The 230,686-nt window shown below is 43.3% G+C and carries 195 protein-coding genes, 2 tRNA genes and 1 other RNA gene (2 of these 198 running past the window's edge); 122 read left to right on the forward strand and 76 right to left on the reverse strand.

The genetic code is table 11. From position 1 onward, the window contains the following. The 3 genes in view from B9A91_RS20795 to B9A91_RS20805 are tightly spaced (at most 29 nt apart) and all read left to right on the forward strand, a layout consistent with a single transcriptional unit that may run on beyond the window. On the forward strand, positions 1-2,488 hold the 3' portion of the coding sequence (locus B9A91_RS20795; RefSeq protein WP_159451753.1) for a SusC/RagA family TonB-linked outer membrane protein. Its footprint begins 833 nt before the window's first position; only the last 2,488 of its 3,321 coding nucleotides appear in the window; the start codon falls outside the window, past its left edge; the stop codon is at positions 2,486-2,488. A 29-nt stretch (positions 2,489-2,517) separates the two neighbouring features. Beyond that, positions 2,518-3,966 (forward strand): RagB/SusD family nutrient uptake outer membrane protein, encoded by a 1,449-nt coding sequence (locus B9A91_RS20800; protein ID WP_084240966.1) that lies wholly within the window; start codon positions 2,518-2,520, stop codon positions 3,964-3,966. A 3-nt stretch (positions 3,967-3,969) separates the two neighbouring features. After that, complete coding sequence (locus B9A91_RS20805) at positions 3,970-5,136, forward strand: TlpA disulfide reductase family protein (RefSeq protein WP_084240968.1); 1,167 nt, start codon at positions 3,970-3,972, stop codon at positions 5,134-5,136. A gap of 650 nt (positions 5,137-5,786) precedes the next feature. Here B9A91_RS20805 and B9A91_RS20810 read toward each other — a convergent pair. Further along, positions 5,787-6,569, reverse strand: a complete 783-nt coding sequence (locus tag B9A91_RS20810; protein ID WP_144009012.1) for an alpha/beta fold hydrolase — start codon at positions 6,567-6,569, stop codon at positions 5,787-5,789. A gap of 223 nt (positions 6,570-6,792) precedes the next feature. Between B9A91_RS20810 and B9A91_RS20815 the strand changes: the two genes are divergently transcribed. From B9A91_RS20815 to B9A91_RS20830, 4 genes are read left to right on the forward strand one after another with little or no spacing between them, the layout of a single operon-like run. Continuing rightward, positions 6,793-10,050: a SusC/RagA family TonB-linked outer membrane protein gene (locus B9A91_RS20815; RefSeq protein ID WP_084240972.1), complete on the forward strand. Its 3,258-nt coding sequence runs from the start codon at positions 6,793-6,795 to the stop codon at positions 10,048-10,050. Between the two features lie 11 nt (positions 10,051-10,061). After that, on the forward strand, positions 10,062-11,990 hold the full coding sequence (locus B9A91_RS20820) for a RagB/SusD family nutrient uptake outer membrane protein (protein WP_084240973.1): 1,929 nt from the start codon (positions 10,062-10,064) through the stop codon (positions 11,988-11,990). A 26-nt stretch (positions 11,991-12,016) separates the two neighbouring features. Further along, on the forward strand, positions 12,017-13,123 hold the full coding sequence (locus B9A91_RS20825; RefSeq protein WP_084240975.1) for a glycoside hydrolase family 88/105 protein: 1,107 nt from the start codon (positions 12,017-12,019) through the stop codon (positions 13,121-13,123). Beyond that, positions 13,059-14,105 carry a glycoside hydrolase family 43 protein gene (locus B9A91_RS20830; protein WP_235012630.1) on the forward strand — a complete coding sequence of 349 codons (1,047 nt, stop codon included), beginning with the start codon at positions 13,059-13,061 and terminating at the stop codon, positions 14,103-14,105. Before B9A91_RS20825 ends, B9A91_RS20830 begins: the two co-directional genes overlap by 65 nt. 52 nt (positions 14,106-14,157) lie before the next feature. On the opposite strand, the gene B9A91_RS20835 is transcribed toward B9A91_RS20830, so the two are convergent. After that, positions 14,158-14,625, reverse strand: coding sequence for an Lrp/AsnC family transcriptional regulator (locus B9A91_RS20835; protein WP_084240978.1), 468 nt, complete (start codon positions 14,623-14,625; stop codon positions 14,158-14,160). A gap of 179 nt (positions 14,626-14,804) precedes the next feature. Here B9A91_RS20835 and B9A91_RS20840 point away from each other — a divergent pair, with 179 nt between their 5' ends. The 8 genes from B9A91_RS20840 (at position 14,805) to B9A91_RS20870 (ending at position 22,420) form a co-directional block, all read left to right on the forward strand. Beyond that, positions 14,805-15,665, forward strand: coding sequence for a sigma-70 family RNA polymerase sigma factor (locus B9A91_RS20840; RefSeq protein ID WP_084240980.1), 861 nt, complete (start codon positions 14,805-14,807; stop codon positions 15,663-15,665). A 13-nt stretch (positions 15,666-15,678) separates the two neighbouring features. Further along, a complete protein-coding gene (locus B9A91_RS20845) occupies positions 15,679-16,209 on the forward strand; it encodes an alpha-ketoglutarate-dependent dioxygenase AlkB family protein (RefSeq protein ID WP_084240982.1) in 531 nt (176 codons plus the stop codon). A 97-nt stretch (positions 16,210-16,306) separates the two neighbouring features. After that, positions 16,307-16,909, forward strand: a complete 603-nt coding sequence (locus tag B9A91_RS20850; protein ID WP_084240983.1) for a TetR/AcrR family transcriptional regulator — start codon at positions 16,307-16,309, stop codon at positions 16,907-16,909. Between the two features lie 45 nt (positions 16,910-16,954). Further along, positions 16,955-17,386 carry a DoxX family protein gene (locus tag B9A91_RS20855; protein ID WP_084240985.1) on the forward strand — a complete coding sequence of 144 codons (432 nt, stop codon included), beginning with the start codon at positions 16,955-16,957 and terminating at the stop codon, positions 17,384-17,386. A gap of 29 nt (positions 17,387-17,415) precedes the next feature. Continuing rightward, positions 17,416-18,015, forward strand: a complete 600-nt coding sequence (locus tag B9A91_RS20860; protein ID WP_084240987.1) for an LEA/WHy family protein — start codon at positions 17,416-17,418, stop codon at positions 18,013-18,015. Between the two features lie 118 nt (positions 18,016-18,133). Beyond that, positions 18,134-20,572, forward strand: a complete 2,439-nt coding sequence (locus B9A91_RS20865) for a PIG-L family deacetylase (protein ID WP_084240989.1) — start codon at positions 18,134-18,136, stop codon at positions 20,570-20,572. A gap of 1 nt (position 20,573) precedes the next feature. After that, positions 20,574-20,717 carry a hypothetical protein gene (locus tag B9A91_RS24290; RefSeq protein ID WP_200815704.1) on the forward strand — a complete coding sequence of 48 codons (144 nt, stop codon included), beginning with the start codon at positions 20,574-20,576 and terminating at the stop codon, positions 20,715-20,717. Further along, positions 20,714-22,420 (forward strand): sodium:solute symporter family protein, encoded by a 1,707-nt coding sequence (locus B9A91_RS20870; RefSeq protein ID WP_084240991.1) that lies wholly within the window; start codon positions 20,714-20,716, stop codon positions 22,418-22,420. The genes B9A91_RS24290 and B9A91_RS20870 overlap by 4 nt, the downstream gene beginning before the upstream one ends. Before the next feature lie 88 nt (positions 22,421-22,508). Here B9A91_RS20870 and B9A91_RS20875 read toward each other — a convergent pair whose 3' ends face one another. Next, the gene (locus B9A91_RS20875) at positions 22,509-23,357 is read right to left on the reverse strand and encodes a DUF2911 domain-containing protein (RefSeq protein WP_084241224.1); all 849 of its coding nucleotides are present in this window, start codon (positions 23,355-23,357) and stop codon (positions 22,509-22,511) included. 203 nt (positions 23,358-23,560) lie between these two features. Between B9A91_RS20875 and B9A91_RS20880 the strand changes: the two genes are divergently transcribed. Beyond that, positions 23,561-26,161 (forward strand): M1 family metallopeptidase, encoded by a 2,601-nt coding sequence (locus B9A91_RS20880; RefSeq protein ID WP_235012631.1) that lies wholly within the window; start codon positions 23,561-23,563, stop codon positions 26,159-26,161. Here the strand turns inward: B9A91_RS20880 and B9A91_RS20885 are convergent. Continuing rightward, positions 26,144-26,959 (reverse strand): hypothetical protein, encoded by an 816-nt coding sequence (locus tag B9A91_RS20885; RefSeq protein ID WP_144009013.1) that lies wholly within the window; start codon positions 26,957-26,959, stop codon positions 26,144-26,146. The genes B9A91_RS20880 and B9A91_RS20885 overlap by 18 nt on opposite strands. Positions 26,960-27,242: 283 nt before the next feature. On the opposite strand from B9A91_RS20885, the gene B9A91_RS20890 reads away from it, so the two are divergent. From B9A91_RS20890 to B9A91_RS21005, 24 genes are all read left to right on the forward strand, one after another. Next, complete coding sequence (locus B9A91_RS20890) at positions 27,243-28,571, forward strand: cytochrome ubiquinol oxidase subunit I (protein WP_084240996.1); 1,329 nt, start codon at positions 27,243-27,245, stop codon at positions 28,569-28,571. A 3-nt stretch (positions 28,572-28,574) separates the two neighbouring features. Next, positions 28,575-29,594 carry a cytochrome d ubiquinol oxidase subunit II gene (locus B9A91_RS20895; protein ID WP_084240998.1) on the forward strand — a complete coding sequence of 340 codons (1,020 nt, stop codon included), beginning with the start codon at positions 28,575-28,577 and terminating at the stop codon, positions 29,592-29,594. A gap of 179 nt (positions 29,595-29,773) precedes the next feature. After that, complete coding sequence (locus tag B9A91_RS20900; protein ID WP_084241225.1) at positions 29,774-30,709, forward strand: hypothetical protein; 936 nt, start codon at positions 29,774-29,776, stop codon at positions 30,707-30,709. An 85-nt stretch (positions 30,710-30,794) separates the two neighbouring features. Continuing rightward, positions 30,795-33,617 carry an outer membrane beta-barrel protein gene (locus B9A91_RS20905; RefSeq protein ID WP_084240999.1) on the forward strand — a complete coding sequence of 941 codons (2,823 nt, stop codon included), beginning with the start codon at positions 30,795-30,797 and terminating at the stop codon, positions 33,615-33,617. Between the two features lie 175 nt (positions 33,618-33,792). After that, positions 33,793-34,386, forward strand: a complete 594-nt coding sequence (locus B9A91_RS20910; protein WP_084241001.1) for an RNA polymerase sigma factor — start codon at positions 33,793-33,795, stop codon at positions 34,384-34,386. Positions 34,387-34,443: 57 nt separating this feature from the next. Further along, positions 34,444-35,625, forward strand: a complete 1,182-nt coding sequence (locus B9A91_RS20915; RefSeq protein WP_084241002.1) for a FecR domain-containing protein — start codon at positions 34,444-34,446, stop codon at positions 35,623-35,625. 196 nt (positions 35,626-35,821) lie between these two features. Then, positions 35,822-39,343: a SusC/RagA family TonB-linked outer membrane protein gene (locus tag B9A91_RS20920; protein WP_159451754.1), complete on the forward strand. Its 3,522-nt coding sequence runs from the start codon at positions 35,822-35,824 to the stop codon at positions 39,341-39,343. Positions 39,344-39,417: 74 nt separating this feature from the next. Then, the gene (locus B9A91_RS20925) at positions 39,418-40,806 is read left to right on the forward strand and encodes a RagB/SusD family nutrient uptake outer membrane protein (RefSeq protein ID WP_262497623.1); all 1,389 of its coding nucleotides are present in this window, start codon (positions 39,418-39,420) and stop codon (positions 40,804-40,806) included. Between the two features lies 1 nt (position 40,807). Continuing rightward, positions 40,808-41,740 (forward strand): hypothetical protein, encoded by a 933-nt coding sequence (locus B9A91_RS20930; RefSeq protein ID WP_084241007.1) that lies wholly within the window; start codon positions 40,808-40,810, stop codon positions 41,738-41,740. A 116-nt stretch (positions 41,741-41,856) separates the two neighbouring features. Then, on the forward strand, positions 41,857-42,240 hold the full coding sequence (locus B9A91_RS20935) for a hypothetical protein (protein WP_144009014.1): 384 nt from the start codon (positions 41,857-41,859) through the stop codon (positions 42,238-42,240). A 132-nt stretch (positions 42,241-42,372) separates the two neighbouring features. Further along, a complete protein-coding gene (locus B9A91_RS20940; protein ID WP_084241011.1) occupies positions 42,373-42,939 on the forward strand; it encodes an RNA polymerase sigma factor in 567 nt (188 codons plus the stop codon). Between the two features lie 94 nt (positions 42,940-43,033). After that, positions 43,034-44,179 (forward strand): FecR family protein, encoded by a 1,146-nt coding sequence (locus tag B9A91_RS20945; RefSeq protein ID WP_084241013.1) that lies wholly within the window; start codon positions 43,034-43,036, stop codon positions 44,177-44,179. A 232-nt stretch (positions 44,180-44,411) separates the two neighbouring features. Then, the gene (locus B9A91_RS20950) at positions 44,412-47,846 is read left to right on the forward strand and encodes a TonB-dependent receptor (RefSeq protein WP_084241015.1); all 3,435 of its coding nucleotides are present in this window, start codon (positions 44,412-44,414) and stop codon (positions 47,844-47,846) included. A gap of 1 nt (position 47,847) precedes the next feature. Further along, positions 47,848-49,245 (forward strand): RagB/SusD family nutrient uptake outer membrane protein, encoded by a 1,398-nt coding sequence (locus B9A91_RS20955; RefSeq protein ID WP_084241017.1) that lies wholly within the window; start codon positions 47,848-47,850, stop codon positions 49,243-49,245. After that, complete coding sequence (locus B9A91_RS20960) at positions 49,238-50,452, forward strand: thioredoxin family protein (RefSeq protein WP_084241019.1); 1,215 nt, start codon at positions 49,238-49,240, stop codon at positions 50,450-50,452. The genes B9A91_RS20955 and B9A91_RS20960 overlap by 8 nt, the downstream gene beginning before the upstream one ends. Positions 50,453-50,565: 113 nt before the next feature. Further along, positions 50,566-51,168 (forward strand): RNA polymerase sigma factor, encoded by a 603-nt coding sequence (locus B9A91_RS20965; protein WP_084241021.1) that lies wholly within the window; start codon positions 50,566-50,568, stop codon positions 51,166-51,168. A 67-nt stretch (positions 51,169-51,235) separates the two neighbouring features. Continuing rightward, positions 51,236-52,441 (forward strand): FecR family protein, encoded by a 1,206-nt coding sequence (locus B9A91_RS20970; RefSeq protein ID WP_084241023.1) that lies wholly within the window; start codon positions 51,236-51,238, stop codon positions 52,439-52,441. Positions 52,442-52,612: 171 nt separating this feature from the next. Beyond that, positions 52,613-56,014 carry a SusC/RagA family TonB-linked outer membrane protein gene (locus tag B9A91_RS20975; RefSeq protein WP_084241025.1) on the forward strand — a complete coding sequence of 1,134 codons (3,402 nt, stop codon included), beginning with the start codon at positions 52,613-52,615 and terminating at the stop codon, positions 56,012-56,014. 10 nt (positions 56,015-56,024) lie between these two features. Further along, positions 56,025-57,434: a RagB/SusD family nutrient uptake outer membrane protein gene (locus B9A91_RS20980; RefSeq protein WP_159451756.1), complete on the forward strand. Its 1,410-nt coding sequence runs from the start codon at positions 56,025-56,027 to the stop codon at positions 57,432-57,434. Between the two features lie 9 nt (positions 57,435-57,443). Then, the gene (locus B9A91_RS20985; protein WP_084241027.1) at positions 57,444-58,211 is read left to right on the forward strand and encodes a DUF4843 domain-containing protein; all 768 of its coding nucleotides are present in this window, start codon (positions 57,444-57,446) and stop codon (positions 58,209-58,211) included. Between the two features lie 23 nt (positions 58,212-58,234). Then, positions 58,235-59,896 (forward strand): PKD-like family lipoprotein, encoded by a 1,662-nt coding sequence (locus B9A91_RS20990; RefSeq protein ID WP_084241028.1) that lies wholly within the window; start codon positions 58,235-58,237, stop codon positions 59,894-59,896. Positions 59,897-59,918: 22 nt separating this feature from the next. Beyond that, positions 59,919-61,697 carry a CE1 family esterase gene (locus B9A91_RS20995; RefSeq protein ID WP_084241029.1) on the forward strand — a complete coding sequence of 593 codons (1,779 nt, stop codon included), beginning with the start codon at positions 59,919-59,921 and terminating at the stop codon, positions 61,695-61,697. Between the two features lie 22 nt (positions 61,698-61,719). Beyond that, positions 61,720-62,916 carry a thioredoxin family protein gene (locus B9A91_RS21000; protein WP_159451757.1) on the forward strand — a complete coding sequence of 399 codons (1,197 nt, stop codon included), beginning with the start codon at positions 61,720-61,722 and terminating at the stop codon, positions 62,914-62,916. A 287-nt stretch (positions 62,917-63,203) separates the two neighbouring features. After that, complete coding sequence (locus B9A91_RS21005) at positions 63,204-64,325, forward strand: acyltransferase family protein (protein ID WP_084241031.1); 1,122 nt, start codon at positions 63,204-63,206, stop codon at positions 64,323-64,325. Positions 64,326-64,392: 67 nt separating this feature from the next. Here the strand turns inward: B9A91_RS21005 and B9A91_RS21010 are convergent, their stop codons facing one another. After that, entirely contained in the window at positions 64,393-64,716 is a 324-nt protein-coding gene (locus B9A91_RS21010) for a DUF3276 family protein (protein WP_084241032.1), read from the reverse strand. Between the two features lie 68 nt (positions 64,717-64,784). Next, positions 64,785-66,575 carry an ABC transporter ATP-binding protein gene (locus B9A91_RS21015; protein ID WP_084241033.1) on the reverse strand — a complete coding sequence of 597 codons (1,791 nt, stop codon included), beginning with the start codon at positions 66,573-66,575 and terminating at the stop codon, positions 64,785-64,787. A 112-nt stretch (positions 66,576-66,687) separates the two neighbouring features. On the opposite strand from B9A91_RS21015, the gene B9A91_RS21020 reads away from it, so the two are divergent. From B9A91_RS21020 to B9A91_RS21055, 9 genes are read left to right on the forward strand one after another with little or no spacing between them, the layout of a single operon-like run. Continuing rightward, positions 66,688-67,776 carry a Glu/Leu/Phe/Val family dehydrogenase gene (locus B9A91_RS21020; protein ID WP_084241034.1) on the forward strand — a complete coding sequence of 363 codons (1,089 nt, stop codon included), beginning with the start codon at positions 66,688-66,690 and terminating at the stop codon, positions 67,774-67,776. Between the two features lie 33 nt (positions 67,777-67,809). Further along, entirely contained in the window at positions 67,810-68,760 is a 951-nt protein-coding gene (nusB, locus tag B9A91_RS21025) for a transcription antitermination factor NusB (RefSeq protein ID WP_084241035.1), read from the forward strand. Position 68,761: 1 nt separating this feature from the next. Then, positions 68,762-69,226, forward strand: coding sequence for a DUF1573 domain-containing protein (locus B9A91_RS21030; RefSeq protein ID WP_084241036.1), 465 nt, complete (start codon positions 68,762-68,764; stop codon positions 69,224-69,226). A gap of 26 nt (positions 69,227-69,252) precedes the next feature. Then, positions 69,253-69,582, forward strand: coding sequence for a preprotein translocase subunit YajC (yajC, locus tag B9A91_RS21035; protein WP_084241037.1), 330 nt, complete (start codon positions 69,253-69,255; stop codon positions 69,580-69,582). 16 nt (positions 69,583-69,598) lie between these two features. Then, complete coding sequence (locus B9A91_RS21040; RefSeq protein WP_235012633.1) at positions 69,599-70,606, forward strand: CdaR family protein; 1,008 nt, start codon at positions 69,599-69,601, stop codon at positions 70,604-70,606. Continuing rightward, positions 70,606-71,202 (forward strand): dephospho-CoA kinase, encoded by a 597-nt coding sequence (gene coaE, locus B9A91_RS21045; protein WP_084241039.1) that lies wholly within the window; start codon positions 70,606-70,608, stop codon positions 71,200-71,202. The genes B9A91_RS21040 and coaE overlap by 1 nt, the downstream gene beginning before the upstream one ends. Continuing rightward, the gene (locus tag B9A91_RS21050; protein ID WP_084241040.1) at positions 71,199-72,140 is read left to right on the forward strand and encodes an exonuclease; all 942 of its coding nucleotides are present in this window, start codon (positions 71,199-71,201) and stop codon (positions 72,138-72,140) included. Before coaE ends, B9A91_RS21050 begins: the two co-directional genes overlap by 4 nt. Continuing rightward, the gene (locus B9A91_RS24175) at positions 72,140-72,301 is read left to right on the forward strand and encodes a C1orf53 family protein (RefSeq protein WP_159451758.1); all 162 of its coding nucleotides are present in this window, start codon (positions 72,140-72,142) and stop codon (positions 72,299-72,301) included. Before B9A91_RS21050 ends, B9A91_RS24175 begins: the two co-directional genes overlap by 1 nt. 9 nt (positions 72,302-72,310) lie before the next feature. Beyond that, positions 72,311-72,763 (forward strand): MarR family winged helix-turn-helix transcriptional regulator, encoded by a 453-nt coding sequence (locus tag B9A91_RS21055; RefSeq protein WP_235012634.1) that lies wholly within the window; start codon positions 72,311-72,313, stop codon positions 72,761-72,763. On the opposite strand, the gene B9A91_RS21060 is transcribed toward B9A91_RS21055, so the two are convergent. The 3 genes from B9A91_RS21060 to B9A91_RS21070 are packed head-to-tail and all read right to left on the reverse strand — an operon-like array spanning position 72,760 to position 74,788. Beyond that, entirely contained in the window at positions 72,760-73,497 is a 738-nt protein-coding gene (locus B9A91_RS21060; protein WP_084241042.1) for a ZIP family metal transporter, read from the reverse strand. The two genes, B9A91_RS21055 and B9A91_RS21060, sit on opposite strands and share 4 nt — an antisense overlap. Beyond that, on the reverse strand, positions 73,497-74,060 hold the full coding sequence (locus B9A91_RS21065) for a phosphatase PAP2 family protein (protein WP_084241043.1): 564 nt from the start codon (positions 74,058-74,060) through the stop codon (positions 73,497-73,499). The genes B9A91_RS21060 and B9A91_RS21065 overlap by 1 nt, the downstream gene beginning before the upstream one ends. Beyond that, positions 74,057-74,788, reverse strand: coding sequence for a class I SAM-dependent methyltransferase (locus tag B9A91_RS21070; RefSeq protein WP_084241044.1), 732 nt, complete (start codon positions 74,786-74,788; stop codon positions 74,057-74,059). The genes B9A91_RS21065 and B9A91_RS21070 overlap by 4 nt, the downstream gene beginning before the upstream one ends. Before the next feature lie 169 nt (positions 74,789-74,957). On the opposite strand from B9A91_RS21070, the gene glmM reads away from it, so the two are divergent. Together glmM and B9A91_RS21080 are read left to right on the forward strand one after the other, a co-directional pair. Beyond that, positions 74,958-76,346 carry a phosphoglucosamine mutase gene (gene glmM / locus B9A91_RS21075; RefSeq protein WP_084241045.1) on the forward strand — a complete coding sequence of 463 codons (1,389 nt, stop codon included), beginning with the start codon at positions 74,958-74,960 and terminating at the stop codon, positions 76,344-76,346. Between the two features lie 28 nt (positions 76,347-76,374). Next, positions 76,375-77,523, forward strand: a complete 1,149-nt coding sequence (locus tag B9A91_RS21080; protein WP_084241046.1) for a cysteine desulfurase family protein — start codon at positions 76,375-76,377, stop codon at positions 77,521-77,523. A 21-nt stretch (positions 77,524-77,544) separates the two neighbouring features. On the opposite strand, the gene accD is transcribed toward B9A91_RS21080, so the two are convergent. Further along, the gene (accD, locus tag B9A91_RS21085; protein ID WP_084241047.1) at positions 77,545-78,390 is read right to left on the reverse strand and encodes an acetyl-CoA carboxylase, carboxyltransferase subunit beta; all 846 of its coding nucleotides are present in this window, start codon (positions 78,388-78,390) and stop codon (positions 77,545-77,547) included. A gap of 129 nt (positions 78,391-78,519) precedes the next feature. On the opposite strand from accD, the gene fbaA reads away from it, so the two are divergent. The 3 genes from fbaA (at position 78,520) to B9A91_RS21100 (ending at position 80,606) form a co-directional block, all read left to right on the forward strand. After that, positions 78,520-79,599: a class II fructose-bisphosphate aldolase gene (gene fbaA / locus B9A91_RS21090; RefSeq protein WP_084241048.1), complete on the forward strand. Its 1,080-nt coding sequence runs from the start codon at positions 78,520-78,522 to the stop codon at positions 79,597-79,599. A 109-nt stretch (positions 79,600-79,708) separates the two neighbouring features. Then, entirely contained in the window at positions 79,709-80,203 is a 495-nt protein-coding gene (locus B9A91_RS21095) for a low affinity iron permease family protein (protein ID WP_084241049.1), read from the forward strand. Continuing rightward, a complete protein-coding gene (locus B9A91_RS21100) occupies positions 80,181-80,606 on the forward strand; it encodes a GNAT family N-acetyltransferase (protein WP_084241050.1) in 426 nt (141 codons plus the stop codon). Before B9A91_RS21095 ends, B9A91_RS21100 begins: the two co-directional genes overlap by 23 nt. Here the strand turns inward: B9A91_RS21100 and B9A91_RS21105 are convergent. The 6 genes from B9A91_RS21105 to B9A91_RS21130 form a co-directional block, all read right to left on the reverse strand. Beyond that, complete coding sequence (locus B9A91_RS21105) at positions 80,603-81,466, reverse strand: hydroxymethylglutaryl-CoA lyase (RefSeq protein WP_084241051.1); 864 nt, start codon at positions 81,464-81,466, stop codon at positions 80,603-80,605. The two genes, B9A91_RS21100 and B9A91_RS21105, sit on opposite strands and share 4 nt — an antisense overlap. Next, positions 81,444-82,769, reverse strand: coding sequence for an NAD(P)/FAD-dependent oxidoreductase (locus B9A91_RS21110; RefSeq protein ID WP_084241052.1), 1,326 nt, complete (start codon positions 82,767-82,769; stop codon positions 81,444-81,446). The genes B9A91_RS21105 and B9A91_RS21110 overlap by 23 nt, the downstream gene beginning before the upstream one ends. An 82-nt stretch (positions 82,770-82,851) precedes the next feature. After that, entirely contained in the window at positions 82,852-85,824 is a 2,973-nt protein-coding gene (gene secDF / locus B9A91_RS21115; RefSeq protein ID WP_084241053.1) for a protein translocase subunit SecDF, read from the reverse strand. Between the two features lie 113 nt (positions 85,825-85,937). After that, positions 85,938-86,423, reverse strand: a complete 486-nt coding sequence (locus B9A91_RS21120) for a dihydrofolate reductase (protein ID WP_084241054.1) — start codon at positions 86,421-86,423, stop codon at positions 85,938-85,940. Further along, positions 86,420-87,214, reverse strand: a complete 795-nt coding sequence (locus tag B9A91_RS21125) for a thymidylate synthase (protein ID WP_084241055.1) — start codon at positions 87,212-87,214, stop codon at positions 86,420-86,422. The genes B9A91_RS21120 and B9A91_RS21125 overlap by 4 nt, the downstream gene beginning before the upstream one ends. A gap of 148 nt (positions 87,215-87,362) precedes the next feature. Next, the gene (locus B9A91_RS21130; protein ID WP_159451759.1) at positions 87,363-88,181 is read right to left on the reverse strand and encodes a hypothetical protein; all 819 of its coding nucleotides are present in this window, start codon (positions 88,179-88,181) and stop codon (positions 87,363-87,365) included. Between the two features lie 366 nt (positions 88,182-88,547). On the opposite strand from B9A91_RS21130, the gene ispE reads away from it, so the two are divergent. Together ispE and B9A91_RS21140 are read left to right on the forward strand one after the other, a co-directional pair. Next, positions 88,548-89,351: a 4-(cytidine 5'-diphospho)-2-C-methyl-D-erythritol kinase gene (ispE, locus tag B9A91_RS21135; RefSeq protein WP_084241057.1), complete on the forward strand. Its 804-nt coding sequence runs from the start codon at positions 88,548-88,550 to the stop codon at positions 89,349-89,351. A gap of 74 nt (positions 89,352-89,425) precedes the next feature. Further along, a complete protein-coding gene (locus tag B9A91_RS21140; RefSeq protein ID WP_084241058.1) occupies positions 89,426-90,592 on the forward strand; it encodes an O-succinylhomoserine sulfhydrylase in 1,167 nt (388 codons plus the stop codon). Positions 90,593-90,673: 81 nt separating this feature from the next. Here the strand turns inward: B9A91_RS21140 and B9A91_RS21145 are convergent, their stop codons facing one another. The 5 genes from B9A91_RS21145 to tgt form a co-directional block, all read right to left on the reverse strand. Further along, positions 90,674-90,943 (reverse strand): LapA family protein, encoded by a 270-nt coding sequence (locus B9A91_RS21145; protein WP_084241059.1) that lies wholly within the window; start codon positions 90,941-90,943, stop codon positions 90,674-90,676. Between the two features lie 3 nt (positions 90,944-90,946). Further along, on the reverse strand, positions 90,947-93,757 hold the full coding sequence (locus B9A91_RS21150) for a TolB family protein (protein ID WP_084241060.1): 2,811 nt from the start codon (positions 93,755-93,757) through the stop codon (positions 90,947-90,949). 453 nt (positions 93,758-94,210) lie between these two features. After that, complete coding sequence (locus tag B9A91_RS21155) at positions 94,211-95,104, reverse strand: DMT family transporter (RefSeq protein WP_084241061.1); 894 nt, start codon at positions 95,102-95,104, stop codon at positions 94,211-94,213. A 1-nt stretch (position 95,105) separates the two neighbouring features. After that, the gene (locus B9A91_RS21160; protein ID WP_200815705.1) at positions 95,106-96,209 is read right to left on the reverse strand and encodes an LptF/LptG family permease; all 1,104 of its coding nucleotides are present in this window, start codon (positions 96,207-96,209) and stop codon (positions 95,106-95,108) included. Then, the gene (gene tgt / locus B9A91_RS21165; RefSeq protein WP_084241062.1) at positions 96,210-97,340 is read right to left on the reverse strand and encodes a tRNA guanosine(34) transglycosylase Tgt; all 1,131 of its coding nucleotides are present in this window, start codon (positions 97,338-97,340) and stop codon (positions 96,210-96,212) included. Between the two features lie 152 nt (positions 97,341-97,492). Here tgt and B9A91_RS21170 point away from each other — a divergent pair, with 152 nt between their 5' ends. Further along, positions 97,493-98,650: a glycosyltransferase gene (locus B9A91_RS21170; RefSeq protein WP_317043352.1), complete on the forward strand. Its 1,158-nt coding sequence runs from the start codon at positions 97,493-97,495 to the stop codon at positions 98,648-98,650. After that, positions 98,641-99,273 (forward strand): 16S rRNA (guanine(527)-N(7))-methyltransferase RsmG, encoded by a 633-nt coding sequence (rsmG, locus tag B9A91_RS21175; RefSeq protein WP_084241063.1) that lies wholly within the window; start codon positions 98,641-98,643, stop codon positions 99,271-99,273. The genes B9A91_RS21170 and rsmG overlap by 10 nt, the downstream gene beginning before the upstream one ends. A 12-nt stretch (positions 99,274-99,285) precedes the next feature. Here rsmG and B9A91_RS21180 read toward each other — a convergent pair whose 3' ends face one another. After that, entirely contained in the window at positions 99,286-100,440 is a 1,155-nt protein-coding gene (locus B9A91_RS21180; protein ID WP_084241064.1) for a M56 family metallopeptidase, read from the reverse strand. Beyond that, a complete protein-coding gene (locus B9A91_RS21185) occupies positions 100,437-100,805 on the reverse strand; it encodes a BlaI/MecI/CopY family transcriptional regulator (protein ID WP_084241065.1) in 369 nt (122 codons plus the stop codon). The genes B9A91_RS21180 and B9A91_RS21185 overlap by 4 nt, the downstream gene beginning before the upstream one ends. A 149-nt stretch (positions 100,806-100,954) precedes the next feature. Here B9A91_RS21185 and dprA point away from each other — a divergent pair, with 149 nt between their 5' ends. Together dprA and B9A91_RS21195 are read left to right on the forward strand one after the other, a co-directional pair. Beyond that, positions 100,955-102,049, forward strand: a complete 1,095-nt coding sequence (gene dprA / locus B9A91_RS21190; RefSeq protein WP_084241066.1) for a DNA-processing protein DprA — start codon at positions 100,955-100,957, stop codon at positions 102,047-102,049. A gap of 151 nt (positions 102,050-102,200) precedes the next feature. Further along, positions 102,201-103,562, forward strand: a complete 1,362-nt coding sequence (locus tag B9A91_RS21195) for a pyridoxal-phosphate dependent enzyme (RefSeq protein WP_084241067.1) — start codon at positions 102,201-102,203, stop codon at positions 103,560-103,562. Positions 103,563-103,608: 46 nt separating this feature from the next. Here B9A91_RS21195 and murA read toward each other — a convergent pair whose 3' ends face one another. The 3 genes from murA to B9A91_RS21210 all read right to left on the reverse strand — a co-directional run bounded on the left by murA (position 103,609) and on the right by B9A91_RS21210 (position 108,116). Beyond that, complete coding sequence (murA, locus tag B9A91_RS21200) at positions 103,609-104,934, reverse strand: UDP-N-acetylglucosamine 1-carboxyvinyltransferase (protein ID WP_084241068.1); 1,326 nt, start codon at positions 104,932-104,934, stop codon at positions 103,609-103,611. Between the two features lie 33 nt (positions 104,935-104,967). After that, a complete protein-coding gene (locus B9A91_RS21205; protein ID WP_084241069.1) occupies positions 104,968-105,633 on the reverse strand; it encodes a DUF4290 domain-containing protein in 666 nt (221 codons plus the stop codon). Positions 105,634-105,806: 173 nt separating this feature from the next. After that, on the reverse strand, positions 105,807-108,116 hold the full coding sequence (locus B9A91_RS21210) for an ATP-dependent helicase (protein ID WP_084241070.1): 2,310 nt from the start codon (positions 108,114-108,116) through the stop codon (positions 105,807-105,809). 498 nt (positions 108,117-108,614) lie between these two features. Here B9A91_RS21210 and B9A91_RS21220 point away from each other — a divergent pair, with 498 nt between their 5' ends. The 4 genes from B9A91_RS21220 (at position 108,615) to B9A91_RS21235 (ending at position 111,499) form a co-directional block, all read left to right on the forward strand. Beyond that, the gene (locus B9A91_RS21220) at positions 108,615-109,985 is read left to right on the forward strand and encodes a dipeptidase (RefSeq protein WP_084241072.1); all 1,371 of its coding nucleotides are present in this window, start codon (positions 108,615-108,617) and stop codon (positions 109,983-109,985) included. A gap of 164 nt (positions 109,986-110,149) precedes the next feature. Then, positions 110,150-111,070, forward strand: a complete 921-nt coding sequence (locus B9A91_RS21225) for a glycoside hydrolase family 25 protein (protein WP_084241073.1) — start codon at positions 110,150-110,152, stop codon at positions 111,068-111,070. Positions 111,071-111,157: 87 nt separating this feature from the next. Continuing rightward, positions 111,158-111,241 (forward strand) — tRNA-Leu (locus tag B9A91_RS21230). A gap of 75 nt (positions 111,242-111,316) precedes the next feature. Then, positions 111,317-111,499 (forward strand): hypothetical protein, encoded by a 183-nt coding sequence (locus tag B9A91_RS21235; protein ID WP_084241074.1) that lies wholly within the window; start codon positions 111,317-111,319, stop codon positions 111,497-111,499. Between the two features lie 12 nt (positions 111,500-111,511). Here B9A91_RS21235 and cls read toward each other — a convergent pair whose 3' ends face one another. Further along, entirely contained in the window at positions 111,512-112,969 is a 1,458-nt protein-coding gene (cls, locus tag B9A91_RS21240; protein ID WP_317043353.1) for a cardiolipin synthase, read from the reverse strand. Continuing rightward, positions 112,966-114,063, reverse strand: a complete 1,098-nt coding sequence (locus tag B9A91_RS21245; protein WP_084241076.1) for a mandelate racemase/muconate lactonizing enzyme family protein — start codon at positions 114,061-114,063, stop codon at positions 112,966-112,968. Before B9A91_RS21245 ends, cls begins: the two co-directional genes overlap by 4 nt. 50 nt (positions 114,064-114,113) lie before the next feature. Here B9A91_RS21245 and B9A91_RS21250 point away from each other — a divergent pair, with 50 nt between their 5' ends. Together B9A91_RS21250 and B9A91_RS21255 are read left to right on the forward strand one after the other, a co-directional pair. Continuing rightward, positions 114,114-116,132, forward strand: coding sequence for a thioredoxin domain-containing protein (locus tag B9A91_RS21250; protein WP_084241077.1), 2,019 nt, complete (start codon positions 114,114-114,116; stop codon positions 116,130-116,132). Between the two features lie 7 nt (positions 116,133-116,139). Then, positions 116,140-116,640 carry an FKBP-type peptidyl-prolyl cis-trans isomerase gene (locus B9A91_RS21255; protein ID WP_084241078.1) on the forward strand — a complete coding sequence of 167 codons (501 nt, stop codon included), beginning with the start codon at positions 116,140-116,142 and terminating at the stop codon, positions 116,638-116,640. Here the strand turns inward: B9A91_RS21255 and B9A91_RS21260 are convergent. The 7 genes from B9A91_RS21260 to B9A91_RS21285 all read right to left on the reverse strand — a co-directional run bounded on the left by B9A91_RS21260 (position 116,637) and on the right by B9A91_RS21285 (position 121,780). Continuing rightward, entirely contained in the window at positions 116,637-117,056 is a 420-nt protein-coding gene (locus B9A91_RS21260) for a Fur family transcriptional regulator (RefSeq protein ID WP_084241079.1), read from the reverse strand. The two genes, B9A91_RS21255 and B9A91_RS21260, sit on opposite strands and share 4 nt — an antisense overlap. 10 nt (positions 117,057-117,066) lie before the next feature. Continuing rightward, entirely contained in the window at positions 117,067-117,510 is a 444-nt protein-coding gene (locus tag B9A91_RS21265) for a hypothetical protein (RefSeq protein WP_084241080.1), read from the reverse strand. Between the two features lie 24 nt (positions 117,511-117,534). Next, complete coding sequence (locus B9A91_RS21270; RefSeq protein ID WP_084241081.1) at positions 117,535-118,758, reverse strand: ABC transporter permease; 1,224 nt, start codon at positions 118,756-118,758, stop codon at positions 117,535-117,537. Next, positions 118,755-119,384 carry an ABC transporter ATP-binding protein gene (locus B9A91_RS21275; RefSeq protein WP_084241082.1) on the reverse strand — a complete coding sequence of 210 codons (630 nt, stop codon included), beginning with the start codon at positions 119,382-119,384 and terminating at the stop codon, positions 118,755-118,757. Before B9A91_RS21275 ends, B9A91_RS21270 begins: the two co-directional genes overlap by 4 nt. Positions 119,385-119,389: 5 nt before the next feature. Then, positions 119,390-119,518, reverse strand: a complete 129-nt coding sequence (locus B9A91_RS24500) for a hypothetical protein (protein ID WP_262497624.1) — start codon at positions 119,516-119,518, stop codon at positions 119,390-119,392. Positions 119,519-119,616: 98 nt separating this feature from the next. Then, positions 119,617-119,997, reverse strand: coding sequence for a MerC domain-containing protein (locus tag B9A91_RS21280; protein WP_084241083.1), 381 nt, complete (start codon positions 119,995-119,997; stop codon positions 119,617-119,619). 157 nt (positions 119,998-120,154) lie between these two features. Next, entirely contained in the window at positions 120,155-121,780 is a 1,626-nt protein-coding gene (locus B9A91_RS21285) for an ABC-F family ATP-binding cassette domain-containing protein (protein WP_084241228.1), read from the reverse strand. A gap of 68 nt (positions 121,781-121,848) precedes the next feature. On the opposite strand from B9A91_RS21285, the gene B9A91_RS21290 reads away from it, so the two are divergent. The 3 genes from B9A91_RS21290 to B9A91_RS21300 are packed head-to-tail and all read left to right on the forward strand — an operon-like array spanning position 121,849 to position 123,532. Further along, positions 121,849-122,418, forward strand: coding sequence for a hypothetical protein (locus B9A91_RS21290; protein ID WP_084241084.1), 570 nt, complete (start codon positions 121,849-121,851; stop codon positions 122,416-122,418). 59 nt (positions 122,419-122,477) lie between these two features. Next, complete coding sequence (locus B9A91_RS21295) at positions 122,478-123,083, forward strand: nitroreductase family protein (RefSeq protein ID WP_235012635.1); 606 nt, start codon at positions 122,478-122,480, stop codon at positions 123,081-123,083. Beyond that, positions 123,068-123,532 carry a GreA/GreB family elongation factor gene (locus B9A91_RS21300; RefSeq protein ID WP_235012636.1) on the forward strand — a complete coding sequence of 155 codons (465 nt, stop codon included), beginning with the start codon at positions 123,068-123,070 and terminating at the stop codon, positions 123,530-123,532. Before B9A91_RS21295 ends, B9A91_RS21300 begins: the two co-directional genes overlap by 16 nt. 1 nt (position 123,533) lies before the next feature. Here B9A91_RS21300 and B9A91_RS21305 read toward each other — a convergent pair whose 3' ends face one another. Further along, positions 123,534-124,394 carry a polysaccharide deacetylase family protein gene (locus B9A91_RS21305; protein WP_084241086.1) on the reverse strand — a complete coding sequence of 287 codons (861 nt, stop codon included), beginning with the start codon at positions 124,392-124,394 and terminating at the stop codon, positions 123,534-123,536. A gap of 26 nt (positions 124,395-124,420) precedes the next feature. After that, a complete protein-coding gene (locus B9A91_RS21310) occupies positions 124,421-125,320 on the reverse strand; it encodes a polysaccharide deacetylase family protein (protein WP_084241087.1) in 900 nt (299 codons plus the stop codon). Between the two features lie 129 nt (positions 125,321-125,449). Between B9A91_RS21310 and B9A91_RS21315 the strand changes: the two genes are divergently transcribed. Beyond that, positions 125,450-127,963 (forward strand): S9 family peptidase, encoded by a 2,514-nt coding sequence (locus B9A91_RS21315; RefSeq protein WP_084241088.1) that lies wholly within the window; start codon positions 125,450-125,452, stop codon positions 127,961-127,963. A 77-nt stretch (positions 127,964-128,040) separates the two neighbouring features. Here B9A91_RS21315 and B9A91_RS21320 read toward each other — a convergent pair whose 3' ends face one another. Then, entirely contained in the window at positions 128,041-128,646 is a 606-nt protein-coding gene (locus tag B9A91_RS21320; protein ID WP_084241089.1) for an outer membrane beta-barrel protein, read from the reverse strand. Between the two features lie 380 nt (positions 128,647-129,026). On the opposite strand from B9A91_RS21320, the gene B9A91_RS21325 reads away from it, so the two are divergent. Then, positions 129,027-130,514 (forward strand): glycoside hydrolase family 130 protein, encoded by a 1,488-nt coding sequence (locus B9A91_RS21325; protein ID WP_084241090.1) that lies wholly within the window; start codon positions 129,027-129,029, stop codon positions 130,512-130,514. A 2-nt stretch (positions 130,515-130,516) separates the two neighbouring features. Here the strand turns inward: B9A91_RS21325 and B9A91_RS21330 are convergent, their stop codons facing one another. Beyond that, complete coding sequence (locus B9A91_RS21330) at positions 130,517-132,802, reverse strand: glycosyltransferase family 4 protein (protein WP_084241091.1); 2,286 nt, start codon at positions 132,800-132,802, stop codon at positions 130,517-130,519. A 155-nt stretch (positions 132,803-132,957) separates the two neighbouring features. Continuing rightward, a complete protein-coding gene (gene clpB / locus B9A91_RS21335) occupies positions 132,958-135,552 on the reverse strand; it encodes an ATP-dependent chaperone ClpB (protein ID WP_084241092.1) in 2,595 nt (864 codons plus the stop codon). Positions 135,553-135,905: 353 nt separating this feature from the next. On the opposite strand from clpB, the gene B9A91_RS21340 reads away from it, so the two are divergent. After that, on the forward strand, positions 135,906-136,250 hold the full coding sequence (locus tag B9A91_RS21340) for a DUF1801 domain-containing protein (RefSeq protein ID WP_084241093.1): 345 nt from the start codon (positions 135,906-135,908) through the stop codon (positions 136,248-136,250). A 6-nt stretch (positions 136,251-136,256) separates the two neighbouring features. Next, positions 136,257-137,468: an MFS transporter gene (locus B9A91_RS21345; protein ID WP_084241094.1), complete on the forward strand. Its 1,212-nt coding sequence runs from the start codon at positions 136,257-136,259 to the stop codon at positions 137,466-137,468. Here B9A91_RS21345 and B9A91_RS21350 read toward each other — a convergent pair. From B9A91_RS21350 to pyrE, 3 genes are all read right to left on the reverse strand, one after another. Continuing rightward, positions 137,463-139,331 carry a heparinase II/III domain-containing protein gene (locus tag B9A91_RS21350; RefSeq protein WP_084241095.1) on the reverse strand — a complete coding sequence of 623 codons (1,869 nt, stop codon included), beginning with the start codon at positions 139,329-139,331 and terminating at the stop codon, positions 137,463-137,465. The genes B9A91_RS21345 and B9A91_RS21350 overlap by 6 nt on opposite strands. Positions 139,332-139,413: 82 nt before the next feature. Beyond that, on the reverse strand, positions 139,414-139,812 hold the full coding sequence (locus tag B9A91_RS21355) for an SRPBCC family protein (protein WP_084241096.1): 399 nt from the start codon (positions 139,810-139,812) through the stop codon (positions 139,414-139,416). Between the two features lie 6 nt (positions 139,813-139,818). Continuing rightward, the gene (pyrE, locus tag B9A91_RS21360) at positions 139,819-140,478 is read right to left on the reverse strand and encodes an orotate phosphoribosyltransferase (RefSeq protein ID WP_084241097.1); all 660 of its coding nucleotides are present in this window, start codon (positions 140,476-140,478) and stop codon (positions 139,819-139,821) included. A gap of 359 nt (positions 140,479-140,837) precedes the next feature. Here pyrE and B9A91_RS21365 point away from each other — a divergent pair, with 359 nt between their 5' ends. Together B9A91_RS21365 and B9A91_RS21370 are read left to right on the forward strand one after the other, a co-directional pair. Then, positions 140,838-141,701 carry a sigma-70 family RNA polymerase sigma factor gene (locus B9A91_RS21365; RefSeq protein ID WP_084241098.1) on the forward strand — a complete coding sequence of 288 codons (864 nt, stop codon included), beginning with the start codon at positions 140,838-140,840 and terminating at the stop codon, positions 141,699-141,701. A 106-nt stretch (positions 141,702-141,807) separates the two neighbouring features. Next, the gene (locus B9A91_RS21370; protein ID WP_235012637.1) at positions 141,808-142,434 is read left to right on the forward strand and encodes an NUDIX hydrolase; all 627 of its coding nucleotides are present in this window, start codon (positions 141,808-141,810) and stop codon (positions 142,432-142,434) included. Here the strand turns inward: B9A91_RS21370 and coaD are convergent. The 3 genes from coaD to B9A91_RS21385 are packed head-to-tail and all read right to left on the reverse strand — an operon-like array spanning position 142,429 to position 144,263. Next, positions 142,429-142,890, reverse strand: a complete 462-nt coding sequence (coaD, locus tag B9A91_RS21375; protein ID WP_084241100.1) for a pantetheine-phosphate adenylyltransferase — start codon at positions 142,888-142,890, stop codon at positions 142,429-142,431. The genes B9A91_RS21370 and coaD overlap by 6 nt on opposite strands. A gap of 12 nt (positions 142,891-142,902) precedes the next feature. Next, positions 142,903-143,442, reverse strand: a complete 540-nt coding sequence (locus tag B9A91_RS21380) for an RsmD family RNA methyltransferase (RefSeq protein ID WP_084241101.1) — start codon at positions 143,440-143,442, stop codon at positions 142,903-142,905. Next, the gene (locus B9A91_RS21385) at positions 143,433-144,263 is read right to left on the reverse strand and encodes a DUF3822 family protein (protein ID WP_084241102.1); all 831 of its coding nucleotides are present in this window, start codon (positions 144,261-144,263) and stop codon (positions 143,433-143,435) included. Before B9A91_RS21385 ends, B9A91_RS21380 begins: the two co-directional genes overlap by 10 nt. A 52-nt stretch (positions 144,264-144,315) precedes the next feature. On the opposite strand from B9A91_RS21385, the gene B9A91_RS21390 reads away from it, so the two are divergent. Both B9A91_RS21390 and B9A91_RS21395 read left to right on the forward strand, forming a co-directional pair. After that, complete coding sequence (locus B9A91_RS21390; protein ID WP_084241103.1) at positions 144,316-145,758, forward strand: ATP-dependent DNA helicase; 1,443 nt, start codon at positions 144,316-144,318, stop codon at positions 145,756-145,758. Between the two features lie 19 nt (positions 145,759-145,777). Beyond that, positions 145,778-146,464: an MCP four helix bundle domain-containing protein gene (locus B9A91_RS21395; RefSeq protein ID WP_084241104.1), complete on the forward strand. Its 687-nt coding sequence runs from the start codon at positions 145,778-145,780 to the stop codon at positions 146,462-146,464. Here the strand turns inward: B9A91_RS21395 and B9A91_RS21400 are convergent. Beyond that, the gene (locus B9A91_RS21400) at positions 146,461-147,783 is read right to left on the reverse strand and encodes a sensor histidine kinase (protein ID WP_084241105.1); all 1,323 of its coding nucleotides are present in this window, start codon (positions 147,781-147,783) and stop codon (positions 146,461-146,463) included. The genes B9A91_RS21395 and B9A91_RS21400 overlap by 4 nt on opposite strands. Before the next feature lie 78 nt (positions 147,784-147,861). Here B9A91_RS21400 and B9A91_RS21405 point away from each other — a divergent pair, with 78 nt between their 5' ends. Together B9A91_RS21405 and B9A91_RS21410 are read left to right on the forward strand one after the other, a co-directional pair. Beyond that, positions 147,862-148,272, forward strand: a complete 411-nt coding sequence (locus B9A91_RS21405; RefSeq protein WP_084241106.1) for a GtrA family protein — start codon at positions 147,862-147,864, stop codon at positions 148,270-148,272. A gap of 15 nt (positions 148,273-148,287) precedes the next feature. Then, complete coding sequence (locus B9A91_RS21410; RefSeq protein WP_084241107.1) at positions 148,288-149,994, forward strand: ArnT family glycosyltransferase; 1,707 nt, start codon at positions 148,288-148,290, stop codon at positions 149,992-149,994. Positions 149,995-149,997: 3 nt separating this feature from the next. Here the strand turns inward: B9A91_RS21410 and B9A91_RS21415 are convergent, their stop codons facing one another. Next, a complete protein-coding gene (locus B9A91_RS21415) occupies positions 149,998-150,945 on the reverse strand; it encodes a helix-turn-helix transcriptional regulator (protein WP_084241108.1) in 948 nt (315 codons plus the stop codon). Between the two features lie 194 nt (positions 150,946-151,139). On the opposite strand from B9A91_RS21415, the gene B9A91_RS21420 reads away from it, so the two are divergent. The 13 genes from B9A91_RS21420 to B9A91_RS21480 all read left to right on the forward strand — a co-directional run bounded on the left by B9A91_RS21420 (position 151,140) and on the right by B9A91_RS21480 (position 171,036). Then, positions 151,140-153,413: an ATP-binding cassette domain-containing protein gene (locus B9A91_RS21420; RefSeq protein WP_084241109.1), complete on the forward strand. Its 2,274-nt coding sequence runs from the start codon at positions 151,140-151,142 to the stop codon at positions 153,411-153,413. Continuing rightward, a complete protein-coding gene (locus B9A91_RS21425; protein WP_084241110.1) occupies positions 153,403-154,752 on the forward strand; it encodes a TolC family protein in 1,350 nt (449 codons plus the stop codon). The genes B9A91_RS21420 and B9A91_RS21425 overlap by 11 nt, the downstream gene beginning before the upstream one ends. A gap of 19 nt (positions 154,753-154,771) precedes the next feature. After that, positions 154,772-155,872, forward strand: coding sequence for an efflux RND transporter periplasmic adaptor subunit (locus B9A91_RS21430; RefSeq protein ID WP_084241111.1), 1,101 nt, complete (start codon positions 154,772-154,774; stop codon positions 155,870-155,872). Between the two features lie 20 nt (positions 155,873-155,892). Beyond that, the gene (locus B9A91_RS21435) at positions 155,893-159,267 is read left to right on the forward strand and encodes an efflux RND transporter permease subunit (protein ID WP_084241112.1); all 3,375 of its coding nucleotides are present in this window, start codon (positions 155,893-155,895) and stop codon (positions 159,265-159,267) included. A 344-nt stretch (positions 159,268-159,611) separates the two neighbouring features. Beyond that, the gene (locus tag B9A91_RS21440; RefSeq protein WP_235012638.1) at positions 159,612-160,640 is read left to right on the forward strand and encodes an AAA family ATPase; all 1,029 of its coding nucleotides are present in this window, start codon (positions 159,612-159,614) and stop codon (positions 160,638-160,640) included. Positions 160,641-160,642: 2 nt separating this feature from the next. Further along, positions 160,643-161,518 (forward strand): DUF58 domain-containing protein, encoded by an 876-nt coding sequence (locus B9A91_RS21445; protein ID WP_084241113.1) that lies wholly within the window; start codon positions 160,643-160,645, stop codon positions 161,516-161,518. 4 nt (positions 161,519-161,522) lie between these two features. Further along, positions 161,523-162,506, forward strand: coding sequence for a BatD family protein (locus tag B9A91_RS21450; protein ID WP_084241114.1), 984 nt, complete (start codon positions 161,523-161,525; stop codon positions 162,504-162,506). Then, positions 162,493-163,497, forward strand: a complete 1,005-nt coding sequence (locus B9A91_RS21455; protein ID WP_200815706.1) for a vWA domain-containing protein — start codon at positions 162,493-162,495, stop codon at positions 163,495-163,497. The genes B9A91_RS21450 and B9A91_RS21455 overlap by 14 nt, the downstream gene beginning before the upstream one ends. A gap of 4 nt (positions 163,498-163,501) precedes the next feature. Next, positions 163,502-164,536, forward strand: a complete 1,035-nt coding sequence (locus tag B9A91_RS21460) for a vWA domain-containing protein (protein WP_084241115.1) — start codon at positions 163,502-163,504, stop codon at positions 164,534-164,536. A 2-nt stretch (positions 164,537-164,538) separates the two neighbouring features. After that, positions 164,539-165,291, forward strand: a complete 753-nt coding sequence (locus B9A91_RS21465) for a tetratricopeptide repeat protein (protein ID WP_084241116.1) — start codon at positions 164,539-164,541, stop codon at positions 165,289-165,291. Positions 165,292-165,308: 17 nt separating this feature from the next. Further along, a complete protein-coding gene (locus B9A91_RS21470; protein WP_235012639.1) occupies positions 165,309-167,150 on the forward strand; it encodes a BatD family protein in 1,842 nt (613 codons plus the stop codon). Then, positions 167,143-167,913, forward strand: a complete 771-nt coding sequence (locus B9A91_RS21475; protein WP_084241118.1) for an SH3 domain-containing protein — start codon at positions 167,143-167,145, stop codon at positions 167,911-167,913. Before B9A91_RS21470 ends, B9A91_RS21475 begins: the two co-directional genes overlap by 8 nt. A 39-nt stretch (positions 167,914-167,952) precedes the next feature. Further along, complete coding sequence (locus tag B9A91_RS21480) at positions 167,953-171,036, forward strand: AsmA family protein (protein WP_084241119.1); 3,084 nt, start codon at positions 167,953-167,955, stop codon at positions 171,034-171,036. Between the two features lie 6 nt (positions 171,037-171,042). On the opposite strand, the gene B9A91_RS21485 is transcribed toward B9A91_RS21480, so the two are convergent. Then, positions 171,043-171,531, reverse strand: coding sequence for a YdeI/OmpD-associated family protein (locus tag B9A91_RS21485; protein ID WP_084241120.1), 489 nt, complete (start codon positions 171,529-171,531; stop codon positions 171,043-171,045). A gap of 120 nt (positions 171,532-171,651) precedes the next feature. On the opposite strand from B9A91_RS21485, the gene B9A91_RS21490 reads away from it, so the two are divergent. Continuing rightward, positions 171,652-172,266 (forward strand): CDP-alcohol phosphatidyltransferase family protein, encoded by a 615-nt coding sequence (locus B9A91_RS21490; protein ID WP_084241232.1) that lies wholly within the window; start codon positions 171,652-171,654, stop codon positions 172,264-172,266. 458 nt (positions 172,267-172,724) lie between these two features. Here B9A91_RS21490 and ssrA read toward each other — a convergent pair. The 3 genes from ssrA to B9A91_RS21505 form a co-directional block, all read right to left on the reverse strand. Beyond that, positions 172,725-173,091: a transfer-messenger RNA gene (gene ssrA / locus B9A91_RS21495) on the reverse strand. Between the two features lie 65 nt (positions 173,092-173,156). Further along, positions 173,157-174,359 carry a pyridoxal phosphate-dependent aminotransferase gene (locus B9A91_RS21500; RefSeq protein WP_084241121.1) on the reverse strand — a complete coding sequence of 401 codons (1,203 nt, stop codon included), beginning with the start codon at positions 174,357-174,359 and terminating at the stop codon, positions 173,157-173,159. Between the two features lie 107 nt (positions 174,360-174,466). Continuing rightward, positions 174,467-174,859, reverse strand: coding sequence for a DUF1573 domain-containing protein (locus B9A91_RS21505; RefSeq protein WP_084241122.1), 393 nt, complete (start codon positions 174,857-174,859; stop codon positions 174,467-174,469). Positions 174,860-175,066: 207 nt separating this feature from the next. On the opposite strand from B9A91_RS21505, the gene B9A91_RS21510 reads away from it, so the two are divergent. Continuing rightward, a complete protein-coding gene (locus B9A91_RS21510; RefSeq protein ID WP_084241123.1) occupies positions 175,067-177,490 on the forward strand; it encodes an alpha-ketoacid dehydrogenase subunit alpha/beta in 2,424 nt (807 codons plus the stop codon). Positions 177,491-177,526: 36 nt separating this feature from the next. Here the strand turns inward: B9A91_RS21510 and aroC are convergent, their stop codons facing one another. The 6 genes from aroC to B9A91_RS21540 all read right to left on the reverse strand — a co-directional run bounded on the left by aroC (position 177,527) and on the right by B9A91_RS21540 (position 183,499). Then, a complete protein-coding gene (gene aroC, locus B9A91_RS21515; RefSeq protein WP_084241124.1) occupies positions 177,527-178,615 on the reverse strand; it encodes a chorismate synthase in 1,089 nt (362 codons plus the stop codon). Between the two features lie 2 nt (positions 178,616-178,617). Further along, positions 178,618-179,877 carry a 3-phosphoshikimate 1-carboxyvinyltransferase gene (locus B9A91_RS21520; RefSeq protein ID WP_084241125.1) on the reverse strand — a complete coding sequence of 420 codons (1,260 nt, stop codon included), beginning with the start codon at positions 179,875-179,877 and terminating at the stop codon, positions 178,618-178,620. A 2-nt stretch (positions 179,878-179,879) separates the two neighbouring features. Next, positions 179,880-181,019 (reverse strand): chorismate mutase, encoded by a 1,140-nt coding sequence (locus B9A91_RS21525; RefSeq protein ID WP_084241126.1) that lies wholly within the window; start codon positions 181,017-181,019, stop codon positions 179,880-179,882. 47 nt (positions 181,020-181,066) lie between these two features. After that, complete coding sequence (locus B9A91_RS21530) at positions 181,067-181,900, reverse strand: prephenate dehydratase (protein WP_084241127.1); 834 nt, start codon at positions 181,898-181,900, stop codon at positions 181,067-181,069. A 322-nt stretch (positions 181,901-182,222) separates the two neighbouring features. Further along, positions 182,223-183,293 (reverse strand): 3-dehydroquinate synthase, encoded by a 1,071-nt coding sequence (gene aroB, locus B9A91_RS21535; protein ID WP_084241128.1) that lies wholly within the window; start codon positions 183,291-183,293, stop codon positions 182,223-182,225. Continuing rightward, positions 183,293-183,499, reverse strand: coding sequence for an RNA-binding S4 domain-containing protein (locus B9A91_RS21540; protein ID WP_084241129.1), 207 nt, complete (start codon positions 183,497-183,499; stop codon positions 183,293-183,295). Before B9A91_RS21540 ends, aroB begins: the two co-directional genes overlap by 1 nt. 96 nt (positions 183,500-183,595) lie before the next feature. On the opposite strand from B9A91_RS21540, the gene B9A91_RS21545 reads away from it, so the two are divergent. Then, positions 183,596-184,780, forward strand: a complete 1,185-nt coding sequence (locus B9A91_RS21545; RefSeq protein ID WP_084241130.1) for a proline dehydrogenase family protein — start codon at positions 183,596-183,598, stop codon at positions 184,778-184,780. A gap of 61 nt (positions 184,781-184,841) precedes the next feature. Here the strand turns inward: B9A91_RS21545 and katG are convergent, their stop codons facing one another. Beyond that, complete coding sequence (gene katG, locus B9A91_RS21550) at positions 184,842-187,115, reverse strand: catalase/peroxidase HPI (RefSeq protein WP_084241131.1); 2,274 nt, start codon at positions 187,113-187,115, stop codon at positions 184,842-184,844. A 159-nt stretch (positions 187,116-187,274) separates the two neighbouring features. Next, a complete protein-coding gene (locus tag B9A91_RS21555; protein WP_084241132.1) occupies positions 187,275-187,925 on the reverse strand; it encodes an HAD family hydrolase in 651 nt (216 codons plus the stop codon). 53 nt (positions 187,926-187,978) lie between these two features. On the opposite strand from B9A91_RS21555, the gene B9A91_RS21560 reads away from it, so the two are divergent. From B9A91_RS21560 to B9A91_RS21595, 8 genes are all read left to right on the forward strand, one after another. Beyond that, positions 187,979-188,052, forward strand: a tRNA-Ile gene (locus B9A91_RS21560). A 135-nt stretch (positions 188,053-188,187) separates the two neighbouring features. After that, the gene (locus B9A91_RS21565) at positions 188,188-189,822 is read left to right on the forward strand and encodes an ABC-F family ATP-binding cassette domain-containing protein (RefSeq protein ID WP_084241133.1); all 1,635 of its coding nucleotides are present in this window, start codon (positions 188,188-188,190) and stop codon (positions 189,820-189,822) included. 243 nt (positions 189,823-190,065) lie between these two features. After that, the gene (locus tag B9A91_RS21570; protein WP_084241134.1) at positions 190,066-191,403 is read left to right on the forward strand and encodes an amidohydrolase; all 1,338 of its coding nucleotides are present in this window, start codon (positions 190,066-190,068) and stop codon (positions 191,401-191,403) included. Between the two features lie 97 nt (positions 191,404-191,500). Then, positions 191,501-191,956 carry a DinB family protein gene (locus B9A91_RS21575; RefSeq protein WP_084241135.1) on the forward strand — a complete coding sequence of 152 codons (456 nt, stop codon included), beginning with the start codon at positions 191,501-191,503 and terminating at the stop codon, positions 191,954-191,956. 73 nt (positions 191,957-192,029) lie between these two features. Next, positions 192,030-193,241: a purple acid phosphatase family protein gene (locus tag B9A91_RS21580; RefSeq protein WP_084241136.1), complete on the forward strand. Its 1,212-nt coding sequence runs from the start codon at positions 192,030-192,032 to the stop codon at positions 193,239-193,241. A gap of 2 nt (positions 193,242-193,243) precedes the next feature. Beyond that, on the forward strand, positions 193,244-193,846 hold the full coding sequence (locus B9A91_RS21585) for a Crp/Fnr family transcriptional regulator (RefSeq protein ID WP_084241137.1): 603 nt from the start codon (positions 193,244-193,246) through the stop codon (positions 193,844-193,846). A 57-nt stretch (positions 193,847-193,903) separates the two neighbouring features. Beyond that, complete coding sequence (locus tag B9A91_RS21590; protein WP_084241138.1) at positions 193,904-194,353, forward strand: DMT family transporter; 450 nt, start codon at positions 193,904-193,906, stop codon at positions 194,351-194,353. Next, on the forward strand, positions 194,350-195,099 hold the full coding sequence (locus tag B9A91_RS21595; protein ID WP_084241139.1) for a GNAT family N-acetyltransferase: 750 nt from the start codon (positions 194,350-194,352) through the stop codon (positions 195,097-195,099). Before B9A91_RS21590 ends, B9A91_RS21595 begins: the two co-directional genes overlap by 4 nt. Positions 195,100-195,112: 13 nt before the next feature. Here the strand turns inward: B9A91_RS21595 and B9A91_RS21600 are convergent, their stop codons facing one another. Beyond that, a complete protein-coding gene (locus B9A91_RS21600; RefSeq protein ID WP_084241140.1) occupies positions 195,113-195,298 on the reverse strand; it encodes a hypothetical protein in 186 nt (61 codons plus the stop codon). Positions 195,299-195,368: 70 nt separating this feature from the next. Here B9A91_RS21600 and B9A91_RS21605 point away from each other — a divergent pair, with 70 nt between their 5' ends. Then, positions 195,369-195,935: a dihydrofolate reductase family protein gene (locus B9A91_RS21605; protein ID WP_084241141.1), complete on the forward strand. Its 567-nt coding sequence runs from the start codon at positions 195,369-195,371 to the stop codon at positions 195,933-195,935. Positions 195,936-196,082: 147 nt separating this feature from the next. Beyond that, entirely contained in the window at positions 196,083-197,408 is a 1,326-nt protein-coding gene (locus tag B9A91_RS21610; protein ID WP_084241142.1) for a sensor histidine kinase, read from the forward strand. Positions 197,409-197,433: 25 nt separating this feature from the next. Here B9A91_RS21610 and B9A91_RS21615 read toward each other — a convergent pair whose 3' ends face one another. The 8 genes from B9A91_RS21615 to B9A91_RS21650 form a co-directional block, all read right to left on the reverse strand. Beyond that, positions 197,434-198,429: a hypothetical protein gene (locus B9A91_RS21615; RefSeq protein ID WP_084241143.1), complete on the reverse strand. Its 996-nt coding sequence runs from the start codon at positions 198,427-198,429 to the stop codon at positions 197,434-197,436. 30 nt (positions 198,430-198,459) lie between these two features. Continuing rightward, positions 198,460-199,569 (reverse strand): hypothetical protein, encoded by a 1,110-nt coding sequence (locus tag B9A91_RS21620; RefSeq protein ID WP_084241144.1) that lies wholly within the window; start codon positions 199,567-199,569, stop codon positions 198,460-198,462. Positions 199,570-199,578: 9 nt separating this feature from the next. Beyond that, entirely contained in the window at positions 199,579-200,289 is a 711-nt protein-coding gene (locus B9A91_RS21625) for a hypothetical protein (RefSeq protein ID WP_084241145.1), read from the reverse strand. Positions 200,290-200,376: 87 nt separating this feature from the next. After that, entirely contained in the window at positions 200,377-200,787 is a 411-nt protein-coding gene (locus B9A91_RS21630) for a response regulator (protein ID WP_084241146.1), read from the reverse strand. After that, complete coding sequence (locus B9A91_RS21635; protein ID WP_317043354.1) at positions 200,777-201,766, reverse strand: hybrid sensor histidine kinase/response regulator; 990 nt, start codon at positions 201,764-201,766, stop codon at positions 200,777-200,779. The genes B9A91_RS21630 and B9A91_RS21635 overlap by 11 nt, the downstream gene beginning before the upstream one ends. 103 nt (positions 201,767-201,869) lie before the next feature. Further along, a complete protein-coding gene (locus tag B9A91_RS21640; protein ID WP_084241147.1) occupies positions 201,870-204,074 on the reverse strand; it encodes a 7TM diverse intracellular signaling domain-containing protein in 2,205 nt (734 codons plus the stop codon). Further along, positions 204,071-204,787, reverse strand: coding sequence for a hypothetical protein (locus B9A91_RS21645; RefSeq protein ID WP_084241148.1), 717 nt, complete (start codon positions 204,785-204,787; stop codon positions 204,071-204,073). Before B9A91_RS21645 ends, B9A91_RS21640 begins: the two co-directional genes overlap by 4 nt. Beyond that, on the reverse strand, positions 204,774-207,089 hold the full coding sequence (locus tag B9A91_RS21650) for an Rv1355c family protein (protein WP_084241149.1): 2,316 nt from the start codon (positions 207,087-207,089) through the stop codon (positions 204,774-204,776). The genes B9A91_RS21645 and B9A91_RS21650 overlap by 14 nt, the downstream gene beginning before the upstream one ends. Positions 207,090-207,206: 117 nt before the next feature. Here B9A91_RS21650 and B9A91_RS21655 point away from each other — a divergent pair, with 117 nt between their 5' ends. From B9A91_RS21655 to B9A91_RS21665, 3 genes are read left to right on the forward strand one after another with little or no spacing between them, the layout of a single operon-like run. Further along, positions 207,207-207,662, forward strand: coding sequence for a response regulator (locus tag B9A91_RS21655; protein ID WP_200815707.1), 456 nt, complete (start codon positions 207,207-207,209; stop codon positions 207,660-207,662). Positions 207,663-207,689: 27 nt separating this feature from the next. Then, positions 207,690-211,193, forward strand: coding sequence for a PKD domain-containing protein (locus tag B9A91_RS21660; RefSeq protein ID WP_084241151.1), 3,504 nt, complete (start codon positions 207,690-207,692; stop codon positions 211,191-211,193). Then, the gene (locus B9A91_RS21665; protein ID WP_084241152.1) at positions 211,194-212,210 is read left to right on the forward strand and encodes a PorP/SprF family type IX secretion system membrane protein; all 1,017 of its coding nucleotides are present in this window, start codon (positions 211,194-211,196) and stop codon (positions 212,208-212,210) included. Between the two features lie 6 nt (positions 212,211-212,216). Here the strand turns inward: B9A91_RS21665 and rpoN are convergent, their stop codons facing one another. After that, positions 212,217-213,689, reverse strand: coding sequence for an RNA polymerase factor sigma-54 (gene rpoN, locus B9A91_RS21670; RefSeq protein WP_084241153.1), 1,473 nt, complete (start codon positions 213,687-213,689; stop codon positions 212,217-212,219). Positions 213,690-214,006: 317 nt separating this feature from the next. On the opposite strand from rpoN, the gene mscL reads away from it, so the two are divergent. From mscL to tsaB, 9 genes are all read left to right on the forward strand, one after another. Then, positions 214,007-214,438: a large conductance mechanosensitive channel protein MscL gene (mscL, locus tag B9A91_RS21675; protein WP_084241154.1), complete on the forward strand. Its 432-nt coding sequence runs from the start codon at positions 214,007-214,009 to the stop codon at positions 214,436-214,438. A 229-nt stretch (positions 214,439-214,667) separates the two neighbouring features. Next, entirely contained in the window at positions 214,668-215,450 is a 783-nt protein-coding gene (locus B9A91_RS21680; protein ID WP_084241155.1) for a LiaF transmembrane domain-containing protein, read from the forward strand. Between the two features lie 11 nt (positions 215,451-215,461). Next, the gene (locus B9A91_RS21685; RefSeq protein ID WP_159451760.1) at positions 215,462-215,827 is read left to right on the forward strand and encodes a DUF4288 domain-containing protein; all 366 of its coding nucleotides are present in this window, start codon (positions 215,462-215,464) and stop codon (positions 215,825-215,827) included. Then, complete coding sequence (locus tag B9A91_RS21690) at positions 215,824-216,885, forward strand: sensor histidine kinase (RefSeq protein WP_235012640.1); 1,062 nt, start codon at positions 215,824-215,826, stop codon at positions 216,883-216,885. The genes B9A91_RS21685 and B9A91_RS21690 overlap by 4 nt, the downstream gene beginning before the upstream one ends. Beyond that, entirely contained in the window at positions 216,863-217,600 is a 738-nt protein-coding gene (locus B9A91_RS21695) for a LytR/AlgR family response regulator transcription factor (protein WP_084241157.1), read from the forward strand. The genes B9A91_RS21690 and B9A91_RS21695 overlap by 23 nt, the downstream gene beginning before the upstream one ends. A 100-nt stretch (positions 217,601-217,700) precedes the next feature. After that, a complete protein-coding gene (gene rpmH / locus B9A91_RS21700; protein WP_015807371.1) occupies positions 217,701-217,859 on the forward strand; it encodes a 50S ribosomal protein L34 in 159 nt (52 codons plus the stop codon). Positions 217,860-217,923: 64 nt separating this feature from the next. Beyond that, positions 217,924-218,337, forward strand: a complete 414-nt coding sequence (locus B9A91_RS21705) for a ribonuclease P protein component (RefSeq protein WP_084241234.1) — start codon at positions 217,924-217,926, stop codon at positions 218,335-218,337. Beyond that, positions 218,324-218,554, forward strand: a complete 231-nt coding sequence (gene yidD, locus B9A91_RS21710; protein ID WP_084241158.1) for a membrane protein insertion efficiency factor YidD — start codon at positions 218,324-218,326, stop codon at positions 218,552-218,554. Before B9A91_RS21705 ends, yidD begins: the two co-directional genes overlap by 14 nt. Before the next feature lie 24 nt (positions 218,555-218,578). Further along, the gene (gene tsaB / locus B9A91_RS21715; protein WP_084241159.1) at positions 218,579-219,265 is read left to right on the forward strand and encodes a tRNA (adenosine(37)-N6)-threonylcarbamoyltransferase complex dimerization subunit type 1 TsaB; all 687 of its coding nucleotides are present in this window, start codon (positions 218,579-218,581) and stop codon (positions 219,263-219,265) included. Here the strand turns inward: tsaB and B9A91_RS21720 are convergent, their stop codons facing one another. Both B9A91_RS21720 and B9A91_RS21725 read right to left on the reverse strand, forming a co-directional pair. Further along, the gene (locus tag B9A91_RS21720) at positions 219,266-220,696 is read right to left on the reverse strand and encodes a DUF5723 family protein (RefSeq protein WP_084241160.1); all 1,431 of its coding nucleotides are present in this window, start codon (positions 220,694-220,696) and stop codon (positions 219,266-219,268) included. A gap of 15 nt (positions 220,697-220,711) precedes the next feature. Beyond that, positions 220,712-222,286 carry a hypothetical protein gene (locus tag B9A91_RS21725; protein WP_084241161.1) on the reverse strand — a complete coding sequence of 525 codons (1,575 nt, stop codon included), beginning with the start codon at positions 222,284-222,286 and terminating at the stop codon, positions 220,712-220,714. Positions 222,287-222,427: 141 nt separating this feature from the next. On the opposite strand from B9A91_RS21725, the gene B9A91_RS21730 reads away from it, so the two are divergent. The 3 genes from B9A91_RS21730 to B9A91_RS21740 all read left to right on the forward strand — a co-directional run bounded on the left by B9A91_RS21730 (position 222,428) and on the right by B9A91_RS21740 (position 226,049). Continuing rightward, on the forward strand, positions 222,428-222,817 hold the full coding sequence (locus tag B9A91_RS21730) for a DUF423 domain-containing protein (RefSeq protein WP_084241162.1): 390 nt from the start codon (positions 222,428-222,430) through the stop codon (positions 222,815-222,817). Continuing rightward, positions 222,817-225,291: a replication restart helicase PriA gene (priA, locus tag B9A91_RS21735; RefSeq protein WP_084241163.1), complete on the forward strand. Its 2,475-nt coding sequence runs from the start codon at positions 222,817-222,819 to the stop codon at positions 225,289-225,291. The genes B9A91_RS21730 and priA overlap by 1 nt, the downstream gene beginning before the upstream one ends. Positions 225,292-225,392: 101 nt before the next feature. After that, positions 225,393-226,049, forward strand: coding sequence for a protein-L-isoaspartate(D-aspartate) O-methyltransferase (locus tag B9A91_RS21740; protein WP_084241164.1), 657 nt, complete (start codon positions 225,393-225,395; stop codon positions 226,047-226,049). Here B9A91_RS21740 and smpB read toward each other — a convergent pair whose 3' ends face one another. From smpB to B9A91_RS21755, 3 genes are read right to left on the reverse strand one after another with little or no spacing between them, the layout of a single operon-like run. Continuing rightward, a complete protein-coding gene (gene smpB / locus B9A91_RS21745; protein WP_084241165.1) occupies positions 226,050-226,499 on the reverse strand; it encodes an SsrA-binding protein SmpB in 450 nt (149 codons plus the stop codon). It lies immediately after the preceding gene. Between the two features lie 23 nt (positions 226,500-226,522). Beyond that, positions 226,523-228,400 (reverse strand): Nramp family divalent metal transporter, encoded by a 1,878-nt coding sequence (locus tag B9A91_RS21750; protein WP_084241166.1) that lies wholly within the window; start codon positions 228,398-228,400, stop codon positions 226,523-226,525. Positions 228,401-228,402: 2 nt separating this feature from the next. Continuing rightward, positions 228,403-229,056, reverse strand: a complete 654-nt coding sequence (locus B9A91_RS21755) for a metal-dependent transcriptional regulator (RefSeq protein WP_084241167.1) — start codon at positions 229,054-229,056, stop codon at positions 228,403-228,405. 139 nt (positions 229,057-229,195) lie between these two features. Between B9A91_RS21755 and B9A91_RS21760 the strand changes: the two genes are divergently transcribed. Next, positions 229,196-229,666, forward strand: a complete 471-nt coding sequence (locus tag B9A91_RS21760; RefSeq protein WP_084241168.1) for an Lrp/AsnC family transcriptional regulator — start codon at positions 229,196-229,198, stop codon at positions 229,664-229,666. Between the two features lie 49 nt (positions 229,667-229,715). Here the strand turns inward: B9A91_RS21760 and ung are convergent, their stop codons facing one another. Further along, a complete protein-coding gene (gene ung, locus B9A91_RS21765; RefSeq protein ID WP_084241169.1) occupies positions 229,716-230,393 on the reverse strand; it encodes a uracil-DNA glycosylase in 678 nt (225 codons plus the stop codon). Positions 230,394-230,544: 151 nt separating this feature from the next. On the opposite strand from ung, the gene B9A91_RS21770 reads away from it, so the two are divergent. Continuing rightward, positions 230,545-230,686: the beginning of a hypothetical protein gene (locus B9A91_RS21770; RefSeq protein WP_084241170.1), read on the forward strand. It continues 398 nt past the right edge of the window; only the first 142 of its 540 coding nucleotides appear in the window; its start codon is at positions 230,545-230,547; its stop codon lies off the right edge, out of view.

The following is a 230,686-nucleotide window of genomic DNA, read 5'->3' on the forward strand; positions in this document are numbered from 1 at the left end:
TATCTCAAGCGTTGCAGGTGCGGCGAACATCCTCAACCTGAGCCCGAATGATGTGGAATCGGTTACCTTGTTAAAGGATGCAGCTTCAACTGCTTTATACGGATCAAGGGCCGCAAATGGGGTATTGGTCATTACCACCAAAACAGGGGCAGGACTGCGTTCGGGCAAGCCACAGCTCAACATGGAAGCAAACTATAGCTGGGAAAATCCTACGTTTGGCAAATTCAGGATGATGAACAGTGCAGAGCGTTATGAATTATTGAGTCAGGCCTATACCAACGATTATAAAAATCAGAACCCGACTAAAACCGACGCCGAAGTACAGGCTTACCTCGCAACGGTGATGCCGGATAAGACTGACGCCTTGTCGCACGATACAGACTGGATGCGCGAAGGTTACCGAACCGGGCAGATCCAGCGTTATAACCTGTCTATGGCCGGCGCTTCCGAAAAATTCAGTTATTATGGAGCGGCAACCTACCACAGGGAACGTCCTATAGCTGTGACCGATAAATTTGAACGCTACAGCATCAGGGTCAATACTGAGTATAAACCTACATCTAAACTGACCATCAATACGGGTTTCAATGCACTGTATTCACCAACCCAGAACTCAGGTCTGAGCAATTACCGCGGGGCATTGTATAAAATGATGCCCTGGGATTATCCAAAAAATGCCGATGGGAGCTATCGTTTGGGTGGTAGCAATGAAGCCAACTGGTATTCGAAGGGTGCATTTAACCCGCTTTACAGTACACAGGAAGGCTTCAATTACCGTTACGACAAGGCCTACATGGGCGGTTTGGATGCGAGGGTAAGCTACAGTTTCAATCCATGGCTGGAAATCTCCAGTTCCAACCGGATTACCCTAACAAGCTCTAAAAATGGCTTTTATGTTGACCCCCTTGACCTAGCCTCTGGCCGTCCGGGAGGATCTTATTCCAGGAACCTTACCCAAAACCTGAACTACATTACTTCCAACCTGCTGACTTTCAATAAAGAATTTGGCCTGCACCAGGTGAAAGGCCTTGCCGGTTTTGAGTTCAATAATGTCCGTAATGAGGTAACGGGTGGAAGTACCACAAACATTACCTCGGGCCTTTTCTCATTAAGTCAGGGCACTTTCCAGGGAATATCGGAGAGTATTGCAGAGGTTTCTTATTTATCGTACCTGTCTGAAGCAAATTATAGTTATGATAACAAATATTTTGTATCCGGATCATTCAGAAGGGATGGATCTTCAAAATTCGGCATCAATAACAAATACGGTAATTTTTACTCTGTAGGTGGCTCCTGGACCGTAAGCAATGAAGCTTTTTTAAAGCACAATAAAACACTGACCAATCTACGTTTAAGGGCAAGTCATGGTACCACGGGTAATGCCGATCCGGTTGGTGCTTACTCAATTTATGGGGTATACAATTTTATTACCGGCACTTCACAGTATGATGGGAAACCCGGTATCGTACCTGGGGCCAACGACAATAACCCTGACCTGCACTGGGAGGTACAGCGCATGAACAATATCGGTTTGAACATCGGCTTATGGAACCGTTTAAACCTGGCCATCGACCTGTATGATAAAGCCAATACCAATATTTTAAGGACCGTTCAGGCCCCGATCAGCAGTGGTGTTAGCGGTGTGGTAAAAAACATAGGAAAAGTTTCCAATAAAGGCATTGAGCTAGACCTCAACTCGCTTAATATCGACGGGAAGGTAAAATGGACTACCAATCTCAACCTGGCCTTTAACCGCAATAAGGTGCTTTATTTGACAGACGTGCCTTCAATTTTACCCACTACCGGTGGTTTTGTGATTGCCCCGGGTTATGCCATTGGTACCATTTATGGCATTGTATATAAAGGGGCAGACCCCGATAGCGGTAAACCATCGTACGAAGTACGGAATGCAGATGGCAGTAAAGGCAGCACCCTGAACATCAAGGAAGCTACGCTGCAGATCCTGGATTCCCAGCAGCCTGATTTTTCGGGTGGTATCAGCAATTCGGTCAACTACAAGGGCTTTACCTTGAGTGTACTGGCAAATTTCATTACCGGACTTAAAGTAAACAACGACCTGCGCGGTTATATATTTGGCCCCCTGGAAATAGACGGTGCCTCAAAAACAGTAAACAATACGGCACTTCCTGCAGGGCAGACCCGCTGGCAGAAAAAAGGCGACATTGCCTTTGCACCTGCGGCTACCCTAAATGGTTACCCGGAAGCCAATGGTTATACCACCACCCGGTTCATAGACAATGCAAGCTTTTTCAGGCTACGCAACGTAAGGCTAACTTATGATTTGCCCTCTAATTGGCTGAATAAGGCTAAAATAGGCAAAGCCTCGTTTTTTGTTGCTGCTGATAATGTTTTCACCATTACCAAATTTACAGGGCTGGACCCGGAAGTTGGGGGAGGAAGCTTTGAGAATAGTGCAAAATATCCGATCAACAGAAAAATCACTTTAGGACTTAACATGACCCTGTAACCAGGCTATCCAATAAAAAATTTTCAATTATGAAAAAGATTCACAATTATAGTTTACTGCTTTTAACCTTACTGTTACTGGCAGCATGTTCCGAAAAGCTGGACCTACGCCCCGAAACCAGCATGGATACCGATAAGGCACTTAGCGGCGAGACGAACCTGAAGCTGGCCACCAGCGGTAATTATAGCTTACTGAACGACTTCGATTACATCAGCGCATACTTTCATATGGCAGAGTCTCCGGTAGATAATGTAGAAGCTACTTCCGTTTTTGATCCGGGGGGTACCAGGCAGTACGGTGCCTATTCCTATGTTCATTTTCCAACCATGGCAAATTCCACCCGGTTATATACCAATGCCTATAAATTGGTAAGGGGTGTCAATAATGTCATTGCTGCAATCCCCGATGATGCCAGCCCTGCTTTGCTGCAGCTGAAAGGTGAAAACCTTTTTTTGAGGGCCATAGCTTATCATTCCATGGTTAAAATATTTGGCCGGCCATATGTACAGAATAACGGGAACAACCCTGCTGTGCCGATTATTGACAAACCCATGCCAACACTGGAACGCCCTGCCAAACGCCATACCGTTAAAGAAGTTTACGATTTTATGGTGGCAGATCTGCTGAAAGCAGAGGCCATGATGACCATAGATGCCAATAACAATGCCTTTGCTTCCAAATATGCCGCGCAGGCCATGCTGTCGTCATTATACTTAAATATGGGTAATAATGCAAAAGCCATAGAATATGCCGATAAAGTAATTGCTGCAACAGCTAAATTTACCCTGGTGCAGGGAGATGCTTATAAAGGTTACTTTGCCACCAACCACAGTACCGACAAAGAAACCATTTTCTGTATCAAGAACCTGGATGGGACCGGTAGTGGCTTTTATTACTATAACCAGAGTTATACTGTAGAAAAGTTTGCTGCAGTTTCAAAGCCTTTATGGGATTTGCTGAACGAAGGAACCGGAGATCTGCGGAAGAATTTTTATAAAGCCCTAAAAACAGCCGATGGCACAACCTGGAACTTTACCACCAAGTTTGTGCAGAACCCGGCAGTGAATACTACCGAAAAAGTAAGCTCTCCGCCAATTTACCGCCTGGCAGAAATGTACCTGAACCGTGCAGAAGCCAATGCAAAACTCAATAACGGACAGCTTGCCCTTGATGATGTAAACACCATCCGCAGGCGTGCCGGGCTTACCGGAACCGACCTTTATGCACTTGGCAGTCTGCGTGGCCGCAGCACCGTTTTGCAGGTCGTTTTAGACGAACGGCGTTTAGAATTTGCTTTTGAAGGAGGACAACGCAGGGACGACCTGCTGCGCAACAACCTGCCGATGATCAGAACTTACGGCAAAGCAGGGCAGCCAGGATCGAACATTACCGTACAGCCCACCGATGCCCGGGTGGTTTATTTCCTGCCTTTAAGTGAAACCAATGGCGTTACCAATTCCTTAGAACAAAACCCTTAACCTATGAAATTCTATTGTATAAGCTTAAAAAGCCTGCTCCCGGTGCTGCTGATATTCAGCAGCCTTACCGGATTTGGGCAGCAAAAAGACAGTTTTACCCTTTCGGGGAAAATAACCAACCAGGATTATGATTTTGTTTATCTGAAATACACCGGCCCCGCGGGCCAACGGGTGTCGGACAGCGCTAAAATCAGTAATGGCAATTTTCAGTTTAAAGGGCGTATAAGCGAACCTACTGTTGTCTTCCTGAATGGAAAAATGAAAAGCCAGAGTATGGACGATCCTAATTTTACCAGTATATTTCTGGAACCTGCCTTCATGACCATTAATTTGAAAGCAGGGGATTTCAAAAATGCTGAGCTCAAAGGTTCTGTAAGCCAGGATCAGCAAAAGGCCCTGGATAAGCTTAAAGCGCCGATAAGAAAAGAAATGGAGCCTGTTCTGGAGGCTTACAGGAAGGAAAAAAACCACGAAAAAGCTGCTGAGATCAGGGAGCAGTTTGAGCCTTTCAATGCAAGAATGGATAAAGTAGATTTTGCCTTTTTTGCTGCGCACCCTGATTCCTATGTAACGCCATATATGATGCGTTTTAAGATTGCCGGCCTGAATACAGCAGCGGCAAAGAAAATCTACAACAGCTGGACCAAACGCATTCAGCAAAGCAGCTATGGTAAGTATATTGCTGAGGAGATCAAAAAACTGGAAAGTGGGTCTCCAGGCAGTAAAGCTGCAGATTTTACAGCAAAAGATATCAATGGTGAACAGCTGAGCCTTTCAGATTTTAAAGGCAAAAAATACGTCATGATTGATTTCTGGGCCAGCTGGTGTGTGCCCTGCCGTAAAGGCAATCCCCACCTGATCTCGGTGTACCATAAATACAAAGAAAAAGGTTTCGAGATCATTGGTGTAGCAAACGATGATAATGCCGTTGAAGCCTGGAAAAAAGCGGTGGAGCAGGATAAAATCGGAATCTGGAAGCATGTGCTGAGCGGTTATAATCGCAACGCCAGTGAGGCTGAAAAAGCGGCATACATTAATGAGCGTTATGGGATCCATACTTTACCGACAAAAATCCTGATCGATAAAAACGGGACCATTATAGGCCGCTATGGCGGGGGCGGAGAAGATGATGCCGCAATGGACAAAAAACTGGAAGAGATTTTCCGGTAAGAAATAAAAACAGGGTGCTCAAAAGGCCCCTGTTTTTATTTACGCATTAATCCATTCCTTCCAAGGCAATATCCACTGTCAAGCTCGTACTATTCAGCGCCTTTATCTTTCATTAAAATTTTGATAAAATATCCAAAATTTAATAATTAAATACATTAGATTAATTATTGAGAAATATTTGGTTGTTTAAATTGTTTATATATATTTAATTTAACTTATTATATTTCCCTTGCTTTTCCTGTCAATTCTTAGTATATTTATCATCCGCTCGTTTACTCAGAAAATCCCAAATCTATTCTAAAACAGCTACTCCGCCTAAGATTCATTCTATCTTCTCTGCTAATAACTACAAGTAATTCACATATAAAACACTGAATTAGCTTACCATTAAGTTACCATTAGCTTACCGTTGGAATACCCTTGAAATACCACAATGGTATTCCAACGGTAACTCAAGGGTATTCCAAGGGTATTTCAACCATGTGATTTACTTGTATTTTATACGTGATTTATATGAGGTTATTTACTACTCATAAGCTAAGGATCAGGAATTTAAATGTTATCTTTAAGGAATTGGCCCCGGAGTGTGGGCTGAGATGATAACCAAATATAAACAATATAAAATGATTATGACAACACCTAACCAGTTTCTATTTTAAAAAATCCAGTATAACAGGCAGGGCCACAGGCGGATTATTTGCCTCCTTTAATGTGGTCAGTTCACCCATGTAAGTGCCATGTCCACCCGGAATAATAGCAAGCCTGGCATGCGGCAAACGGCGTGACAGTTCTACTGCATGTTCAGGTGTAGACACATCCTGATCACCAATAAGGATTAAAGTCTGATTTTGTATGGCTGCTATGGATTTGTCTGGAATATCAGTAAACTGCTGCATCCTGTGTGCACATTGGTTAAACATAATATCCAATGCTTCCCTGCTTGGATTGATGGCCTTAAATGTGCTGACATAAGGTTCAGGCATGTCCTCAAATTTTGCATTTTTCATGCCTTCCCAGAATGCTGGAGGGACCCCTGCCCGTTTATACATGGATGAGGCAACGATTAACTTATTTACCAGCTGCGGGTGCCGTATTGCAATTTGCAATGCAGTGGTGCCCCCATTGCTGAAACCAAAAATATCAGCTTTTTCAACCTTCAGTTGCCTCAATAGTTCCGCTACATCGTCGGCATCCTGTTCAAACGTGATTTGTCTGCCATCGCGGTTATCGCTGTGGCCATGGGCCTGCAGTTCAACCCCAATAACCTGGTGTGCTTTGGCCAGTGCAGGCAATATCCTGCCAAAAGTAGTTTGTATGGTAGATGCGGCACCATGTATCAGTACCAGGGGTTTACCTGTTCCATGTATTTCGTAATACATGTGTAAACCATTTACTGTGGCGTATTTTCCTGTTTGTGAGTTTGCTGTGTTCATAAAGCAGACGATTAAGGATAATAAAGTTATAACTCTTTTCATGATTATGTTTTTTATAATGTGCAATTATATGGTTGCAAATATAAACGCAATCACTTGATTGCGCAAATTTATTTGAAATGCTTTGTAAGCAGAGACAAATCGACAAAAAAATGAACAAATTTTACAGATTTCTATCGTTTACTTTGGTTTGTAAAAAAACCAAATATAAACTGTATTGTGAATGAAGAATTTATTTCTACTCCCGTTGTTTTTACTACTGCTTTCATTTGGTACTTATGCACAGGATCAGGTTGTTACAGGAAAAGTTACGGATGCTGCCGGGAACGGCCTACCGGGTGTAACCATAACTGTTAAAGGAACTGCTCAGGGGACAAGCACCAATGAAGAGGGTAACTTCAGTATCCGGACAAATAAAGGGGCGATGCTCTCTATATCGCTGATAGGTTATATGGAGCGGGAAGTTGCGGCTACGGGAAGCGGTCTGCTCCCCATTGTACTTCAGGAAGCAGCTGTTGGCCTGGACGACGTGGTCGTAATTGGCTATGGTACTGCAAGGAAGAGGGATCTCACCGGCGCAATTACACAACTTAAGCCCGATAAAATTGCTGATGAAAACCCCAGAACAGTGCAGGATATATTAAGGGGAACCCCTGGTTTGACCATCGGGCTGGACGCATCTGCAAAAAATGGGGGCTCCATCAATATCCGTGGGCAGCGCTCTGTGTATACAGCGGGTAATCATAATTCCCCTCTGCTGATTCTGGATGGAATGATCTTTTATGGTGAATTGTCTGAAATAAACCCGGATGACATCGAGCAGATCGATGTACTCAAAGATGCCTCGGCAGCGGCTATTTACGGCGCACAGTCTGCCAACGGTGTATTGATCATTACGACCAAAAAAGGGAAACCGGGCAAACCAGCTATAAATTTTACCTCGAACCTGGGCTTCTCTACTATGGGCGCAAACAGGCCGGTATGGGGGCCGGAAGGGTATTTAAAATATAGGCAGGACTGGTATACGGCGGCTTCTTACGATGTGAATCCGGCAACTGGCAATTATGAGCCTTACATGTCGGCCAGCATTGATGCCAGCGATTCCAAGGGTAAACCTGGTTATTATGAAAAACCAAGCCCGGATATGTTGGCCAGATACGGCATCACAGAAGCCGCCTGGAGAGCTTATTCCGTAAACGACGCCAATGCCTCCATTGAGCAGATTTATGCCAGGCGGATCGGGCTGGGCCATAATGTTTTGAGTAATTACCTTGCCGGGAAAACCTTCGACTGGTACGACCATAGCTTTCGGAAGGGGCTAAACCAGGACTATAATCTTAGTGCTTCCGGTGCGAGCGATAAGATTAACTATTACATGTCGGCCGGATACCTTTCCAATGAAGGGGTAATTGTGGGCGACAACTATAAAGCGGTACGGTCTAATCTTAAAATCGATGGTAAAATAACAGATTGGCTGAATATTGGTGCCAATATCAATTTCCAGGACCGCTCGGACGGAAACATTGCAACCGACTGGTCCAGTGCAATTACCTTTAACAGCCCTTTTGCTTCCTACCGGGACCCAAATGGGAACCTGGAGATTTACCCCCAGGGATCCACACTTACCGGTCTGGTAAGAGGTTACAATTACGATTACAACAGGCAGTTTCAGGACCTGGAAAGTGGTTATACGGTCCTGAATTCTATTTTTACGGCCAAGGTAAAACTGCCATTTAACATCACTTATTCATTTAACGGCTCGCCCAGGTACCAATGGTTCTATAAACGTTACTTTACCTCATCACAGCATCCCGATTGGAGGCCAGGCGCTAAAAAGGCCGGCGTTAACCGTGAAAACAGCAAACGTTTTGACTGGTCGCTCAACAATACCATCAACTGGGAGCAGACTTTTGCCCGGAAGCACCGTGTAAATGTAACACTGGTGCAGGAAGCAGAAGAACGGCAGTCCTGGTGGGACAATATCCAGGCCTGGGATATATCGCCAACTGATGCACTGGGCTTTCATGAAACGAAGGGTGGCGACAAGCTGTTAAGCGAATTTGATACCAGTGACGGCCGGCAAACAGCTGACGGCATGCTGGCCCGCCTGTTTTATGCTTATGACGACAGGTATATGCTGACCACTTCTGTACGCCGCGACGGATATTCTGCATTTGGTACCTCCAACCCCCGGGCCACCTTCCTTTCTGTTGCGCTGGGCTGGACCTTTACCAATGAAAAATTCTTTAAGTGGAAACCACTGAGCAGCGGTAAACTGCGCTTGTCTTATGGCCAGAACGGAAACCGCTCACTCGATGATGCCTATGTTGCATTGGCCAATCTTGCCAATGGCGCAGGCACCCAGGGCTATATCAATGCCAATGGAGACTATGTACAATTTCAATACCTGCGCATAGACCGGATGGCCAACAAAAATTTGCAATGGGAGAAAACTGCCTCTTTTAATGTTGGCCTCGACCTGGGCTTTTTGGATAACCGCATTTCAACTACGTTGGATTATTTCCGTATGTCTACAACAGATATGATCATGAACCAGTCTTTACCTGGTTTTTCAGGCTTCAGCAGCATCACCACCAATCTGGGCGAAGTGCTGAATAAGGGATTTGAAATCACTGTCAACTCGCATAACATAAAGGGAAAGGACTTTAACTGGAGCACCAGTTTCGGCTTTTCAAAATACAGCAATAAGATCAGGCACCTTTATTACCAGTTTGTAGATGTGCTGGATGCCAACGGTAATGTCATATCCAGTAAAGAGGTGGACGATATTGGAAACCAGTGGTTCATTGGCCAGCCCATCGGTGCCATCTGGAACTATAAAGTGACCGGTATCTGGCAGGTAGATGAAATTAAAGAGGCGGCCAGGTTTGGGCAGCGCCCCGGGGACCCTAAGGTGGCCAACACCTATACGGCAGATGACGTGATTAACCCCGACGGGAGTATTAAGCCGGTATATAACGACAATGACAAGGAGTTTCTGGGACAAACCCAGGCACCTGTCATGTGGTCGCTACGGAACGATTTTAATTACAGGAACTTCAACTTTTCCTTTAACCTCTATTCGTACTGGGGGCACAAAAGTTTAAATGGAGCTTATATGAATCAGGACAACGGTACTTCTACCATTAGTCAGGGCCTTGCCAATACTTATGAGAAGCCCTACTGGACACTGGAAGCCCCCAGCGATTTCTGGGCCCGCCTGGAATCTAAAGGGCCTGCAGGCCTCAATGCACCGCAAAGGGTGTTCGACCGTTCTTTCATCAGGCTGGACAATGTAAGCCTGGGTTATACCCTACCTAAAAAATTAACCTCATCGGTTAAAATAGAAAAGTTAAAGGTATTTGGTTCTGTACGCAACCTGGCCGTATGGAAAAAGGACAAGAACTGGCGCTACTGGGATATTGAAACTGCACAAATGGCCCCGAGAATATTCACACTGGGCTTAAACCTGGGCTTTTAAACGAATTAAGGATGAAAACGAATAATTTTTATAAATCGGTTGTTCTGGCAACAGGCATCGCATCTGTTGCCCTCATTTCGGGCTGTAAGAAAGATTTTTTGAAACCGGACCCGCTCTCCTTCTATGAGCCGGAAATTACATTTTCGAACCGCGCAGGGCTGGAAGCTACCACTGCCATGCTGGACAGGCACCTGCGTACTTACTGGAGCCATTTAACAACAAGGGATATTTCTGTGCCCATTAGTACGGAATATATGCTTTCAGATGTGGCTGTATCTGGTAAAACAGATGACGGTAATATTTTTGCCGATGTAGCTACACGCCTTACCCCAACGGATGGTATGTTTGACAACGATGTGAACATGATCTCCTTTTTTTGGGGGGAAACCTATAATGGTATAAAATACGCCAATACGATTACCAGTTTTATTGACAATGTACCGGGGCTGGACCAGGCCACAAAACAGGAGTTCCTGGGCCGTGCTTATTTTCACAGGTCATTCCGCTACATGGCACTCTGCTTTCAGTTTAAGGACGTGCCCCTGGTGACCAAAATATTAAAGCTGCCCAAACAGAACTATAAGACCAGCAGCAGGGAAGCCATCCTGGAAATGATCACTGCCGATATGGAAAAGGCAGTAGCATGGGTACCTGAACAGTCAAAAATGGCTTATATCGGGATGATCAATAAGGGTGCCTGCCGTCAGCTGCTGCTGAAATGTTACCTTGCTACGGGTAAGTGGGACAAGGCGATAGCCCAGGCAGATACGCTCATTAACCAATCGGGTTATGCTTTGATGAACGGAGAGTTCGGTACATTCGACAATCCTTCACCGGTGGCCTGGCCGGTAACAAGAAATGTGATCTGGGATTTGCACCGGCCGGTAAACAAGGCAATTGCTGCCAATAAGGAAACCATTCTGGTACTGCCCAACCGAGAGGGAACAGATGCCACCATCAGGTACAAATCTATGCGCAACTGGGGGCCGATGTGGAACCAGAATGCCCTGAAGTCGCCCAGTGGAAAAGTGCTGTTGTCGGTAGCCCGGACAGATCCCAAATACCGGGCCGATTACGATATCAATGGCACCGTGGGAAGAGGGCTGGGCATGATCCGGCCCACACATTTTGCCCAGTTCGGCCTTTGGTTTGTTAACGGGGTAAACGACGCCACCGATCTGCGCCACAACAGTACAGTAGGAAACTGGGCGCGTATGGAAATGTTGAAATATAATGATCCTGCCGATGCTAATTTCGGACAAAACCTGAGGCTGTATAATGGCTCAACGCTTTTGTGTACAGATACCATTCGCAGCTGGTTTAACTGGCCGCACTATAAAATATTTATTGAAGACCCTGTGTTCCTGGCCACGCCTACCTCTAACCGAAATGATGGCGGGGCTGCCGACTGGTATTGCTATCGCCTGGCAGAAACGTACTTGCTGCGCGCTGAAGCACAATTTTATAAAGGAAATATTGCTGCTGCAACAGAAGATGTGAACGTAGTAAGAAGAAGGGCTCGCTGCAGTCAGCTTTACACCAATGTAAACATTGGCGATATTGTGAATGAGCGCGCCCGCGAATTGTACCTGGAAGAATGGAGGCACATGGAACTGAGCAGGATCTCGTACAGCCTGGCCTTGAGCGGAAAAGCTGATGAATGGGGCAATACCTACAATGTAAATACTTTAGCTGATAACAGCTACTGGTATCAGCGCATTCAGCATTACAACGACTATTACAACAAAAACAAGGTTAGTGTAAGGAACAGGAACTATACCATCACACCCTATAACATCTACTGGCCTATCCCTCAGAATGCCATCAACGCCAACCTTTATGGCAAGCTACGCCAAAATCAGGGCTACAACGGCTACGACGCAGGTACGGAGCGGTGGACCAGGTGGCAGGATGCGGTAGCTGATGAAGACATCAATTAAACTTTCAATATTCAAAACAACACACTATGTCAAAAAAACTATTTTTATCGCTGTTCGCCTTATTTGCTTATCAGCTATTGTTTGCCCAGAAGGGGACGCTAACCGGTTTTTCAAAAGGATCAACACCGGAAGAGATCGGTAAGCGGCTGTCCTATCATTTTGTAAACAGCAGGCACGACCTGTATGCCGGCAGGTATATGCATTATGCGGGGGTATGCACCTGGAATGGTGCCCTGGATTATGCTTTGAAAACACAGGACCAAAAGCTGATCAAGCTTTTGCAAGATAAGTTTGAGCCTTTTTTTACTTATGAAAAAGCGCTGCTGCCACCCATGAACCATGTGGATTACAACATGTTTGGGAGCCTTGCACTTAAACTTTACCAGATCACAAAAGATGAGCGGTATAAGAAAATAGGACTTGCCTATGCCGATACGCAATGGGAATTACCAGGGAATGCAAATGCGGCAGAGAAGGCCTGGGCAGATAAAGGTTTCTCCTGGCAGACCCGCCTATGGATTGACGATATGTATATGATCACCGTAGTGCAGAACGAGGCGTACAAAGTAACCGGCGACCGCAAATATATCGATAGGGCGGCAAAGGAAATGGTGCTTTATCTGAATGAACTGCAGCGGCCGAACGGTTTATTCTATCATGCCCCGGATGTTCCTTATTATTGGGGACGGGGGGATGGCTGGATGGCAGTGGGTATGCCTGATCTGCTGCGCATATTGCCTAAGGATCATCAAGACCGCCCACGCATCATGGAGGGTTACCTGAAGATGATGAAAAGCCTGAAAGATTATCAAAGGCCGTCTGGCATGTGGAACCAACTGATTGACCAGCCTGATTTGTGGGTCGAAACCTCGGGAACGGCCATGTTTACCTACGGATTTATTGTTGGCCTGCAGGAGGGCTGGCTTGATGCCGCAACATACGCTCCGGCAGCCAGAAAGGCCTGGCTGGCCATGGTTCCATACGTAGACGCGCGTAACAATGTAACCGAAGTTTGTATTGGTACGGGTAAAAAGAACGATAAACAGCACTACCAAGACCGTCCCCGCAATGCAGGAGACCTTCACGGGCAGGCGCCTTATCTTTGGTGTGCTGCTGCACTTTCCGGAAAATAGCCGTACTTTACTGATCTTTATGAAGCAGACCTTCCAGATGTTGTTATTTTCAGTTTTCCTGTCCCTGGCATCTGTAGGTGCCGGGGCCCAGGAAAAAACGGTGATTCAGATGGCCGATCCTGCCATTTTTTACTACGATGGTACTTATTACCTTTACGGAACTGGGGACAATGAGGCGCAAAAAGGATTTAAGGTCTATACTTCAAAAGACAAAATAAACTGGGATGATGCCGGTATGGCGCTAAAAAAAGAGGATGTGTTTGGTTTGTCCCGTTTCTGGGCACCACAGGTTTTTAGGTACCAGAACAAATTTTATATGGCTTATGCCGCGGATGAACAGATTGCCATTGCCGAAAGTGATCATCCTAAGGGCCCCTTTACCCAAAAAGTAAAGCAGGCGATCAAGGCCCCCGTCAGGATGATCGACCCTTTTGTCTTTTTTGACTCAGGTAAAATTTACCTGTACCATGTGAGGCTCGACAAGGGCAACCGCATTTACGTTACCGAAATGAGCAGTGACCTTTTATCGTTGAAGGAAGAAACAACCCGGGCCTGCATTCATGCCAGCGAGCCCTGGGAAAATACCAGCGCTGCGCAGTGGACGGTAACTGAGGGGCCATCTGTTTTGAAAAAGGGGAAAGTTTATTATCTGGTATATGCTGCAAATGACTTCCGGAACCCGGATTATGCTGTTGGTTATGCGGTGAGCAGCCATCCCTACGGGCCCTGGAAGAAATATAAGGGGAACCCTATTCTGAGTAAATGGCAAACGGGAGAGAATGGTTCCGGGCATGGCGATTTTTTTGAAGATGCCCAGGGAAAACTGAATTATGTTTTTCATACGCACGAGTCCAATACCAAAGCCAATGGAAAAAGGAGGACCGCTATAGTTTTGATGGGATTTTTGGAAGGGAACAGGCAAACGGGAAAACTGCGCCCTTATCAGGATACATTTCGGTTTTTAATGCGTGAAGCTAAATAAATCAGTAGATCATGAGGCTGCTAAGGGCATCTGTGGTGGATTTTATGATGTGTTAAAGTGGATATGCGGTTTCAGTTTTGATCTCAGACATCACAAAGAAGCTCTGCACTGTACCAATATTGCTGAGCTGGGCCAGTTTACTTCTTAAAAAGTTATGGTACGCATCCATATCGGTGATCACAATCCGGAGGATAAAGTCGAAGGCCCCGGTCATGTGATAGCATTCCATTACTTCCGGAAACTTTACCACCTCTTTTTCAAAGCCGCTTAATGCCTGATCGGTGTGCTCTTTGAGCTGTACCTGTGAATAGGCAATCAGGCTCTTCCCAATCTTCTTACTGTCCAGAATGGCTACTGATCTTTTGATGTAACCTTCTGATTTTAATCGCCTTACTCTTTCGTGTATCGTGGCGGTTGATTTATTGAGTTCCAGCGCCAGTTGTTTGTTGCTCAGCAAGGCGTCCTGCTGCAAAAGCCTTAAAATACCAATGTCTGTTTTGTCGAGATCTGCCGTATTCATTCTCAGTTAATTAGGTGAAAGTGTCAGTGTTACACTGTGACTTCGAAATTAATTAAAAAAGGCAGTTAAAAAATGTATTTTCCGTAAAAAGAGTAATTTTTTAAATATTTTTCCAGAAAATAATCGGAAATAAACGATATCCATTGATCTGAAATCCATTTCTTCTGACCTTGCCCAAAATGAGACAATTAAAGATAGAGCAGTCCATTACCAACCGGGACTCGGACTCCATAGAAAAATACTTGTATGATATTGCAAGGATCGACCTGCTGAGTGTTGAAGAAGAGATTGTGCTTGCCCAAAAGATCAGGAAGGGCGACCAGTCTGCACTGGACCGTCTGGTAAAGGCCAACTTGCGCTTTGTGGTATCTGTGGCCAAGAAATACCAGAACCAGGGTATCCGCTTGTCTGACCTGATTGCTGAGGGAAACCTGGGTTTAATTAAAGCTGCCCAGCGCTTTGATGAGACCAAAGGCTTCAAGTTCATTTCGTTCGCGGTGTGGTGGATCCGTCAGAGCATCATGATTGCGATTGCCGAACAGAAACGCATGGTGCGCCTTCCTGCAAACCAGATAGGAGGGATCATGCGGATCAATAAGGCCATGGGAGAACTGGAGCAAAAACTGGAAAGGGTGCCAAGCCTGGAAGAGGTCTGTGAATTTATTGAACTACCGGAAGAAAAAGCGATCGATTACATGAACCATGCTCCCATGACAACTTCTTTGGATGCAGTGATCGCAGAAGAATCCGGATTTACATTGGCGGAGACCCTGGAAGATGGCAATATCGAAAAGACAGATACCGGCGTGCTGCAAAATTCGGTTTCTGTAGATGTAAAGCGCCTGATGAAAAAGCTGCCGGAACGCGAAAAGGAGATCCTGTCTATGTTTTACGGTTTAGGTGGTTATACACCCATAGGACTCGATGAAATTGGCGGTAAAATGAACCTGGGAAAGGAACGTGTAAGGCAGATTAAGGATAAAGCACTGAAAACACTGCGTGCAGAAAAGCCAAAAGCTTATTTGATGGAATACATTTGATTATATTTACGGTATGGACAAATCTCTGTACCTGGACCATCTTAACCTGTTGCCGATTCCCGGCGAAGCATTTTTTTATCCTGATTTTTTTAAGGAAGCAGAAAGCAATACTTATTTCAGCTTTCTCAGCAGCATTGTAAAACGGGAAGCCAAACTGTCAATGTTTTTTGAGCAGGCCGGCGAGCCCTGGCCCGATCAGCTGCTGCAGATCAGGGACAATATAGCAAGGGCTTTTGAGGTGGAGTTCAATACCTGTCAGCTGAATTACTACCGTGATGGTAAAGATAGCATGGACTGGCACCGTGATAACCAGAAGGAGCTGGGCAGGTACCCTTTTATTGCTTCCGTAAGCTTTGGTGCCCCCAGGATATTTCAGTTCCGGCATTATACGGAAAAAATACCCATTATATCAGTTGACCTGACCCATGGTAGTCTGCTCATCATGAAAGCAGAAACCCAGCACCTCTGGGAGCACAGGCTCCCTAAAACTATTGTACCTGCAGGTCCGCGCATTAACCTTACCTTCAGGTTAATTGTTAAATAGCAGTATTGTTGGTTTTAAGTCAGAAAACCAGATATAGTTTCCGGACTTGGGTTTATGTGTTATTTTTGTTAACACCGTTAACTTAAATGTATGGCCTATGGGAATCGCAGAACGAAAAATCAGACAGAAAGAAGAATTCAGGGCAAGTATTCTTGAAGCCGCCTGGCTTCAGGTGTTGACGGACGGTTGGCAATCGCTTTCGATCCGCAAAATTGCAGATGCCATCGAATACAGCATACCCGTAATTTACAATCATTTCGAAAACAAGGAAGCCATTTTATTGGAATTTACAAAAGAAGGCTTTCAAAAGCTGGCAGATGCATTGCTGGAAGTGAAGCAGCAGCATACGGATCCCTCTGTACAGCTGGAAGCCATTGCCAATGCTTACTGGGATTTTGCTTTTGATCACAAAGAATATTATCAGCTGATGTTTGGGCTTGGGATTCCGGCATGCGACCGGGTAAACCAGATTGTTGAAATGAAACAAATGACTACCGTGATGATCTCTACCATTCAGGAGGCCATTGCCCTGAGTGCCCATAAAGAAGCTGATGTATTTTTGAAATACCATACTTACTTCTCCATTTTACATGGACTGGTATCCATACAAATGATAGAGAAAGACGGGAAACCGGGAGCGGAGCACCGCAGGATTTTACAGGATGCCGTGTCGGGCTTTATCAAATCACTGACCAGCTAATCAATTGCTATTTTTTATTATATTTAATTTACCTGGAACAAATTTATGAGAAGACTATTCAACACCAATTTTAACCACGAAGGCATACACTTTATGCTGCTTGTTTTACGTGTAGGTATTGCCTCTTTTATGATGGTACACGGCTATCAGAAATTGGGCTGGCTTACCGCAGGCGGCGAAATACAATTTGGCGACCCTATAGGCATTGGTGCCCCGGCATCATTGGTACTGACGGTATTTGCCGAGTTTTTCTGTTCTGTTCTTATTTTATTGGGTTTAGGAACAAGATTGGCAGTGATTCCATTGATCATAACGATGCTGGTTGCGGTGTTTATTGTCCACTCGCCTGATGGTTTCGACAAAAAAGAACTGGGACTGCATTATTTGCTGGTATACCTGTTTTTATGGGTTGCCGGAAGCGGAAAATATAGTGTTGATCAGCTGATCAGTAAAAGCTTAAATAGCCGTAAGCGCTAAACGGGCATTAAATTTGATAGGTTCTTGTTATGAAGAAAATATTTTTGTTGTGCCTTACGGCCATTGTGATTCAGAGTTGTGGTTTAAACAGGCAAACGCAACAAATTAAAGCCCTTGAAAAGTGTACTTACCGGATTACTTCGGCCGATCAGATTACCCTTGGCGGGGCCGATGTGAAGAAGATGATTGGCAACGGGGATGTGAACCTGGGTAGTTTGCCTGCCCTTGCATTAGGGTTGCTGAGAAAAGATGTGCCTTTGAGGGCGCGTTTAAATCTTGAGGTTAAAAACCCGACGGGTACCGATGCTGCTATCAACGAATTCGAATATAAAATATTGATCAACCGGCAGGAACTGGCAACGGGCTTTGTAAATCAGGCTTTAAACGTTGCCGCCGGTCAGGCTTCTACCGTACCCGTAGATATGGAAGTGAACGTTTACCCTTTTATTTCCAACAGCAAGGTAATGGGCGAGATCAGTGATTTCCTGAAAAGCAGCAAAGGCGGGCCTGAAAAGAAGGGGATATTGACCTTAAAAATCAGACCGAGCATTAAAGTAGGGAATTCTTTGGTGAAATATCCTGGCTTCATTACCATCGATAAGGAAGTAAGCAGTAAAATTCTCCTATAAAAACTGTCGTATTTTGACAGTATTGTTACGCGCTAATTATTTATTTGAAAAACAGATTGATGTTTTTTAGTTAATTTCGAAACATCGGGGTAGATAAAAGCCCTCGTAAAATCTGTATATGAAGTTTCGCTTATACCTGCTTGTTGTAACAGCAGTTGTACCTTTTATGGCTAAGGCCCAGCTCATGCAGCAATTGAATGCTGCTGAAATTAAAGAAGGCCTGGAGGCATTAAATGTTACCGGTAGTGTACTGTATGTTGCTGCACACCCCGACGACGAAAATACCCGTTTACTGGGTTATCTGGCCAAGGAAAAGAAAGTAAGGACGGGTTATTTGTCGCTGACAAGAGGAGATGGCGGACAAAACCTGATTGGAAATGAGCAGGCCGAGCTGCTTGGCCTGATCCGGACCCAGGAACTGCTTGCCGCCCGCAGAACGGATGGTGCAGAACAGTTTTTTACCAGGGCCAACGATTTTGGTTTTTCGAAGAACCCGGAAGAGAGCTTTAAGATCTGGGATAAGCAGAAGGTCCTTGCCGATGTGGTTTGGGTAATTCGCAAGTTTCAGCCCGACGTGATCATTACCCGCTTTCCTGAAGATGGAAGGGCGGGGCATGGGCACCATTCGGGTTCTGCCATACTGGCCCGTGAAGCCTTTACAGCGGCGGCCGATCCGAAGCAGTTTCCGGAGCAGCTTGCATTTGTAAAGCCATGGCAGGCCAGGCGAATCGTCTGGAATACCTTTAATTTTGGTGGGAACAATACCACTTCCGATGATCAGCTCAAGATCGATGTAGGTTTGTACAATCCCTTGCTGGGCAAAAGCTATGGCGAGATCGCTGCCGAAAGCAGGTCGAACCACAGGAGCCAGGGCTTTGGTGCTGCCAGACAGCGCGGTTCCTCTATAGAGTTTTTTACACCTGTGGCCGGCGAAAAAGCCAGCAGGGATATCTTTGAAGGTATAGATTTTTCTTTAAACAGGATGGCCGGCAGTGCTGCGGTACAGCAATTGCTGAATGAAATCAATACCGGATACAATGCTGCTGATCCTTCACAATCGGTTGCCAAGCTTTTAAAACTAAGGGAACTGGTAAAGGGTAAGCCTTTTAAACATGAGCTGTTGGATGATCTGATACTGGCCTGTGCCGGGATCTGGTTTGAAAGCGCTGCTGCAAACCCTTCTTATGCTTTAAATGAGCCTGTAAATGTAAAAGTACAGGGTATTGCCAGGGTAAAGGATGGCTTTCCTTTAGGCATTAGCCTGGAAGAAAGCAATACAGGTGCAAAATTTGAACTGGTGCCCAATAAATTCATATCGCAGGACAAGTCCCTTTCTACAAATAATGCGAAGCTTACCCAGCCTTACTGGTTGGAAAAACCACATCCCCTGGGCACTTTTGTGGTAGATTCCCTTTCCAAAATCGGCCTTGCCGAAAACGGTCCGGGCTTGAGCGCCGTGTTTAAAATTAGGATCGGGGACCAGGTGATGATCAAAAAACGCCCGGTAGTGTACAAGTATACGGATCAGGTGAGGGGCGAGGTTTACCAGCCGCTGGTGATTGCCCCGCCGGTTACTGCAACGCTGGCCGAAAAGGCATTTATTTTTAATGGCAATATGCCTAAAAAGATAACGGTCCAGCTGAAGGGCTTTAAAGAAAATGCTGCCGGATCGGTAATTCCCCAGCTGCCTTCGGGCTGGAAGGTTAGTCCGGAAAAAGCCGATTTTACACTGTCCAGAAAAGGAGAGGAGCAGCTGCTGGAGTTTACGGTTACGCCGGGAGGAAATACCGCCGGTGGCAGCCTGAGCCTGAATGTTAATGTTGATGGGGCAACCTATAAAAAGGGTTTACGCGTGATTGATTATGAGCATATCCCATTACAAACCCTTTTTCCTTTTGCTGAGGCGAGGGTAGATAAGGTGGATCTGAAGCTGGCAGGGAAACGGATTGGTTACATTACAGGTGCGGGTGATCTGGTGCCTGAAGCCTTAAAGCAGGTAGGTTATGAGGTGCTGAACCTTAATGAAAATCAGGTGATCAATACCGATCTTTCTGCTTTTGATGCCATAGTTACCGGGGTAAGGCTGTACAATGTGAACGACCAGATCAGGAGCATGCAGCCTAAGCTGATGAAGTATGTGGAGAACGGCGGAACATTGCTGGTTCAATACAATGTGAACAGCCCTTTAAAAATAGAAAATCTTGGGCCATACCCTTTCCGCTTGTCGCGGGACAGGGTTACAGAAGAGGACGCAAAGGTGGATATTTTAAAACCGGATAACCCGGTATTTAACTATCCGAATAAACTGACTGCAAAGGATTTTGAGGGCTGGATACAGGAACGCGGATTGTATTTTGTAACCGATGCCGATCCTAAATATACTGCTGTTTTGAGCATGAATGATGCCGGGGAAAGTGCTAAGACTGGTTCGCTGATCATTGCAGATTATGGTAAGGGCCGTTTTGTATATACCGGACTCTCGTTCTTCCGGCAGCTGCCGGCGGGCGTACCGGGGGCATACAGGCTGTTTGTAAACCTGATATCAGGCAAAAAATAACATGACAGAAGAGGAGCCAACAGACAAAGAAGCGCAGGAATTGCCGCCCTTCGTTAAAACATGGAGACAGTTTTACCGCCTGCTGATTGGCTGGCTGGTGTTCCTGATCTTAATTTTTTATGCCTTTACAAAGTATTTCGAATGAGTGTTTTAGACTGGTCGGTACTAACCCTTACCCTGGTGGTCATTGTCGTATACGGCATTTATAAAAGTCGCGGTGCCCATAACATTCAGGGCTACCTGCTGGGCAACCAGTCACTGCCCTGGTACCATGTATGCCTGTCGGTAATGGCTACCCAGGCCAGCGCAATTACTTTTCTATCTGCACCGGGGCTGGCCTATTCCTCGGGCATGAGCTTTGTACAGTTTTATTTCGGCCTGCCTTTGGCCATGATCGTGTTGTGCATCACCTTTGTGCCTATATTCCATCGTTTAAAGGTATACACCGCTTATGAATACCTGGAGCAGCGATTTGATTTGAAAACAAGGGCGCTGACGGCATTTTTATTTTTAGTGCAAAGGGGGCTTTCTACCGGGATTACCATTTATGCGCCATCCATTATTTTATCGACCATTTTAAACATCAATACCACCTATACTACGCTTTTTATGGGTGGGTTGGTGGTGTTTTACACGGTTTACGGAGGTACTAAGGCGGTTTCTTATACCCAAATGCTGCAAATGAGCATCATCTTTTGCGGTTTGTTTGCTGCCGGTGTAATGGTGGTATACTTGCTGCCCGCCGACATCGGTTTCAGCAAAGCCATTAGTATTGCTGGTAAAATGGGTCGCACCAATGCCATAGATTTTAAGCTGGACCTGAACAACCAGTATACGGTGTGGACAGGGCTGATAGGTGGCTTCTTTTTACAGCTGTCTTATTTTGGCACCGATCAGAGCCAGGTAGGCCGGTATTTATCGGGCGCCTCTGTGAGCGAAAGCCGCCTGGGCCTGCTGATGAACGGCCTGGTTAAAATACCGATGCAGTTCCTGATCTTGCTGATCGGTGTGCTGGTCTTTACTTTTTATCAGTATAACCGTCCGCCCATTTTTTTCAACAGCTTTGAACTGAATAAACTGGAAAAAAGCAGTTATGCCCCTGAGCTGAACAGGATTAAGGCCGATTATAAGCAGGCCTTTGACAATAAACAGGCCGAAGTAAACAAAATGAACGCTGCATTGGATGCGGACAACAAACAGCTTATTGACATGCAGCGGATTGCCCTGCAGGCTGCCGATGAAAAGGAAAAGTCGATCAGAAAAGAGGTGACGGACCTGATGCTCAAGAACGATGAACATGCCAACATCAAGGACAACAATTATATCTTTTTAAGTTTTGTGACCGAATACCTGCCCAAGGGTTTGATCGGTTTGCTGATCGCCATTATTTTCCTGGCTTCTATGGGTTCTACCGCCAGTGCTTTAAATTCACTGGCTTCTACTACGGTAATAGACATATATAAGCGCCTGATCAGGAAAGATGCATCTGATCACGAATACCTGCAGGTGTCGCGACTGGCAACAGTGTTCTGGGGGCTGATCTGTATTGTGATGGCTTTGTATGCCAGTAAGATTGGCAATTTGCTGGAAGCGGTGAACATACTGGGTTCTTATGTTTACGGAACCATTCTGGGGATTTTCCTGGTGGCGTTTTATGTAAAACAGGTTAATGGAAGGGCGGTGTTTATAGCAGCACTGATTACAGAGGCTATAGTAGTAGTGATGGGAAGAATGGAGCTTGTAGCTTATTTGTGGCTGAATGTGATTGGCTGTTTGCTGGTGGTGATCATCTCGCTGATTATTCAGCAGTTCTTGGGCTTTAAAGGCTTGTTACATAAAAAAGCCTGATATTGTTCACCTCGCCAAATCGTTTCTGAAGGAGAAACGATTTGCATGTCGGCTCACAACACCAGGTTTTTTCTGGGCAGGGGGGGCTTTATTTCTTGGCCTGGCTCATCAGCTCAGTGTGTAAGCGGATGTATTCCGGATTCTTAATTTCTGTTGCAATCTGCAGCCCTTCAGTAGCAGTTTTAAGTGCTCCCGCTTTATCGCCGGTTTTTAACTGAAGACGTCCTTTTAACAATTTGATCCATGGTGCTTTGGTATTCCCTGCATCGGCAGCAGTAGCCCATTCCAATGCCTGTTTTGCATCTTTATTGTTTGCGTAGTAATATTGGGCAGCCTGGAAATAAGGTTTTTTCTCGCCTTTCATAGCCTGATCAATACTGGCCATTACCGTTGCATCTACCTCGGTGGTCATGTCTACACTCAATGCGGTATTTTCCCACATCAGTTGTAATTGTGCAGAAGAGGTCTGTACGTTTGCAAATTGTATGGTAAAGGTTTCTACTTTTTCTTTTATCTTGGTTGCCTTAACTTTTATTCTTAGTACATCATCTGCCTCTTTGTACTCGTAAGCTCCCCATTGTTTTGCGCCTTTGTTAAAGATCACGGTCCATTCGTTCTCCCCAGGGATAGTAAACAGTCCGTAATCGCCGGCGGCCAGTTCTTTGCCCCCAACTTTTACAGGCTCAGTAAAGCTGATGACAGTTGCTGAGTTTGCTCCTGTACGCCATACACTTCCGTAAGGTTCCAGTCCGCCAAAAATTTTGCGGCCTTTAACATTCGGGCGTGAATAGCTAAGTGTGATTTTACCTAAGCCAAATTCCTGGGTGATGGTTTGGCTGCTGCTGGCCTGGGGCATTTTGATGCCTTGGGCCTGAAGATCAGTGTTCAATGCTACTGCTAAAGCCAGTACGAACATTGCTTTAAATGTTGTTTTCATCAGTTTGATTTTTGTTTTTTTAATTGTTGATGAGCTATCATCAGTCTGGTGATTTGTTGTTGCAAACCTAAACTCATGATGGTTCATTGGACTGTAAGTTTTGTGGATACTAAATTACGCTTATGATTCCTTATTCTATATTAAATGTGACATCTTCCTGTTATTTGACGAATAAATTAGAAAATCGTCTTAAATTAGCCTGCATGGTTAATCTAAGTCATATGTTCTTCGGCAATACAGGCCCAAAGCATACATTCTCTGCGTCTTGTTTATTTCTGGTATTGTTTATCCAGGTAACGGTAGTTGGTGCCCAGGAAGTTGAAAAAGGTGTGTCCAGAAAACTGGCCCTATACAGAAAATCGGTTTTGAGCAAGGTAAATTACGCGCTTGAACTGGATATCCCGAAAGAAAAGGCAAAGGAGATCATGGCGCGGGAGACCGTAACATTTGACCTGGCTGAAAACAAGCAGCCCTTGCAGCTGGATTTTAAGGAGGATAAAGCGAAACTGCTGAAATTGCATGTCAATGGCCGTGCGATGCCGGTGGTACACAGTAATGAACATATTGTGGTTGATGCTGAGCATTTAAAACAGGGTACCAACCGGATTGGCCTGGAATTTCAGGCAGGTGAATCGGCATTGAACAGGAACGCGGATTACCTCTATGCCTTGTTTGTGCCCGACAGGGCCAGGACCGTGTTCCCTTGTTTTGATCAGCCTGATATCAAAGCTACCTACGATTTGACCCTTAAAGTGGCGGCCGACTGGAAAGCTATGGCCAATGCCCCGGTGAAAGCGGTTACTGAGCTGGGCGGTCGCAAAACCTACCAGTTTGAGACTTCCGATACCCTGAGCACCTATCTTTTCTCTTTTGTAGCCGGAAACTTTAAGGAAACAAATGGTATGGTAAGTAGCATGAAGACTGATTTTTTATACCGGGAGACAGACAGTGCAAAGATAAAATACAGTATGAACGATATTTTTAAGATTCATACAGATGCGTTGAAATATTTTGAGCAATGGACAACCATACCTTATCCTTTTAAAAAATTTGGCTTTGCGGCCATTCCTGATTTTCAGTTTGGCGGTATGGAACATGTTGGGGTGGTGCACTATAAAGCCTCTTCGCTGTTTTTAGATGGGACAGCCACAAAAGACCAGTTGAATTCGAGAAACAACCTGATTGCCCATGAAACGGCACACATGTGGTTTGGCGATCTGGTGACCATGGACTGGTTTAGCGATGTATGGATGAAGGAAGTATTTGCCAATTTTATGGCCGATAAAAGTACAGCAGGAAATACAGGAAAGGATGCCTTTGACCTTAAATTCCTGGTTGACCATGTGCCTGCTGCTTATGGGGTAGACCGCACGCAAGGGGCGAATCCCATCCGCCAGGACCTGGATAACCTGAAAGATGCCGGGACTTTGTATGGCAATATCATTTACCATAAGGCGCCCATTATGATGCAGCAGCTGGAGCGTTTAATGGGGAAAGATAAGTTTCAGCAGGGCGTAAGGGAATACCTGAAAAAGTTTGCGAACAGCAATGCTTCCTGGCCAGACCTGATCAGCATTCTGGATAAATATGCTGATGCCGACCTGCAGCAATGGAATAAAGTATGGGTAAATGAGAGCGGCAGGCCTGTGATTGATTACCACATTGAAAAAAAAGGAGATAAGATCGAAAAGTTTATGGTTAAACAACGCCCTGAATATGGGCAGGACAGGATATGGCCACAGCTTTTTGAACTGACCTTATATTATGCAGGCAGGAGTAAAGAAGTGACCGTTAATTTAAATGCAGGGGAGGTTGAGGTAAAAGCCTTACAGGGCATGGCTGTTCCTGATTTTGTATTGTTCAATTCATCCGGACAAGGCTATGGGGTATGGCCGGTTGACCGGGCCATGTTTAACCGCCTGCAGGGCATGGACAAAGCGCTGCACCGGGCATCGGCCTATGTTTCACTTTATGAAAACATGCTGAACGGCAGGTCCGTAAAACCCCTGGAACTGCTGGACCTTTTAGCAGGCTGTATCAGTAAGGAAAAAGAGGAACTGAACCTGAAACTGATTACCGGTTATATAGGGACAATTTACTGGGAGTTTATTTCCGGGCAGGAGCGTACCGGTATTTATAAATTGCTGGAGGAAAAAATATGGAAGGCTATGCTTGCACAGCAACAGCCGAACCATAGGAAATTGCTTTTTAAGACGTACCAGGATGTGTTTCTGAGTAAACAGGCCATGGATAAGCTGTATGCGGTCTGGAAAAAGCAGGAAGCCCCGCAAAACGTCAAACTTTCTGAAGATGACTATACTTCGCTTGCTTTTGCGCTTGCACTCAGGGAAGGACATGAGCCCGGTATCCTGAAAGCACAGCTGGGGCGCATCAGCAATGCAGACCGGAAAACACGCTTTGAATTTATCATGCCTGCGGTATCTTCAGATCTGGCGGAAAGAGATGCGTTTTTTGCCCGGCTGGAGCAACGGAGCAACAGAAGCAAGGAGGCGAATGTGAGTACAGCATTGTATTACCTGCATCACCCATTAAGGCAGCAGACTTCGCTGAAGTACCTGCAAAAGAGCCTGGACCTTCTGGAAGAGATCCAGGCTACAGGAGATATCTTTTTTCCTCAGAACTGGCTGCAGCCTATTCTTGGCTATTACCAGGACAAGCAAGCTGCAGAAATTGTGAACGGGTTTTTAACTGCACATCCTGATTATAATTCTAAACTGAAGGCCAAGCTGCTGCAGGCAGCGGATAACCTGTTCAGGGCAAGGAAACTATTGAATGGGCTGTAAGGGCAGGTCTTTATAAGTAATTTTTAGCTGCTGGACAGTATTGTTCCGGGTGATGCTCATTTTCGAAGGATAGCGCTCTGCGTTGTATTCATAGCTGAAACTGAGCTGATCTGCCCCTGTGCCAGACCTGAGGTAAGAAAGGATATTGTTTGGGGCAGATGGGAGAAACCAATGCTCAGATTCGAGCGCAAATAACCAGTTGTTGCTGATGTGCGTAGCGATTCCTTTGTGATCATCGAAGGTGTATTTTACAGTGCTGGTCTGGTCCGGGTAATTCAGTATAGAAACATCGCTCAGATTTCCTGAAGAATGGTAGGTCATACTGTGTAATTTCACAGGATTATTGGTGCTGCTATGATATTTTATTTCAGCAGGCAGATTATTGCTATTGTATTGAAACGTATAATCTCCCTGGGGAATATAACCATCCAATACATGGTCATAATTGAACAAAACTGCCCTTTTTATGCTTTGTGCATTGTCTTTTTCATAAAATACAGTACGGTACAAAGTTCCGTTCTTAAACTTTTCCAGCTTTGAGGGCTTTTGATCCGTGGTATAGGAGATCAGTGTTTTGTTCCCGTTATTCTCCTCTATGGCGGTAAGTAAATTTGAATTTTCTTTGTATTTCAGGTTGATGATTAACCCATCGGTTTCCAGCTTTACCGGGACGTATGCTTTTTCTGGTTCTTTTTGTGGAGGGTCCTCTGTTTTCCGGACTTTGTTTTTTTTACAGGCGATGATCAGTAAGAGCATAAAAATAGCTGAGAGACGTAAACATTGTTTTAAAGTGTTCATTGTTCAGTGGTTTTATGAAAAAATCAGTTAACTATTGTAAAGCTAGACATGTTCATCGTTATTATAAACAAAAATTTCTTTAAAAATTAATTTATATTTCTTTGAAGGAAAATATATAATTCTGTAGTTTTTTGCAGCGTTCTAGGAATGATTACAAAAAAAGCATGACCTGCTTTAAAAAATGTGAATTTTATGATCGATTTTTCCATTGAAAAGCAGTTTTTTTAAATAGATAAGGCTTACTTTTACAGCAGAATTCTTTTAGCACATAACGTTTATTAAAATGGACGATTTTTTAGCTGCCCGCCTCCAGATGGCCTTTTCCTTAGGCTTTCACATTGTTTTTGCTTGTATAGGTATGGTAATGCCTTTTTTTATGACAGTAGCGCATTTTTACTGGCTAAAAACCAGGAAGGTAGTTTACCGCGACGTAACCAAGGCCTGGAGTAAAGGAGTGGCTATTTTTTTTGCCACGGGAGCAGTGTCGGGCACGGTATTGTCGTTCGAACTCGGCCTGCTCTGGCCCAAATTTATGGAGCACGCCGGACCGATATTTGGAATGCCGTTTTCTTTAGAGGGGACGGCATTTTTTATTGAAGCGATAGCCCTTGGCTTTTACCTTTACGGTTGGAATAAGCTCAATCCCTGGTTTCACTGGGTAACGGGTGTGGTAGTTGGGATCAGTGGTCTGGCATCGGGTATTTTGGTGGTTGCAGCCAATGCCTGGATGAACAGTCCGGCCGGCTTTGATTATATCGACGGGCAGTACCTGAATATAGATCCGGTAAAAGCGATGTTTAATGAAGCCTGGTTTTCGCAATCGCTGCACATGTGTGTGGCTGCATTTGTGTCTACAGGTTTTGCTGTTGCAGGGGTTCATGCCCTCATGATCTTAAAGGGCAAAAACATTATATTTCACAGTAAGGCTTTTAAGATAGCTGCTGTATTTGCAACTGTAGCGGCCTGCTTACAGCCCATAAGTGGTGATATTTCTGCAAAGGACGTGGCAAAAAGACAGCCTGAAAAGCTGGCGGCTATGGAGGCCCATTTTCATACCGAGCGGAATGCTCCCCTGATCATTGGCGGTATACCTGATACGGCAGCCCGTAAAGTAGATTATGCCATCAGGATTCCCGGTTTGTTGAGCCTTATGGCCACCGGTGATTTTAATGGAGAGGTAAAAGGCTTGGACCAGGTGCCTCAAGATGAACAGCCCCCGGTTGCTGTTACCCATTACGCCTTCCAGATTATGGTGGGGCTGGGAATGGCCATGGTATTGCTGGCCATTTTATATTTCATCGCCTTGTGGAAGCAAAAGCATTGGCTGAACAGCAAATGGTTGCTGAAGTTGTTTGTTGTAGCCACTCCAATGGGTTTTATAGCGCTGGAGGCCGGTTGGACGGTAACTGAGGTTGGACGACAGCCCTGGATCATCAGGGGGGTGATGCGAACGGCAGATGCGGTTACCCCGATGCCGGGCATAGCGTATTCTTTTTATTTGTTTACTGCTGTTTACATTTCCCTTTCAATTATTGTAAGCCTGTTGCTCCACCGGCAGATCAGTATGGTGGGTAAACTATACGATTCAACTTCAGATCAATCTAAAAGCTAGTTTATGATATACGTAGTTATTGTTTTTCTATGGACAGCCATTTTGTTGTATATTCTGCTTGGCGGAGCCGATTTTGGTGCGGGTATTATAGAGTTGATGACGGCCAAAACCAATAAGGCCAAAACACGGAAAACCATGTATAAGGCCATCGGTCCTATATGGGAGGCCAACCACATGTGGCTGATCATTGCCATTGTAATTTTGTTTGTGGGCTTCCCTAAAATATATACCACCATTTCTGTTTACCTGCACATTCCATTGGTTTGTATGCTGCTGGGGATCATTGCCAGGGGGACGGCATTTGTATTCAGGAATTATGATGCGGTGAAAGACGACATGCAAAAGATCTATACCCCCATATTTGTGTATTCGAGCTTAATTACACCATTTTTTCTTGGGATTATTGCCGCCAGTTCTGTATCCGGACAAATAGACCCGGAGGCGGGGGATTTTCTATCAGCTTATGTTTTTAGCTGGCTAAACTGGTTTTCGGTAGCGGTGGGCGTTTTTACGGTCAGTATTTGTGGCTTCCTTGCCACGATCTTTATTATCGGGCAAACCGACAATGACGGGGACAGGCAGCATTTTATTGGAAAAGCCACCAGAACTATTTTTATTGTAATGTTTTGCGGTGCCCTGGTTTTTCTGGCAGCCTATATGGAACATATACCTTTGGCCTCATGGATTTTTGGAGATGCACCCGGGCTTATTGCCATCATCGCTGCGAGTATTTCATTGGTCATTATGTTTTTCGCTTTAAAAAGAAATAAGCCAATCTTATTGCGTTTATTGGCAGGGTTCCAGGTGACGATGATCCTTTTTGCTGCCACCTATACCCATTTTCCTGATATTGTATTGTTAAAAAACGGCGGAAACCTCTCTTTGCTTACCCATCAGGGCCAGTTTAAAGCCATAGAATCATTGGGGTATGCCCTGCTGATCGGTAGTTTGTTTATTTTGCCGGCCCTGGTTTACCTGATCTATATCTTTCAGAAAAGAAAAGAAGAGCCTGCCGGGCACTGATTTTCGGATATGGTTTGTAACAAAAGTAGATACGAATAGTTAAAAGCATAGATTTTGTGCTTAATTCGTAGGCTTTTTATAGTGCGGGTTAAATTATGGGCTGATTGTGTCATTCCAGATTAAACCTAAGTACTTTTAAGAAGTCTTAACCTTAAATGTTGCAAAAAAAGATACCAGATATGAAACAAGGATTGATCAGGCCGATATTAAATACGCTACTGCTTAGCTGCTTTTGCCTTGCTGCAAATGCACAGAAAGTGACCGAACTGCAGGAGGTGAGCATCCAGGCCCCACATACAGTTAAAATTGACGGAAAGAATTTCGAGTGGACAGCGTCCGATTTCTCTGTTAACAAGCGGACAAACATTTCCTATATTCTGAGTAACGACGATAAGAACCTTTACCTGGTGATCAAATCGACAGATGTACTCAACAACAATAAAATCATGGCGGGGGGGATTACCTTTTCAGTAAACCCGGACGGTAAGAAAAAAGAAAAAGAGAGTATTACATTGACTTATCCGATCATTCACAGGTCGGCTATGCGAGGCGGGCCCGGTGGTGGAGGAAGAGCGCAGTTCAGGGCTATGGGAATGGCAATGGGGGCCGGTGGCGGGCAACCAAACACCAAGCTGAGAGATTCTATAATGGCCTCCATGCAAAAAACTCAGCTTGGCCAGGCAAAGGAGATTAAAATAAGAGGTTTTAAAAATACCACGGATACCCTGGTTTCTATTTATAACGAATTTGGCATCAAAGCATTTGCGAATATCGAAAAAGACAATTCCTTCTTTTATGAAGTAGCCATCCCTTTGGAAGCTTTAGGCATTTCTACAGAAGCACCCAAGGAATTTGCTTATAACATTAAAATCAATGGTTTGCAGATGAATGGTTTTGATGGCGGCGGCGGTGGCCGTGGCGGCTTTGAAGGCGGTGGCGGCGGCGGAACTGTTGTTGTCACTGGTGGCGGTGGCGGTGGCGGAGGCGGCGGTCGAGGCGGATTTGGTGGCGGCGGCGGTGGTGGTCGCGGTGGATTTGGTGGTGGAGGTTTCAATTTCCAGGAACTGATGAGCCCGACGGACTTCTGGGGAAAATATACTTTAAGCAAAAAATAATCTCAAATACAATAGACAGTTGTTGCCGGCAGGGACTCATACGCTTTAACACAACACACAAACTTATATACACCCACACACATAAATGAAATCTTTGAACCAGGTTAACGCTGTACAACTGTACGCCAGTCCCCCACATGCACATTACTTTAATTTAATGATGCGCCTAAGTATTCCCTTTTTCTTCCTCTTGTTTAGTGCTGTACAGCTTTTTGCTCAGGACAAGCCTAAAACACAGGATCCTCCACCACCGCTTCCAACGCGTGAGATCAGTGGTATTGTAAAGGACAGTACAGACCTTGGCGTAATTGGTGCCACGGTGAGCTTAACGTCCGATAAGGACACCTTAAAAACGAGTACAAACTCAGACGGGATATTCATCTTTAAAAATGTAAAATCGGCTACCTATACTCTTGTGATACAGAGTATAGGGTATGAGAAATCAAAGGCGATGCGCTTTAAGCAAAACGACATGGTCCCGAGAATTGTGATGGACCCCATTTATCTGAAGGAACAAAAAAATACCTTAAATGAGGTTGTAATTGAAGGGACACCATCGATTACCTATAAAACGGATACCGTAGAATACAAAGCCAGCGATTATGTGGTCCGAAAAAATGCTACGGTTGATGAGCTGTTAAAGAAGATGGAAGGCATGGAGGTGGGTACCGACGGAAGTTTGGTGCACCAGGGAGAAACAGTTGCCAAGGCCAAGCTGAATGGTAAGGAATATCTTGGGGGCGACATTGCCAATGCCATAAAAAATCTTCCTGCAGAGATTGTGGATAAGATCCAGATTGTAGACGATTATGGCGACCAGGCGGCACGTACGGGCGTAAAGGATGGTGACCCTCAAAAAATATTGAACATCACGACAAGGACGGATAAGTCTGTTGGTAACATGCTGAACATGAACGCTGCCGGGGGCAGTAATGAAAGAAAGGAAGCGGGGTTGTTTGGTACCCGGATTAACGGCAACCAGCAGATGGGGATAAATGGCAATTACAGGGATGTGATTAACCTGAATTCGCTCAGTGGCTCTACGGAAACTATGGGCGCCAATTTCAGTTTGCGCGACAAGATTAAAAATAAAATAGAGTATAACGTTAATTATCGTTTCAACAACTCTAACAGCGACAATATAAATAAAACGGAATCGCTTGTAAATACCAATGGCGGGCCGTTGTTCAGTACGAACAACAGCAACAGGTTACAAAAATCGAGAGATCATGAATTTAAGCTGGAGTTTGAGGTGGACCTGGACTCAAACGACTACCTGAAAGTGGTTCCCAGTTTTAAGTACAATTCTTCAAATAATACCAGTAGTTCAGAGGTTTTTCAGAGAAATGAGGACATCAGTCAGGGACAAAATCAAGACCGGAGCATCAGTAACTCAAACTCGAGAACTGCGCCAGAATTGGGGATTTCTGCTTTTTATCAGCATACGTTTAAGAAATACAGAAGAAATTTCTCTTCTCAGATCGATTTAAACAGGAACAACCAGGATCAGGACCAGGAGCAATATCAAAGAACCAGGGCCTATCTTACGGCCGGAGAAGAAGAGGACATCACCAACCGGATTATTGCCAGGAAAAACCTGCGTAACAATTACAGGGGAAGTTTAACTTATGTGGAGCCCCTGGGCCTGAATACGCAGTTTGAGGTAAATGCCCAGGTAAATTACAACGGTTATAAAAATGATGCGACCACCAGGGATATTCTTGATTCAGGGTTTTCGGGTGTTATTGACTCCCTGAGCAATATTTACGATTATTCGTTTACCCAGGGCCGGGTAGCGCTGAACTTTAGGTATGGTATGGCCAGTACCTCAAAAGTGCGGTTCTCTGTAGGTTTAACCGGTGTACCTGCATTGTTGTCGGGTACAAAAGTGAGCCTGGGTACTTCGACCAATCGCAGCAGTTTTAACCTGATCCCGATCGCCAGGTTTGAGTACCGCTGGACGAGACAGCAAAAGTTGTCGTTCAATTATTCGGGAAATGCAGTAGAGCCGACTTTTGACCAGATTCAGCCAGTGCGGGATGTGACCAACCAGAAAAATCCGGTAGTAGGTAACCCGAACCTGGCGGCGACTTTTGTACATACACTGAGAACCGATTACAACAATTATATCGCGAATTCCAAACTCAATATTTCGTTTAACGGAAACGGGTCATATACCAAAAATGCAGTAATCAGGAATGTGGTTGAGATTGCGGATCCGGATATCCCAGGAGCGAAAATTAACGAAACGCGTTTCATAAATGTTAGCGGTGTTTACCGTATAACCGGAAATTACAACGTCAGTAAACAAATCAGCAACAGGAAGTACAGTCTGAACCTGAATGGCACGATGAACTACAGCCACAATTTAAACATGCGTGACGGCTTGCTGAATACTGCGGACATTACTTCCATAAACCAGCGTTTTGGTCCGAAGATCAATCCTACAGACTGGCTTGAAGTGAATGCCGATCTGGGTTACAGATACGATAAAACGGTTAACAGCCTGTCGAGTTTCAGGAACACGAGCAACAGTACGTTCTCTATTAACCTGGATGGGCGCCTATACCTGTGGGAGAACTGGATGCTGGCCTATAATGGCAGTAAACAGTTTATCAGCGGTATTCAGGGAAATACGAACAACAGTCCTTTGATCATCAATGCGAGCCTGGAACGCCAGCTTTTTAACCGCAGGGGACAAATCACATTCCAGGCCTTTGACGTACTGAACCAGAATAATTTTATCAATAACCAGTTGAATGACGATGGTGGTTATACCAATACGTTCGTAAATAGCACCAGCAGGTACTTTATGGTCAAATTGAGCATGAGGCTACAAAAATGGTCTGGTGCCCAGGGCCGTGGCGGCAGAGGTATTATGCGCAGGGGAGACGGCAGCTTTATGTAACAACTAAAGATTTATTGTACAAATACAAAGGGCCGGTGGGAGATATCCTTCACCGGCTTTTTTATGGTAAAGGAAAATTTACAGAGATGCTGAGGAATTAAAAATATTTATTTAACATTGAAAATATTTTAAAGTTCTTAAATATAGGACCGGCAAGTACCCAGGGGAATTAAACATGGCATTAAAGAGCGCAAACGACGAGCAATTGCTGTTAAAGCAGGTTGCTGAAGGCAATGAACAGGCCTTTGCCGCTTTTTTTTACCAATATCTGCCCATTTTACAGCCTTTTGCATTAAAATTTACCAAATCGGCCGATGCTGCGGAGGAGATCATTCAGGATACTTTCTTAAGGGTATGGTTAAACAGGGAGAAACTGGAAACTGTAGAAAATGTAAAAGCCTGGCTGTATAAATATGCCTCGAATGAGTGCTTAAATTACTTGCGCAAGCAGCTTAAACAGGCAAAAGCAATTGACGGCTTCGGCGTTGAGCATCCGCAGCAAAGCAACAGCACTACAGATGCGATTGACCTGAATGATGTGAATTCCCTGGTTAAGGAGGCAGTTGCCAGGTTGCCGGTACAGCGCAAAAAGATTTACCAGATGAGCCGTACTGATGGCATGAGTATTCCAGAAATTGCCGCTGTGCTTGAAATATCACCTAATACAGTTAAAAATGCCCTGGTGATCTCGCTTAAAACCATAAGGGAACATTTACAAAAGCATGGAGTGGCACTTTCTGTGCTCGCTTACATTTCCTTGATCAAATAATTTTTTTGTAGCCGATAGTCCTTTGTGCGGTTTGCGGTTTCTTAGTATCAGAATCTTATGAAAGAAAGCGTAAATTACTTACTACTCAGGTTTGAAGAAGGGACACTTAGCGGGGCAGAAACCGAGGAGTTGATGGGATTATTGGAGCGGGATGAGACTGAGATCAGCGATGCCATTGCAGCGATGATTGCGGCTCAATCGCCTGCTACAGTTGAGCCAGAGCGATGGGCTCCGGTACTGGAAAAAATCCTTTCTGTTGACAGAAAAGCCCCTCAGCGCAGATTGTTGATGCCATTATTCAGATGGGCTGCCGCTGCGGTAATACTAATTACTTTAAGTGTAGGGGGCTGGCTGTATTTTTCGGGAGGGCCGGATAGAGGTTCGGATAAAGCCCGTTATGCCAATGATGTTCCGCCGGGAGGTAATGATGCGATCCTTACCCTGGCCGATGGCTCAGAGATTTCTTTAACTGATGCCGGAAGGGGTAAGTTGTTGGAAACGGCAGGTGTGAGTATAGTTAAGCTGGCAGACGGCCAGCTGGTGTATACTGCAAATGCCGAGCCGGAAAACACCGCTACGCCCACTTACAATACCATTACTACGCCTCGTGGAGGGCAATATCAGGTTAATTTACCTGACGGTAGTAAGGTATGGCTTAATGCTGCATCTTCGATAAAGTTCCCAACCAGTTTTGCACAACAAAAAGAGCGTAGGATTGAGCTTAGCGGTGAAGCTTATTTTGAAGTGGCGAAGAATAAAAAACAACCGTTTAAGGTGCTTACTTCATCAGCTGAAAAGGACAGGAACCAGGAAATCGAGGTCTTGGGCACACATTTTAATGTGAATGCCTACAATGATGAACCTGAAACCAAAAGTACATTGCTTGAAGGAAGTGTAAGGGTGTCTGTACCTGTATCTGGTGCTGTGGTACAGCTTGTTCCGGGGCAGCAGTCGGTCATGAAAAATGGTCTTTTACAAACGGTTAATGTAGATACAGAAGAGGCTGTGGCCTGGAAGAATGGTAACTTTATATTTGCCGGCGAAGGCATCGAAAGTATCATGCGTAAGATTTCGAGGTGGTACAATGTGGAAGTGGTTTACCAGGGCAAAATTCAGCCCAATAATTACATAGGTACTGTATCCCGCTTCAGCGATGTATCTGAGGTGCTGGGCATATTGGAACTGACAAAGGCCGTACACTTTAAAATTGAAGGAAGGAGGATTACAGTTATGCCCTAAAATCTACTAAACGCCTCCTGTAATCCAAAAAAAAGCCAGACCCGACTGCCATCGGAATCTGACATGCGGTTTGGATTACTCAATAATTTGCAGAAACAGTTTATCAACAAACCAAACCAAAACAAATGTAATGAATTTTTACAATGTCTTTAGGCAGGGGCTAATGGTATGCCTGCCCGACCAAATATTGCGGATAATGAAGCTGACCACTATTATCATGATTGCCTTTTTTATGCAGGTAAGCGCAAATGGCCTTGCTCAGAAAATCAACATTTCTGAAAGCAACGCCACAATAAGTAAAGTTTTTAAACAGCTGCAGCAGCAAAGCGGCTATAACTTCGTATATACGTCGCAAATGCTTGAGGGGTTAAAACCTGTTCATGTAAAGCTGAAAAATGTGAGTTTAAAAGAAGCCCTGGATGCTTTACTGGAGGACCAGCCAATCACTTATGTGATCAGGCAAAATATTGTTGTTGTTCAGCGTAAAAGCGATTCGGGTGAGCCCATACAGGCAGCTATAGAAATTAAAGGAAAAGTAACGGACGAGCGGGGAAAGGAATTTCCGGGGGTAAGCGTGAAGTTGAAGGGGAGCCGTGTTACGGTAGCTACAGACAATTCGGGCCAGTATAGAATTACCGTGCCCGACAATAACGCTGTTCTGGTGTTTTCTTATGTAGGTTATAATGCCGTTGAAGAAGCAGTGAAACAGCGTACGACAATTAATGTGAAGATGAACCCGGCGGAAAGTGCATTGAACGATGTGGTAGTGACGGGGTACCAGTCATTAAAGAAAAAGAGTTTAACTGGGTCTGTTACAACGATACAGTTAAAAGATCTGGAGACAGTTTATCAGCCAAATATTGATAAGTTATTGCAGGGACAGGTACCCGGAATGACTTTAATGAGTACTTCAGGAGCACCCGGATCTATTCCGCAGATCCGTATCCGCGGTACGGCAACTTTGAGTGGAAATGTGCAGCCATTATGGGTAGTTGATGGGATCATATTGGATGATGCAGTCAATGTATCGGTTGATGACATCATGACCAACCGTAACCTGATTGCTTCCGGTATTGGAGGTATCAACGTAGATGATATTGAAAGCATAAACGTCCTTAAAGATGCGGCTGCAACCGCAATATATGGTACCCGTGCTGCCAATGGGGTTATTGTGATTACATCAAAAAAAGGTAAAGCGGGGAAAACGCGTGTGAACTTCTCGAGTAACCTCACCTTCGGTGAAAGACCCCGAATTGAAGACGCCTACATGATGAATTCGAAAGAGCGTATCGATGTGAACAGAGAAATGATCCGCAGAGGCGTTTTTAATGCCACCACCCCAGCCGCAGGTGAGTACAATACCGTTTCGGATTTTGAACGTTATTTTATCGATTTGATGGATAAAAAAATTACATGGAATGATTTTAATCAGCGTGTTAACTATCTAGAAACTGTCAATACAGATTGGTTCCAGTACCTCTTTAGAAATTCGGTCACAAACAGGCAAAACTTAAGCATTTCCGGAGGAGATGAAAGGACAACATTTTATGCTTCGGGAAGTTATATGAATGACCAGGCTACAGCCAAAGGTGTTGGACAAAAAACTTACACGGGATCATTAAAGGTATATACCAGGATTTACGATAAGATCCGGCTGGGGGTAATGATGGATGTTAATGCACGTGAAAACAAGAGTTTCTTTGCGGTAGATTCTAAAGAAAATCCTTTTGAATATGCCATATATACCACCCGTGCACAACCGGCAAAGAATCCGGATGGAACTTATAGCCATTTTTATTTGAATGGTATGGAATATAACTTCCTGGAAAACAGGGATAAGGGCTGGCGCAATTCGCGTAACTTCGGTTTCAGAGGATCATTGGATTTAGAATATAAAATTATCAAAGATTTAACCTTTAATTCCCTGTTCTCTTATGCCAAACAAAATACAACAGATGAAGATATTGCTATTGACGACAGCTATTTTGTACGGATCAGAAAAAAGGATAATCGTGAAATAGTTAATGGTCAGTACGTTTATGTATGGAAGGATGGTGGCTATAGAAAAGACCGCAGTTCGTACAATGGTTCAATTACCTTCAGGAATCAGTTGACCTATAATCCGTTTTTCAATAATACCCATTATTTGAACGTGATGGTTGGACAGGAAGTCCGGAAATCCAAGACCAGTGATGTTAGTGCTGAAGTGTACGGTTACGCTCATGACAGAGGACATCAGCAGATTCCACAATTTGATTATATGAAAAAAATGGGCGCGCCGTATTGGAGAGAAAACCTGAACGACGGCGCAAATCTGTCCTACTTTGGTTCTGTTAATTATACCTATGATAACCGGTACACTGCCAGTTTCAACATACGGACAGATGGGTCGAATCGTTTCGGGTTGAAGACGAATCAACTGTTCCAGCCTTTATGGGCAGTTGGAGCCAACTATCAGATGAAAGAGGAGAAGTTTCTTCGGGATGTGGACTGGGTTTCTTATCTGACATTCAGAGGATCATATGGTAGTCAGGGCAATGTTGCTTCTCAGGCTTATTCAGATTTGGTGGCCAGAATTGGTGCTGTTGCCCTGGAAAATCCGGTAAATTATCTCATCATTGATGCGCCCAAGAATCCAAACTTAAAATGGGAGCAGACGTATACCACAAATTTAGCGTTAGAGGCAGGATTTTTCAAAAGAAAACTGATGTTCAACGTAGAGTGGTACAACAAGAAAGCCGTTGATCTGCTGGGTAGCAGACAGGTATCACAGGTAACAGGATTCGATCAGATACAAGTCAATTGGGCGTCTATGTTGAATAGAGGCTGGGAATTCTCTTTGAATACCATTAATATGGACAATGGCAGTTTCAGATGGTCTACTAATGTAAACTTTGGATTTAACAGGAATAAGGTATTGGATGTATACGCCAAGCCAACTGTTCAAAACCTGACTAACCCCAGAAGGAGCCAGTATTCAACCGCGGCAGTAATAGGGCAGCCTATTGATGGACTTTGGTCTTATCGTTATGCTGGATTGAATCAGCAGGGAAGAGCTACGTTCTTTACTGACAAGGAAGGTGTGAAAGTATTAAATGGAATGACCAGTATAGATGGACTGGGCTACTCCGGAGTGATAAATCCTAAATCTCAGGTTGGTTTTACGAATACATTTACCTATAAACGCATTACATTATCAGCTTTATTTGTGGGTAGTTTTGGGAATGTGATGCGCTTACGTAATCTGTCTAATGGCAGCTACTTAGGCTTCCCAGACCCGACCCAGAATATGTCTAAAGAGTGGGTGAACAGATGGCAGAATCCAGGTGATGAGGCGCATACGAATGTTCCGGTTCTTGAAGTAGGTTCAGATAATGCATTAATTGCATTAAACCCTACCAATGGTGCAATGTTTGATAATTCCGATCTCAGAACAGTTAAAGGAGATTTTGTACGTTTCCAGAATTTATCTGTGGGATACGATTATTTTACACCAAAGTTACGTGCTATAGGCATACAAAATATCAGGCTGGCACTTCAGGGAAATAATCTCTATGTATGGAAGGATAAAGCACTGAAAGGGCAGGATCCTGAAGCACAAGGATCACCGATCCTTTCGTATTCATCGACCCGCGCAAGTGCAACTGCAATTAATTTTGGCAACACATTCCTGCCGGTACCGAGATCCTATTCTTTGTCTTTAACTGTACAATTTTAATAGTCAATATCATGATAAAATTTATAAAATATTCGTTTCTTTTATTGTTTATTGCTCTCATTGGCTGCAAAGATATGTTAGATATAAAGCCAGTACATAGTATGACACCTAAATCTCTGGAAGATTTTGAGGCAGTTTTACTTGGGGGATACCCCCGGTCTGATTTTTTTATTAAAACGGATATGCTGACTGACAATGTCTATGTCAATTTTAATGCAGAGGTACAGCCATCCCAGGAGGTTGAAAGATGGTTTACTTTTTCATCGTCCTTAATTGCACCGGGGACACAATCGGATCCCTACTGGGGGCAGATGTATAAGAGCATCTACTATGCGAATTCGGTTTTGGATAATCTGAAAGGTATGTCTGTAAAACCAGAACAGAAAGCACTATTTGAGCAGGTTCAGGGCGAGGCTTATGCGTTGCGCGCCTACAGCTATTTTTACCTGATTAATTTTTATGCAGATGTCTATAGTCCGGCCAATTTAAGCCTTCCTGGGGTACCTATGCCCCTTACAGCCGAAGATGTTAACGTAAACGCGGGAAATAATGTTCGGACACCTATTGGTGATGTCTGGAACCAGATAGTCAAGGATATTGAACTGGCGACTGGTTTACTTACAGGAAAAAAGATCACGGATAGATATAGGTTCTCCTATAATGTACTACAGCTATTCAGGGCCCGGGTAGATTTAATGATGGGCAACTATGAATCTGCTATAACATACGCCGGTTCAGTAATCAACAATTATCCTCTGGCGGATTTATCAGGTATTGAAAAAAGGATAACAGACAATGGCTTTAAAGGCGCATTAGCTTACAACTTTGGGTTTGTAGACACACAGGTGAACAAAGAACTGATGTTTTTTGTAGGTGGCCGTGCGAATGGAAATCCATATTATTATTCTACCGGATCTGTAAAGCCGACTGAACAGTTGTTGAACCTAAGTACCAGGTATGGGAATGTAAGTGATTACAGACAGTTGATTTTTGATCATTTTGAGGAGAATGCTGCGCAGGTGATTAAAATGGGTAAAACTGTTTATAAGATGTATGCCGCACAAGACCTCTATTGGTACTATGTAGGTTTTAAAGCCAGCGAAGCATATTTGATTCGTGCAGAAGCCCAGGCACGTTTAAACAAGTCTGACCTTGCGCTAAACGACATCAATTCGATATTAAAGAGCAGGATGCGTAAAGATTTCGTGAAGACACTAAAAGTCAGTGATTTTGCGGATAATGCAGCCGTATTGGACCGTGTTTTGGAAGAACGAAGACTGGAACTTGCTTTTGATGCCGGTTTTAGGTTCATGGATTTGCGCAGATTGGGAAAACCTAAAATTGAACACGTTTTTAAAGACGCCAGAGTTTTTACTTTAGAAAAAAATGATCCGCATTACATTATGCAAATTCCGCCTTCCGAATCAGAAAACAGTACTGGAATGCCATTAAATCCAAGATAAAATGAAAAAAATAGAGTATATTTTATTAGCAGGTGCAGCCCTGATCAATATGATTTTTGCAAGCTGCACAAAGGAATCCGAAATATTACCTTCGGAAGAGGTGGGGCTGGAGCAACTCTTCAAGCCAAAGGCCAATGCTAACCCAATTGAAAAAGAACTATATGAAAATTACAATGTATGGGTGCGAACTGAGTTTACTGACTCCAGAGAGGTATATAACGCTTATTTAGGACAGGATGTGAACAATGCCCGCTATCCTGCGGTGAAGGTAGATGAAGACAAAAAAGAAAGTGCCTATATTTACATGAAGACACTTTTGTCTAATGTTTCTAAAGATTATGCGAAACAGGTTATGCCCAATGAAGTCTTTTTTATCAAGACATATGGACATCCGTTATATGGGTATCAGTTTAATGTAGTTGCACGGAACAGACTTGCTTTTGTATGGCCAAACTCAACATATGGGGCGCAGCCAGTTGTCGATGCCAATGTTCACTATTACAAAGATTCTGTCTTAACAAGGGAAGTATGGCGTAATTTGAGTGAGATGATTGGCAGCAGGATTCCAGAAGAAATCCCTGGTTTCGAAAAGATAGGTAAACCATATGACGGGGGGGCTGCCTTTACCAAGATCCGGGATCAATACTATATTGATTATGATCTTGCAAAAAGAAATAGAGAATGGCAGGCTTTGGCTGATCAGGCGGGATACCTGGATCCTTATTCCTCATTCTCTTTTAAAGCCGAGTATGCCGCTTTTCTTAAATTAATATTGCTGGAATCCTATGAAAATATTAACAACCAATATTTAAAGGATAATGATATGCGCAGACAAAAGTACGAGCTCTTTGTGAAGTACTTTAAAGATAAATACAACTGGGACATTCAGGCTACCGGCAATAAATACAGACAGGAACTGAATAAGTATAAATAGTTCACTAAAATCGGTTTTACTAAAGAAATAAATAACGTATCTCAATTAGAGGCAGGCAATTCAAGGAATTGCTTGCCCTCTGGTATTAACGCTCATTGGCTGTTAAGCCTACCTAAATGGCAATTCAATTAACCTATTTTGATCTCAAACTTTTCTGTTTTGAATGTAAAACAGAATTAACCATGAAAAAGAACGATTTAAACAAAGGAAAGTTTGCTGGTGCAGCTGCATTAAGCAGAACAGAATTGAAAAAAGTACTTGGTGGAAATGCAGCGTTATTTGCGCAATGTAGCATCCCCTGTCGCTGCCCTGAGGGATTTACTACAAGGGCTGGACATCAGGCCTTTTATATTAATGCGGATTGTAATGGCGAAAACGCAGCATGCCTTGCTGTTGATTATGGTTATTTAAGATGTATGAACTCCGATAATGACGTGACGCTTCACTGTAGTGATGTCTATCCACCAATAGAAGTGTGCTATCCTAATCCTATTACTTAGAATCTAATTCGGTTCTGCCTTAGGCTCTGTTTTTTGGAGCCTAAGTTTAATATGTTTCATAAAAATTGAGCTAAGATTTTTATCCTGTTTCCCTTCCCTGCATAATTGCTATCTTTGTATGGATATACAAGGATGGAGAGCATTTACCAATCGATACCGGACCAGGAACTGGTTGGCCTGCTTAGGGCGGGCGATAGATTGGCTTATACCGAGATTTACAACAGATATAAATTCATTCTCCATACCCATGCCTACAAATGGACGCGCGATAGGGAAGAAGTGATGGACATGATCCACGAACTCTTTGCTACTTTGTGGGACAAGCGGGAAACCATACAATTCAGTACCAGCCTTTCCGGATACCTGTACGTATCTTTAAGAAATAAGATCTTTAACAGGGTTTCCCGTCAGAAGCTGGAATCGCAATACATCACTTCTCTTCAAAATTTCATTGATAAGGGGGATTGCATTACAGATCACCGCGTCCGCGAAAAAGAACTCAGTGCGCTCATCGAAAAAGAAATTTCCGCACTGCCTGTTAAAATGCGTGAGGTTTTTGAACTGAGCCGCAAATCAAACCTGAGCCATAAGGAAATTGCTGAACAGCTTGGCCTTTCCGACCAGACCGTTAGAAAACACATTCAACATGCCCTTAAAATTTTGCGTGTAAAACTGGGCCTGGTACTGTTTCTGTTGTGATCTGATAAAAAAATAAAATATTTTCATTTTTATTTACCCCATAGGCTACACGAGTTTGTCTTCCCTACAATAAGCGCCCTGGTGGCTTTAGACTATGGAAAAAACAAACGCAAAAGAACTGTTGGCAAAATATGAGGCTGGTACCTGTACTGAGCAGGAAAAGGCTTTGCTGGAAAGCTGGCATCTGGGCTATGCGTTTGAGGAGCAGGAAAAGCTGAGCTTTGAGGAACAGGCGGCAGACCTTGATAAAGTTTGGGGCAGATTGCAATCGGGACAACAAGTGAAAACCACACGAATCTGGCCTTTTTTGGTTTCTGCGGCTGCCATTCTATTGATCGCGGGTATTGGGGTCTTTTTTTATCAATTTAAAAAAGAAGAAGCCAGGGCATTTGCCGCTGCTGCTGCAAGTTTGCAGCCTGGTAAAAACCATGCCGTGCTTACTTTGGCCGATGGCAGAAAGATTGTGCTGGATGATGCAGCGGATGGAGAAATCGCCCGCCAATCGGGTGTAAGCATAAAAAAGGCCGTTGACGGCACAATAGTATATGAAATTGCGGACCTGAAAGATACACCCTCAGCTGCCAAGGCTTACAATACTGTAGGCACACCAAGGGGTGGTAAATACCAGTTAAACCTGCAGGATGGTACCCGGGTCTGGCTCAATTCAGCTTCTCAAATCAGCTTTCCGGTAGTCTTTGCAGCCAACGAGCGTAGGGTGATTTTAAAAGGGGAAGCTTATTTTGAGGTGGCCAAAAATGAAAAGCAACCCTTTCATGTGGTTACCGAAACTCAGGATATAGCCGTATTGGGCACGCATTTTAATGTCAACGCTTTTAGTGATGAACCGGCAAGCAGAACTACCTTGTTGGAAGGCTCAGTAAAAGTAACGGCCATTAAGGCATCGGGATCTGTTAAGGAAGTTACGTTAAAGCCAGGTCAGCAAGCCGTGATGAGTGATCAGCTTATGGTTGCCAATGTAAATGCGGAAGAGGCCATCAGCTGGAAAAACGGGCTGTTCCAGTTCAATGACACGGAACTGAGCAGTATTATGCGGCAGGCTGCCAGGTGGTATGATGTAGATGTGGTGTATGAAGGTAAAATGCCATCCATCCGTTTTAGCGGAGAAGTTTCCCGAAATGTAAATGCTGCGGCATTTTTAGATATGTTAAAATTCCTGGACGTCAAATTCAGGCTTGAAAAACTGGCCGGGGGCCGAAGCACAATTATCGTTTCTCAGTAAAATAGCAATTAACAGAAACATAAACATAAATCAAAAGCATGAAAAAAGCGTTACCACCAAAGTAAAGGAGCTGGTCGCTGAATAAAAAACCGGGAAAGTGTTGAACCACTTCACCCGGCGAAAGTCCGGATCGCAGCCCGGTCTTATGTTCAGTTGATCATTCTAAATCATCTGGTTGCCCAGATGAAAGCATGTAGCAAACACCTTATTATCAACTAAACCTTACAAATGTATGTATTTTATTAATACTTCAAATGGTATGGACAAGCCTTGGCTTGGCTCATATTTTAAACTTTTTAAAGGCATTTACAAGCCTAGTTTTCTTGTAAATACCACAACCAGAGGGCGGATTATTATGCGGATGAACCTGATAGCCATTTTGATCACCATGTCGCTGATGCAGGCTGCAGCAAGCAGTTTTGCTCAGTACGTTACACTGCGCCGTAAAGATGCGGATCTGAAAGAGGTGCTCAATATCATTAAAAAACAAACCAATTACACCTTTCTTTATAACAGCAGTCTGCTCAAGAATGCAAAGACGGTATCGGTTAATTTAGATAAGGTCACCTTGGAAGAAGCACTGAATGCCTGTCTTGAAAATCAGGATCTGAGCTTTAAGATCATTGAAAATACCGTGCTGCTTAAAAAGAAAGAAGCCGGGTTTATGGATAAAGTAGTCGGTTATTTTACTGCTACAGATGTTCGCGGAAAGGTGCTGGATGAGGATGGCTTGCCGCTTCCGGGGGCTACGGTGATGGTTAAAAATACCAGGAAAACCGTGCTTACCAATATAAGTGGCGAGTTTGAATTGAAGGGTATCGATGAGAAAGCTATTCTGGTAGTGTCTTTTGTGGGCTATACTTCAAAAGAGATTGCTGTTGGCCAGTCTGCAAATTTAGTGATCCGTCTGCAGCCTAATCCCGGAGAACTTACTGAGGTTCAGGTGTCGGTTGGTTACGGTGCCGTTAAAAAACGTGACCTGACCGGATCTGTTTCTTTGGTAAATGTGGAAGAGATGCAAAAACAGCCCGCATTTAGCCTCGACGTTGCATTGGCTGGCCGTGCGCCAGGGGTGATGGTGGTTAAATCTTCAGGTGCTCCGGGAGCTGATGCGTCTATCAGGATACGCGGGGCCTCATCTGTATTTGGCGTAAACGAGCCTTTATATGTGATTGATGGAGTTCCAATCCAGATTGGACAGGGAATGGGGCAAGATACCTACAGGAGCACTAAATCATTTCAAATGTCACCTTTAGCTTCCATAAATCCGGAAGATATTGAGCGCATTGACATACTTAAAGATGCTTCGGGAACGGCTATTTATGGATCTAGAGGTGCAAACGGTGTTATTTTGGTAACCACAAAGCGTGGAAAGGGTAAGCCTGTATTGACGCTAAGTTATCAAGGGATGACCGATCGTTTTATCAAAGATTTTGACATGTTGAGCTCAGACGAAATGCTTCAGGTGGCCACTCAGGCCTACAAGAATGCTGCAGCCACTTTTCCGGCTGATTTTCTGCAATATAAAGGTGTAAGTACCGATTGGCGCAAATTGGTTACGCGAAATAGTTATTCTAATATGTTGAACCTGGGTTTACGCGGCGGTCTTGGAAACGGCCAGACAAACTATGCATTTTCAGCAAGTATGAACAACCAGGCTGGTGTTATTAAAGGAAGTAATGTAGACCGCTACAATATCCGTGGTAATATAGAATCGGAAGTAGTAAAGCTGGTCAAAGCAGGTGCGAGTATCAATTATGCCAAAAACATTTCAAAAGGGGCATCCAGTACCTATTACTATAATACCATCAGTTATAGGCCTGATATTCCTGTATTTGACCAGAACGGAAGGTATGCAACTACCCTGGATAGCACTTCGGCCAATCCGGTTGCCAAAACACTTTATACCGATAAACTTACCGGAGATAACTTCATGTCTTCTTTGTATGCTGAAGCAAGGCCGTTCAGTTTTTTGCGTTTCAGGTCTACACTATCCTATAATCAGACAGATAACATTACCTTAAATTATACACCAAGTTTTGACCCCTTTGAAATCAAAAATGGAAGAAAAGGAACTCGCAAGGATATCAATTACAAATTCAGCTCTCTGATTTTTGATAATACAGTTACTGTTGACAAATTCTTTGGCAGACATTACCTGAACGCAGTGGTTGGTGCCTCCTATACTTCAGATAAGACCAATTCCATGAACCTGGAATCTGTTAATTTTCCTGATGACTACGTCTTGAATAATCTCGGATCTGCGGGCTCCATACAAAAGTATACATCAGGAGGCAGCGTGAGCGGGCTGGAATCTTATTTCGCCAGGGCCAATTACAATTATGGGGGCAGATATTACCTGACTTTAACCGCACGAACGGATAAATCGACAAAATTCGGTCCCAATAACCAATGGGGTTTCTTTCCTTCAGGTGCAGTTGCCTGGAGAATCTCAGAGGAACCATTCCTGAAAGAATATCGCTGGATATCGGATTTGAAATTCAGGGCTTCCACAGGTAAAACAGGAGCTGCTAATCTAGGTGATTTCCTTTATTCTACATTCTTCTCTTCCGGGGCTACATCTTCCTTTCATAATGGTCAGAATGGGGTGACCTTGAATTCTGTACCTAACCCAAGTATCCGCTGGGAAGCCACAACACAGACAGATATTGGTCTGGATTTTGCCTTTTTGGATAACAAAATCCGTGGGGCAATAGACCTTTATCGAAAATATACTAAGGACTTATTATTGAACGTAGCTATCCCATTTGAAACAGGATCAAGCACCCAAACAATAAATGTGGGGGATATATCCAATAAGGGTTTCGAATTTGTAATCGGTGCTGATATAATTACGCGGGGCAAGTTCAAATATACTACTGATATTAATTTCAACAAGAATGTTGGCCGGTTAGAAAAGTTAAATACAGGGAAGGCTACTGCATTAAACAACTTTAAGGAGGGAGATCTTTTAGGTACTGTGTTTGGCTATAAAACAGCGGGGCTTTTCCAAACCCAGGAAGAAGTTAATGCTTTAAACCAAGCTTCTCCCAACAAGCTGTACCAGGTAGCTAAGACAGCGCCAGGCGACCTTAAATTCGTAGACGTGAATGGGGATGGGTATATATCTTCCAGCGATATTGTGAAGCTGGGTAGTGCTGAGCCAAAATTCTTTGGGGGATGGAACCATGTGCTCCGCTATGGTGGACTGGAAGGTTCGTTTTTATTCTATTTTGCCTATGGCCAGAAGCTTCAAAATGGAGCAAAGGCAAGTGCCGGAATTTATAATACCGATAAAAACTATTATAAATCCGTTTTAAATGGATGGTCCGATGAGAATAAGAATACAGATCAGCCGAGGAATGTATACCGCGATCCAAATCAAAATGGACGGGCGTCCGATTATTTCATCCAGGATGGATCATTTCTGAAACTGAAAAATGTCCAGGTAGCTTACTACATTAATCCCGCAAAATGGGCGAAACAGCAGGTCAATCAGATTAAAGTATATGCAGGAGTATCTAATTTGTTTATTCTGACTGGTTATGATGGCGTAGATCCTGAAAACGGTACGTCAACGGGTGCCGGCCTGATCTCGGGAGGTTACGACTCTGGCGCATATCCATCAACAAGAACATTTAATTTTGGCTTTAACGTTATTTTCTAATATGAAAACGAATTATTTATCATACGTAGTGGCAGGCCTTTTTGCCTTATCGTTACAGGCTTGCAGCCTGGTAGAGGTAACTGATATTACCCCTCCTTACCAATTGAGCGAAGAAACCGTAATCACCGACGTTGCGTCTGCAAACAAAGTCTTAACGGGAGCTTATGCACAATTGCATACCTTTGATATGCTCGTTAACCAACCTGGTATAACCGGTTGCATGGGGCTTAGCTTTGATGCAGCAGCATCCGGTGGTGCTGCCTTTCAGCAGTTTGTAGACAATTCCATTACCGCTGACAATTATGTATTGTCTGGAATTTATACAAACTGGTATTATCTGATCAATATGAGCAGCCATATTGTTGAAAAGACCAGCCGTTTGACAACAACTGACCCAAGAAAGAATGAAATCATTGCGGAAGCCAGTTTTTTAAGGGCTTTAGGTCATTTTTCGTTGTTAAGGTTATACGGACAGTTTTTTGATACTTCTTCTGAATATGGAGTAGTAACCTGGGATGTTCCGGTTAAAGATGTAACTGCCAAGCCGCGGGCTACAGTTAGTGAAACTTATGCGCAAATTGAGAAAGATCTAAAATTTGCCATTGCAAATGCGGCACAGTACACCAGCGCTAAATATGTTTCCAAACAGGCAGCAAATATGCTGCTGGCCAAAGTGTATTTGTATAAACGTGATTATGCCCAGGCTGCACTTTATGCCGCAACAACTATTGATCAAAAAGGAAACGCCGGCCTGGAAGCTAAATTTGCTGATGTATTTACAAAATGGTTCAACTCAAAAGAAGCATTACTGGCACCACCGTTTGACGATAAAAATGAGCGTAACAATAAAGCCTTTGCTTTCCGGTCTTATGTACTGCCAAGACAATCTTACTATCTATCTATGGCCGGGGATCCGAGACAAAGTGTTACCGTGTATTTTACCGCGCCTCCGGGTAACCTGATCAGGAACGGCAAATTTAACAATACATCAATTAATGGTCAGTCGCTGACAGCCAATACCGAGTATTTTTTAAGGCTGTCTGAAGCTTACCTGATTTTAGCCGAAGCTTTGATCAGAAGCGGAAACAGTGCTGATTTAGCTAAAGGCAGAGACATGATCAATGTGGTTCGCGGACGTGCCGGTGCAACTCTGATTCCTGCAACTGTGCAAACAAAGGCTGAATTGTTACAGGCTGTACTCAAAGAAAAACAATTGGAACTGGGCTGTGAAAGCGGTGAAGAATGGTTTGATCTGGTACGTTTTATGGTTGAAGGAGATATTAATATTGTAAACTATAAACCAAATGTAACGAGCAAGACCAGGTATATCGTTCCTATCCCAGATGCTACGGTAAAAGCTTCAAATTTCATAGTTAAACAAAACCCAGGTTATGAATAGATTAAAGCATATCCAGATGAAATCAATTTTCACAGGCCTTTTCCTGTTTATCGCTATTGGCGTAAATGCACAGGAAGAAATCCATTTCAACAACTCGTGGAGCGAGGCAAAAGAAAAAGCTATTCATTCAAAGAAACTGATATTCATTGATTGTTATACCTCATGGTGTGCCCCCTGCAAGTGGATGGAGAAAAATGTATTTATCCAGCCAGCTGTTGCCCGATATTACAATGACAACTTTGTGAATTTAAAAGTTGATATGGAAAAGGGGGAAGGGATAGCGATGCGCAAACAGTATAATGTGCAGTCTTTTCCTACTTATTTATTTGTAAATGTCAACGGTGATATTGTACACCGAACAGCTTCTAGAATGGAAGCTGAAGCTTTTCTTGCCGAAGCAAAAAGAGCCGTAGATCCAAAAAGAAATACTGCTGCTTTGAAAGATAAATACGATAAAGGGAATAGGGACCTTACTTTTTTATTGGATTATTATCTGGCGACGGAACGGGCTGATCGAAGTACTGCAAGTCAGATTGGTGAAGAGATCATAGCTAAAGTTACGGCGCAGGAATTAAACTCAGAGCTGGGCTGGAAAATCATAAAATCACTGGCCAGAAATGAAACTGATAAACTGGGCGCACATTTTATGGCCAATGAAAGTGCCTATAGTAAATGGGGTAGCCAGGATGAGCGTGAGCAGTTGAAGGACCGTTTAATTACCAGTACCACGTATGGCTATATTTACAGCAAGGATGAGCAGGCCTTTGTGAAAAAGCTGGCTTATTTTAAAAAATCGGATAACTTGGACCGCAGGAAACAGGGCATTATGCTGGAAGCAGAATTTTACCTGCAGACCGACAGAGCTGATGACTACGTAAAACTGACGAATGCGGCTTTAAAAAATGAGCTGAAAAATGATGCAGATAAGCTGAGTTTCCTGGCGAGAAGATCGTCAGGAGGAAAAAGCAGGGATGTAACTGCATTGCCTGCCGTCCAACAGCAGGCTTATCTGATGGCCAAGCGTGCAGTGGAACTTGAGCCGGAAGAATACAGTGTACAGTCTACTTTTGCGCTGGTATGTCTCGGACTGAAGAAAAAACCCGAAGCGCTCGCTGCAGCCAAAAAATCGAGAAGCCTGGCAGATGCCGAAACTTCGAAGATTCAAAAGCTTGCACAAGAACTGCTGGATAAAGTAGAAGCTTTGTAAACAGCTTGATGTTTAGCCAAGCGTGCATACAAGAGCCTGTCGACACATTTTGTGAGACAGGCTCTTTTTGTATTAAAATTTATACATTTGCTGGACCCGCTACTGGCTTTCACATGAGTTCAACAACTTTACCGGACGAAAAGCAATTGCTGATTCTACTGAAACAGGGTGATGACCATGCGTTTGAAGAAATCTATCATTTGCATAGCAACAGGCTTTATAACAATCTTTTACGATTGGTAAAGTCTGAGGATATGGCAATGGACCTTTTGCAGGACCTTTATGTAAAGTTATGGAACAACCGTTCAGCGATTGATGTAGACAAGAGCATCGGAAGTTACCTTTTCAGCATTGCCAAAAACCTGGCTATCGACTTCTTCCGGAAGGCGGCCCGGGAAACAAGTCTGCAGAACCATCTCATTGCCGTAGGAACAGAACTGCACAACCATGTGGACGAAGTCTTTTTTCATAAAGAGACTGCAGCGATTTTGGACAAGGCCATTCAGGCATTGCCTCCCCAGCAGCAAAAGATCTTTAATCTTTGCAAGATGGAAGGTAAGAGCTATGAAGAGGCCGCATCAATATTAGGCATTTCTTCGGCTACGGTAGGCAATCAATTGGTTAAAGCCGTAAAAAGTGTAAAAACGGCAATGTTGTCTTCAAAGGATGCACTAGTGATTATTCTTTCCATCCTGCTTACCCGTGGCATAAATTAATTTTTATTTTTTTTTCCGGGCAGTAGTATGATTTCCTTTTTCAGGCGTAATACAATAAAAAGAACTTTTGAAAAATACAGAGCAGCTCCATATTTTATTTCAAAAATACCTAAGCCAAAGTTGCAGTCCTGAGGAGATGAAGCAGCTTCTGGATGATCTGGCTGCGTCTAAGGAACAGGACGAGTTACTGGGGGCATTCATCAGTCCGGTACTGGAAGACCAGCATGAAGCGCCTATGGATGAGGAAAGTAAACGCAGACTGGATGCTGGCTTTCAGCAGATCCTTGCAAAAAGGGCTGCCCCTCAAAGGCGCCAGTCAGTTTTAAGGCAATTTTATTTTCGCTGGGCAGCTGCTGCCGCAGTATTGCTTATCGCAGCTTGTACTGTCATATTTTATTTTTATCAGCAACCAGCTATTGAAACAGCACCTACGACCAGCCATGTAAAATTTAAGTCTGGTGCAGACAAAGCCATGCTTACCCTGGCAGATGGTACTGTGATTAATCTGGAGCAGGTTGCAAATGGAAAAATTAACAACAGGAACGGCGTAGTGGTAACCAAGACTGCCGATGGGAAGCTGGTATATGAGGCGAAAGCAGATCAGGCAAATGTAGCAATAGCTTTAAATACACTGGTTACCCCTCGTGGTGGACAGTATAAAATTATTCTGCCGGATGGATCAGCGATCTGGCTTAATGCAGCCTCCTCACTGCGCTTTCCAACACGTTTTTCTGGAAAGGAACGGAGGGTAGAATTAAATGGGGAAGGATATTTCGAAATTGTAAAAAACACTGCCCAGCCTTTTGTGGTCACTGCACGCGGACAGGAAGTAACGGTACTGGGTACACATTTTAACATCAATGCCTACCATGAAAATAGTTTGGTTAAAACTACCCTGCTTGAAGGTGCTGTTAAAGTAACCAAAGGTCAGGCGGGTTGTTTACTGGTACCAGGCGAAGCGGCAGCTTTAAATACCAGTGACAATACCATCTCAGTGGCTAAAAATGTTGATGTTAATGCTGCTGTAGCCTGGAAAGACGGCATGTTCAGGTTCGAAGAAACCGGCATCAGGGAAGTGATGCAGGAGGTAGCCAGATGGTATGATGTCGAGGTAAGCTATAAAGGAGACTTCACTGACGTTGCCTTATCGGGATGGTTCTCCAGGGGGGATGATGCTAAAAAAACACTTAAACTACTTAAGGGAACTGAGCAGGTAGATTTTATAATTAATGGAAAAACAGTAACCGTAATCCCTTATAAACAAACCAACTAAACTTTAAAACCTAAAAAAGAACCGATTATGATTAAAACCTAGACTAAACTGCTGTGAGCCATAAAAAACGGATCCCGATCGCCATCGGAACCCGTTAAATAGTTGAGGCTCACCAAAAAAAACGACACGTTAATATCTTTTTTTACTCTAAACCTCAACCAATACAAAAGTATGCAACTTATTAAGTATTGCAAGGCCCTGTGCAAGCAAGGTTTTTTGCAAGACCAGCCCCCTGGTGGACTGACATCTGGAAAAGAGACGCCTTATAAGCGTTTCAATAGAACGATATTGATAATGAAACTCACTTCTATTTTTATACTCGTTGCTTTTTTACACGTAAATGCCAGCTCATTTTCTCAGCGTGTTACCATTAAAGGGAAAAACATGACCCTTAAGCAGGTATTCCAGGAAATGGGAGAACAGACCGGCTATGGTTTTTTGTACAATCCCAAACTGCTCAACCCTGATGTAAGGATTGGGTTAAACCTTAAAAACGTTCCCTTGGGCGAAGCCATTACCGAATGCCTGAACGGACAATCACTAAAATTTTCAATTGTTGACAAGACAGTTTTGCTCAGCCCTTTGTATGATGCGGTACCGCATTTGTTTGCAGATAAAACTGCACCTTTTGTGGTAAAGGGCCGGGTAATCAACGAGAAGGGAGAACCTTTGGTTGGTGCCACGGTTCAGGTTAAACAGACAAAAATCGGAACCAAAACAGCTGAGAAAGGGACGTTTGAATTGAGTATTCCCGACTCCACACGTATACTCGAGGTAAGTTATATCGGTTACGAAAAACAGGAGGTTTTACCGAAAAGGAATATGTTGATTACGCTACAGCCTAAAGCTGCTGGCTTAAATGATGTAGTGGTCACAGGTTATTTCAAGCGAACAAAACAAAGTGTCACGGGCTCTCAGGTGGTAGTGCAGGGTGACGAATTGAGAAAGGTAGGATCTCTGAACCTTATGCAGGCTCTTAATGCATTTGATCCTTCAATCAGAATGGCACCGAATTTAGAATTTGGCTCTGACCCAAACCGCGTACCCGAGATTACGGTCCGTGGTGAAAATGGTTTTGACCTGAGGTCGAGTGCCGACGATTCAAGAAGTAACCCCAACGCGCCATTATACCTGTTAGATGGCATTGAAGTATCGGCAACCCGGATCTATGACCTGGATATGAACCGTATTGAATCTTTCGTGATCCTGAGAGATGCCTCTGCCACCTCATTATACGGGTCCCGCGGTGCCAACGGTGTAATTTTGATCACGACCATTCCACCTAAGGTAGGAGATGTCCGGATTTCTTTCAACTCCAATACCACCTTTTCTATACCGGATCTTCGGGATTATAATCTGATGAATTCCAGCGAAAAATTGGAGTATGAGCGCCTGGCAGGCCTATTTACAAGCCGTACCAATAGCCGTGAGGAACAGATAAAATTAGATATGGATTATAGTGATCGTTTGGCCGAGGTAGCCCGTGGAGTCAATACCTATTGGTTATCAAAACCTGTGACTACAAGTATTAACCAGCGTTACACTGCTTTTGTCGAGGGTGGAGACAGAAGCATCCGGTATGGCGTAAATTTAAACTACGATAAAGATAGAGGGGTAATGAAGGGCTCCGGTCGTGATCGTTACGGAATCAATGTAAGCCTTAACTATTATGTGAAACCTGATTTCCTGATCAGAAATGATTTGACCGTTAATGGTGTAAAAGGTGTCAATTCTCCTTATGGTTCATTTTCTACCTATGCCCGTCAAAATCCGGTTGAACGGATTTATGACCGTGAAACCGGGATGTTTATTCGTTCCTACGAATTCAATAACGCAGTTAACCCAATGGTCAATGCTGCCTTGCCCAATACCGACTACAATCGTTATACTGAGATCCAGGATAACTTTAATGTAGATTGGCGCATCAATTCTCATTTTAGAGTAACAGGCAGAGCTTCTCTAAGCAAAAAGATAAGTAAAAATGAACAATACCTTTCACCGCTTTCTTCCGCATTTGACAGGGATACAGAAACGAATAAAAGAGGCAGTTACACCATTTCTGATCGTGATGATTTGAATTTTGATGGAACTGTTACAGGAGCCTACAATAATGTGTTTTGGGAGAAAGTGTCGACCAATATTGGCTTAGGCGCAAACGTAGTCACTACTTCCGGGATCGGTGAAGGTTATACGGCTACCGGATTTTTGAGTGATAATATGAATTTTATCCAGTACGCACAGCAATTTAAAGAAAATTCAAAACCTACAGGCTATTTTGATAAATCCAGAATGATCGGTGTTTTTGCTAACGCCAATATTGGCTATGATAGCCGTTATTACCTGGATCTTTCCTTCCGTACCGATGGTTCCAGCCGTTTTGGTAAAGAATCACGTTTTGCCCCCTTCTGGTCGGTCGGCGCTGCCTGGAACGTGGATAGGGAAGGCTGGTGGAAGAGTGACGTAACTTTAAAATTAAGGGCCTCCACGGGAAGTACAGGTTCGGTTAATTTCTCTGCCGATCAGGCGATCACCAAATACAGTTATAATTCGGAGTACGAATACAACGGGTATTATGGTGCGCAATTGCTGGGCTATGGTAATCCGGCCCTGAAGTGGCAAAATACCATCCAGAATAATATAGGCGCCGATCTGGCGATGTTTAACAATTTCCTGGTCTGGAATATTGATGCCTACATTAAGCAAACCCAGAATCTATTGTTGCCTATTGATGTGGCTCCGTCTACAGGATTCTCCAGCTATACCGAGAACCTGGGTTCAATGGAGAATAAAGGGATGGACATGCGTTTGCGGTTCAATGTACTTCGCGGTCAGAATAACGCTTTAAACTGGAATTTTACTTTAGGTGCAGCAACGAATACGAACAAAATTAAAAAGCTTTCCAACGCATTGGAAGCTATGAATGAGGAAGCAAATTCAAAAGATAACGTGACAGGACCTAAACCCTTGCGCTCTTATCAGGCAGGCAGATCGCAAAGTGCCCTGATGGTAGTCGAGTCATTGGGTATTGATCCGATGACGGGTTATGAAATTTACAGAAAACTAAATGGAGACCTGACCTTTGTATACGACCCGAAGGACAAGATCATTGTAGGTGATATGAACCCTACATGGATGGGAACCTTCCAATCCAACCTCCTTTACAAAGGGCTTAATTTGTATTTTATTTTCGCTTATGAATACGGTGCCAAGATTTACAACTCTACATTGGCACAGAAAGTTGAGGGTTCAGACCCGCGGTTTAATGCCGATAGGCGTGTTTTATACGATAGATGGAAACAGCCGGGAGATAATGTGTTGTTCAAGAAAATTGACGACACCACACCGCCCTATCAAACTACGCGTCTGGTTCAGAAAAATGATTTCATCAGACTTCAGACCTTGTCTTTGTCATACGATCTGCCTAAAGGAAGTTTAGAGCACCTGAAGCTGGAGCGGGCCAGGATCATGTTGTCTACCAGTGACCTGTTTAGATTTTCGACCGTAAAAATGGAAAGAGGTACAAGCTTTCCATATGCGCAGACATTTACTGTTGGACTTAATTTGACCTTTTAAAAATATGGATATGAAAATAAAGATTTTTATGATGATATGCTTGGTTTTCCTGTTCAGCTCCTGCAACAAGTGGCTGGATGTAGATCTGGCAGATAAAGTGACCGAAGAGAAGCTTTTTGGTACCCCTCAGGGTTATCAGGAAGCGCTGGCCGGTGTTTATAGCACAATGGCATCTCCGGCGCTGTATGGGCAGAAGCTGACCATGGAAGATATTGATGTGTTGGCTCAGTACTATAATTACGATGGTATAGCTGCTGATTACGAAAAATTGAAGAAATACGATTACGAAGACTCCGGATCTCAAGGCCGGATTTTGGCCATCTGGAGGGGATTGTATGCAGCCATAAGTGGTGCCAATAATATTATCAAGTGGGCTGGAAGTGACAATAAGGTTCTTGATGCACCAACTAAAAATCAGGTTTTAGGTGAGGCTTATGCTTTGCGTGCTTACCTGCATTTCGATTTAATCCGCATGTTTTGTCCGGACGTAAAAAAATCGCCCAAAGCTTCGGGTATACCCTACAACCTGCAGTTTGGTGTATCACTTCCCCCGGTGTATACCGTGGAAGAAAATGTTCAGCTGGTAGTTGACGACCTCAAAGAAGCCGAAACATTACTGGCTAAAGACCCCATTACATTGGTAAAGCCCTACGAAATGGTGAATAAAAACATGGCCGACAAGTATGTTGCGCGAATGAACCTGTATGGGGTTAAAGCTTTGTTGGCCCGTGTGGCTTTGATGCGTGGCGATAAAACAAGCGCCATTAAATATGCGAAAGAAGTAATTGATGCTCAGCGATTCAGGCTGTTGGATTTTGCAAATGCAGATAAACCCGAAACGGAAATTGATATGCTCTTTTCAGACGAACATATTTTTTCGCTAAGAAATAAAAACCTTTCTGATTATACGATTGGTCTGCACTATCCGGAGGTAATCGGAAACTCTACCCGATTTGCTTATTTACCTTTTGTAAACATTTCAACAACATATGAAGGCAATAATGATGATATCCGCTACATCAAGTGGTTCTCTACGGTGAACGGGAGCTTTGTAAAATACAATGTAGCTAACAAAGATAAATTCTTTCCAAAGATGCCGATGATTAAACTCTCTGAAATGTACTTAATTCTGGCGGAATGTTATTTAGGAAAAGATGATCAGGCCGCACAAACCTATATCAATACATTGAGGGACCACAGGATCCGGAACAATTCTCACTGGACTTACCTGACCATGGATTACATCATGCAGGAGGTTAAAAGAGAGTTTTTAGGCGAAGGACAATTATGGTATGCTTATAAACGACTAAATCTGGGAATCCAGACCAGCAGTGGAATTGTTGGCATGGTACCTCCAAGTGATAAGATTTTTGTCTTCCCGATGCCATTAAAAGAGATTGAAACTGGTAACCGTAATTAAAATAAAGGTATGATGAAAGATATATTTAAGTTAAAATCAATGTTGGTGTTCCTGGTAATACTCACTTCCTGTAACCAGGATATTGATAATTTTTATGATGAAAAAGCCAGGATTCAGTTTAAATACTTTAATGAGGTCACGGGAAGTGATAAAGTAACCAGACGAACCTATTCTGACAGAATTACCTATTCCTTTGGTATGAAAGATGAAACTGTTGAGCGTGATACTGCAAGAATTGTTGTTGAGTTTTTAGGCAATGTTTCCAACCTGGATCGCAACTATCAGGTGCGGATTGTTGCAGATTCTACCACAGCGGTAGAAGGTTTACATTATGAACCTATTTCGGCCACACAGATTTTTAGAGCGGGCAGAATGAAAGATACCTTGAAGATAGTGGTGAAAAGAAAGGCCCTGAGCAGTAGTTTTTCGAACCCGGAAGATAAACGTTTGATGTTGGAAATGGTTCCTACAGCAGATTTTAATCTGGGTATGAAAGATGGTTTAAGAACTAAACTATACATTAATAATTATTTGTCTGAACCCATTTGGTGGAAAGATCCAGGCCGCAGTACCCTCCAGTTTTACCATCCTAAGAAATGGAAAATCCTGATTTCTTTCAATCAGAAATTCTCTGATCCGCAGAAGTGCGAATTTGATTACAATAACCAGGGCAGGTCCTATTTTCAGGGATTGGCCAGTTACCTGAGCGTTGTTCCCACCTTTGATGATGAAACCGGGGGCCGGATATACATCGACAGAATAGTTCCCAAACCATAATTGTTAATTTAAAAGATCAAGTAATGAAAAGATGCAATATAATACTACTGGTTCTTGCCGTATTTTTCCTGAGCGCTTGTTCCAAAGATCTGGGAACTGACCAGGCGGATTATCGGGATATAAATGAAGTCACAATTGAAGGAATCGATAAGAATTACGCACGCGATATGGACGATAGCTTAAAAATCGAGCCTAAAGTTACCGGTACAATATACAGTGATACCAGCAAGTTCAATTATAGCTGGGATATTAGTAATACGATCGTTTCCACCAGTTTAAATTTGAAGATCCGGGTAGATATGGTACCTGGTAATAAGATTTCCCGATTTATTGTGGAAGATAAAGTAACAAAGGTTAAAAAGTATTTCAGATTTGACCTGAATGTTTCCTCGTCTACCGCCGGGAACCTGATTATGGTATTGAGTAAGTCCAATGGAAAGGCCGAACTGTCCTATCTTCGTTTGGATAAAACAGCCAATTGGGCCATCAATTACTATGAATCCCGGTTCGGAAGTCCTCTGGGTATAAATCCTGAGCGACTGGATATGTTGATGGTGGAGCCAACAGGTACCGCGCTGGCTGCAATTGAGCCTTTTGCGAACAGGTACGGACGGGTGATGGTTTTGGCAGATAATAAAATAGCCCTGATTGATAAGGGCAGCCTGGAACGTAATGTTGTCCCGTACCTGGAAGGTACCGCCTTTACAGGAACAGCATCCTATCCGCCTCCTAATATTGAAGGCTACAAGCCTGAATTTATGGCCCAGGGCATTGCGCTTTGGAGAAACAATCCTTATGGAAGTAACTTTCACCAAAATGTCGAATTTCAGCTGATCTCAGGTGGTGCACTTTACTTCGCTACTTTAGCACCCCCTCCATTCAGCAGCTCCTTTGCTTACAACCGTAAAAGCGTGTACGGGCAGACGGGTTATTTTTCTGCTTTTGGTTATTATGATACCATGCTTCCTACCCCCAACGGAACCCTTTTCCAACATGGTTATACTTTAGGTAATTTTATAGTGTTTGACAGGGTGTTTGGCCGCTTTGCCTATTCCAGTTACGGCACCAGCTATAATATCCCAACCACAGATGTAAAAGCTTTTCCGGGGCATGAATTGGTTTATGGATCCGCTACCAGTCAGTCCGGAACTTCTTTTGCAGTATTAAAGACTTCGGCTAATGCACTTCGTTTTTTACTATTGGGTAAAGTAGGGAATAAGTATTCACTTAGCGGTGAAGTCGCTGGCGGAGTGGCCAGCGATAAGAGCAAATTCTACAACCTGAAAACTTCTCCCTATCTGTTTTTTACATCCGGGAATAAATTGTACAAATACAATATACTGGATATCACTTCCAATAGCGTGCCTAATGAAAGTCATGCCGTACTGTCTTTAACGTCCTTGGGCTATTCTGCTGATGCGGTAATTACCAGTATGACCGTTTCCAGGACTGAAAAAAGTTTAATTCTTGGCGTTTCCCGATATGGGACAGATACCAACGGCAATGGCCAGGAGAATAAAGGAGATGTGCTGGTGTTTAGTTTGGACAAAGCAGGGCTGGGATTGACATTAAAGGAAAAGTATGTGGGCGTATCCGGAATACCTGTTGATGTTAAAATCAAATATCAAACCCATTGGAGAGATGGTAAAGCCAATGGCGGAGTGATAGAACTGGACAATATTTAATTAAAAATAAAGATAGAAAGTTATGAAAATATATTTTTCAATGCTATTGCTGTCGCTTCTTTTCCTCGCTTCCTGCGTAGAGGACAAGAGCAGCTACCTTGTACAAGAGAAGAAAGAGGTAAAGATAGATGGTTATGAAGTTGAAGGGGAACAACCTGGAGAGACCGAAGGCATATTATTGCCCGGGCTGCACCAGATCAAGTTAAAACTTACCACTAATGGCCTAGAATCAGATAGAAGGTTTACGTATTTTATGCCTGTTTCTATCAATAAATCGAAACCTATTTCTTTGATTTTTAACTTTCATGGGAGCTATAATGCAGGGGTAGACCCTTTGCAAGGCATCTCAATGAATCATCCGCTTTCGCAACTGGCGATCAAAGAAAACTGTATCGTTGTCTTCCCGGCAGGAGAGGATACAGGTTCGGCTGTGAACTGGCAGAATTCAGCTTATCATTTACCGTTTGTAGATGCCATGGTCGATTATTTCAAAACACATACACCTGTAGCCGACGTAAACAGGATCTATACCTGTGGCCATTCCAGCGGGGCTATCTTTTCCTTTGTCCTGGCTTCTATGCGTTCTGAAGTATTTGCAGCCGCAGTGCCGGTTTCCGGACAGATGAAGTTGTCTGCTTCAGATGTTCCGTCCAGAGCAGTACCGATCAGGGCTTTTAATGGCGTCACAGATGCTACGGTTGTATATTCTGCAGCTTTGGAAAATATAAAAGCCTGGGCGAATACCATTGGCGGGTATTTCGTTTCGGACGCGATGAACAGTGATACCTTAAAGATCGATAACTATAAATCCTATCTGACCACAAAATGGGGAGGCGGCAAAACCGATATTGAATTCTATTCCATCGTAGATGAGGGACATGGTGTAAATTGGTTTTATATCATGCCTTTGATGTGGGAGTTTATGAACAGCCATCCCAAAAATAGGGTTTCAACAGGTTTGTATTTATCATCGCAGCTCAAAAGATTTGATGCCCAGGAAGGCCAGACTTTTAGTTCGGAGATCCGGCATACTGAAGGCGCTACGGTAAGCGTGGTCTCCGCACCTTCAGATTGGACAGTGACCTATAGTAATAAAATCCTCACTGTAAAAGCACCCAATGATTTTTTCGGATCCACCACCATCAACAGAAAAGGGAATATTAAATTAAAAGTAGAACGAAACGGTACTTCTGCTGAAATTACCCTTCCTTATACGCTGAGTGCACCTAAAACCTATTATGAAGTAGGAGATGTGGTTTACGATGCTGCCTATCAGCCAACTGGTATTGTGTTCTGGGTAAACCCAGCCAACATTAAAGAAGCAAAAATCATTGCTTTGGAAAATGTGACCAGGAAATTCGGCCCTGTTGGTACTACTTTCTTTACGCCTGATTATAATGATGGTTATGGAAATACCCTTGCTTTGGTAGCACGGAATAAAACGCTCAATCTGGGGCTTACAGCAGCTACCAGTGCATTTATGTATGCCTACGAGTATAAAGCAAGCGCGGGCACAACCACGGGCTGGTATTTGCCAGCTGTAGATGAATTGAAGCTGGCGGATGCAAACCTGGCAATTGTGAATGCAGCTTTAGCTAAATACGGTACCGTGTTGGAAACAGCAAATTCAGCCAGTTCCTACCATATGTCTTCCACTGTAGTAAGCCAAAGTGGTAAAAAGTTTTATACCTACGATTACCATACCAATCCGAGTTTTCATGGCTATTATGTAGTGGCAGAGCGATCGGATGACACGGCTTTTATTTCGACAAGACCAGTTAAAAAAGTAACTAAACCCTAAGGACAAAAAAATGGTATTACATATGAGAAAATTAAGTTTATTGCTATTGATCCTTATTGCATTTAAAGTAAATGCACAGGAAGGAATCAAATTTAACCAAACCGGCAACTGGAAAGAAACCATCGAAGCCGCTGCAAAAACAGGCAAACTGATATTTGTAGATTGTTATACGGATTGGTGCGGGCCATGTAAATGGATGGACCAGAATGCATTTACAGATGCAAAGGTTGCAGCATTCTACAACAAAAATTTTATCAATGCCAAAATTGATATGGAAAAAGGCGAAGGGATAGCGTTGCGTAAAAAGTACAGCGTGCAATCATTCCCTACCTTTTTGTTTATCAACGGTAATGGAGAAGTTGTACACAGAACCGGATCAAGGATGCCTATTGAAGAGTTTCTGGAGGAAGGGAAAAAGGCTGCTGACCCGAAGAAGAACCTTTCTTACCTAAATAAAAAATATGAAGAGGGGGTACGTGATCTGCCATTTTTGTTGGATTATTACCTGGTATTAAATAAATCGGACAGATCAAATGCTGATAAGATAGGCAGGGATATCGTTAGCGCGATCTCTGCAGCCGAATTAAATACCGAGCTGGGTTGGAAAGTGATCAGGACTTTAGCAAGAAATGAAAACGATAAGTTAGGGGCCCATTTTATGGCGAATGAAAATGCTTACAACAAATGGAGTACAGCCGAAGAACGTGATCAGCTGAAAGACCGTTTGGTTACTTACACCATTTACGGTTTAATGCGGGGCAGCAATGAGCAGGCTTTTATGGACAAGCTGGCCTATTTCAAGAAATCGGATAAAATTGACCGCAGAAGACAAGGCGTAATGCTGGAGGCCGATTATTACCTGGGTGCCGGAAGAACGGATGACTATGTAAAGTTAACCAGCTCTGCTTTAACAAATGAGCTAAAGGACGAAGCAGAAAAACTGAGCTTCCTGGCCAGAAGGGCGTCGGGAGGGAAAAACCCGAATGAGCAGGTTTCGCCGGCAATTATGCAACAGGCTTATCTGATGGCAAAAAGAGCTGTTGAGCTTGAACCGGAAGAATACAGTATCCAGTCTACTTTTGCCTGGGTATGTCTGGGCATGAAAAAGAAACCGGAAGCTTTGACAGCGGCAAAAAAATCACGTGCACTGGCCGATGCCGAGACTTCTAAAATCCAAAAACTTGCCCAGGAACTGCTGGATAAAGTGGAGGCACTATAATCATCCAGTTTCTAAAATACACCTAAAATGAACCTATCTCTTGCTATATGACAGGTTCATTTTAGGTTGAATGATCTTTGTAAGATGGGGATAGCAGAACAGGAATTAAATGCTTATTTTAGTGCTCAGTGAAAGTTTACCCGAATGTAAGAAAATGCAGGTTTGTTAAAGGTAGACACGATCTGTACCCGATTCCGCAATGCCAGATCGATTAAGTCAGGCCAACGGTTCGGCTGTTTTAAAACAAAACCTAGGATACAATTAACCTAACCTAACATAACAGCTAAATGAACCAGTCGCAACGTTTTTTATCCCTTGACGTATTCAGGGGAATGACCGTGTGTTTCATGATCATCGTGAACACACCCGGAAGCGGTGCAAAACCTTTTGCCATGCTCGAACACGCGGCATGGCATGGCTTTACACCAACAGATCTTGTATTCCCTTCTTTTTTGTTTGCCGTAGGGAATGCCATGAGCTTCTCTATGAGGAAATTTGCGCAGATGGAGAACCCCGCAGTCCTGATGAATATATTTAAACGCGTGCTGCTCATCTTTTTACTTGGTTACCTGATGTATTGGTTCCCGTTTTTTAGCCAAAATGAAAATGGTGGTATCAGCTTCTTACCAATTGCAAATACAAGGATTTTTGGTGTTTTGCAGCGCATTGCAATTTGCTACGGAATAGCCTCACTTTTAATCCATTACCTGAGCACCCGTTATGTAATACTCATCAGTATGTTATTTTTGATAGGCTATTGGGTTGCCTTGCTCGTATTTGGTGATTCGGCTGATCCTTTTAGCATGACCGCTAACGCCGGACAGCAGCTGGACCTGTTCCTGCTTGGCGATAAGCATCTGTATCATGGTGAAGGCATAGCTTTCGATCCTGAAGGAATTTTAAGTACCATTCCAGCCTGCGTAAATGTAATCATCGGCTATTATGCCGGGAAATTTATACAGGAAAGGGGAAAGGGGTATGAAACTGTTGCTAAACTAATGCTTGCAGGTGGGGTGTTGATCGTAATTTCCCTATGTTTAAACCCTGTGTTTCCCATCAATAAAAAACTTTGGACAAGCACCTTTGTGTTGCTGACCTGTGGATTGGACCTGCTCATTATTGGGGCGCTTATTTATAGCATAGAAATCTCGGCTTCTACCAGGTGGACCGGCTTTTTTACTGTTTTTGGGAAAAATCCCTTGTTTATTTATCTTTTGTCGGAATTGTTGCTCAGTATTATTTATGTCCTGGTTCCCGGTTCAGACTTCAGGAGCTGGGTAAACAACAATTTCTTTCAGGTTATTGCTCCCGGTCCACTGGGTTCATTGCTCTTTGCAATTTGCTTTATGCTGGTGTGCTGGTTGATAGGATATATGCTGGATAAAAGAAAAATATACATACGCGTCTAGATAGATGAAACAACAAAAAAGCCCTTTCAGAATACCTGAAAGGGCTTTTTTGTTGTAAATATATTTTCTAGAAAGAATAATCGTCTGTCTGACTTTTAACTCCTTCGTGGTTCTCAGAATACTCGTAGCGCTTTTCTACCACATCCTGATGGTTTTTAATGTACTCAACAGTCTCATTTAATCCCTCAGTAAACTTCTCAAAATCTTCTTTGTATAAAAAGATCTTATGCTTTACAAAAACACCGTCCTCCAGTCTTTTCTTGCTTTCGGTTAAGGTTAGGTAGTAATCTCCTGATCTGGTTGCTTTTACATCGAAAAAATAAGTTCTCTTACCTGCCCTTACTTTCTTAGAAAAAACCTCTTCTCTCTCTTTGTTGTCAAATTCTCCCATGGTTGGTATTGATCTTGGTTTTGGTTCGGGTAAATATAAACTAATAATTACTAAAGTTCAAAATGAAATTAAACAGATTGATTTTCTTCCTCCAACAATTGGTTCTGGTACATTTCTGTATAGGCCCCGTTCAGCTGCAATAACTGCTCGTGATTGCCCTGTTCAATGATTTTTCCGTCATCCAGAACAATAATCTTGTCCGCATTTTTTATGGTTGAAATCCGGTGGGCAATTAAAATACTAGTCTTATCTTTCATTATTTTGCCCAGATTTCTGAGGATTTCTTCTTCTGTTCGGGTATCTACCGCCGAAAGGCAGTCGTCAAATATCAATAAACGCGGCTCTTTAATCAATGCCCTGGCTATGGATACACGTTGTTTTTGACCGCCCGAAAGCGTAATGCCCCTTTCTCCGAGCATGGTTTCAAACTTCTGCTCAAAGCCCACAATGTTGTGGTATACAGCTGCGTTTTGTGCCGCATTGTCTATTTCTGCATCTGTAACCTGGTCTAAACCAAAGGCGATATTGTTCTTAATCGTATCTGAGAACAGGAAGACTTCCTGCGGGACAAAGCCGATCTGGCTGCGGTAGTTGTTTAAATTGAGCTGGCAGAGTGATTGCCCGTCAATGCTGATCCTGCCGCTGTCAATGTCATACATCCGCATAATTAAATTGGCCAGGGTAGATTTTCCTGAGCCGGTACGGCCAATTACGGCCACAAACTGCCCCTGTTCAATTTCAAAACTCACATCTTTCAGCGCTTGAATGCCAGTATCCGGATAGGTAAAGCTGACCTGTTCAAATTTAATGTTTCCCTTCAGCAATGGTGTTGTTACATTTTCAGAAACAATCTCGGGTTGCAGCTGTAAAAACTCGTTGATACGCTTCTGAGAGGCAGAGGCGCGTTGAATTAAAGTGGTTACCCAGCCCAGCATGGAAACCGGGAAGGTAAGCTGGTTTACATACACAATAAATTCAGCAATATTGCCTGGGGTAATAGAACCGTTAATAACTTGTATGCCACCAATATAAATGGTAAGAATGGTACTTAAACCTACCAGTAGCAGCATGGTGGGGTAAAAAAGCGCCTGCACCTTAACCAGGCCCATTGCATTGTGCTTATAGCCCTGGCTCTCGGCCGCAAATATTTTTTGGGTATAATCTTCCCTTACGTAAGATTTAATCACCCTTATGCCCGAAAAACGCTCTTGCACAAAACTGGATAGCCTGGAAAGCTGTTCCTGTATCTGTTCACTTTTCTGGTTGATGAGGGTATTCACAAAATAAATGATCAGCACCAGTACCGGAAGGGGAAGCAGACACCAGATGGCCAGGGTAACGTTCACCGAAAACATGGCATAGATGACCAGCAGAAACAGCACAGCAGTGTTGATGGTGTACATGATCGCTGGCCCTACATACATTCTTACCCGGTTTACATCCTCCGTAGCCCGGTTCATCAGGTCGCCCGTATTGTTTCGGCGGTAAAAGCCCAGGCTCAGTTTCTGGTAATGTGCATAAATTTCGTTTTTCATGTCGAACTCTATATGCCTCGACATCAGGATGATGGTTTGCCGCATAAAGAAAAGAAAGAGCCCCCTCAGCAGGTATAACACCAGTACCAGCAAGCCAAAATAGAACAGGCTATAGCTGAAAGTATCGTATACAATTGAAGCACGCTCAAATCCGTTAAACAACCTGTAAACCTGTATGTTTTCTGTGATCAGGTTAAAGGCATGGCCGATTACCTGGGCCGGAACCACACCAAAAATATTGGAGATGATCACAAAAAAGACCCCTGGAATAATCCACCATTTATATTTATAGAAGTATTTGTTTAAAAAACGAAGGTGTTTCATTATGCAGTAAAGTTATCCAAATGAAGGTATTTTTTTTAAACTCTTTGGTTAAAACAATGTAAATAATGTTTTTTTATACTAGTTTTGCGGGATATCTGATAAATAAAATTATATGTCTGGTAATAGTTCTATTGTGAATTCAGTTTTAGATCAATTAAGTGCATCGGGGCACAAGAAAGTCGTTTATTGCAATGATCCCGATACCGGATTAAAAGCAATTATTGCCATTCATGATACCACATTAGGTCCTGCACTGGGCGGAACCCGCATGTGGAGCTATACAACCGAGGCCGAAGCGCTGGAAGATGTGCTCCGCTTATCGAGCGCCATGACCTACAAAGCAGCCATTACCGGCCTAAATTTAGGTGGTGGAAAAGCGGTGATCATCGGTGATTCCAGAAAAGGCAAATCCGAAGCCATGATGCGCAGCTATGGCAGGTTCATTAAAAACCTGAACGGCGAATTTATCACTGCCGAGGATGTAGGTACCACTACCAAGGACATGGAGTACATCCGCATGGAGACCAGCCATGTTACCGGAGTCCCGGAATCACTGGGCGGCGCCGGAAACCCTGCGCCGACTACAGCCAAAGGTGTGTTTTTAGGGATCAAGGCTTGTGTTAAAGAGGTTTTTGGAACCGATATGCTTGCCGGACGCTCGGTTGTGGTACAGGGTATAGGAAATGTTGGAGAGCACCTGGTAGCGTTGCTAAGGGCCGAAAACGTAGAGGTTTACATCAGCGACATCAACGAAGAACGCCTGCAGCATGTAGCGCGTACCTATAAGGCAAAGCCGATCAGCGCTGACAAGATATTCGGCCTGGATGCAGACATTTATGCACCTTGCGCTTTAGGAGCTACAGTTAATGATAAAACCATTAACAAAATGAAATTTGCCATTATTGCAGGTTCGGCAAACAACCAGCTGGCAGATGAAAATGTACACGGACAGCTGTTGCTGGAAAAAGGCATTTTATTTGCACCGGATTACCTGATCAACGCTGGCGGGCTCATCAGCTGCTATTCTGAGCTTACCGGATTTGGTAAAAAACGCACCATGCAGCTTACAGAGAATATTTATAATGCCACAAGAGACGTTATAAAGATGTCTAAAACAGACAATATACCAACCATATGGGCTGCGAACCGTATCGCTGAAAAAAGAATAATAGATATCAAAAAAATAAAATCATCATTTTAATCACCTGGTAATTTACCACTCGTTCTTACATTCATGTTAAATAGAAGGCACTTAAGAATTAAAGCTCTGCAAAACATTTTTGCTTGGCACATGACAGACAAAAGGGATCTGGCTTCCTCAAAGAAAGCGCTCCTGCAAAGTATTGACAATGTATACGAAATGTATATATGGATGCTTTCGCTATTGGTTGAGGTTACAGAATACACAGGAATAGACGCTACAGAGCGTGCCAATAAGCACTTGCCGACGGCAGAGGACCTTAACCCTAACCTGAAACTGCTGAACAATAAGTTTGCAGTTACATTAAAGCAAAATCCGGATTTTAGCGCTGCGGTGCATAAATACAGGATCAACTGGATGGCCGATCCGGAATTTGTAAAAGCCATCTTCAATACGTTAAAGGTTACACCCGAGTATGCAGCTTATCTGGCCGATGAAGACAACAGCCTGGAAGAGTCAAAGACCATCATTAAATTTATATTCAGAAAGATCATCCTGAAAAGCCACAACATTATACAGGCTTTTGAAGATAAGTTTATCAACTGGTCTGTAGATAAGGAGGTCATGCAGGGAATGGTGGCCAAAACCATCAAAAATTTTACATCAGAAGATCCTTTCAAAAATAAGCTGACCCCAATTAGCCAGGATTGGGCAGAAGATGGCAAATTTGTGGAAGACCTGTTTATATATACCCTAAGGAACGATAAAGACTATCAGGCGCTTATTGCAGACAGGACTAAGAACTGGGAGTCGGAGCGTATTGCGCTCATGGATACCATTCTGATGAAAATGGCCATTTGTGAGCTGATGAATTTCCCTTCTATACCGGTTAAAGTAACCATTAATGAATACCTGGACCTTTCAAAAGATTACAGTACGCCGAAAAGTAATTCGTTTATTAACGGTATCTTGGACAAAATTTTGGGCGACCTGAAAAGAACCAATAGCATACATAAAATTGGTCGCGGATTAATAGAAGAATAATATGAAACAAATTTTTGTACTGGCACTGGCTGCTATAACATTTGCATCATGCCAAAACACAGCAAAAACAACTGAGGGATCGGCAAAGACCGAAGCCACAACGGCAGGTGCGCAGAATGGTGCCGATGTATCTGCATCAGCAGATGCTGCGGTGATCAGCTTTGAGAAAGAAAATTACGATTTCGGCAAAATAAACCAGGGCGAAAAAGTAGCCTATAGCTATAAGTTCAAAAACTCAGGTAAAAGTCCGCTGATCATTTTGAATGCAACCGCCACATGCGGCTGTACTGTTCCGGAAGTGCCTAAAGAGCCAATTAAACCAGGCGCTGAAGGTGAAATCAAAGTCGTGTTTGACAGCAATGGTAAATCAGGTCTTCAGGATAAGGTCATTACCGTTACCTCAAATGCACAGCCCCATATCGCCAGCTTGCATTTAACTGGCGAAGTGAAAGAACAATCCAATTAAAAAACGCAAATAATAAATAAACACATATGACATCAGCAATAATTTTACAGGCTCAGGGAAATGGCATGTTAAGTACATTAATACCTATGGTTTTAATCATGGTCGTATTTTACTTCTTCATGATCAGGCCGCAGGTAAAAAAAGCAAAAGACCTTAAAAAAATGGTTGAAGGCTTGAAAAAAGGAGATAAAATTGTAACAACAGCAGGTATCCATGGCCGCATAGCTGATATGAATGAAACCACATTTTTAATTGAGGTAGAAGGTGGTACCAAAATTCGTTTCGATAAAACTGCAGTATCTTTAGATGCAACTAAAGCCGTTGCTCCTAAAGCCGAAGAAGCACCCAAAGCATAGCTTTAAAAACCATTAAATGCAAAAGCCGCATCCTTGTTTGGTGCGGCTTTTGCATTTGAGTATATTTGTTAAAGATATGCCCTTTATCAAACTCACAAAAATTGAGCGGAAACGCTTCCTGGTTTTAATTACCTGTCTGTTGATCGCAATTGCAGCGTGGTTGTTGATGGCACTGGACAATAAATATGTATATACGGCTAAAACGGTTTTAAAATACAACAATATCCCTCAAAAAAAAGCTTTTCACCCTTTGCAGCCTGATACGGTAGACCTCCAGGTTGAAGGTACAGGCTGGCAGCTCCTTTTTGCTAGGCTTAGGGTGAACCCCCCCTCCATATCCATTAGCCTGGAGAAACTCAACAACAGGAACTACATCCTTTTCTCGGAGCAGTTGTTCAATGTAAACAGGCAGCTGGAAACTTCGCAGAAAATCATCTCCGTAAAACCCGATACCCTGTATTTCGACTTTTCCGAAAAGACCGTAAAAAGGGTGCCGGTAAAGTTGATTTCCAATTTGAATTTTAAACAGCAGTACGGGATTTCCAATCCTATTGAAATTATGCCCGATTACGTCACCATTTCCGGACCTGAAGATGAACTGAAAAGGATCAGAGAATGGAGAACAGACTCCTTAAAACTGGATGACCTGCAGGCAACCACCAAAAGTGTAGTGCCCATGATCCAAAGCAGCATGAAAAATGTGAGTATTTTTCCATCCAGTGTAGAGGTTAAGGTACCTGTTGACGAATTTACCGAAAAGGTACTCGAAATACCCCTGAAAATTACCAATAACAGGGAGTATTACAGCATAAAGCTATACCCGAAAAAAGTAAAGGTTACTTTCCTGGTTGCTTTGTCTAAATACAACCAGATCAACGAAGAATTTATAGAGGCCGTGGTAGATATGAACGAATGGAAGGTGTTGAACCACAGTAGTCTGGGTGTTAAAATTGTGCGTTTTCCGGATTACTGTAAATTGCTGCAGGTAGCACCCGGAAAAGTTGATTTTATTGTAGAAAAATAATGCTGAAGATCGGGATAACAGGAGGTATAGGCAGCGGAAAAACCACCGTTTGTAAAGTATTCGAAACATTGGGCATACCTGTTTTTTACGCGGATACGGTGGCCAAACAAATTATGGTGACTGACCAAATACTGGTGGCTGGTGTGAAAAGCGCATTTGGAGCACAAAGCTATGCCGCAGATGGATCGTTAAACAATAAACACATTGCGGCTATTGTATTTAACAATGCCGATGAACTGGCCAGGTTGAATGCATTGGTGCATCCTGCGGTGTTCAGGGCGTTTGACAGCTGGGTGAAGCAGGTTCCGGCAACTGTGCCTTATGTACTTAAAGAAGCGGCCCTGTTATTTGAAAGCGGTTCCTATAAGCTGTGTGATCAGAACATACTGGTGCAGGCACCCGAGGCCGTAAAACTGCAGCGGGTAATGGAAAGGGATGGGGTAACTGCAGAACAGGTTAAAGCGCGTATGGACAAGCAGCTGCCCGATGAAGACAAAATTAAACTGGCCGATCAACTCATAAATAATAACGAGAAAGACTCGCTCATCGTTCAGGTGACCCGACTGCACCGGCTGTTTTTAAATTCCATTGAATGATACTTGATGATTTTATAGTTGCTACCAAAACAGGTTTGTTTTGCAGGTATGGTGACTTTTATTTAGACCCCAAAGAAATTGTAAAACATGCAGTCATTTCACATGCGCATGGCGATCATGCTATAGGAGGGCACCTTTCTGTATATTGTACGGAGGCTACGGCATTGTTTATGAAACACCGCTACAAGAAATTTGCCGGTGAAGCTTTTTACATCAAACCTTACCACTCTTGGTTTGAACTGAACGGGGTAAAGATCAGTTTTTTACCAGCAGGACATATATTGGGTTCTGCGCAGGTTTTAATGGAATACATGGGGGTAAAATACCTTTATACAGGTGATTATAAGCTGCAGCCCGATAAAACCTGTGAGCCCATCGAATTTGTAAAGGCCGATGTGCTGATCACTGAAACTACTTTTGCTGATCCCGGAACAGCACATCCGGTAGCCGAACAGGAAATCCTGAAGCTGAACATTACTCAAAGTAACATTATGCTGGGGGCCTATGCCCTGGGTAAGTGCCAGCGTTTAATTAGTTTGATGAATGACCATTGTATAGAAAAAAGGATACTGCTGCACCACAGCATGCTGCCCTTCGTAAAAATATATGAACAGATGGGGATAGACCTGGGACGCCATGAGCCCTATGACCGTAAGGTGATGAAAAACAACCAGAGTAATATGGTGTACCTGGTTCCACCTATGGTGTTCAATAGCTATTTCAGGGCCGTTAATGTGGTCAGGGCCTTTGCAACAGGCTGGAAGCACCTGCAAAACCAGAATGGGATACAATTGTACATCTCCGATCATGCTGATTGGAACGATATTCTTTTGACAGTGGAAAAGGTACAACCTTTGCAAATATGGACCAACCATGGCAGCGGAGTACAGCTCAAAAAGCATTTCGAAGGAAATTTGGTCGTTAAATTGCTTAACTGATGGAAGAAGGGGTAGATTACTATTTTAACGAAGAGGGTTTGATGGTATTTACCCGGGAGTACCACCTGAAAAGAGGGTACTGCTGTAAGAATAAATGTAAACATTGTCCGTGGGGTTTTGGAAGGGCAAAGTTGAAACAAAAACCGGGAAAAGATAAATAAAGGAAATTCATGATGGAGCTGCAGAAAGAAACGCAAACCACCCGATTTGAGAGCATACACCACCAGGTTATCGTAAATGTACTGCACAGCAGCAACTGGTGTACAGAGAAATTGAGACAAACAATCCTGCCTTTCGATGTAACCACACAACAGTTCAATGTACTGAGAATATTGCGTGGACAGTATCCGCGCAATTCTACCATTAACCTCCTAAAATCGAGAATGCTGGATAAAATGTGCGATGCTTCCAGGATTGTTGACCGGCTGGTGCAGAAAGGACTGGTGCTTAAAGCGCCTAATGCCGAAGACAAGCGCTCGGTAGACATCCTGATCAGTGATAAAGGATTGACATTGCTTAGCGAAATGGATAAAGATGTGAGCCTTTCTGTTCTTATTTCGGATAATTTAACCGAAGAAGAGGCCATTCAGCTCAACGCCCTGCTCGACAAAATGAGGGGTTAATGTGCGTGATGATGGCTGTGCCCTGAGGTATAGAAGCCGATCAGCGCAATGGCTACACCACAGATTACTGCTATCATTTTACGCTTGCTGACCTTATGGTCAACGCTGGATTCAAACAGGATCGTAGTGGATATGTGTAGAAATATCCCGATCACAATACCCATGATCTTGTTGAAATAAGCTTCTACACCACCAATACTGCCATTGCTCAATCCGTAACTTACATAAAAGCCCAATGGCGCCATAATGGCAAAAATACTGATGTAAACAATCACACTGTTCCGGCTGAAATGGCTCTGCACAAGGATACTGGCCAGGGCAAAAGCCGCCGGGATATGATGCAGTGCAATGCCGTAAATCAAGGCGTTGTGCTGGTCTTTTGCCAATGGCATACCCTCCAGAAAGGCGTGGAGGCACAAGCTGATCATGATGCCATAGGGAAACACATGATTGTCGTTATGCTTATGGATATGTCCGTGTTCCACACCTTCAGAAAATTGCTCCAGTAAGATCTGCAATAAAAAGCCGATCAAAATAAATATCCCTATTTCGTCATGGTCCGGGCCGCTGTAAGCCTCAGGGATCAGGTGCAATACTGTAATGGCAAACAGGTAAGCCCCACTAAAAGACAGGATTAACTTTAACAGCTGAGATTTGTCGCTCTTTACCAAAAAGATGGCCGCGCCGCCTAAAAAAGCACTTAGAAATAATATGAGTAATTTCCAGATTTCCATTATTGCTGTGGTTGTATTGTTTGATAAATTTTAGCGGTGCAAAAGCCAATTGCCGTTCCAAGCACTGCACCCACCATAGTGTCTATAGGGTAGTGTACACCAACATAGACCTGTGAAAAAGAAATAATAAATGCCCATGCCAGGCCAATGGGTAACACGGGCTTCCATTTAGGATAAAAAACGAAGATCAGGAAGATGGCTATGGCAAAATGATTGGTTGCGTGGGCCGAAGGAAAGCTATAGCCGCTTCCGCAGGGTACCCTGTGGATAATCTGATCAACCAGGGTCATTTCGTTGCAGGGCCTGATCCGGCCAACCAGCGGCTTGATGATCCTGGATGCCAGTGCATCGCCTATACCAAAAGTTACCAGCAGCATGCCGATGATGTACCAGCCCCTTTTTTTATATTCTATAAAGCTGAAGACCACAATGAAGAGATATAAAGGAGCCCAGAAATACCGGTTGCGCATCAAAGGGAGCAGCCAGTCAAAAAACGGATTGGCCAGGCCCCTGTGTACCTTTAGAAACAGTTCAACATCAAATTGCTGCAAACTTTCTATCATGCTTTTTTGCAGATTAGAATTAATCGTTCCGATTTGTTCTCGTCATACTCGTCCAGACCGTAACTTCCGAATTTGGCGGCAATGCTTAAGCCGCTTTTCTGGAACATGCGCTCAAAATCATCCAGTTTAAAAGCCTGTACACGCTCTTCGAAGGCGAAAGGTTTGTCGCGGTGCTCAAAATTTATATGTTTGATGATCTTTCCGCCAGTCACAAATTTATTGAGGTGGAACTCTATGCCATCAACCGTTTTGGTTTCTTTATGGGTCAGGTTTTTAATGATCTTTTCGGTATTAAAATAGTCGATGACGAGTGTGCCATCGGTTTTAAGCCCTTTTCTGAACGATTTTAAAGCATTTACATGGTCTTTCTCCGTTTCAAAATACCCGAAGCTGGTAAACAGGTTCAAGGCAATATCAAAGTAATTGATAAAACACAGCTTGCGCATGTCGTGTACAAAAAAATGCAGGTGCTTTTGCTCAAACTGCTGGGCATATTTAATATTTTGCTCCGATAGGTCTATCCCCGTTACATCGTAGCCTTTTTTATTCAGGTATATGGCATGCCGGCCTCTGCCACAGGCAATGTCCAGTATCCGAGATTCGGCCGTTGGCTTTAAATAGGCCGATAGGTTGTCAATTAAAAACTCTGCCTCCGCATCGTTACGCTGACTGTAAAGGATGTGATAATAAGGGGAGTTAAACCAGTATTGAAACCATTTGCGCTGCATAGAGCCAGTATTTTTAATGTTTAGAAAAAGACAAATATAGTGTTTTGCTCTGCAACCATGCGGATAATTTAAAAACCAAATGCAATTAAACTGCATTAATCTGATTAATGACCTAAGTTAAATAAATGGTTAGCCTAATTTTTCTTATTTTTGGTAAAAACTAAATAACTTGACACTAATAAAATCAATCTCCGGAATCAGGGGGACGATTGGTGGCATTGCCGGCAATGGTTTAACCCCAATAGATATCGTAAAATTTACAGCAGCCTACGGCTCCTGGGTAATCAACAGAACCAATGTTAAAAAAATTGTACTTGGCCGTGATGCCAGGATCTCTGGTGAAATGGTGAACAACCTGGTCATCGGAACCCTGCAGGGCTTAGGCATTGAAGTCGTAGACCTCGGTCTTTCTACCACACCAACAGTTGAAATTGCCGTGCCTATGGAAAAAGCCGGTGGAGGCATCATTTTAACTGCAAGCCACAACCCTAAACAGTGGAACGCCTTGAAACTGTTAAATGATAAAGGCGAGTTCATTAGCGATGCAGATGGAAAGGAAGTACTTGAAATGGCCGAAAAAGCCGAATTTGAATTTGCAGATGTGGATAGCCTTGGCAAAGTGATCAGCAATGATACTTACCTGCAAAAACACATCGACGTTATCCTTGCACTGCCATTGGTAGATGTGGAGGCCATAAAAAAAGCCAATTTTAAAATTGCAATTGACTGTGTAAATTCTACAGGGGGCATATTTGTTCCTGCCCTGTTGAAAGCACTGGGTGTAGAAACCGTATACGAATTGTACTGTGAACCAGACGGACATTTCCCGCATAACCCTGAACCACTGCCGGAAAACCTGACCGAGATTGCCAAAGTTGTACAAAACAAAAAAGCCGATCTGGGTATTGTTGTTGATCCGGATGTTGACCGTCTTTGCTTTGTCTGTGAAGACGGAGAGATGTTTGGCGAGGAATATACACTGGTTGCAGTAGCGGATTATATCCTTAAAAATACGCCGGGAAATACGGTATCCAACCTGTCTTCGACAAGGGCATTGAGAGACGTGACCGAAAGGGCAGGCGGACAATACAATGCCTCGGCAGTAGGTGAGGTAAATGTGGTGAACCAAATGAAAGCAACACATGCCATCATTGGGGGTGAAGGCAATGGAGGGATCATCTATCCTGAATTGCACTATGGCCGTGATGCGCTGGTTGGGATTGCCTTATTCCTTACACATCTGGCAAAATCTGGTAAATCAATTTCCGTGCTTCGTAGCAGTTACCCGGAATACCACATTTCAAAGAATAAGATTACACTGACCCCGGAAATGGATATCGATGCACTGATGCTCAAGGTTCAGGAAAAATATAGCAGCCAGCCCAATACCACGATTGACGGATTGAAGATCGAGTTTGATAAAGAATGGGTGCACCTGCGCAGGTCGAATACTGAGCCGATCATCCGGATCTATAGCGAAGCCGGCACCGAAACCGTTGCTGAAAGCCTTGCCACAAAGATCATCTCGGATATCAAAGAAATATTAAAACTGAACTAAAAGAACTAACTAACTTATTATTATAAAAATGGAACGCGTCTATTTAGATAATGCCGCGACCACGCCTTTGGATAAGGATGTCATGGCCGAAATGGTTTCCGTAATGAGCACTTACTACGGAAACCCTTCTTCAATACATGCTCAGGGCCGTGAAGTACGTACTTTGATTGAAAAAGCAAGGAAAACCGTTGCAGGACTGCTAAATGCAACGCCTGCAGAGATATTTTTTACCTCTGGCGGTACTGAAGCCGATAATACAGCTATCCGCTGTGGCATTGAGGCTTATGGCATCAGGCATGCCATTACCTCTAAGATCGAACACCATGCTGTAGAGCATACCCTTAACCAGTTGTTAAAACAGGGGCTGATCGATAAACTGAGCTTTGTAGACATTGACCAAAAAGGTAACATCAGTTATGCGCACCTGGAAGAGCTGCTCAAAAACAACAGCCGGTCATTTGTGTCTTTAATGCATGCCAATAATGAACTCGGTACTTTAACGGATATAGAGCGGGTGGGTGCTTTGTGCGAACAATACGATGCCATTTACCACTGCGATACCGTGCAGACCATGGGGCATTATGTGCACGATGTAAGAAAACTGAAAGCGCACTTTATAGTTTGTGCGGCGCATAAACTGCATGGGCCGAAAGGTGTAGGTTTCCTGTTTGTGAACCATAACATTAAAATCCCGCCAATGATTTTTGGTGGAGCACAGGAACGCAACATGCGTGGCGGAACAGAAAATGTATATGGAATTGTGGGACTGGCAAAAGCCCTGGAAATAGCCTATGCCGAGATGGAAAGTCACCGGCAGCATGTTCAGGAATTGAAAGATTACCTGAAAGATAAGCTAAGCAGGGAAATCCCTGATGTGCAGTTCAATGGCGAAACGGCTGCAGATAAAAGCTTATATACTATACTGAACGTTTCATTCCCTGCAATGGATATGGCCGATATGTTGCTCTTTAACCTCGATATCAGTGGCATTTCAGCTTCGGGTGGCAGTGCCTGCTCCTCGGGATCTAATATCGGTTCGCACGTACTTTCGGGTATTAAGTCCGATCCGGACAGGCCTTCTGTACGTTTCTCTTTCAGTAAATACAATACGAAAGCAGAACTGGATTATGTGGTAGAGAAAGTAAAAGAGATTGTAGCAAAAAATGTAGCAGTTTAATTCAACCGCTACATTTTTTATTTAGTTTTTCATCATTTTAATGAAGGCCGCCAGTTTGGCTTTCATCGCTCTGCGGTCTACAATAAAATCTAAAAAGCCATGCTCCAGTACAAATTCTGCTGTCTGGAAACCTTTTGGCAAATCCTTTTTGATGGTTTCTTTAATTACCCTTGGCCCTGCAAAACCAATTAATGAGCCCGGCTCAGCAATGTTGATGTCGCCAAGCATCGCATAAGAAGCCGTTACCCCTCCGGTTGTAGGGTCGGTAAGCAGGGATATATAAGGGATTTTTGCTTCACTCAATAACGCCAGTTTAGCCGAAGTTTTGGCCATCTGCATCAAAGAAAATGCAGCCTCCATCATACGGGCACCACCCGATTTTGAAATCATCAGGAAAGGGATTTTATGTTTGATACTGTAGTCGATAGAACGGGCAATTTTTTCACCTACTACCGATCCCATTGATCCGCCAATGAAGTTAAAGTCCATACAGGCCACAACAAGGTCTTCACCCTCTATTTTGCCATGCGCTGCCCTGATGGCGTCTTTTAAGCCGGTTTTGGCCATGCTTTCTATTAAACGCTCTGTATAGGGTTTGCTGTCCGTAAAGCTCAACGGATCCCCTGAAGTCAGGTTTGGAAACAATTCCTGGAACTCATTATTGTCAAATAGTACCTGAAAGTATTCTTTGGAACCAACCCGCAAATGGTAATTGCAGTATTGGCAAACATATTTATTTTCTAACAGGTCGGCACTGTGCAACGCTTTCTTACAGTTAGGGCACTTATTCCATAAACCATCGGGTGCCTCTTTCTTTTCTTCCGTCGACGTGCTGATACCTTTTTTTTCTCTCTTAAACCAAGCCATGTTACTTATTGAAAAATGCGAGTACAAAGAAACAAAAAAAAATCAGAACACCCTGCGCAAGTTTAGCATAACTTTAATTTGCCCAAACCCATAATTTTCATAACTTCGGCGTATCTAAAATTAAAAATAATGAGTTTAAAAGGCTATAAAGGCGTAATTTACGGAGATGCCGTTCAGGAATTGTTTGAACAGGCAAAAAAACATCAGTTTGCTTTACCTGCAGTTAATGTTATCGGAACCAATTCCATTAACGCGGTGATGGAAACTGCAAAAGCGGTTAATTCACCGGTTATCATCCAGCTGTCTAATGGCGGGGCGCAATTTTATGCAGGTAAAACATTAAATAATGATAATTTAAATGCCTGTGTGTTAGGAGCCGTTTCTGCTGCTAAACACGTTCATTTATTGGCAGAACACTATGGTGTGGCCGTGGTGTTGCATACCGACCATGCAGCTAAAAAGCTGCTGCCTTGGATAGATGGATTGCTGGACCATGGTGAGAAATTTTTTGCAGAACATGGTAAACCACTGTTTTCTTCGCATATGCTCGACCTTTCGGAAGAGCCGATTGAAGAGAATATGGAAATCTCTGCCAGATACCTTGCACGTATGGCTAAAATGGGCATGACCATCGAAATTGAGCTGGGTGTAACCGGAGGTGAAGAAGATGGGGTAGACAACAGTGATGTGGATAGCGCTAAGTTATATACACAGCCTTCTGAAGTGGCTTATGCTTATGAAGAACTGAGCAAAGTAAGTGATAAATTTACAGTAGCTGCTGCATTTGGTAACGTACATGGGGTTTATAAACCAGGAAACGTGAAATTACAGCCGGTAATCCTTAAAAATTCACAGGATTACATTAAAGAAAAATTTGGATTGTCTGCCGAAAAACCTATCAATTTTGTGTTCCATGGTGGTTCTGGCTCTTCTCAGGAAGAGATCAGGGAAGCAATCTCTTATGGCGCCATTAAGATGAATATCGATACTGATATGCAATGGGCATTCTGGGAAGGTGTGCTGAACTATTACAAAGCCAATGAAGCTTATCTTCAGGGGCAGATCGGTAACCCGGACGGAGAGGATAAGCCTAATAAAAAATATTACGATCCCCGTGTGTGGCTGCGCAAAGGCGAAGAGCAGTTTGTTGCCCGCTTAAAACAGGCATTCGATGATCTGAACTGTACCAACGCCAGCGACAAGCTGTAGTTGTTACCGGATTTATTGAACGGCCGCACCAAAACTATGGTGCGGCTTTTTTTGTTTCATTAGGTAGTTGCCTAAATAATGATGACCTTTAGCTTGATCGTACAGGTTTATGAAAAAGAAGCAAGAAAATAACAACAGTTTATTTGAACGTTTTGCCAATGCGGCAACCAAATTTACCGGCAGCTCCCCGGCATTTCTTATCGCTACTGCGATAGTACTGGTGTGGGCACTAACAGGTCCCCTGTTTGATTATTCGGAAACCTGGCAGCTGGTTATCAATACCGGAACCACTATCATTACTTTTCTGATGGTCTTTTTAATCCAGAAAGCACAGAATAAGGATGGAAAAGCCATCCAGCTGAAACTGAATGAACTGATTGCAGCGCATGAAAGAGCCAGTAACAGGATGGTAGATATTGAAGACCTGACAGAAGCAGAACTCGATCAGCTGCATAAATTTTATGTCGCCCTTGCTGAACTGGCAAAAAAGGAAAATGATATTCACTGTTCACATTCCATAGATGCTGCTGAAGAAATCCATCAAATTAAAAGAAAAGTAAAAACCATATTGACAAAAAATCATGGAAGCACTACTGGTAAATAAGGTAAAAACCAAGGAGGAACTGGAAAAGGTATTTGCGGTAAGAAAAAAGGTGTTTGTAGAAGAGCAGAATTGTCCGCCCGAACTGGAATGGGAAAATGAAGAGGAATCGATACACTTTTTGGCTGAAATAAACGGGGAACCTTGCGGTGCCTGCCGCTGGCGTAAAACAGAAGCTGGGTATAAGCTGGAGCGTTTTGCCGTGCTAAAGGAGTTCCGTGGCAAAAGGATAGGACAGGCCCTGGTGGCAGCTGCGCTTGCTGATCTGCCGGAAAGCGCCCATTATATTTACCTCAACGCGCAGTTGGATGCCATGCGCCTGTATTCCAGATTTGGCTTCATTGCCGAGGGGGAGCAGTTTGAGGAAGCCGGTATACAGCACATGAAAATGGTAAAAAAAGCCTAGAGGAATACTTTGGAGGAGTAATCAATTGCTTCCTGCCAGTGTTCCATACTTAAGCCTAAGGGTTCCTTTTGTGCCTGTAAATAGCTGATCAGGTCTTCAGTAGCCATGTTGCCGGTTAAATCATCCGTTGCCATAGGACAGCCCCCAAAACCCTTCAGGGCACTGTCAAAGCGCCTGCAGCCAGTCTCGTAAGCCGCCTGTATTTTTTCATGGCGGGTATTGGGCGTGCTGTGCAGGTGTAACCCAATTTCTACGTCCTCGTAACGCTCCAGTAAGCCTGGTAAAATGGATTTTATCTTCTCGGGCGAAGAGACCCCGGTGGTGTCCGACAAGGCCAGGATACGCACACCATGACCCACCAGCTGATCTGCCCATTGCTCTACGATTTCTGCATTCCATTCGTCCCCATAAGGGTTTCCAAAACCCATTGATAAATAAATCACCGCAGTTTTATTTTGTTTATCGCATAGTTCCAGCAGCTGCTTTACCGTATCCACAGACTGTACTATACTGGAATTGGTATTGCGCTGTTGAAAAGTTTCTGAGATAGAGAAAGGAAAGCCAAGGTAACTGATCTCCCGGTACATCGCAGCGGTTTCTGCACCCCTTAAATTGGCCACTATGGCCAGCAATTTTGACGATGTATTATCCAAATCAAGCTTTGCCAGAACTTCAGCCGTGTCCCGTAGCTGGGGGATAGCCTTTGGCGATACAAAACTACCGAAGTCGATGGTGTCAAAACCAACTTTCAACAGCAGGTTGATATAGGCAGCTTTAATATCGGTAGGTATAAAATCATGGATGCCCTGCATGGCATCCCTTGGGCATTCAACTAATTTAACCGGCTTTTGTTGTTTCATGTACTGCTAGTTCGTCGTCTATACTTTTTTCCTTAAAAAATGGGCGGATGATCAGCCTGGTACCCCTATCGTAGCTAAAATAACTCCATACCCAGTTTACAAATACCACCAGTTTGTTCCTGAAGCCCACCAGCGTCATCAAATGTACGAACATCCAGGTAAACCAGGCAAATACCCCCTGAAAACGGATCTTATGCAGGTCTACCACTGCGCGGTTCCTGCCGACTGTGGCCATGGCACCTTTGTCGAAGTATTTAAAATGTTCTATGGGTTTTTTCTCTATGATATTGATGAGGTTTCTGGCCAATAACTTACCCTGTTGTATTGCCGCCGGGGCTACGCCCGGATGCCCGTTAGGGAATTCTTCTGTAATCATGGCTGCCACGTCGCCGATGGCGTAAATATTGGAGTAACCTTCAACCAGGTTAATTTCATTAACTTTCAGCCGATTTCCCCTTACCACATGTTCGGTGTTCAGGCCATCTAAAACCACGCCTTTAACGCCGGCCGACCAGATTACGGTGGATGAAGGGATGTGCTGCCCATCGACCAGGCTCAACATGGCGCCATCGTAGCCCGATACGCGGGCATTGTTCATGATGGTTACCCCCAGTTCTTTAAGGAAATCGGCTGATTTTTGCTGTGCCTGTACAGACATGGCACCCAGCAGTTCAGGTGATCCTTCGATCAGGTAGATGTTCACATCGTCTATATTCAGATCTGGATAGTCATTTTTAAGCACGTGTTTTTTTAGTTCGGCCAATGCCCCGGCAGTTTCCACACCGGTTGGGCCGCCACCTACCACTACAAAGTTGAGCAGCTGTGCCCGATGCAGTGGATCGGGCGCAATCTGCGCCGCTTCCAGGTTTTGTAAGATCAGGCTTCTCAGGTTAAGGGCTTCAGGAATCGACTTCATGGGCATGGCATTGTGTTCTATTTCTGCCTGCCCGAAAAAGTTACTGGTAGAGCCCGTTGCAATTACCAGGTGATCGTACTCAATCACACCTATGGAAGTTTCAATGGTATTGGCTTCAGGGTTCACCTGATGTGCTTCTGTAACCCTGAAAGTCAGGTTTTTCTGTCCTTTAAAAATCTTACGCAGAGGAAAAGCGATGGAGTCTGCCTCCAGGCCTCCTGTTGCCACCTGGTACAACAGGGGCTGGAAGGTGTGGTAGTTGTGCTTATCCAGCATCATCACGTCTACCGGTTTGTTGCGCAGCTTTTTAGCCAATTCAATCCCTCCAAATCCACCGCCTACAATAACTATTCTTGGTCTGTTGCCCTTTGGGAAATGTTGCTCCATGATCTTGATTTAAGTAAATATACATAACAAACAAAAAGGCACCCAAAAAGGGTGCCTTTATTTATCACGGGTTTGTAATTACTTATTTTTTGTTTTTCACTCTGGCTTCTCCAAGGTCCAGTACAATCGGGGTAGAGATACACAATGATGAATAGGTACCAATGATACGGCCAATCAAAAGGGCGAAAATAAATCCGCGGATGCTGGCACCGCCGAAAATAAAGATTACCAACAATACAAAGAATACTGTTAATGAAGTCAGGATAGTACGGCTCAGTGTACTGTTCAGCGCAAAGTTGATCAGGTTTTCTCTTTCTTTTCCGTGCAAATCTTCTTTACCTTGTTCTGCCAGCTTCTCACGGATCCTGTCAAATACAACTACCGTTTCTGTCATGGTGTAACCCATAACGGTCAGGATCGCTGCGATAAAGTCCTGGCCAATCTCTAAAGAGAAAGGCATCACACCATCTAAGATGGTATAGAATGAAAGTACCAGCAATACGTCGTGGAACAAGGCGATAACCGCACCTAAACCATAGTTCAGCTTCTTGAACCTTACCACGATATAAATGAACATCACCAGGCAGGAGAACAGGATGGCTCCATAAGCACCATATACAATGTCGCTCGCAATGATAGGACCTACCTTCTCATTACTTTCAATGGTATATTTTACGCCTGTTTTAGCCAGACCAGCCTTTAAAGCATTTTCTACAATCTTATCTGCCTGTATGTCAGAGTCAGTAATGTGGAAAGTAGTGGTGATCTTTAACTCATTGTCTGCACCAGCTGTTTTAACGATGGTTTCCGACTCAGGAAATACGCTTGAAAGCTGCGCTTTTACATCTTCTGTATGCATTGCTTTATCGAAGTGAACGATATAGGTACGTCCGCCTTTGAAGTCGATACCCAGGTTCAATCCGCCATTTTTAAAGTAGAAGATAAAACCTAGAACAATAATTACTGAAGATATGGTATAGTATAATTTTCTGTGCCCAACAAAGTTGAAGGCAATGTTTTTAAATGCATGGATGGTTGCTTTGTTGCCAAAAGTAATGTTCGCTTTTTTCTCCAGCAGCGTATCGAATACCAAACGTGAGATCAGTACGGCGCAGAATAAAGAAGAAAGGATACCGATACAAAGGGTAGTGGCAAAGCCCTGAACAGGACCGCTGCCGAAGATGTAAAGGATTACACCCAATACCAGTACGGTTACGTTTGAGTCGATGATAGAAGACATCGCATGTTTAAAGCCCTCTTTGATAGCAACAGGAGTAGATTTACCTAAATTCAGCTCTTCCCTTACCCGTTCAAAGATCAGGATGTTCGCATCCACCGACAAACCGATTACCAATACGATACCGGCAATACCAGGTAAAGTCAATACCGCACCCAGTGATACCAGGACACCCATAATGAAGAACAGGTTGATGACCAAAGCAAGGTTAGCTACCCAACCAGCTTTGTTGTAATACAGGGCCATGAAAATCAGGATCACCACAAAGGCAAGTACGAATGACAGCAAACCATTGTGGATCGCAGCTTCACCCAATGAAGGTCCTACTACAAACTCTCCAACAATTCTTGCCGGGGCAGGCAGTTTACCTGCTTTTAAGATGTTGGCTAAATCCTGTGTATCGTTTTGTGTAAAGTTACCGGTGATCTGGGAAATGCCGTTAGGAATCTCGTTCTGCACCGTTGGTGCCGAATAAACCGTGTTGTCTAAAACAATCGCAATGGATTTTTTATCGTTTACATCTGCAGAAGCTTCTGCGGTAATTTTTTTCCATTTGGCGGCACCATCGCCGGTCATGTACATGGTTACTTCCGGTTTACCGTTCTGACCAAAATCAGCACGGGCATCGCTGATGGCCTCACCACCAAGATCTGGCTTGCCATCTAAAGAAGAAACTTTAATGGCATACAGTTCGAAAATTTTGCTGGTATTGGCTACACCAAGGTCAGCAGGTTTAACACTCCACATGAATTTGTAAGTCTGAGGAATGATAGCCGCGATCTCAGGTCTTCTGAAGAACGCATTTACCTTGGCAGTATCTTTTTGTGCTGCAAAACCAACAACCGGTCCAGGACGCAAAGCCTGTTGTCCGTTTTCGCTCTGGTAGGTTGGAGGCTGTAATACCGCAAATAAAGGATTGGATTTTACAGCTTCGTTATTTTTAACGCTGGCCGAATCTTTGGTATCTGTCTTTTTTGCCAGTCCGGCCAGTTTACTTCCGCTTTTTGCAGCAGTATCCTTTGCGGCTGTTGCAACGGCAGTAGTATCTTTTAAGGTAAGCGCAAGCGTTTTGTTGATGTTCTCCATTACAGGGTACACATCCTGGTTGCTATACACTTGCCAGAATTGTAATTCAGCTGAACCCTGCAGTAATTTATGCACACGGTCTTTGTCCTGCACACCCGGCATCTCGATCAGGATACGATTGGTACCTTCCTGTTTCTGCATGTTCGGACTTACCACACCGAAACCATCAATACGGCTTCTGATGATGATGAACGAACGATCGATTGCACTGGTGGCTTCTTTAGACAAAAAGCTCTTTACTTCATTGTTGCTTGCATTTGGCTTTAGCAGTTTTGCATTGTCCTGGTTAGAGAAGAAATCTACCAGTTGTTTACCTGGAGCAAGTTTCTCATATTCATTTACAAACAAAGTGATGAAATCTTTTCCGCCTGCATTCAGTTGCTGCTGGGCGTTCGATAAGGCCTTGTTAAAATTAACATCATCGGTATTGCCGGCTAATGATTTTACCAGTTCACCTAACGATATTTCCATCGTTACGTTCATACCGCCCTTAAGGTCTAACCCTAAGTTAATTTCTTTTGCTTTACAGAATTGATAATTAAAACCAAAAAGCGGATAAACCGGCACAGTGGCCATCGAGTCTAAATAAGCTTTTTCTTTTTCTACGTCTCCTTTAGCATAAGCTTTTGCGTCTCTTTCCACTTTCGAGGTAACAAAGTTGAATGAGAGAGAATACACACAGACAATACCCAAAAGTATTGCCATAAATTTAATAAAACCTTTACCCTGCATTTGTTTGTAATAATTAGTCTATATCTGCTATATATTTTTTTAACAAGTCGGCAAATCTAATTATTTTTTTAATTAATAGGCCACCTTATTGTTTTTTTATTATAGAGGCTCAGTTATTTCCGTAGAAGTGTCGAAAAAGTATAAGCTACGCTGTTTTTTTCATCGGGTAAGTGCCTTTCAATATTGGTCTCTTCCCAGATGCCGGCATCAATTTCAGGAAAAAAAGCATCTGCATTATAGCTTTTGTGTACCCTGGTCAGGTAAATGCGGTTGGTACGGGCTAAGGCCGATTTATAGATTTCGGCCCCGCCAATAATAAATACTTCAGCTTCGGTACTGCAAAGCGCTACTGCTTCATCCAGATGGTTCACTACTTCGACACCAGGTATCTCCAACCCCCGCGTTCTTGTAATTACAATGTTACGCCTGTTGGGCAGGGGCCTGCCTATAGAATCATAGGTTTTGCGGCCCATAATAATGGTATGGCCGGTAGTGATTTGTTTAAAATGCTTCAGATCTGCAGGCAGGTGCCACAGCAATTGGTTGTCTTTTCCTATGGCATGGTTTTCGGCAATGGCAACAACTATAGAAAGGATCATACTGCTACCACTCCTTTAATATGCGGATGCGGATCATAGTCTTTAAGCGTAAAATCTTCATATTTAAAACCGAAGATGTCTTTAACTTCAGGGTTGATTTCCATTAGCGGTAATTGCTTCGGTTCCCGGCTTAGCTGCAGTTTAGCCTGTTCCATATGGTTGTTGTACAAATGGGCATCACCAAGGGTATGGATAAAATCGCCATACTGCAGTCCGCATACCTGTGCTACCATCATGGTCAGCAGGGCATAGGAGGCAATATTAAAAGGAACGCCCAAAAATATATCGGCACTGCGCTGGTACAGCTGGCAGCTTAATTTTCCATCAGCCACATAGAACTGAAAAAAAGCATGGCATGGCGGAAGCGCCATATTTTCTACCTCTGCAACATTCCAGGCCGATACGATGATCCTCCTGGAATCGGGATTGTTTTTAATGGTGTTTACAATCTGCGCAATCTGATCTATATATCCGCCATCTGGTTTAGGCCATGAACGCCACTGAGAACCATAAACCGGGCCCAGGTCGCCATTTTCATCTGCCCATTCGTCCCAGATCCGCACGCCGTTATCTTTGAGGTATTTGATATTGGTATCGCCGCTTAAAAACCAGATCAGCTCGTGGATGATCGATTTTAAGTGCAGCTTTTTGGTCGTCACCATTGGAAAACCTTCCTGCAGGTTAAAACGCATCTGGTAACCAAATACGCTAATGGTTCCCGTTCCGGTACGGTCGTGCTTTTGCGTGCCATGATCCAGCACATGCTGCATCAGATCTAAGTATTGCTTCATATATTTACAGAGTACTTGTATGCAAAAGTACGCATAAATGTGTACTTATAAAATGTCGGGTACCAATCACTGTTCCGTTACTATCCGTTTTTTTCAACACCCGGCTTTTCAGGACTGGGTGCTGCTAGGGCAACATTGGTCAGGCAGTTTAATTACGCGGGAGTTTCAGCTTGTGGATATCCGACCAAACCGAGGCTTTTTTACCATTAGGCACAACTTCGGGTGGGGGAAGCACAAATGCCCCGGGGCTAATCACTGCGCCGCATACTCCGGCCGGATTAAAAGCAGGGCCGTTAATCACAGTTTTGATGTTGTCCTGCAGAGAAAAATAATTCAGGCCAATGCCGGCAACGCATAAACAGCCATCAGGCACTTCAAAAACAAACTCCTGCGCCGGAACGGTCTCTTGTGTTTTGCTGATGGTGATGCTTTGCTGCAACGGATAGGTGCGTAAGCCCGGTTCCGGCGCAATAAGCGTAACTGCAATCTTTAGCTCACAAACATTTGCCCTGAGCGGAAACTTGAGCTGCTCATCTGTTGTAATTTCAGGAAGGTTTATTTTGAGGGTATTGCCGTCCAGATGTACTTCGGGCCTAACCCATAAACTGTTGATCAACGGAGACCTGATGTTGAATTCAGCCCCTGTAAGTCTCGAGAAGCTATCTTCGGAAAAATTGAATTTTTGCGTTTCCGGGTTATAACATTGTCTGATGACTTCTTTTACCGGCTTATTAAAGCGATTGATCATATCGCCATCGTAATGGCTCCGGATCAGCATGTTCAAATCCTTGCGGATGGCTTTTGCCAGTGTGCTGCCCAATCCAAATAAATTGGCAGCTTGTTTTGTCGCTTTTGTTTGTTTAAATTTACGGGGAGCAGTTTGTAAAATTGTCATTCCGTTTCTGCCCCTTCTGCTTACTACCGGGCCTATCAGGCCTGTTAGGTGTTTTCCATCGAATTTACCCATGTTCATTTAAGTTAAATATTTGGCCGTTCCTCTGTTTGAAGAACCTGGTTTGTGCCTGATATGCGCCTGAGGTGATTACAGGTTGAAGATGCATTCCATGTGCGGTGAGTCCGCCTTTTTCCCAAAAAAAGGCGGACTCACCGCGGACTCATGGCGCAGTCAGCACGGACTCACCTCAGGCGCATATCAGGCACAAACCAAACATACATAGACATCAGCTTTATTTTCTGTAAAGGAAAATATCGGAGTGGTCAGTATTCAGTTGACTATCACAATTATAGCGCCAGAAATTCAAATGTCAGCTGCCACAGCAAAGCCATTCAGAAATTTAGTAAGTTTGCCTGCGAACGTTAAAATGCAGAATACATGCTTGCTTTTGCCAATGCCAAGATCAATCTTGGATTAAATATTACGGAGAAAAGGAGTGATGGTTACCACAATATCGAAACCATTTTTTATCCGGTAAAACTGAACGATGTTGTTGAAATTACAGATGCAAAGGAAACCACCTGTGTGGTAAAGGGTATTGATGTGCCCGGGGCGGCGAAGGATAACCTTTGTCTAAAGGCCTTCAATGTATTGAGAAAAGATTTCGGTTTACCAGCGCAGCAGATTACCCTGTTAAAAAATATTCCGGTTGGTGCAGGGCTTGGCGGAGGCTCTTCGGATGCTGCCCATCTGGTCAAACTGGTCAATGAAAAATTCAAACTCGGCCTTTCTGTTGCAGCGATGCAGGATTACGTCAGGGAGCTGGGGGCCGATTGTGCCTTCTTTATTGAAAACCAGCCTGCATTTGCTTTTGGTAAGGGTGATGAATTTGAGCCAATCGCAATAGATTTGTCAAATTATCACCTTGTGTTGGCAAAACCACCTGTGCATGTCTCTACAGCAGCTGCTTATGCGGGAATAAAGCCCGCAAGCCCTCGCAGATCGATAAAAGATTTAATACATTTGCCTGTAGAGAAATGGAAGGGGCAGCTTGAAAACGATTTTGAGCCTTCTGTTTTTTCAGGTTATCCGGAAATTGAGCAGGTTAAAAGCAAGCTGTATCAATCGGGGGCATTGTTTGCCTTAATGAGCGGCAGCGGTTCCTGTGTATATGGCATATTTAACCGGAAGGTTAGTTTGCCGGAACTGGAAAAAGACAACAAAGTGTTTTATGGTGTTTAAGTGGATAAGCTTTGGCGCCGGCAGATATAACGCTGTAAATGATACAAAAGAGAGATTAACTATCAATAAATACAATGCAGGAAGAGAATTTTGAAACACTGGCCATACGCCTACAAGCTGAAAGAACCCAATTTAAAGAACACTCGGTACCGTTGTACCTGACATCGAGCTACAAATTTGACGATGCGGAGGATATGCGCGCCCTGTTTGCCAACGAAAAGGAAGGCAATGTTTACAGCCGTTATGCAAATCCGAATACAGATGAGCTGATCACTAAGCTGTCTGTACTGGAAGGTGCAGAAGCGGGATGGGTTACGGCAAGCGGAATGGCGGCCATATTTACAACTTTTCTGACTTTCCTGCAGTCTGGCGACCACGTACTGTCGAGCCGTTCGGTTTTCGGTTCTACGCACCAGCTGCTCAACAATATTTTTCCTAAATGGGGCATCAGCTACACCTATGCTGATCTGGACAAACCCGAGGAGTGGGAGCAAGGGATCAGGCCGAATACAAAGATGATCTTTGTGGAAACGCCTTCAAATCCGGGCATCGACATTATTGACCTGGAATGGCTGGCCGGACTGGCAAAGAAAAATGGCATTATGCTGGTGGTCGACAATTGTTTTGCTACGCCATACCTGCAGCAGCCGATAAAGCTGGGTGCGGATATTTCTATCCACTCGGCAACTAAATTTATAGACGGACAAGGCCGTACGCTGGGCGGGGTTATCCTGGGTTCTGCAAAACACATCAAGGAAATTGAAGGTTTTGCAAGGCATAGTGGTCCGGCCATGTCGCCTTTTAATGCCTGGATTTTGTCTAAAAGCCTGGAAACACTGGCTGTGCGTATGGACAGGCATTGCGAAAATGCGTTGAAAGTTGCTGAATTTCTGGAAGCACACAGCAGCATCAAAAAAGTGATGTACCCTTTTCTGCCTTCGCACCCTCAGTACGAAATTGCCAAAAAACAAATGAAACAGGGGGGCGGGATTGTAACCCTGGTGATTAATGGTGGTGTTGAGGCGGCCGGCCGCTTCATGAATAAACTGAAGATGTTCTCTATTTCGGCCAACCTGGGCGATACGAGGTCTATTGCTACACATCCGGCAACCAGTACGCACTCTAAATTGAGCGAAGCGGAGCGTTTGCAGGTGGGCATTGAGCAGGGGACAATCCGGTTATCGATTGGCCTGGAACATATCAACGACATCATTTCGGATATCGAGCAGGCTTTGGCTTAAGTAAATTCTGGCATAAAAATAACCACATAAAAAAGGCCTGAGTTCAAATTGAGCTCAGGCCTTTTTTTATAAGGTTGAGGCTTACTGGATGTAATCCCTGTCTTCGTCACTCAGCTTGTTCTTGTTATCGTGCTGGTCAATTTCCCGGTCGTAAGAACTTACGGTAGTTTTAGGGCGGCCCGCCCAGAAGCCCAGCACGAAGCCCACAAAAGTGCATACACCCACCACCAGCAGCTTGGAAATGTCTTTCTTAACAAAGATAAAGTTGAATTCAACTGCGTCTGTATTGATCATTAAAAAAATAGTAATGAGTGCTGTAAAGATGATGATGAAGACGGTTTTGCTGCGCATGACTTAAAAGCTATAGTTTAAAATTAGTTCTAATATAGGGTTTTGGTTGTAAACTTTATTGACAAACACAAATCTCCCGCCAACTTCTACATTTGGCTGGTAACGCAGTACGTTCATGTTGCTTCGGAGTTCAAATCCATAGGTTTTGGGTTCTCCCAGATTGGTTTCGGTGCCAATGTTCTCGTAATGACAGAATATACCGGCCCTGAGGTTTCTGATGTAGGCAATGGGGCCTAGCTCGGCATCAGGAAAGGCAATGGGAAACCTGTAATTGAACAACAGCGTGTTTTTGAGCATGCTCATTGCCCTGATGTTGTTGTAGCCATACACAGCGTTAATTTCCCTTTCGTACTTTCTTACGCCTGTTGCATGCTGGTAGTTGAAATTGGCCAGGAAAGAATGGTTCCTGAAAAGGCCCGGAAAGTAAAAGAAAGCTTCTCCGGCAAATAGACTGCCATCCAGTTGTTTGTCGAATGGCTGGTGCAAATAGGTAGTCCTTAAAATCTGTGCCCAGCGCGGTGCCACGTCACGTTCGGCCTGGCGGATGCTGTGCTGAAAGGTGAAGCCGTATTCCATAGGGAACCTTAGTGTGGAAATGTAATTGGCCGGCATATTTTGGGGCTGGTACCTTTTGGTAAAGCTGGTGGCTGTTTTTAAGGAGAAGCTATAGGTGCTGCCCAGGGTATTGAGGCTGATGGGCAGTAATGCCTGCAGCTGTATGTTGTTCTCGCGCCAGTCGCCCTGGTATATGCCGCTGTTGGTGCTGTAAAATGTTCTTCTTGGCCGGTTCCTATAAGTGGCACTGATGATGGGATAAAAACTTTTCAATACAAAGCCTGCGTTGTACTCAAAACGGTTGAGGTCGCGATGGTACTGTGCGCCGGCAAAACTGCTGAAGGTGCTGAGCAGGTTGTTGGAGTTGAGCTGCAGGCCAAACTGGTATTCGTCTTCAATAATCGGGATGATGCTGTGTACATTGAACAGATTGCCAAACCTGCCATAGGGTTTGGAGGTGTAGGTGCTGTCGGGGATTTTTGAAAACACGTTTCCGGTATGTTCCTGTTTTTCGGCGGCCTCGCCAAAAAACACAAAATTGCTGGCGCCGGTTTGACGGGCATTGATGGTGGTTTCGGCAACCTGGTATCCGGATGCTGTGTAGTTGTTAAAAATTATTGTTTTTGAATTTTTGCTGAACGACGGATTAAAAGCGCCGTATTTTGCTGCGCTCAGAGCGCTTATCTTTTTTGTTTTGATATCTATGCTGTAAATGTTGTCAACTCCGCTGTAATGCGCGTTAAATGCGATCTGGTCGCTGATGAATACTGGTCTTGTAATTTGCTGTTGCGTATTGGGGATCAGCTGCTGGCGCTGACCGGAACGGTTGCTGGTCCACATGGCCTTTCCTTTTTCCGTTACACTGATATAGGCCACCGTATTTCCGCTGGCGTCAAAGGCGGGGGTTTGCAGGATCAGGTTTTGAGGGTTGGGATAGGTGTAAAGCAGTTTTCCAGTATTGGCATCCAGTTCTACCAGGTTGCAGCGGTTGCTAAGGTCGAAGCTTACGGCGATGATCTTTTTGCCGTCGGACGAGAGCGAAGGGGAGAAGAGCCTGCTGCGGCTGCTCAGCTTTTTTGTTTTTCCGGTTTTAAGGTTGTAGCTGCAGATGACACTGTAGCTGCGCTGCCGGTAGCGCGGGTCGTAACGTACCTCATCCCATACGATGAGATCGTTGGCATAACTGAACCAGGGCTGCTCCTGCCGGCCGATGTTGAGCAGGTGTTTTTCTTTTTTGTTTTTATCGATCAGAATGAACTGTGGTACGTCGGCCTTACTTTGCTTTAAAGTTAATATGCTGTTTTCGTCAATTCTTACCGGCAGGAAGTAGCTGCTGGCATAGCTTGCTGTTGCATTGAGCGGACTGTAATTTTCGGAAGAAGATTTTGCGGCCTGCTCCGTCCATTTTTCTTTGATCAGCGTATTGGTTTGTTTGAACCAGTTGTGACTGCCATGTCCTGTTAATTTTTTGAGTGTGTTGGAAAATGGGTAGGGACGGAAGGGGCGGCGACGGATGTCGGTCAGTACGCTGTCGAAAATATTCCGGCCTTCCTGTTTACGGATGTTGGAGGCGATGAGGTAGCCGAGCTGATAGTAGTCCGGGGTGATGTCTTTTTCAGATCCGAAGTTTGCTTTGCTGTAAGAAAAATCCCGGCCTTCCAGAAGGGCTGCCCGGTAAGGCATGATCCAGGACGGCTGCCTTCCGCGACCGGCATTGGTGAGTGAGGTTTCGGTACTTACGGCGTCGCCTTCAAAGAACCAGATCGGGAGGCTCGCGCCGAACCAGGCCAGGTATACTTCCTCCGGAAAAGGGTGTGCCTTGCCGCCGGTGAGTTTGTCGAACTGGGCCACATGCCGGAGCTCATGAACGGCCAGGTTGTTGAGCCAGTCCTGACTGTCGAACTGCTGCGGTGGGGTGGTGTAAAATTCTGACTTTTTTGGGCCCAGCTGAACGAAGCCGTTTGCGATCACTCCACGGTTTTGGAGCAGTACCGGGATGCTGGTTTTTTGCCTGCCCAGACTGCCGCCTACATAGGGGTAAATATGGGGTAGGGTATTGGCCATTCTTTGTGCCTCTTTTTCCATTTCCTGAGGATAGATGACTTTGAATCCAGAGGCATTAATTTGACGCCATTTTACACTAAGTGGGTTTTGCTCTTCGTTGAAAATCTGTGAAAAAACTGTTTGTGAAATAAAACTTAATATTAAAGCTGTTTTAATGCTGATTATCAAAGTTTTATTGTATTTATTTATCTTCATTTATTGTGTTTGCTAAAATTATTAGTTTTTATATTTTTTTTGGATTGATTTTATTTTATCTTTTATTTTATGTAATTGTATTTATCTATTTGATATATATATTGTTAAGTGTATTTTTGTTTTTTTAAGTTTAATGTATTTTTTAGGTTTTTAATGGTGTTTTTAGCCGTTTTTTTATTTTCAATCCCTTGTTCCAGCTGCACCTTAAATTATACAATTAAGGTACACTATTTACCCGAGAAATAAAACAAATTTTACAAAGCATTTTTTGATTTTGTATACGGATCCTAGGATTTATGTGTGGTTTTTCTGATGAAAAATCTGGTCTTTTTTAGCCCGGAATGCCGCTTGATTTTGCGTACTCTTTGTCTCTTTCAGCCTCCCCTTCCCTGCTGAAAAACGGAACCGGTAAGCTCAGAAAATAGCCGGATTTGTAGCCTGGTATTTGTCGGTTTATTGCTCGTGTTTTTTGTATTTTTTGTAGACCGGATAAAGGAATACGGCGGCCAGGATCAGGGTGGCGCCGAGGTAAAATCCGGTCGACATGGCCTCTCTTTTTCCAAAGAAAATGAAGGCAAGCAGGATGCCATATACCGGCTCAAGGTTGGTGATGAGCGCTACCCTGAAGGCCGACAAAGTACGCATTACAGAAACCGCTGCAACGTAGGCGAGGGCGGTACAAACGGTGCCCAGGAAAGCCAGGTAAAGCCAGTCGCTGACACTCAGATTGAAGCACTCTGTGACCAGTGTTCCATCAGCCAAACGGTATAAAGTGATCCAGAAAAAGGCCCCTGAAATTTCATAAAAACCAATGATTATGGGGTTGCTTTTTTGCACCAGGGTAGCATTTATTGAGCTGAAAAGGCTGGCTGTAAGGGCTGCCAGAAGCCCGAAAATGATACCTGTTGTGTACTGCGATTCGAATTTGAAGATGAGGTAAATGCCCGAAATGATGATCAGTCCGACCGCAATATCGGTTGTTCTGATCCTTTGTTTTCTGATCAGCGGTTCCAATATTGCTGTAAAAAGCGTGATGGATGACAGGCATACCAGGGTAACAGAGACAGTGGAAACCTTGATGGAATGGAAGAACAGGATCCAGTGTGCAGCAACGATGCTGCCTATAAAAAAGAATTGTAAAAATTGCTTTTTTGTTACCCTGAGGCTGGTTTTACTGAGCTTAAAGTACATGAAAAGGGTAATGGCGGCAATCAGTACCCTGTACCATACCATTTGTACCGCATTTACGGATATTAAGGCACCAAGTATCCCTGTAAAGCCCCAGATGAACACGGTGAGGTGTAAAATTATAAGGTTTTTTATGGGGCTGTCCGGACCTTTGGACATGCTATTTTGGTGCTTTTTTGAGCAGATATAAGCCTAGTAAACCGAAGAAAAGTGTGGGTGCAATGGCCGCAAAAAGGGGCGGCATGCCGCCTTTTAGCGAAAACATTTTTGCGAATTGGTTAAATACTATGTAAGCAAAACTTAATAAAATGCCGATTCCCAATGGGAGCCCGACCCCGCCACGTACCTTTCTGGAGGACAAAGCTACGCCGATAAGGGTAAGCACAAAGGCCGATAAAGGGTGTAAATAGCGCTTGTATTTCTCGAATAAAAGGTCGTTCCAGATGCCTGAACCCCGTATCTTTTCCTTCCTGATTTTCTCTGAAAGTTCTTTGTTGCTCAGGTTCTCAAAGATGTTATCATAGGCCGAAAAATCATCAGGACGCATGTCGAGCACTGTATCTTTAACCTGTGCAGAGCCGCTTGTAAAAGTTTCTTTAAGGCCGTTTACATCTCTTACAGAGTAGTTGCTGAGCTTCCATGAGCGTTTTAAGGAATCCCATCTGATCTCATCTGCAACCAGCTTTTTGGTCAGCTCATCCCCCTTAAATTTATCGAGTGAAAACCTGGTGCCCACCTTGGTTTTGTTGTCGAAATTGTCCATGTAAATATAGGTGTTGTTGTCCAGTTTCATGTGGATGTTGCTTTTGCTGGAGGGGTCATTCTTCTTTACATAGGTATTTTCGAAGCTGTTTTTGAGCTGATTGGTATAGGGCAGGATGTATAAATTGGAGACCAGGTTGACCGCAAAAATGATGGATGCGGATACAAAATAAGGCATCAGGAAGCGGTTAAAGCTTACCCCTCCACTTAAAATGGGTACAATCTCGGTCTGATCGGCCATTTTAGCGGTAAAAAATATAACCGCAATAAAGTTAATCAGGGGCGAGAGCATGTTTACATAATAAGGTATAGAACCGGCATAATACAGGGAAACAACCTGCCAGAAGCTAAGGTTCGCGCTTAGAAAGTCGTCCAGCTTTTCGGATAGGTCGAAAATAATGATGATCACCACAAACAGCGTAAGGGTATATAAAAACGTACCCAGGTACTTGCTGATGATGTACCAATCTAAAATTTTAATCCTGTCTTTGATAATGCGCATCTATAATTTATTACCTAAGATAGTAACCATTTTGTTTTTCCAGGCGGAAAACTCGCCGTTTATGATTTTCTCGCGTGCGGTTTTAACCAGCCAAAGGTAAAAATGCAGGTTATGGAGTGTGGCAATCTGGGCGCCGAGCATCTCTTTTGAGTGCATAAGGTGCCTCAGGTAAGCCTTGGTGTACACCTGGTCGGCCAGCAAATCGCTATCTGCTTCTATAGGTGAGAAATCATCGGCCCATTTTTTATTGCTGATGTTGATGATCCCATTTTTGGTGAAAAGCATACCATTTCGTGCATTTCTGGTGGGCATTACGCAGTCGAACATATCTACGCCTAATGCAATGTTTTCCAGGATGTTAATGGGTGTGCCTACCCCCATTAAATAACGTGGCTTTTCGTAGGGAAGGATGTCGCATACCACTTCTGTCATGGCATACATCTCCTCCGCAGGTTCGCCTACAGACAATCCTCCGATGGCATTGCCTTCGCGGTCCATAGCAGCAATAAATTCAGCCGATTTGATCCTTAGGTCTTTATAAACGGATCCCTGTACGATAGGGAACAGGGTTTGGCTAAAGCCGTACTTAGGTTCGGTGGTGTCGAAGCGGGTACAGCAACGTTTTAACCACCTGTGGGTCATGTTGATGGAATTTGCTGCGTATTTGTAATCACATGGATAAGGCGTGCATTCATCAAACGCCATAATGATGTCGGCCCCGATGGTACGCTGGATATCCATGGCATATTCTGGTGTAAACAGGTGTTTGGAACCGTCGATGTGCGAACGAAACGTTACGCCTTCTTCTTTGATCTTCCTTACCTTACTTAAGGAGTATACCTGGTAACCACCACTATCGGTAAGAATGGGCCTGTCCCAGCCTATAAACTGGTGTAAGCCACCTGCACGTTCCAGAATGTCCAGACCTGGCCTTAAATATAAATGGTAGGTATTCCCTAAGATGATTTTGGCATCGACATCATTTTTGAGCTGCTGCTGATTAATGGATTTAACCGTTCCTGCAGTCCCGACAGGCATAAAAATAGGTGTTTGTATTTCGCCGTGGTCTGTAGTGATTGTACCTGCTCTTGCTTTCGAATGCTGATCGGCTGCCTCTAAATTAAATTTCATCTATGTGTGTTTAGCGGATCAAATTTTAATCCGTTCCTTAAAATCCCGGCAAAAATAGCAAAAATCGCAGGATTAAAGGGTTAAATTTTTTATCAACATAAAGGAACATTACAGATTAAAAACCAGAAATTTGACCCCTTCAAAAATACATCGTGGAATTAACCTTTTTAGAGCGTTTGGAGCGCGTAGCGCATATCGGAGATTTTGGGATTGTCCTGCTCAGCATTTTACTTTTTTGTTTCCTGGTGCAGCTATATTTTAGCCTGTTTGTACATCTTAAACTGGCAGTTGTACAGGTAAGTGATCTCCCGCAATCGGCCAGAAAGCCCCTGAGTGTGGTCATATGTGCACGCAATGAAGCGGAAAATCTTAAACAATACCTTCCTGTTGTACTGGAACAGAACTACCCTGATTACGAAGTTGTAGTGGTGAACGACCGCTCCTGGGACGGGACTCATGAATTGCTGGAAACCATGGCAAAGCAGTATAAAAGGCTTAAGGTAGTTACCGTGACGGAGGGTACCAAGTTCATTGCGGGTAAAAAATTTGCGGTAACCATGGGGATAAAAGCGGCATCGTACGACTGGCTGGTATTTACGGATGCAGACTGTGTGCCGGCCTCGCCGAACTGGTTATTGGGTATGCAGCAGCCTGATGAACAGCAGACCGAGATTGTGCTGGGTTATTCGCCTTATTTGAAAAAAAGAGGTTTGTTGAATGCTTTGATCCGTTTTGAGACTTTTTTTACAGCAATTAATTACCTGTCTTTTGCTTTAAAAGGTATGCCATATATGGGTGTGGGCAGGAATATGGCCTACAAAAAATCGCTTTTCTTCAATAATAAAGGCTTTGCCGCGCATATGCACATCCCTTCTGGCGATGATGATCTTTTTGTAAATGCACATGCCCATAATGGCAATACAACCATAATGATCCATAAAGATACTTATGTATGGACTGAGCCGAATAGCAGCTTGAAGGCTTATTTGCGGCAGAAAAAACGTCATTTCGGTGCCGGGAAATTGTATAAGCCTAAGCATAAGTTTATTTTATCGCTGCAGATTGTGGTGCAATTCCTTTTTTATGTGCTGCTGATTGCCGGATTGTGTTTTAAAACCACCTTGTATCCAGCTTTGACCATCCTGGTATTGAGCATTTTGATCAGGTGTTTTGTTTATCCAAGGTTGCTGAAAAGGCTCAATTACGGTGATTTGAGCTGGTGGTTCCCAATTTTGGACTTGCTATTGTTCATTTTTTTAGTCTTTAATAGCATTCTGTCTATATTTGTTAAAAAAGTACAGTGGAAATAAAATCAACGTTAATACAGAAATACTTCAAGGGGCTTACGGAGCAGCAGATTGCCCGGTTTGACCAGCTGTATAGTTTATACAGTTTTTGGAATGCGCAGATCAATGTGATTTCCAGGAAAGATATTGATGAGCTTTATGAACGCCATATTTTGCATTCACTGGGAATTGCTAAATTCTGTACGTTTAAGCCGGGCGAAAAGGTATTGGATGTAGGTACCGGGGGTGGGTTTCCTGGAATTCCACTGGCTATTTTGTTCCCGGATACGCAGTTTCACCTGGTCGATTCTATAGGGAAAAAGATTAAGGTAGTTACAGAAGTGGCTGCTGCTTTAGGTTTGGAAAATGTTAAAGCCAGTCATTTGAGGGCAGAGCAGGTTACGGATAAATATGACTTTGTGGTTTCCAGGGCAGTTACACGCTTGATTGATTTTTATCCCTGGATAAAAGGAAAGTTCAATAAGGAATCTAAAAATGCAGTTCCCAACGGAATTCTTTATCTGAAGGGTGGAGACCTGGCCGAAGAGATTGCTGAATCACGCCTAAAAGCGGAACTATATCCGCTTTCAGCTTATTTTAAAGAAGAGTTTTTTGAAACCAAATACGTGGTTTACATTCCGCAGTAAGTTAAATCTGATTTAATTTTTCTTTATTTCCTGAATTTTTATTACCTCAACAGGTGGCGGTGGAGGTGGTTCATTTTCATTCTTTTTATCTGCTTTAACTATTGGCGGAGGGAATTTTATCTTTCTTTCCACTACTTTTCCTTCTTTATTCCGAACCACTTTTGGAGGGGAAAATTTGACCGTTTTCACTTCTACAGTCTCGGATTTCCTTTTTTTAGGTTTAGGTGGTGCAGGTGGAGAAGGGGGTGCTACCTTTTTCAAGGTATCCTGATTGGCTGAGCTTACTGATTTGTACTTCTCGGGGTACAGGTCTACCGTAGTGTAATCTTTGGTAAAAGCCATGGTAGATGCACAGAGCATTCCAGCTGCAAGCGGCAGTGCCAGCAGAAGTCTGAGCCTTGCCCGTCCTGCTGATCTTTTTTTGTTTAACATGTTAATTCTCATTTTTAATATAGATTGATTGAATATTTGATTAGTGAGCTGGTTTGGCACAACTCCAAATGAATTCTGGATCAGGAACATTGCGTATTCATGCTTCTGAACTGTACCGGTTGTGACTTCATCGGCAATGTATTCGTGTAAAAGTTTGATGTCTTTCTTTAGGAAATAGGTAACAGGGTTAAACCAGCCCAGGATCCGGATGATTTCAAAGAATACGATATCGGCACTGTGCTTCTGGTGAATGTGTACCAGTTCATGTCTGATAATGGTGCTTTTATCTGCCGCCTGAGGGTTGATAAACAGGTATTTAAAAAATGAAAATGCTGTTTCTGAACCGGGCAATTCTATATACACGACATTGTCTTTCCTGGTTCTTGGATTTTGAAATGCCCGCAGAATGATGTGGCTGAGGTTGATCAGGAACCTGATCAGAAATACAGCAGCGATAGCTATATAGCTGTACACCATTAAATTAAGATCGGGGTAGGGTTGTATAGCTATTTTTGTAATTTCAGTACTGGCCTGTTCTGCAGCATTCCGGCCAATTAAATTGTACAGATAGCCGAGCTGGAGCAGGGGAAGGGCAAAAGCAAGGGCTGTTGTGGCAATCAGGTAATACCTGTTTAGCGTATAAAAGGTTTCCCTGTATAAAAACAGCCTGTAAAAACCGTAGAATACCGCTAAATATATATTGGCTTCCAGTAAATAATATAAGGTATTCATCATTTTTTGTTTTTAAGTTTTTCTGCCAGCTGGATCAACTCATCCAACTCGTTCATGTCCATATTTTTTTCTTTTACCAGGAAGGATACCAGGCTTTGATAAGAATTTTCGAAATAATTGTTCATCACTTTGTCGAACGCAAAATGCTTATACTGGTCCTCACTGATCAGAGGGAAGTAGATATGCGTATTCCCGATGGCTTTGTGGTCTATAAAACCCTTACCTTCCAATACCCGGATAACGGTAGATACGGTATTGTAAGCTGGTTTTGGCGGCGACATTTTATCAATCACATCTTTTACCAAACCTTCTTTTATCTCCCATAAAATCAGCATTACCTGCTCCTCTGCTTTTGTAAGTTCTCTCATTGTTGTATTTTCTTTTTAAGGTTAGTATAAAGCTACTACTATTTTTATAGTTTTAAAACTATTTTTGTAGTTTAATTTTAATACGCTGATAATTAGATGATTAATTTTGTTTGTGTGGTTGTAAGTAGCTAAACTCCATAACTTAGCCTATGAGTTTAATTTATAACATAGCTCTTACTCTTGTCAAGGGTGTAGGAGACGTCATTGCAAAGAAATTACTGGATCATTTTGGTACTTCAGAGGCCCTTTTTAAGGCAAGCAAGCGTGAACTGATGGAAATCCAGGGAATAGGAGAAGTCACTGCTGCTGAGATCTTAAATCATAAAGCTGCGCTGGAGGCAGCAGAAAAGCAGCTTGCTTTTATAAAGAAACACAAGATACAGGTGTTTTTTTATACGGATGACAATTACCCCAGGCGATTAAAAAACTGTAATGATGCACCGGTGGTATTGTATTATAAGGGTACTGCCGATTTAAACCATCCCCGGATCATCAGCATTGTTGGTACCAGGAGGGCTACAGAATACGGCAGGAAACTGTGCAGGGAACTGGCAGAAACCCTGGCCCCATACAATGTAATTATAGTAAGCGGAATGGCCTATGGCATAGATGTGGCATCGCATAAAGAAAGCCTGGCATTAAATATTCCTACGATTGGGGTTATGGCACATGGTTTGGACAGGATTTATCCGCCCTTACATCAGCCTATCGCCCAGAAAATGGTATTGAACGGGGGCCTTCTGACCGAATTTTTACCGGGCACTGTTCCCGATAAAGAGAATTTTCCGAAACGGAACCGGATTATTGCGGGTATAGCAGATGCTACCATTGTGGTGGAAGCGACAGCCAGGGGCGGGGCGCTGATCACTGCTGATATTGCAAATTCATATAACAGGGATGTATACGCTTATCCGGGCCGGACAAGCGACCAGTACTCCGAAGGTTGTAATTTTCTGATCAAGACCAATAGGGCGGCTTTGATTGCGCATGCCAAAGATCTGATTTATTACCTGGGATGGGAGGAGGAATTGCCCGAAAAGATAGGTGCACAACTGCAAATGGCCATCGACCTTTCTGCAGAGGAGCACAAAATTGTGGGGCTTTTAAAGGAGGCCACCCTGGCGGTAGATGAGATCAGTACCCGGTCTGGCCTAAGTCAAAGCAGGCTGGCCATGCAATTACTGAGCCTGGAAATGAAAGGGATTGTAGTTTCTTTACCGGGTAAAATGTACAAACTGAATTAGCATATTTTCCGTCAGGCCATATTTTCATTTGTTATTATTCTATTAGAATACTAGATTAAAATATTATTTTGTATTTTTAGATATTTTGATATTATAGTTTGAATTTTACTTTGTAAATAAAATTCCAATCTTCAATCCGTATTTTTGTAACATGTGGTACAACAACATTTTGGAAACGATCGGCAATACGCCATTGGTAAAATTGAATAACATTACAAAGGATATTCCGGCTACTGTGCTGGCCAAGATTGAAACAACCAATCCCGGAAATTCAATTAAAGACCGCATGGCGGTGAAGATGATTGAAGATGCGGAACGGAGTGGTAAACTGAAACCGGGCGGGACAATTATTGAAGGTACCTCCGGTAATACCGGTATGGGACTGGCGATGGCCGCCATTATAAAAGGTTATAAGTGTATTTTTACCACTACCGACAAACAATCGAAAGAAAAGGTAGATGCACTGCGTGCTTTCGGGGCCGAGGTGATCGTTTGCCCAACCAATGTGGAGCCGGAAGATCCCCGTTCTTATTATTCGGTGTCATCACGCCTGGAGCGAGAGGTGCCGAATTCATGGAAACCTAACCAATACGATAACTTATCTAACAGCCAGGCCCATTACGAGCAGACCGGTCCGGAGATCTGGGAACAGACTGAAGGTAAAATAACGCATTTGGTAGTAGGTGTGGGTACAGGCGGAACCATTTCCGGTACAGGAAAATACCTGAAAGAGAAAAATCCGGATATTAAAGTTTGGGGCATAGACACTTATGGTTCAGTATTTAAGAAATATAAAGAAACGGGGATCCTGGATAAAAATGAGATCTATCCTTACATTACTGAAGGGATAGGTGAGGACTTTTTGCCCAGGAACGTTGATTTTGACATTATAGATCTGTTTGAGAAGGTAACAGATAAGGATGCAGCCCTGATGACCCGGGATATTGCCCGTAAAGAGGGGATATTTGCAGGGAATTCTGCCGGATCTGCAATTGCAGGCCTGCTGCAGCTGAAGGATAAACTGAAAGCTGGAGATGTTGTAGTGGTGATTTTTCATGACCACGGCAGCCGCTATATGGGTAAAATGTACAACGAAGACTGGTTGCGCGAGCGCGGATTTCTTAAGGATGAAAAGCTTACGGCCCGTTCTATCCTGCAGAAAAAAGAAAATACAGAGATCATTACCATAGATTGCGAAAAGACCATTATTGAGGCCATCAATAATATGAATACACTCAATATTTCTCAGATCCCTGTTACCCAGAAAGGTATGGTTGTGGGTAAACTGGCAGAGGGCGATATCCTGAAGGCATTACTGGAAAACCCTTCGCTGAAGTCGGCCCCTGTGGAACAGATTATGACGGCTGGTTTTCCTTTTGTGGACATGAATACCTCCATAGACCGGATTTCTTCATTGATCAATAAAGAAAACAGTGCCGTATTGGTGGAGGATGAGGAGGGGAAAATTGAGATCATTACCCAGTATGATATCATTAATGCCATTTCAGGTTAAGGAAATGGAATTGCATAAAAAAGCCCCTTAAGGGGCTTTTTTATGCTTAATGCGTTGGTGCTGATGCTTCTACACGTTTGATCTGGGCACCTAATGCGCGCAGTCGTGTGTCGATGTCCTGGTAGCCGCGTTCAATCTGCTCGATATTGAAGATGGTTGATTTACCTTCTGCAGACAGGGCTGCAATCAGCAGGGAAACCCCGGCGCGGATGTCAGGAGAGGTCATACTGATGCCCCTTAGCTTGTACTTTTTGTCGATACCATTTACTGAGGCCCTGTGCGGATCGCAAAGGATGATCTGCGCGCCCATATCGATCAGTTTATCCACAAAGAACAACCTGCTTTCGAACATTTTCTGGTGGATCAGCACATTTCCGCGGGCCTGTGTAGCTACTACCAATACGATACTCAGCAAGTCTGGGGTAAAGCCAGGCCATGGAGAGTCGGCAATGGTGAGCATAGAGCCGTCGATAAATGATTCAATTACATAGTGTTTTTGCGAAGGAATATAAATATCATCTCCTTTTAATTCGAATTTGATGCCCAGTTTTTTAAATACATCAGGTATTACACCCAACTCTGAATAGCATACGTTTTTGATGGTGATTTCAGATTCTGTCATAGCAGCAAGGCCAATGAAAGAACCGATTTCTATCATATCAGGAAGCATTCTATGTGCTGTGCCACCTAATTTTTTAACGCCTTCGATGGTCAACAGGTTGGAACCCACACCCGAGATTTTTGCACCCATACGGTTCAGCATTTTGCAAAGCTGTTGCAGGTAGGGTTCGCAGGCTGCATTATAAATGGTGGTGGTACCTTTAGCCAGTACAGCTGCCATCACAATATTGGCCGTTCCTGTCACAGAGGCTTCATCCAGCAGGATGTAAGCTCCTTTTAAATTGGTCGCATCTACGTTAAAGAACTCCTTTTTGGTATCATATACAAATTTTGCACCCAGTTTTTCAAAACCTATGAAGTGTGTGTCAAGCCTTCTGCGGCCAATTTTATCACCTCCTGGTTTAGGAATTGCAGCTTTTCCAAAGCGGCCTAATAGCGGTCCGACAATCATGATGGAGCCTCTTAAGCCACCGCCTTTGGTTTTAAAAACATCCGACTGAAAGAAATCAAGGTTAATGTTTTTGGCTTCGAAAGTATAAGTGTCTTTATTCAGGCGTTCGATGGTTACGCCCATATCTCCAAGCAATTCAATCAGTTTGTTTACATCTTTTATATCCGGTATATTACTGATGGTGATCTTCTGGTCGGTCAATAAAACAGCAGATATGATTTGTAAAGCTTCATTCTTTGCTCCCTGAGGCTGAATTTCACCTTTTAATTTCTTTCCACCAATTATTTCAAATGCGTTCATGTTTATTCTTAAGATGTATGGTAAAGGGTAAAACTAGTGGCGTTGTTTGGTGTTGTTGTTGCGCTGCTGACGGTTGTTGTTTTGTCTGTTTTTGCCGTTGTTCCTGTTGCGATTGTTGTTGTTGGATGGTCTTGCAGGAGCTGCAGGCTTAAATTCAACCTTGTTTAAGTTGATGTTTTCATCCAGCTGCAGTTGTCCGCCTGATAATTCGCGAAGGTTCTTTAATATGGTTTCATCAGCAACACTGTCTTTATTCCAGGTAACGTAGGCCATTTTCATGAAATTGGCTATGCCTTGTACCAGGGCGGCCCTGCGTTCAGGTTCTTCCACTTCCTTAGCCCGTTCAATCATCATTTCAACGGTTTTACCATAATGTTTATAGGTAATTTTTTGCTGAGGATAACCAATATGCTGCGGTTTAACCAGTGCTGCTTCAGGGGTAGGCTTTGGATAGGGACTGTCCACATCTATTTTATAACCTGAAATGATGTGTAAATGATCCCACAGTTTATGTTTAAAATCAGCCACATCACGTAAATGTGGATTTAAAAAACCCATCAGGTCAATTACCGCCTGGGCATATTTATTACGTTCTTCAAGATCTGGGAGTTCGATAATGTACTTTACCATATTTTGTACATTACGGCCATATTCGGCTAATATCAACTCGCTTCTTGTGGTGTTGTATTCGAAATTCATTTATATCTTTTCGTTTTTAAGATTAATATATGTCTGGCTACTTTATCAGACATATTTAAGCCGGCGCAGTCATTAAGGAATAACAGTTAAAATGCCGGTTTTAATATATATAATCAGTTTTTTATTTATTTTCAGACCACTAGTGGTCTGTGTAAGTTCTGTAAATATAAGGGTTATTTCACAATTCGCAACTTTGCAAATTTTAAGAGCAACTGCTTATTGCCCAGGCCCTGAAAAAATACGGTAGCTTTTACATCCGGCAAAGTACCTTCCAGGCTGATTATTTTTCCGAAACCGAATTTTTCATGCTCTACATCCATACCATTCTGGAAGGCATTGGCCGCATCGGGAGTAAAGCCTGGCGTGGGTACGTGTGCCTTGGGCAGCATGGCCGTAGTTTTAGGCCGTTGTGCAGGTGCACTTACCGTTCCTGTGCCACCCGAGGCTGGTTTTGGCTTGCTGAAAGTATCACGTTGCTGCGTCCAGCTGCGCCTTTCGGTATCAAAGCTGTTGTCGCCCAAGCTGCTTTTGGCAGGTTTTACAACTTCTATTTCCAGGAAGCGGGCATTGATCTCGTCGATAAAGCGGCTGGGCTCGCAATTGGTCAGCGTTCCCCAGCGGTAACGAGAAGTGGAATAAGTAAGGGTCAGCTTTTTCTCGGCACGGGTTACGGCAACATAGAACAACCTGCGCTCCTCTTCCAGGTCAGACCGCGAATTGAGCGACATTTGTGAAGGAAAGAGGTTCTCTTCCAGTCCAACTACAAATACGTTCTTAAACTCCAACCCCTTAGAAGAGTGGATGGTCATTAATGAAACTGTATCCGCATTTTTGTCATCAGCTTTATCGTCATTGGTCAGCAAAGCAATGTCCTGCATAAAAACGGCCAGGCCCCGGTCTTCAATGTCTTCGCGCTCACCAAACTCCTTGATGCCGTTTAACAATTCCTGTATGTTTTCATGGCGACCGCGACCTTCTTCAGACTGATCTGCATGCAGCTCCTTTAATATTCCGGAGTGCTGGGCAATGTATAAGGCGGTTTCGTAGGCATCCAGTTTCTTCGCTTCTACAGCAAAGCTTTGGATCATTACCGCAAAATCATTCAGCTGATTGGCAGTTCTGCCCGGTATATATTGCTGTGCGTTACAGATGACCTGCCACATGGTGATGTTGTGCTGATCGGCTGCAACCATGATTTTTTCTACGGTGGTATCACCAAGGCCCCTGCGGGGGTAGTTGATTACCCTTTTGATCGCTTCTTCATCAGCCGGATTAAAGGTTAGCCTGAAATAAGCGATCAGGTCTTTTACCTCTTTACGCTGGTAGAAGGAAAGTCCGCCATATATCTTATAAGGTATGTTTAATTTTCTTAAGGCTTCCTCCATGGCCCTCGACTGGGCATTGGTACGGTACAGTATGGCAAAATCATGGTAGGTATAACCTTTCGTGCTGCGTTCCTGTACAATAGCTTCAGCCACCATTTTACCTTCCTCGTTGTCGGTAAATGCACGCTGTACCTTAATCCTGTCGCCCGCCTCGTTGTCAGAGAACACGTTTTTTTCCAGCTGGTTTTTATTGTTGGCAATGATGCTGTTGGCTACTTCAACAATATTCTGGGTAGACCGGTAGTTCTGTTCCAGTTTATAAACCTGCAGGTCGGGGTAATCGCGTTCAAAATTCAGAATGTTCTGGATGTTTGCACCCCTGAAAGCATAGATACTCTGGGCATCATCGCCCACCACACAGATGTTCTGGTAAGCTGCAGCCAGTTTTTTGACGATGGTATATTGCGAAAAGTTGGTATCCTGGTACTCGTCTACCATCAGGTATTTGAATTTCTGCTGGTATTTGTTCAGCACATCGGGGTGTGTTTTGAGCAAAACGTTGGTTTTGAAGAGTAAATCATCAAAATCCATTGCCCCGGCCTTAAAACAGCGCTTGGTATAGGTTTCATAAATTACCCCTATTAAAGGACGTTTATTGCTCACATCCTCTGCCTGTATTTCCGGGTTTTGCATATATTCTGTATGGGAAACCAGGTTGTTTTTGGCTGATGAGATCCTGTTGTACACAAAATTTGCATTGTACAGCTTGTCATCCAGCTGCATTTCGCGGAGTATGGTCCGGATCAGGCTTTTGCTGTCATCCGTATCATAGATGGTGAAATTGGAAGGGTAACCAATTTTTTCTGCTTCTACACGTAGTATTTTGGCGAATACAGAGTGAAAGGTGCCCATCCATATGTTTTTAGCCTCGCTGCCCACCACTTTCATGATCCGCTCGCGCATATCTTTGGAGGCCTTATTGGTAAAGGTAAGTACCAGTATGTTAAACGCATCTACCCCTTTTTCAATCAGGTGTGCCACCCGGTAAGTGATCACCCTTGTTTTTCCAGAGCCTGCACCGGCGACAATCATTGCCGGGCCTTGCGTGTTTTCTACTGCTGCGCGTTGTTGGGGGTTTAAACCTGCTAAATAATCCAAAATCCGTTCCTGCTGTTAAATGATGCTATTGAAAGGTATACTCTTATTTTAAATACAAATTTAAGAAAATCTGCTTGTTTAACCACATATGTTGGTAAAATACAGAAAGCGGGAGTAAATCTAGCTCCAGTTTTTTTGTTGCTTTCTATTTTATAGGTCCAATAATTTACCATACGGTTAATTTTAGTGTAATTGCCATATTTAATTGAATTACACCCTCAGCTGTATAGTGCATAAGGGGTCCAACATTGCCTGGCTTTTGTGGGGTTCAATAAGTCTGAATTCAAAATAGAGCATGATTGCCACAATTGCAATAAAGGGAAGGATAAGGTATTGTCGGACGTAAGATCAAACCAATGCCTGCAAAGACGATTACAGGTAGAACGATCTTGACAGTATATCTTTTTCCGGGATGGCATAAGCCCCGTCTGCCGATATCTGTTTTGTAGTTACCTTGGTTTATCTTTTACCTTGTATCTTTGTACAAATTAATTTGTTATGCAAGAGATCAAAAAATATGTTGAAGACAACAGGCAGCGCTTTTTAGATGAGCTGTTTGAATTGTTACGTTTCCCATCTGTAAGTGCCGATCCGAAATATAAAGGCGATGTACTTAAAACTGCTGATTTTGTAGCGCAGAAACTGAAAGATGCTGGTGCTGATAAGGTTGAAATTTGTGAAACTGCAGGTTATCCGATTGTTTATGGGGAGAAGCTTATTGATGAGAAGCTGCCTACTGTTTTGATTTACGGACATTATGATGTGCAGCCTGCGGATCCGCTGGACCTCTGGGAAACACCTCCCTTTGAACCAACAGTGCGCGATGGCAAGATCTATGCACGTGGTGCCTGCGACGATAAAGGACAGTTTTATATGCACGTAAAAGCTTTTGAACTGATGATGCAGACTGGTACACTGGCCTGTAATGTGAAGTTCATGATTGAGGGCGAAGAGGAAGTAGGTTCTGCAAACCTGGGTACTTTTGTACATGCAAATGTAGAACGACTGAAAGCAGACGTGGTGCTGATCTCTGATACCTCGATGATCAGTATGGAAAACCCTTCTATTGAGACCGGCCTGCGTGGCCTGGCCTATATGGAAGTGGAAGTGGTGGGGCCTAACCGCGACCTCCATTCCGGTGTGTACGGTGGTGCTGTAGCCAATCCGGCAACCATTCTGTGTAAAATGATTGCTTCATTGCACGATGAGAACAATCACATTACTGTGCCTGGTTTTTACGACAAAGTTGTGGAATTGACAGAGGCAGAGAAAAAGGCTTTAAATTCGGCACCATTTGACCTGAATGAATATAAAGAAGACCTGGATATCAAAGCGGAGTGGGGAGAGAAAGGTTACTCGACCTTAGAGCGTACCGGAACCAGGCCTACATTAGAGGTTAACGGAATCTGGAGCGGTTATATTGGCGAAGGTGCCAAAACGGTACTTCCATCTAAAGCCAATGCCAAAATTTCTATGCGTTTGGTGCCTAACCAAAGCTCTGATGAGATTTCGGCGCTGTTTACCAAACACTTTGAAAGCATTGCGCCTGATTATGTAAAGGTTAAAGTTACTGCGCATCATGGTGGTGAGCCGGTAGTTACCCCTACAGATAGTGTGGCTTACCGTGCTGCTGAAAAAGCCATTGTAGATTCATTTGGCAAGGAGCCGATCCCTACACGTGGTGGCGGTAGTATTCCTATTGTAGCGTTGTTTGAAAGTGCTTTGGGTATTAAATCTGTACTTTTTGGCTTTGGTTTGGATAGTGATGCTTTGCATTCACCTAATGAGAAATATGACATTTATAACTATTATAAAGGAATAGAGACTTTGCCTTTGTTCCACAAGTATTTTGCTGAACTGAGCAAGTAATTGTTTTGTGCCCTGTATGCAGGGTGCTTAATTATAAAAACACCAATATTCCTTCTATCCGCGGATTCTGAAGGAGAATCCGAAAGTCGATGAGGAACATTGGTGTTTTTATTTTTGGGTGCATAGCTTAGGAGCGTTAGGGTTTTTTGTATTTTTGCGGCATCATGCCTCCAGCACCTAGAAAAACACCTGTTTCCCGAAAACCTACCTTCCGTCAAGCTTATGAGTCAGATGCATCTGGCCGGCCGCGAAAAAAAACTGTTGCCAGAAAACCTGCCCGTAAGAAAAAGAAAGGCTTATCTACAGAATGGAAGTTTATGATTGTTATACTGCTTCTGGTTTTGTTTTCGCCGTTTTATTATGCTTATGTCATTAAGGGTTTCAGTTCAACCTGGCGATGGATCCGCGATATTGGTGAGGATCCCAATTACCGTACCTACAGCAGTTTTGATATCCGTATCCCGAAGGGCTATAATATTCATGGCATTGATGTTTCTTACTACCAGGGTAAAATTGACTGGAAAAAAGTAAAAGACATGAAAGAGGACGACGTAAAAGTAGATTTTGCTTTTATTAAGGCTACCGAAGGCCTCTTTATGGTAGATCCTTATTTTCAGCGCAACTGGCGGGAGGCGCCTAAGGCAGGGGTAATTTGTGGGGCCTATCATTTCTTCAGGGCACATAAGCCGGGTTTATGGCAGGCCAAATTTTTTCTGCAGACTGTAAATTTTGAGGCAGGAGATTTGCCTCCGGTTGTGGATGTTGAAGAACTGAATGGAGTTTCGGCTTCAGAAATGCGCAAACAGTTAAATGATTTTGTGAAGCACATAGAGCGTAAGACCAAAGTAAAACCCATTATATACACCGGACTTTCTTTTTATAAAGACTACCTGAAAGGGAATTTTGAGAATTACCCTTTGTGGATAGCCCATTACCATCAGCCGAAACTGAAAGTCGGTGCAGATACCAAATGGCATTTCTGGCAACATTCTGATAAAGCCAAAATTTCCGGAATTAACCATGTAGTTGATTTTAATGCATTTAACGGAGATAGCCTGGCATTTGACCGTTTGCTGATCAAATAAAAAGAAAAAAATCTCCATAGATGTTCGTAAAAATCAGCAATAGTACTATATTTGCGCCAAGTAAGGATTTTTCTTTAGTACATCAATGCCCGGATGGCGAAATTGGTAAACGTTGCGGTCTCAGAAGCCGTTGGAGTACAATCCTTGAGAGTTCGAGTCTCTCTTCGGGCACATCGAAACTTTTAAAGCCTGCAAAACATTGTTTTGCAGGCTTTTGTTATTATAAATAGTCTTAAAGAATACAAAATGATCAGGCTGAATAGTGAAACACCATCAGAAGTGCTACAGGACGTGAAAAAAGGCGATCTGGTTACAGATACTTTTAGCAAAACCGGACTGGTGGAAAGCGTGGAAATAACGGATGATGGACTTTATAAGATCTATATTTTTCATCTGGTTACGGGCCGAACCATCACCATTAAAAGATAAAATACCTTTGGTTTACAACAAAGGGGATAAAAGCCGTGCTGCCTTTTCCAGCAGATGTTTATACAGGGGGCGGTCAGCCCATTGTCCGGGATTAATTGGCCTGGCATCTTTCAGGTCTTCGTAAAATACCCTGCGCAGCTCAGTGGCAATTTCGTTATCGTATACAATGGCATTTACTTCAAAATTGAGGTCGAAGCTCCTGAAATCCATGTTGGCGGTACCAACAATGGCAACCTTACTGTCGGTCACCATTGTTTTTGCATGCACAAAGCCCTTCTGGTACTGGTAAATTTCTACTCCGGAATGCAGCAGGTCGTTATAGTAAGATCTGGCGGCAGCGTTTACCAGTATGGAATCCGACTTGCCCGGAACCAATAATTTTACTTTAATTCCGCTTAGCGAAGCGATGGTTAGCGCATCGAGCAGGCTTTCGCCCGGAATGAAGTATGGGCTGGTTATAAGAATCTCTTCTGTTGCCAGGTTTATGGCCTGAAGGATGGAGAATAAGATGGTTGGTGATTCGGAATCAGGGCCACTGGCGGCAATCTGTACAATCTTATTTTCTTTTTCTCCTTGTTGGGAAGGCAGAGTTGGAAAAAAGCAGCGATCAGGTTGCAGTTCTTCGCCGGCACAAAAATTCCAGTCGCACAGGAAAAGGTATTGCAGGTATTGGGTTCCCGGCCCATCTATCCGCAAATGGGTGTCGCGCCAGTAAAGCTTGTTTCCGTTGTTATTGATGTATCTGTCGCTTACATTGATGCCGCCTACAAAAGCGATGTTGCCATCTATCACAATAATTTTCCTATGGTTCCGGTAATTCAGCCTGTTGGCCAGGAGCATAAAATGCACTTTTAGAAAAGGGAAAGCTAAAACACCTCCGGCTTTGAGTCGCGGTACAAGCTTTTTACGGATGTCACGGCTGCCGAAATCATCATAAATGAAACGAACGGTAAGCCCCTCCTTTGCTTTTGCTATAAGTGCATTTTCGATGGCTGTGCCGATCTGATCGTCTTCATATATATAATATTCAATATGAATGTGATGTTTTGCATTTTTGATGGCTTCCAGTACTTCAGGAAATTTATTTTCGCCGTTAACAAGTACCTTAACAGCATTATTTGCAGTTAAAGGACTCATGGAATCCTTTAGCACCATAAAGGCGAGTTCTTTATTGCTGATTACGGCAGCATGGTTGTGCTTAAAGGTCTGCTCAGAGTAATTCAGTATGTTTTGCTGGAACTTTGCAGCAAGATCGTCGTTTTCATAGAGCTTTTTGCTGTACATTTTTCTGTGCCGGTAATTGATGCCGAAGGAGAAATAAAAGATCATTCCCAAAATGGGTACAAAAATAGCAAACAGAAGATAGGCAAGGGTTTTAGTAGTGCTGCGGGTATCGTAAACGATGCGCAGACAAACCAGAATTAAAATCAGTACATAGGTAATTTCGCCAATCAGCCACCAGTTCATCATACTATCCATTTATCGCAGTTGAGTAAGAAATGCGGATCTGCATCGGCACCTATGCCAGGAGTGTCTGGAACGTCAAGCAGGTAACCATCATAGGTCAGGCCACCAACAACAGGGTCAGCCAGATGGCCGAGCAGGCAAGTGTCCAGATCGAAGAAGACGACATTAGGGCTCGCCAGTGCAAAATGCAGGTTGGCACTAAGAGCGATACGGCTTTCCAACATACTTCCGATCATGCATTTGACCCCTGCCTGTATAGCCACTTCGTGGATTTTCTGTGCTTCCAGAATGCCGCCTGATTTAGCAAATTTGATATTCAGGTATTCGCAAGACTGGCTGTTGATGAGCCTGCGGGCATCGTGATGATTGTAACAGCTTTCGTCGGCCATGATTTTAATGGGCGAGTTGATATTTAGCTCGGGTAGCTGGTCATCAAACCAGGTACGCATAGGTTGTTCACAAAATTCGATATCAAAGGCTGCCAGTTCACCCAATGCAAACAGGGCATCGTCAAAACTCCATCCCTGGTTGGCATCCAGTCTGAGTATCATCTCACTGCCAACTGCTTCCCTGATCTGTTTCACCCTTTCCATGTCGTCATTTATCTTTTTGCCCAATTTGATCTTGATGATCCTGCAGCCTTGCTGCTGGTATTTAACTGCCAAAGCCGCCATATTTTGTGGGCTATCAATACCAATGGTCATGTCGGTTTCGATTACCCGTTTTTGTCCGCCTAAAAACCGGTACAGCGGCAGATGCGCTTTTTTTGCCACAATATCAAATAGGGCCATGTCAAATGCACTTTTTATGGTGCTGTTGTGGGCTGCATAACCCAGGAGGTCGTTCATCCTTTCAGGAATGTCCAGAGGGTCTTTACCCATCAGAATAGTTGCAAAATCCTTTGCCATTGCCAGACAGGTTTCCTGGGTTTCGCCAACGATCATGGGAAAGGCCGAACATTCGCCAACACCATAGATGCCAGCATCGGTGTATATCCTGATCAGCACGTTCTGTGCAAAATGCATGGTCCCGGTAGCAATTACAAAAGGCTCCATCGGTATGCTGAAACGGTAAATCTCGGTATGGGTAATCTTCATGAGCAAATAGCTTTACTGTAAAAATACAATATAAATTTTACCTTTATTGCATGAATTCAGAACCCAACAGCTTAATTAAAGCATCGTCGCCCTACCTGCTACAGCATGCTTACAATCCGGTGAACTGGTACGAGTGGGGAGAAGAGCCCTTGCAAAAAGCACTTAAGGAAAACAAATTGATCCTGGTTAGTATAGGTTACTCAGCCTGCCACTGGTGTCATGTCATGGAACGTGAAAGTTTTGAAAATCATGAAGTCGCAGAGGTCATGAACAGGCATTTCGTTTGTATAAAGGTAGATAGGGAAGAAAGACCAGATATCGATCAGATCTATATGCTGGCCATTCAACTGATGACTGGAAGTGGGGGCTGGCCTTTGAACTGCATTTGTTTGCCCGATCAGCGTCCTGTTTACGGAGGAACCTATTTCAGGAAAGAAGACTGGGTCAATGTGCTGCAGAGCGTTGCCGGACTTTGGGCAAACGAACCGGATAAGGCCAGGGCTTATGCCGACAGGCTTACAGATGGGATAAAAAATGCAGAAAAGATTATCCCTGACATTAAAGTTGAAGCCTATAACCGCCAGCATCTGAGGGATATCATTGAACCCTGGAAGCGGTATTTTGATATGAGTGAAGGTGGCTATAACCGTGCGCCCAAGTTTCCTTTGCCTAATAACTGGCAGTTTATGCTTCGCTACAGCCACCTAATGGAAGATGATGCCACCCATGTATCGGCGCTGCTGACCCTTGAAAAGATGGCTATGGGCGGAATTTACGACCATATAGGTGGTGGTTTTGCCCGGTATTCGGTAGATGGTAACTGGCATGTGCCGCATTTTGAAAAGATGCTGTACGACAACGGGCAGTTGATCAGCTTGTATGCCGAGGCTTTTCAGTATTCAAAATCAGCCCTGTTTAAAGAAATTGCAGAAGAGACGATTTCCTGGCTGGAAAGGGAAATGACCTCAGCCGAAGGCTTATTCTATTCGGCGCTGGATGCAGACAGTGAGGGCGTAGAAGGAAAATTTTATGTGTGGGACAAAACGGAGTTTGAGGCGACACTTGGCCAGGAAGATGCTGATTTACTGGTCGATTATTTTGGGGTAACGGAAGATGGGAACTGGGAAGAGGAGCAGACCAATATCCTGTTACGGAAATTTACGGAAGAGGAATATGCGGAAGTAAAAGGCCTTAGCATTATTGAACTGCTGCAAAAGATAAAAAATGCCAAAGCCAGCCTGCTGGAAGCGCGGAGTAAAAGGGTACGACCGGGACTGGATGATAAATGCCTTACAGCCTGGAATGCCATGGCTGTTAAAGGCCTGGCTGATTGTGCAGGAGTATTTGCCAATCCGCATTATTACAAACTGGCAAAAAATGCGGTTGTATTTATACTGGAAAATCTGAGTACAACAGATGGGGGGCTGTACCGGAATTATAAGAACGGAAAAGCCAATATTGCCGGATTTTTAGATGATTATGCTTTTTTTATAGAGGCATTGATAGCCTTGTACGCTTACGATCTGGATGAACAATGGCTGCAGCAAGCGAGGCGCTTGAGCGATTATGTATTGCTTAATTTTGAAGATGCAGAAGGGCCGATGTTGTTTTACACACCCGGAAACGGTGAGGTGCTGATTGCCCGCAAGCATGAAATTATGGACAATGTGATCCCTGCCTCGAATTCGGTCATGGCGCAAAACCTGCAGAAGCTGGGTTTGTTGTTTGACGATGACCGGTACCTGTTGAAGGCAGAAGCAATGCTGGCCGCTGTTTTGCCACAAATCAAAACCTATGGCTCTGCCTATTCCAACTGGGCTATACAATTGCTGAATGAAGTGTTTGGTATAAACGAGATCGCGATAGCTGGCGAAGGTTTTACAGCAGCCAAGACTGAAATCGATAAACACTACATTCCCAATAAAATTACATTGGGAGGAACAAATTCGGGACTGCCATTGTTAAAAGATAAGCAAAGCATTGAAACAAAAATCTATATTTGCCGAAATAAAGTATGCCAGTTGCCAGTAGCTACTGTTGATGAAGCATTAAAATTGATAATTAAATAACATTCTAATGAGTATTAAACCCAATACAGTGGTATCATTAACGTACGAATTGCATACGACTAATGAAGAAGGACAACAAGTTTTTGTAGAAAAAGCAGAGAAAGACAATGCACTCGTTTTTTTATATGGTACAGGAATGATGTTGCCAAAATTTGAAGAGCATCTGGCTGGATTAAATGTTGGCGATAACTATAGTTTCGAGCTTTCGGCAGCTGATGGCTACGGAGAAATCGATCCAGGTGCATACGCGGATTTGCCAAAAGAAATGTTTAAGGATGTTGACTTGCCAGCTGTTGGCGATGTAATTCCTTTACAGGATAACCAGGGCAACCATTTCAGGGCTGGTGTTACCGCTATCCACGAGGATGTGGTATCGGTAGATTTAAACCATCCTATGGCTGGTAAAAACCTGATTTTTGCTGGTGAAATCCTGATGGTGCGTGAAGCTACTCAGGAAGAGTTGAGCCATGGCCATGCACATGGTGCAGATGGTCACTCTGGTCACTAATTTGCATTACACTTTTCGCAAATGCCGTAAGCTGTAGAGCTTACGGTTTTTGCGTTAAAGCCTTTAGGCATTTTTATTCTTGGAACCTGTATTTCCAGGCAATAGATTTTAAGACATTGTGTGCAGTTGAAATGTACATGCTCATCATGATGATGCTCTTCTGAACAAGCGTCAGAACAGATGGCATAGTTTGCCGTTCCGTGCATATCCATGATCCGGTGAAGAATTCCCTTATCTTCATAGGTATTCAATATTCTGTAAAGTGTAACACGGTCAATTTCCTTACCCAGTTTTTTCTCCAGTTCAGGCTGAGAGATAGCCACGCTATCTAAAGCTATTTCTTCTAAAACGCGTACCCTTTGGCGGGTATGTTTTAAATCGTGCTCTTTTAATATGTTTACAGGATCAATATTCATAGCTTAAGGTTTATATGGCTTTGGCACCGATCAGTGAAATTGGTGGGTTATCCATTGCATTGCCTCCGTTTAATTTAAGTGTCCCTTTGATCACCACAGTTTTATAGGTGAATTTTATCGGTTCTGCCATTTCCACCAGCACCATAATTGGAACGCCATTTTTTCCACAGTAAAAACACTGGTTAATGGGTAGGGTAGAAAGCATGAACTTACTTTGTTTCATACCATCTTTAATAGGTACAATATAGCCCTCGAGCTCAAAAGGTTTGCCAGCATGCTTTTTAATATCGGCCGTAAAAATGGCCTGCATTTCTGTGTCTTTAACAATCTTGAAATCAACACCTCCAATTATGTCCCAGTTGTCAGAATTGATCTGATCATTAGGGTTGTGCTGGGCCTTAACAGAAATTCCGGTAAAAAGTAAGGCCATCAGTATGAGTTTTTTTATCATCATTGTATGTGTTTAACGTAATAACCGTTAGTTTTTGGACAGTATCTTCGAAATATTTGCTCTGTAGGCCTGTACCGCAGGTATTACCGCTGCAAATATACCAATCGCAAGGCCAGCAACAAACAGGTATATTTCATCATAAAGTAAAACAAAACCACTCAGCTGCGCCTGGCCGCTTTCCTGATTGCCGCCAATGAACGCTAAAACCAGGTGTCCAAGTACTATCCCGATTAAGGTACCTGCTAAAGTAAGCATAAGGCCTTCGGCAATGACTATGATAAATAGTTTTGTGCGGGAGGCACCCAATGTGCGCATAATGGCCAGGTCGTAGTTGCGTTCTTTCAATGAATTGTAGAGATTTACAAATACACTAATGGCTGCAATGAGCATAATGAGTACTGCAAACCATTGCAGGGTATCTACGCCCACACCAATTAAGGAAAACAGACGTGTACTTTCCTGTGCAGGGGATGCGGACTGCATATTGGTGGTTTCGTTTACCATTCGCGGGAACATGGCTACCGACATAGGCGAGCGGTATTGAATGAGCAGGGAAGTGAGCTCGCGCGGCTGCTCAGCTTCAGCATGCTCATGCCCTTCGTGCTCATGGCCTTCGTGTGCTTCATGATCTTCGTGATCATCATGCATTTTCCACACACTGGCCACATTGGTAAGGATAAGGTTGTCGGTTACATTTCCCTGAGGTTCCAGGATTCCCGAAACGGTATACTGGTGATGTTTGTGCACATCGGTATTTCCGCTAAGGCCATGGGCACCGTAGAAGGTATCGCCGATCTTCAGCTTTTCGTTTTTTGCAACGGCAGCGCCGATGGTGGTTTCAAAGTCGGTTTTCCAAAATTTACCCTGCCGGGTCTTCAATTTATAAAGGCTTACAAAGTTGCTGTCTGTGCCCACTATGCGAACCCCGTTGTAGTTATCGCCCAGTGCAAGCGGAACAGCCCGTTTCACAAAAGGGCTATGGGCCAGTTCCATGGCATCTTTTAAAGGGATATTGCCGGTTGGGAAATCGATATGATATATACTGCTGAGAATCAGCTGCAGCGGGCTACCCTTGGCACCAACCACCAGGTCTATGTCTTTAGAATTGTTCTCCAGTTTTTCACCGATTTGCCTGGAAGCAAGCAGTAAAATGGTTAAAATGCCTGTCCCAAAAGCAATGAGCATCATGTTAAGGGCGGCTGATAGGGGTTTAGACCACAGACTTTTCCAGCTTATTTTTAATGGGCTCATGATAATTGGTAGGTATTTGAAAATGCATCTTTAACTCTTTTGTCGTGCGTAGCCACAACCAGTGTTGCCTGGTTTATACCCGATTGCTGCAGCAGCAGTTCAAGTACCGCTGTGGCGTTTCTATCGTCCAGGCTCGAAGTCGGCTCGTCTGCTATCAGCAGTTCCGGCTTATTGATTGCCGCCCTGGCAATGGAAACACGTTGCAATTGGCCCTGACTAAGCTGGTTGGGATAGGCGTGCTTTTTATCGGCTATGCCTAAGGAACCCAGTACTTCATTTACCCTGTTTAAATCGGTAGGCAGCCCTGCAAAACTTTGTGCCAGTACCAGGTTGTCTGAAATGCTAAGACTCTTGATCAGGTGCGGACGCTGAAAGATGATCCCGATGTTCTGTCCCCTGAACTGATCCAGTGCTTTGGAGGATAAACTGTAAATGGAAGTTTCGTTGATCATTACTTCTCCGGCTTTTGGTTGCAATATCCCGGTGAGAATGTGCAACAGCGTAGTTTTTCCGCTTCCGGATTCGCCAAGCAGCAGCCATTGCTCACCATGCCTAATCTGCCAGTCCTTAAAGCTGATGGAATGTCCGCCGGTGTATTGATGTGAAACCGATTTTATGGAGATCATAGCCGTTATTTTTTTAGATGGTTGTTTAAATACTTCAGGTAAAGCTTTTTGCCATCCATCTTTTCATGTTTGCAGCCAGGATTGATCATGCTTACAAAAGCCAGAAATGCCGCGAATATTAGTTTCTTGTTCATATGGGATGGTGTAATACACAAAAATAGTATATGCAATTAAATTGCATATACTATTCGTGTAAAGTATTTGCTACTGCGGGTTAAAATAAACCGCAATTTTAGCTGTGCTGGCAGCTGCGGCTGTATTTCCAATTGATAAAATGTGCTGCAGCAATGGTAAAGCCACCCAGTGGGATCAGTATAGCCTCCAGGCTTTCTATAAAATAATGTCCCAGCGCTATTGATCCGAAGCCAGCCAGCAGTACAGCAATTGGTGTAATTTTTTTGTGCTTAGGATATGCGCTGGCAAGTGACCAGACACCTATCACCAACGAAAGACAGATCATGGTGATTTCCACCCAGCTATTGGCCAGGAAGCCTAATCCCCATAGCGGCAGGGTGCTGATAACGAATGGCAGGGCAGCGCAATGAATGGCGCAGGCCAGGGATGCAGTAATGCCCAGCTGATCAAGGCGCGCTGATTTAACAAATGGCTTCATCTTTTGAATTTGTTTTTTATAAAATGAACAGATAGATTTTTATAGCACAAATATAAAAGCAATAAAGTTGCATTTGCAAAAGATGTTTAAAAAAAAGTTATGATATAAAAAAATGCCCTCCGTAAGGAGGGCATTTTTTTCTTTGAAAGTCAGGGCATTAACCTTTGTACATTTTTGCCCTCAGCTCTGCTATATCCGGACTGCTGATGTATTCATCATAGGTCATCATTTTATCAATGGCACCGTTAGGGGTCAGCTCAATGATACGTGTCGCAACAGATTCGGTCAGGGCATGATCTCGTGAAGTAAAAAGGGCAGTGCCTTTAAAATCTTTCATGCCATTGTTCAGTGCAGTAATGGATTCCAGGTCGAGGTGGTTGGTTGGTTCATCAAACAACAAAAGGTTGGCATGTTTCAGCATCATCTGCGAGAACATGCAACGCATCTTTTCGCCTCCCGACAGTACTTTTACGTTTTTCAACACCTCTTCACCAGAGAAAAGCATACGACCCAGGAAACTCCTTACAAACTGCTCGTCCTGATCGGTGCCTGAATATTCACGAAGCCAGTCGACCAGGTTTTCATCTTTATTTTCAAAGTAAATAGAATTGTCGTTAGGGATGTCGGCCACATTAATGGTTACACCAAACTTAAATTCACCTTTATAATTCTTTTCCCTGCCGGTAAGTACATTGTAAAAAGCAGTTGTAGCCAGGCTGTTCTGAGATAAAACCGCAATTTTATCGCCTTTATTTACCATGAAGCTCACATCCTTAAACATTACTTCACCATTAAGTGTACAGGATAAATGTTCTACCTGTAGAATCTGGTCGCCAGCTTCCCTACCCAGGTTATTGAACAAAATGGCCGGGTATTTCCTGCTTGAAGCTTTGATTTCTGAAATGTCGATCTTATCCAAAGCCTTTTTACGCGAAGTTGCCTGTTTGGATTTAGAGGCATTTGCACTAAAGCGCTGGATAAACTCCTGTAACTCCTTCACTTTTTCTTCCAGCTTTTTGTTCTGGTCGCTGCGTTGTTTTAAGGCCAGCTGACTCGACTCGTACCAGAAAGTGTAGTTACCAGAGTAGATACTCATTTTGCTGAAGTCGATATCCACAATATGTGTACAAACCGCATCTAAAAAGTGCCTGTCGTGCGATACCACCAGTACAATGTTCTGATAGTCGGCCAGGAAGTTCTCTAACCAGGCGATGGTATCAATGTCAAGGTCGTTGGTAGGCTCATCCAGCAGCAGGATATCGGGGTTACCAAATAGGGCCTGTGCCAGTAAAACACGTACCTTTTGATTACCATCTAATTCTTTAAGTTGTTTATAATGGTATTCTTCTTTAATACCCAGGTTGCTCAGCATGGTAGCGGCATTGCTTTCCATATTCCAGCCGTCCATTTCCGCAAATCTGTTCTCCAGTTCGCCGGCACGTTCGCCATCTTTATCGGTAAAATCTTCCTTTAAATAGATGGCATCCTTTTCTTTCATGATGTCGTACAATTCCTTGTGGCCCATCATTACAGTTTCAATTACACTGAATTCATCAAACTCATAGTGGTTTTGTTTTAAAACCGCCATACGCTCTCCGGGGGTAAAAGCTACAGTACCTGTAGTCTGGCTTACATCGCCTGATAAAATTTTAAGAAAAGTAGATTTACCTGCTCCGTTGGCCCCAATTACCCCATAGCAGTTGCCCTGGGTAAATTTTAGGTTTACATCTTCAAATAAAGTTCTTTTTCCGTAGCGGAGTGATAAATTAGAAACTGAAATCATATTGCTGAAAAATAAGCCGCAAAGGTAAGTATAATTTATTTTATTAAGTTTGATCACTAGATTTTTGTATGGTAGGTAAAGAAGAACTGATTGCAAGACTGGATACTTCCATGAAATTTAAGATGGTCGACAATGTTACGGCCATCATTGAAGGCCATAATCCGGATATTGCCGATTTGCTGGAACTCAGCTTTTATAAAAAGAAGGAGGTAGCTTTCCGAGCGGCCTGGATGCTCGAGTACCTGATGACAAACCGGCCTCAGGAGTTCCGTGCGCATGTGCCGGCGTTGCTGAGCCTGCTTCCCCGCCAAAAGAACCCTTCGGCCATGCGTCATTATGCCAAAATTTTGGCACTGATGACAGACAGGAACGCAGATCCGGTTTATAGGGAGCTCTCCGGCCAGCTGGATTTTGATCCGGTAATAGAGGTGTTGTTTACCTGGCTGGTTGATCCGGAAACACTGGTGGCCAGTAAAGTACATTGTATGCAGGCCCTGGCCAACCTGGTGCCGCGGTACGGCTGGATAAAGGAGGAACTGCAGGAAACTATTGAACACCTGATGGGTATAGAAAGCATTGCTTTTTTTGCCCGTGCCAAAATGGTAAAGAAACAATTGAAAAAGTATTACACCAGGTAAACATTTCGTCTGCCCTTTAATTTTATTTTTGCAGGCATACGTACGTTTGTCTAACAATCATGGAAAGCGTTACCAAGAACGTTATGGAGAACAAAGAAATCACAATTTTAAGCAATATCATTAAACGCCGGAGAAGCATTTTTCCCGTTAGTTATACCCAGGAAGAGGTTCCGGTAGAAGTGATCAGACAAATCCTGGAAAGTGCCAACTATGCACCTACGCATAAACTGACAGAACCCTGGCGCTTTATTGTATTCAGGAACGAGGGGAAAATAAAACTGGGGCAGGAACTAGCCCGTCTGTATAAGGAAAGCACCCCGTTGAACCAGTTCCTGCAGAAAAAATACGATAGCATTACAGAAAAGGCAGAACAGGCCGGCTGTATCATCACTTTGAATGCAAAGCTGCATAGCGATAAAATTCCTGAATGGGAAGAACTGGCTGCTTTGGCCTGCGCCGTGCAGAACATGGCCCTTACCGCCGAGGCCCTTCAGGTTGGTGCTTACTGGAGTTCGCCAGGGATGATTGCAGATCTCAAAGAATATCTTAACTTAGGTGAACATGAAAAATGTTTCGGACTTTTTTACATGGGCTATCACAATGAAGAACCCAGGGAAGCGAAACGGACGCCTATAGAAGAGAAAATTAAATGGGTAGAGTCGTAAATATGGACAAAGAGAATTTATATCAGCTGTGCTTAAATTTTATTGAGCAGCGTATTCAGACTGCAGAAACTGCTCTGGCGCAAGCCCGGGAAGCCAGTAACGACGATACAAAAAGCAGTGCCGGCGACAAGTATGAAACCAGCAGGGAAATGATGCAGCAGGACATAGACCGTAACAAACGTTTATTGATTGATGCACAGGATAACCTGAAAGTATTGGAAGCTGTTGGGCATACAGCCGCCGCCGATACCATAAGTGGCGGAAGCCTGGTCCATACCACCGAAGGTATTTTTTACATCAGCATCAGTGCAGGGCAACTGCAGGCCGGGGGTAAAACCGTTTTTGCAATTTCGGCAGCTTCACCGATAGGTAAACTGATGCTTGGCCACAAAAAAGGCGAGGATTTTACCTTTAACGGCAAAAAATACAAGATTACAGCTGTTGAGTAAATTATTTGAAGCTCTTATTGATGCTGTTGTACAGGTTTCTGGCCGTATAGTTTCCAGGATCTATGATGCGCCTGATGGTGTACATCGGGTAGTTTTCATCCCTTTTGGTAGACAGGATAAAAGCAGCTTTAAAACCATGTTCCTTTAATTTAGGCAGGTTGGCTGCTTTAAACACACCATAAGGATAGGCGAAATATTCAACCTTTTTACCAGTTATAGCTTCAAGGGTTTTATTGGGCTTGTCGATCTGGATTTCCCAGTCCTCATCCGTAAACTGCGCAAAATTCTTGTGGTTCCAGGTATGGCTGGCAATGACATGCCCTTCATCAGACAGTTCTCTGATCTGGGCTTTGCTCATGTACCTTGGCCGGCCTATTGATACTGTCATGATAAAATACACGCCTTTAAAACCATGCTTCTTTAGCTCTTTTGCCCCCACGGTATACTGATCCAGATCGGTATCGTCAAAAGTAATCATAATGGGCTTCTCTGGCAGGGTGGCACCATTGTTCAGGTAATCATAGAGCTGGTCGGGCAGGATGGTATGGTAACCACTATCGGCCAGCATTTTCATGTGCGCTGCAAATTTGGCCGGGGGCATAATGTCGTCATGCGCACGTTTGGAATCAGAGGCCTTCCAATCCCTGATCTGATGGTAACAAAGTACCGGTACTTCCTTTTTACTTAAAATTTCGGCTGCGGTGGCTTCTTTTTTTGCACCTCCCTCAACATTTGCAGCAGCTGTTTCAGTAGTCGTACCGTCCTGTATACTGTTTTTATCTATGCCGACTTTAATGGTATTGGTACAGGCAGCAAGCATTAGGCCTGCTGCCGTGATAATTGCGAAAAATATGTGTTTCATTTTCAGATGAGAGCATCCTGGAGGTATTAAAAGCTTTTTACGATGCTGTTGTGCAGGGTTTTAGGGCTCCAGTAGCCGCTGGCAATGATCCGTCTTACGGTAAACAAGGGGTCGTTCTGGTCGCGTTTGTCGGCCAGTGAAAAGGCCATTCTGAAACCGCGTTTCTTTAACTGTGGGATGCCCTCTGCATTCCATAAACCAAAAGGATAGGCAAATTCCGTCATTTTTTTGCCGGTAATCTCTTCCAGTTTTTTTGTTGGCTTATCCAGTTGTTCCTCCCAGTCCTTGCCCTGATATTTTTTGAAGTTTTTATGGTCGTAAGTATGACTGCCAATTACATTGCCCTCATCAGAAAGCTGTTTGATCTGCTCCTTAGTCATATAATCTACAAACTTACCTTTCTTGCCTATAGATACGGTCATGATAAAATAAACTGCCTTATAACCATACTTTTTTAAAGTTGGTGCAGCTACCGTAAACTGGTCCATATCAGTATCGTCGAAGGTAAACATGATGGGCTTAGGAGGCAGGGGTGCGCCGGTATTTAAGTAGGCATACAGCTGGTCTGGTAAAATCGAGTGGTAACCACTGTCGGCCAGCATCTTGATCTGGTCTTTGAAATTCTGGATCTCAACAATATAATCTTTGCCTACTTTACCGTCTGTGGGTTTCCAGTTGCGCACCTGGTGGTAGCATAATATCGGCACCTGCTTGCGGGCCAGGATGGTTTTTGCATCCGCCACTTTTATTTTAGACACATCAACAGGGGTAGCCTGTCCGCCATCTGCGGCAGGTGCTGTTTCAGTGGTAGTTACATTAGCGCTGTCTTTGGCATTGGCCTGATCACCATTGGTTTGAGATTTTGACTGGCATCCGGCAGTAAAAATTACTGCTGCGGCCACTAGAGGTAAAAAGTAAGCTTTCATATGAGGTATTTGGTACAAAACTAAAAAATCAAATCAATAAATGGTAACTATCGCATTTATTACAATAATTTTCTACCATGGAATGTATTAATCAATATTTTTAGCTGATTAATTTATATCCAATTCATAATGAACAAACTTTACCTGCCGCTTGCACTGGCCTTTTCCATGTTTTGTGCCGGCCAAGATGCCTTTGCGCAAACCAAAACATTTACGATAACCGAAACACAGGCTGTTGCACCCCGTGCTAACTACCAGGCAGCATCCAGGTTTTCGCCAAATAAACTTCGCAAAATGGTGTATTCTTTAGCGGTAGATCCACATTGGCTGAAGCTGAGCAACCGTTTTTGGTACGAGTACGAAACACCAGCGGGAAAGGAGTGGTACCTGGTAGACCCTGCCGCCAAAAGCAAAAAGAAGCTGTTTGACAATGCCAAGCTTGCTGCAGAAATCACCAACACCATCCGCGATCCCTTTGATGCCCAGCATCTACCGCTGGAAAACCTAAAATTCTCGGCCGATGAAAAACAGCTTACTTTTGAGGTGAGAAGTACCGTAGATGAACTAAAAAAAGACAGAAAAGACAAAAAAGCAGCCGATTCTATGCAAAAGAAGGTCTTTTATTTCAATTACGACCTGGCTAAAGCAAAGCTTACCGAAATCCCTAATTATACCAAACCCAAAGCCAAACCTTCCTGGGGCTCAGTAGCGCCTGATTCCTCTGCAATCATTTTCAGCCGTAATTTTAACCTTTACTGGATGGATAAGGAAAACTATAAAAAAGCAGTTAAAAATGAAGAGGACAGCACTATTGTAGAACATCAGCTCACTAAGGATGGGGTGAAATTTTACCCTTATGGCAGCAACGGCGATGGAGAAAATAATGAGGAGAACGAAAAGAACAACAAAAAAAGACGCCCGGCTTATGTGATGTGGTCGCCCGATTCCAAACATTTTGTGCTTAACCGGACAGATTCCCGTAAGGTAAAAGACCTATGGGTAATCAATAACGTGGCAACAGGCAGACCAACTCTCGAAACCTACAAGTACCAGATGCCAGGCGAAAAGGAATCGCCAATTACAGAGATATTGTTGTTCAACTTCGCTTCAAAAAGTTATAAAAAACTGAATACTGCAGCATTTAAAGATCAGACCGTATCGGTGTGGGGTGCCCCCTTAAAAAATAAAGACCGCGATAACGAATTCCGCCCCTCTATCTGGCTTGGAAATAACAGTAAAGTATATTTTCAACGCACCAGCCGAGATTTAAAACGTATAGACGTTTGTATGGTTGATATCAATACGGGCACAGTTACACCCCTGATAGACGAGCGTTTCAACACTTATGTGGAAGTAATCCGACCAGGATTGGTGAATGATGGTAATGAGTTGATCCACTGGTCGGAACGCGATGGCTGGGCACATTTTTACCTGTTCGATGGAAATGGCAAATTGAAGAACCAGATTACCAGGGGTGCTTTCCACTGCGAAGAAATTGTAAATATAGATCAGAAGAATCGTGTCCTTTATTTTACAGCGAACGGGAGGGAAGCCAAAGAAGACCCTTATTACCTGCATTTGTACCGTATCAATTTCGATGGTTCGGGCATGAAACTGCTGAACCCCGGCGATTTTGACCATGCCATCAACATGAATGATGAAGCCAAATATTTTATCAATAACTTTTCCAGGGTAAACACTGTGCCTAAATCGGTACTGATGGACAACAATGGCAGGGTGGTGATGAACCTGGAAACTGCCGATCTGTCTTTGTTAATGGCAACAGGCTATAAATTTCCGGAACCTTTTAGGGTGAAAGCAGATGATGGGGTGACCGATATTTACGGCGTAATGTACAAGCCTTTTGATTTTGACCCGAATAAAAAATATCCTGTTATCGAGTACGTATATCCCGGGCCGCAGACAGAAGCGGTAAACAAAGCCTTCAGTAAAAGCATGGACAGGACCGATCGTCTGGCACAGTTTGGTTATATTGTGGTCACAGTAGGTAACCGTGGCGGTAACCCTGCCCGATCCAAATGGTACCATACGTATGGATACGGTAACCTGCGGGATTACGGACTGGCAGATAAAAAGGCTGCAGTAGAGCAACTATCCGACAGGTACTCTTTTATTGATGTAACTAAAGTAGGCATAACCGGCCATTCCGGTGGTGGTTTCATGTCAACAGCCGCAATGCTGGTATATCCTGATTTCTTTAAAGTTGCAGTTTCTAATGCCGGAAACCATGACAACAGCATTTACAACCGCTGGTGGAGCGAGAAACACCATGGGGTAAAAGAGGTGGTGTCTGCCAAAGGCGATACCACTTTTACTTACAGCATCGACAAAAATCCGGATCTGGCCAGAAACCTGAAGGGGCACCTGATGTTAATGACAGGCGATATCGACAATAATGTGCACCCTGCAAATACCATCAGGGTAGCCAATGCACTGATGAAAGCTGGAAAACGTTTTGAGTTGGTGATGGTACCTGGACAGCGTCATGGCTTTGGTGAGCTTACGGAATATACTTTCTGGAAACTGGCAGATCATTTCAATAAATATCTGATTGGCGACGACCGGTCTTCAGGAGAAGTAAATATTCTGGAAATGGACAGGGAAATAGAGCGGAAACGATAAGTGACTCAAAGAAAAGGCCTTTGCAGTCTGCAAAGGCCTTTTCTTTAATCAAACTTAAATCTTAAGTAAAGGTCATCTTAGAAGTGGAACATTACACCTAATTTAGGAGTGATGGTGCTAGCGTCTAAACCAAATGAATTGGTTTTTGTTTTGATACCGGTTAGCTCGTCTTTTACGCTGAGGTTATTGTAACCTAAGCCATCAACAGAAACTTCGATACCTACTCTTTTCGTTGGAAAGAAAGCAAATCCAGGGCTTAATTTTACACCAATCTGAGTCACGCTACCAGTTTTATTACCTACATCACCCGTAACTTCATCAACATCTTTCATATTTCCAAAAACCATAGGTACTGCTAATTGCCCAAAGAATTTGAATTGATCAGATAAACCAACATAGTAACGACCAAACGGTGCAACCTGGAAACCTTTTGTTAAAGAGCCTTGGCTTACCGCTTTATCATAAGCATAACCTACACCAGTACCTACTGCAAAGTTGTCGCTTACGAAATAACCTACAGAAGGACTTACTTCGAATCTGAAGTCAGCTTTATCGGCACCATCTTCCTTTGTAGAGTTTAAACCTACGGTACCACCCACAATAAATTTACCTTTTTCTGTTTGCGCTTGCGTACCAAATGCGATACCTGCTACTGCTACTAATGATAATAATAACTTTTTCATTTCTTTGTTTTTTATAATTCATAATATGACCAGTTTTGATTTTTATATTCTGACCATTTGTGGTATATAGTCAATGCCTGTGCCAAACATAATCGGCCCTGTTATATGCGAAAATAACCTTTTTGATAACCATCTAGTTCCTAAGTAAATAGTTTTTTTCTGCCAGTCCTTTATTATTTTGGGATGACAATCTTACCCGAATTATGACAAATCTCTTCAGGTTTTATTTATTCTTTTTGACTTTTTTTGTAAAATTGTCAGTTTAAATCTTGTCTGTTTTGGCATACGTTATGACAAAAGCCTGTCAGCTTGCTGCCGTTTTTTCCAAAAAAACTATAAATTCATAAATCTTTGTACCCATCTAAAGCGTTATAGCTATCATGAGATTATCAATAGAAAGAAAACCAATTAAAGTATACCCTGATCCGAAGCGGGTAATAGCAAGATTTTTTTTTAACGGCGATGAACGGGCTGTAGAGGTGGTAAAACATGTGATGGCACTTTCTGATCAGGAAGTATTTGGCCTGGTCTCGCCCCTGCTTCAGGAGTACTCGAAGCGGCACCGGAACATTACTAAGATCCTGACGCGTCATTGTAAAAAGATTAAGCACTGTATAGAAACAGCAGGACACGACTTCGAAGCACTCGATAAATACCAGAAGTTACTGTTGGGTTCATACTTTACCCATGAATATTCTATAGAATCTGCAGCCTTTTTTAATCCTTCTGTGGTAGAAGATCCCGATCAGTCGGACCTGGTAGAAGGTGAGAAGCGGCTTATCATTAGCTTCAGGGCAGTAGGGGAAGGACATATTTCCTCTGTTGTGTTCAGAAGAGCACTGATCGATCGCGACAATAACATTACTGTGATCCCCGTCGGAAATTATATAGATGAAGCTGAAGTTATTAAAAATGCAGTATACAATAAAAAGCTCTTTCTGAAAAAGGCTGCAGACTCCAGGATCGATATCGAGATACTGGACGAGGTGGGACTAAAGCTGGAAGATAAATTTGATTATGCTACACTTCGTAAGATCATATTGGACGGTAAGTCGCTGCAGGAAAACGACCTCAAAAAGCTGGAGTATGATAAAATTCTGTGGCTTTCTGATACCTATCATGAGATCAGTTTTTCCACGGATACCGATATTTCAGATCGGGTCATCTTTCCAATCTCGGAATTTGAGCGTAAAGGCATTGAAGATGCAAGGTTTGTCCGCTTTGTGAAAGATGATGGCAGCATTATTTTTTACGCCACCTACACCGCATTTGATGGCGCTATGATTATGCCCAAGCTATTGCAGACCACCGATTTTTATGATTTTAAAATCAGCCCGTTGCACGGAATAGGCGCACAAAATAAAAACCTGGCACTTTTTCCACGTAAAATAAATGGCAAGTATGCCATGATGTCCCGCATAGACGGCTGGAACAATTACCTCATGTATTCCGATAAGCTTACAGTTTGGGACAATCCTGTAAAACTGCAGGCCCCGCAATTTCCATGGGAATTTATTCAGATCGGCAATTGTGGTTCTCCTATAGAAACAGAGGCTGGCTGGCTGGTCATTACACATGGTGTAGGTCCAATGCGTAGATACTGCCTGGGTGCAAGCCTGTTCGACCTCAATGATCCTTCTATTGAAGTTGGTCGTTTAAATGAGCCTTTGGTTATCCCTAATACCGATGAGCGGGAGGGATATGTGCCTAATGTGCTGTATTCCTGTGGCTCTATTATCCATAATGATGAACTGATTATACCTTATGGCTTGTCCGACTATTGTTCGTCCTTTGCAGCAGTAAAAATAGGCCTGCTGCTGGAGAAGCTGAAGAACTCCACTTTTAAACGGGAGCCTTCAGCAAGGTGAATTTAGTTGAGCACCTGCTTTTGTACAGAATTGCTCAGGTCACCACTCTGGATGTATTCATATTCGAGTGCTTTAAGCACTACCAGGTGTGAAATCCAGTAGGCAAGTGTGCTTTCAGCCCCCTGGTTTCGGTTTACACCTTGTGGTTGAAGGCCATCCCCGCAACCTTTTGTTTCATGATCAAATAAGGGTAGGTGCAAACTGTTTTCTCCTAAAAACCATTGGTAGCACACGTACATCTGTTTGATATAGCTGAGGTCTCGCGTAATTTCGTAGGCCTTAAAATACATGAGCACCATGGCCATGGTTTCTATAGCCTGCTGGTCATACAAGGCCATTTCATTTTGGTTGTCCCTGTATAGCCAGCCATCATTGCCTACGGGGTTTAAATAGCCGTGTGATAGTGTTTTAGTGCTCAGGAACTCCATGGTTTCCAAGGCAATCTCCAATGATTCCTTGTCCCTGCTGCACTGGTAATGCGACAGCATAGCCAGCGGCAATATGCCATTATCGTAGGTCATTTTTTCTTCGAACCAATGCCAGTTTTTCCGCTTGTTTTTACGGTATGCAGCCTTTAGGGGCTCAGCAAGCTGGTCAAACTGCTCTCTCACATAATCGTCACCCGGATGAGCCTTTAAGTAATTGGACAAGCCAATCATGGTATTCCCTATGCCCCGCAGATGTTGCAGCTTCTGGAAATGAGGGACTGATTTACTAAACAGTTCGCGTGCGAATTCACGGTAAGAATTATTTGGCGCATTGTTGATCAGATAGCCGAGTGACCATATGGTACGGCCAAAAGAATCTTCGGAACCCACTTCATCAAGGTATTCCCGGGTAAAACTCAGGAAATTCCTGAAATTTCCGTCATCACATTGCATATATTGAATGTAACTTAGGTAAACTGGGAGCAGTTCAAGGGCAACTTTGCTTTTATTCTGTTGATAGGCCATAATAGCAAGGATCAAAGCCCTGGCATTGTCATCCACACAATAACCTTCTTTTAGGTTAGGGATGCCAAATTTAGCATGCTGTACAATACCAGTATCATCTGTGAGCCGCTGCACATGTGCAAGGCTAAAGGACGGCATGGCATCAGGATCAATGATCTGTTTGCCTGAACTGTCTTTTTCTGCGAGCGACTTGGTGATCGCTTCATCCAACAGGTCAACAAATACCTGTCCGGTACTTGGCCAGCGCAAATGGATACCATATTCATAAGCATTTGCTTTAAGGGTATTTAATTTATCCTGATCTTCAAAAAGCTCATTTACTATAGTGGCCAAAGCTTCTGAATCCTTAAAATCAAACAATCTTCCTCTGTCATCTGCCAATAACTCCTGTGCATGCCAGTAAGGGGTAGATATCACTGCAGCACCGGCACCTATGGCATAGGAAAGCGTCCCACTGGTGATCTGGGCTTCGTTCAGGTAAGGGGTAATATACATATCGCAGGCCGTAAGATAGTCGAACAGCTGTTCCTCAGATACAAATTTGTTAATGAAAATAACGTTCTCTTCTACATTCAGCTTACGTGCAAGTCTTTTCAGGCTGTCGCGATATTCCTCGCCCGAACTGCGGATTACGCCAGGATGGGTAGTGCCCAGCACCACATACATTACATCCGGATTCTTTTCCACTATTTTAGGCAGCGCCTCAATTACAGTTTCAAGTCCTTTGTTCCTGCTAATCAGTCCGAAAGTAAACAACACTTTTTTACCCTTGAAAGGCAGAGAACCTTTAACGGGGTTTTCGGTTTTTGGCTCAAGATCAGGAACCCCATGTTCGATCAACTGAATTTTATTAAAAGGAATACCGTATACACCGGTTAAAAAGCCTACTGCCCGGTGGCTCATCACCACTATCCGCGAAGAATGTTTGGCTATTTCCCTGATGATGGTGAGTTGCATATAGCTTGGATCTTTCAATACTGTATGTAAAATCGTAATGAGCGGTTTTTGCAGCCGGGCAATCAGCGGGAGGATATAAACCCCATGTTCACCACCGTAAATTCCAAACTCATGTTCCATAATGCAGGCATCGACCAAACTGGTGTTAATGTAATCTGCCGCCCTGATGTAATCTTTTTGGTTTTCCTGCCGGATCCGGTATTTCACTTCTTTTGGGTACTCATATTCGTCTAAATGATCGGAATCATTCATGGCTACAACATAACTGTCATCAGACACAGCCGTTTTATCATAACCAATTGCACGAAGCAGGTTGTGGTTAAAGGTAGCAATGCCACATTCACGTGGCGGATAAGTAGAAATATAAGCGATTTTCATATGTTAAGGAATCTTTACAGCTATAAGAACAAACTTTAACCGGAATTGTTCTAGATGTGTTGATTTTATTTATGAAAATTCAATAAAAATTAAACAAAAAATAGAAAGCCTGCATCTTTGTTGAAGATGCAGGCTTAAAAACTATGAAATTTTAATTATTTATTATTTAAGAAAACAAATTTGTGGTCAAACATATCCAGTTTGATCTTGCTGTCCTTATCTATCTTTCCGGCCAGGATTTCCTTAGAGAGTTCGTTCAAAATGCGTTTCTGTATTACACGTTTCAACGGCCTTGCTCCAAATTGCGGATCGTAACCCAGTTCTGCCAGCCAGTCAAGCGCTTCCGGAGAGGCCTCCAGCTCTACGCCCATTTCGGCAAGCGTATCCTGTACATGTTTAAACTGCAGGCTCACAATAGCTCTCAGTTCATTACGGTTCAGCGGCGTAAACATGATCAGTTCATCAATCCGATTTAAAAATTCCGGTCTGATGGTTTGTTTCAGCAACTCAAACAGCTCGTTCTTGGTTTTAGCTAATATTTCGTCATGATTTTCCTCGTTTAACGACTTAAAGTTATCCTGTATCAGGTGTGAGCCTATGTTGGAGGTCATGATGATAATGGTGTTTTTAAAATTCACCACACGACCCTTGTTGTCCGTTAAGCGGCCGTCGTCCAGTACCTGTAGCAAAATGTTGAATACATCCGGATGTGCTTTTTCAATCTCATCCAGCAGGACTACCGAATAGGGCTTGCGGCGTACGGCTTCTGTTAACTGCCCACCCTCATCATAGCCAACATATCCTGGAGGGGCACCAATTAATCTTGAAACCGCGTGACGTTCCTGATATTCGCTCATATCTATACGCGTCATTGCATTTTCATCGTTGAACAGGAATTCGGCCAGGGCCTTTGCCAGCTCAGTTTTACCCACTCCTGTCGTACCCAGGAATATAAAAGAACCAATCGGTTTGCGTTTATCTTGCAAGCCTGCCCTTGAGCGGCGGATGGCATCTGATATAGCTTCTATGGCTTCGTCTTGTCCTGCTACACGTTTGTGCAGTTCCGTTTCCAGGTTCAGCAGTTTTTCCCTTTCGCTCGAGATCAGTTTGGTAACCGGTATACCCGTCCATCTGCCAACCACACCTGCAATGTCATCAGCAGTTACCTCTTCCTTCAGCATGCGGCCTTCAGTCTGCTGTGCTTCCAGCTGCGTTTTCAGCTTTTCAACTTTATCCTGAGCTTCTTTTATTTTACCATATCGTATCTCTGCTACCTTTCCATAATCACCCGCACGTTCGGCCTGATCGGCTTCGAGCTTGTAATTTTCGATCTGCTCAATTTCGGTATTGATGTTATCCACAAGATCTTTCTCTCCCTGCCATTTTGCTTTGATCTCGTCCCTTTCGGCCGATAAGTTGGCAATTTCTTCGGCAAGTGATTTTACTTTCTTGGTATCATTTTCCCTTTTTATGGCTTCGCGTTCAATTTCCAGCTGCATGATCCTTCGGTTCAGCTCATCTACTTTTTCAGGTACACTGTCCATCTCCAAACGCAGTTTGGAAGCTGCTTCATCCATTAAGTCTATCGCTTTATCCGGTAAAAACCTGTCGGCAATATAGCGTTGCGACATTTCAACGGCTGCAATAATTGCCTCGTCTTTAATTCTGACCTTATGGTGGGTTTCATACCTTTCCTTCAATCCGCGAAGAATAGAAATGGCATCCTGCGTATCCGGCTCATCTACCATTACCTTCTGGAAACGGCGTTCCAACGCTTTATCTTTTTCCAGATACTTCTGGTATTCATCTAAAGTGGTTGCACCAATGGCACGCAGTTCACCGCGGGCAAGGGCAGGTTTAAGGATGTTCGCTGCGTCCATAGCACCTTCACCGCCACCGGCACCTACCAGGGTGTGGATTTCATCGATGAACAGAATGATATCGCCATCGCTTTGGGTCACCTCTTTAACTACCGCTTTTAAGCGTTCCTCAAATTCACCTTTATATTTTGCACCAGCAATAAGTGCACCCATGTCCAGTGAATATACCGTTTTGGTTTTCAGATTGGTAGGCACATCACCTTTGATTATCCTGAAAGCAATGCCTTCGGCTATTGCTGTTTTACCAACGCCAGGTTCACCAATCAGGATAGGGTTATTCTTGGTGCGTCTCGACAAAATTTGTATTACCCTCCTGATCTCTTCATCACGCCCAATGACGGGGTCTAACTTACCCGATTCAGCATATTCATTCAGGTTACGTGCATACTTGTTGAGTGCATTATAAGTAGCCTCGGCATTCTGTCCGGTTACATGGTTATCGCCACGCAAAGCGATAATTGCTTTTTTCAGGTCTTTTTCAGTTACACCCTGGTCTTTCAGAAATTTGGATGTATTGTCGTTCACTGAAAGCAGGCCAAGCAATACATGTTCTACAGACACAAACTCGTCCTTAAATTCTTTCAGGTAAGACTGTGCTTTTTGCAGGGCTGAATTGCTTCCGGACGTTAAATAGGGGCTACTGCCCGTAACCTTAGGAAATCTTTCAATTTCAGCGTCCAGCTGCTGGTTCAGTACATTCAGGTTTACGTTTAGTTTCTTTAAAACATAAGAAACTACATTTTCATCAACAGTCAGCAAACCTTTTAAAAGGTGTGCTGTTTCAATAGCTTGCTGCTGATTGCCCTGAGCTATTTCGGAAGCCTGTTGAATTGCTTCCTGGGCTTTTATTGTAAAGTTGTTGAAGTTCATATCAGTATTTAAACAAAGTAAATGCCGCCTTGGTTTTTTGATTAAAACCGGAAATTTTGTCGGGTGTTTATAATTTTTTATGACTAAATTACTGATAGTTAAGCCTTGGTTAAGAAAAAATGTCTGCCTTACAGGCTTTTGAAGATTGGCCGCCTTGTAATCCGTTTATGCTTACCGCAAACATCATCGGATATGACCTGGCCTCATGGCGCAGTTAGGAAGGATCCACCGGAAATCCGGGTAAAGCACGCTCCAGCTCAATCTGCTGGTTACTGCTTTAACAAAAACGATAAATTTCTGGTTATCATAAATTATTTTCCGATCTTTAGACTTCCGTTTTTTTAATCCATCCGATGTTAACCCCTCTTGAAAATTTCTATTTGCAGCAGGATGAGCCTTTCAGAGGCTGTCTTATGGCATTAAGGGATCTGATATTGAAGCAGGATAGGCAGATAACAGCAGAATGGAAGTATAAACTCCCCTTTTTTTATTATCGGGGCAGGATGTTTTGTTACCTCTGGATACATAAAAAACACCTGCAGCCCTATATCGGGATTGTCAATGGAAATAAGATCGATCACCCCGATCTGATCGTTGAAAAGCGGGCGAGGATGAAAATTTTATTGGTTGATCCGCAAAAGGACCTCCCCATAGAAAAGATCAGGCTCATACTGAACAAGGCATTGGCCTTATATTAAAAGAAGATGAAAGAATTTATCAGATTATACCTGGATGCCTATAAAGGGTTGTCTGCCCCGGCGTGGATGTTGGCGCTGGTTATGCTCATCAACAGAAGCGGGGCGATGGTCATCCCTTTTTTGGGTGTTTACATGGTTAATCATTTGCATTTTAGTCTGGAAGACACCGGAACGGTATTAAGCTGTTTTGGTGTAGGGGCCGTGGCAGGTTCATTTTTAGGAGGCTGGTTGACCGACAAAGCCGGGCACTTCAAAGTACAGTTGTACAGTCTAATCCTTACGGTTCCTATGTTTTTTCTCCTTCCTGAGCTTACTACAGTCTTAAAGCTGGCTATTGGAGTGTTTATGCTGAGCATCATTTCAGAAACATTCAGGCCTGCAAATTCAGTTTCTATTGCTTACTACGCTAAGCCGGACAATGTCATCCGTTCCTTTTCCTTGAACCGTATGGCCCTGAACCTGGGGTTTTCTATTGGTCCAGCCCTGGGTGGTTTCCTGGCTGCCGTTTCCTATGCTTTTTTATTTTATGGCAATGCGGTTGCTGCATTTTTATCGGCTTTGATGTTTTTCCTTTATTTCAGAAACCGCAAGGGGAACGAGAAGAAAGCGCTGAAAGAAGAACCTGTTTTAAATACCGGAGCAGCAGAACGTTCTCCATACCGGGATGGCCTTTTTATAACCTTCAGCATCCTGAGTTGCGTGTTTGCCATTTGCTTTTTTCAATTGCTGAATACCCTGCCTTTATATTACCGTACAATTTATAAGCTGAGCGAAGCGGATATAGGAGTGATCCTGGCTTTTAGCGGTATGGTGGTGTTTTTACTGGAGATGATGCTGGTTCATATTGCAGAGAAAAGAATGACTGCGAGGGAAGTAATTGTGTCAGGCGTTTTACTTTGTGGACTTTCCTTTCTGATCTTAAATCTGGCCGTTGGTATATGGGTATTGTACCTGGCTATGTTTGTATTGTGCATTTCTGAAATTCTGGCCATGCCTTTTATGGCTACGGTAACTTTGCAGCGTTCTTCTTTAAAAAACCGAGGTGCTTATATGGGAATCAATGCCCTTTCTTTTTCTGCGGCCCATGTGTTTTCACCATTTGTAGGCACAAGGATAGCTGCAGAGTGGGGATTTGAGATTTTGTGGTATGGTACCGCGGTTGTCTTGCTGCTTACGGGCATAGGCTTTCTGGTGGTTATGAAACGAATGCGGCTATAATGGCCACTGTTTTAGTGGTTTTACGTTGTTTTCTACTCGTTTTTCGGATGCTTGCGGAATAAGCAGTACGGTTAGTGCTTTTACAGATCTTGCAGGCAGAAAGGTTTCAAAACCGATCATTACAGTTCCGGGATTTGGGGCGTCATAGTCGGTTGTAGGATTGGTAGACCAGGTTTTTAGGTTAACATGGTCAGACCCCAAAACACGAAGAATTAATTTTTTGCCCATTTTTTTGAGTTCAGCCTCATTCTTACCTATAATTTTAACCTCTGCAGTAGTCAGCATAGCCCAGCGGACAACCGAAGGTTTGTCATTATTTTCCAGCTCATCCCGGATCACCACGTAGCTGTTGTTTACCATGGCAATCCCACGGAGGGCTTTGGCGAGGTGGTTTTTATAGACCGAACTGATGTCCAGTACTGCATTTCTATAGGAAGGATCATCAGCGCAGCTGATAATGGGGGCTGTGCCCTCAACCTGCTGAAATTCATTATTAACACTTAGGGTGTTGTGGAAAAGATTGTTATACCTCAGTACCTGCCATCGCTGAGAATTTTGCTTCATGTTCCAAAGATCTACGCCCTTGGACTCCAAGGATTCATAACCCTGCATTCCAAAGTCGCTTGCCCAGCGTACGCCATTTGCTTCCATTACAAAAGAACCTACATCCATGTGTCCGTGATTTAAGGAGGGGCTTCCACCCTTAATGCCTACATACAAGGCATTCGGATCTGTCCATGAGCTACGCATCATCACAACCGGGTTAACACCTTTTCCCACCCACATATTTTCTTGTGGGGCAGGAATTTTGTTCAATGGAATTCCGCTACCCCAAATGAGCAGGGCAGGAAGAAGACGGTCGTTGGTGAGCGCATTGGTGTTTTTGTTAAGGTACTTTAGCTCGTTGAACAATAGAGATGGGTTTTTCAGCTTTGCAGCAAACCAGAACATGGCTGGGTTGATCTCGGCACTATTGCCTGAATCGAAATAGTTAAAGGGCAGACTTGTGGGACCGGTCATGTTGAGCAAATAGCCCGCAGTTTTTAAGAAACCAGCTTTTTCTCCCAGACCAAAATCGGTGTGGAATGCTTTTTGGAAAGCGCTGATGAGCATAACATTAAACGTGGTGCCATAGTTCCAGTAGCCATATCCCTCGGGGTAAGCACCATCGGGTTCATAAACTTTCATAGGCAGGTTAAGTTTGTCTATGGCCCGGTTAATGATGGCATTGGAGAATTCGGGCTGATCTTCGTATAACGCAATTGCAGCAAAGGAAAGGCCGGCATTACAAACCTGGTTCCAGTTGTGCGCTGCAGTAAGCCAGAACATATTGCTGCCGGTTAACATTGAAGGCTCAAGACCTTTGGTAAGGAGCGCTGTTTTTATATTAGAGCGGGAATTTATGGGTAAGTCATTGTAAAGCCAGTCGTAGCCAATGGCGAGTGCCATGGTCATTTCTGCTACGTCCAGGAAATGAGAGGGGTTCCAGTCTTCAAAAGCAGCGGCGGCAAGCATTTCCTGTTCCGCCCTTTTCAGGTATTTTTCCTGCCTGGTCATGCGCCAGGCATAGGAGAGGTAAAAGACCCGCTGGAGACAGGTTCTGGATTTATCGAGTAAGCGGCGGCCAATTTTGATTCGCTTTATTGGCGCCTGCTTTAAAAAACTATCACACTTGGAGAGTATACTTATATGTACTTTTTGTAGTGTGGGATTGGATTTGAGGCTTTGATGGATATTTTCTTCTTCATTCTGCAGGAGCAATAGCCTTGGATGGTTTGGAACATTCATTTTACCGACAAGGGTGTTTTGCGCATAAAGGCAAAATGTCAGCAATGAAAGAATCAAGGTAAAAATTTTTTTCATCTGTGATAAGGTTGCGATCAATATACAAAAAAGCGTGCAGGATAAGATTACCCGGCACGCTTTTTTATATGTTAATTTATACTTATTTCAGAACTTCTGCTAATCTTTTAGTCTGGTGATCGGCCAGTTTTTGCAGCGGTCCGGCGGCAAGCATTTTCATCATCATGTTCAAGTCTGCGGAAATGGTGTGTGTAGCAATAGTGCCTCCATTGCCATTATCGGCTACCGTCCATTTTAATTCCACGTCAAAAGGGGCTTTTTCGGTAGGTACGGCTATTAGTTCACGGTTCTCCGTACGGCTTGAAATTTTGATGGCAAGTTTGGCCATGTTTTGTATAGTAAAACTGGCTTCATCTTCGGTAGAAGACCAGTTGTAGATATTTTCGGGCATGAGTTGCTGGTGATTGTTCAGATCGGCCAGAAAGTCATATACTTTTTCTACAGGCAGGTCTATCGCTGTAGTGCTTTCAATAACTGTCATTTGCTGTTAGGTTAGTTCCTCTAATTCTTTTCCCCATTCGGATGGGTTTCTGCGCCACTTTGTTAAAAGATCTACATCTTTCTGAGCAATGAAGCTATGTTCTGCTGCGTATTCAATTAAAGTATTGTAATTAGAAAGTGTGGCATAACGACATTTGGCTGCGGCAAAATTTTCGTCGGCCTGATCGAACCCATAGGTAAATATGGCTACCAGTCCGGCAACAGATAACCCTGCATTTCTGAGGGCTTCAACAGCCTGAAGGCTGCTTTTACCGGTAGAGATCAGGTCCTCTATAACCACCACACGTTGCCCTTCAATAATTTCACCTTCTATCAGGCTTCCTGTTCCATGTTCTTTGGCTTTCGATCTTACGTAAGCAAATGGCAGGCCCAGTTCCTGAGCTACCAGGGCTCCCTGAGGAATACCTGCAGTGGCAACACCTGCGATCAGGTCAACAGATCCGAATTCTTCCTGGATCAGCTGCGAAAGTTTTTGCCTGATGTATGTTCTTACCGATGGATGGGATAGGGTGATCCTATTGTCACAATAAATAGGAGATTTCCAACCAGAAGCCCATGTAAACGGGTTGTTTGGTTGTAACTTTATTGCTTTTATTTGTAATAAAAATTCAGCTACCTTTAATTCAATATCACTTTTATTATACATAACGCAAAATTACGGAATTCTTTACACTTGTGCGAACACTACTCCAACAATGTTATCAAGGTTGAAGTGGAAATGCGGAAAGTGCTGTTAATTATTTATACCTATGCCCGCAAAGATCGTTAAATAATATTGCGGAGAAAAGGTGTTTTTTATCTTCTCCTGATTACCAGTATTATAAAGAATTCACAAAACGCTTTCGATATAAAATTCTGTTTGATGCCGTTGTTTTTGTATGTTTCGAAATTTTGTTTTGTTTTTAATAGGTGATTCCGGACAGCTTCCTGTAATGAACAGAGTTCTAGGCTTTTTCATGCAGGCTGTTGAACTTTGGGCTGCAAAATTAAATTTTCAAACAGCTCATGAAAAAAATAAAAATGGCACGATCCATTACCACCAGGGGGCGGGATTCGTTGCTACGTTATCTGAAGGATATTTCGGAATATCCTTTACTCAGCGCAGATGAGGAAATTGCACTGGCACGCAAAATTAAAAATGGAGATCATGCTGCTTTGCAGTGGCTGATCAACTGTAACCTGCGGTTTGTGGTATCGGTTGCAAAAAAATATGAAATGCAGGGATTGCCACTTGCAGATTTAATTGAAGAAGGAAACATCGGTTTGATGAGGGCTGCTGAACGCTTTGACGAAAGTCGGGGTTTCAAATTCATTTCTTACGCAGTCTGGTGGATCCGGCAGACTATTTTAGAGGGTATAAGCGCCCATAAACGTTTGATCCGTTTGCCCTTGAGTCAGATTAACGGAATTCAGAACCTTGGAAAAGCTGCACTCAAGCTTGAACAGCAACTGGAACGCTGCCCAACCAAAGAAGAGCTGATCAAGTTTATGAATATTTCGGAAAATATGGCCTATGATTACCTGCAAAGTTCGGTCTGTGGCTGCTGGCTCGATCAGCCCTATGAGGCGGAAAGCGGAGAACATTTGCAGGTAACTTTAAAAGACCCCAACACACTTGAACCGGATACGCAACTGGAAAAAGAAGGATTTAAAGCTGATATTGAATTGATTATGAAAGTCTTAAGTCCGAGGCATCGGCGTGTGCTTAGTCTTTCTTTTGGCCTTGAGGGTGGTTTTCCATTGTTAGAAGATGATATTGCCAGGCTATTGGGGTTAAGTACAGAAACCATAAGAAGAGCAAAGAAAAATGCCCTGAAACAACTTCGCGGCATTAAAGAGATTCAAATGATGCAGGAATACCTGCGATAAATTATCAGATAAATTTTAAAGAGGTGCTGTAATTCTGTACTTTTAAAACCTGGTTTTTGGTGATTGCCTGTTGCGCAGAACTTTAAACCTTTAATGCCGGGAGCAAATGATGAAACCATACAGAATTTATATTAACGACAATACTTTATATATCACTTCTTCCTTATCGGAATACACCGAAGAAATGGAACAGCTAGACGTAGCTGATTTTAATTTCCCAGGCTTTTACAAGTCCCTGGCTGCAGCCACTGGTAAAACCTATTTGCTGCTGGACGCTGACCCGAAAGCATTGTTTAAAAAAATCAGGAAAAGTTGCCTGATTATTAAAGCTGCGGGAGGATTAGTGGCTAGTAACAAAGGCAATTACCTGTTTATTTTCAGGAACAAAAAATGGGACCTGCCTAAGGGCAAGGTCGAAAAAGGGGAGAAAATGAAAGAAGCTGCGCAGCGGGAGGTAGAGGAGGAATGCGGTGTAAAGATCTGGAACAATGAGGATAAGCTTTGTAAAACTTATCATGTTTATACATTGGGTAGCAAAATTGTGCTGAAAAAGACCAACTGGTACAGCATGACTGTTAAAGGAGAACCTAAATTGATCCCGCAAAAGGAGGAGGGCATTACAAAAGCTAGCTGGTTAAGCAAAACAGAACTAGCGCCCGTGCTGGCCAATACCTATCCTTCCATAATGGATGTGCTGGAAGCCGCAGAGCTTTTGGAGCAACGCGTGTTATAGGCGGGCTATGGCTTCCGGGGGTAGAAATTTGCTTACATCCCCATTATTTCTTAAAATATCCCGTACGATAGTAGAGCTGATGGCGGAGTATTCTGGCTTGCTCAGGATAAAGATGGTTTCCATTTCGGGCATCATGGTCTGATTGATCTGGGCAATAGCCCTTTCGTATTCAAAATCGCCAACGGAACGGATACCTCTTACCATGTAGGCTGCATTGATCGTCCTGCAGAAATCTACTGTAAGGCCTTCATATAGTCGTACCTCTACGGACGGGATGCCTGCGCATACAGTCCTGACAATTTCCTCCCTTTTTTCTGCCGATAAAAAACCCTGTTTCGAACTGTTCAATCCTATGCCAACCACAATTTTATCAAATAAGGGCAATGCGCGTTTCAATATGTCTACATGGGCAATGGTGATGGGGTCAAATGAACCTGGAAAGAGTGCAATCTTCATGACGTAAATGGATTAATGCTGTTTTTCAAAAAAGCTGAATGATGAATTGCCATACCGTCTGGTTTCTGTATAGCCGGGCTTGTCATTCAGTTTTAGCAAAGATGGATGTTCTACTATTAATAAGCCGTTAGCTGTAAGTAAGTTATTTTTAGCTACCAGTTCAGGAATCAAAGGTATGGTTGGCAGGTTATAGGGCGGATCTGCAAAAATGAGCTGATAACTTTGCTGATGTTGTTCAAGGAATTTGAAGACATCGGCCTTATGTACTTCGATTTCTGTGAGTTTGTGTTTGTCAACTATTGATTTTACCCAATGAACACAGCCCGAATGTTTGTCTACTGCAGTAACCTTTTTTATTCCCCTGGATGCAAATTCAATACTGATGTTCCCGGTTCCGCAAAAAAGATCCAGTGCCTCACAGCTGCCGAAGTCATATGTATTGTAAAGGATATTAAAAAGTGCTTCTTTGGCCATGTCAGTGGTAGGCCTCACAGGTAAACTTACGGGGGCATTAAAGCGGATGCCTTTTAATTTTCCTCCAATTATTCGCATAGATCGATTGCCAGCAGGCCGCTGTAATAGTGGGCAGGCATATCGTCCAGAATTTTCTGGTCAATTTCTCCTGTAGGTGGTAAATTAAACATGATGTCGTTAAAATACTTTTGCACACACTGATAATATGCATCTCCCTCGTTTATAATTCCGCTCAGGTATACCCGGGCGTCGCTGGTGTTGATATTGAGCTGGCTAATGATGAGCAGTAAATAATAATTAAACTCTTCTGCATGATCTGTCTGGTAATAATGCTGAAAAATGAGTTTGGCATTTAGGGTATAAGCTGCATTAAAAGAAGTAGCAGTAAAATCAAGTACCAGGGCCTGGTTACTGTGTTGTGCGGCCAAGGTCAAAACCGATGCATTTTGTGCATAAAGTTTGTAATTGTTTAAAGAACTTGTCAGGGTATCTTCAATAAATTGCTGCAGCGTAAAAATGGAAGTCAGGCCAAAGGTACTGAAAGGCCTGCTATATAAATTAGCAGATTGTTCTTCAGTAAAGAATTTTGCATACTGGTCCAATTCCTGTACATTGAATAGCTCGTTAGGGATATTTATGGAGTTCTCGGTATATACGGCAGCTTTGATCTCTTTAAAAGGCAACCCTAAATAGCTATCGTTTTTAAGCCTGCCGGATAAGGTTTGCGGAATGTCTGCACATTCCTGCTCATCGTATACGGCTTTTAGCTGTTTGCTGTTTTTATCAATGATTGCGTACGACAGGCTATCTGGTGTTATTTTCATCAACAGATCGCAATCTTCTGCCGTATTTGGGTCAAATTCCGGATCAACTAATAGTATGCTGTTTTTATTATCCATATTAGCAAAATTAATCCTTTTTTCTATAACATCACCATCGCATATTTGCTAAATGGATAAAGCGGCAATAATACAGGCTTCTTACGAATTCGTACCCACAGCAGAACAGCTTGATTTTTGCAGGGAAATGGCGTCTTTTTTATCCCGGGGGCTGAATGATCAGTGCTTCATATTAAGGGGGTATGCAGGGACGGGAAAAACCACCTCTGTAGCAGCGCTGGTAAAAGCATTGCCACAGTTTAAAGTGCGTTCGGTATTGCTGGCACCAACAGGAAGGGCGGCAAAGGTAATGGGCAATTATACCGGTAAAAAAGCGCTTACCATCCATAAAAAAATATATAGAAAACGTGCTGCTGTTGGTACGGACCTGTCTTTTCAGCTGGCGCCTAATCTTGCGGAGCATACCCTGTTTATTGTAGATGAAGCATCTATGATTGCAGATGAATGGATTTCACATACAGGATCCTCATTTTTAAAAGATCTGATCGAATTTGCATACAATGGTAAGAATTGTGCAGTGGTCTTTGTGGGCGACACCGCACAGTTGCCGCCGGTTGGCAGTATTGAAAGTCCGGCATTAAACAAAGCTTATATCGCATCAAACTTTGGCAAACAGGTGATGGCGATTGAGCTTAAAGAAGTGGTAAGACAGGAGAAGAAATCGGGTATCCTGGCCAATGCCACCATGCTGCGCAGGATGATCAGTGCGCTGGAAAAAGATGAAGAAGGTAAAATCGCATTGCCGAAATTCATGACCAAAACCTATAAGGATATTTTCAGGATGACCGGTTTAAAGCTGGTAGAGGGGTTGGAATATGCTTATGGTAAATTTGGCATTGAAAACTGCCTGGTGGTTTGCAGATCTAATAAATCGGCAAATGTATACAACCAGCAGATCAGGGCCAGGTTGCTTTACCGAGAAGAGGAGCTAACAGGAGGCGATCAGATTATGGTAGTGCGGAACAATTATTTCTGGCTTCCTGAAAACGAATCGGCAGCCTTTATTGCAAATGGTGATATGGCCAGGATTGTCCGGGTAAGAAAAACCGAAGAGCGGTATGGTTTGCGTTTTGCCGAAGTGCAGCTTGAATTTATTGATTTTCAGGAACTTGGTGCGATTACCTGCAAGGTGATGCTGGATACACTTACGATTGATGCACCCAATTTGTCCTATGAGCAAAACAATCAGCTTTTTGAACAGTTAAATATAGATTATGAGCACATCAAAAATAAGCGGGAAAGGTACAATGCAATTAAGGAAGATCCTTATTACAATGCATTGCAGATCAAGTTTGCTTATGCCGTTACCTGCCATAAAGCGCAGGGCGGGCAATGGGATGCTGTATTTGTGGACCAAGGCTATCTAACCGATGAAATGGTAGACATGGATTTTTTAAGATGGCTATATACCGGAGTAACAAGAGCCAGAAGAGAATTATTTTTAGTAAATTTTGCGGCTAAACTATTTTCTGCTCCAGCAGAAGAACAGTTTTAACCTTAAATTGATATTTGTTATGAGATTTGCATACTCTGTTAAACAAAAAATGAAAATTGCGGTACTGTTGTTTTGTATCATGGCTTGTACCTTACTGATCAGGTTTTTAGAAGATAAGAGTGTGAAAAGCATGAACGAATCCTTTGTATCGATGTATAACGATCGGTTGATCCCGGCAGCAGATTTGTTTTATGTAGCTGAAAAGGCCTACCTGAAAAAGTCGTTGTTTGAGGATGCTTTATACGAGCCGGAACACCTGTTTAGTGTCGACAAGTTACAGGCGCAGCTGGCCGCACTGAATACCTCTATAGATTCATTGATACAGAAATACAGCAAGACCTTACTGGTGAAGCAGGAAAAGGAGCAGCTGATACATTTAAAAAATGGGCTTGGCAGTACAGTAGAGGTAGAACATAAAATCCTTGCTGCTGCAAAGGTCCAGGGGCTTGCAGCAGCAAGGGTGCTTTATGAAACAGAGGGGCGTGAATCTTCCAGAACGACCATCAAAAAACTTTCTGAGCTGATGAACATTCAAAAGCAGGTGGGTGAGGAGCTGATCAAGGATTCAGCCTTTATGGTATCCGGCAATAAGATTTACTCGGCCTTTCAGGTCGTACTGGCCATTGTAATCGGGATATTGATTGTTGGTATTGTATTTACCTCTAATGTAGTGAAAATCAGTAATGATAAGTTTAACCTGAATTAAGCGGCAATAAAAGGCAACGTAATCTGGAAGGTGGTTCCCTGGTTTTCCTGGCTGTCTACAGTTAATGAGCCGCCGTGTTGTTCAATGATCTGCCTGGAGATGTGTAAACCAAGTCCTATTGATTTTTCACCTTTAAGTCCGGGTCGGCCGGCTTTGGAGAACTGATCAAAGAGTAGCTGTTGAAGGTGAGCTGGAATCCCTATCCCAAAATCAGTAACCCGGATGATGCAGGCATCAGCGGATTTACGCACTTCAATGTTAATTGGACTTTCGGAATTCGAAAATTTTAAGCCATTCCCAATCAGGTTGTCTATTACCCGGGTAAGTTTGGAAGGATTTACCGCAGAGGTCAATTCCTGCTCATTGCAGCTGAAAACAATCCTACGCTCGTTATTGAGGTTCTTTTGCCAGTTGCTACAGATATTGTTCATAAAAGTAATGATGTTGGTGGTCTGCAGCTGGAAAGGGGCCTTGTTGTTCTGGGCAATTTCGAGCAAATCATCAATAATATGCTTAGCCTGGCGCGTTGAACTCAGAATAAGCTGTATTTCCGTATTGTTCTGCTGCTGACTTTCTTCGAGTACAATCCTTGTGAGTGCCTCAATATTGTTGAGCGGGTTTCTGAGATCGTGCGCTACAAAGCCAAGGATCTCGCTTTTTTGACGATTGAGCAGCTGCACTTCCAGGTTTCTTTCTTCCAGTTGTTTTAAACGGGTGAAGTGTTTGGATTTAAAATAATAACTATACCTGGAAAAGGTATATAGTGCCACAACCAGTATAAACGCAGCCATAAAATTGAACACCTGGTCTGTCAGGTTTAATCCAGGCAGTACCAGGGTAAGGCCAAATAAAAGGAACACATAAAGCGAAAGGATGATGATCTGCTTTACTTCCAGTGCAAAAAACAAGGAAACCATCATAATTCCTATAAGAAATACGGCCAGGGTATTCTTTGGGTTATGCAGGGAAAAAATATAACTGACGGCAAATGTGGTGGTCAGGATAAAACAGCAGCAGGTAACAATCAGTATATTTCTGCTTGTTGTAGTCCAGCGGCCACTTTTTAAGGCATGGTTACTCAACAATAGAAAGCCCAGTGAGCCTGTTATGGTTAGCCAGTTGTTAAAGCTGTATTCCGAGTAGTTGGCCATTGATGATAAGCCTTCATAGCTGAGCAATGAAAGCAGCCTTACCGTAGCCGAAACAAAAAAGTAAATACTGCTTAAAACCCTTACCTGTTTAACGTTAATAATGCTATAGGCCTCCTTAAAGGCCTGGGCATATTGGTTGGGCGTTTGGTATGTATAAAAACTAAGCAAGTGGTGAATTTGCTAGTAAAAATAACGAAAGGAAATGATTTGTACGATTTTATATTACTTTTGCTGAAAGTAATAACTATGATCACGATAGCAGCCACCGAGTTTAACTATGCGTTTTTTTTAAAGCTTTTAAAATTTGGCCTGGTAGGATTCGTGGGGCTTATTGTCGATTTCAGCATTACCTATATCTGCAAGGAAAAATTAAAGATCCATAAATATGTTTCCAGTTCACTAGGCTTCAGCATTGCTACAGCAACCAATTATCAGTTGAACAGGTTGTGGACTTTTGGCCGGCATGATGCGGCCACTATGATGCAATTCGGAAAATATTTCATGATCTGCCTGGTAGGGTTGGCCCTAAGCAATATTCTGATCTATCTGCTGAACGATAAGCTGAAATGGAATTTCTATGTTGCCAAAGGCTGTGCCATTGTAATCGTGTCGTTATGGAACTTTTTTGCCAACTACCTTTATACTTTTGCAACCTGATAAGCCTTTTCATTGATGCTTGAAACAAAAAGAACCCCAAAGCAGATCCTGTTTGTCTTTTTAGGTGCATGGACATTGATCAATGTCATCCAGGCGGCATTTGTAGAGGTTCATGCAGATGAAGCCTATTACTGGATGTATTCCAGGTTTTTAGACTGGGGCTATTTTGATCATCCCCCAATGGTTGCCTTGTTCATAAAAATAGGGGATGCGCTGATACCTTCTACTTTGGGTTTAAGGCTCCTTACAATACTGAGCAGTACTGCTTCTGTGTACCTTTTATGGAAGATGTTGAGCAGGTACGGGCAGAATATAAAACTGTTTATATTGTTGTTCGGGTCGGTTGTCTTGTTCCATGTTTATGGCTTTATCACTACGCCGGATGCACCATTGTTTTTCTTTACTGTGCTTTTTCTATATCTGTACCAGCGTTATGCGGAAGAAGATAAGTTCAAATGGGCATTCCTGCTGGCCCTGGTTATTGCAGGCATGCTGTACAGCAAATATCATGGTATCCTGGTGTTGTTCTTTACCATACTTTCCAATTTTAAGCTTTTAAAAAGGCCCAGTTTCTGGTTTATTGTGCTGCTTGCAGCAGCAGCTTTTGTTCCCCACATCTGGTGGCAAATACAAAATAATTATCCTTCATTCTATTACCATGTGATAGACCGGTCGTCTGCATATTATAAGTTTGGTTTTACAACAGAATATTTGCTGGCACAGCTGGCGCTGGCAGGGCCGCTTGTAGGCTGGTATATGTACAGACAGTCTTTCCGCCTGAAACCAGATGATACTTTTATCAGGGGCCTTAAGTTTAACTGTTTTGGAATATTCATTTTTTTCCTGATCAGTACTTTGAAGGGAAGAGTTGAAGCGCATTGGACTTTACCAGCAATGATTGGCCTGTTTATGCTGTCCTACATCGCAATGCTGCGGTTTAATGTGCCCAAATGGTTCGAAAGGCTAGCCCTGGTGAATATTTTTCTGATCGTTCTGGTCAGGCTGGTGCTGATCTTTCCTGTGGGCGTCTTGATGAAGGTTAAAGTGGTTTCCTATTATTTTGGGAACAAGACCTGGGCCCAGGAAATAAAAAAGAAGGCCGGTGATGCACCGGTAATCTTTATGGATTCTTTCCAGGTGCCTTCCAGGTATAATTATTATACGCGTAGTACAAAGGGATTTTCCTATGATTCCAGGTATTACCGGAAAAACCAGTACGACATCTGGCCGCTGGAAGACAGTATCAGAAATAAGCGGGCCTATTTTGTACTTCAGTATCCTATGGAGGGCTTAGGCAGAATAGATACGATTCAGACTGGTAAGGGGCTGTTCTATGGGGCCTGGATCGACAAGGTACGCATATACCAGAAACTGAATGTAAGCCTGGAATCAGTACCTGCCAGCTGGGAAAGAGGAGCGGTAAAAGAATTGCAGCTAAAGATCAGCAATCCATATAAGGAAAGTATAGCGCTGGGCAATGCTGGTGCAAACTGGAAGTGCTATCTGGAATATGGGTTTAAGATTGGGCCTGATCTGGGTGAGTTTAAAGTTGCTGGAACGAACCTCGAACCTGTCACAATTGGAGTGGGGCAGTCTGTACTGGTTAGCGCCAGCCTAAGGGCACCTTTGGTTCCGGGTAAATACAAATTGCTGTTTTCTGTACGGACAGATCCTTTTTCAGGCGCCAGGAACAGCAGCATGATTCCGGTAGAAATCAGGTAAACTTTATTTTTTCAGTTCTCCTGGAAGGTAACCGAAATGCTTTCTGAATGCTTTGGAGAAGTTATAAGGTTCGTTATAACCCATGGTATAGGCTGCCTCATATACAGTACAATGCGTTTCGAGGAGCATTTGCCTGGCATAGTTCATCTTTAACTCGTTCAGGTAACCAAAAACGGTTAGCCCAAATAGTTCTTTAAAGCCCTTTTTAAGCATAAATTCGTTTAATCCCGCCTCGCGGGCAATGCCATTTAGCGTCAAAGGATCGAACATCCGTTGCTGGATGTACTGCCGTGCAGCATGAAGTTTATCGACATTATGCCGTTCTATTTTAACAGGTTTTGCACCGTTTAATGCCTCTGCCTGTTCGGCCTGAAGTAAAAAAAGTTCAGTGATCTTCGATTCAAAAAACAGCTGCTTCATGTTACCGGTATACACGCAATGATGCATGTCGTTAATGATGGATTGCTGTTTAGGGGTAATTGGGAGCGCATGTTCAGAAATGTCAGCCATCTGTCCCGCATTCACCTTGTCCCAGAAACGTTTCAGGCATTCCAGGTCGGTAGCGTATAAGCGGCTGAAAAAGGATTCGTAAAGGGATATGCCAAAATTGCGTACTTCAGGGCTGCTTAAAGCATAATAACCATCAAAGCCAGGTAGAAAGGTAGTGGCATGCTGGTTGTCTTTAAGTACGTACTTTTCTTTGCTGTTTGCTTCCCAGGCAGAACTGGTGCCATGTATAGAAAAATACATGTTCAGGGTAGGGGTTTCGTTTTGCTCGCGAACAGTTAATTCCTGTTCCAGTTTGCTGCTTCCGGAGAAAATGTCTGCGCCATTAATTTTGACTTCGCTGAAGTTTATGTAACCGGTGTTACCCAAATAGTCAGCACATTCTGTTCGGTCAACTTCCGACATTTCGGTACATAAAATCAAATTCAATTCATTGTCGATCATAGGTTTATGTTGTAATGATATTGATAGCTTTGAATTAACGAATCTAGTGAAAAATTTAAATTTAAACGAAAGAGTCAGGAAATAAATCCTTTTAACAAGGTTATTACTCCTTATGGCAGGGGTAGACAAAATTAGTTTTTATTCAACTTTGATATTGCGAGAAAGACTATTTTGAATCATGTAATCTGATGAAGATGAAACAGGAATACATAGCAATAAAAGGTGCCCGTGAAAATAACCTGAAAAACATTTCGCTGTTTATACCAAAGCGCAGGATCACCGTTTTTACCGGCGTTTCTGGCTCCGGTAAATCGTCTATTGTATTTGAAACCATTGGTGCCGAAGCCCAGCGACAGCTGAGCGAAACGTTCTCGACTTTTGCGCGGAACAGGCTGCCCAGGTTTAGCCAGCCCGATGCAGACGCTATAGAAAACCTTTCTACCGCCATTGTTATTGATCAGAAACGCCTTGGGGGCAACTCGCGTTCAACAGTGGGTACCATAACCGATATTTACGCGATCCTGCGCTTGCTCTTTTCGCGACTGGGCAAACCTTTTGCAGGATATTCTAATGCTTTTTCTTTTAATGACCCAACGGGAATGTGCCCGGAATGTAATGGGCTAGGGGAAACGGTAAAACTGAACCTGGATAAATTTCTGGACCGTTCCAAATCTTTAAATGAAGGGGCTATTTTGTTTCCGATGTTTGCCGTTGGCAGCTGGTATTTTAATTCCTATGCCTATTCGGGCCTGTTCGATAACGATAAAAAACTGGGCGATTACACAGAACAGGAATGGCATACCCTGCTATATGGTAAGCCTAAAAAAGTTACGGCCAGAAAGGACAATGTTCCGCTGAATGTGAATTTTGAAGGTTTAGTCGACAAGTTTAACCGGATGTACATTAAAAGGGATACCAGTATCCTTTCCGAATCGACCCGCGGAACACTGGAGCGTTTCATGTCGTTTTCTGCATGTCCTTTATGCAAAGGTGCCCGTTTAAACCAGGCTGCATTGAACAGCAGGATAAACGGTTATAACATTGCGGAGCTAACCAGCATGCAGATTGATGAACTGATCGGTGTTATTGCAGAAATAAACGATCCGGTTGCCGGGTCCGTGACCTCAGAATTGATGATGCGTTTGCAGCACCTGATGGATATCGGCCTGGAATACCTGAGCCTTGACAGGGGTACGGACACACTTTCAGGCGGAGAATCGCAGCGCATCAAAATGGTTCGGCACCTGGGCAGCAGCCTTACCGATATGATCTATATTTTTGATGAACCGAGCATTGGTTTACATCCACGCGATGTGCACCGTTTGAACGAACTGCTGCAGCAATTGCGGGACAAGGGGAATACCATCCTGGTGGTAGAGCACGACCCGGAAGTGATCATGATTGCAGATCATGTGGTAGATGTTGGCCCTTATGCCGGTGTATTGGGTGGTAATATTGTTTATGAAGGTACAGCAGAAGGGCTGAGGAAAGCGGATACCCTGACTGGTAGGTACCTGAACAGGAAATTACCCCTGAAATCGCAATACAGAACATCAAAGGGATACCTTGCAATAGAGAATGCCGGTCTCCATAACCTTAAGAACATTACGGTTGTTATTCCTGTAGGAGTGCTTACGGTCGTAACGGGAGTGGCCGGTGCAGGAAAGAGCACGCTGATCAATGATGTTTTTGTAAAACAACATCCGGAGGCCGTGCTTATTGACCAGTCGGCCGTAAGCACTTCCATACGTTCCAGTCCAGCTACTTACACGGGTATAATGGACGACATCCGCAGACTGTTTGCCCAGGCAAATGATGTGAGTGCCTCCCTGTTTAGTTTCAATTCCAAAGGCGCCTGCTCAAATTGCCAGGGTCTGGGTTTTATCTATACCGACCTGGCCTTTCTGGAGCCTGTTAAAAACCCTTGCGAGATATGTGGCAGTAAAAGGTTTAAGGAAGAAGTATTGGAGTACAAACTAAAGGGAAAATCTATCAGTGATGTTCTGGAGATGACTGTACAGGAGGCGGTGGAGTTTTTTGATAAAAAGGACCTTAAAAAGCGCCTGCAGGCCATACATGATGTGGGGCTGGACTACCTTACACTTGGACAGCCTTTAAGTACCCTTTCTGGTGGTGAATGCCAACGCATTAAACTGGCCGGTAATCTCCACAAAAAAGGCAGCATCTATGTGCTGGACGAACCAACAACGGGCTTGCACATGTCGGACGTAGGGCATCTGCTGGAAATTATGGACAGCCTGGTGGATAATGGCAATTCAGTTATCGTAATTGAACATAACCTGGATGTGATCAAAAATGCAGACTGGGTAATTGACCTTGGCCCGGAAGGCGGAAAGAATGGAGGTGAAATCGTATTTACCGGTACACCTGCTGATCTTCTAAATGAACCGGGTTCCTTAACCGGACAATATTTAAAAAAAAGCAATGAATACATATATGAAACCTAAAATTTATCTCATAATGGTGCTGCTTGCATCGTTTCATGTTGTGGTGAAAGGGCAGGAAACCGGGTCCTTAAACTATAAACTGAGCCTGAAAGCTGCAATTGACTATGCCCTGACCCACCAAACGGATGTATTAAATGCGGTAGTGGACGAAGAAATGGCCAGAAATAAAGTTAAAGAAACAGTAGGTATCGGTTTACCGCAGGTTTCTGCCAGCTATAATTTTCAGGATTTCTTAAAGCTGCCTACCACCTTATTGCCCGGAGAATTTTCCAATCCACCTTCAGACACGCCAATTCCGGTTAAATTTGGGACTAAATTTAACTCCACAGCCGGAATAGAGCTGAGCCAGCTCATTTTTGATGGCAGTTACATTGTGGGTTTGCAGGCTTCCAAAACCTATAAAGAATTATCGGTTAGGAACAGCAGACGTACCAGGATTGAAACAGCAACGGCAGTAACCAAAGCTTATTATTCGGTATTGGTGATCGCTGAGCAACTTGACCTGATTGATGCCAATCTTACACAGCTTTCCAAATCTTTAAATGATACAGAAGCCTTGTTTAAAAATGGCTTTGCAGAAAAAATTGATGTAGACAGGCTGCAGGTTTTAAAGAACAATCTGGAAACTGAAAGAGAGAATGTGACCCGACTGCTGGAACTGAACATCAATATGCTGAAATTCCAGATGGGCATGCCTATACAGGCTGAACTGACGCTTACCGATCAGATCAAAGACATCAGGGCAGAGCAGGTTGCCCTTGCAGTGGCAGATACAACCGCTTACAAGGGAAGGATCGAATACGCTTTGCTGGAAACACAGCAGAAGCTGAACGAATTGGATTTTAAAAGGCAGAAAAGTACTTTCCTGCCTACACTGAGAGGTTTCGCCAGTGCCTCAAAGAATTTTCAGTCGGACGAATTTTCCAGGCACTTTGACAACCGCTTTCCAACATCTGTTATTGGCTTTACACTTTCCTGGAACCTGATCAATGGCGGACAGCGCATTTATCAGATGCGAAATGCAAAACTGACCATTAAAAAAACTGAAAATGACATGCTGAATTTGAAGAATGGAATAGCGCAGGAAGTTTCTGCCAATCAGAAACTGTACCTGAACAGCAAGCGGTCAGTAGAGAACCAGGAGCGGAACCTGGCCCTGGCGAAGGAGATCCTAAGGGTTACGCGAATCAAATATGAACAGGGCGTAGGCTCAAGTTTAGAAGTGACTACTGCAGAGACCTCATTAAAAGAAGCGCAGAACAATTACATTAAAGCTTTGTACGATTTGCTGATCACTAAGGTAGATCTGGATAAAGCAGCAGGAAGAATTAATTATTAACCTCAAGAAACACTATAAAATGAAAACATCAATATATACCCTTGCATTTGCCCTTGTATTGGCTTCCTGCTCATCAGAAAAGCCAAAAGATAAAAAAACGGAGCTGGAACAGCTGAAAAAGCAACGTACGGAATTAAACGGTAAAATAGAAAAACTGGAAGCTGAACTGGGTCAGAATAAGACGGTGGCTGAGGTTAAAGATGTGACTGCAACCGAACTTTCAGAGATCCATTTCAGAAGTTATGTCGAAGTACAGGGAAAGGTAGATGCAGAGGACAATGTGGAAATCATGCCAGAATCACCAGGGACCGTAACTCAGATCTATATAAAAGTTGGCCAGAATGTGAGCAAGGGACAGGTACTGGCCCAGCTTGACGATAAAGTGCTTAAGCAGAGTGTAGCGCAGATGCAGACCCAGCTTGATCTGGCAACAACGGTATTTAACCGCCAGAAAAACCTTTGGGACCAGAAGATCGGGACCGAAGTACAGTACCTGACAGCCAAAAGCCAGAAAGAGGGCCTGGAAAGACAACTGGCCGGTATAAAATCGCAGGCAGCAATGAATAAAATTAAAAGTCCTGTTTCGGGTACGGTGGATGCAATGGAGCTTAAACTTGGACAATCTGTAGCACCGGGAAATCCTACTGGTATCCGGATAGTGAACGCCAGCAGGCTTAAAGTGAAGGCCCTGGTTTCTGAGAATTACGGTGGAAAGGTGAGTCAGGGTGATGAAGTTCAGGTATCGCTGCCTGATGTTCCGGACAACCTGCAGGCGCATATTTCTTTTGCTGCAAAAGTAATAGATCCGGTTTCCAGGGGCTTTAATGTGGAAGTGAAACTGCCTTCCAGTAAAAGGTACCGCCCAAACATGGTAGCGATCCTGAAGATTATAGACTATAAAAATGATCAGGCCCTGGTGGTTCCCATCAATGCCATACAAAAGTCTGAAACCAGTGAATATGTATTTACCGCAGTAAATGGGAAAGCTAAAAAGGTAGACATCAAAACCGGTAAGGTTTCGGACGGCAAAGCCGAGATATTATCGGGATTGAAAGCCGGCGACAAGGTGGTGACCACAGGATTTCAGGACCTGAACGACGGAGATAGCGTAAAATTATAGACAGCTTTATTCATCAAAAAATGAAGGATATAAATAAAGAGTTTAAGCCCTCCAGCTGGGCGATTGACAACAGAACGGCGATTTACGTGTTCACTTGTCTGCTAATGATAGCAGGATATTTTTCTTATCAGAAGCTGCCAAAAGAAAATTTTCCAGAAGTAGTTATTCCGAAGATATTTGTGCAGACGGTATATCCGGGCACTTCTCCTTCCAATATGGAAAACCTGGTGACCAAGCAACTCGAAAAGGAAATCAGGGGGACCTTGGGACTAAAAAAAATCACTTCCAGTTCTTTTCAGGATTTTTCTTTCATTACTGCTGAATTTAACACGGATGTAGATATCAAGGATGCAAAACAGCGGATCAAAGATGCGGTAGATAAAGCGAAAACAGACCTGCCTTCAGATTTACCTGATGATCCGGTAATCATGGATATCAACCTTTCAGATCTGCCTATTATGTATATTAACATTTCGGGTGATTATGATTTAAAAAAGCTTAAAGAATATGCTGATGATATAGAAGATAGGGTAGAGGGGTTGAAGGAGATTGCAGGGGTAGACATTGTAGGCGCGCTGGAACCTGAAGTACAGATCAATGTAGATTTGCAAAAGATGGATGCTGCCCAGATATCTTTTACAGATATAGAGAATGCCGTTAAATATGAGAATTTAACCATCTCCGGCGGTTCGGTTAAAATGGATGGTATGCTGCGGACGCTCAATATCAAGAAGGAATTCGAAAATGCCGAAGAAATAGGCAACATGATTGTTAAAACCCCAACTGGTGGTTCAGTTTATCTGAAAGATATCGCGGAAGTAATAGATTCTTTTAAAGAACAAAAAAGCTATGCCCGTTTGTATGGCAAAAATGTAATTACATTGAACGTAAGGAAACGCAGTGGTGAAAACCTGATCGAAGCTTCTGATAAGATCAATGCGATGTTAAAAGATATGAAAGGAAAAGTGATCCCTGAAAAACTCAATATTACCATCACCGGTGACCAGAGCGATCAGACAAGGATTACGCTGCATGATCTGATCAATACCATCGTCATCGGTTTTATTCTGGTTACGCTGATACTGATGTTCTTTATGGGGGTAACCAACGCTCTGTTCGTGGCGCTTTCTGTCCCTTTGTCTATGTTCATTGCTTTCCTTTCTATGCCGGTTCTGGGGGGAATATTTGATTTTAACTTTACTATGAATATGATGGTACTGTTCTCTTTTCTGTTGGGTTTGGGGATAGTAGTGGATGATGCGATTGTAGTAGTCGAAAATACCCACCGTATTTTTGACAATGGAAAAGTGCCCATTGTACAGGCTGCTAAAACTGCCACCGGAGAGGTGTTTCTACCGGTTTTGTCGGGAACTTTAACTACACTGGCGCCCTTCTTTCCTTTGTTGTTCTGGCCGGGCATTATTGGGAAGTTTATGTATTTTTTACCGGTAACACTAATCGTAACCTTATCCGCATCACTTATTGTCGCTTATATTATCAACCCGGTTTTTGCAGTTGATTTTATGAAACCGCATGATGATCATAAGGATCAAAAACCAACCTTTAACAAAGCAGTCAAACGTACTATGCTGATCTTTACAGGAGTTGCCTTACTGGGCTACCTTATCAATTTTGGTCTGGGAAATTTTGTGGTGTTGATGGCATTGCTGTATCTTTTGAATCACTTCTTCCTGTCAAGGGCGATCAAGCAATTTCAGACTGTAGTCTGGCCAAAGGTGATTAATACTTATCACAATCTGATTATCTGGGCATTGAAAAGACCACGTACCATGATATGGAGTACAGTTGGGTTATTCTTCTTTACCATCTTCCTTGTTGGCATTGTGCCACCCCGGGTAGTGTTTTTCCCTACAGCCGATCCGAATTTCGTGTATGTATACGTAGAGCTACCTGTGGGCACAGATCAGGCTTATACCAGTAAGATTATTGAAAAAGTGGAGGAGCGGGTTACCAAGGTAGTTGGCCGTAACAATCCTGATGTTTCCTCTATCATTTCCAATGTGACGGTAGGAGTAACTGATCCGCAAGGCGAGGATCAGGGAGAATACAGCAATAAAGGTAAGGTTACAGTTGCATTTGTTCCTTTTGGTAAACGAACAGGCGAGCGTACTGCAACCTATCTTGATAAGGTCAGGGAGGCCGTTAAAGGAATTCCTGGAGCGGAAATCAGTGTAGCGCAAGAGCAGGGCGGCCCACCAACTGCGAAACCAATTAGTATTGAAATTACCGGCGACAACCTGGATTCCCTGGCCAATACATCGATACGATTGAAGAAATTTCTGGATGGCAGGCAGATTGCAGGAGTTGAAGAACTTAAAACCGATTTCCAGAATAATAAGCCGGAAATTATTTTTGACGTAAATAGAGAAAGGGCAAACAGAGAGGGAGTATCTACAGGTCAAATTGGTTTAGCACTTCGGACTGCGCTTTTTGGGAAAGAGGCCTCAAAGTATAGGGACGAGAATGATGATTATGAAATCAATGTGCGTGCGATGGAGGCTCAGCGCAATAACCTGGAAGCATTGAGGAACATGAAAATGACCTATCGCGATATGGCCATGAACGGGATCATCAGGCAGGTGCCAATCTCTTCCTTTGCGGACATCAATTATGTAAATACCTATGGTGGCATTAAGCGCAAACAGCAGAAAAGGATCATCATTTTGTCTTCAAACGTTCTGTCTGAGTACAATGCCAATGAGGTAGTCGCTAATATTCAAACGGAAATTAATGAGTTCAAAGCACCTGATGGTGTGGAGATTAAAATGGCAGGAGAACAGGAAGAACAAATGGAGACGGCTGCGTTTCTGGGCACTGCATTGATAAGTGCACTGTTTATCATCCTCATTATCCTGGTATTGCAATTTAACTCCATCAGCAAGCCTGTGGTGATCTTAAGCGAAATCCTGTTTAGTGTAATCGGTGTATTGCTTGGGGTTACCATTTTTAGAATGGAGCTTTCGATCGTGATGACCGGATTGGGAATTGTTGCGCTTGCCGGTATTGTGGTTAGAAATGGTATCCTGCTGGTTGAGTTTGCCGATCTGATGGTGAGCCAGGGTATGGAAGTAAAAGAAGCCGTAATTGAGGCGGGGCGTACCCGGATGACACCTGTACTGCTTACTGCTACTGCAACTATGCTGGGACTGATCCCGCTTGCCGTAGGTTTGAACATAGATTTTGTGACCATGTTTACGGAGCTACACCCACACATTTATTTTGGAGGCGATAACGTAGCATTCTGGGGACCTTTGTCCTGGACCATCATCTTCGGCTTAAGTTTTGCCACTTTCCTCACTTTGGTACTTGTGCCATGCATGTACCTGGTAGCAGACAGGAATTCAAAGAAAGTAAAATCATGGTTTAAAAAATAACCGTTCTCTTCGAAGGCTGGAACAAATTGCGCTGAAGAAGCGCAAATTATTCCTATGCCTTCTCTGAGAAGGTAATTTTTTTGTGAAGCATGGTAGAAAGGCAGGGTGTGTGCCTCGATGCCATGCTTTTTTTCTTACACAACCTGCCTGACACAAAAATTACCTTCTCAGAGAAGACTTAGGCACTTTTAGGCTTCCCCCTTTGGGGAGCCTAAAAGATGCCCGGCTTAGAAGAGAACGGTTATTTTTGATTTTAACATATTTTAACATTAATTACCCCCATAGGTATTGTGAAAAAAATAAGGTTTGTCTAATTTTCGCTGCGAATAAAAAAATGGGTATAAATGGAAGAAGTAACTAATATGACTACACCTTCATCGTACGGAACTGATATCCGTGCTTTGAATGAAATGATACAGAAGGAAAGTGCCTTTATCGATCTCCTGTTTATGGAAATGGATAAGGTTATTGTGGGGCAGCGGTATATGGTGGAACGTTTAATGATCGGTTTGCTTGCCGATGGGCATATCCTGCTGGAAGGGGTGCCCGGACTAGCGAAGACGCTTGCGATCAATACTTTATCCAAATCTATAGATGCAGGCTTCAGCAGGATCCAGTTTACGCCAGACCTGTTGCCGGCCGATTTGCTGGGTACCATGATCTATAACCAGAAAAAAGAAGAATTTATCGTTAGAAAAGGCCCTCTGTTTTCCAATTTTATTCTTGCCGATGAAATTAACAGGGCCCCTGCAAAAGTGCAGAGTGCCTTACTGGAGGCTATGCAGGAACGGCAGGTCACCATTGGCGACAATACTTTTGAACTCCCTAAACCTTTCCTGGTGCTGGCTACCCAGAACCCGATTGAACAGGAAGGGACTTATCCGCTTCCAGAGGCACAGGTAGACCGCTTTATGCTTAAGGTTGTGATTGGCTATCCGAGTAAGGAAGATGAAAAAAGGATCATGAGGGCAAATATTGCGCCACAAGGGATGCCTAAGCCGAATGCGATTCTTCATCCGGATGATATTTTAAAAGCCAGAAAGATCGTGAAAGAGGTGTATATGGACGAGAAAATTGAACAATACATCATCGATATTGTCTTTGCCACACGTTTCCCTGAGCAGTATAAGCTGGCCGACTACAAAAACCTGATCAGCTTTGGTGCATCGCCAAGGGCAAGTATTAACCTTGCACTGGCTTCCAAAGCCTATGCATTTATCAAAAGAAGAGGTTACGTGATCCCTGAGGATGTGAGGGCAGTATGTCATGATGTGCTTAGACACCGTATCGGCCTGACTTATGAGGCGGAAGCTGAGGACATCAATACCGAAACCATCATTACCGGGATTCTGAATGCAGTAGAAGTTCCTTAATTATGGATACCAAAGATCTTTTAAAGAAAGTAAGAAAAATAGAGATCAAAACCCGGGGATTAAGCAACCAGATCTTTTCAGGGGAATACCAATCGGCTTTTAAAGGACGTGGTATGGCTTTTAGTGAGGTTAGAGAATATCAGGTGGGCGATGAGATCCGCACGATAGATTGGAACGTGACTGCGCGTTTTAACCACCCCTATGTAAAGGTTTTTGATGAGGAACGGGAAATGACCGTGATGCTGCTGGTTGATGTTAGCGGATCAAAAAACTTTGGTACCCAGGTTCAGCTGAAGCAGGAACTCGCTACTGAATTGTGTGCTGTGCTTTCCTTTTCGGCCATACAGAACAACGATAAGGTGGGCGTTTTGTTCTTTAGCGATAAAGTTGAGAAATTTATTCCACCGAAAAAGGGCAGAAGCCATATCCTTATGATCATTAGGGAATTGATTGATTTTAAGCCCCAAAATAAAGGCACCGATGTGGCCGAGGGGCTGCGGTATTTTACCAGTGCCATTAAAAAAAGATGTACAGCCTTTTTGATCTCTGATTTTATGAGCAGGCCCTTTGAGAATGAACTTAAAATTGCGAACCGGAAACACGACCTGGTGGCATTGAGGTTATACGACATTCATGAGGAGGAATTTCCTGATCTGGGCCTGATCCCGGTTAAGGACGAAGAAACAGGACAGGTTGAATGGATAAACACGGGCGATAAAAAAGTACGTCTTGCTTTTAAAACCGCTGCTCTGGAAAGGAATGGCCGGCTCGAGGACCTATTTCGAAAGTCGGGCGTGGACTTTACAAAGATTGGCACGCATGAATCCTATATTAAGCCCCTGATGACATTGTTTAAGAAAAGAGAAGCGAGAAGGTAAGGATATGAAGCCATATTTTAGTTTTAGGATTTGTTTGTTGCTGCTTCTGGCAGGTTTTATCCTTAAGGGAAATGCGCAGGATATTAAAGTGACAGCCAGACTGGACCATACGGTGATCGCCATGGGTGATCAGACCAGGCTGAAACTGAGCGTTCAGCTACCGCAAAAGGCATATGTGGATTTTCCTGCGCTGAGCGATACCGTTTCTTCGAAGGTACAGATCGTTTCGCTGGACAAGACAGATACGCTGACAGATAAAGGCAATCCGGCCCTGAGAACAATTACCCGGCAATATACCATTACCTCTTTTGAACCGGGCTTACACATGGTACCGGCTTTTGTATTTCGCAGCGCCGCAGGCGAACTGAGTACGCAAGCCCTTCCCCTGGAGGTAAAGGAAGTAAAAGTAGATACCACCAAAGCGATCTATGACATTAAAGAACCGCTTGCCATTTCCTATTCTTTTATGGATTGGTTAAGGGACAATTGGAAATGGGTGCTGGGTGTCTTATTGGGTATATTGTTGATTGCGGGTTTATTGTATCATTTCATCAAGAAACGTAAAAACAGACCGGTTCCGGTCGCAGTTCCTGTACCTGCCTTACCGTTGGATAAGCTTGTGCTGGATAAACTCAATAGGCTAAAAAACAAGAAGCTTTGGGAGCAGGGGCAGGTTAAGGCCTACCACAGCGAACTAACAGATATTATAAGGGATTACCTGGAAAAACGTTACGGCATCAAAGCATTGGAGCAAACCTCTGAAGAGATCTTTTCGGGATTAAGGCATTTGACCATAGCCGAGCAGGACAGGAACAGGTTGCGGCAAATGCTGTTGCTGGCCGATCTGGTGAAATTTGCAAAAGAAAACCCCTTGCCTTCCGATAATGAACAAAGCATGGAAAATGCCATGAATTTTGTGAAGAACACAAAGGCACAGGTTTCATTGACTGACGATAAAAAGGAGGAGAAAGAAAATGGGGCTGTTTAAGGGGATTGAATTCGCCAATAAGGGTTTTTTCTGGCTTCTGTTGCTGGTACCATTGATGCTGGGCTGGTACATCTGGAGAAATAGAAAGCTGCAGGGCACATTGAGCATTTCGGTCGTAAAAGCTTTTGCACTCCCGAAAAAAAACAACTACGGTCTTTGGAGGCACTATGGTATTGTGTTGCGTTTGCTGGCATTGGTTACGCTGATTGTGGCACTAGCCAGACCGCAGTCGGCCTTTAGCTGGCAAAATTCTACTACAGAAGGAATTGACATTGTAATTGCTACCGATATTTCGGGCAGCATGCTTGCAGAAGACCTTAAGCCCAACAGGCTGGAGGCCGGAAAGAACATTGCCATAGATTTCATTAAAAACCGCCCGGAAGATAGGATCGGCCTGGTTATTTTTAGCGGCGAGAGTTTTACGCAATGTCCGCTTACTATCGACCACGATGTGCTGATCAATTTGTTTGGTGACATCAGCAACGGAATGGTTGAAGACGGAACGGCAATAGGAATGGGACTGGCCACTGCTGTTAACCGGCTTAAGGAAAGTGATGCAAAAAGCAAGGTTGTGATCCTGCTTACCGACGGATCAAATACCACTGGGTCTATCCCCCCGTTAACAGCGGCCGAGATTGCCAAACAGATGAAGGTAAGGGTATATACCATTGGAGTAGGAACGAAAGGCTATGCGCCATACCCGGTAAAAACACCCTTTGGCGTACAGTACCAACAGGTGCCGGTAACCATTGACGAGGGGGTGCTTTCTAAGATTGCTACAGTAACGGGTGGTAAATATTTTCGTGCTACCAATAATGAGAAGCTGAAGCAGATTTACCAGCAGATTGACAAACTGGAAAGGGCGAAAATTGCGGTTACGCAGTACCATAAAAAGACAGAACGCTTTCTGCCTTTTGCACTCATTGCTGTCCTGCTCCTGCTGATAGAGTTTTTATTGAGAAATACAGTTTTTAAAGGGGCCTTAACTTAAACAGATGTTACGTTTTGAACATATAGAATTTTTATGGGCACTGGCGGCTATTCCTTTGCTGGTATTGCTTTTCTGGATGGTACGCCGCTGGAAAAAGAAAGCACTGGCCAATCTGGGCGATCATCATACCGTCAAAAAAATGATGCCGGAGGTGTCCTTTAGTCGCCCGGTTTTGAAGTTTGTATTCTTTTTACTGGCTTATGCCTCGCTGATACTGGGTATTGCCAATCCGCAGATCGGAACTAAAATTGAAGAAGCCAAGCGCAGTGGCTCTGACCTGATGATATTGCTTGATGTTTCCAACAGTATGCTGGCTGGTGACCTCGCCCCGAACCGTCTTGAAAATGCAAAGCGTGCAATTTCACAATTGATAGACAACCTGCACAACGACCGTATCGGCATTATCATCTTTGCTGGTGAAGCCTATGTACAGCTGCCCATCACTACGGACCATTCTGCAGCCAAGCTTTTTTTGAACAACATTACTACAGATATTGTGCCTACCCAGGGAACAGCAATAGGAGCTGCAATTGACATGGGGATGAAGTCCTTTAATTTTGTGAACGGCACAAGCAAGGCCATGATCCTAATGACAGATGGCGAGAATCATGAAGATGATGCTGTGGCTGCTGCTAAAACTGCGCGTTCTAAAGATGTAGCCATTCATGTGGTTGGCCTGGGATCGCCGGAAGGCGGGCCGGTGCCTATTTATAAAAATGGCAGGCCTGTAGGTTTTCATACTGATGAAAAGGGTAAAACGGTAATGAGCAAGCTGAACGAACAGATGTGCAAAGAGATTTCGGAGGCTGGAAACGGGGTATATGTACGGGCAAGCAATGCCAACAGCGGCTTGGGTATCGTGATGGACCAGGTCAATAAAATGCAGAAGAAAACTTACGACAGTAAGGATTTCAAAAGTTATGAAGACCGTTTCCAGTTTTTCCTGGGGCTGTCGTTGCTGTTCTTATTGCTGGAGTTCTTTATTTCCAACAGGAAGAACCTAAAATTAAGTGAGTTGAACTTGTTTGAAGTGAGGTAAAGATGAAACAACTGATCATTATGCTTTCCATCGTATTGCAGGCTGCCGTCGTTTTTGGGCAGAAGGAAAAGAAATATATCCATAAAGGGAATGAACTGTATAAACAGGGGAAGTATGCGGAAGCAGAGGCAAGCTACAGGACTTCCGTAGAAAAAGCGAAAGCATCTGTGGCAGGTAATTTTAACCTGGGTGATGCTTTATACAAGCAAAAGAAGTATGACAATGCAGCACAAAAATTTACAGATATTGCAGCGTCTGCTTCAAATAAAAATGTAAAAGCCCAGGCTTATCACAATTTAGGAAACTCTTTATTGGAAGCAAAAAAGCTGGAGGAAAGCATTGAAGCCTATAAGAAATCACTGCTAAATAACCCTAAGGACGACCAGACCCGCTACAACCTGGCCTATGCGCAGGAAAAGCTGAAACAGCAGCAACAGCAGAATAAGGACGATAAGAACAAAGATAAAAACAAAAAGGATCAGAAAAATAAAGATCAGAACAAGGATCAGCAGGATAAGGATAAAAACAAAAAAGACCAGCAGAACAAAGATCAGAAAGATAAAGACAAACAGGATCAGGATAAGCAGGATAAGAAAGACCAGCAACAGGGGCAGCAGCCACAGCCAAACCAATTGTCTAAAGAAGATGCAGAACGGATGCTGGAAGCTTTGAAAAACGAAGAGAAGAACACACAGGACAAGCTGAAAAATAAAAAAGCCAAAGGAGTGAAGGGGCGTATCGTTAAAGATTGGTAATGGCATTTAAAATGAAGATGAAACACTATATATTGTCGATTTTGCTGCTGCTAACCAGCGCAGTGTTTGCTGCCGGAACAAAACGCATTCAGGACATAAAGGTAACGGCCTCGTTGAGCAGAAGCCAGGTAGCTACCGGAGAACCTTTTGAGCTTATCTTTTCCATCAGCGGAAACGGGAATATCGAGGCTTTCAATCCTCCTGCTTTCAATGGTTTCCAGGTGTTGGGCGGGCCCAACCAATCGTCGAGTTTTACTTCTATAAACGGAAGGACAACGTCCAGCATGTCCTTAAGCTATGACCTGATGGCGGTAAGGGAGGGAGAATTTATCATAGGAGGAGCTTCACTGGTCATCAATGGCAAAACCTATAAAACCAATGCAGTTAAACTAAAGGTCATAAAAGGCAGTGCAGCTCCCCAGAGCACACAGGGCAATGTTGGTGGCAGCCGGCAGCAGGGCCAGCGGGTGGAAGGGGAATCTTCGAATATCTCCAGGCGCTTATTCATCCGGGCAGTGGCCAGTAAAAACAATGTATTTCAGGGGGAGGGCCTTTCGGTAACCTATAAGTTGTATACCAATATAGAGCTGCTGGACAATGCGCTTGACAAGCTGCCTGATTTCAACGGATTCTGGAGCCAGGAAATCAAGAACAACGACCCAAATGTTCGCTGGGAGACAGAGACCTATCAGGGGAGCAGGTATAATGTGGCTGTACTGAAAGAAATAATCCTGTTCCCTGAACGTTCCGGAAAGCTGAGCCTGGATCCTCTGGCCATGACCTTTCTGGTGCGGCAGCCTGTTGCCTCGGGCAATTCAAGTGACCCCTTTGATATGTTCTTTGGTTCTTATAAGGATGTTAAATATAAAATCAAGAGCTCGCCCATCAGCATCAATGTAAAGCCATTGCCTGAAGCTGGCAAACCTGCAGGTTTTGAAGGGGCCGTAGGGAGTTTCTCTATAGCCGCCATTGTAGATAAACAGGCATTAAAGGCAAATGAGGCTGTTAATTACACTTTAAAGATCAGCGGCTCGGGTAATTTAAAGCTGCTGAAGGCACCCGCGGTTAATTTTCCTGCCGATCTGGAAAAATACGACCCTAAGCTCACAGATCACCTTACAGAAAGCCTGAGCGGTGTGTCAGGAAGCAGGGAATACAGTTATCTGCTTATTCCGCGGCATGAAGGGAATTATACCATTGAACCTTACCAGTTCTCCTATTTCAATCCGGCAACGCAAAGGTATGTTACACTTTCTACCGGATCATTTGATTTAAAGGTGGCCAAGGGTGCACCTGGTTCTAACGTTACAGCTTATTCTTCTGCCAGCCAGCAAGACATTAAATTGCTGGCTAAAGACATCAGCTATATCAAAACAAATACTGGCGGATTGTATAAGAAAGGCAGTTCATTCTACGGGTCGCTAACCCATTACCTGTTATTGTGTGTATGGCCTTTGTTGTTTGTTGCCGCATTTGTCTATCGCAAACGGTATAGGGAAAATAACCGCGATCAGGTGAGCTTGAAAGGGAGAAATGCGAATAAAGTGGCTGCCAGACATCTGACAAACGCAAAAAAGCAATTGCAGGCTGGTGATAAAAAGTTGTTTTACCAGGACATTTACAAAGGTTTGTATCAATATCTTAGCGATAAATTCAATATTGCTGCTGCCGAGCTGAATAAGGAACATATTCGTACACAGCTTAGGGAAAGAGGCATGGGGGAGCCTTTGATCAAACAGCTGGAAGAAACGCTTGACCTTTGCGAGATGGCCAGGTATGCCCCGGTCACCGGTATATCTGAGCAGGAGGTATTTGATAAAGCAAAAAACACCATTAATGAGATTGAGACCAATGCGTAGACAACTAAAAAATGCATTTTATGGCTGGCTTTTGTTTCTGGCCATGCCCCTGCTTTCCCTGGCAAATGAACAACCGGAGGCTTTGCTGAAAAAGGGAAATGCTGCTTATGCCAGGGAACAGTATAAAGAAGCACTTACCGCATACGAGCAGGTACTGGATGCAGGGTACGAATCTGCTGCCCTGTATTTCAATATGGGCAATGCCAATTATAAGTTAAATGAAATGCCTTCGGCAATCTTAAACTACGAAAAGGCACTTAAATTGACGCCTGGCGACGGGGACCTGAGACTGAACCTGAAACTGGCAAATACTAAAATAACGGACCGGATAGAACAGGTTCCGGAGTTTTTCCTGAACAGCTGGTGGAGAGGATTTATCTTCTTTTTTTCCGCCAATGCCTTATCGGTATTCAACATCCTTTGTTTTTTTCTGGGTTTTGCCCTGCTTATCGCTTACCTGTTCCTGATTGATGTATTCCGTAAAAAGGCTGCTTTTTATGCAGGTATAGTGCTTTTGTCACTCGGACTGCTCAGTTTTGTAATGGCCAGCGTACAGTCGGCCTATATGGGCAAGCGGCAGGCCATTGTTTTTAGCGGGGCAACAGATGTTAAAAGCGGGCCGGATACCAAACAAAAGACTTTGTTTGTGATTCATGCCGGAACCAAGGTAGATATCAGAGAAAGCAGCAACGACTGGATTAATGTTGAACTGCCGGACGGCAACTCCGGCTGGATCCCATCGGCCGATGTTAAGGAAATATAATATCTTTGCAGCGACGTTCTGCATTAACTTATTATCAGATTGAAAAAAGCATTAAAAATTACGGGAATAAGCTTTGGCGTTTTATTGCTGATGTTATTCACGGCCCCATATTTATTTAAGGAAACCATTTCAAGGGAAGTCCAGCAATCCATCAATAAAAGTATTCGGGGTGAAATTAAGTTCAGTGGTGTGGGGCTGTCTTTTTTCAGTCATTTCCCATCGCTTACACTTAACCTGAGTGATTTTTTGCTGAAAGGCGCTGCGCCGTTTGAAAGAGATACCCTGTTGTATAGTAAATCGCTTGCATTCAGGGTAAACCTGGCCAGTATTTTCTCCGATAAAATAAAAATAGACCAGGTATACCTGGATGAGTCGGTGATCAATATTGAGGTTGATAAAAAAGGGAATGCCAATTATGATGTTTATGAAAGTAAAGAGAAAGCTACCACCCAAGCCGATACTGCTGCTACTGCCATAAAGATAGAAGGTATTTTTATCAATAAAAGCAAGCTGATTTATAACGACCATTCCGTTCCGATGCTGATCAGTGCCAGGGACTTGAACTATTCGGGCAAGGGAGATCTGAGCAAGGCCATATTCGACCTGAGCAGTAGAGCGGAGATTGGCTCACTGGATGTTTATTATAACAATGAGCCCTATCTGTTAAATAAAAAGATCAATGCCAGGCTGGTTACCAAGATCAATACCAACTCGCTGGACCTGATGTTTGATGAAAATGACCTGAAGATCAATTCTCTGCCCATTCATTTTGTGGGCAGATTTTCCTTTATAGAAGGAGGGTACGACATCAAGTTCAGAACAAAGGCGAAGGAAACCGATCTGCACAATATATTTACGGCGCTACCCCCTGCAATTGCAGAGCGGATGGAAAAGACAAACATCAAGGGCTATGCAGAGATCAAGGCCTCTTTAATCGGGAAATACCTTGCGGGGCAGCACATTATGCCAACGCTGTCTTTTAACTTAAAGATAAGGGAGGGTGAGATTTCCAACCCTAAAGCTCCTGAGCCTATCAGCAAGCTGTACATTAACCTGCAGACCAAGCTCCCTTCTTTAAATCCGGATAGCCTGTACATCAACATGGACAGCTTATACTTCAACATGGGAAAAGACTATGTAGGCGCCATGCTCAATTTAAGGGGTTTGAAAGAACCGGAGATTTACGTGAACAGCCGGGCCGATATAGACCTGGAGAAATGGGCGAAGATTTTTAGTCTGGAACAGCTCAGGGGACGGTTTTTAATGAACCTGCATGGTGAAGGTAAGTACACCAGAAAGGTAGTTCGGAGCGGCATCAGGCAGGTAGATACCGTAATTGCTACCGTTCCTGTATTTAAATTAACTTCCAGCTTAAGCAATGGATATTTTAAATATGCGTCACTTCCGGCAGCTATCGATAAAATTAATTTTAACATCAATGGCCATAACAAAGATGGCGATTACAGGCATACAGAATTTGAACTGAGCAACCTGAACATACAGGCGCTATCGAATTACATCAGGGGATTTGCAAAATTGAAAACCTCGGGCAATAGACCTATTGATGTGCAGCTGAACGGACTGCTGAACCTGGCAGAAATTAAGGAGTTTTATCCTTTAAAAGATCTGGAGCTGAATGGTAAGTTAAACCTGAACCTGAAAAGCAGGGGTGCTTACAACAAAAAGAAAAAGCAGTTTCCGGTTACCGAGGCGGCTATTCTGTTGAATGATGGCAGGATTAAAACTGCGCATTTTGACCAGGCCCTGGAGCGGATTATGATTGATGGGGTGCTCACCAACCGCGACGGCAGTTTAAAAAATACGGTAATGAACATTAAACCGGTGTCCTTTGAAATGGGCGGACAACCTTTTCAATTGCGTGCTGCGGTACAGAACCTGGAAAACATCAGTTACAAAATTACCTCTAAAGGCAGCGTTGATATTGGTAAGATGTACCGGATTTTTGCGGTCAAGGGTTACGATGTAAAGGGATCTGTTTTTACGGATGTTTCATTTAGCGGCCGCCAGAGCGATGCGATGGCCGGAAGGTATCACAAACTGGACAACAGGGGTAGGGTAGTGATTAAGGAAATGACCTTTAATTCAGACCTTTTCCCGAAATCCTTCCTGGTAAAAAACGGGGTGTTTTCCTTCAAACAGGATAAAATGAAGTTTGAGCAGTTTAGGGGCAGCTATGGGCAGTCTGACTTCAGCATGGAAGGTTTTCTCGGAAATGTGGTGAACTATGTGCTTTTGGATAAAGCCAAACTTACCGGTACTTTTAACCTGAAAAGCGGAAAGCTCTATGCAGATGAATTAATGGCTTATAATGATGCTGCGCCAGTATCGGCTTCAAAAGGCAGTGCTGCTGCCAGTGGGGTAATTATCATTCCTGATAATTTAAATGTAAGTTTAACTGCAGACGCAGGTTCAGTGTATTACAATGGCTTGGTCATAAAAAATGCAAAGGGTAGGGTTACACTTAACAATGGGACGCTGGAATTGAACCAAACGCAGTTTAACCTGATTGATGCTGCGGTGAGCATGGACGCTAAATACAAAAGCCTGAGCCCTGTTGCAGCTGCATTTGATTACCATATACAGGCGAAGGAATTCGATATTGCAAAGGCCTATAAGGAGATTAAGCTGTTCAGGGACATGGCTACCTCGGCTGCCAAAGTTAAAGGAGTAATAGGCCTGGATTACCAGCTTTCGGGTAAACTGAACAAAGATATGATGCCGGTATATCCGTCTTTAAAAGGGGAAGGCATACTTTCTGTGAAAAAGGTAAGCCTGATGGGCTTTAAGCTGATGAATGCGGTAAGCAAGGCGACCAGGCGCGACAGTCTGAGCAATCCTGATGTCTCGGAAGTACAGATTAAAAGTAAGATAGCCAATAACGTCATCAGTATAGAGCGGTTTAAAATGCGTGTAGCCGGTTTCAGGCCACGTTTTGAAGGACAAGTAAGTTTTGACGGGCGTTTGAACATGAGTGGCCGTTTGGGTCTGCCGCCATTTGGTATATTGGGTATCCCTTTAAGCATTACCGGTACACAGGAGAATCCAAAAGTGGCCCTTAAGCGGAACAAAGAGGGGAAGCTGGAAGAAACATCGGAGGAGTAATCCCGGTTAAATCGTTTTTCTTCCTATAAACGGGCCATTGCCCAATAAAAATTGAATTGCTTTTTCAATATTCTGGTTTCTGCTTTTCTCGGTTTTTAAGCTGGAAATGTATCTTACAATCTCTTTTTGCAGGGAAGGGCTGAGCTGCTCAAATTTAGATTTGGCTGCTGAATTTTCTTTTAATGCCTTAATTAATCCAGGATGAGGTGTAATTGTTTTGTCGGAAGGATCAAATTTAATGGTCACTTTGATAGTTTCTCCGATACGCTTGGGAGAATCTTTAAGCATTGTGGTATTGATGTAAAGTCGCCAAAGTCCGTTATACCTTAAAAGCGTTTGCTGGTATGGTAAGCCGTTTATGGTTCCGGCTACAGGAATGGGACCTTTATTTTTTCCAGCCTGATCAAAAATTTCGGCTAGAGTAACTTCAGGAACCTGGACGTAGGGATTGATCCCAATTATTTCCAGCGTGGCCTGGAAAGCAAGACTTTTCATTTTTTGTTTTGAGGATATCTGGTTTAAAGATAAAGAAACTTGGCAATACCGGAAATTCAGACTCGGCGCTGCTGAACAATTAATTTGTACATTCGTGCATATAATGTGAGCAACCTGGAAATGAAGAAATACTTAAAACACATTCCAATTCTATTAATTTACAGCCGCTTGTTGTTTAGTGTGCTGATTTTATTGCTGAGTTTTATACAGCCGGAGCATTTCAGGCCAATTATCAATATGTTGCTAATAACCGGCTTAATTACCGATGTTTTTGATGGGATCATTGCCCGAAAATTAAATGTTTCTACGGTTAAACTTCGCCGTATGGATTCATTCATAGACCAGGTTTTCTGGTTAAGTGCATTGACTGCTGCCTATGTAATTTGTAGCGATTTTTTCAAAGAAAATGGACTCCTGTTGCTTACCTTGTTGGGTGCAGAGGCGCTGACGTATATAGTAAGTTACCTGAAATTCAGAAAAGAAGTGGCTACACATGCCATTGCTTCAAAGATCTGGACACTGACTATTCTTGCTACACTGGTGCAGCTTATGGCTACCTGTGATTCCGGCTGGCTGTTTATGACTTGTTTTTATCTCGGAATGATTACCAGAATGGAGATTATTGCCATTCTCTTTATCATCAGGAAATGGGAAAATGATGTGCCAAGCCTTTATCATGCGGTAATGATCCGAAAGGGGAAGCCGATTAAAAGGAATAAATTATTTAATGGCTAAGGAAGAGTAATCATCCGATCTTTGCCGGATGATTAAAAAAAGCAAAACCCGTAAGAAATAATAAAAGTTTCATTTCTTAACTTAAGTGAAGGAGTGATGGGATCCCGCCAATCTAAATTAAAAAGATCAAGGTTTGCTTACCCGCTAGGTATCCCATGGGGAAAATCATTTGATGCACCGGGAGAAAACTATCCCGGACGTGTACGCCAAAATGTAATTGGATTGGCATACAATCTATAAAAACAAATACGCCACAATCTTTTGAAGATAAAGAAAGTAAATGGGCTAAATATTTTGGTTTTGAACCCGGACTTCATTTTGGGTTTGATTTTTAGCAATCTAACTGACAATTTAAACATTTTCACAACACCAGTTGGCAAGCGTTATAACCCTTGGAATGGCTTGTTCTTAGGTGTTTATGATAAAAAAAACCCTGAAAATAAATACTTTTCAGGGTTTCGTGGACTCGAAGGGAGTCGAACCCTTGTCCAGTTGTGCGATAAATTATGCCTTCTACATGCTTATTTTCCAATTATTTGTAGGGATCTGGCGGGCTGGAAACCGACCTAACCTTTCACCTTAGGTGCTTTATCTCGCAACTGTACCGCACCTTACAGTTGCCAGCGTTGTTATTTCGATGTCCCATATTCTAACCTAACATCGCAGCAGTTAGAGGGACAAAAGCTAGGCTAATTCTAAATTAGGCAGCTAAGGCGTAGTTATTTTCGCCAATTATAGTGTGAACGTTCTCTTTTAAGTGCTCTCCGTACAACGCACTGCATGCTTACATACCCAGCGTCACCCTGTCAAATCCAGAACGAGCCCATTAGTATGCTGATGTTCAGGGATTAAACTTTTCCTTGTTCCATCAGCATACAAAGATACGAAAATTATGCCATTTTACGGCCAGGATATTGTTGCAAAGCAATATTCAGGCAATCCATAGCCTTATTAAGGTCTGCTGTGTTTAATACATAAGCCATTCTGACTTCATTTTTTCCTGAACCTTCGGTTGAGTAAAAGCCTGTGGCAGGTGCCATCATTACAGTTTCGCCATTGCTGCTGAAGCTCTCCAGCATCCATTGACAGAACTGATCAGCATCATCAATAGGCAGTTTGGCAACTACATAAAATGCGCCGCCCGGGTTAGGGCAAAATACACCTTCCATGGCATTTAGTCTTTGTACAAGGGTATCTCTGCGTAAAGTATATTCTTTATTCACCTCTTCAAAATAGCTGTCTGGTGTATCTACAGCAGCAGCCCCGGCAATCTGCTCTACCATTCCCGGACTCAACCTTGCCTGTGCAAATTTTAAACCTGCCTGTATCACCTCCTTGTTTTTGGTGATCATGCAACCCAGCCTGGCACCACAGGCGCTGTATCTTTTAGAAACGGTATCCATTACCACCACGTGCTGCTCTAAACCTTCCAGGTGTGCAGGTGAAATGAACTCACGGCCATCATAGCAAAATTCACGATAGGCTTCGTCCGAGAACAGGAACAGGTCATATTTTAAACAAAGTGCCTTTAAGGCCTCCAGCTCTTCTCTTGAATACAGGTAACCGGTTGGGTTGTTCGGGTTGCAGATGATGATGGCCTTTGTTTTTTCGGTGATCAGCTTTTCGAACTCTGCAACAGGAGGTAAGGCAAAACCATTTTCTATATGAGAAAGTATAGGTTTAACCACCACATTGCTCATACAGGCAAAGCCATTGTAGTTTGCATAAAAAGGCTCAGGGATAATGATTTCATCACCTTCATTTACACAGGTTTGCATGGCTATGGTGATGGCTTCTGAACCACCTACGGTAACCAATATATCTGCAGGAGTAATGTTATAGCCTAGTTTGTTGTAATATTCTGCCAGCTTGCTGCGGTAGCTTAAAGTACCTTCCGACGGGGTGTAGGCCCATACGTTAAAGTCTATATTTTTAATGGCATTCAGCATTCCTTCCGGGGTAGCGATGTCTGGCTGCCCGATGTTTAAATGGTACACTTTTTTACCCTCCCTTTTTGCCTGGTCGGCATAAGGAGTTAGTTTTCTTATTGGTGAAGCGGGCATTTGAAGCCCCTTTTCCGAGATATTAGGCATGTTATAAATGCAAGAATGTGAATGAATAAGTTAGTTTTTCTATGGACACAAAATTAAAAAACCTCGTTGATTAACGAGGTTTTTAATCAAAATATCTTTCAGGTTCCCTATTTGCTGGCTGCAGCTACCGTTTCTCCTTTAATGTACAATACTTTGGTAGTGGTTTTAGCATTTGAAGTAATGGTAATGCTTTTGCTGAAAGGCAAAGCAGCACCCGTAGGGTTGTAGGTTACTTTAATTACACCTGCATCACCTTTTTTAATAGGTGTTTGGGTATATTCCGGAACTGTACAGCCGCAGGTAGTCTCTACCTTGGTAATGATCAGCGGCTGATCGCCAATGTTGGTGAATTTAAACTCTACGCTTGCAGGCTTGTTCAGAGGAATTTTTCCAAAATCATAACTCTCCTTATCAAACTTAAACTCGGCAGGTTTTGACTGGGCGTTAACAGCAACACTTAGTCCTAAAGTCAGGGTAAACAATAATAATAGCTTTTTCATCAGTGTCTTTTTTTAATTCGTTGTGGACAAAAATCCAAATGTATTGATCAGTTCAATAACAGCCTTGAATCTGTCCTATTGGATGGTTTATGAGCAAATTTAATCTTTAATTTGGTAAAACAAAAAGTATTCCAACATATAAATTAATCAACACTGTTAAGTCATACTTTAGATTTTGTGTATCTTTGCCGTATAACTTTTTTGCTTATGATGCCAAATGTTAAACTCACTACCAACCCTATTGATGCCGCTGAGTTAAGTTTTGACGATTTCAAAACCATTGTTATAAATGATTATAAAATAGCTTATGAAAGCAGACAGGCGAGTTTACTTGGGCGAAAGGAAGTTTTAACAGGAAAAGCAAAGTTCGGTATTTTTGGAGATGGTAAAGAGTTGCCGCAGATTGCCATGGCCAAGGCTTTTAAAAATGGCGACTGGCGCTCGGGTTATTACCGTGACCAGACCTTTGCCTTTGCTGCAGGGATTTGTACCATTAAAGAATTCTTTGCCCAGCTGTATGCAAATCCAAGTGTGGAGGCTGATCCGGCATCGGCAGGCAGGCAAATGAACTGTCACTTCGCTACACGCTCCATCAACGAAGACGGTAGCTGGAAAAACCTGACAGAAATTAAAAACAGTTCTTCAGACATTGCGCCGACAGGTGGTCAGATGGCCAGACTGGTGGGCCTGGCATACGCTTCAAAGCTATACAGGCAAAACCCTGAACTGGAATACCTGAAGAATTTCTCTGTAAATGGAAATGAGGTCGCTTTTGGTACCATTGGTAATGCCTCCACCTCAGAAGGTGTGTTTTTTGAAGCGATGAATGCTGCGGGTGTTTTACAGATTCCTATGGCGATGTCTGTCTGGGACGATGCTTACGGCATTTCTGTTCCTGCAAAATACCAGACTACCAAAGAAGATATTTCTGAAATACTAAAAGGCTTTCAGCGCGATGAAAAAGGCGAGGGCTACGAAATTTATAAAGTAAGAGGCTGGGATTACCCGGCGCTTTGCGAAACTTACCAGCGTGCAATTGATGTTTGCCGTACTGAGCATATCCCTGTCCTGATCCATGTAACGGAGGTTACACAGCCGCAAGGCCATTCTACTTCTGGTTCGCACGAACGTTACAAGGATAAAGCCAGGCTGGAATGGGAAAAAGAGTACGACTGTATCCTTCAGATGCGTAAATGGATGCTCGAATCGGCTATCATTACCGACGAAGAACTGACCGAGCTGGAAGTTACAGCCAAGAATTTTGTGCGTGAAACCCAGAAAGAAGCCTGGAACGAATTCCTGGGATCGATTAAAACCGAAAAAGATCAGGTGATTGCAATGATCAATGACCTGGCAGCAGGTGATCCTACATTAATAAAAATTGCAGCTCAACTGGCCAATACACCAGATGCACAAAGAAGGGAAGTGATCTCTTCAGCAAGAAAAGCTTTACGCTTATCTGTTAACCAGTCTTCAGCAGACCGGAGCGCGCTTTTATCCTGGTATAATGCACAGGAAGCACTCAATACAGACCGATACAATTCAAAGTTATTTACAGAGGGCAATGAAAGTCCATCGCTGGTCAGTGAACTGAAACCGGTTTATACGGAGCAGAGTAAAATGGTTGACGGCCGGGAATTGCTGAATGCCTGCTTTGACTCGAACTTTGCCCGCGACCAGCGTTTGGTAGCTTTTGGAGAAGATTTGGGTGCAATAGGTGATGTAAATCAGGGTTTTGCCGGTTTACAGGCCAAGTATGGCGATCTGAGGATTACAGATACTGGTATCCGGGAAATGACCATAGTAGGGCAGGGAATTGGTTTGGCTTTACGTGGTTTGCGTCCTATTGCCGAAATCCAGTACCTGGATTATCTGGTTTTCGCGCTGAATGTACTGAGCGATGATCTGGCTAGCTTGTCTTACCGCACCAAAGCCGGGCAAAAGGCACCAGTGATCATCAGGACACGCGGGCACAGACTGGAGGGGGTATGGCATTCCGGATCACCTATAGGAATGATCCTGGGTTCGCTAAGGGGCCTGCACATTCTTGTGCCAAGAAACATGACACAGGCTGCAGGGATGTACAATACCTTGTTCAGGTCTGATGAACCTGCGCTGATCATAGAATGCCTGAATGGCTACCGTTTGAAAGAAAAGCTACCTGAAAACATTGGTGAATATACCGTTCCTTTTGGCAAGGCCGAAATCGTTCGGGAGGGTGCTGATATTACCGTGGTTTCCTATGGTTCTACCATAAGGATTGTAGAAGAGGCAGCTGAGGAATTGGCCCAGATGGGGATCTCGGTCGAAATTGTAGATCCGCAGACTTTACTGCCTTTTGATACCGAGCAGATCTGTGCCGGATCATTGGCTAAAACCAATAAATTGCTCGTGGTAGATGAGGATGTGCCGGGAGGTGGAACCGCGTTTTTACTCCAGCAGATACTGGAAGAGCAAAAGGGTTATTACCATTTGGATGGACAGCCTAAAACACTGAGTGCCAAAGCACACAGGCCTCCTTATGGTTCTGATGGGGATTATTTCAGTAAGCCTTCTGTAGATGATGTAATTGAAGCCGTATATAGCATGATGCATGAAAGCAATCCAAGTAAATATCCGGCGATATTCTAAGTCATCACCCAGACATGATTAAACAAAACGAGCAGGTTATAACCTGCTCGTTTTGTTTCTGAGCAAATGATCTGCAAGTACCAGCGCAGCCATTGCTTCTACAATAACTACTGCTCTTGGTACTACACAAGGATCGTGTCTGCCTTTTCCTTTGATTTCTGCAGCCTCGCCTGCTGCATTGATGGTTTGCTGGTTGTGCATAATGGTAGCTACAGGCTTGAAAGCAACGGTGAAATTGATTTCCATACCATTAGAGATGCCACCCTGAATACCACCAGAGAAATTGGTCAGTGTTTTAGGAGCGTCCCCTGTAGCCAGGAAAATATCGTTGTGTTCGGAGCCTCTCATATCACTTCCTGCAAAACCAGAACCATATTCAAAACCATGTACGGCATTAATGCTAAGCATGGCCTTACCCAGATCGGCATGAAGCTTATCAAACACTGGTTCGCCCAAACCAACCGGGCAATTTTTGATGATGCAGTTGATCTTTCCGCCAACAGTATCCCCGTCTTTCCTTACGCTGTCAATGAATTCTATCATCTGGTTTGCAGTTGCCGGGTCTGCACAGCGAACGATATTGGCTTCCCTACTTGCCAGCAACTCAGCGATATTATCGCCATCCAGATTAGGGGCTGTGATTTTTCCCACTGCTGCAACATGGGCAAAAATTTCAATGCCATAATGTTTGAGCAGCAACTTGGCAATGGCACCGGCTGCTACTCTTGCCGCGGTTTCCCTTGCCGAAGAACGTCCGCCGCCCCGATGGTCGCGGATGCCATATTTGGCATCGTAAGTATAATCTGCATGCGAGGGGCGGTAAACATCAGTATTGTGGCTGTAATCCTTGCTCCGCTGATCTTCGTTAGGAATGAGCATGGCGATAGGGGTTCCTGTACTTTTTCCTTCAAATGTTCCGGATAAAACCTGGACCGTATCGCTTTCTTTGCGCTGTGTGGTGATTTTTGATTGTCCCGGCCGGCGTTTGTCCAACTCTGACTGGATAAATTCCAGGTCGATAGGCAGCTGTGCCGGGCAACCATCTAAAATAACGCCTATGGCTGTTCCATGTGACTCGCCAAAGGTGCTGATGCGAAATAACTGACCAAATGTATTGCCTGCCATATTTAAATTTCTTTTACTGTAAAACCTGCTTTCTCCAAATCTTTCCAGAAGTCGGGATAAGATTTCTCTACCACCTGGTAGTCTTCCATTTCCACTTCTTTAATAAACAGACTTAAAGGGGCAAATGCCATTGCCATCCTATGGTCATCGTAGGTGGCAAAAATCACTTTTTCCGGAAAACTCAACTGACTGCAATTTAAGGTATATACTTCATTGTTTTCCGCTAATGTTACACCAATTTTGGCCAGCTCCTGCTGCAGGGCCAACACCCTGTTCGTCTCTTTTATTTTCAGCGTCTCTAATCCGGTGAACGAAAGGTTTAAGCCTTTAGCGGCAGCACAAACGATAATGGTTTGCGCCAGATCGGGGCAGTCCTTTAAGTTCAGCACTTCATTAATGGCTATTGAGGTGCCAGACTTTAAGGCAATTCCGTTGGCAGTTTGTGATGTTCGTACGCCAAAAGGTACCATAATTTCCCTGATCCTGCTGTCGCCCTGTAAGCTTTTTTCTTTTAAATGTGGCAGGCTGATGTTTCCATGGTCAGCCAGGGCAACAATGCTGTACCAATAAGAGGCTGCGCTCCAGTCGGGTTCCACAATTAAATTACAGGTCTTAAAAGGTTGATGGTCGATATGGATCGTCTGTTCTTCCCATTTGTAGCCGATTCCTGCTTCTTCGAGCATGCTCAAAGTCATTTCCAGGTATGGGCGCGAAGTCAGTTCACCTTCAATTTCCAGCGACAAGCCCAAAGGTAGGGAAGGGGCGATCATTAATAGCGCAGATAGGTATTGACTGCTAATGTTCCCGGCGATTTTAACCTTGCGGCTGCTTTGTGCAAAGTGCTTGCTGATGTCGAGTGGAGGGAAACCTTCCTGACCGGCATACCTGATCTCAGCACCAAGTTCACGTAAGGCCTCTACCAGTAATTTTATAGGGCGTTCTTTCATCCTGCCAGAGCCGGTAAGGTGAAACATACCTCTGGTAATGGTTAGATAGGCCGTAAGAAAACGCATGGCCGTACCAGCGTGTCCTACATCAACAGAGAAAAAGGTGTCCGGGTCATTTTCTTCCCGGATTGCTTTGAGAATGTTGTTCAGCGTAACGGTGTCTACAGCATCAGAAAGGTTGTCGACACTTACCAGGCCGCCAGACAGGGCACTGATGATCAGCGCCCTGTTGCTTTCGCTTTTTGAACCGGTTAAGGCTATTTCAGCATTTATATCTTTATTCCCTTTAAAAGAAACAATTGCGTTCTTACTCATTGTTAAGATTTAACTTCTGTATGTGCTTCGGCGGCAATACCTTTTTCTGCTTTGCCTGCATTCATAATTTCTGTTTGTTTACGGATGGATTCTCCGTGTACCAATTCCAGGAATTTTTCAGTAAAGTTTAAATCTAATTTCAATGCTTTTGCAAATGAGGCACCTTTTTTAACGATGGCTTCCCAACGGTTTACCTGTAAAATGGTTACCTGGTTGTCGCGTTTAAATTCGCCTATTTTAGCTACGATCGCCATACGCTCGCCCAATTTTTGTAACAGCAGGTCATCTATTTTATCAATTTGTTTACGCAGTTCTGCCAGCTGATCTGTAAAGGCTTCGTTTTTAGACTCAGGCTCACGTACAGTCAGGCGGTCAACCAATTCACTCAGTGCTGCCGGAGTAACCTGCTGCTTGGCATCCGTCCAGGCCACAGAAGGGTCTAAGTGCGATTCTATCATTAAGCCCTGCATGTCAAGGTCCAGCGCTTTCTGAGAGATGTAAGGGATCAGTTCACGGTTACCGCAGATATGGCTCGGGTCGTTAATGATCGGCAATTCAGGGCATAATGTTTTCAGTTGAATGGCAAGCTCCCACATTGGTTCGTTACGGAATGAACTTTTTTCGAATGAAGAGAAACCGCGGTGAATGGCACCCAGTTTGGTAATACCAGCTCCGTTGATGCGTTCTAAAGCACCTATCCACAATTGAAGGTCAGGGTTTACCGGGTTTTTTACCAATACAGGGATGTCGACACCCTTCAAGGCATCCGCAATTTCCTGAACAGTGAAAGGGTTAACGGTTGAACGTGCACCGATCCATAAAATATCTACTCCTGCAGCTAAAGCCTCTTCAACGTGTTTAGCGTTGGCAACCTCTACAGCAGTTGGTAATCCGGTTTCAGCTTTTGCTCTTTTCAGCCATTCCAGTCCTATACTGCCGATGCCTTCAAATTCTCCCGGACGGGTGCGTGGTTTCCATATACCGGCCCTCAGTACTGATACTTTTCCGGTTTCGGCAAGTAAATGTGCGGTAGTCAACAATTGTTCTTCGGTTTCTGCACTGCAGGGACCAGAAATAATCAGGGGCTCGTTGTTGGTGTTAAGCCAGGTGTTTAATGGCTGAATGTTCAATTTTAGTTTCATTTTGTTGGGGTTTAAATTTTTATTTTACGAAGACTATTTTTCGGACTTTATACTTTATCGTTCTTTTGGTACTCGCCCATAATGTTGAAGTTTGCTGTGTATTTCAAAGCCTGGCGAATGGCTTTATCGTAGTTTTCCATATTGCTCCATTCCATATCCACATAGAAGTAATATTCGTTGCGTTTACCTAAAACAGGCATGCTCTGGATTTTGGTAAGGTTACATTGCTGCTCGGCAAAAATGTTCAGGATTTTGGATAGGGCACCTACATGATTTCCTGTCTGGAAACAAATGGAAGCTTTGTTGATGTCTTTCAATTCCTCAGTTTTATCAAGTTTAAGGATCAGGAACCTGGTAAAATTCTTTTTGTTTGATTCAATTCTTCTTTCGATGATGTTGAGACCGTACATCTCGGCAGCAAGGGTATTTGCAATAGCAACAGTATCAGTTAGCTGCTCTTCTTTGATGCGTTTGGCGCAGGCCGCAGTATCACTACCTTCGATTACCTGTATCTGTGGATAATCGTAGAAAAAATCGACACACTGGCGCAGGGCAATAGGATGGGAGGTAGCGTATTTTACGTCTTCAAATTTAACACCAGGCAAGGCCATCAGGTGCAATTGAATGGGCAGGTATACTTCACCTACCACTGCAAAATTATATTCACGGATCAGCGTGTAATTGGGTAAAAGGCTTCCGGCAATAGAATTTTCGATGGCCATGACAACGAAATCCGCTTCTTTTTTTTCTAAACTCTCACAGGTTTGTTTAAAAGAATTGCATTCGATGGTCTGAATGTCCTTTCCGAAAAATTTGAAGGCTGCTTCTTCGTGGAAAGAGGCTTTAATGCCTTGTATTGCTACTCTTGGTCCTTTTTTCATTGGTTTAATTTTATCCTTTTTTTTAATTCTGGCTATGTTTAAACAAAAAAAGTCCCGGCGTTGGGCCGGGACTTTCGTATACAATTATCGTGTTGATATCAGTGCATATTAGTCCCGGCTCTTACTAAAGTAGTAAAAGTAACCAAACCAATATGTAGTGATGTTTCTCATTTTTTCTCTGTTATAATGAATACTGTTTCCAGAACCCATCTCTATTTCATTTCGCCAAATGTACTAACAAAATTTTATTTGTCAATACTTAAATAAAAAAAATATTTTTTTGTTGCTCCCGGTTTATAAATTGAGGCTTAAAACTTTAAGCTTATGGGTTAAAGCCAATATGGTTAAAGTAAGCAAAACTTTCTAGAATGTCTTTTTCCGATACCCTGCAGTTGTAGTCGCATTTACCGATGCCGCTCAGTAAGGAGAACATGATCTGTCCGTTTTCATTCTTCTTATCGCTTTGCATAAATTCCATCAGCTGGGCAAAACTCTCTTCCTTAATCGCATAAGCAGGATACAATTTGCTGATATAAGCAGTGACATCTTCCAGTTCCTCAGCCTTAAAAGTGTTGTTTGTTGAGGATAGAAAGGCCTCGCAAATCATCCCTATGGCAATGGCTTCGCCATGTGTAAGTGGCTGTGCATCGTTGATGAGCGAATAAGTCTCCACGGCATGGCCAATGGTATGCCCGAAGTTAAGGATCTTTCTCAGCCCTTTTTCATGTGGGTCTTCGGTGACCACATCATTCTTTATTTCAACCGAACGGTAGATGGCCGGGGCAGAAACCTGCAGATAGTCGCTGTTCTTTAAGTTTTGATAATATTCTTGGTCTGCAATTAAACCATGCTTGATCATTTCGGCAAAGCCTGAAAGCAACTCCCGTTGCGGCAATGTTTTTAAAAATGCCGTTTCAATGAAAACGCATTGCGGAAGGGTAAATGTACCCACCATATTTTTAACATTATCTACATCAATGCCGGTTTTGCCACCAACAGAGGCATCTACCTGCGACAATAAAGTGGTTGGGATATTGATAAAATCGATCCCTCTTTTATAGGTGGAAGCCACAAATCCCCCCATGTCGGTAATTACACCGCCACCCAGGTTGATCATTAAACATTTGCGGTCGGCACCAAAATCAAGCAAAGTTTTCCAGATGCCTATGCAAAAATCGATGTTCTTGTTTTCTTCTCCCGGATCGGTTTCTATCAGGTCAAAACCATGGAAGTCGTTCATCATTTCGCGGAAAAGCGGCAGACATAGTTCGGAAGTATTGCTGTCTGCAAAGACAAAGATCTTACTGTATCTGCCCGACTCAACAATGTTTGCTAAGGATTCGAGTCCGGTTTCAAAATAAATGCTGTGACCGGCACTGTCTAATTTGTTCATTAAATTACTGTTATTTTTTGTCCCATAAAATCAATTACATCGCCAACACGGACTTTCAGCCTTTTACGGTAGTCTACTGTTCCGTTGTATTTGATCAGGCCGTCTTCAACCACAGTTTGTGCTTCTCCGCCGCTTTGTACCAGTCCGGTAGCTTTTAACAATTGAATAAGCGGGATAAACTCGCCTTCTAATTTAAATTTTATCATCGCATGGCAAACTTACAATTAATTATAAAGTGTTTTACCACCAATAGCAAGGGAATTTATACTTTTGCATGCAAAATGACTAACTGACATTCGTAAATGGAAACACCCCCCAAAAAATCATTAAATTTTGATGATACCGAAATTGCGTTCCGCAATAAGTCGAACGCCGAATTAAATGCGGCTTACTGGCTTTTTAAGGTCATCAGCAGTAATTTTTTAACAAAAATAGGTCCGCCCATTACCAATTTTAGCCTTAACATAGGGTTACCAATCAAAGGCATCATTAAGGCTACGATATTTAAACATTTTTGTGGCGGGGAAACCATAGCGGAGTGCGAACACACTATTGAACAGCTGCATTCGGGCAATGTAGGTACCATTTTGGACTATTCTGTTGAAGGGGAAGAAGAAGAGGCTGTTTTTGACTTTACCTGCGAAGAGATCATCAGGACGATTGAACGTGCGGCAGGTGACCCACGTATTCCCATTACGGTTTTTAAGGTAACAGGTATAGGCAGGTTTGGTCTGCTGGAAAAGCTGGACGCCAAAAAGGAGCTGAGTGCTGCTGAACAGGCAGAATTCGATAAAGTCAGCAAACGTTGCGAAAAAATCTGCCGCGCAGCATTTGAAAAAAATGTACCCGTTATGGTAGACGCAGAGGAGACCTGGATACAGGATACAATTGACGAACTGGCTATGGATATGATGCGCCTGTTTAACAGGGAGCAGATTATTGTATACAATACCTACCAGATGTACCGCCACGATAAACTGGCTGATATGAAGGCAGACCACCTGATTGCCAAAGCCGAAGGCTTTATACTTGGGGTAAAGATGGTACGTGGTGCTTATATGGAAAAGGAAAGGAAACGTGCTGAGGAAATGGGCTATCTTTCGCCAATACAGCCAGATAAGGCGGCGTCCGACAGGGATTACAATGCTTCTTTACACTACTGCATCGAACACATCGCTGAAATTGCCTTTGTCTGCGGTACGCACAATGAAGAAAGCTGCCGCATTCTTGCACAGCTGCTGGATGAGCATAACATTAACCATAATCATCCGCATGTTTATTTTGCACAGCTGCTGGGCATGAGCGATAATTTAAGTTTCAATTTATCTGACGCAGGTTATAATGTCACCAAGTATGTGCCTTACGGGCCTGTTAAGGCGGTAATGCCCTATCTTTTCAGAAGGGCTCAGGAAAATACTTCTATTGCCGGCGCAACCAGCAGGGAGCTTGGCCTGATCATTAAGGAGAAAAAGCGCAGAAGGCTTTAATAAAGTTATACTAAAAAAGCCCTTGCATAAGCAAGGGCTTTTTTATGTGGCAATTCAAATACTAAGCCAGATCGAACCGGTCAAGGTTCATCACTTTGTTCCATGCTGATACAAAATCGTTAACAAATTTTTGCTGAGCATCTGCACTTCCATATACTTCAGCTATTGCCCTGAGTTCTGAATTAGAACCAAAAACAAGGTCTGCACGTGTTGCAGTCCATTTTGTTACCCCGGTAGCGCGGTCTTTGCCTTCATAAATCTCCCTGTCTTCTGAGGCAGCTTTCCAGGAGGTATTCATATCCAGCAGATTTACAAAGAAATCATTGGTGAGCTGACCTGCACGAGAGGTAAATATACCATGTCTGCTGCCGTCATAGTTTGTATCTAATACACGCATGCCTCCTACCAGCACAGTCAGTTCCGGCGCTGTAAGTGTGAGCAGATGGGCTTTATCTATCAGTAATTCTTCGGTAGATACCGGAATTTTTGATTTCCGGTAATTCCGGAAACCATCGGCAATAGGTTCAAGATAGCCGAAGGATTCTACATCGGTTTGCTCCTGAGCAGCATCCATTCGTCCTGGGCTAAAGGGTACTGTAAGGTTGTGTCCGGCTGCTGCTGCCGCTTGTTCTACTCCCGCACACCCTGCCAGTACAATCAGATCGGCCAGGGAAACACTTTTACCATTGGCCTGGGCAGCATTAAATTCTTTCTGAATGTTTTCCAGCCCGTCCAGTACCTTTTGCAATTGCGGCGGATTGTTTACCTGCCAGTATTTTTGCGGGGCAAGCCTGATGCGGGCACCATTGGCACCACCGCGTTTATCGGAACCACGGAAGGTTGAAGCAGAGGCCCATGCGGTAGTGATCAGTTCAGATGTGGTTAATCCTGATGCCAGGATTTTGGCTTTCAGGGAGGTCAGGTCAGCGTCAGTGACCAACTGATGGTCAACAGCTGGGATAGGGTCTTGCCACAACAATATTTCTTCCGGTACATCCGGTCCAAGATAGCGTGAACGGGGACCCATATCGCGATGTGTCAGTTTGAACCAGGCACGGGCAAAGGCATCTGCAAATGCATCCGGATTTTCAAGGAAGCGGCGGGATATTTTTTCATAAGCAGGGTCGAACCTCAATGAAAGGTCGGTAGTCAGCATCATGGGAAGCTGCTTTTTCGAACTGTCAAATGCATGCGGAATAACGGCCTCAGCATCTTTGGCGACCCATTGATGCGCACCGGCAGGGCTTTTTGTAAGCTGCCACTCGTGGCCAAACAGGTTCTCAAAGAAATTATTGCTCCATTGGGTAGGTGTTTTGGTCCAGGTAACTTCCAGCCCGCTGGTAATGGCATCTGCACCTTTACCAGTGCCAAATTTGCTGGCCCAGCCAAAGCCCTGCTGTTCAATACCGGCAGCCTCGGGCTCTTTACCCACCAGGGCTGTATCACCTGCACCGTGGGTTTTGCCGAAACTATGACCGCCTGCTATCAGCGCTACTGTTTCTTCATCGTCCATGGCCATCCGTCCAAAGGTATCACGGATATCCCTGGCTGCGGCTACGGGATCTGGATTTCCATCCGGGCCCTCCGGATTTACATAAATCAGTCCCATTTGTACAGCGGCAAGTGGTTTTTCCAGTTTTCTGGAGTGGATGTCCCCATCGGCATTGTCATCCGCCACCAATACGCTATCACCTTCAACCCCGGGAGAACCATGTGCATAACGCAGGTCTCCACCCAACCATGTTTTTTCAGTACCCCAGTACACAGACTCATCCGCCTCCCAGACATCCTCACGTCCGCCGGCAAAGCCAAAGGTTTTAAAGCCCATTGATTCCAGAGCAACATTACCCGTGAGTATCATCAGGTCTGCCCAGGAGATGCTGCGGCCATATTTTTGCTTGATTGGCCATAGTAACCTCCGTGCCTTATCCAGACTAACATTATCAGGCCAGCTATTTAAAGGAGCAAAGCGTTGTAGTCCTGCACCAGCGCCCCCACGTCCATCACCTACACGATAGGTGCCTGCACTATGCCATGCCATACGGATGAACAGACCGCCATAGTGACCAAAGTCTGCCGGCCACCAATCCTGGGAGTCGGTCATGAGTGCATGCAGGTCTTGTTTTACCGCTTCAAGGTCCAGGCTGTTAAAGGCTGCTGCATAATTGAATTCTGAACCCATAGGGTTCGATAGGGAAGAGTGCTGGCGAAGGATATTTAATTTTAACTGATTTGGCCACCAATCGGGATTCCGTGTACCGCCACCGCCAACATTATGCTTCATGCTGCCGTTATGAAACGGACATTTACTGATGTCATTAGAATTGTTTTCCATATTTCTTATATAAAATTATTGAGCTGTAACAATGCGCTTTTGTTTTTTGTCTCAGGTATGATTATAAATTTATGGATAATCAGTTCATGATGCAAACAGCAAATATCTATAAAGGTATAGAGGTTTTCTATTTAACCTCTTTCAATAAATCGGTGTTGACTATAAGATGTGGTTTTCTGTTAAAACCTGTTCCAGCTCTCGGGGGTGCCTGGTCATTAGCAGCGTGTGTAAACCGGCTAATTTTGCGCCTTCAATGTGCTGCGGACTATCATCTATAAAAAGGGTCTCGTCTGGGTTCAGGTTATTTTCTTTAATGACCTGCTCAAAGATCTCGATATTGGGTTTACGCAAAAACATTTGTTGCGAGTAATAGGCCTTCTCGAACAATCCTGCATTGTCTTCCATGTTAAATTCTCTTTTCAGATAATCTACAATGTAATTGTAATGCGTTTCGTTATTGTTGCTCAGTAAAAATGTGCGGTATTTCTGTTTCACTTTAAGCAACACCTCATGGACCCCTGGAGGTACACCAACCAGTAAACTGTTCCAGGCCTCATCAATTTGCTGGTCTGTGAGGTCATTGTTGCCTGCCGCTTCGCGGATCCCTTCCCGGAACTGGGCAGGTGAGATGGCCGCGGTTTCAAAATTATTAAAAAGCTGATGGTGGCTTTTGTGCGAAAAGAATTCTGTATTATTGGCAATACCAAGTTGTAATAGAGCCTCTTGAGCCTTTTTGAAGTCAATTTCGAAGATTACATTGCCGTAATCGAAAATAATATTTTTTATTTTTTGTGCTAAAACTGTTTCCATAATTGAATACAAATATGTAACATTGCACTCGCAAAATCGAAAAGATTTTCACTGCGCCTATAGCTCAGTCGGTTAGAGTAGAAGACTCATAATCTTTTGGTCCCTGGTTCGAGCCCAGGTGGGCGCACAGTTAAAAGCCGTTTCTAACGTATTAGGAACGGCTTTTTAATTTCATCAGGTGCTCATATGCCTGTTATTGCCATACCTTCGAAAATATAGCAAATTCCACTATCTTTGCCACTCAATTTAATACCCCCATTTCGTGATTAATGTAAATAATATCTCCGTTTCATTTGGCGGCACCACGCTGTTCAGTGACGTAACCTTTTCAATTAATGAAAATGATAAAATAGCCCTGATGGGTAAAAACGGTGCTGGTAAGTCGACCATCCTAAAAATAATTGCCGATGCTGCAAAGCCCACTTCAGGAAATGTAACCGGACCAAAGGATGCTGTAATTGCTTATTTACCACAGCATTTGCTTACACAGGATAATGTTACCGTATTTGAAGAAACTTTAAAAGCTTTTCAGGAGATGCAGCAGATGCAAAAGGACCTGGACGAGCTGAATGAGCAGCTTACCATCAGGACCGACTATGAAAGCGACGATTACATGAAGTTAATCGAGCGGGTATCAGAATTGAGCGAGAAATTCTATTCTGCAGAGGAAGTCAATTATGATGCCGAGGTAGAAAAAGTACTAAAAGGCCTGGGCTTTGAGCGTAAGGACTTTAGCCGGCCGACTTCTGAGTTTTCGGGTGGTTGGCGCATGCGAATTGAACTGGCCAAGATTTTATTGAAGAAACCAGATCTGATTCTACTGGATGAGCCAACCAATCACATGGATATTGAAAGTATTCAATGGCTGGAAGATTTTTTAATCAACTCGGCAAAGGCCGTAATGGTGATCTCACACGACCGTACTTTTGTAGATAACATCACCAATCGAACAATTGAGGTTACCATGGGCCGGATATATGACTACAAGGCCAAATACAGCCATTACCTGCAATTGCGTGCCGACCGCCGTGTGCACCAGTTAAAGGCTTACGAAGAACAACAACGTTTTATAGCAGATAACCAGGAGTTTATAGATCGCTTCAGAGGTACTTACTCCAAAACTTTACAGGTGCAATCCAGGGTAAAGATGCTTGAAAAACTCGAGGTCATTGAGATTGATGAAGTGGACACTTCAGCATTGCGCCTGAAGTTCCCGCCATCGCCGCGTTCTGGTCAATACCCGGTAATTGTTGAGGAGCTGACCAAAAAGTATGGTGATCATGTGGTATTCGAAAAGGCATCGATGGTAATTGAGCGGGGAGAAAAAGTCGCTTTTGTAGGTAAAAATGGTGAAGGTAAATCGACAATGATTAAGTCCATTATGGGCGAAATCGATTTTGAGGGAGGCTTAAAAGTAGGGCACAATGCAAAGATTGGCTACTTCGCCCAAAACCAGGCCGCATTGCTGGATGAGAATTTGACCGTATTTGAAACGATCGACCAGATTCCCCTAAGCGATGGGACGGTAAAAATCAAAGATTTGTTAGGGGCCTTTATGTTTAGCGGCGACGATATCACCAAAAAGGTAAAAGTACTTTCGGGGGGCGAGAAAACAAGATTGGCGATGATCAAATTGCTGCTGGAACCTGTAAATGTATTGATCCTGGATGAGCCGACCAACCATTTGGACATGAAGACCAAAGACATTATCAAAGGGGCATTACAGGATTTTGATGGCACCTTGATTCTGGTATCACACGACAGGGATTTCCTGGACGGACTGGCACAAAAAGTATTCGAATTTGGGAATAAACGCGTGCGCGAACACTTTGAAGACATTAAAGGCTTCCTCGCTTACAAAAAAATGAACAGTTTGAAAGAGATTGAGCAAAATTAACCGCGTGCTGCAGCGCTTAATAATTTGAGGTAGACCAGGCCGAACAGGGGAAATTTTTGCTGCTGGCATTTGTGGTAGCTGTTGATGGATTTATGCTTTGGTGTGTATGGAAGCGTTAATATTTATTCGCCCGTTTAAAATTGACCATTCTGGAAAAGTGATAAATCCTACAAGCATTGAGATAAATTATCCTCAACTATATCTCCTGCACCAGGTAACTTTGTTGAATACTATTTTTAGTTTATGGTTTCAGAATCAATTACAAGAAAAAATTTCATCCGCAATTCTTCCATCGCGCTGGCAGGTATGATGGCGGTCAGCCACGGTTTAAATGCTAAGCCCGTTCAGGAAGATGCTGCAGTTCCGGCAACCTTTGAGGGGAAAAGTCTGGTATTTAAAAATGTCAGATTGGAAACAGGATTTACGTATGAAGGAGATGATATTGTTGCTACAAAAACAGGGCTTTTCTCTGTAGAAATAGAAAACGGGAAAATCAAAGATGTGGGTCCCAATCAACCGGATGCAAATGCGATCGATGCCAGGGGCATGTTGATGCTGCCTTCATTTAAGGATATGCACATTCATCTCGACAAGACTTTCTATGGCGGTCAGTGGCAGGCAATAAGGCGAGGATCAGGCGGTGTAAAGGGGATGATTGCACTTGAACAGAAAATACTGCCGGAAATGCTGAAAACCTCTACTTACAAGGCGCAAAAAATGATCGCATTACTGCAGTCGAATGGAACTGCTTTTGCGCGAAGCCATGTGAACATTGAGCCTACTTCGAAGCTGGATTCACTGAAGAACTTACAGAAAGCTTTAGAAAATAAAAAGAATGGTTTTGGTGCTGAACTGGTGGCCTTTCCACAGCACGGTGTTTTTTATACCGGGTCTGTGCCTTACCTGAAAGAGGCTGCGAAAATGGATATTGACTTTATTGGTGGTCTTGATCCTTATTCTATTGATGGCGCCATCGAAAAAACGATAGACCTTACGGTCCTGCTGGCTTTAGATCATAGCAAAGGGATCGACATCCACCTGCATGAATCCGGAGAATCTGGCCTAAAAACAATAAACTACCTGATGGATAAGGTACATGAAAATCCGGCTCTGAAAGGAAAGACCTATCTCAGTCATTGTTTTGCATTGGGCCGCTTAGATCAATCAAAACAGCAAGAAATGGCTGAGAAATTAGCTGCTGCAGAGATCGGCATCGTTTCTACCATTCCTTTTGGCGGATTGGTCATGCCAATCCCGACATTAATGAAGGCAGGTGTGAAAGTAACAACAGGAAACGACAGCATTGTGGACCACTGGAATACATTTGGGACGGGGAGTGTGCTGCAAAAAGCCAATCTGGCGGCACAGCTGTACGGATATTCTACAGAATTTGGCCTTTCAAGAATTTTAAAACTGGCAACCGCAGGGCCCTTGCCCCTGGACGATAAGGGTGTTCAGCAATGGCCAAAAGCAGGAGATGAGGCCAGTTTGGTTTTCATTGATGCAAGCTGTTCAGCCGAGGCGGTTTCCCGGATATCGCCTGTAAAGTCCCTGATGTATAAAGGGAATGTCGTTTTTTAACGGAAATCAGAACTTTATAAATTGCGCATCCGGCATTTGCAGAAGACCGGTATTAAAAATGTCCTTTTAGAAACATAAATTTGAATAAAAAACTTTTATGTTGGACCAACTAAGAAAATACAGCAATTGGGCAAATTCACTTTTGTTGGATACCTTAATAGCCAATTCCAGCTCACTTCCTGAATCCTGTATTTTATTGTTTAGCCACATTGTAAATGCACAAACGATATGGGTTTGCAGAATAAAGGGCATCGTGCCTGAAGTGAGTGTCTGGCAGCTACATGATCTGGAATTATGTAAAGCACTCCTTGAGAAAAGTGCAAAAGAGTTGTCGCAAATAGTATATTCCGAGGCCACCGAATCCCCGGTTATTAAGTACACCGTCTCAACCGGTGATTATTACGAAACATCAGTTTTTGATATTTTGCTACACGTTTTTAACCATGGTACTTATCACCGTGCGCAGATAGCCAAAGAAATGAAGCTGCATCACCTTAAACCTGTCAATACAGATTACATCCAATTTGTGAGACTGCAATCCGAAAGAACTTAAAGATCTGCATAAATAATCTACTACTTCAGGGGCTTTAAATCGTCTATAATTAACAACCAAGCAAATTAAAGATATGCCTATAAATTTACAGACCGAAAACCGGAGAAGCTTCCTTAAAGGAGGGCTTTTATTAAGCGGACTTGCGCTGTTGGAGCCACAGCTGGCAGTTTCACACCCTGGTAATTTGTCCGAAGAAGAATTCAGGATCCTTACAGGACCTTACTTACAAACCAATTTTGGAAATGGGATTTCCATATTATGGATTACCAGTAAAAACAGCAGTAGTTGGGTTGAATATGGAGAATCGGCTGATCAGTTAATAAATAAGGCTTTTGGAAAAAGCGAACTAGGCCTAAAGCCTGCCGGCAGATTGAACTGTATAAAATTATCTGGCTTAAAACCGGGTGTGAAATATTATTATAGAATTGTTTCCAGAGAGATCCTGGATTTTCAGCCCTATAAATTAAGCTATGGTCAGACAATCTCCGGAGCTGTGGAAAGCTTTTTAAATACTGATAGCACTAAGGATGAGATTTCTTTTGTGATGATGAATGACATACACGATCGTCCGAAATCTATTGCGGCACTTTTAGATCTGGACAAAGGCAATAAGCGGGACTTTGTTTTTTTTAATGGTGATGTTTTTGACTATCATACGGATGAAAAACAGATCATTGATCACTTACTGCAGCCTTGTGTGGATTACTTTGCGAAAACAATCCCGTTCGTGTATGTACGTGGCAATCATGAAACCAGGGGTAAATTTGCGCGGGATATGGCTGGGTACTTTGATCATGTAGGTTATACCGCATTTACTTTGGGCCCGGTACGTTTCGTAATCCTGGATACGGGAGAAGATAAAGAAGATGCCCATCCGGTATATGCCGGAATAGTTGATTTTGACCAATATCGCGAAGAACAAGCTATTTGGCTGCAGCAGGAAGTAAACAAAAAAGAGTTTAGAAATGCTGTTTTTCGTGTGGTGCTGATGCACATTCCCCCTCGTTATTCTGGTGATGCACATGGCCCTGTTCATTGTACCAGGCTCTTTGAACCCATTATGAACAGGGCCAAAGTAGACCTGGTAATGAGTGGTCATACCCATCGTTATAAGGTTCACCCACCGGCTGAAGGACTGAACCGGTATCCGATCATCATTGGAGGAGGGCCAAAGGAAGGGACCAGAACACTGACCCGCTTTACGGCGAACAGAAAACAGATAACGGTAAGCATGCTGGACGACTCCGGAAAAGAAGTAGGCAGTTACCTCGTAAACAAACGATAGGCATGACTCCTGCAGACAAAGAGAGCTATATAGAACAGCTGAAATCGGCATTTTTGAATTATTTCCCGCTGGAAGTTGAAACCTTACTGTCAATTGAAGCTATGGTACAGTTTCAATCGCTTAAAAAGGATGAAATATTATTGCATAGCGGTGAAGTCGCTAAAAACCTGCATTTTATTGTCAAAGGGGCAATGAGGGCTTATTTTGGTGATGAGAAGGGAAATACCTACAACAAAAATATTTTTCTTGAAGGGTCCTTTGCCGGTTCTAAAGTGTCCATGATGCTTGGCCAACCATCAGGTTTTACCTTACAGGCTTTGGAGGAAACCACTATTGTTAGTATGAATTTCAAAAAATACAAAGCACTGATTGCTGAGCGACCGGATTTTAAAGATTTTTACATCGCTTATCTTGAAAAAAACTGGGTCATTGATAAAGAAGAAAGAGAAATCTCGCTGGTGATGGATACTGCAACCGTCAGGTATTTGAAATTGCTGCAAAGGCACCCTGGGATTGACAAAAGAATTCCGTTACAACACATTGCTTCACATTTAGGAGTAACACCCATTCAGCTGAGCCGAATCAGAAAAACGTTGAAAAAATAAATTTCCAAATTAACATATGTAAAGCGTTTTGAAAAAGGGCGGGATTACTTTTGTCCTATGAATCAAGTCGCACTTTCAGCCCTGGCCTTTTTAGGCGGTATTTTTTTAGCCATACAGGCAGGCTTTAACAGTCACCTCGGAGTGTTGTTAAAAAAACCGCTGCTGGCAGCAATTGCCACTTCTTTAAGCAGTACGATATTTGCATTAGTAGTTGTGCTGCTGACCATGAAGAATATGCCGGCACCCAGTACGGTTAAACAGGTTCCTTTTTATTTGTGGTTTACCGGAGGGCTGTTTAGTGTATTCGGGATCAGCCTGTATTTTTATACCATTCCGAAACTAGGCGTTTCTACGATGATCTCCCTAGGTTTATGCGGACAATTGATTTTTGCATTGATTGCCGGGCATTTTGGCTGGCTGGATTTGCCGCAGGAGCCGATAACCGTAAAAAGAATGGCCGGAATTGCGGCTATGATGGCAGGAATTTTACTAATTAATTTAAAATGAAGACAAAAGATCAGCTCGTTAAAGCAAATATCGACAACCTGATTGCGCTTTGGAAAACTGCAGGAGGGGCCTTTCATTCCTATTTCAATAAAGGTGATTATGAATATGTTCAGATACCTGGTTCGGAATGGCCCAATAAAATCTGGTTTAACAGGGGGATCTCCAGGAACGATGCTGAGCGGGCTTTAGCACAAAATTCAGCAGCTGGCCCCAATTTGGTTTTACCCCATTGGGATATATTCGGCGCCTCCTCCCTCGAAATACTGGAAGCAAATGGCTTTGCAGAAAAAAGCAGGCAAACAGCAATGTACCTGGAATTGGGGCATCGCTTCGATGAGCAACAGCGCTTGGATTTTAAACGTGTAACCAGCACCACAGAGACTATGGAATGGGCCACACTATATCCCCAGGCTTTTGGCTATAGCATCAGTGAAGCTATTCTGGCCAATACTTTTAATGAAATTCATTATTACCTGGCCTGTTTTCAAGATCAGCCTATTGGAACTGCCATACTGTTCCAGACCGAAGAAATTATGGGAATACATGGGGTGGGCATTAGTCCCAATGCCAGGAGAAGTGGTTATGCAGAAGAAATTATGAAGTTCCTGCTTAACCGCGCCATTGATATGGGTGCCCGGTATGCAACGCTCCAGGCATCAGACATGGGCAGGGGGCTCTATGATAAACTGGGATTTAAAGCACAGTTTGTGATCAAAAACTATATTGGCCACCCGCCACATTTGTAAATAACAGTAAGCATTAATACCGCTGCTTTTCCAGCTCAACTTTAAGTTCCTGTTTTAAATTCTTAGCTTTTTCAATCCATTCCGGAGCTTTATCACGAATGTCATCTGCTATAGACCGGCCATTAATGTCTTTTCTGGTAACGTACCTGATGACACCGTATACCGCGGCGCCAATTAAAGCTGTTTTAAATAATCCCATTTGTCTGAAGTTTTTATATTTGACTAAACAAATTGCGAAAAGAAAAGTTCATTATAATAGCCAAAAAGTTATGAGAAAAATTATAGTCTCCATGCATATTACCCTCGATGGGTTTGTGGCAGGGCCAAATGGTGAGATGGATTGGATCAGTTTTGACGACGAATTATTTGATTTCGTAGAAGGTTTTACTGATCAGGCAGACACCGCCTTATACGGAAGGGTGACTTACCAGATGATGGACAGTTACTGGCCTACTGCGGCAGAACAAACAAATGCCTCCAAACATGATGTAACGCATTCCAGATGGTATAAAAGCGTTATTAAACTGGTAGTTTCAGCCAGCATGTCGGGACAGGATAAGCCCGGTACGCAATTTATCGGAGAGGATATAGCAAAGCAAATTGAGCAGATAAAACAGCAGCCAGGTAAAGATATCCTGATATTTGGCAGCCCATCGGTAGTCCATTACCTTACGCATAAGGGCTTAATTGATGACTACTGGCTATTTGTAAACCCGGTACTGATGGGGCAGGGTATCCCGATGTTTAAAGACATTACGGAGAGGGTAAACCTGAATTTTCTGCAAGCCAAAACATTTGCTTGTGGGGTAACAGGATTGCACTATGAAAAAAGATAGGCTTGCGAGGCTACTTGTTGCGTACCCGAAAAGTTTTAGGTTGTTTTATCAAATAAATAGGTATCTTAGGGTCTCGTAATTGCCTGTTGGTGCCCGCCAGCGCCGATTTTGGTTTATTTATTTTTTAACGCAAACTAGCCCCCTTACATGATCAGATTTCGGGACTATATTATTGGAAAAAAAGATTCATTTACCCTGGAAGGCAGAATATTTCATTCTGTTTGCCTGGTGGCTTTGATGGGTTTACTCGCATGTATTCCTTTTAATGCCTCGCTGGGCCTGATCGGTCTTTCCATCTTAATGTGTGGTCTTCTGGTGGTTATACTGATCATCTATTATTTTTCAAGGTTCAGGCATAAAACAGGTATAGGTATCGTTATTCTGCTTGTCATGAATAATACCCTGCTCATCATTAACTATTATTCTAACTCGGGAATAAACGGCCCCAGCTCAGTAGTATTTGCATTATCTTTTTTAATAACAGTTTCTATCGTTCCTAAAAGGCACTTCTGGATATGGCTTCCTGTAAACATTGTCATTGTACTGGGCTTGCTGTTTTTTGAATTCAGTAACCCGGGCGCTGTAAAAAATACCTATCCGGATGCTGAAAGTAAATTTTTAGATATTGCCTTTACCTACCTGCTTTGCGTGGCTATAATTCTGCTCATTACTTCCTTTATCCGCAATTCCTATTATAGCGAAAGAGAGGCTACTGCCCAAAAGAACTTAGCACTGGAAATCAGCAACAACACTAAAAATAAATTATTGTCTATCCTGGCTCATGATCTGAAAGAGCCGCTCGTCTCCATCCAGGGTTACCTTGAACTGCTCACAGAATATAAATTGGAAGAATCGGAAAGGCTGAATATGGAAAAGCAATTGCTCAGCAGAACCAAAGACACCGCATTTATGCTGAGCAACGTGCTTACCTGGACGAAGAGCCAGATGGATGCTGTTCAGATCAGTTTAACTTCGTTACCATTGAAACAAACATTGGCAAGTACGCTTGATGTCCTGGAAGCGATTGCAAAAGAAAAGGGGATAGATTTACGGTGCGACATCACAGACGAGCACTGTGTACTTGGAGATCCGGATATGCTGCAGCTTGTTGTCAGAAACCTCATCATCAATGCCATTAAGTTTACCTTCCCGGGGGGGGATATTACGATTTCTGCACAAAAAAACGGAACAAATTGTTTGATTAAGGTTAAAGATACGGGCTCAGGTATTCCTGTAGCGCAGCAGCCTTCCATTTTTTCTCCGGCATTAAAACCAACCTTTGGAACGGGAAATGAAAGGGGGGCAGGTTTGGGCTTAATGTTGTGCAAAGAGTTTACCGAATTGCAGGGGGGGAGTATCAGTTTTGAAAGTGAGTTGAATGTAGGCAGTACATTTATGGTCAGTATGCCCCTGTGTATACCCTCGGATCAGGAAAAAAGTATAAGACAGAAAAAAGGTGTTTCATTAAAATGAAACACCTTTCTTACCACAGTTATCCTTATTTAATCGATAACAGGAAGCCGATTGTAAAATTGGCATCCCAGTCGAATACAAAAGTGTCACATTTGGTCACATCTTTTATGGCTTTGTATATGTTTACCCCGCTTTTAACCTTTATTTTATCGGTGCTGTATTTGTCAGGGTCGTTCAGGACGGTAAACCTTTCCTCACCCTTACGCGTTTGATTTGCAAGTTCAAATGGAACACCGCCGATAATAAAACAAATTTCTCTTTTTGATGCCGGTATTTTTTCTGCAACAGCTTTTACCTGCGCATATACAGCCTCATCTTTCATGTCTTTTTCGTAGTATTTGGCTCCTGGTGCTTCGGCCGATTGAATATCGCCGCTCATCCAGGAAATCTTGGTATTGCCAGATCCTATATCTACTACAAAAGAATTGTCGTAGTAGGCGGCAGGTAATACGCATTTCAAAGCCAGTTTCCCTTCCTGCTCTGCAGTAACCAGATTAACCACATAACCCATCTTTTTTAATTCAGAGGAGATGATGGCCGTTTTAGGTTCCTTTTGGGCACCAGAACTGATTACAAAATGGATGTTCCTGGATTTTACCCCTTTGTCGAACATTGCACCAATGTAGTCTTTCAGGCCGGTACGAATGTCTGCAGTACTGGCCATGCCTTCGTATACGAAGGATTTACCAAAGTCTTTAGAAATGATCTCCCAGCGTTTCTCCTTGTCAATGTTCACCACAAAAGAGTTAAAGCCAGAGGCACCTACCTCTACCACACCTTTATATTCTCCGTTAACCGGCTTTTCAGGGGTATAATTAAAAGTCCTTTCCTCGTCAGCACCCTTTACAGCAGGGGCAGACATGCCGATACTTGTAGTGTCACTATCGGGACTGCTGCCAGCAGGCACTGCATCAAATTTTCCGCTTTGAACCGCCCAATAGCCTGCACCAATAATAGGAGCTGCTATAATTAATGCTTTTATTGGCCAGCGTAATCTGGCCCAGGTTGATTGTTCTTCCATTTTTTTGTTTTATATAAGTTGATTGTTTGATTAATCCAGGAGGGTAAAGCCCTTATCTACTTTTTCTTCCGCTTTAAGTTCGTACGATGAATCGGCCATCTGACTTACGTTAAGCATTTTAAGGTTACGTTCGTCAACTTTATGGATGAACTCTTCAAGTTCGCTTTGAGAGGGTGCACCGCCAACGGTGATGTTATTGTTCTGATCCAGAAAATCAAGATTAGAGCGGATTGAAGCAATGTTTTGGCTAATGGCGCCAGTGGCGGCATTCATGGCCTCCTGAAATACCCATCCGTCTTTGATGTTAAACACTTCAGCAAGACCATCAGTAGCATTTTTCATTTTCTGTGTAGCTTCCAGCTTTTTGGAGATAATGGAAATGCTGCTGTCGAGCGTACTCACATAGATCCGGGCTGCACTTTCATTGTCTTTTAAAACTTCCAGTACTTTGGCAAACTGATTCGCATACTGTACATAGCTTCGGGCATTTTGTTCTTCAGCTTCCCCTTCTTTACCCAGTAAAAATGCTTTGGTACGGGTTTCTTTGGCGTCCCGACCGTATTCATTTGCTTTTTCGTTATTGTTGTTGGCATTTTCCTGCTTTGCTTTTTCATCCAGACTGGCGGCTTCAACAGTAAACCGCTTGGCATAAGTATATTTCTCCTCTGCAGTTTTTTGTGCTGTCTCCCCACTTTGGATCATATCAATTCTAACACCATCTACATTTGCAATTTTGTCTTTAACGCGTTTTAAAGTGTCTTTAGCATCTCTGGAGAGCAGCTGTAGTGTCTCAACAGGATTGTTTCTTATCACTGCTTTTTCACCTTTAAAAAGAAGAACAGTTCCCAAACGGTGGAGCAGGGCAATTATCTTGGGCGCCAGTAACAACAGGGTAATCAGCAGGATACTAAATATGACAAACAGGATACTTTTTCCTGCATAAAGCAGCATTGTGGGCAGAAACTTAAAAAAAGCATAGGCACCACCCAGAATGATCACCCAGAATAAAATACTGGAAATGGTCTTTTTAGCCTCAGGTGTTTGCATCTGGCTAGGCAAGTGATCTCCCAGTACCTGAAATATGGGGAGTTGGCTTTTCAATTCGGCCGGAATGTTGACATATTGATTTTTGTTTTCCATAGTAGGGTTTTAGTTTATGTTGGTTTCAATGATGCCAAGGGCATTCTTGATATCGTTAATCACTTCGGTTACAGCGGTGTTACCAATCGAAATCTTATGGTCAATATCCTGGAGCTGAGGCGTATATTTTCCATTGATCTCTTTTAGGTCTTTTTGTTTTGCGGCTAATTTCTCCTGTAATTCCGCAATTTTTTTTTCAAGCGATTGGATTTCATCGCTTAAATTTGCTTTTTCAGTCAGCAGATTTTGCTCGATACTTTGTTTTTGTTGCTGTTTCTGCGCGGTCTCCTTGTCAATGACTTGCTTAAGGCCTGTTGAGTAATGCTGGGCCGATCTGATGAGCTTGGTCTTGTCCAGGGTTTTATCTACATACTTCAAAGATGTGAAGGCTGCTTTGATGGAACTGGCGTCAACACGGCCCATTTCTGCTGCTGCATTCCAGACTTCAAAAAAGTCGATCCCGGGTTCGTTCATCTGTTCCAGTATTTCCAAAACTTTAACCTTCATTTGTTTCAAATCTGTAGCCGGTAAACCGCTCGTATTTTGCGTTAGATTAGCTTCGGGCGCAAGAGTTACATTTTCTGCCGATTTTGTTTCGGAAACAGGCTTAGGTATTGCCGGCTTCAATTCCGGGTTTGCCATTTCATTACTGTCAACAAAAATCAGTTTTTTTAAACTTCTTAAAATTCCAAATGGTTCATTCACCGGTTCTTCACTCATAATTCAATATTATCTGTAGCTAAAATAACAAAAAAGAATACAAGTGGACAGTTTAATGTGCATAAAAAAAGCCTCTTCCCGAGGCTTCTAAGAACTAAAGTATTTTTTTAGAAGATCTTCCAGTTCTTTTGGGAACAGCGGTTTTTTTAACAGTTTCACTACATGTAGGCTTGCCTCAGCTTTCTTGATGTCTCCGAAATCCAGTGTGGAGGAAAGCATAGCGATCAGACACTTTTCAGTAAGTTTTTTAGGTAGTTTTTTGTAGAACTCCAGGAATTCAAAACCGTCCATGTCGGGCATTTGTATATCGAGTAAAATAAAATCAGGCAATTTTTTTCCATCGCTCATAGCCCTGTTTAAATAGGCAAGCCCTTCATCTCCGGATTGACATACAACAATTTCGTCAAACAGATTTGAAATTTTAATGATCTTTGAGTTGATTTTAAGATCTACATCATTGTCATCAATTAATAATACTGTTCTATGGTTATTTAACATTGGGGATGGTTATTTTAAAGGTAGTGCCCTCAGCTGGATCAGAGCTTACGGCTATTTTTCCATTAATCTTATTTAGTGCCTCTTTGACAATAAATAAGCCTAATCCGCTACCATGGTTAACTTTACTTTTGAAGAACTGGGTAAATATCTTTTCCAGGTGTTCGTTCAGGATGCCCATGCCGTTGTCGTGAATGGAAATTTCAACCAGGTCCTTTCTTACTTCTACATGTACGTTTACCTTTTTATTGACCTCTGTCTCTTTCTGGTATTTTATGGCATTGGAAATGAGGTTCCCTAATATGACCTCAATGCGGAATGCATCACCATAAAAGGGGACTTCCTGATTAATGTTAACTGTAAATGAAGTTTCTTTATCGGCATATGAATACAAGTCAATCAGCTCGGGTAACAGTTTATGAAAATCTACCAGGGTATGTTCAGAGATAGTTTTATTGTTTTTATAATACTGAAGCGTTTTCTGGATATAATAGTCCAGCTTATTGGAACAGGTTTCTATAAGGCTCCAGTACTCACCGCTGGATTCGTATAAGCCCTCCATCTTTACCAGGTTAACAATACCCATAGCCGATACCAATGGTGCCCTGAGTTCATGCGAAATGCTGTAAATAAACCTGTTGAGCTCATCATTTGTTTTTTCGAGCTCAGCTATTTTATTTCTGAGATCAATTTTCGACCGGTAAGCATCGTAAGCATTTTTGATCGAATTGTGCAGTTCCAGATCATTCCATGGCTTGGTAATATACCTGTAGATGTCACCATGATTAATGGCATCTGCAAGTGCTTCTATATCTGTATAACCTGTTAGCAATATCCTTATCGGATCAGGATAGGTATCTGTAATGCTTTTAAAAAACTCTACACCGGTGGTTCCAGGCATTTTCTGGTCGGCCAGGATTACGTGTACGGAAACATTTTCCAGGATCTTTAAACCATCTGCAGCAGATATTGCCGTATATATTTCATATTACCTTCTAAAACTTGCCTTAAATGCCTGCAAGTTGTTTTCTTCATCATCAATATATAGAACTCTTACATTGGGTGCACTCATAGTACGGGCGTTGTTATTTAGTATTTACAGGTAATGTGATGATGAATTCTGTACCTTGACCTACCTCGGAAAGAACATCGATATGACCTTTATGTTTCTCAATAATACTAAAAACAATTGATAAACCCAGGCCTGTTCCCTCTCCAACTTCTTTTGTAGTAAAAAAAGGTTCAAATATTTTATGTTTGACTTCGTCTGTCATACCCGTTCCGGTATCCTTAATGCTTATTTTAACCACATTTTCTTCATACCAGGTATGGATGGTCAGCAATTCTTCTTCCCTGTTCTTGCCATTTGATTTGATGGCCTGAATGGCATTGGAAATCAGGTTCATAAATACCTGGTTGATTTTACCAGGAAGGCACTCCACTTTTGGAAGGTTGCCCAGATCTTTAATAACCTTCAGGTTATCCGGCATAGAGTTTCTGACCAGAACCAGGGTAGATTGCAGCCCTTCGTTCAGGTCTATTGGCTTCAGGTCATCTTCGTCCAAACGGCTGAAGTTCCTCAGGCTCCGAATGATTTCAGCTGTTCTTTTAGCCCCATCCGTTATCCCAATCAACAGATTCTCTATCTCGCTATTGATAAAATCCAGGTCTATCTGTTTTTTAAAGGCCTCTATTTCCTGCAGTTGTTCATTTACATTTGGCGAAGTATAATCAATCTGTTCGTATCGTGTAATGATTTCTTTCAGGTCATCTATATCCAGTTGTAATGGCTTGATGTTAGAAGTAACAAAGTTTATAGGGTTATTGATCTCGTGTGCAATCCCGGCAGTTAACTGGCCTAATGCAGCCATTTTCTCTGCATCAACCAGTTGCGACTGGGTTTCCTTTAAATTGGTAAGCGCAACGTTCAAACTCGAATTGGTATTTTGTAATTCGATGGTACGTTCATTTACTTTATTTTCCAGTTCAATATTTTGTTCTCTTACCAGACGTTCGTTTTCTTTAAGTGCCATCAATGCCTGTTTCTGCGCCAGTTCATTTTGGTTTTTAAAGAAGTTGATCCGGTCTGCCAATGCAAATGATAGCAACAGTACTTCCAGAACCGAGGCAAACTGAACTGAATAGGTAGAAAAAATGGAATATTTGATGATCTCGTAATCTTTCAGAATAAAGATCATCATTCCAATAAACAGGAACGACCAGGAGGCCAGGTAATAACCAGCTGGCTTAAAGTTCTTTTTATAATAGGCATTTAAGGCACTGATGAAGGTAACGATAGAGCCTCCAAAAATAGAAACCTGCATGCCAATAAAAGATACCTTCTTATAACCCATAAACAATACTATAGTGCTGATTACGGTTAATACCAGCATTATATTTAATATGGTATGTAACTTTGGCGTGTTTTTTTTGGTGTTTAAGAACGATTTGGTAAACAGAATCGAAGCAATTAGTCCCAGGTTGGAAAACAGGATAACTGAAATGCTGTTAAACCAGAGACTATTGATGTAAAAGTATTTGTCAAAATACCCCTGTATAGTAGTTTGGGTAAGCCATGTAAACAGGATACAAAATATGTAATTCAGGTAACTGACGTCCTTTACGCTAAAAAAAAGAAAAAGATTATAGGCAAACATAATCATCATGATGCCGGTGTAAATCCCAAAAAATACATCTCTTAGTGAAAAAAGCTCTAATAGATTACTGCTTTTACTGATAAAAACGGGGGAGATTACCACGTCATCTGAATGTAGTTTGATGTAAATAACAGGGTTTGATGCGATGATATCCTTAGGGATTTTGAATGTTTTAAGGTTGCCTGAATTTTCCATGGAAGCAACCAGGGTATAATTGTTGTATTCAAATTTCTTTAAAACTTTATTGTCCTTTACAAAATAAACCTCTGCCTGTTTTAACCGGGGCTGATCAATCAGGATATTTACATACTTTGTGAGGTCTATATAAGATGGAACAACCGTCTTTATCCAAACCGGATATGGGTAATTACCGATATTGATGATGTTGGATACCGGATTCTGAAATTCTGCGTCTTTAGCCATTACAGTGTAAATACCAACGGTGTCCGATTTACTGATATAAAGCTTTGAAAAGTGCAGGATGTTTACCAGTGAATCCTGTGTATGGGCCTGGACACCTCCAGCACCGCTGGTGCCCGCAAGCAAGGTATGGTGTGCTGAGACTTGGTTATAAAATCCAAAGAGCAGCATTAAGCTGAATACAGCCAGGTTTCTAATGTGCTTTACGATCATAATGCAATATCGATGTGGACATCTATAAAACCATCATTTGCCTTATTGGGAATCTGGAATATTTGTTTTGGGTTGGCTTTGAAAGAGAAGATGTTGTTACGCACTTCATCAATGGCCAGCGGTAAAGTTTCCAGTTCATCAGTAATTACCGCTGTTGCTGTAAGATCTTCTTTTGGGTAGTAAAAACGGCCATTTATTCCAATCTCAGTAATTACCCTGAAGCCACCTCTTACTGCATTACGATGGGTAGCAGGGGCTGTTAGACCAAAAAGTGTGGTTAAACCGATAAGGCTGGACAGCGCAACGCTCACCTGGCTTAAAAACAGACTGCCCACACCCAAACCTGCAATCTCCCATGAATTCCATACGCCACAAAGTTCACCTGTGCCCTTGGCCGTCCGTTCGCTTACCATTGTATGTATTTTGTCATCCATATAACCCACAGCTTCTTCAATAGGAAGCGGGTTAATACCGTTTGCGCGGTGGATCCGGGACCCTGCAAGGGCCTTTCCGTTTTCCTCGGCGCTTACCAGTACGGCATAAACATCGGGGTTCAGCACCCAATCTATTTTTGCCGAAGTAATTTTAGTAATGCCAAATATTTCTAATACGTGTGTGTGCCCCTCAATAAATTTCATGCAGGCCGCCCGATCGTCTACGGCCCTGAAAGCTTTAAAATAAAGCTTATTGATCTGCGGTTTATGCTGTTCCAATGGATAAAGTTTTATTTAAAGGTTTTCTAATTGTACGTTGTGGTGATGATTCTGCTTTAAAAATTCTAAACAAAAATATTTCTGCAATATTATCAGTTATTTTAAACAAATGCTTGAATTTTTGATGCAAATTGAAAATTTGATTTCTATTTTCTTCTGACAGGTCATTTAATTCCTGAAAATTATTCTTGTAAAAGAAGATTAAAGGAACATTTACGGGGTGTATTTGATAGCCTAATGCAGTGGCTGCCAGCCACATTTTTTCTACTGCCATGCCACCTTTCAGGTAATTTAAAGGATTGCTTTCCGGTAGTGTAATTAAGCCAATTGCGGGGGATGATTGGAATTGCTTCAAGGCAAGTTTTTTAAAGGCACTGCCGCCTTTTATCTTTTTCAGGAACTGAACTGCCCTTTCGTCTTTCATTAACCTCAACCCAATCTGATCGTTATTGCTCAGGTCAAGGGTATTGATACCAATGCCATCTTCAGTTTCTGTAATTTCTTCTTTGGTCCAGCGCATTTCTTTTACAATGAAATCATGGTGTGCTGCCGGAATAAACATCCGAAGCAGGTCAGCTTCGCCTGAAATTTCGCCCAATGCAGTTTTCTCTTCAGCTCCTTTGAGCCATTGCAGGTTAATTTCGCTGCCGCCAATTGTATTTTGAAGCTCCTGAAGGTCAGTCTCGCTGATTTCCTGCGTCAGGCCGGCGTTACGATTGGTATGCCTATTGGCAATCTGCGCCGCCAGGCTTTTTTCCTGTTCACTGGCCTGCCCACCGGTTTTAAAGCTAAACAGGGCAATGTGCTCCGGGAAATGCTCCGGAGTGAATTGCCAGTTTACAACCAGTCCTTTCACAGCAGCTTCCAGCAGCAGGTTTTCTATGGCTGCACCGAGTGATGTATAGCTGGAAATGTAATCCGGGTCCAAATAAGCACCTGATACTTTCCTGTTCATAAACAAATGCAAGGTTCCTTGCCTGTAGTGCCAGTGCCATGGCTGGTTGTTACCTCCAGAAGGTGCTTTCCCGGCGGCTGCAATCAGCGTCGCTATCAGCTCTTCAGAGAGCAGATCACCACTGGTTTCGGTTTTTATCTTTCTGTCCGATAGCAGCTGTTCAACTTCGGAAACAGACAATTGTTTAGCTGCTTTTTCCTGATCATTTTCAGCTTTCGGATTTTCATCAGAGATCAGTTCGTCCATATCTATAAAGAACCTGCCCGATACCTTTAAACCTCCCAGCAAGATTTTTCTCGAAAGATCGGCCGTAATTCCACCACCATAGGTTACCGCACTCGCCAGTTGGGGCCAGGTAGAAATGGTAGTCATAATCTCGATTGCCGAGGCTTTCATGCGCGGAGAAAGTGTTTCTACCCCAGTAACAGGGGCTATATAAGGGAGCTTTTCATCCAGGCTTTTCAGATTTTTGAAAGCGGCCATGTCCATGTGCGCTACATAACCATGTAAAACAGGTCTGTCCGGCTCAAGGTCAAAGCGTTCAATATCTATGGTACACCTGTCGCTGCCTTCCATTAAAACAGGGATACCAAGTGCTTTCGCTTTTTCGCGGGCACTGATCTTTACGTCGAAACTATCGCACTCATCAATCAAAAGATCAAGTTTTCCGTTCCCGGTTAAAAAAATAGCTATATTCTCGTCGGTAATGCCCTCATGAAAACAAACCACATTTAAGTAGGGATCAATTTCTGCAATTTCACGGGCAACAATAACCGTTTTTTGAAGATGGATATTGTGAACACCTGTTCTGATGCGGTTCAGATTGGAAAGGTCAAGCGCATCGAAATCTGCTATCCGCAGTTCTCCGAAGCCCCTTTCAATAGCAAGGGTCAGTGAAACAGATTGCCCAACCGAAAGCCCCATTACACCAATCTTTTTATTGGAAAGGCTTAATTGTTCTTCGGCTGTTATTTTATGTTTGTTCCTGTTTGTCCTAACCACCGCAAACTCTTCTTCATCCAGTAAATGCACCAGTTTCGCCGACCAGGGATAATATACCCACAGGCCATAGTCCTCAGCAGGGGTACTTCCAAAATGAGCACTACTCAGTTCCTCCAACCGGTTACCTCCAATGCCGGGGTTCAGGCATTTTATCAGCTCAGTTACCTGGGCCTGGATGGTGTCAAAAATCTGTATGTGCGGGTTTTTAATTAAAAGATCTGCAAGATTTTGCTTTTCGGTACTGTTTTTGGTATTAAATAATATGGGTTTGTAGCTGGTATTTAATTGTTGGGTCTGATGGATTCGTGCTTCAAAATTGGTATCTGAATAAGCTTGGAACTGCATTTCTTTATGTATGTATGCGATAAAAATAAAAAAAAATAGGTAAATTATTGAAAGAACTAAAAATAGGCTTTTAAGAGTAATAATAAAAAAGTATTTTTAACTTTTATTTCCAAACAAATGAATGTGAATATCCTATATGTTGATGATGAACCTCATAACTTAAGTGCCTTCAAAGCTACTTACAGGAGGTTGTATAATGTTTTTACCGCTGAGTCTGCTGATGAGGGCAGAGTTATTTTAGATAAGGAAGAAATTCATATCATCATCACCGATCAGAGAATGCCCAAAACAACGGGCGTAGAGTTCCTGGCATCGATATTAGAGAAGCATCCTGATCCGATAAGGATGATCTTAACGGGTTATACGGATATTGATGCAGTAATTGATGCCATTAACAAAGGACAGGTTTACCGGTACATCCAAAAGCCATGGATGGAGGCAGATCTGAAGATCAATATTGAAAAAGCATATGAGATTTATATGCTCAGAAAAGAGAACAGGGACCTGACAGCAAAATTATTACTTGCAAATCAACAACTTGAATTTTTATTACGACAAAATCTATTATCTTAGATATCCTATTTAAGGGATATCTAAGTTATGTGTTACAGATGGGGTTTAATGCTATGGATGCTCTCATGCTTCCTGTGTTTTGCTGCGGAAGCCCAGAACATTTCCAATGAAGGGAAAGCGTTTTGGGCTGTATTTCCCAGTCACGACCCCTCCAGGAATGGCAATACCGGAATTCCTGCCCTGGCCAATGTACGTATTTACATTACTGCCAAAGTTGCTTCTGAAGTAACCGTTAGTTGTGGAACATTTAACCCGGCACCGGTACCTGTTCCTGCAAATACAGTGGTATGGGTTGACGTTCCCAGGTCAGCTGCCTATATTGATGAAATCACAGATGTCAACAGAAGTGTTCCTGGTAAAGGCATTCATGTTCAGGTTACGCCCGGGCATGAAAAAGTAGCAGTATTTGAACACATCTATGCCGGTGCACGGTCTGCAGCGTCACTTATTCTTCCTATAGAGGCTTTGGGTAGGGAATATTATTCTATGAACTATACACAGGACCAGAGCAACAGGGAAACCAGTAAAAACTTCCTGGTCCTGGTCGCTGCAAATCCCGATACCAGGCTTATTGTCCATAAAAAGGATGGTTCAACTTTTCCTGTACTGCTCACAAATGCCGGAGATGTATATGAATATATGCCTGCTGACCGTGAAGACCTCACTGGTGTTTATGTGGAAATTGACCCCGCCTCTCCCGATAATTGTAACAAGCGTTTTGCAGCCTATTCGGGTAGTACATCGCTCATCATAGGTTGTAACGGCTCCCGTGATCCGCTGTTTCAGCAATTGTACCCTCCGGGCAGCTGGGGCAAAAATTATGGTGTGGCACCTTTTAAAGACCGGCGCTACGTACTGAGGGTACTTGCGCAGCAGGACAATACCCAGGTACAGATCGATGGGCAGTCCTATACTTTAAATAAAGGTGGATTTTTTACAAGCGCTGAACTGACCGAGGCTTCTTTTATCACTGCCGATAAGAACGTTAGTGTGGCGCAGTATTCGCTTACCCAGGCCTGTTCATCAGTCAATGGCGACGAGTTGATTGGCGATCCGGAAATGGTGCTCCTTAATCCTGTTGAATTTAATGTAAAGTCAACCACACTTTTTTCTTCTGATCAACAGAATATTGATCATAGGTATATCAACGTACTGATGAAAACCTCCGCCACCTCAACTTTTAAGGTCAACGGGCAGGTACTAAGTGCAACCTGGAACCCTGTGCCATCCAATCCAGGCTATTCCTATACACAGATCGAGATCACAGACATCAGTTCCTATCTTACCGCCAATGAAGGTTTTAATGCGGTAGCCTATGGTTTTGGTGATCATGAATCTTATGCCTATTCTGCCGGCACCAACCTTGCCGCCAATACTTATTTCCTGGTAACCAACAAAATTACCCAGCGGGATGCCCGGAACGCCTGCCTTGGGCAGGAATCAGATTTTAAAGTCATTTTACCTTACCTGGTCTCCAAAATTACCTGGAAGCTGGATGATGGCGCGGAAGAAGAGGGGCCACTGAACCCGAAGGTCATTACTGCGTCTGATGGCAGCCTGTCTTATGCATACAGCTATGACAAAAACATTACGTTTTCTGCATTGGGGCAACATCAGGTTGTTATCAAAATAGAATTGCCCAACGATGGGAGCGGCTGCCTGAGCGAAGGTGCTGAATTTATCTATCCATTTGATGTGTTCCCACTGCCCACAGCAGATTTCAATGTGGCTGCCGACAATTGTCCGGATACAGAAATTCAGTTTACAGACCTCAGTACTTCAAATTTACCGGACCACCGTCCTTTAAATAAGTGGTTATGGGATTTTGGCGACAATACTACCTCAACAGCGCAAAACCCTAAACACGTTTATGCTTCGTCAGGACCCTTTGAGGTAAAACTTTCTGTAGGTCTTGATGAAGGGTGTATGTCGGATGTCAAGACATTTACCATTCATATCCGCCCTAAAATCAATGCTGCTTTGTCTGCCCCTGCAAACGGCTGCATCAACAAGGAAATTGCTTTTGCTGATGCCTCTTCCTCCGCTGCAGGCCCTATGGTTTCCTGGCAATGGGATTTTGGTGATGGTTCAGCGGTTTCCATCCAGCAGCATCCCAAACATACTTACCTCAGTGCAGGTACCTATACCGTTACACTGATCACCAGGACTGCCAATGGTTGCCAAAGTTTGCCCGCAAAAAGTGAGGTCGTAATCCATAGTTTGCCGGTTGTTGATTTTACCTTGCCAAGGGTATGTGTGAATGATGTAGCTCAGTTCACCAACAAATCGGCAAATGTGGATGCAACTACTGCAGGCCTGATTTATTCCTGGGATTTTGGCGATGGGACTGCTTTGGCTGCCGATAATGTGTCGACCCAGGTCAATGGCAGTCATCAATACCGTACCGGAGGTATCTATACCGTAACATTAACGGCTACCAATGCCAATGGCTGCTCATTTTCCGTTTCCAAACAGTTTACCGTAAACGGTGGGCATATCAGGCCTGCATTTGAGGTTGAGAATAAAAATGCGCTTTGCAGCAACCGGAAAATTACTGTTCAGAACAAATCCACAATCAACAGCGGAAAGATAATCAGGTTGGTCTGGTATATAGATAACGCAGAAAAACTGACCGTAAATGATCCCGACCCGGATGCTTTTTATGAACTCAGCCCGCCTGTTGCTATCAGTCCCGCAGCCCAAACCATAGCCATTAAGTTACTGGCCTACTCGGGCGATAATTGTGTAGAACCGCTGACTGAAAATGTTACGCTTTATCCTGCTCCGGCATTGGTTTTTGATCCGATTGCCCCAGTCTGCCTGAATTCTGCAATATTCAGGATACAAAGTGCAAGAGAAACCCTGGGTATTCCTCCGCAAAATTCAAGCTATTCCGGTCCGGGCATCATTAGTGCCGATGGATATTTTGATCCCCGGCAGGCAGGAGTGGGCACCCATACACTAACTTATCACTACAGTTCTGCCGCAGGTTGTGAAGAAAGCGTTACACAGGTTGTCACCGTACAGCCCTTGCCCGAACTGGACCTCAAGCGGGACATCTATTTACTCTCTGGGGGTGAAATCAGGATAGATGCCCGGGCCAGTGGAAACAACCTGCGTTACAAATGGGTACCAGCCACTGGCTTAGACCGTGACGATGTGTTGAACCCTGTCGTTAAAATTGATGAAGACCGGGAGTATACGCTCACCGTTACCACGGGACTGGGCTGCAGTATTACTGGCAGTGTAAAGGTGCACCTGGTCAGTTCAATCAATGCGGCCAATGCCTTTAGTCCGAATGGAGATGGTGTAAATGACACCTGGGTTTTAAAGTATATCGAAACTTATCCTAATGTTGCTGTTGATGTTTTTAACCGTTATGGCGAAAAAGTTTTTTCCAGCCAGGGATATTCAGTACCTTTTGACGGGAATTATAATGGAAAACAATTGCCCGTTGGTACATATTATTATATCATCAATCCAAAAAATGGGAAAAAGCTAATTAAGGGGGCATTGACACTGGTACGATAAATGAAAGTTCACGTTTACTTTACAGCAATATTGACGGCATGCAGTGTTTTATGCACCGCTCAGCAGCGCCCTCAGTATACCCAGTATGTGTTTAACAATTACCTGTTGAACCCGGCCATCAGTGGCATTGAAAATTATGCGGATGTAAAAGCAGGATTTCGCAAGCAGTGGGCAGGTATTGAAGGCGCGCCACAAACCTCATTTCTGACTGCGCACTGGAACCTGGGAAGCGGTTACCTGTGGCGAAATGCTTTGTCGCTGCCCGACAAAGGCGACGATCCCATGAGCCGGAACTACATGCAAAACTATACCTCATCTCCGGCTCACCATGGTATGGGCGTTACAGTGGTATACGATGAAACCGGCCCGCTGTCGCGTCTGGATGCCAGTTTAACTTATGCCTATCATCTGCAGCTCAGTAATGCCTTTAACCTTTCGGTAGGCGTGGCAGCGGGGCTGAGCCGGATTGCATTGGATGCAAATGCACTGCATTTTGAAGATCAGATCAATGAAAGGGCGGTATCCGGCCAGTTGTTAAGTCAGCTGAAACCAGACCTGGGTTTCGGGCTGTGGCTTTACAGCGGACGTCTGTTTGCGGGTGCTTCCGTTCAGCAGATATTGTCTCAAAAACTATCTTTTACAAGCGATCCCAATTACAATAGCGGCAAGGAGGTGCCACACTTTTTTGTAACTGCAGGTTACAGGATGTACATTGATGATGTGATTAGCGCTACTCCTTCAATTATGTTTAAAGAGGTTAGCCCAAGCCCTGCATCAATCGATGTAAACCTGAAAGTGGCATTTAAAGACCGGTTCTGGGTAGGAGGGAGTTACCGGAAGGATGATTCCTTTTCCGCCCTGGCCGGCGTTAACATCAGCAAACTCATTAACCTTACCTATGCCTACGATTTTACGACATCAGGATTGAACCAGGTCAGTAACGGAAGCCATGAAATTGTATTGGGCTTACAGCTAAATAACGTTTATGAGGTTTTTAGCGGCACCAGGATGTGGTAGAAGGGGTTAAAGTTCCTTTCTTAACCTTGCTACCGGAATGTTCATCTGCTCGCGGTACTTGGCTACTGTTCTCCTTGCAATGTTGTATCCTCTTTCTTTAAGGATTTCAGTTAGCTTTTCATCTGCCAGCGGCTTACGTTTGTCTTCGTTTCCGATGCAATCTTCCAGGATCTTTTTCACTTCCTTATTGGATACCTCTTCGCCACTTTCTGTTTGAATGGCCTCAGAGAAGAAGGATTTTAGCAGGAAAGTGCCAAATTCTGTCTGTACATATTTAGAGTTTGCCACACGTGAAACCGTCGAAATGTCCATGTCTATTTTATCGGCAATATCTTTCAGGATCATCGGACGCATCTTACGCTCGTCGCCGGTCAGCAAATACTCATACTGGTACTGCATAATAGCATTCATGGTCTTAAGCAGGGTTTGCTGTCTTTGTTTGATGGCGTCAATAAACCATTTTGCCGAATCCAGCTTTTGTTTTACGAACTGGACAGCTTCCTTCATTTTTTTGTCCTTTTGGGCTGCTTTATCGTAATGGTCAAACATATCGATATAGGAACGGCTTACCCTGAGCTCTGGTGCATTCTTTGAATTGAGGGTAAGGATCAGTACACCGTCGTTATTGCTTACGTGGAAATCAGGGATGATCTGCAGCTGCTTTGTGGTAACCTGGTTCGAATCACCGGGCTTTGGGTTTAAACGCAAAATTTCAGCAACTACTTCTTTTAAATCCTCACTGCTTAGGTTTAATGACTTCTCAAGTTTATCGTAATGCTTGCGGGTAAATTCATCCAGGTAATTTTCAACGATGAGGATGGCTTTCTGAATGATAGGGTTATTCGGGTCCTTGCGTTTCAGCTGCAAAGTAAGACATTCCTGAAGATCCCTGGCAGCGATGCCGGGTGGATCAAAATGCTGGATTACCTTTAACATCTCCAGTACATCCTCCTCTTCAACCATCACATTCTGAGAGAAGGCCAGGTCATCTATCATTGAGGTGACAGGTCTCCTTAAATAACCATCATCGTCCAGACTGCCTATGATCTGCTTGCCAATAATAAAATCCTGGTCGGAGAGCGGGACCAGGTCCAGCTGTTCCTGAAGGCTTTCGAAAAAAGTGCTTTCTATAGCTATAGGCGTCTCCTTTTTTTCTTCATCGTCATCTCCATTGTTATAGGAGGTGCTGTAGTCGTTTACATCATCGTCCTGCAGATAATCATCAACATTGAATTCGTCAGTGCTTTCTTCACTACTGCCGGCATCAAAATCCTCAGGCGTATCGTTCAGGTCGTCATATTCCCCTTTAGGTTCATCAGCAATCATTAAGCTGGGGTCTTCAAGGGCAGGGTTTTCTTCCAGTTCTTCTTTTATGCGCGTATCTAAAGCAACGGTTGGTACCTGCAACAGCTTTATAAACTGAATTTGCTGTGGTGATAACTTCTGAAGTAATTTTTGTTGTAGATGTTGTTTTAGCATAAAATGATGAGCAGGTATTTATGTACCCGCTCCAAAAATACACATTTCAGACAGATAAAAGTAATCCGGTAAATTATATTCCTTGTCCCGGCTGTTAAAATCTGCTACAATGCTGGTACAAAAGAAAAAAATCATATGTTCAACAAACACTAATTAAACGATAATTATACAATTGAGACTGGACAATCACTGGACGATCACTGGACAATCACTGGACGATCACTGGAAAATTTTTAAGGTTTGTTGCTTTTTTCACATCGGTTTCCGGATTTCTGGTATGATTTTTATAAATTAGTTTAAACTAAAACAACTATAATATGGGATTTGTAAAAGAATTTAAAGAATTCGCCATTAAGGGCAATGTAATGGACCTGGCTGTCGGTGTGATCATCGGTGGCGCATTCGGTAAAATCATCGACAGTGTAGTGAACGACTTGGTGATGCCCTTAATTTCGGCAGTGATAGGATCTCCTGATTTTAGCAATATGTATGTGGTTTTAAAAGGGACAGTAACTGAAGGAATGGCACTTGCGGATGCCAAAAAGGTTCCCGATACTGTAATTTTTGCTTATGGTAATTTTATTACTGTAGCCATTAATTTCCTTTTGCTTGCTTTGGCGGTGTTTATGCTGGTTAAGGCAATGAACGCGATGAAACGTAAGGAAGAAGCAGCCCCGGCAGCCCCTGCGGCCCCTTCAAAAGAAGAAGTGCTGCTTGCTGAAATCAGGGACTTGCTTAAAGCAAAATAATTAACAGCTTATTTTTGGTGCACCCGGATAGATTAAGTTTATCCGGGTTTTTATTTTACCGGCAAAATCCGGACGTTTACCGGCAACAGACCTTCATATATACATCAGGTATATGGAAATTGTGCCGAGCTTTCTACTTTTGGACATGCAGATTAAACGAAACCGATAGCTGCAATTAAATTAAACAAAAGAGGTGTTATGCCTTTAACAATATTAATTAAAACATTAAATGGAAAAAGTAAGAAGTAATTCTAGCAGGATATGCGGCGGGCTGATCATTATAGGTGTGGGGCTGGTTTTTCTTTTAAGGAACGTTGGTGTAGATGTGCCCGATTGGATTTTCAGCTGGCCTACCTTGCTGATCGTGATTGGCTTGCTGATTGGGTACAAACGAAATTATAACGGTCCGGGATGGTTGATCCTTACCCTTGTAGGGGTGTTTTTTACAGTTAAAAACATTGTCGACTTTGATGTGTCCAGGTACTATTTCGCAATGATATTTATTGTACTGGGCCTTGTTCTTCTTTTTAAACCTGCAAGATCAAAGACAGAACACGACCGGTGGCACGGCAAATGGAAAAGCAGAATGAAGCGTAAATACGCCGAAATGGGTAATTTAAATATACCCGGAGATGAGACTGCTGAAGACCCATACACCACCCGAGATAGAAATGACGTTATTGAATCGGTCAGTATTTTTGCCGGGAACCAGCACAAGGTTTATTCAAAGAACTTTAAAGGCGGAGAAGTAGTTGCTGTTTTTGGCGGGGCTGATGTGGACCTTAGCCAGGCCGATTTTGAGGGCGTAATTAAAATTGATGTGGTTGCCGTATTTGGTGGTGTAAAAATCGTTATACCCCCAAGCTGGGAGGTGAAATCTGAAGTCACTGCCATATTTGGAGGGATTGACGATAAAAGGGCGCTTGGGACTCCTGCTGCCGATGAACCACGCAAAGTATTAATTATTGAGGGGGTGACTATGTTTGGCGGTGTTGATATCAGAAACTTTTAAAATACATGATCATGAAATGGTTTGTAGCACGATACATTTATCAGATAATTACCGGAGAAGGTAACCATGCCCCGCAGTTTGATGAGCAGCTGAGGCTGATTGTTTCGACAGATAGTAACGAAGCACTTTGTAAAGCCGAAAGCCAAGCCGACAGTTTTCATAATCCTTTCAGGAACTGCAGGGGCGATCTGGTGACCTGGAACTTTATCTGTGTGGCTGATCTTTACGAGATACAATCGCCTGTTGATGGTGCTGAGCTGGCTTCGGTTTTGCATGAGCCAGATGATGTAAATGTGTTTTTAGACAATGTAAACCAGCATAAATCGTTCTTAGAACAGCTTTTGCCATTTTCAACCCCATCAATTAAACTGTTTTGACCAATACACCGCTGTCCATTCGCCGGATTAAAAAAATTGCCTCATTTATTTTTCTGGGATGGGTAGTCGTATTTATTGTCCTTTTTAATACTACACTGAACTTCAGCTGGCCCGTTTCTATTGCCGATAGCGTGATTACAAATGGTTTACTGGCATTGGCCTGTATCATCCTGAGCAACCTGCTGGGGTTTTACCAACCCAAAAATGAAACCATCGTTTTTGTACTGGCTCTTACCTTTATTCTGGCGCTGTTCATCACCTTTGCCAGCAAGTTTTTGTTGCTTGCGCTTTTCTCTGATCAGCAAACTTATGTCAATTTTCTGAAATTTTCGCTTACCGTACGCTTCCTGATCCTGTTTGTTTTTATCGCCTGGTGTGCCCTTGCCAATATCTTATGGTACCGCCTGGAAGAGCAATCGGCTACACAGGAAAGGTTGCTGGCTGCACAAAACCTTTCTAAGGAAGCCGAGCTGAACAAGCTGCGCCATCAGCTGCAGCCCCATTTTTTGTTCAACAGCTTAAACTCCGTCTATGCCTTAACTATAGTGAACCCAAAGGAGGCCGGAACGATGATCACTAAACTTGCTTCTTTTTTAAGGGGTACCTTAAAAAGAGATGATGAGGTTTGGGTCAATGTAGCAGAAGAAATGGAGTATATCGGGCTTTACCTGGATATAGAAAAAGTACGGTTTAGCCATCGCTTAAATATTGATGTGAAAATAGCTGAAGAAACCTTAAATTTATGCCTTCCCGGAACCCTTTTGCAGCCTATTGTGGAGAATGCGATAAAATTTGGATTGTACAACACGGCAGCAGCCATTACCATTTCGGTGGATGTGAAGCTGCAGCACAACCATCTGGTGATTACAGTGCGAAACCCCTTTGATCCCGAGTTGAAAGCAACAGGGGGGACCGGCTTTGGACTATCGGCCATCAGACGCAGGCTATATTTGCTTTTTGCTGATGAAAAGCTGCTGCGCACCGAGGCAACCCCGGAAAATATTTTTATAACCACGCTTAAAATACCTCAGCAGAATGATGAGAACAATATTGATTGACGATGAACCCCTGGCCAGGGATGTTGTAAAACATTACCTGGGCAATTTTCCTGATGTTGAGGTGCTGGCCGAGTGCAGCGACGGTTTTGAAGGGATAAAAGCCATTGCACAACACCAGCCCGATTTTATTTTTCTGGATATACAGATGCCAAAGATCAGCGGTTTTGAAATGCTGGAGCTGGTAGAAAAGCCTCCTGCAGTAATATTTACTACTGCCTTTGACGAATATGCCATTAAAGCTTTTGAAGTGAATGCCATTGATTATTTATTGAAACCAATTGAGCAGAGCAGGTTTGAACAGGCGATGCAAAAACTTCCTGCCCGGTTAAATAATGCAGATGTGGTTACACAGGAGCTGCTGGAAGTAGCTGGTTTAAGTCCGGCTCAAAACAACAGGGTAGTGGTAAAGAAGAATGGGGTGATCAAAATTATTGCGGTAGCAGATATCCATTACCTGGAGGCTGATGATGATTATGTAAAACTGAGTACGGCCGAAGGGATTTACCATAAGAACAAAACCATGAGCTTTTTTGAACGGACATTGGACCCGGGGCAGTTCATCAGGATCCATCGTTCTTATATCATCAATCTGGCACAGGTTACCCGTATAGAACTAAAAGAGAAAGACAGCTATATAGTGCTTTTGAAATCGGATATCTGGCTGCCCGTAAGTAAAACCGGCTATATAAAACTAAAGGCAGCCCTGGGGATGTAAAAGAAAATTAAACTATAGCAAATTGTATTTGCAATTAAATAAAAATCGCCCTATATTTGCACCTCTTATTAAAAAAGATTAGTCAAGATATAATACAGTTATGAAAAGAACATTCCAACCTTCGCAAAGAAAGAGAAGAAACAAGCATGGCTTCCGCGAAAGAATGGCTACAGCAAACGGTAGAAGAGTATTAGCTTCACGCCGTGCAAAAGGAAGAAAAAGATTAACGGTTTCTAGCGAAGGCCGCCACAAAGCATAATTTTTGATTGCGGTACCCACCGGTACCGGCAGATCAGAATATCTGCAGATTTGCAATCAAAAAGATGAACACATTCAATAAAGAAGAACGGTTATGTAGCAGGAAATTATTAGACCTGCTATTTAAAAACGGTTCTTCTTTTTTATTATACCCTTACCGTATTTCCTATTTATTTATTGCCGAAGCGCAGCCGTACCCGGTGCAGGTAGTGATTAATGTATCAAAAAAGCGTTATAAACGGGCGGTCGACAGGAACCTGATCAAGCGACGTACCCGGGAAGCCTATCGCTTGCAAAAGGAAACTGCACTCTACCGCCTGCTGGAAGATCCTGATCAGCTGCTGCTGCTTTCTGTACAATTTGTAGGTAAAAAGATTTACGATTATTCTTTCCTTGAAAAAAGACTTGCTGCTGCTTTGAAACGGCTGGTTATTGAAATGGAGGGGAAAAACACAGGAAAAGCTGATGGGACTGATTAAATTGCTCATCGGCTGGTTTTTTTTAGGGCTCATTAAGCTCTATCAATGGTTGATATCGCCTTTACTTGGGGCAAACTGCAGGTTTACACCTACCTGTTCTCAATATGGGATAGAGGCCATCAAAAAACATGGCCCCTTTAAAGGGGGCTGGCTTACTTTAAAACGGATCGGTAGTTGCCACCCCTGGGGCAGGCACGGTCATGATCCTGTTCCATAACATTATTTTCCTAATTTACCGTCTATGGCTACGATACTTCAAATAGAAACCGCTACACAAGTTTGCTCTGCTGCTATTTCCAGAAATGGGGAAACCATCGCCCTAAAAGAACAGATGGCCAGCAATATCCATGCGGGCAGTTTAACCCTGTTTATAAAAGCTGCAATGGACATGGCGGGTCTGCAGTTTAAGGACCTGGATGCAATAGCTGTAAGTAAAGGCCCAGGTTCCTATACGGGCTTAAGGATAGGGGTATCCACAGCCAAAGGCCTATGCTATGCACTGGACAAGCCACTTATAGCCATTGATACTTTAAAAATGATGGCCCAGGGTTTCTTAAGCTCGAATGCAGGCTACAGTGGGCTGGTTTGTCCTATGATAGATGCCCGACGGATGGAGGTGTTTACCGCAGTATTTGATGTTGCCTTAAATGCCGTAAGACCTGTTGAGGCAAAGATTATTGATGCAGAAAGTTTTGCTGCCGAATTGGGTTTGGCGCAAATTACTTTTATTGGCGATGGCGCCATGAAATGTGAAACGGTATTGGAACAGGCAAATGCCAGGTTTATTCCGGATAATTTTAATTCCGCATCAAATATGAGCCAACTGGCCGATGCTGCCTATTCAGCAGGCCGGTTTGAAGATGTGGCTTATTTTGAACCTTTTTACCTGAAGGACTTTGTAGCCACAACACCTAAAAATAAAATCTGATTATCGTTTTTTCGAAAATACGCTAAATAGGCGTTTAAAGAAGCCTTGTTGTTCATCATCTATACCAGGCATGGTACTGCTGTTTTGCGGATGTTCTACCGTATTGCCAAATTTAAAGCCCAGTCCCATGTAAAATGACGCGCCGTTATATCCCTTGCCAACAGTTGCATCCCCTTTGATGGCCCCGTTTGCCTGACTTACCGTTTTGAACAGGTTATCAGAGCCCAGGAAGACTTCAAAATTCGGGGTCTGGTACATTCCCTGCAGGCCCATGAAAAACAGGTTATTGAAATTGTAGGCTGGAATTGCGCTTACAGACAGGTCTCTGTATTTGAATTTGCTGACAAAAGCAGCCTCCCCACCTTTATAAAACAGGTTCTTGGAAACTATAAGGCTGGGGGTATAAGTAAAATCGGGTGCTGATAAAGTAAATGCTTTAGATAGCATAAAATCTACTTTTGCATTGGTTGCGCTATAGAAGCTGCTGGTATCGGCATCGTCTATGGCGATGTCTGCAATTTCATTGGCTACCTGGTTAGCCGATTTCTGTGACAGGTTTTCGATGAACACCTGTGTGTTGATTTTATTGGTATAAGCTTTTTTTCTCCATTTAATGAAACCCAGGTCTTTGAGGTTGGCCATCATAAATACGCCGCTTTTGGCCTGGTAGCTGGTACCAAAACTAAGCGCCATACCCGGGTTTCTAAAGGTTGGCACCAGGTTGCGGGCCGAGAGTTCATCTGCGTCCTGAAATGTAGAACGGTAAATTCCTTTAACCCGTACGGAGATAAGGTCGTTTGCAAAATCCTGATGCAGATAGGAGTCGGAAATATTCAGTTTATTATAGGTAATGCCACTTAACAGGCTCAGCTTAACACCAAAAGCAAGTTTCTTATTGTAGTTTTCCCTATAGGTCATGCTAAACTGATGATAAGATTGGGCATAACCATCGTTGTTAAACACATCATCGTAAGGGTTGTTGTCGAAGCGTTTATAGGAATCCAGTATGGCAAGGGTTTCGTTGGTGTAGTCCAGATGGCCATCACTACGTAATTGCCAGGAAAAGCCCAATTCCTTTTGCCATTTGTAGGACTGAAATATCCTGAAGCTGAGCAGGTAAATGTTTACATTTTCGTGTACGGTATTGATGTCACCGGTTCTTAGCGGGAGGTTACCGGCGTTATAAGTGCCTTCATTTATGGCCCTTCGGATGAGGTCGTTATTGCCTTTATTTGCCGCATTCAGCCCCAAATAGGGCAGTAAAAAGTTGGAGGCAAATTTTCGGGAAGAGTCCAGTACAAAAGTTTTCTGGGCCGGGTTTTCAAATCCGTCAAAAAGGGTTCTGGTATTGAACAAGCCATACTGCTGTGCCCTTAAAAGCAGGGGTGTACTGAACAACAAAAAGTAAAGTATAAGGTACTTTTTTACCATAGGGGATAATTGGAGTTATAAAGCTAAAGAATCTTTTTGTAAAACCTCGGGCTGTTTGTTGATTAAAATATTGGTCTGAAATTTACCCTTATCGCCGCTAAGATGGTAGGTAAAGGATTCATATTTTTTTAAGCCTTTTTCGGAAAGGAGATGTTTGTAATAGGGTAGAAAGACCTGCTTTTGAAAGATAGCCGATGAATTGTGGTGATCTACGTAAAAAATTATGTTGGCATTTTCCGGCAGCTGATTACCGGCACTGACATATGCAGGATTGCTGATGAGCAGCTGATTATCCCTGTAGCTGTTTAAAAACCTCTCCAGGGTACCGGCATTGTTTGCAAATACCATATAATTGTCTATTATGCTATAATAAGGTTTTTTGAAATTGCTGAACGCCAGGCCGAAATACGCGTATAGCAGGTCAGCTTCTTTAAATGTTTTTATATGCTCGTTATAATCTTCGCTCAGGTCGAGTAAAAGCTGCATCATTTTATCGCCGTTTGTGAGACTGATTGCGCCGATTTTTTCAGAAGTACTGAGCTGGAAGGTAACAAGCTGGTCTTTAAAGTACCTGGGGAATATATTTTCGAGGTTCAGGTGATAATTTGTGTTGATGGAGGCCATGCGCTGACTGATCTTTTTATCTTCCTGTCTGCTCAGAAACCAGTTGTTTAATTTTTCGCGCCAGCCTGCATAGTCATCTATGGCAAAAATGGTGTACGACGAGGTGGTGGCTGGAAGGATGTTCTGTATGGTGATCTTTTTGGATTGAAGCGATGAAAATAAATTGTAGTAGCTGTTCTGGTCGTTCACCAATGTTGTTCCGGTGAGCAGTACTTTATCCTTGCTGAAGTTATAGCTTAGGGAAGCAAATGCATTTTGCCGGTTTAAAACAGCCAGTTCTCCATTTAACTTGCCCGCGATGATGTTTTTGAGCAAAGCTGGTACATCATTAAAATTGATGTAAAGCTGCGCCAGGCTATTTTTAGTGAACCTGTTGCTTTCCTGTATGTATGCGATAAATTTATCGTCTTTTTTTTCGGTGTCTTTGGTCAGCACGCTTTGTACCTGCCGTTCGGAATGGGAGAGGATGGCCAGATCTTGTTTCAGGCCCAGGTAAAATACGGTACTGTCAGGTAAAATTAGCCTGCTGATCTCCTTTGCAGTTTGTGCCTGAATTTTACCGGCCTGCAGCGAGGCGAAGAGCTGCTTTATGCTTTGCTGACTGCCAAGCTGGGTACTGAAGAAAAAATCGATTTCCTGTTTGTCGCCCGCCCTGAAACTGATGTAAACTTTTTGCTGGTCTAAAGCCTGGCTGATGCCGGGTAAATTGAGCAGGTACTTTTTCAGGGCCCTGAGTAGTTTATATTTATCTGTTCCAAGTATTTCTTCGAACAGCTGCTGCTCTTTCAAAATGTCGGTTACACCTTTGTCATTTTGAAAGGAGAAAATAAAGCCGGAGCTGGCAGCTGCAGCATGCAAACCCATGTCGGTGGTATTCTGATCGGTGTTGAGCCTCGAAAAATATAAATAAGCCATAGTAACAATGGCAGCAAAAAGAATAACAATACTAATCAGGATCTTTTTCATTAGTATAGGGTTGTATGCAAATGGGTTTCAGGTGTTATCCCTACAAATTTAACTGAATACTTTGGTTATTTAATTTAATCGTTGATTTTAACCGTAAATACCGTCGTTTTGTTAATTTTGTATTATAAAAGCCGATCTATTATGAGCAGAAGAATTATCCTGACCGCAGCATTATTTGGCGCTACTGCCGTTATATTTGGTGCCTTTGGCGCACATAGCTTAAAAAATGTGCTGACGGCCGGTTCGCTTGAAATATGGGCCAAAGGCGTGGAGTATCAGTTCTATCATACTTTTGCCTTGTTGTTTCTGGCATTGTACGCCGTTCCTAACGATGGCCTGCTCAAGTGGTCGTACCGGTTTTTTACCTTAGGTATCCTGCTGTTTTCCGGTTCATTGTATCTCCTGGCAACGCGTGATATTTTAAACATTAGTTTTGTAAATTATATAGGTCCGGTTACACCAATTGGCGGATTGTGCTTCATTTTGGGCTGGTTATTGTTGTTTTTTGCAGCTTCCAAACGTAAGTTGTAATGGAGGCTGAGATGCTGGAATTCAGGGAAAGGGAGACTTTGTTTGTGGAAGTTGTTTTGCCCTTATCCCTTGCGAAAAATTATACCTACCGCGTTCCATTCGACCTGAACGATCAGATAGCGGTTGGCAAGCGTGTGGTGGTGCAATTTGGGAAAAACAAGATCTATACCGCTTTGGTTAAAAACATCGGCAAGATAGCGCCTGAACATTACGAAGCCAAATACATTATAGATGTGGTGGATGAGCATCCGGTAGTTACGGCTATACAGCTGCAGCTATGGGAATGGATTACCGGCTATTACCTTTGCAATGAAGGTGATGTAATGGCTGCGGCCCTGCCTACTGGTTTAAAACTGGCTAGCGAAACCATTATTGTATGGAAGGAAGAGGCAATGCCGGAACTGCCTTTAACGGAAAAGGAAAGTATCCTGATCAATGCACTTAGCCATCAGAAACGCTTAACTGTTGAGGATGTTTCCAGCTTACTCGGACAAAAAAGGGTATATCCGATCATCAATTCGCTGATGGGTAAAGGCCTGGTGTATATAGCGGAAGAAGTGATTGAAAAATACAGACCCCTGTTCAAGTCTTTCGTTTCACTCAGTCCTTTTTATCAGGATGAGGAAAATCTGCGGCAATTGTTTGACATACTGGAAAGGGCACCAAAACAATTGAATGCATTGATCACCTTTATTAAGCTGTCCCGACAGCAGGGCCTGGTGCCAAAACATCAATTGCTGGAAGAAAGTGACTGTGGACAGGCCGCTTTTAAAACATTACAGGATAAAGAGATTTTTACGGTCGTAAAGCGGCCGGTAAGCAGGCTGAAGGAAAACGATGACGATTTTATTCTGAATTTTGAATTGAGCCCTGCCCAGCAAAGGGCAAAGGAACAGGTTGAAGCTGAGTTTGAACAAAAAGACGTGGTATTGCTGCATGGTATTACGGCTTCGGGAAAAACGCAGATCTATATTAAACTTATCGAAAAAGCCATTGAAGAAGGCGGACAGGTATTGTTTTTACTCCCCGAAATAGCATTGACTACCCAGATCGTTCAGCGCATACAGCGCTATTTTGGAGATGCCATTGGTGTTTATCATTCTAAATTCAACAACAATGAACGGGTAGAGATCTGGAATAAAGTCTTAAACGGTAAATACCGGGTGGTGCTGGGTGCAAGATCGGCGGTATTCCTGCCTTTCAAAGAATTAAAACTGATTGTAGTGGATGAAGAACACGAACAATCGTATAAGCAGCAAGAGCCTTCACCACGTTACCAGGCCAGGGACGTGGCCGTTTACCTGGCGCACCTGCATCAGGCAAAGACCATCCTGGGATCTGCTACGCCCTCCATTGAGAGTTATTATAATGCCCTAAACAACAAGTATGGACTGGTTAAAATAACCGAACGTTTTGGTGGGGTATCTTTGCCCCTGCATCAGGTGGTCAGTATTTCGGAAGAGACCAAGAAGAAAAAAATGGTTTCTTACTTTTCTTCAGCATTGGTTGACGAAATTGCCCTCGTGATGGAACAAAAGGAACAGGTGATCCTGTTCCAGAACCGTCGTGGTTATGCCACTATTTTAATTTGCGCCACTTGCGGTTATGCGCCTAAATGTGTGAATTGTGATGTCAGCTTAACCTATCATAAAACCAGCGGCAAACTGCATTGCCATTATTGCGGTTACCATCAAAGCAGCATCAATATCTGCCCGGCTTGCGGATCGGTACACATAGAACAAAAAGGTTTTGGAACAGAAAGAGTGGAAGAAGAGCTGAAGCTGATCTTTCCGGATGTGAATATAGCCAGATTGGATGTGGACAGTACGCGGACAAAAAACGGCTTGCAGCAGATCATTTCTGATTTCCAGGAAAAGAAAACCGATATCCTGATTGGTACCCAGATGGTGGCTAAGGGGCTCGACTTTGACAATGTGACCCTTATTGGGGTCATTAATGCGGATACCTTGCTGAATTACCCCGATTTCAGGGCCTTTGAGCGCAGCTATCAGCTGCTGGCGCAGGTAGCAGGAAGGGCAGGGAGAAGGGATAAACAGGGTAAAGTAATTATCCAGGCCTATGATGATTCGCACCGCATCATTAAACAGGTGATTGAAAACCAATACCAGGAAATGTACAATGAAGAACTGGCCGAACGCAGGCAGTTTCATTATCCTCCCTTTACCAGGCTTATTTTTGTCAACATCAGGCATAAAGACCAGGATCTTTTAAATATAGCATCGCAAAAATTTGCTGCCGCCCTTAGAGGACAGCTCGGGCATCGGGTGCTTGGGCCTGAGCAACCTATGGTATCACGGATCAGGAATTATTACATCAAACAGGTAATCATTAAAAGTGACAAGGATACTTCCATTCAAAAGGTAAAATCAGTACTGAAAAATACAATTACCGAATTTCTGACTGAAAAAGATTACAGGTCTGTAAACATCCAGGTTGACGTTGATCCTTACTAAATTATTATTGGGATTGATTCTGTGCCGATTAGGGTTTTCTATTGCATTTAACGGTAAAAACATTCAATTATTAGCGTTCAAAACGCTATTTTTGAACTGAAATGGCATATAAGTTTGTTGATAATTATAGAGAGCAGGGCGCCAGAAAACGGTTGGTAGCCCATCTTGAATCGAGAGGGATTGCGGATAAAAAAGTGCTGAAAGCCATTGGCAAGGTGCCAAGGCATTTCTTTTTTGATGAGACCTTCTGGAACCAGGCGTATAAAGACATTGCATTTCCGATAGGCGATGGGCAAACCATATCCCAGCCTTATACCGTAGCTTATCAGAGCGAACTTCTACACATAAAAAAAGGCGATAAAGTACTGGAAATTGGAACCGGATCTGGTTACCAGACCTGTATCCTGATGGAGTTGGGCGCAAATGTGTACACCATAGAACGGCAGGAAAGCATTTACAGGCATACCATCAGGGTTTTACCGGGTATGGGATATAATGCCCATTTCTTTTTTGGGGACGGCTCCAAAGGCATTGCTGCGCATGCTCCCTATGATAAGATCATTGTAACCGCAGGCGCCCCCTTTGTGCCTGAAATCTTGCTGAAGCAACTTAAAGTAGGCGGTATTCTGGTGATTCCAGTCGGTGATGAGCACTCGCAGAAAATGGTGACTGTAATTAGGGTAAGTGAAACAGATTTTGAAAGGATAGAGCTGGACACCTTCCGGTTTGTACCCCTGGTAGGCGATCAGGCCTGGTAGTTAAACCTTCATGGCCCGGTCCATTTCCCGTTTAGATTCCCGGTCTTTGATGCTGTCTCTTTTATCGAATTCTTTTTTACCCTGGGCAAGTGCGATTTCTATTTTGGCAAAACCACGCTCATTGGTAAATATGCGTAAGGGTACGATGGTATAGCCCTTTTCCTCACTTTTTACCTTTAACTTTTTCAACTCTTTCTTATGCAGCAGCAGCACACGGTCGCGCTTGATCTCATGATGGTGAAAGGAACTGTGGCTATATTCGGAGATGTGCAGGTTTCTTACATAAAGCACATTGCCTATAAACATACAGAAAGCGTCGGTCATATTGGCCTTACCTTGTCTGATGGCTTTGATCTCAGTGCCCAGCAGGGCCAGCCCGGCATTATATTTATCTATAATGTGGTAATCAAAGTAGGCTCTCTTATTTTTTATCTGGATGTCGTTCTTCATAAAGGCCTGCTAATATCCGAAATTTATCTTACAATCAGTACCGGAATGGCTACTTTATGACGTACAGAATTTACGGTGGTACCCAATATCAGGTCTTTTAAACCCTTGTGCCCGTGCGCGCCCATTACCAGTAACTCCAGCTGTACTTCCTTACTGATCTGTACGATGGCTTTTACAGTGCCGCCAAAACCAATATGCGGACTGGCTTTATAACCCAGGTTAGCCAGGTTATCGCAATATTTCCTGAGGTTTTCTGTATCACTTTGTGTTTCATGGTCCATCGCGGAGTCACCATAGTATCTGGCCGCTGCGGTTTCCACCACATGGATGAGGTAATAATGTGCCTGTTTCCCTCCCTGGATAAGTGCATGACGGATGGTATTGCGGTCGTTTTTAGAGAAGTCGACCGTAATGCCTATGCGGGTATAGTTGATTTTTTCTACCTGGTCTATATCGAGGGCATCGCCATGGGGAACGTTGTTGTTTTCACGTCTAATGCGGCTTACTATAGGATAAACAAAGATGTACAAGAGCAGCAAGCCAATGAAAACAGCCAGGGGCACTATTATAGCATATACATACCAGCCACCATCAGCTCCCCAGCCTCTGATCTCTTCAATCACCAACTTTACGTTTAAGCCCACAATGATGAGTGAACTTATCCAGGCCAGAACCTTTACCCAGGTTTTAATAGCAAAACCTTTCATGGTCTTTTTATCGGAGGTCAGGTGGATCAGGGGGATTACTGCAAAACCAAGCTGCAGGCTTAAAACCACCTGGCTAAGGATCAGCAATCCGCCCAATGCGTCATCACCCAATATCAATATGGTGAAAAATGCAGGAATGATGGCGAGCAAACGGGTAATTAACCTGCGCAACCAGGGTTGAATGCGTAATTTCAGGTGACCTTCCATTACAATTTGTCCGGCCAGGGTGCCGGTAACAGTAGAGCTTTGCCCTGCCGCAATCAGTGCAATGGCGAAAAGGGCTGGGGCAACATTGCCAAATATATGCTGAAGTAATTTGTGGGCGTCCTGTATTTCTGCTACTTCATGTAATCCATTTTTATAAAAAGCGGCGGCAGCAAGGATGAGTATAGCGGCATTTACAAAAAATGCCAGGTTAAGGGCTACTGCAGTATCAATGAAATTGAATTTTATGGCCTCCCGGATGCCTTTGTCGTCGCGCTCAAATTTCCTGGTTTGTACCAGCGACGAGTGCAAATAAAGGTTATGCGGCATCACCGTAGCACCTATAATCCCTATGGCGATGTATAAGGCTTCGCCGGATAACATGGAAGGTTCAAATCCACGCGCTATCTCTTTAATTGATGGCTCCACAATAAACATCTCTATCAGGAAAGAGACACCCACAATGAATACCATAGATACAATGAAGGCCTCCATTTTTCGCATGCCCTTATTGAGCAGGAACAGGAGCAGCACGGTATCAAAAATGGTGATGCTGATGCCCCAGATGAGGGGGAGTCCGAATAAAAGGTTCAGACCAATGGCCATACCAATAATTTCGGCCAGATCGCAGGCTACAATAGCTGTTTGTGCCAGTCCGAATAAGGGGATATTGACCCATTTGGGATAAGCATTTCTGGAGGCCTGTGCCAGGTCAAGCCCCCTTACGATGCCCAGGCGTGCACTTAACGACTGCAGCAACAGGGCAATTAGGTTAGACATGAGCAGTACCCAGATCAGCTGATAACCAAATTTACTCCCCCCGGCAATGTCTGTTGCCCAGTTTCCAGGATCCATGTAACCCACACTTACCAGGTAAGCCGGACCAATGAAGGAGAGGATACGACGCCAACCCCTGCGTTTGCTGGTATCTACACTCTGGTGTACCTCGCTTAAGGATTGGGTGTCTTTATGTTGCTGAGCGGTTTTCATGCTTATAGTTTAATGAGGATATGTTTGGCTACTTCCCGGCTTACATTGATCTTTTTTTGTTCCAGGTTCAATTCTATGGAGCCATCAAAATCATTGATCTCCATAATTTTAACCTTTTTTCCCAGGGTAAGCCCAGATTTTTCAAGGTGTTTTAAAAATGCAGAAGAGTGTTCGCTTACACCCATAATCAAGCCCTGATCTTCAGCCTTAAGTTTATTTAGTTTAACAAAGGGAACGGCAATGAAATTTCCGCTTTTATCCGGAATGGGATCACCATGGGGGTCACTTTTAGGGAAGCCGAGGAATTCATCCAGACGTTCTACCAGGTCGGCAGATTGGATATGTTCCAGGTCTTCGGCAATATCATGTACCTCGTCCCATTTGAAATTTAATTTTTCTACCAGAAAAACTTCCCAGAGACGGTGTTTACGGACAATATTCACGGCTGCCGACTTTCCTGATGTTGTAAGCTGCACCCCCTGGTATTTCTTATAATCTACCAGTTGCTTGTCGGCCAGCTTTTTCATCATATCGGTAACGGAGGCTGCTTTTGTCTGCATTTTCTCTGCAATGGCATTGGTTTGTACAGGGGCATCGTGGTACTGTGACAGATGGTATATGGTTTTCAGGTAGTTCTCTTCAGTAAACGTTTGCATTTTTGTTTGTCTAACTAAATGTTTAGACAAATCTAAAAAAAATATTAAGAAATAATCTGTAATTTTTTTGTTTTTATTTAGAATAAAATTTGGCAGGTAAGCAGTTCTTATTCTATATTTGGCAGATATTTTTAAGATAATGGCAGCAGAACTAGATAAAACAGATTTTAAGATTCTTAAATTATTACAGGAAAACGGCAGGATGACCAATCTGCTGTTGTCGCAGGAGATCGGCTTATCGCCCGCGCCAACATTAGAACGGGTAAGGAAGCTGGAAGTATCTGGTTTTATCAAGAGCTATCATGCTTTGGTTGATGAAGAAAAGCTGGGTTTGGGTATCAAAACCTTTATACAGGTTCAGTTGGATTTTCATAAGAACAATACGATACAGATTTTTCTGGATGAGGTAAACCAGATCAAAGAGATTACGGAATGTCACCACGTAACTGGCCAGGCCGATTTTCTTTTAAAGGTATATGTCAATGACATCAAGGCTTATGAACGCCTGATTATGGATAAGATCAGTAAGATCTCTGTAGTAAAGACTTTTCAGACTATGATGATCATGTCGACTACCAAGAAGGAGCCGATTGTGCCTTTAGAGTACTGATAAGGACTAAAAATAAAGCGGCCTGCAGACTATACAGGCCGCTTTATTTTTAGGTAATCTGCCAGTTTATAGGTTCCTTTCCCAGTTCAATTAATTTTGCGTTTGCCCTGGAAAAAGGTTTGCTGCCCAGAAAGCCATTGTAGGCCGAAAAGGGTGAGGGGTGTGCGGAGGCAATAATCGTATGCTTTGTTTTGTCAATTAATGACGCTTTATTTTGTGCATACCTGCCCCATAGCAGGAAGATAAGACCATTTCGTTTTTCAGACAGTTCAGTAATGATTTTATCGGTAAAGGTTTCCCAGCCTTTGCCCTGGTGGGAGCCGGCCTCGTGTGCTTTCACGGTAAGCGTAGCATTGAGTAGTAAAACACCTTCATCCGCCCATTGTGTAAGATTTCCATGGCTGGGGATGGAAAATCCGGGAATGTCATCTGCCAGTTCCTTATATATGTTTTTTAAGGATGGTGGTACGGCAACTCCTTTTTGTACAGAGAACGACAAACCATGGGCCTGGCCGGTTCCATGGTAAGGGTCTTGTCCTAAAATTACTACCTTAACTTTATCAAAAGGTGTATGGTTTAAGGCATTGAATATATCCGCACCTTTAGGGTAAATGATATGGCCTTTCTGTTTTTCTTCCAGTAAAAAGGCTTTAAGTGATTTCATATAGGGCTTTTCGAACTCCTCATGAAGTACCTTCAACCAGCTTTCTTCTAATGCAGCAGACATGTTTTATTTTGGAATTGATAATGTTGTTAATGATTCTTTTTTTTATGGAAATCGGGCTTGTAAACTATGCCTCCTTTTTTTGTTGAAATTATAAATTAAATCTAATTTCTGGTATTTAAACACGATATTTGCAAAAAAAATATAATAGCGTATGCCAAATGTAGTTCGTTTGATTTTAGGTTTTGCAGTGTTGGGAGGTTCAATTGCCCTTATGGTCTTTGGATTCTGGGGTTGGGGGATTTTGGCCCTTTTTGTCAGTATTTTAATTTTTGTTACTTTTTTCTTCAATGAAA

It is taken from the genome of Pedobacter africanus (assembly GCF_900176535.1).
Taxonomy (GTDB): domain Bacteria; phylum Bacteroidota; class Bacteroidia; order Sphingobacteriales; family Sphingobacteriaceae; genus Pedobacter; species Pedobacter africanus.

What these genes read in the sequence shown, in the direction of transcription:
- B9A91_RS21650 (WP_084241149.1), bottom strand. Translation starts at nt 207,089, where the DNA reads ATGCAGTTCCAAGCTTATTCAGATACCAATTTTGAAGCACGAATCCAT.
- B9A91_RS21685 (WP_159451760.1), top strand. Translation starts at nt 215,462, where the DNA reads ATGAAATGGTTTGTAGCACGATACATTTATCAGATAATTACCGGAGAA.
- B9A91_RS21325 (WP_084241090.1), top strand. Translation starts at nt 129,027, where the DNA reads ATGAGATTATCAATAGAAAGAAAACCAATTAAAGTATACCCTGATCCG.
- clpB (WP_084241092.1), bottom strand. Translation starts at nt 135,552, where the DNA reads ATGAACTTCAACAACTTTACAATAAAAGCCCAGGAAGCAATTCAACAG.
- B9A91_RS20915 (WP_084241002.1), top strand. Translation starts at nt 34,444, where the DNA reads ATGAAAGAAAGCGTAAATTACTTACTACTCAGGTTTGAAGAAGGGACA.
- B9A91_RS21060 (WP_084241042.1), bottom strand. Translation starts at nt 73,497, where the DNA reads ATGGAAATCTGGAAATTACTCATATTATTTCTAAGTGCTTTTTTAGGC.
- B9A91_RS21350 (WP_084241095.1), bottom strand. Translation starts at nt 139,331, where the DNA reads ATGAAAAAAATTTTTACCTTGATTCTTTCATTGCTGACATTTTGCCTT.
- B9A91_RS21185 (WP_084241065.1), bottom strand. Translation starts at nt 100,805, where the DNA reads ATGAGAGAACTTACAAAAGCAGAGGAGCAGGTAATGCTGATTTTATGG.
- B9A91_RS20925 (WP_262497623.1), top strand. Translation starts at nt 39,418, where the DNA reads ATGTTAGATATAAAGCCAGTACATAGTATGACACCTAAATCTCTGGAA.
- B9A91_RS20930 (WP_084241007.1), top strand. Translation starts at nt 40,808, where the DNA reads ATGAAAAAAATAGAGTATATTTTATTAGCAGGTGCAGCCCTGATCAAT.
- murA (WP_084241068.1), bottom strand. Translation starts at nt 104,934, where the DNA reads ATGAACGCATTTGAAATAATTGGTGGAAAGAAATTAAAAGGTGAAATT.
- B9A91_RS20995 (WP_084241029.1), top strand. Translation starts at nt 59,919, where the DNA reads ATGAAAATATATTTTTCAATGCTATTGCTGTCGCTTCTTTTCCTCGCT.
- B9A91_RS21445 (WP_084241113.1), top strand. Translation starts at nt 160,643, where the DNA reads ATGGATACCAAAGATCTTTTAAAGAAAGTAAGAAAAATAGAGATCAAA.
- katG (WP_084241131.1), bottom strand. Translation starts at nt 187,115, where the DNA reads ATGGAAAACAATTCTAATGACATCAGTAAATGTCCGTTTCATAACGGC.
- B9A91_RS21155 (WP_084241061.1), bottom strand. Translation starts at nt 95,104, where the DNA reads ATGTCCAAAGGTCCGGACAGCCCCATAAAAAACCTTATAATTTTACAC.
- B9A91_RS20950 (WP_084241015.1), top strand. Translation starts at nt 44,412, where the DNA reads ATGTATTTTATTAATACTTCAAATGGTATGGACAAGCCTTGGCTTGGC.
- B9A91_RS21280 (WP_084241083.1), bottom strand. Translation starts at nt 119,997, where the DNA reads ATGAAGCCATTTGTTAAATCAGCGCGCCTTGATCAGCTGGGCATTACT.
- B9A91_RS21095 (WP_084241049.1), top strand. Translation starts at nt 79,709, where the DNA reads ATGAAAAAGAAGCAAGAAAATAACAACAGTTTATTTGAACGTTTTGCC.
- B9A91_RS24290 (WP_200815704.1), top strand. Translation starts at nt 20,574, where the DNA reads ATGACAGAAGAGGAGCCAACAGACAAAGAAGCGCAGGAATTGCCGCCC.
- B9A91_RS21490 (WP_084241232.1), top strand. Translation starts at nt 171,652, where the DNA reads ATGAAGAAATACTTAAAACACATTCCAATTCTATTAATTTACAGCCGC.
- B9A91_RS20865 (WP_084240989.1), top strand. Translation starts at nt 18,134, where the DNA reads ATGAAGTTTCGCTTATACCTGCTTGTTGTAACAGCAGTTGTACCTTTT.
- B9A91_RS21505 (WP_084241122.1), bottom strand. Translation starts at nt 174,859, where the DNA reads ATGAAAAAGCTATTATTATTGTTTACCCTGACTTTAGGACTAAGTGTT.
- B9A91_RS20895 (WP_084240998.1), top strand. Translation starts at nt 28,575, where the DNA reads ATGATATACGTAGTTATTGTTTTTCTATGGACAGCCATTTTGTTGTAT.
- B9A91_RS21580 (WP_084241136.1), top strand. Translation starts at nt 192,030, where the DNA reads ATGCCTATAAATTTACAGACCGAAAACCGGAGAAGCTTCCTTAAAGGA.
- B9A91_RS20990 (WP_084241028.1), top strand. Translation starts at nt 58,235, where the DNA reads ATGAAAAGATGCAATATAATACTACTGGTTCTTGCCGTATTTTTCCTG.
- B9A91_RS21590 (WP_084241138.1), top strand. Translation starts at nt 193,904, where the DNA reads ATGAATCAAGTCGCACTTTCAGCCCTGGCCTTTTTAGGCGGTATTTTT.
- fbaA (WP_084241048.1), top strand. Translation starts at nt 78,520, where the DNA reads ATGAGTTTAAAAGGCTATAAAGGCGTAATTTACGGAGATGCCGTTCAG.
- B9A91_RS21020 (WP_084241034.1), top strand. Translation starts at nt 66,688, where the DNA reads ATGTCTGGTAATAGTTCTATTGTGAATTCAGTTTTAGATCAATTAAGT.
- B9A91_RS20980 (WP_159451756.1), top strand. Translation starts at nt 56,025, where the DNA reads ATGAAAATAAAGATTTTTATGATGATATGCTTGGTTTTCCTGTTCAGC.
- B9A91_RS20885 (WP_144009013.1), bottom strand. Translation starts at nt 26,959, where the DNA reads ATGAACACTTTAAAACAATGTTTACGTCTCTCAGCTATTTTTATGCTC.
- B9A91_RS21070 (WP_084241044.1), bottom strand. Translation starts at nt 74,788, where the DNA reads ATGCAGCGCAAATGGTTTCAATACTGGTTTAACTCCCCTTATTATCAC.
- rpoN (WP_084241153.1), bottom strand. Translation starts at nt 213,689, where the DNA reads ATGCTAAAACAACATCTACAACAAAAATTACTTCAGAAGTTATCACCA.
- B9A91_RS21065 (WP_084241043.1), bottom strand. Translation starts at nt 74,060, where the DNA reads ATGATAGAAAGTTTGCAGCAATTTGATGTTGAACTGTTTCTAAAGGTA.
- B9A91_RS21050 (WP_084241040.1), top strand. Translation starts at nt 71,199, where the DNA reads ATGATACTTGATGATTTTATAGTTGCTACCAAAACAGGTTTGTTTTGC.
- B9A91_RS20920 (WP_159451754.1), top strand. Translation starts at nt 35,822, where the DNA reads ATGAAGCTGACCACTATTATCATGATTGCCTTTTTTATGCAGGTAAGC.
- B9A91_RS21345 (WP_084241094.1), top strand. Translation starts at nt 136,257, where the DNA reads ATGAAAGAATTTATCAGATTATACCTGGATGCCTATAAAGGGTTGTCT.
- B9A91_RS21585 (WP_084241137.1), top strand. Translation starts at nt 193,244, where the DNA reads ATGACTCCTGCAGACAAAGAGAGCTATATAGAACAGCTGAAATCGGCA.
- B9A91_RS21285 (WP_084241228.1), bottom strand. Translation starts at nt 121,780, where the DNA reads ATGATTTCAGTTTCTAATTTATCACTCCGCTACGGAAAAAGAACTTTA.
- B9A91_RS21450 (WP_084241114.1), top strand. Translation starts at nt 161,523, where the DNA reads ATGAAGCCATATTTTAGTTTTAGGATTTGTTTGTTGCTGCTTCTGGCA.
- B9A91_RS21255 (WP_084241078.1), top strand. Translation starts at nt 116,140, where the DNA reads ATGAGTATTAAACCCAATACAGTGGTATCATTAACGTACGAATTGCAT.
- rpmH (WP_015807371.1), top strand. Translation starts at nt 217,701, where the DNA reads ATGAAAAGAACATTCCAACCTTCGCAAAGAAAGAGAAGAAACAAGCAT.
- B9A91_RS21105 (WP_084241051.1), bottom strand. Translation starts at nt 81,466, where the DNA reads ATGAAACAACAAAAGCCGGTTAAATTAGTTGAATGCCCAAGGGATGCC.
- dprA (WP_084241066.1), top strand. Translation starts at nt 100,955, where the DNA reads ATGAGTTTAATTTATAACATAGCTCTTACTCTTGTCAAGGGTGTAGGA.
- B9A91_RS20845 (WP_084240982.1), top strand. Translation starts at nt 15,679, where the DNA reads ATGGACAAATCTCTGTACCTGGACCATCTTAACCTGTTGCCGATTCCC.
- B9A91_RS21365 (WP_084241098.1), top strand. Translation starts at nt 140,838, where the DNA reads ATGAAAAAAATAAAAATGGCACGATCCATTACCACCAGGGGGCGGGAT.
- B9A91_RS21620 (WP_084241144.1), bottom strand. Translation starts at nt 199,569, where the DNA reads ATGGAAAACAAAAATCAATATGTCAACATTCCGGCCGAATTGAAAAGC.
- B9A91_RS21530 (WP_084241127.1), bottom strand. Translation starts at nt 181,900, where the DNA reads ATGAAAAAAGGACCAAGAGTAGCAATACAAGGCATTAAAGCCTCTTTC.
- B9A91_RS21440 (WP_235012638.1), top strand. Translation starts at nt 159,612, where the DNA reads ATGGAAGAAGTAACTAATATGACTACACCTTCATCGTACGGAACTGAT.
- B9A91_RS21455 (WP_200815706.1), top strand. Translation starts at nt 162,493, where the DNA reads ATGGGGCTGTTTAAGGGGATTGAATTCGCCAATAAGGGTTTTTTCTGG.
- B9A91_RS21470 (WP_235012639.1), top strand. Translation starts at nt 165,309, where the DNA reads ATGAAACACTATATATTGTCGATTTTGCTGCTGCTAACCAGCGCAGTG.
- B9A91_RS20960 (WP_084241019.1), top strand. Translation starts at nt 49,238, where the DNA reads ATGAATAGATTAAAGCATATCCAGATGAAATCAATTTTCACAGGCCTT.
- B9A91_RS21160 (WP_200815705.1), bottom strand. Translation starts at nt 96,209, where the DNA reads ATGCGCATTATCAAAGACAGGATTAAAATTTTAGATTGGTACATCATC.
- B9A91_RS21205 (WP_084241069.1), bottom strand. Translation starts at nt 105,633, where the DNA reads ATGAATTTCGAATACAACACCACAAGAAGCGAGTTGATATTAGCCGAA.
- B9A91_RS20850 (WP_084240983.1), top strand. Translation starts at nt 16,307, where the DNA reads ATGGGAATCGCAGAACGAAAAATCAGACAGAAAGAAGAATTCAGGGCA.
- B9A91_RS21260 (WP_084241079.1), bottom strand. Translation starts at nt 117,056, where the DNA reads ATGAATATTGATCCTGTAAACATATTAAAAGAGCACGATTTAAAACAT.
- B9A91_RS21220 (WP_084241072.1), top strand. Translation starts at nt 108,615, where the DNA reads ATGCAAGAGATCAAAAAATATGTTGAAGACAACAGGCAGCGCTTTTTA.
- B9A91_RS21385 (WP_084241102.1), bottom strand. Translation starts at nt 144,263, where the DNA reads ATGGATAATAAAAACAGCATACTATTAGTTGATCCGGAATTTGACCCA.
- B9A91_RS21080 (WP_084241046.1), top strand. Translation starts at nt 76,375, where the DNA reads ATGGAACGCGTCTATTTAGATAATGCCGCGACCACGCCTTTGGATAAG.
- B9A91_RS21010 (WP_084241032.1), bottom strand. Translation starts at nt 64,716, where the DNA reads ATGGGAGAATTTGACAACAAAGAGAGAGAAGAGGTTTTTTCTAAGAAA.
- B9A91_RS21755 (WP_084241167.1), bottom strand. Translation starts at nt 229,056, where the DNA reads ATGCAAACGTTTACTGAAGAGAACTACCTGAAAACCATATACCATCTG.
- B9A91_RS21575 (WP_084241135.1), top strand. Translation starts at nt 191,501, where the DNA reads ATGTTGGACCAACTAAGAAAATACAGCAATTGGGCAAATTCACTTTTG.
- smpB (WP_084241165.1), bottom strand. Translation starts at nt 226,499, where the DNA reads ATGAAGAACGACATCCAGATAAAAAATAAGAGAGCCTACTTTGATTAC.
- B9A91_RS21370 (WP_235012637.1), top strand. Translation starts at nt 141,808, where the DNA reads ATGATGAAACCATACAGAATTTATATTAACGACAATACTTTATATATC.
- B9A91_RS21460 (WP_084241115.1), top strand. Translation starts at nt 163,502, where the DNA reads ATGTTACGTTTTGAACATATAGAATTTTTATGGGCACTGGCGGCTATT.
- B9A91_RS20965 (WP_084241021.1), top strand. Translation starts at nt 50,566, where the DNA reads ATGAGTTCAACAACTTTACCGGACGAAAAGCAATTGCTGATTCTACTG.
- B9A91_RS20975 (WP_084241025.1), top strand. Translation starts at nt 52,613, where the DNA reads ATGCAACTTATTAAGTATTGCAAGGCCCTGTGCAAGCAAGGTTTTTTG.
- B9A91_RS21655 (WP_200815707.1), top strand. Translation starts at nt 207,207, where the DNA reads ATGAATGTGAATATCCTATATGTTGATGATGAACCTCATAACTTAAGT.
- B9A91_RS21005 (WP_084241031.1), top strand. Translation starts at nt 63,204, where the DNA reads ATGAACCAGTCGCAACGTTTTTTATCCCTTGACGTATTCAGGGGAATG.
- B9A91_RS21315 (WP_084241088.1), top strand. Translation starts at nt 125,450, where the DNA reads ATGAACAAACTTTACCTGCCGCTTGCACTGGCCTTTTCCATGTTTTGT.
- B9A91_RS21295 (WP_235012635.1), top strand. Translation starts at nt 122,478, where the DNA reads ATGGAAAGCGTTACCAAGAACGTTATGGAGAACAAAGAAATCACAATT.
- B9A91_RS21705 (WP_084241234.1), top strand. Translation starts at nt 217,924, where the DNA reads ATGAACACATTCAATAAAGAAGAACGGTTATGTAGCAGGAAATTATTA.
- B9A91_RS21235 (WP_084241074.1), top strand. Translation starts at nt 111,317, where the DNA reads ATGATCAGGCTGAATAGTGAAACACCATCAGAAGTGCTACAGGACGTG.
- B9A91_RS21595 (WP_084241139.1), top strand. Translation starts at nt 194,350, where the DNA reads ATGAAGACAAAAGATCAGCTCGTTAAAGCAAATATCGACAACCTGATT.
- B9A91_RS21410 (WP_084241107.1), top strand. Translation starts at nt 148,288, where the DNA reads ATGCTTGAAACAAAAAGAACCCCAAAGCAGATCCTGTTTGTCTTTTTA.
- B9A91_RS20945 (WP_084241013.1), top strand. Translation starts at nt 43,034, where the DNA reads ATGGAAAAAACAAACGCAAAAGAACTGTTGGCAAAATATGAGGCTGGT.
- B9A91_RS21290 (WP_084241084.1), top strand. Translation starts at nt 121,849, where the DNA reads ATGGTAGGTAAAGAAGAACTGATTGCAAGACTGGATACTTCCATGAAA.
- B9A91_RS21500 (WP_084241121.1), bottom strand. Translation starts at nt 174,359, where the DNA reads ATGCCTAATATCTCGGAAAAGGGGCTTCAAATGCCCGCTTCACCAATA.
- B9A91_RS21125 (WP_084241055.1), bottom strand. Translation starts at nt 87,214, where the DNA reads ATGAAGCAATACTTAGATCTGATGCAGCATGTGCTGGATCATGGCACG.
- B9A91_RS24500 (WP_262497624.1), bottom strand. Translation starts at nt 119,518, where the DNA reads ATGAACAAGAAACTAATATTCGCGGCATTTCTGGCTTTTGTAAGCATG.
- B9A91_RS21275 (WP_084241082.1), bottom strand. Translation starts at nt 119,384, where the DNA reads ATGATCTCCATAAAATCGGTTTCACATCAATACACCGGCGGACATTCC.
- B9A91_RS21520 (WP_084241125.1), bottom strand. Translation starts at nt 179,877, where the DNA reads ATGAGTAAGAACGCAATTGTTTCTTTTAAAGGGAATAAAGATATAAAT.
- aroB (WP_084241128.1), bottom strand. Translation starts at nt 183,293, where the DNA reads ATGAACAAATTAGACAGTGCCGGTCACAGCATTTATTTTGAAACCGGA.
- B9A91_RS21395 (WP_084241104.1), top strand. Translation starts at nt 145,778, where the DNA reads ATGAGATTTGCATACTCTGTTAAACAAAAAATGAAAATTGCGGTACTG.
- B9A91_RS21740 (WP_084241164.1), top strand. Translation starts at nt 225,393, where the DNA reads ATGGCATATAAGTTTGTTGATAATTATAGAGAGCAGGGCGCCAGAAAA.
- yidD (WP_084241158.1), top strand. Translation starts at nt 218,324, where the DNA reads ATGGGACTGATTAAATTGCTCATCGGCTGGTTTTTTTTAGGGCTCATT.
- B9A91_RS21110 (WP_084241052.1), bottom strand. Translation starts at nt 82,769, where the DNA reads ATGGAGCAACATTTCCCAAAGGGCAACAGACCAAGAATAGTTATTGTA.
- B9A91_RS24175 (WP_159451758.1), top strand. Translation starts at nt 72,140, where the DNA reads ATGGAAGAAGGGGTAGATTACTATTTTAACGAAGAGGGTTTGATGGTA.
- B9A91_RS21040 (WP_235012633.1), top strand. Translation starts at nt 69,599, where the DNA reads ATGCAAAAGCCGCATCCTTGTTTGGTGCGGCTTTTGCATTTGAGTATA.
- B9A91_RS21600 (WP_084241140.1), bottom strand. Translation starts at nt 195,298, where the DNA reads ATGGGATTATTTAAAACAGCTTTAATTGGCGCCGCGGTATACGGTGTC.
- B9A91_RS21250 (WP_084241077.1), top strand. Translation starts at nt 114,114, where the DNA reads ATGAATTCAGAACCCAACAGCTTAATTAAAGCATCGTCGCCCTACCTG.
- B9A91_RS21415 (WP_084241108.1), bottom strand. Translation starts at nt 150,945, where the DNA reads ATGATCGACAATGAATTGAATTTGATTTTATGTACCGAAATGTCGGAA.
- B9A91_RS21555 (WP_084241132.1), bottom strand. Translation starts at nt 187,925, where the DNA reads ATGGAAACAGTTTTAGCACAAAAAATAAAAAATATTATTTTCGATTAC.
- B9A91_RS21180 (WP_084241064.1), bottom strand. Translation starts at nt 100,440, where the DNA reads ATGATGAATACCTTATATTATTTACTGGAAGCCAATATATATTTAGCG.
- B9A91_RS21420 (WP_084241109.1), top strand. Translation starts at nt 151,140, where the DNA reads ATGAAACAGGAATACATAGCAATAAAAGGTGCCCGTGAAAATAACCTG.
- B9A91_RS21100 (WP_084241050.1), top strand. Translation starts at nt 80,181, where the DNA reads ATGGAAGCACTACTGGTAAATAAGGTAAAAACCAAGGAGGAACTGGAA.
- B9A91_RS20800 (WP_084240966.1), top strand. Translation starts at nt 2,518, where the DNA reads ATGAAAAAGATTCACAATTATAGTTTACTGCTTTTAACCTTACTGTTA.
- B9A91_RS21430 (WP_084241111.1), top strand. Translation starts at nt 154,772, where the DNA reads ATGAAAACATCAATATATACCCTTGCATTTGCCCTTGTATTGGCTTCC.
- B9A91_RS21750 (WP_084241166.1), bottom strand. Translation starts at nt 228,400, where the DNA reads ATGAAAACCGCTCAGCAACATAAAGACACCCAATCCTTAAGCGAGGTA.
- B9A91_RS21310 (WP_084241087.1), bottom strand. Translation starts at nt 125,320, where the DNA reads ATGAAAGCTTACTTTTTACCTCTAGTGGCCGCAGCAGTAATTTTTACT.
- B9A91_RS21380 (WP_084241101.1), bottom strand. Translation starts at nt 143,442, where the DNA reads ATGCGAATAATTGGAGGAAAATTAAAAGGCATCCGCTTTAATGCCCCC.
- B9A91_RS21725 (WP_084241161.1), bottom strand. Translation starts at nt 222,286, where the DNA reads ATGAAAAAGATCCTGATTAGTATTGTTATTCTTTTTGCTGCCATTGTT.
- B9A91_RS21055 (WP_235012634.1), top strand. Translation starts at nt 72,311, where the DNA reads ATGATGGAGCTGCAGAAAGAAACGCAAACCACCCGATTTGAGAGCATA.
- B9A91_RS21465 (WP_084241116.1), top strand. Translation starts at nt 164,539, where the DNA reads ATGAAACAACTGATCATTATGCTTTCCATCGTATTGCAGGCTGCCGTC.
- B9A91_RS21145 (WP_084241059.1), bottom strand. Translation starts at nt 90,943, where the DNA reads ATGCGCAGCAAAACCGTCTTCATCATCATCTTTACAGCACTCATTACT.
- B9A91_RS21545 (WP_084241130.1), top strand. Translation starts at nt 183,596, where the DNA reads ATGGAAACACCCCCCAAAAAATCATTAAATTTTGATGATACCGAAATT.
- B9A91_RS21640 (WP_084241147.1), bottom strand. Translation starts at nt 204,074, where the DNA reads ATGATCGTAAAGCACATTAGAAACCTGGCTGTATTCAGCTTAATGCTG.
- B9A91_RS20835 (WP_084240978.1), bottom strand. Translation starts at nt 14,625, where the DNA reads ATGAATACGGCAGATCTCGACAAAACAGACATTGGTATTTTAAGGCTT.
- B9A91_RS21540 (WP_084241129.1), bottom strand. Translation starts at nt 183,499, where the DNA reads ATGATAAAATTTAAATTAGAAGGCGAGTTTATCCCGCTTATTCAATTG.
- B9A91_RS21340 (WP_084241093.1), top strand. Translation starts at nt 135,906, where the DNA reads ATGTTAACCCCTCTTGAAAATTTCTATTTGCAGCAGGATGAGCCTTTC.
- B9A91_RS20940 (WP_084241011.1), top strand. Translation starts at nt 42,373, where the DNA reads ATGGAGAGCATTTACCAATCGATACCGGACCAGGAACTGGTTGGCCTG.
- coaE (WP_084241039.1), top strand. Translation starts at nt 70,606, where the DNA reads ATGCTGAAGATCGGGATAACAGGAGGTATAGGCAGCGGAAAAACCACC.
- nusB (WP_084241035.1), top strand. Translation starts at nt 67,810, where the DNA reads ATGTTAAATAGAAGGCACTTAAGAATTAAAGCTCTGCAAAACATTTTT.
- B9A91_RS20815 (WP_084240972.1), top strand. Translation starts at nt 6,793, where the DNA reads ATGAAGAATTTATTTCTACTCCCGTTGTTTTTACTACTGCTTTCATTT.
- B9A91_RS20825 (WP_084240975.1), top strand. Translation starts at nt 12,017, where the DNA reads ATGTCAAAAAAACTATTTTTATCGCTGTTCGCCTTATTTGCTTATCAG.
- B9A91_RS21300 (WP_235012636.1), top strand. Translation starts at nt 123,068, where the DNA reads ATGGGTAGAGTCGTAAATATGGACAAAGAGAATTTATATCAGCTGTGC.
- B9A91_RS21150 (WP_084241060.1), bottom strand. Translation starts at nt 93,757, where the DNA reads ATGAAGATAAATAAATACAATAAAACTTTGATAATCAGCATTAAAACA.
- B9A91_RS21270 (WP_084241081.1), bottom strand. Translation starts at nt 118,758, where the DNA reads ATGAGCCCATTAAAAATAAGCTGGAAAAGTCTGTGGTCTAAACCCCTA.
- B9A91_RS21225 (WP_084241073.1), top strand. Translation starts at nt 110,150, where the DNA reads ATGCCTCCAGCACCTAGAAAAACACCTGTTTCCCGAAAACCTACCTTC.
- B9A91_RS21760 (WP_084241168.1), top strand. Translation starts at nt 229,196, where the DNA reads ATGGCAGCAGAACTAGATAAAACAGATTTTAAGATTCTTAAATTATTA.
- B9A91_RS21425 (WP_084241110.1), top strand. Translation starts at nt 153,403, where the DNA reads ATGAAACCTAAAATTTATCTCATAATGGTGCTGCTTGCATCGTTTCAT.
- B9A91_RS20985 (WP_084241027.1), top strand. Translation starts at nt 57,444, where the DNA reads ATGATGAAAGATATATTTAAGTTAAAATCAATGTTGGTGTTCCTGGTA.
- B9A91_RS21130 (WP_159451759.1), bottom strand. Translation starts at nt 88,181, where the DNA reads ATGGGTAAATTCGATGGAAAACACCTAACAGGCCTGATAGGCCCGGTA.
- B9A91_RS20840 (WP_084240980.1), top strand. Translation starts at nt 14,805, where the DNA reads ATGAGACAATTAAAGATAGAGCAGTCCATTACCAACCGGGACTCGGAC.
- B9A91_RS21660 (WP_084241151.1), top strand. Translation starts at nt 207,690, where the DNA reads ATGTGTTACAGATGGGGTTTAATGCTATGGATGCTCTCATGCTTCCTG.
- priA (WP_084241163.1), top strand. Translation starts at nt 222,817, where the DNA reads ATGGAGGCTGAGATGCTGGAATTCAGGGAAAGGGAGACTTTGTTTGTG.
- accD (WP_084241047.1), bottom strand. Translation starts at nt 78,390, where the DNA reads ATGGCTTGGTTTAAGAGAGAAAAAAAAGGTATCAGCACGTCGACGGAA.
- B9A91_RS21265 (WP_084241080.1), bottom strand. Translation starts at nt 117,510, where the DNA reads ATGATGATAAAAAAACTCATACTGATGGCCTTACTTTTTACCGGAATT.
- B9A91_RS21140 (WP_084241058.1), top strand. Translation starts at nt 89,426, where the DNA reads ATGCAGGAAGAGAATTTTGAAACACTGGCCATACGCCTACAAGCTGAA.
- B9A91_RS21435 (WP_084241112.1), top strand. Translation starts at nt 155,893, where the DNA reads ATGAAGGATATAAATAAAGAGTTTAAGCCCTCCAGCTGGGCGATTGAC.
- B9A91_RS21330 (WP_084241091.1), bottom strand. Translation starts at nt 132,802, where the DNA reads ATGAAAATCGCTTATATTTCTACTTATCCGCCACGTGAATGTGGCATT.
- B9A91_RS20855 (WP_084240985.1), top strand. Translation starts at nt 16,955, where the DNA reads ATGAGAAGACTATTCAACACCAATTTTAACCACGAAGGCATACACTTT.
- B9A91_RS21630 (WP_084241146.1), bottom strand. Translation starts at nt 200,787, where the DNA reads ATGTTAAATAACCATAGAACAGTATTATTAATTGATGACAATGATGTA.
- B9A91_RS21355 (WP_084241096.1), bottom strand. Translation starts at nt 139,812, where the DNA reads ATGACAGTTATTGAAAGCACTACAGCGATAGACCTGCCTGTAGAAAAA.
- B9A91_RS20805 (WP_084240968.1), top strand. Translation starts at nt 3,970, where the DNA reads ATGAAATTCTATTGTATAAGCTTAAAAAGCCTGCTCCCGGTGCTGCTG.
- B9A91_RS20910 (WP_084241001.1), top strand. Translation starts at nt 33,793, where the DNA reads ATGGCATTAAAGAGCGCAAACGACGAGCAATTGCTGTTAAAGCAGGTT.
- B9A91_RS20900 (WP_084241225.1), top strand. Translation starts at nt 29,774, where the DNA reads ATGAAACAAGGATTGATCAGGCCGATATTAAATACGCTACTGCTTAGC.
- cls (WP_317043353.1), bottom strand. Translation starts at nt 112,969, where the DNA reads ATGATGAACTGGTGGCTGATTGGCGAAATTACCTATGTACTGATTTTA.
- B9A91_RS20870 (WP_084240991.1), top strand. Translation starts at nt 20,714, where the DNA reads ATGAGTGTTTTAGACTGGTCGGTACTAACCCTTACCCTGGTGGTCATT.
- B9A91_RS21485 (WP_084241120.1), bottom strand. Translation starts at nt 171,531, where the DNA reads ATGAAAAGTCTTGCTTTCCAGGCCACGCTGGAAATAATTGGGATCAAT.
- B9A91_RS21030 (WP_084241036.1), top strand. Translation starts at nt 68,762, where the DNA reads ATGAAACAAATTTTTGTACTGGCACTGGCTGCTATAACATTTGCATCA.
- ispE (WP_084241057.1), top strand. Translation starts at nt 88,548, where the DNA reads ATGCTTGCTTTTGCCAATGCCAAGATCAATCTTGGATTAAATATTACG.
- B9A91_RS21390 (WP_084241103.1), top strand. Translation starts at nt 144,316, where the DNA reads ATGGATAAAGCGGCAATAATACAGGCTTCTTACGAATTCGTACCCACA.
- B9A91_RS20830 (WP_235012630.1), top strand. Translation starts at nt 13,059, where the DNA reads ATGCAGGAGACCTTCACGGGCAGGCGCCTTATCTTTGGTGTGCTGCTG.
- B9A91_RS21305 (WP_084241086.1), bottom strand. Translation starts at nt 124,394, where the DNA reads ATGAAACACATATTTTTCGCAATTATCACGGCAGCAGGCCTAATGCTT.
- secDF (WP_084241053.1), bottom strand. Translation starts at nt 85,824, where the DNA reads ATGCAGGGTAAAGGTTTTATTAAATTTATGGCAATACTTTTGGGTATT.
- B9A91_RS21730 (WP_084241162.1), top strand. Translation starts at nt 222,428, where the DNA reads ATGAGCAGAAGAATTATCCTGACCGCAGCATTATTTGGCGCTACTGCC.
- B9A91_RS20860 (WP_084240987.1), top strand. Translation starts at nt 17,416, where the DNA reads ATGAAGAAAATATTTTTGTTGTGCCTTACGGCCATTGTGATTCAGAGT.
- B9A91_RS21610 (WP_084241142.1), top strand. Translation starts at nt 196,083, where the DNA reads ATGATCAGATTTCGGGACTATATTATTGGAAAAAAAGATTCATTTACC.
- ung (WP_084241169.1), bottom strand. Translation starts at nt 230,393, where the DNA reads ATGTCTGCTGCATTAGAAGAAAGCTGGTTGAAGGTACTTCATGAGGAG.
- B9A91_RS21665 (WP_084241152.1), top strand. Translation starts at nt 211,194, where the DNA reads ATGAAAGTTCACGTTTACTTTACAGCAATATTGACGGCATGCAGTGTT.
- B9A91_RS20890 (WP_084240996.1), top strand. Translation starts at nt 27,243, where the DNA reads ATGGACGATTTTTTAGCTGCCCGCCTCCAGATGGCCTTTTCCTTAGGC.
- B9A91_RS21605 (WP_084241141.1), top strand. Translation starts at nt 195,369, where the DNA reads ATGAGAAAAATTATAGTCTCCATGCATATTACCCTCGATGGGTTTGTG.
- B9A91_RS21120 (WP_084241054.1), bottom strand. Translation starts at nt 86,423, where the DNA reads ATGATCCTTTCTATAGTTGTTGCCATTGCCGAAAACCATGCCATAGGA.
- B9A91_RS20955 (WP_084241017.1), top strand. Translation starts at nt 47,848, where the DNA reads ATGAAAACGAATTATTTATCATACGTAGTGGCAGGCCTTTTTGCCTTA.
- B9A91_RS21510 (WP_084241123.1), top strand. Translation starts at nt 175,067, where the DNA reads ATGATGCCAAATGTTAAACTCACTACCAACCCTATTGATGCCGCTGAG.
- mscL (WP_084241154.1), top strand. Translation starts at nt 214,007, where the DNA reads ATGGGATTTGTAAAAGAATTTAAAGAATTCGCCATTAAGGGCAATGTA.
- tsaB (WP_084241159.1), top strand. Translation starts at nt 218,579, where the DNA reads ATGGCTACGATACTTCAAATAGAAACCGCTACACAAGTTTGCTCTGCT.
- yajC (WP_084241037.1), top strand. Translation starts at nt 69,253, where the DNA reads ATGACATCAGCAATAATTTTACAGGCTCAGGGAAATGGCATGTTAAGT.
- B9A91_RS21720 (WP_084241160.1), bottom strand. Translation starts at nt 220,696, where the DNA reads ATGGTAAAAAAGTACCTTATACTTTACTTTTTGTTGTTCAGTACACCC.
- B9A91_RS21695 (WP_084241157.1), top strand. Translation starts at nt 216,863, where the DNA reads ATGATGAGAACAATATTGATTGACGATGAACCCCTGGCCAGGGATGTT.
- tgt (WP_084241062.1), bottom strand. Translation starts at nt 97,340, where the DNA reads ATGAAATTTAATTTAGAGGCAGCCGATCAGCATTCGAAAGCAAGAGCA.
- B9A91_RS21615 (WP_084241143.1), bottom strand. Translation starts at nt 198,429, where the DNA reads ATGGAAGAACAATCAACCTGGGCCAGATTACGCTGGCCAATAAAAGCA.
- pyrE (WP_084241097.1), bottom strand. Translation starts at nt 140,478, where the DNA reads ATGTATAATAAAAGTGATATTGAATTAAAGGTAGCTGAATTTTTATTA.
- B9A91_RS21195 (WP_084241067.1), top strand. Translation starts at nt 102,201, where the DNA reads ATGTGGTACAACAACATTTTGGAAACGATCGGCAATACGCCATTGGTA.
- B9A91_RS20810 (WP_144009012.1), bottom strand. Translation starts at nt 6,569, where the DNA reads ATGAACACAGCAAACTCACAAACAGGAAAATACGCCACAGTAAATGGT.
- B9A91_RS21475 (WP_084241118.1), top strand. Translation starts at nt 167,143, where the DNA reads ATGCGTAGACAACTAAAAAATGCATTTTATGGCTGGCTTTTGTTTCTG.
- B9A91_RS20875 (WP_084241224.1), bottom strand. Translation starts at nt 23,357, where the DNA reads ATGAAAACAACATTTAAAGCAATGTTCGTACTGGCTTTAGCAGTAGCA.
- B9A91_RS21000 (WP_159451757.1), top strand. Translation starts at nt 61,720, where the DNA reads ATGAGAAAATTAAGTTTATTGCTATTGATCCTTATTGCATTTAAAGTA.
- B9A91_RS21015 (WP_084241033.1), bottom strand. Translation starts at nt 66,575, where the DNA reads ATGAAACACCTTCGTTTTTTAAACAAATACTTCTATAAATATAAATGG.
- B9A91_RS21320 (WP_084241089.1), bottom strand. Translation starts at nt 128,646, where the DNA reads ATGAAAAAGTTATTATTATCATTAGTAGCAGTAGCAGGTATCGCATTT.
- B9A91_RS20820 (WP_084240973.1), top strand. Translation starts at nt 10,062, where the DNA reads ATGAAAACGAATAATTTTTATAAATCGGTTGTTCTGGCAACAGGCATC.
- B9A91_RS20935 (WP_144009014.1), top strand. Translation starts at nt 41,857, where the DNA reads ATGGCAATTCAATTAACCTATTTTGATCTCAAACTTTTCTGTTTTGAA.
- B9A91_RS21245 (WP_084241076.1), bottom strand. Translation starts at nt 114,063, where the DNA reads ATGAAGATTACCCATACCGAGATTTACCGTTTCAGCATACCGATGGAG.
- B9A91_RS21405 (WP_084241106.1), top strand. Translation starts at nt 147,862, where the DNA reads ATGATCACGATAGCAGCCACCGAGTTTAACTATGCGTTTTTTTTAAAG.
- B9A91_RS21680 (WP_084241155.1), top strand. Translation starts at nt 214,668, where the DNA reads ATGGAAAAAGTAAGAAGTAATTCTAGCAGGATATGCGGCGGGCTGATC.
- coaD (WP_084241100.1), bottom strand. Translation starts at nt 142,890, where the DNA reads ATGAAGATTGCACTCTTTCCAGGTTCATTTGACCCCATCACCATTGCC.
- B9A91_RS21525 (WP_084241126.1), bottom strand. Translation starts at nt 181,019, where the DNA reads ATGAAACTAAAATTGAACATTCAGCCATTAAACACCTGGCTTAACACC.
- B9A91_RS20880 (WP_235012631.1), top strand. Translation starts at nt 23,561, where the DNA reads ATGGTTAATCTAAGTCATATGTTCTTCGGCAATACAGGCCCAAAGCAT.
- B9A91_RS20905 (WP_084240999.1), top strand. Translation starts at nt 30,795, where the DNA reads ATGAAATCTTTGAACCAGGTTAACGCTGTACAACTGTACGCCAGTCCC.
- B9A91_RS21625 (WP_084241145.1), bottom strand. Translation starts at nt 200,289, where the DNA reads ATGAGTGAAGAACCGGTGAATGAACCATTTGGAATTTTAAGAAGTTTA.
- B9A91_RS21570 (WP_084241134.1), top strand. Translation starts at nt 190,066, where the DNA reads ATGGTTTCAGAATCAATTACAAGAAAAAATTTCATCCGCAATTCTTCC.
- aroC (WP_084241124.1), bottom strand. Translation starts at nt 178,615, where the DNA reads ATGGCAGGCAATACATTTGGTCAGTTATTTCGCATCAGCACCTTTGGC.